Below are 230,686 nucleotides of genomic sequence, written 5' to 3' on the forward strand. Positions count from 1 at the left end.
TCTATAAATGATAAAATCTCTCTATCTTTTTCATCTATGCCCAAAAACTTTGGGGCATAATGAAACCCTTTGTTTTCTAGATGACGTAATAGCTTATGAATATTTGTACTGTCTGGTTTTAATTCCCGCCGAACAGTATTTTCAGAACGATATACGTTTGAGACGTTTCCCCCTGTTAGCTTTTCTTCGTTAGTGTAGTTTGACATCTAATAAATCCCCTCCAGTAAACACTATATGATTATATTTTAACAGTTCGGAAAAAGAAATGTAATCGTATTCAAATGTTGTGTTTGTTTATTTAATATTGAAATTTGCACATGTTAATATAATATATTTGTGAGCGTATACTCAACTTAATTTGTCAGTTATTTTCAAAAAAGATTGTACATTTTATTTTAAGTATGCTATGATGATGTCAGTTGAATAGTTAAATTAAGCAATCCATATATTATCAAGTGCCGAAAACGAACGAGAAAAAGTATGTGAGAACTAGTTTATGTTTCGTGTTTGATAATGTGTGGATTCTTTTTTTATACAGGAAGACTAAAATAATTTGTATTTTCTTAGGAGGAAATAATCATGGCAGTAACAGGACAAGTAAAATGGTTTAACAACGAAAAAGGCTTCGGTTTCATCGAAGTTCCAGGCGAAAACGATGTATTCGTACATTTCTCTGCAATCGAAACTGAAGGTTTCAAATCTTTAGAAGAAGGTCAAAAAGTTAGCTTCGAAATCGAAGAAGGCAACCGTGGACCTCAAGCTAAAAACGTAATCAAACTATAATTTTATAGTTGATGATGGAAAAAAGGATGGCTCATGCCATCCTTTTTTTGTTGTTGAGATATATGTAAATGAAGTTGTACTCGACGTTTATAGAGGTAATGAAGAAGAGTAAAAGGCTTTCCAAAAAGGAAGGCCTTTTACTCTTCAATCCCTGCTTTTTTCTTCTCGCGTTTTTTACATTCAGGACATTTCGATTTACGAAATGGTTTAGCGAAGAATAGCAGAATGAAAAATAAACCGAATATAATACTAGCTGAATTTTTCACGATCACAATGCTACTGTTTTTCATGTGAATAGTTGGTTGAATCTCTTTTTCTTCCATAAAGAACCTCCATATATTGGATTTGTCTTTTAATTATAGCAAAGTTAATTGTTGTAATGCTGTGAAAAGAAGAAGTAATTATAAGTATTTTTAGTTAGTATAAATGCTTTGTGTATAGGTTTTAATATGTGAATGTGCATACTATTATTTAATAATTTAACAAATGTTTGATAAATGATAAAAAATTGTAAAAAAGCGGAACCTGTTACCTATTTCCTTTTCGTAGGTGCTAAAATTATATATGCAGCTGCTAATATAAATAGAAAATGAAAAAAGGAGATAATAGGATATGGAAAGTAAAGTAGAACGCTATGTCGAAAATTATGTTGTAACTAAAAATACAATGGCCTTACTTCCTGTTATTCTAAGTGAAAAGAAAATTGTTACGCGAGTTGTTGAAATGGAAGATTCTTTTTTCGTATTTCAAAAGCCTCTAGATATTATAGAGAGAAGTTGTCGTAAGCATGGATCTAGTTTTTTGGGCAGAAAAGAAGGAACGAAAGAGTTAACGCACATTACACATAAAGCACCGATTGCAATCAGTCCGACAGATCAACTTTATTTTTTCCCTACTTATTCTTATTCTAGAAAAGAGTGTGCGTGGCTGTCGCATTTTTATATCGAAAGTAATCGAGAATTAAAAGATGGAAATCTTATTATTCGATTTATAAATGGCCTTGCTGTGAAATTAGAAATATCAAAAAGTAGTTTTGAAAATCAACAAAATCGTACAGCGAAACTGCGTACAGAATATGAAGATCGAAAGAAGAAACAAGGAAATCCTTGTTTTAAAGAAATTGATAAAAGAGATGAATCAACATTAAGACCAGCTTATGAGAAAGTGTATTTTGTTAGGGAAGAAGATGTGTGAGAGGAAAAGGATGAGGAGACTCATCCTTTTTTTATTTCATTATATATATACAGTTTACGCTGTAAGATTCATAAATAAAACGAGCGAGATGTACAAATATATTGTTCTTTAATGGAACAATATAATGGTAATTTCCTTATATATATTTAATGTCGTGTGAATATATATCATTTTATATTTGTGGCATACATGATACTTCTTTCTATATAGGTAGAAATACCCTTACGTGCAGTAAGGGTATTTTTTTGAAAAAGACGAATTATTACTTTCTGTAGTTTCTGCTTTTTCATCAAACGTAACCGTTAAGTTACAATTTGTGTATAGTGTCTAAATTATCTTCATATCCTGTCGAATATTGAAAGATTATCATAGCTAAATAATGAAGGAATTCTAATGAAGGACATGGAAACTTAATAATTACATCTCCATATGTCGTATCTACCATTTCCTCTTTCAGAAAAGCAATGATACAGTAGAGGTAGTAATTAGAGTAAAGGGGTAAAGTGTAGAATGGATTTTCAGTCAATCAAAGAGTATTTTTCACCAGAAAATATGGATCATATTGTTGAAAGTTATAAGGCGTTCGGACCGCTTCTTGGCATCGGTTTGCCGATGATAGAGGCACTTATTCCAGCATTACCACTTATTGTGTTTGTACTAGCGAATGCTGTTGCATTTGGATTTTGGCTGGGTTTCCTTTATTCATGGCTTGGATCAGTAATCGGTGCTATGCTTGTTTTTTTCATTATCCGCCATTTTGGACGAAGCCGTTTCTTTTCTTTTGTAAATAAGCATGAGAAAGTGCGGAAGGCAATGGGGTGGATTGAAAGGAAAGGATTCGCGCCAGTGTTTGTTATATTTTGTTTTCCGTTTACACCGTCTGCGCTTATAAACGTTGTAGCTGGTTTATCTCGCATTAGCGTAAAACAGTTCGGACTTGCGCTCGCATTCGGAAAGCTTGTGATGATTTTTATTTTAACGTACATCGGTCATGATTTAATGTCGTTTATTCATAAGCCGGTGAAATCAGTTATTGTAGCGATTGTTATTTTTATTTTATGGTATGTCGGTAAAAGAATTGAAGTAAAGTTAGAACTACATTAAGAATAGTCTTCTTTGTCCCACTATTTGAGGGCCGTGAAACTCCCTCCAAAAAATTCGGCTGAAGCAGAGAAGTTAGGTGGGGATCAAACTGCCCGATCGGTGCGGGATGAACAAAACCCCCACCGATTAAGTTTCACTTTATAAATGCAAGCTTCATTATTAAAGGGTAAGGGGAGAAGCGGATGAAGAAAACTTTGAAAAAAGAAGGCCTAGAGTGGATACGAACAATTTTAATTGGTGTACTATTAGCTGTATTTTTTCGAACGTTTTTCTTTTCAACGTACGTTGTAGAGGGGAAGTCAATGATGCCGACATTGCAAGATGGTAATATGCTCGTTGTAAATAAGGTGAGTTATCAAGTGGGGGACTTGAACAGGTTCGATGTCGTCGTTTTTCATGCGAATAAAAAAGAAGACTATGTAAAGCGAATTATCGGTTTACCTGGAGACCATATTGAATATAAGCATGATAAGTTGTATATAAACGGTCAATTTATTGATGAGCCTTATTTAGAGAAGTACAAGAAAGAGATAAATGGAAGGCAACTAACAGGTGATTTTACATTAGAAGAGTTAACGAAAGAAAAGGTGGTGCCAGCTGGTCATATTTTTGTAATAGGCGATAACCGCCTTGGGAGCTGGGATAGTAGACACTTTGGCTTTGTGAAGGCTGATACAGTTGTCGGTAAAGTCGATTTACGATATTGGCCAATTCAAGAGGTGCAAACGAATTTTTCAAAAGGTTGATATAATGAAGTAGAAGTATAGAAAAGACAAACAACTCCGTTTGTCTTTTTTCGTGTACTATAATACAATTATAGTAGCAAACTAACGTTCGTTGTGTAAGTGAAAGGTGGGGTTACATGTCACTTCGATTGGTGATTGGTAGAGCGGGAAGTGGAAAGAGTACACTTTGTTTACGAGAAGTGCAAGAAGAGTTAAAACAGCGCCCGAGAGGCAAAACAATATTATATCTTGTGCCAGAACAGATGACATTCCAGACGCAGCAGGCGTTAATTGAAAGGGAGGATGTAAGAGGTTCTATTCGGGCACAAGTTTTTAGTTTTTCACGATTAGCTTGGAAGGTGTTGCAAGAAGTTGGCGGAGCGAGTCGTCTTCATATTGATGAAGCGGGTGTGCATATGTTACTTCGTAAAATTGTAGAATCTCGTAAAGATGGATTATCGGTGTTCCAAAAAGCAGCGGAGCAAAACGGTTTCTTTGAGCATCTTGGCAGTATGATTGCGGAGTTTAAACGCTACAATGTGACGCCATCTAACGTATATGAAATGTGGCAACAATTAGATGCGCATAGTAGCAGTGCTGAGCAAAAGTTATTAGCGAATAAAGTATATGATTTACAGCTATTATATGATGATTTTGAACGTGCTTTAATCGGGAAGTATTTAGATTCAGAAGACTATTTACAATTGCTAGTGGAAAAGCTTCCGCAGTCTGAGTATGTAAATGGTGCTGAAATTTATATAGATGGGTTTCATTCATTTTCTCCGCAAGAACTTGAAATTGTAAGACAGCTCATGATTTGTGGAGCGAGAGTCACAATTACGTTAACGATAGATGAAAAAACATTAGCGCAACCAGTGAATGAACTGGATTTATTTTATGAAACAACGTTAACATATGAAAAAATAAAACAAGTAGCGCGTGAAGAGAAAATAGAAATTGAAAAAACAATTCCACTTATGGAACAACCGCGTTTTCATTCTCCGGCATTAGCTCATTTAGAAACGCATTATGAAGCGCGTCCGAATGAAAAGTATTATGATGAAGCAAGTGTAACAATTAGTACAGCGGCGAATTTACGAGCTGAAGTAGAAGGGGTTGCTCGTGAAATTCGTAGACTTGTCGCGGATGAAACGTATCGTTACCGAGATATTGCAGTACTTCTTCGTAACGGGGAAAGTTATTACGATGTGATGCGAACGTTATTTACAGATTATAATATTCCACACTTCATCGATGAAAAACGCCCGATGTCACATCATCCATTAGTAGAGTGTATTCGTTCTGCCTTAGAAATTATTAGCGGAAATTGGCGTTATGACGCGGTGTTTCGCTGCGTGAAAACAGAGCTTTTATATCCATTAGACGTAAGGAAAGAAATGATGCGTGAAGAGATGGATGAGTTCGAAAACTACTGTTTAGCGTACGGTGTACAAGGGAAGAGATGGACTTCTGAGGATCCGTGGATGTATCGCCGTTACCGTTCACTTGACGATACAAACGGAATGATAACAGATATTGAACGTGAAATGGAAGAGAAAATAAACAGACTGCGTGACGTTGTAAGAACGCCAGTTATTCGCATGCAAAAAAGGTTAAAGCGTGCGGGAACAGTGATGCAAATGTGCGAAGCGGTTTACTTATTTTTAGAAGAACTTGACGTTCCAAAGAAGTTAGAAGAATTACGTATACGTGCAGAAGAGAGCGGAGATTTCTTATTTGCAACAGACCATGAACAAGTATGGGAAGAAGTAATGAGCCTTCTTGATACGTTTGTAGAAATGCTTGGTGAGGAGAAGATGTCACTATCTATGTTCACGGACGTTATGTCGACAGGACTTGAGGCACTTCAATTCGCTAACATTCCGCCATCATTAGATCAAGTATTAGTTGCTAATATTGATCACTCCAGGTTATCAAACGTGAAAGCAACATTCATTATCGGCGTAAATGAAGGCGTCATACCAGCAGCACCGATGGATGAAGGGATGCTTTCTGATGAGGAAAGAGAAGTTCTTGGTGCGGCAGGAATTGAACTCGCGCCAACGACGAGACAAACTTTATTAGAAGAGCAGTTCGTTATGTATCAGATGATAACGAGAGCGTCTGAGAAATTATATATTTCATGCCCACTTGCAGATGAAGAAGGAAAGACATTACTTGCATCTAGCTTTATTAAGAAAATAAAAAGAATGTTCCCTAATGTGAAAGACTCGTTTATTACGAATGACGTAAACGACTTATCGCGTTCGGAACAAATTTCATACGTAGCAACGCCAGAAGTGACGTTATCTTATGTCATGCAGCAACTACAAACGTGGAAGCGATACGGATTTGAAGGGAATCTAGATTTTTGGTGGGACGTCTATAACTTCTACGTCACTTCGGATGAATGGAAACAAAAAAGTAGTCGCGTGTTATCAAGTTTATTCTATCGAAATCGTGCGCAGAAACTAAGTACGGTAGTAAGTAGAGATTTATACGGAGATAAAATAAAAGGAAGCGTTTCTCGTATGGAACTCTTCAACCGTTGTGCGTACGCTCATTTCGCGCAGCACGGTTTATCGTTAAGAGAGCGTGATATTTTTAAACTAGATGCACCAGATATCGGTGAACTATTCCATGCAGCACTGAAGAGAATTGCAGACAGGCTATTACGCGAAAACCGCACTTGGGCGGATTTATCAATAAAAGAGTGTGAGCATCTTTCTGTTTTAGTAATAGAAGAAATCGCACCGTTATTACAAAGACAAATTTTATTAAGCTCAAATCGTCATTTCTATTTAAAACAAAAACTACAACAAATCATTTTCCGTACGTCAATCATTCTTCGTGAACACGCGAAGTCGAGTGGTTTCGTACCAGTTGATTTAGAGGTGCCATTCGGTATGGGCGGTACGGGATCGCTTCCGCCGATGGAATTCTCATTACCAAATGGTGTGAAGATGGAAGTTATCGGCCGTATTGACCGTGTGGATAAGGCTGAAGATGAAAACGGAACATTCCTTCGTATTATTGATTATAAATCAAGTTCAAAAGCGTTAGACTTAACGGAAGTGTATTACGGATTGGCACTTCAAATGTTAACGTATTTAGATGTCGTTACTACAAATGCACAAACGTGGATGAAAAAAGGCCACGCAGCATCACCTGCTGGTGTACTGTACTTTCATATTCATAACCCGATTGTTGAAATGAAAGGTGACGCATCTGAAGCTGAAATTGAAAAAGAAATTTTAAAGAAATTTAAAATGAAAGGCCTCGTACTAGGAGATGCTGACGTTGTTCGTTTAATGGATAATAAACTTTCAACAGGAAGTTCAGATATTATTTCTGCTGGTCTGAAAAAAGACGGTAGTTTTAGTGCGCGTTCTAGCATTGCAAGTGAGCAAGAGTTTAACGTGCTGCAAAAATATGTACACCATACGTTTGAAAATATCGGAAAAGACATTACAGAAGGTGTTATTGATATTGCTCCTTACAAAAAGGGGAATAAAGCGGCATGTACGTTCTGTAACTTCAAATCTGTCTGTCAGTTTGATGAATCACTTGAAGATAATCAATTCCGTACGTTAAAAGATATGAAAGATAGTGAAGCGATGGAGAAAATTAGAGAGGAGGTTGACGGAGAATGATAGAAAATTGGCCTAAAAAACCAGAAGGTAGTCAATGGACAGATGACCAGTGGAAAGCCGTTGTAGCGAATGGACGTGACATTTTAGTCGCAGCAGCAGCTGGATCGGGAAAAACAGCAGTATTAGTTGAACGTATGATTAAAAAGATTATTAATGAGGAAAATCCAGTCGATGTCGATCGCCTGCTCGTTGTAACATTTACGAATGCAGCGGCGCAAGAGATGAAAAATCGAATTGGAGAAGCGTTAGAAAAAGTACTAATTGATGAGCCAGGATCTCAGCATGTAAGAAAACAGCTGAGCCTATTAAATAAAGCATCTATTTCAACGATCCATTCATTTTGTTTACAAGTAATTAGAGGGTATTACTACATGCTTGATGTTGATCCTCGTTTTCGTATTGCAAATCAAACAGAAAATGAGTTGTTAAAAGAAGAAGTGCTAGATGACATATTAGAAGAAGAGTATGGAATCGAAGATAATAGTATTTTCTTTGAATTAGTTGATCGCTATACGAGTGACCGTAGTGATGATGACTTACAAAGAATGATTTTAGCGCTTCATACAGAATCAAGAGCGCATCCAAATCCGGAAAAATGGCTCGATAAATTAGTAGAAGCATACGACGTGGAAGGAAAGACAATTGAAGATTTAGTGTATGCTTCTTACCTATTAGAAGATGTGAGATTCCAGCTTGAAACAGCGGAACAACATATTCGTAAAGCAACCGAACTCGCAATGCTTCCTGACGGCCCGGCGCCTCGCGTTGAAACCCTGCAAGCGGATGCAGCTTTACTTGGAATGTTATCATCAGCAGCTCGTGAATCGTGGACAAGCGTGTATGAAGCGATGCAAAACGTATCGTGGCAAACGTTAAAGCGTATTAAGAAAAGTGATTACAACGAGGATGTTGTAAAACAAGTAGACTCTCTTCGTAATAAAGCGAAAGATGAAGTGAAGAAATTACAAGAAGAGTTATTTAGCCGCAAACCTGAAAGTTTCTTACGAGATTTTCAAGATATGCATCCTGTATTAGAAAAACTCGTGAAGCTCGTAAAAGTATTTACAGAGCGTTTCCAAGCGATGAAGCGAGATAAAGGAATGGTTGATTTCACAGATTTAGAGCATTTCTGTTTGCAAATTTTAAGTGAACAAAGTGAAAATGATGAAGTGAAGCCATCAGCAGTAGCGCTTCAATATCGTAATAAATTTGCAGAAGTACTGGTCGATGAATATCAAGATACGAACTTCGTACAGGAATCCATTATTAAATTCGTAACGAAAGATTCTGAGAGTGAAGGGAACTTGTTCATGGTTGGTGACGTAAAACAGTCAATCTACCGTTTCCGACTAGCAGAACCAGGCTTATTCTTAGGAAAGTATAAACGCTTCACGCAAGAAGGATCGGGCGGCGGTATGAAGATTGATTTAGCGAAAAACTTCCGTAGTCGTCATGAAGTACTAGCAGGTACGAACTTTATTTTCAAACAAATTATGGGCGAAGAAGTTGGAGAGATTGACTACGACGCTGACGCTGAATTAAAACTAGGCGCTAGTTATCCAGAAGGTGAAGATGTAGCGGCTGAATTATTATGCATTCAGCAAACGGAAGAAGAAGTACTAGAGGGTGAAGAAGGTACGGAAGTCGAAAAGGCGCAACTGGAAGCTCGTCTTATGGCGCAGCGCATTAAAGCGATGGTCGATTCAGGTTATGAAGTGTATGACCGAAAAACGGATAGTATGCGACCAGTGCAATATCGTGATTTCGTTATTTTACTTCGCTCTATGCCGTGGGCACCGCAAATTATGGAAGAGTTAAAACTACAAGGAATTCCAGTATATGCAGACCTTGCGACTGGTTACTTTGAAGCGACAGAAGTAAATATTATGATGAACGTATTCCGCGTTATTGATAATCCGATGCAAGATATTCCACTTGCAGCAGTACTTCGTTCACCGATCGTTGGATTAAATGATGAAGAACTTGCGACGCTTCGTGCTCACGGAAAGAAAGGGTCATTTTATGAAGTAATGAGCTCATTCTTAAAAGGTGCACCGCTTGAAGAAGAACAAGAACTTCATGAAAAACTAGAATGGTTTTATAACTTACTGCAAGGATGGCGTGAATTCGCGCGCCAACAATCACTTTCTGATTTAATTTGGAAAGTGTACGGTGAGACAGGGTATTATGACTTTGTCGGCGGTTTACCAGCTGGAAAGCAAAGGCAGGCAAACTTGCGTGTATTATATGACCGCGCAAGGCAATATGAAGCAACATCATTTAGAGGATTATTCCGCTTCTTACGTTTTATTGAACGTATTTTAGAACGCGGTGACGATATGGGGACGGCGAGAGCTCTTGGTGAACAAGAAGATGTTGTTCGCATTATGACGATTCATAAAAGTAAGGGACTTGAGTTCCCGGTCGTATTTGTAGCTGGACTCGGTCGTCGTTTTAATACACAAGATTTAATGAAACGTTTCTTACTGCATAAAGACTTCGGTTTCGGTTCACAGTTCATTGATCCGCGTAAACGAATTAAATATACGACATTATCACAGCTTGCAATTAAACGTAAAATGAAAATGGAATTGATTGCGGAAGAAATGCGCGTATTATACGTAGCTTTAACGCGTGCAAAAGAGAAGTTAATTTTAATCGGAACAGTTAAGGATGCAAATAAGGAAATGGAAAAATGGCTCGATGCGAGGGAACATAGTGAATGGTTATTACCAGATCACATACGTGCTGGAGCGTCTTGTTATTTAGACTGGATTGCACCTTCATTATATAGACATCGTGATAGTGAAATGCTTCTTGAATTAGGACAAGGAAGTATTCCAGATGAAATGTACGGGTATGACACTAGCTGGAAAGTAGAAGTTGTGGACGGTAACACGCTACTTGCACCAGAGCCAGTTCAAGAAGAGAAACAAGAGTTGTTAGAAGCACTTCGTGAGAAAAAGGCTGTGCCATTACAAAGTGAACGAAAAGAAGAAGTGTACGATAGGTTAATGTGGAAGTACGGGTATGAGGAAGCAACCTCTCATCGTGCGAAGCAATCCGTTACAGAAATAAAGAGAAATTATCAGTCTGAAGAAGGCAGCGATAACGCCTTTATTAAAAAACTACGTGCACCAATTAAAACACGTCCGCGCTTTATGGAGAAAAAAGGGTTAACGTACGCAGAGCGTGGGACGGCAGTCCATACCGTTATGCAACATGTAGATTTGAAGAAGCCGATTACGGTTGAAGTTCTTCAAGAACAAATTGCTGGAATGGTAAATAAGGAATTATTAACATTCGAGCAGGCGGAAGAAATAGCGATTGAAAAAGTAATTTCATTCTTTGACAGTGACTTAGGTAAAAGGGTATTAGCGGCGAAAAGTGTTGAGCGTGAAGTTCCATTTACGATGATGCTATCAGCAGAAGAAGCATATCAAGATTGGCAAGGGAATAGCGGGGAATCGATTCTTGTCCAAGGGGTTATCGACTGCATGATTGAAGAAGAAGATGGTATTACGCTAATCGATTTCAAAACAGATACGATTGAAGGTAAATTCCCAGGCGGATTTGAACAAGCAAAACCAATTTTAGAAGATCGCTATAAAGTGCAGCTTTCGTTATATGCAAAAGCACTCGAAAAAAGCTTACAACATCCTGTGAAAGAGAAATGCTTATACTTCTTTGATGGGAATCATGTTGTGAAAATTGAGGAATAGACAACAGAAAGGGGCTATAAAAAATGACAACGTTAAGAACTTGTGAACAGGGACACGAGTACTATAAAAGTAGCGATTGTCCAACTTGCCCAACCTGTGAGAAAGAGAGAAAGCCAAAAGAAGGTTTTCTCTCTCTTCTTTCAGCGCCAGCAAGAAGGGCATTAGAACACCATGGAATTCAAACTGTAGAAGAACTCTCAAAATATAGTGAAAAAGAAATTTTAAAACTGCATGGTATGGGACCTGCGTCTTTGCCGAAGCTTAGGAAGGCTTTGGAGGAGAGCGGGTTATCATTTAAATAAATGGTGATGTGATGAATAATTTTCAAAGAAAAGATCCGTTACTATTTCATATAAAAAAGAGGTGTCACCTATAGGAGACACCTCTTTTTTATGCCGTTCCAATCTGGTCTTGATCTGCCACATCAGAATCAAACGTATTTGTTGCACTAACGCCGTTAAAAGTGTTGACGACAAATCCGACATTAGAAGCTCCGGACCCGTTATAAGCTTTCGTGTTTTCTTTCGGAGACACGTTATAAAAATCTCCTAAATTGAAAGAACCGTTACTGTTTTGAACGACGAGATTTCCAACAACAGAAGGCATACCATCCACCTACTTTACTAAGCTTTTTAATTACTATATGAATTATTGAGCGGAAGGTTCATCCGTAATATATTGGCGGATTTGCATAATACGAGAGTTATTAAAAACATAATCAACATTTCCAATTTGAAAGCAACCAGAATTTAAAAGTGTTCGCAATTCAACGTTATTTACTTCAATAAAAGGGCATTCATTTATAATATTTAATTTGACATCTGTCGTTCGCTTTGGGATTGTAATGTGTTCATCTGTAAAGATTTCAAATGCATCTAAGCGCCCTTCACCTTTTATATAACAAGGGATTTCCCTGTGGACGGCAAGAGCTCTACTTTTTAATTCCATTTGATTTGCATCTCCAACTTGAAATACAGCAGTAATCCCTAAAGAAATAATAGAAACATTTTGGACAATAGACACATGATGTAACATAATTTCTCAGTCTCCTTAACCTGGAGTAGGAGGGACATCTGTTACTAATGGTACAAATGGACCCTCTGTAACAGTTTCAAACGGTGTATCAAGAATAGAAGATAAAATGAGGAAATTTGCATCCCCAATTAAAAAGAGAGCGGACGAAGATACACCGTTCATTTTAATCTGTCCGACTTTTAACTCACGATTTACAACGTTAAGATTCATACATACTTACTCCTTTCGGAAATTTCCCGGTATGTGCTGAATAAAGGATAGAAAGGCTTTGTCGATATCTTGTTTCATTGCTTGAATAATGAGGTCTCGTAAATAATCTGGATCCGTTGAAATACCTTCATATGATTGAGCTTGTGATAAATAATAAGGAAGTCTATGCTCCATCTGTTTTTTTATGTCATCAACCATCATTTGTCGATACATTTCATCAAGCGGTGTTCTCTCTTCTTGTTCAAAATGGAGAATTCGATTATATGCTTCTTCATCTAAGTAGCGATGCATTTCTTGAAGGATACCTTGATAAAAGTCAGGGTTGGTGTCAGTTTCAGGATTGACCTTCAATGTTTCTGTATCAACTTGAAAATCTTCAATTTGTTGTCCTTTTGTTGAAAATGGATTTAAACCAATATTTAAAGTGCCATTTAAATTTTCTACTTTTAATTGATCGAATTTGTATTCCACTTTTCCTATAGAAGAGGAGGGGCGACTTTTTAATTCATTAAGCTCTTCTTGTAATTGGCGGACTTGATCTTCTAGGCTAAGGATAGTTGCTTGTTGTATTTGGAGAGCTTGCTGAAGTTGGTGTAAGTAAGTATATATATCTTGATTCATTTTGTGAAACCTCCTTTTCAATAGGGAGGGTAAATATATTCCTGCTATATATTTATGACAAGGATGCCTTAAGAAGAACTATTTGATGGTTTGATAGAAATAATTTGTCCTTTCGCCTGTAATGGGCGAAGAGGCTCTGTAAATCCACCCGTATTTGAAAATTTAGATAGAGCTTTAATACTTCCGGCTGTACCAATTTGGAATACAGAAGAAGTCGTAATGCTATCGATTCTAATACTGTTAATGATAATACTTTGGTTCACGTAAAAATTCAATGCAATTGCCTCCTTTAAGTTGAACCAATTATCGCTTGATCGATTACATCTGAATCATTGACAGTCGTTGCGCTTTGATAATTGTAGACAGAAACATTATCCCCAACGTTAAAAGAGCCGGCCCCAGCGAAAGCACGTGAATAACTAATAGGCCTAATCGCAAATACATCTCCAATGTGAAAAATACCACTTGACCCAATATTGACGATACGAATATGTCCGACCATAGCTGGCATATAAAACACCTTTCGTTTTTAAAATTTTCTTTTCTACTATTGTATGGGCGTTTTCAATAAAATGTGTGTTTTTTTGAAATAAAAGAAACACACACGTTATTGCGTGTGTGTATCGAGTGTTTGATTATGGTGAAAATTCGTATGTACATGCCAAATTACATTTAAGAGCCTGTCCAGTTCTTGGCTACAATCCACTGTTTTTTGAGAAGTCATTCCGTAGCGTTCAGCAAAATAGATCATTTTTTCACGTTTTTTTTCAATAGCTTGCTCAAACATTGAAATCGGCTCCATCTCTAAATGAAATTTTTAGTATATATGTAGTACATATTATACAAAAATCGCATAAAAAAGAAACAACTTCGCTAAAAAAAGTAAAAATTCTACATTTTATGTCAAATAATGAATGAGTAATGAATAAGGCGTGAGAAGAATATTGTAAAAATTAGCGTGCATGAGAAGGTTTTTTTCTTATAGATGCGAATACAATTAAATGGTATGAGTTTTAGGATGGAGAGTGGAAATATTGCGTTTTGTAACGGCGAAGAAAGAGGAAAAGGTATTTGTAGGTATTGTAGACGAAGAGGAAGAAAAAGTACTGCACTTAAGAGAAGCGCAAAGACAAAAAGGGGAAAAGGTTACGATTCCGATTACAATGTTAGAGTGTATTGAAAGAGGGACTGAATGTCTTGAGAAAATATGTGAAATTGTACATTGGGCAAAGGAAAATGAAGGGGTAGCGTATTATCCGTTAACAGAGGTGAAAATATTAGCACCAATTCCAAGGCCAAGAAAGAATATACTTTGTGTTGGGAAAAACTATCGTGAACATGCAATCGAGATGGGCGGAGTAGAGTCTATTCCGGAAAATATAATGATTTTTACGAAAGCACCAACAACAGTTATTGGAATTGATGAGAAAATCAATGGGCATTCCCACGCAACGAATGAACTAGATTATGAAGGGGAACTAGCTATTGTTATTGGTAAGCGCGGGAAGCAAATAAAAAAAGAAAAAGCGCTAGACCATGTTTTCGGATATACAGTTATAAATGATGTAACCGCTCGTGACATTCAAAGGAAACATAAACAGTTTTTCCTTGGGAAAAGCTTCGATACGTTTTGTCCGATGGGACCGTATTTAATGCATAAATCAATGGTTGAAACGCCGAACGCATTACACATCGAAACAGTAGTAAATGGAGAAGTAAGACAAACTTCAAACACAAATAAAATGATTTTTTCAATTGAAGAAATTATTTCAACGATAAGTAAAGGGATGACATTAGAACCAGGCGATATTATCGCAACAGGAACGCCGGCTGGTGTCGGAAAGGGCTTTACACCACCGAAGTTTTTACACGCTGGTGATGAAGTGGTCATTACAGTAGAGGGAATTGGTACTTTGCGAAATGTAGTGAAATGAAGAAAAAAGCTATCTTGTATAAAGATAGCTTTTTCTATGGTCTCGGGTTATAGAGGTAATCGATAACGGCAAAAGTGTAAAGACCAATTAATGCAAGTGTACAAATGCCAAATAATATAACCGCAAGTGCGCTTTTTTCTCGTCCAAATCCAATAATAGTAAGAATAACAGCAGTCCAAAATGATGCTTTCAGTAGTGTGAGTGTAGTAGGAGTTGAGTAATGAAGCCATGTTGTGGAAAGGATGAAACCAAAGAATGTAACTAAAATAAAAGCTGTAGCTAAATAGTTAATATGTTTACCATATCTTAATAGCATGTCGCACCTCCTTCTATGAATAAAAAACAGAAAATTACAATTAAACTTTAATATAAATCACTATAAAAGGAAAGAGGTTGCCCTAACGTGTAGGACAACCTCTCTATCATTACGATAAAACAGCTTTAATTTTTTGGAATGCCCACTCTAAATCTTCTTCAGAGATTACTAGAGGTGGTGCGATACGAATTACATTTTCGTGTGTTTCTTTACATAACAGACCAGCTGCTTTTAGTTGTTCACAGTAAGGACGAGCTGGCTCGTTTAATTCGATACCGATGAATAAACCTTTACCGCGAACGTCAGTGATCATTGGGTTATCAATTTCTTTTAATTGCCCAACTAATTTTTCTCCTAATTGAAGAGAACGCTCTGTTAATTTTTCTTCTTCTAACACTTCAAGAGCTGCGATAGAAACAGCACATGCAAGTGGGTTACCACCGAATGTAGAACCGTGAGAACCTGGCTCGAATACACCTAAAATGTCGCGGTTTGCTGCAACGCAAGAGATTGGGAATACGCCGCCACCAAGTGCTTTACCAAGTATGTACATGTCAGGAGTTACATCGTCCCAGTCGCAAGCAAATACTTTACCAGTACGGCCTAAGCCTGTTTGGATTTCATCTGCTACAAATAAAACGTTTTCTTTTTTACATACTTCAAGAGCTTCTTTTAAGAAACCAGCTGGTGGAATGTTAATTCCTGCTTCACCTTGAATTGGCTCTAAAATGAATGCTGCTGTATTTGGTGTAATTGCAGCTTTTAACGCTTCTAAATCACCGTAAGGAATTACAATAATGCCAGGAAGCATTGGACCGAAGCCACGCTTGTACTCTTCGTTTGATGACATAGAAACAGCACCCATCGTACGTCCGTGGAAGTTATCTTCACAAACGATGATTTCAGCGCGGTTTGCTTCTACTTTTTTCACATCATAAGCCCAGCGGCGAGCTGTTTTAATTGCAGTTTCAACAGCTTCTGCACCTGTATTCATTGGAAGTACCATTTCTTTATTAGTTAGTTTCGCAACTTTTTCGTACCAAGGGCCTAATTGATCACTATGGAAAGCACGAGAAGTTAACGTAACACGATTAGCTTGGTCAATTAAAGCGTTAATAATTTTTGGGTGACGATGACCTTGGTTAACTGCAGAATATGCACTTAATAAGTCCATATAGCGATTTCCTTCAGGATCTTCTACCCAAACGCCTTCTGCTTTAGAAATAACGATTGGAAGTGGGTGATAGTTATTTGCTCCGTATGTGTCTGTAAGTTCGATAATATCCTTAGTTTGAATCATGATTGTTCCCCCTTTTGTTATTACAAGAAGTTTGTAAATACTCTAAATATTATATCATTTAAATGTAAAAAAGCGAAACATTTCCTGAAAATAAATGAACATGTTATCATATAGAGTGAAAAAGTGTGAAAAGAGGAGGTAGGGGATACGATGGTACATATGCATATTACAGCATGGGCGTTAGGTTTAATTTTATTCTTCGTTGCGTATTCACTTTATTCAGCAGGAAGAAAAGGGAAAGGTGTACATATGGGGCTTCGTCTTATGTACATTATCATTATTGTGACAGGTTTCATGTTGTACATGGGTATTATGAAGACTGCAACAAGTAACATGCACATGTGGTACGGTTTAAAAATGATAGCTGGTATTTTAGTTATCGGTGGAATGGAAATGGTTCTTGTGAAAATGAGCAAGAATAAGGCAACAGGGGCAGTTTGGGGATTATTTATTGTCGCACTAGTAGCGGTATTTTACCTTGGACTGAAATTACCGATTGGTTGGCAAGTATTCTAATAAAAAATAAAACCACCGTATCTCTCAAATGTTTGGGGGATACGGTGGTTTTTATTTTTATGTCGCATCGATATGCAACTCTTCTCCATTTACTTTCGTAAAACGGAAAATATTTTTATTTGAAGAAGAGTGACGAACGAAATAGTGCTGCAGTGTACAGATCATCTCTTCATTATCAAATAAAAGAATATTTACTCCCTCGCATGCTTCCTCTTTCGGTAAGAAGGATAAATAATTATGGCAATACATGCAATCATATAGAGAGTAATGAAGTGATTGCAATGATTCTGTTAATAACGCAAAAACAGAATCGGGTAATTCCTCAAGCCATTCATGATAGCTAAGGAGTAATTTTTTACGAATGCGTATCATTTCCCCGTTTTGGAGGGGATGTTGTTCATTTGCGATTTGCAATATGTTTTGTTCATAAAAACGAGCTGGTAGCCAGTTGTTGTTATATAAAACCTCAAAGCCATCTTCGGCAATATCTTCTAATAAAAATGCTTCGTCATTTTCATCATCAAAGAATACCCATTCATTGTTTATATATTCTACATTACCGACTGAATGAGCACGAGGCTGGTTATATAAAATATGTTTACGTTGTATCATACATGATTTCTCCTTTATGAAAAGTAGTTATTCTTGTTATAGACAGTTCGCGCGTTCTTTATAACTAGACACATCCGGACATAGGTGGGCATACAATAAAACACGTTTTACTGAGTGAAATTACTATTCCGTATACGGATGGTAGGTTATCGTCAAGTTTGTCATTTTTTTGTATCCGCACTTTTAGAGTGGGGATTACTGCACGTTCAGGAAAAGTAATAAGATGGAAGGATGATTTATATGTGCGGGATTACAGGATGGGTGGATTATAAACGCTCATTAGAAGGAGAAAGGGCCGTCGTTATGAAGATGGCTGAGACGTTAGCGAAGCGTGGCCCAGATGATAATAAAGTTTGGATTAAGGGTAATGTCGCGTTTGGGCATAAACGGTTAATCGTTGTTGACCCTGAGGGTGGTAAACAGCCGATGACTTGTTTAAAGGATGAAGCGAATTATGCAATTTGCTATAACGGCGAACTTTATAACACGGAAGACATTCGAAAGGAACTTTTAAGAAGAGGATATACGTTCAAAGGTCATTCTGATACGGAAGTATTATTAGCATCGTATATTGAATGGAAAGAAGAATGTGTCGATCATTTAAACGGTATATATGCGTTTGCTGTATGGGACGAACGGAAAGAACAAGTATTTATTGCAAGAGATCGATTAGGTGTAAAACCGCTATTTTATAAATATGATAGTGGACGATTACTATTTGGCTCAGAGTTAAAAGCGATACTAGCGCATCCTGATGTGAAGGCTGAAGTAACGTTAGAAGGGTTATCAGAAATATTCGGCCTCGGACCATCTAGAACGCCTGGTCACGGTATTTATGCTGGTATAAAAGAATTACGACCGGGCCACGCAATGACATTTTCAAAAAATGGTTTATGTATATGGAGATATTGGAATGTAGAAAGCAAAAAACATGAAGATTCCTTTGAAGAAACAGTAGAGAAAACACGCTTTTTATTACAAGATGCTATTACAAGGCAACTCGTTTCTGATGTACCGTTATGCACTTTTTTATCAGGTGGTGTAGATTCAAGTGCTATAACAGCAATTGCCGCAAAAGAATATGAAAGATCAGGGAAAGGGCCATTACACACGTATTCTATTGACTATGAAGATAATGAAAAATATTTTAAAGCAAATGCATTCCAACCCAATTCAGATGCGCCGTTTATTAACTTAATGACTGAAACGTTTCAAACGACTCACCATCGTTGCGTCATTTCAAATGAACTGCTAGCAGAGTGTTTAACAGAAGCGGTGCTCGTTCGTGATTTGCCTGGTATGGCAGATATCGATTCCTCATTATTATGGTTTTGCCGCGAAATTAAACAAGACTTTGTCGTCGGTTTATCTGGAGAATGTGCAGATGAAATCTTCGGTGGGTATCCGTGGTTTTATAGAGAAGATGATTTACAATCAAGTGCATTCCCATGGATGCGCTCTACAGAAGCACGTGAACAACTTCTGAAGAAAGAATGGAGAAGTAAATTAAATTTACAACAATATGTACAAAGGCGCTATGAAGAATCCATTCAAGAAGTTCCTATTTTAGAGGGAGAAAGCCCACTAGAAGCGAAGAGACGACAATTATTTTATTTAAACATGGTATGGTTTATGACAACATTATTAGACAGAAAAGACCGCATGAGTATGGGAGCAAGCTTAGAAGTGCGCGTTCCATTTGCGGACCACCGACTTGTCGAATATGCGTGGAATATTCCTTGGGAAATGAAAATGTATGAAAACCGCGAAAAAGGTCTATTGCGTAAAGCTTTAGAAGGGATACTTCCACATGACATTTTATATAGAAAGAAGAGTCCTTATCCGAAAACGCATAACCCGCATTATACAAAAGCGGTAACAGTATGGCTACAGGATCTATTAACGGATAAAGGCTCAATTTTGCATGAATTGTTTGATAAAGAGCAATTGAATGGATTAATCCACTCAGGCGGAAGTGCATTCCAAACACCTTGGTTCGGTCAATTAATGACTGGGCCGCAACTTCTAGCTCATTTAGCACAAATTCACGTTTGGTTTAAAGAGTATGGGGTAAATATTAAAGAATAGCAAAAAAGCGGCTTACATGTACGTGAGCCGCTTTTTTTATTAAATAAATTGTCATATAAAATTAAAAACCACCTTATAAATAATATTTATTTAGAATTATTATTTTGACGTACTTATTATTGCTTGTTATAATTGGAAACAAACGTTCTTGAAAAAGATTCTCATTTTCAAAAATTGAGGTGTGAAATAGATGGCAAAGAAAAAAATAGGTTTACTCGTAATGGCGTATGGAACGCCGGAGTCATTGGATGATGTAGAAGCGTATTATACACATATCCGTCATGGGCGTAAGCCAACAGAAGAAGCGCTCCAAGATTTAATCGGGCGTTATAAAGCAATTGGTGGAATATCACCGCTTGCGAAAATTACGAAAGAGCAAGCGCATAAATTAACGGATTCAATGAATAATATATTTACAGAGTATGAATTTACTTGTTACTTAGGATTAAAACATATTGCACCATTTATAGAAGACGCAGTAGAAGAGATGAAGAAAGATGGGATTGAGCATGCGATTAGTATCGTATTAGCACCGCATTACTCTACATTCAGCATTAAAGCGTATAATGAACGCGCGATTCGTCTTTCGGAAAAAATTGGTGGCCCTGTTATTGAACCAATTGAACAATGGTACGACGAATCGAAGTTTATTTCCTATTGGGCAGATCAAATAAAAGAAACGTTTACAAAAGTTAAAGATAAAGAAAAAGCAGTCGTAATTTTTTCGGCGCATAGTTTACCAGAGAAGATTATTGCAGCAGGTGACCCATACGTAGAGCAATTACGGCAAACAGCAGATTTAATTGCTACAGAAGCAGGTGTAAAGCACTATACAATTGGTTGGCAAAGTGCAGGAAATACACCAGACCCATGGATTGGACCAGATGTGCAAGATTTAACGAGAGATTTATTTGAAGAGCATGGATATGAATCTTTCGTATATTGCCCAGTTGGATTTGTGGCAGAGCATTTAGAAGTTTTATATGACAACGACTATGAATGTAAGGTTGTAACGGATGAATTAAACGCCCAATATTTTAGACCGAATATGCCAAATGCACAACCTGTATTTATTGATTGTTTAGCTGAAATTGTTTCCAAAAAAATGAAGGGAATAGTTGACAAAGATTTAGTTTTGAATAATAATTAGTTTATAATAATTTTAAATAAATAATAATTACTACGAAAGAAAGAGGAGGATCCCCAGATGAATCCAAATAATCGCTTAACAACAAACCAAGGTGCTCCAGTTGGAGATAATCAAAACTCTCGTACAGCTGGTCGCCGTGGACCGGTATTGTTAGAAGACTATCATTTAGTAGAAAAACTTGCACATTTTGATCGTGAACGTATTCCAGAGCGTGTTGTGCATGCGCGTGGTGCAGGTGCTCACGGTGTATTCGTAACGAAAAACAGCATGAAGCAATATACGAAAGCCGCATTTTTACAAAATGAAGGAACTGAAACGCCTGTATTTGTTCGTTTCTCAACGGTTATTCATGGTCAAGGTTCTCCGGAAACAGCTCGTGATCCACGTGGGTTCGCTGTTAAATTTTATACAGAAGAAGGAAATTACGATATCGTAGGTAACCACTTACCAGTCTTCTTCATTCGTGATGCAATTAAATTCCCTGATATGGTGCATTCTTTAAAACCAGCACCTGATACAAACATTCAAACGCCAGATCGTTACTGGGATTTCATGACGTTAAGTCCGGAATCTACACATATGATGACGTGGGTATTTTCTGATTACGGTACACCAGCGAGTTATCGTGAAATGGAAGGTTTCGGTGTCCATTCATTTAAATGGATTAATGCAGAAGGTAAAATCGTCTACATTAAATATCACTGGAAACCACAGCAAGGTGTACGTAACTTAAATGCAAAAGAAGTGCAAGAAGTGCAAGGGAAAGACTTCAACCATGCAACTCGTGACTTGTTCGATGCAATCGAAAAAGGAAATTATCCGAAGTGGGATTTACACGTACAAGTGATGCAACTAGATGAAACGGATTCTTTAGACTTTGATCCACTAGATCCAACGAAAGTATGGCCCGAAGATCGTTTCCCATTAATGGAAGTAGGAACAATGACGTTAAATCGTAATCCGAAAAACTTCTTTGCGGAAGTAGAACAAGTGGCGTTCTCTCCGAGTGCAACTGTAAATGGTATTGAACCATCTGAAGATAAATTATTACAAGGACGTTTATTCTCTTACCCAGATACACAGCGTTATCGCCTTGGTGCAAACTACTTACAAATTCCTGTAAACTGCCCATATGCAGCTGTTCATAACCAACAACGTGATGGTGCAATGCAAGTAAATCAAAACCCATCTACGGTAAACTACGAACCGAGCCGTCATACGGAAAATCCGGTTGAAGATCCAACTTACCGCGATTCAACTATGAAAGTAGAAGGCTACGTATCTCGTGAAAAAATTGAGAAACCAAATGACTTCAAACAAGCAGGGGAGCGTTACCGTTCATTTTCTAAAGAAGAGCAAGATAACTTAATTGCAAACTTAACAAACGACTTAAAAGACGTAAATGAGCGCACGAAATTATTAGCTGTTTGTAACTTCTTCCGTGCAGATCAAGAGTACGGTATGCGTTTAGCTCAAGCGTTAAATGTTGATATTACGCAATATGTAGGGAATGCTCCGAAATAAATAGAAAAAGACGACCGGTTTTCGGTCGTCTTTTTATGTGTAAAATAAACTTTACACGGGGTATTTTTCGTTTTTATCATGTCGGAATTTGTTGGTAAATCGATATTTTGTGTCGAAACGTCGATATAATGAAAGAATCGCTGATATATTTAAAAAATCGTCGATATATCCGAATAATCGCTGATATATTCATGAATATACCAACTAGGGTATACCACCGACAGTATAATAAAAAGAGATGCAATCTACTAGTAGTAGATTGCATCTCTTTTTTAATTCACTCGCTCAGTATACTCATAAGCCTTCTCACCGTGCATCGAAATATCAAGTCCCATATGTTCTTCGTGCTCATCTACCCGAACAGGGAGGAAGTAGTTGATCGCTTTAATAATGGCGTATGTCATTATAATTGTGAATGCATATGTTGCTCCGATTGCGACAAGTTGTTTAAATAGTAAAGCTGCGTTTCCGTAAAACAGACCGTTAGCGCCATCACCGTTTACAGTAGTAGTTGCGAAAAGTCCAGTTGCAATACCGCCCCAAGTTCCTCCAATGCCGTGACATCCGAATGCATCAAGTGTATCGTCGTACCCAAATTTCGTTTTCAAGAAGAAGACAGCACCGAAACATAATACGCCCCCGATTGCTCCGATAAGAAGGGCGGAGAAAGGTGTAACAAATCCGCAAGCTGGCGTAATTGCGACTAAACCGGAAACAACCCCGCAAGCAGCTCCCATCGCAGTCGGTTTCGATTGGAAGAACCATTCAGATAGCATCCAAGTTAGAGCAGAGGCAGCGGCGGCTATATTTGTATTAATAAATGCAGTTAAAGCGACGTCGTTTAATGATAATGCACTCCCGACGTTAAAACCGAACCACCCGAACCATAGTAAACCTGCACCTAACATCGTAAATGGTAAATGGTGAGGAGAGGTACCGTTTATGTTTTTTCGTTTTCCGAGGAAGATCGCTAATACAAGACCGGCAACACCAGAAGTGATATGAACGACATTACCACCAGCGAAGTCTAACGCGCCAAGTTCTCTTAGCCATCCGCCAACGCCCCATACCCAATGAGCGACGGGATTGTAAACGAGTGTTGTCCATAGAAGAATAAAAATAAGAAAGGCAGAAAAACGCATTCTTTCAGCGAATGCACCTGAAATTAAAGCTGGAGTTAAAATAGCGAACATGAGTTGGAACATCATAAATAAATTGTGAGGAATAGTAGATGAGTAGTCTGGATTTGGTACGTAGGTAACTCCGTTTAAGCCGAACCAATCGAGATTGCCTATAAGTCCGTGCCAATCTGGTCCGAAAGATAAAGAATAACCGATTACAATCCACTGAATTGAGACGATAGCCATTGCGCTGTAGCTGTGCATCGTTGTGCTCAATACATTTTTACTACGAACCATGCCTCCGTAAAAAAGTGCTAATCCTGGTGTCATTAACATGACCATTACTGTCGTTACAAACATAAAAACTGTATCTCCCGTATTCATTCAATCCCCTCCTGTAATGTTAGAAAATATTACATTGTTTGTTATGTTTTATATCATATTCGAAATTGAGGTGAAAATAAACTGAATTTTTAGAAAATTTTATTAATCATGTAAGAAAATCTAACATTATGTATTTTTGAAGGAATGAAATCAGCGTATGCGATTTGCTTGGATAATTGGTATAATATTCTTACAATTAAAAAACTTGGGGGATGCGTGTGGAAAAAATATGGACTAGGAACCTATTCATTTGTTTTTGTTTAGCTGTCGTTTTGTTTGTACCAATACATACTTTTGCAGATGAAAAAAGAGAGTGGCGAGATGAAGTCATATATTCGATTATGATTGATCGCTTCAATAATGGAGAACCGAAAAATGACAAGCAGTTAGACGTTGGTAATTTAGAAGGTTATCAGGGCGGAGATATAAGAGGGATTATAAAAAGGCTGGATTATATAAAAGAAATGGGTTTTACGACTGTTATGCTTTCGCCGCTTTTTGAAAGTGGACAGTATGATGGATTAGACGTGCGAAATTTTCAAAAAGTAAATGAACATTTCGGAACAGAAAATGATGTGAAAGAGCTTGTAAAAGAAGCTCACGAAAAAGGAATGAAAGTTGTATTTCAATTTCCATTTGGAGAAAACGAACAACAAGTAATCGACTCGATGAAATGGTGGGTAAAAGAAGTCGATTTAGATGGAAGTTATGTAATACATAGTGAAAAAAAGCCGCGTTCTTTCTGGGGTGACGTTCAAAAGGATATGCAAGTGATAAAGAAAGATTTTCGTATTATGACAAAAGAAGATAGTGAATACAATGAAAAAATAGTAGAATCGTTTTCCGAAGCGGATGTATCGGTGAAATCGTTATATGATGTGAGTAAAAAAGAAGAGGAGTTTGTTACGTTTTTAGATAATCAAGAAACAAAAAGGTTTGCACGTATCGCAAAAGAAAATATGTATTACCCGCCATCACGTTTGAAACTAGCTCTTACCTATTTATTAACATCACCAGGGATTCCGAATTTTTATTACGGAACTGAAATCGCATTAGATGGAGGAAGCGTACCGGATAATCGCCGATTAATGGATTTTAAATCAGATGAAAAGTTTATGCAGCACATAACAAAGCTTGGCGAACTTAGACAAATGAGACCATCTTTACGACGTGGTACGTTTGAACTTTTATATGATAAAGATGGAATGAGTATATTAAAACGAAAGTACAAAGATGAAGTAACATTAGTAGCAATTAATAATACGAAAGAAACACAAAAAGTTGCCTTACCTGCAAGTGCAATTGGTGAAAAACAACAGTTAAGAGGATTGTTAGAAGACGAAATTATAAGAGAAGAAAACGGGAAGTTCTATCTCGTTTTAAAGCGCGAAGAATCGAATGTGTATACTGTTAGTAAAGAAACAGGTGTGAATTGGTTATTTATCTCCTTAATCGTCGGTGTGAACGTATTATTTATTGCGTTTTTAATTGCGGTTAAAAGGAAACACAGATGAGGTGAGATATTTGCAGAAAAAGAAGTTGCTCGCTCTATGTTCATGTCTTCTTATCGTATTTGTAAGTTTGTATTTTGGGGACATCGGTGACGATAGGGAATTTGTTCGGTGGGGTGATAGTATTCATTCTGTTGACACAGCAGCTTTTAAAAAAAATAATATTCAATACAAAATCGAAAATGATAAAGTATATATTCCGAAAAAATCATTTGATAAAGCGATATGGTGCTGCTCTTAATAAATACAAAAACTCCTCTAATTAAGAGGAGTTTTCTTTTTAGCGATAGTTAATGAATTGTACGTCAATCGGTAAGTCAGCACTGCGAACGGCCGCGATTACTGCTTGTAAGTCATCGCGGCTTTTCGCTGTAACACGTACTTGATCATCTTGTACTTGTGTTTTCACTTTTAATTTCATTTCTTTAATGATGTTGTTAATTTTTTTCGCGTTATCTTTATCGATACCTTGTTGTAACGTTGCGCGTTGGCGAACAGTGTTACCAGTCGCAGCTTCCACTTTTCCATAGTCCAAGTTTTTAATTGGAACGTTACGTTTTACAAGTTTAGAAATTAAAACGTCTTTTACTTGGTCTAATTTGAACTCGTCGTCAGAAGTTAAAACAAGTACTTCTTTTTCTAGTTTAATATCACTTTTACTTCCTTTAAAGTCATATCGGTTTTGGATTTCCTTTAATGCGATGTTAATTGCGTTTGTTACTTCAGGTAATTCTACTTTCGAAACGATGTCAAAAGAACTATCTTTTGCCATAGTTAGCACCTCCAAATAAATTTTTAATCTTTTTATGTACTGTACATACTAAAGTATAGCTGAAAACGAGCTTAGACTTAAGTGTTTTCATACTGATATTCATGTAGCTTCACTTTATTATAGTGAATTTTGGGCAGTTGGACAAATAAAGGAAAAATCGTGTTATAATTAACTTTTGTTTGGAATGATAAAAAAGATAACTTTATATATATAGAAGGGAATTAAAAAATATGTATTTGCAATTAGGATCGATTGAACAGGTAACTGTTTTACGCGAAACGGAAATCGGATATATGGTTGGAAACGAAGAGGAAGAAATCTTCCTACATAAAAACGAAGTAGCTGGAGAAATTGCAGAAGGCGATACGATTGATGTATTCTTATACCTTGATCATCAAAATCGTATTTCAGCAACAATGAAGGAACCAATTATTACAACACATGATTGGAATTGGGTAAAGGTTGTAGAAGTTATTCCTAGTTTAGGTGTGTTTGTTGATATTGGTGTATCAAAAGATATACTAATTCCACTTGATGAGTTCCCGATTTATATGCCAGTATGGCCAGAAGTAGGCGACGAATTATATTGTACGTTAAAATTAACGAATCGTGATCGTTTAATCGCTCTTCCAGCAAGAGACAGTGATATGCAAGAAATTATCGTAGATGCGACGCCATCTATGCGTAATAAAAACGTCAATGGACGTGTGTATCGTTCACTTCAAGTTGGTTCATTCATACTAACTGATGAGCATTTCCGTGCTTTCTTACACCATACAGAAAGAAAAGAACAAGTCCGCATCGGTGAGCGTGTAACAGGTCGTATTATTGACGTGAAAGATGACGGTACAATCAACATTTCACTTCTTCCTCGTAAAGAAGAAGGAATGGAAGATGATGCTGCAGTAATTTATGAATATATGGAAGAAAGAGGCGGAGCAATGCCGTTTTGGGATAAGAGCCACCCAGAAGACATTAAAGAACGTTTCAATATGAGTAAAGCTGCGTTTAAGCGTGCGCTTGGTAAAATGATGAAAGAAGAAAAGATTTACCAAGAAGAAGGTTGGACTTACTTTAAGAAATAAAGTGAATGAAAAAGAACTATTTTTTCTCTAAATTTTTAAGAGAAAAAATAGTTCTTTTTTTTATTATAAAGTAGATAAAAAGTAAATAAGGTGTAATAAAACGTTTAATCTACAAATATTTTACTGTATTTATAAGGAAAAAAGAATATAAAATGGTAAATTGTCGGAAAATATACATTTTTAGAAAAAAAGACACAATATTGTCGTTTTTATATTGGAGATCATCAGAAAATTATTTAAATTGTTAATTGTAAGAATGAAAACAGATGAGAATGGCCACGTACGTACGTATATCGCACCGAATGATGCTAGTGCAACGTATAATTATGATCAAACAGGGAAACTATCGGATTTAGCTATTGCAACACCAAAGCAAATGCTACTATTAGAGAAATATGAGTATGACAAAACAGGAAAACGTACGAAGATTAAACATGAAAGTCCTGATGGGAAAATAACGGAAACAAATTATGTATATGATCCAATTAATCAATTATTAAAAGAATCTACACCAAATGGAACAGTTAGAGACTACACGTATGATGGATTTGGCAATCGTACGAGCGTGAAAGTAACAGAAAATGGAAAAGAAACAAAATCAGTAATCGCAACATTTAACGAAGGAAATCAACTTCTAAAATTCGGAAACGAATCGTTAACGTATGACGCAAATGGTAACCGTACATCTGATGGGAAATACACATACACATGGAACGAAGCAGACCAACTTGTTGCTGTAACGAAAAAAGGGGAAGGCAAACCGTTCGCAACATATAAATACGACAACGAAAACCGTCGTATTGAAAAGAACGTAAACGGAAAAGTCCTCCGTCAATACGTTTACAATAAAGACGGCGTCCGCCTAGCAATGAAAATACAAGATCAATCGGTATACTACCACTACAACCCGCGCGGTGACGTAATAGCAATGACCGACAAAGATGGACAAATAGTCGCAAGCTATGAATATGATGCATGGGATAACGTATTAAAAAGCGAAGCAAAAGGAATCGCAGCGGACAATCCATTCGGATATAAGGAGAAAATATGGATAAATATATTGAAATACACAAACCTGCAACGGAAAAAAACGAATATTTTCTAGTATTAGATGAGCATGATAATTTTGAAAATGATAAAATTTTGAATTTGTTATCAACAATTAATAGATATATAGTTGATGTTGATACAAGCATGGAACAATTTATGGAAACAATGATGTCGAAATTTCATTTATATCTTTTAGTGAATTGTGAAGGGGTTCAAGAAGAATTAACAAAGGTGCAAAATTATATTTGGGAAAAAGAATTAAAAGAGTTAAACTGGAAAAAGTCGATCGTAAAGAGCGCAATTTTAATAAACCAGTATGATCCTGCAACTGATATTTTCGATGTGATTTCTCCTGTATGTATGGAGGGAAGCCTCATGTTCCTTTTCTCTGAAAAGGAAGTAAACGAAAATGAGTTAGAGAGTATCATAAAGTATATGAAATTTGATCGGACAAGAGTATATTTCAATAAAGAAACAATTGAACTGGCGGGGGAAATGGGTTATATAGTAGGGCATTTTGAAGATGAGTATTATATAGTATCTTTACGTTCGGAAAAGCAAGTATTTGTTTGCTATGCAGAAGAATGTATCATAGGCTAGAATACAAGCAATAAAACATGAAATAAAAAAAGCACAGTCTTATCTTTTTAAATAAGACCGTGCTTTTTTAGTTTCCCCGCTCAAATATAAGAGAAAATGTATCGTTTAATTCACTATCATTTATTTTAATATTTGCCTTTTTTAATTCGTCTTGTAATAGTTTTTGACTGAATGTAGGGTCAGCGATACGTTCTTCTTCTAAGTTTTTACGAATGGAGTCTTTCACTTCATCATAAGGCTTTAAATCCTTTTTATCAGTTAATTTAATAATGTGATAGCCGTTCGTTGATTTGACGGGATTGCTAATTTCGCCAACTTTTAGTTTGTAGGCAGCTGTTTCAAATTCAGGCGCCATTGTACCTGAATTAAAGTATCCGAGGTCTCCGCCTTTTTCTTTTGATAGTAGATCTTGTGATTCTTGTTTTGCTAATTCTTCAAATGAAGCACCAGCGTCTAGTTTTTTCTTTATTTCTTTCGCTGCATTTTCATCGCTTACTAAAATGTGACTCGCTTTAATTTCTGGTTTATAGTGGTCTTTCACGTCTTTTTCTGTAACGCTTTTCTTAACCGCTTCATGCAGAGCGAGTTTGAACTTCATTTGATTTTTGAAATCAGCCTCATCTTTTAAACGATTGTTTTCTAAAAATCCTTTGAATTGGTCTCCAAATTGATTTTTTACTTTTTGGACCTCGTTATCTACATCATCGTCAGATACTTTATATTTTTTCGTAATAACGTCGTATGCCATCATTTCGTATAGCATGTCTTTTCCGTAACGATCTTTCAATTGTTTTTCGAAGTCGCTCTTCGTAATGGTTGAGTCTGTTGCTGTAGCGACTGTAGCTGAGCCATTCTTTTGTCCGCAAGCAGAAAGCATTAATATACTTATTAGTGCAGTAATAATGAAAATATGTTTCCCTCTCATGCTAACACCTCATCCGAATATGTTATCGCTATTGTAGAATATAGAAGTGAACATGAAGTGAATTTTTAATGTTTTTTCCTGTGAAATGTAAAAAAAGTACATCAACAATTATGTTGATGTACGATGGGATCAAAGGTGATCAGTCTTCTTGGAATATGCGCGCTTGCCCTGCTGAATATTTTTTTGCTCTTGCTCATTTTTTTGCGTGCGTTTTGCATTATTATCGCGAGCTTTTTTGTCGTTATCACTCGTATGTGGCATATGTATCAACTCCATTTCTAAACGTTGTACGTTTATCATTTCCTTTTTCGTAAAGACTATGTATAGCGGTGCATTTATGAAGGGTAAAGGTGGATTAGAGATGGATTTGAAGTTGAATTATACCGAACTTATTAAGAAATTAATCGTTGTAATTATCGCAGGTTTATTAAATGCGATTGGAATGAATTTGTTTTTAACACCAGCGAAAGTGTACGCGAGTGGCTTTGCTGGATTGTCTCAATTACTATCACAAATATTAGGTGATTTTTTATCTATTCATATATCTACAGGGGTGTTGTTTAGTTTATTTAATATTCCTGTCGTTATTTTAGCGTGGAAAAAGGTTGGGAAGGCTTTTACGTTTTTTAGTTTTCTATGCGTTATATTTATGACCTTGTTTTTAGAAATTATCCCAGTTCGAGCGGTTTCGAACGATATTATACTAAATGCAATTTTTGGCGGCATTATTTCAGCGATTGGGGTAGGGGTTGCGTTAAAATGGGGTGCTTCTACAGGTGGTTTAGATATCATTGCGATGATTTTATCTAAGATAAAAGATAAACCTGTCGGTACATACTTTTTCTTTTTTAATGCAATTATTATTATCGCTGCGGGTTATGTGTATGGGTGGGAGAAAGCGTTATATACGTTAGTAACTTTATATGTATCAACGAGAATTATTGATGCCATCCATACTCGCCATGTGAAAATAACAGCGTTAATCGTTACGAAAAATGGTGCAGACGTACGAAAGGCGATTCACTCACGATTAGTGAGAGGGATTACAACTATACCTGCAACAGGTGCTTACACAAATGAAAATAAGGAAATGTTAATGATGGTTATTACTCGTTACGAGTTGTACGAATTAGAAAGGGTTATTAAACAAGTAGACCCAGGTGCGTTCACAAATATACTGCAAACGGTCGGGGTATTCGGATTGTTTCGAAAAGATTAAAGAGGACCAAAGCTGGTCCTCTTTTTTAATGCAAATTCGTAATGTTTTGCAACTGCTCCTGCATCTCGCGTAGCTGAACTTTCTCAGCAGTTGAAGAGTTTGCGTAAGCGGATTGCAAAGCGTTTTTTGCTGTATATACGAGATCTTGTTGTTCAGCGCCGCTTGAACAAGATACGGCATTTGCAACAGCATCTCTAGCTTGTTGGAATAGTAAGTTCCCCATTTAAACCCCTCCAAAAGAAGAGTTACTTCTCGCTTTTTCTGCCTCAGCTAATGTACCTCTGTACGGGAATCTTGCATCATGCTTCATAACAGCATCGGCTCCTTGTTGGATAAAACGTTTTGATTTGTTCTTTTTACCCATTCGAAAAACCCCCTTTATTTAGCTGAAAACAATTGACGCGTTAACTCGGCGTCTAATTATAGTATGAGCGTTTGGCGAGAAACTATAAGCAGGGAATTTTTAGATTACAATCCAAGAACCTCTTCTAAATATAGAGCGATGCCATCTTCTTCATTTGTTAATGTCGTATGATTGGCGAGTGATTTTAATTCAGGTATTGCATTACCCATTGCGATACCGTGACCAGCAAATTCAATCATTTCAAAATCATTATCTTCATCACCGAAAGCGATAATGCGCTCTTTTGGAATGTTGTAATGACTAGAAATTTTTTGCAATCCGACCGCTTTATTTAATCCACTTTTTACAATTTCAATAATTGGCCAAGGTGCGCCCCATTTTCTATGATCGATCACTTCAGCGTGCATATCAGTTAAATGTTGACGAATTGCAACGGAATGATCATCGTGTGCGTCAATTAATAAACAAGTCGGATGGTCGTTTAAAATATTTAATAAATCTCCTGTGAAAATCTTTGGAGAACCAAATTCGAAAATGTGTTTTTTATCTTCATCAATTTCACGAACGTACACATCATCCATCACTTCAGCGTATATATTTTTTACGCCGAAATCAAAGCAAGCTCGGACAATTTCTTGGGCTGTTGCTAGCTCAAGTGGAGAGTGATGTGTGCCCCAATTTGAATCAAGAGGGTGATGCACGTAAGCACCATTAAAGTTTACAATCGGTGTATTAAGATTAAGTTCTTTATAATAATCAAAACTAGCACGGAATGGACGTCCTGTTGAAATGACGACGATATGCCCTTGTTCCTTTGCTTTTGTAATTGTCTGTTTCGTTCGAGTGGAAATTATTTTGTTGTCTGTTAATAAAGTGCCGTCTAAGTCTAATGCGATTAAATGTTGTTTACTCATAATTTCACCTCTTATAATAATTTTTTGTATCTATCTGTATTTCCGTTTTTAATATGCAGAAATAAGAGGTTAGACTGGGTGAGACCACCATAGATGGAAAGTTCACTATATATCCATCTTACGTCGCAAAGTACGGTGGTGTCTACTATTTCTCGTTGGAAATCAAGAAAAGTCAATATTTTTTTAGAAAGTTCAAACAATGTTTCTTTCATTATGTACAAATTGTGAAAAGGGTTACATTGCCCGTATGAGGAGGCTTATAATAAACATGTAATCTTCTCGTATATGTTTGACTCTCCTTTGAAGCTAGCCTACAGGTAGGTTGGTTTCTTTTTTTTCTACAAGTAAGGAAGTAATCCCTGCTTAAGCTTGTGTAATTATATATATTGTAAATCGGTGAACTGTAGTACTTGTTTCCTAAACATGACAGAAAAGCTTTCTTTTAAAATGGATATACTAATGAGGCAAGACGTCATGGAAGGAGAATGAAGATGGGACAAAATCGCAGGTTTCGTTCTGGACAAAAAGCGCCAAATGATGGCGTTTACGTAGAAATTGGTGAAACGGGAAGTATGGTAAAAAATCCGCAAATGGTACAATTAACTGCCGGTGAAAAGTTTCCAGATAACACGAATCATAACCGTCAGTGGACATATAAAAGAAAACCGTAACAGAAGCCGCAATCTTTATTGCGGCTTTTTTTTGTTACATAATATAATTTCATTTACTGTACTTTTTTAAGTAGCATAATGAATGCTCCCTTTTTCTTTTTCCAATAATAAGTTTGAAAATACATAGGCAAATTTATTGTATAAAAAAGTAAGTTGGCGTATAATCAAATCAAAGGTCAAAGAAAGTCAAACTTTTGGAGGGCTGTAAAGATGGACTTAAATCAAATGACAACGAAAACACAAGAGGCGATTATGAGTGCCCAATCTTTAGCGGTATCTCATCATCACCAAGAGGTGGATACTGTTCATCTATTACTTGCATTATTAGAGGAGCAAGATGGATTAGCAGTACGTATATTTCAAAAAATGAATGTTGATATAGAAGCATTGAAGCAAGATGTAGAAAATGTAATTAAAAAGAAACCTTCTGTAACGGGAAGCGGAGCAGAAGTTGGGAAATTGTATATAACAAGCAATCTGCAGCAACTGCTTGTAAGAGCAGGGAAAGAAGCAGAAAAACTGCAGGATGATTACATTTCAGTAGAACATGTATTGCTTGCTTTTTCTGAAGAAAAAGGCGATATCAATCATTTATTTACAAGATTGCATATTACGAAAGATAACTTATTACAGTCTTTAATGACAGTTCGGGGGAATCAAAGAGTGACTAGTCAAAATCCAGAAGCAACTTATGAAGCGTTAGAAAAATATGGCCGTGATTTAGTGGCGGAAGTGAGAGCAGGGAAAATTGATCCTGTTATCGGACGAGATAGTGAAATTCGCCGCGTTATTCGCATTCTTTCACGTAAAACGAAAAACAACCCTGTTTTAATTGGTGAGCCAGGTGTTGGTAAAACAGCAATTGTTGAAGGATTAGCACAGCGTATCGTGAAAAAAGATGTACCAGAAGGGTTAAAAGATAGAACAATCTTTGCATTAGATATGAGTGCACTTGTAGCCGGAGCAAAATTCCGTGGTGAATTTGAAGAGCGCCTGCAAGCTGTATTAAATGAAATTAAAAAGAGTGAAGGCCGTATTTTATTATTCATTGATGAACTTCATACAATCGTCGGTGCTGGTAAAACAGAAGGTGCGATGGACGCAGGGAATATGTTAAAACCGATGCTTGCTCGTGGTGAACTGCATTGTATCGGGGCAACGACATTAGATGAATATCGTAAATATATTGAGAAAGACCCAGCGTTAGAAAGACGTTTCCAACAAGTATTAGCAGAGGAACCGACTGTTGAAGATACAATCTCCATTTTACGTGGTTTAAAAGAGCGTTTTGAAATTTATCACGGTGTAAATATTCATGACCGCGCGATTGTAGCAGCATCTGTTTTATCAGATCGATATATTTCAGATCGCTTCTTACCGGATAAAGCAATTGACCTTGTTGACGAAGCGTGCGCAACAATTCGTACAGAAATTGATTCTATGCCAACAGAATTAGATGAAGTAACGCGCCGTATTATGCAGCTGGAAATTGAAGAAGCCGCTCTTGGAAAAGAGAAGGACTTTGGTAGCCAAGAACGTCTAAAAACATTGCAACGTGAATTATCGGATTTAAAAGAAGTTGCAAGTAGCATGAGAGCGAAATGGGAGAAAGAAAAAGAAGATATTCACAAAGTTCGTGACTTACGTGAACATTTAGAGCGTCTGCGCCGTGAATTAGGAGAAGCAGAAGGTAATTACGATTTAAATAAAGCAGCTGAACTTCGTCACGGAAAAATTCCTGCAATTGAAAAAGAGTTAAAAGAAGCAGAAGAAATGGGCGCGAATAATAAACAAGAAAACCGTTTATTACGTGAGGAAGTAAGTGAAGAAGAGATTGCTGATATTGTTTCACGCTGGACTGGCATTCCTGTCGCAAAACTCGTTGAAGGTGAACGTGAGAAATTATTACGATTAGAGCAAATTTTATCAGAGCGTGTCATCGGACAAGAGGAAGCGGTAAGCTTAGTATCAGATGCAGTTCTTCGTGCGCGGGCTGGTATTAAAGACCCGAATCGTCCGATTGGTTCTTTCATTTTCCTAGGACCAACTGGTGTTGGTAAAACAGAGCTTGCAAAAACGTTAGCACAGTCTTTATTCGATAGTGAAGAGCAAATGATTCGTATCGACATGTCTGAGTACATGGAGAAACATGCTGTGTCACGCTTAATTGGTGCACCTCCTGGATATGTTGGATATGAAGAGGGCGGTCAATTAACGGAAGCAGTAAGACGTAAACCGTATTCCGTTATTTTGTTAGACGAAATCGAAAAAGCGCATCCAGAAGTATTCAACATTTTATTACAAATGTTAGATGATGGACGCATTACAGATTCGCAAGGACGTACAGTAGACTTTAAAAACACGGTTATTATTATGACTTCAAATATTGGATCTGCTCATTTATTAGATGGATTAGAAGCAGATGGTTCCATTAAAGAGGAATCAAGAGAACTTGTCATGGGACAATTAAGAGGACATTTCCGACCAGAGTTTTTAAATCGTGTCGATGAAATTATTTTATTCAAGCCTCTTACAACGAATGAAATTAAAGGTATTGTTGATAAAATTGTAAAAGAATTACAAGGTCGTTTAGCTGACCGTCATATTACGGTAGAATTAACAGACGCAGCGAAAGAATTTGTTGTAGAAGCTGGATTTGATCCGATGTACGGAGCTCGTCCGTTAAAACGATATGTGCAGCGTCAAGTTGAGACGAAATTAGCGAGAGAATTAATTGCAGGCACAATTACGGATAATAGTCACGTAGTTGTTGATGTAGAAAATAACGAATTAGTTGTTCATGTGAAATGAAAATAAAAAAGAGTTCGGATAAAATCCGGACTCTTTTTAGTGTTGTTCTACTGGCTCGTTTGGAATTGCAGCTGAAATCGCTAATACTAATACCGCAAGAACAACTGAGAAAATAGACGCTTGGTTAAAATCGTATGTACCGCCAGTCATAGAGCCGATTACGTAGCTCATCATATGTACAAGCGCGAACGACCAAATTAATGCCCAAATGAAACGCATATTTTACACCTCTATTCGTTCAATCTGTCCTTATTGTAACACAATTGAAAAAAGAATATAGAAAAATATTTGTAGATTTTTCAACGCAAATTTGCATTCCGTTCATACATTATAAAAGAGTGGTTTTATACGTTTAGAAAATAAGGCGGGGGAAAAATGAGTATTACGGAACGTTTTTTTTACTTAGAAAAAGAACCATGTGTCATTTATTTACCGGAGAAGCCAAATGGGTTTTCAGTTATGCTCCTCGGTGATTACAACTACTTTATTGAGAATGGTACAAGTTTATGGACACAGCATGCGGGAAGATCTTATTTTTTACATGGCCTTATTGAGGAAGGCTACACGGTCTTTTCTTCTAATTTATATGGAAGACACTGGGGGAATGACCAATCTGTTCGTCTAGCGAAACGTTTATATGATGTTGTTTTGAGAAAAGAGACATTAAATACGAAAATGCACATTATGGCAGATGGTATGGGTGCGCTTGTAGCGCTTGAAATGATGAACAAATACCCTGAAAGTATACGTTCTGTCATTATGTTAAATCCGTGTTTAGATTTGCCAGAATATGTGGAGTTCGAAAAAGAGCATAAGTTTTTTTACAAAAGATTAGTGAAGGAATTAAGTTTGGCGTACGATTCCAAAGAAGAAGAATTAGAATCAAAAATAAATAAGAAATCATTTACGCTTCTTCCGTCTTGTGTACCTGTTAAAATTTTCGTATCAACACAAGAAAAAAGAGGAAGAAAACAATTGTTACGTAAATACGAGAAAATGAGGCAATTCAATCAATGTGATACTTCTGTCTTATTCCATCTCCAAGATGTGAAATATAAAATGGTTAGACAAACAACGGATTTCTTTAAAAAATATGAAGAAGAATTGTGAGGCTCCCATATACATAAATGAGGAGCTATTTGTTTCAAGGGGAAAGGGTTGGTGGTATGGAACGCGTGCTGATTATAGGTGCACTTACGTTTGTAGGTTATCACCTTGTGAATAAAATGATTGCAGAAGAAGTAGAAGTGTATGGTCTTGATTTTGATGAATACGATAGTATGACAAAAATTAATGAAGAGAAGTTATTGTTAATTGGGCGAAACGCTTTATTTACGTACTATCCAATAAGAGATGAAGATGGATGGAGATCAGTAGAGGAAGAGAATTTCGATGCAGTTTACTTTTGTTTGTGTGAACCAAACCAGCAAAATGGCTTTCGGAATGAAAGAGTCATATTACAATATTTAAAGCGGATTATAAAAATGTGTGAAGAAAATAAAGTAAAGCTAAATCTAATTTCTTCTATTGAGGTAGGATGCACAGGGGAATCCGAAAATAAACGCCTATTTTCTAAAGTAGAAGAAGGGTTAAAAAAAGGGGAATTACAATATAGTGTATTTCGAGTTCCTACATTATATGGTCCGTGGCAACCATCCTTTATGATGTATCATCAGCTCATTTTATCAGAACTGGATGAGAAAGAGTGCCGTTGTACGAGTGAGGAAAAAGGAAGCGATTTACTTTACATTGAAGATGTATGCGAATACTTATGGGGAAATGGAACGAACGGAGAGCATCTCGGTATATACAATTTACTTAGTGGTAAACGGTCGTTATGGGAAAAAGGGATGAATCTTTTACGTGCAGATGATAAAGTGAATAAAAATAATAAGGAAGAAAGAGATGAAGCGGCCGAGGATATTCCGATAAAAAGAAATACCCCGTTAGAATACGGTTTAAATAAACAATTGGCACATATGAAAAAATATAAAGAGTTATACGAAGGATAGTGCACGTGTTACACTATTGTATGGATTATGAATTGAAAGTTTTAATGGAGAGGAAGAGTATAATATGAACGAAAAAAGCATGCAATTTTTACAAATCGCAATGAAGCATTTACCAGAAGCAAAGGCAATTTTAGATTCGAATGGAATTGAGCTTGATATGGAGAAGGCACAACCAGTGTTAGAGTTATTAATGAAAGTTATGAATGAAGCATATGAGCTTGGGAAAGCAGACAAAGAATAAAACCCTTCTTTTTGAGGGGAGAGGGGCTCGAACCGTGAGTAGAAGCGGTTCGGGTCTTTTTATATTTCGAGCGAAGTAAGGGGAAGAATAGGGGAAGGTATGTTTTCGTTGTTTTTACTGAAAAATAAAGAGAATAAAACGCTAGCTTTCTATTTTAGCTGAAATATATTCTAGACAAAAGTAAATTTATGTTTTAAAATTAGTACCAAGTCATAATAATTGATATAAAACGGAGGGCTGCGATGTGAACGTGGGCATTTTAGGGATCGGAAGATATGTGCCAGAAAAAGTAGTCACAAATCACGATTTAGAGAAAGTAATGGATACATCCGATGAATGGATTCGTACGAGAACGGGAATTGCAGAAAGACGCATTGCCGATGAGACAATAGATACTTCATATATGGCCGTAGAGGCTTCTAAAAAAGCACTTGAAGATGCAGGGATTAGCGGAGAGGATATCGATCTTATTTTAGTGGCAACAGTAACGCCAGATCGTGCTTTTCCAGCAGTAGCTTGTGTGATTCAAGAGGCAATTGGAGCGAAACACGCAGCGGCAATGGATTTAAGTGCAGCGTGTGCTGGTTTTATGTACGGAATGATTACAGCACAGCAATTTATTCAAACTGGAACTTATAAAAATGTATTAGTAGTTGGTAGTGATAAACTATCTAAAATTGTAGACTGGAATGATCGAAACACAGCAGTACTATTTGGAGACGGAGCTGGTGCTATCGTAATGGGAGCTGTTTCAGAAGGAAGAGGCGTTTTATCTTTCGAATTAGGAGCAGACGGAAGTGGCGGCAAGCATCTTTATCAAGACGAGTATGTTATGATGAATGGCAGAGAAGTCTTTAAATTTGCTGTTCGTCAACTTGGAGATTCTTGTCTGCGTGTGTTAGATAAAGCTGGTCTTACGAAAGAGGATGTGGATTTCTTAGTACCACATCAAGCGAATATTCGTATTATGGAATCTGCGAGAGAGAGATTAAATTTACCACAAGAAAAAATGAGTATGACAATTGAAAAGTTCGGTAATACATCAGCTTCTTCCATTCCAATTGCAATGGTAGAGGAATTGCAAAATGGACGTATTCAAGACGGTGATTTAATTATACTTGTTGGTTTCGGCGGTGGATTAACATGGGGAGCAGTAGCTCTTCGTTGGGGTAAATAAGGATTGAGAGAAAAAAGGAGTGTATTTTGTATGGAAAAAAAGAGGGTCGTAATTACAGGACTAGGAGCTGTTACACCGATCGGAACAGATGTTGAAACAGCTTGGGAAAACATAAAAAAGGGTGTATCTGGAATCGGGCGACTTACAAGAATTGATCCGGAACTATTTCCAGCAAAAGTAGCAGCAGAAATTAACGACTTTGAAGTCGAGAAATATATTGATAAAAAAGAAGCGCGCCGTATGGATCGCTTTACACAATATGCAGTAGCAGCAGCGAAAATGGCAGTTGCGGATGCAAAGCTTGAAATTACAGAAGAAAACGGACCTCGAATTGGTGTATGGATTGGTTCTGGTATTGGTGGTATGGAAACATACGAAGAACAATTTAAGATTTTTACTGAGAAGGGTCCACGCCGCGTGAGTCCATTCTTCGTACCGATGATGATTCCAGACATGGCAGCAGGTCAAGTATCTATTGCGACTGGAGCGAAAGGAATTAACACTTGTTCTGTAACGGCTTGTGCATCTGGTGCAAACTCAATTGGTGATGCATTTAAAGCAATTCAGCGCGGTGATGCGGATGCAATGATTACAGGTGGAGCAGAAGCACCGTTAACAAGTATGGCATTCGCAGGATTTAGTTCAGCGAAAGCATTAACATTTAATGAAGATCCAGCAACTGCTTGCCGCCCATTTGATAAAAATCGTAGCGGTTTCGTAATGGGTGAAGGTTCAGGGATTCTAATTCTTGAAGAATTAGAGCATGCATTAGCACGTGGTGCTCACATTTATGCGGAAATCGCTGGTTATGGCGCAACTGGAGATGCATTCCATATTACAATGCCTGCTCCTGGCGGTGAAGGCGGAGTGCGTGCAATGCGTCAAGCTTTAGCGGATGCAGGTCTAGAGCCAGAAGATATCGATTACATTAATGCACATGGTACAAGTACCGATGCAAATGAAAAATACGAAACGATGGCAATTAAAGAAACTTTCGGTGAGCATGCATATAAAGTAGCCATTAGCTCAACGAAATCTATGACAGGTCACTTACTAGGTGCAGCTGGTGCTGTTGAAGCGATCTTCTCTATTAAATCAATTACGGACGGAGTAATTCCTCCAACAATTAACTATGAAACACCAGATCCAGAATGTGACTTAGATTACGTACCGAATAAAGCGAGACAGCAAGAAGTAAAAGCTGTATTAAGTAACTCACTAGGGTTCGGCGGTCATAACGCAGTATTAGTATTTAAATCGTATAAATAATAGATGAAATAAGGTGTTTTTTCGTAATAAACTACGAAAAAACACCTTATTTATTTTTACGCCTTTTTCTTCTTTTGCATATACATAAGAAAAAGGGGGGATAAAGATGGGGGTTGTTGAAACAGCCGAGTGGTTACATCTATATTATGGACGGCCAGAAAAGCTTTGTGAGAAATTTACGAAGTATATTCCACTGCCAAAAGAAAGGTTGTATCGCTTTTTAATTTCTAAAGGTATGTATCGCCCAGTAATGCGAGGAGAACGTGAAATTAAAGAATTAGAGAAAAAAGAAATTTGGAAAGAGTTACGTATGGAGTATGATAAATTGAAAAATTGGTTAAAAGGTCCGGATGTCCCTATCTTTATTTTATTATCAGATTCGTATAATCGAACTGTACAAGAAGAGTATAACGGAAAAGCTGGATTATCTATGCGTCACGTTATTTTCTTATTCGTATGTGGACGGAATTCGGTGGAAGAATTAAAAGTGTTATTGGCACATGAATATCACCACATATGCAGGTTACATCAAATTGAGACGAAAGAAACAGAGTATACGTTACTTGATACGATGATTATGGAAGGGTTAGCTGAGCAAGCAGTAACGGAAAGATATACAGAAAAAAATAATGCACCGTGGACGAAATATCTTTCAAAAGAAGAGGCGATTTATTATTGGCAAAACGTTGTTCAAGAAAGAATAAGTATAAAACGAGGAACGAGGGAGCATGACGTATTATTAAACGGACTTCATTCTTATCCGAAAATGCTTGGTTATGCGCTTGGATTTCACATTGTAAAAGATTGTGTAGCGTTTGAAGGGGAAGATACACTGTCTTTATTACCTATAGATGCGAAAGAAATATTGAGTAAAGCAAATACATTTCGTATTCCATGAAAAACAGGAGGTCTATCTCCTGTTTTTTTAGATATTATAGAAGGAAAAATAATAATTAGAATATATTTCCTTAAGTGGAATAAAGTTAAGCGAAAATGAACATAATGATTGGTACAAACAGTAGTGAAGTGAGGGATAGAGAATGTTATATCTACATGATGTATGGGTAAATTGGTTTGAAGGTGAAGAAAATGGGTATAACGTTTGTCATTTTTACGAATGGCGGAAAGATGATACGATTGAACTATTAGATCAAGTGCCATTATTAAAAGTAGATGCCACATTATATCATTACATCGAGAACGAATTGTTAGAGCTTCCGCAAAAGTTGTTGGAAGACGTACATCATAAGGCTTATATTCGTAAAAATCATGAACGTTTGCAGCAAGAGTATTGCTTTGTTGTTACAGATGGAAAAGGAATTATTGCGATTGATACAATTGGTTACAATGTACCAATTAGAAAAAGTAGACTTATACCTCGCCAAGAGCAGATGGTATATGAGATGGTGGAAAACGTACAAGCAGAAAAGTATGAGTTCCAAGTAGAGGAAACAGAAAAGGAACATCATATTTTATCACCATCGCCTTTCATTATGAATGGCTTAACTCGTAAAGAGAGACAGCTAAAACAATTATTATTTATGGCGTTAGATCAATTACATACAACGAAAAACACAGCGGAAATTCGCTATTGGTACACAGAATGGGATCCGTCAGCATATGGAACGGTCCAAGATATGGAATTTGAAGATATTTGGGCAAGACTATATGATGAAGCGAAATCAGGCTGGTCTGAGAAGCACGAACAATTATGCGAGCGCCTTGTAAAAGGACAGCCGTTTTTTGAAAAGTTATGGGAAATGGAAAATGAGCAAAAGGTAAATTAAAAAACCGCCAATTGGCGGTTTTTTAATTTGATGAAATCCAGCTTCAGCGGCAAGAATGTTCGGTGGCTTCGCGCCTTCCTGCGAGGCAAAAAGCGCCTCTACGTCAGGAGCTCCATCCCCCTCACATTCTAAACGAGCCGCCTCCGCTTTATATATTATCTACGCTTTCTGCTTAGTCCCATTGCGTTTTCTACTTTGCGTAGTTGTTTGAATGCAACGCGGTTTGCTTTTTCGGCACCTTTGTCTAGAATTTCGTCTAGTTCTGGGGAGCTGATTAGTTCGTTATATTTGTCTTGGATTGGGCGAATTGCTTCTACGACTACTTGTGCTAAGTCACCTTTGAAGTCGCCGTATCCTTTTCCTTCGTACATTGCTTCTATTTCTTCAACTGTTTTTCCTGAGAATGAAGAGTAAATTGTTAATAGGTTAGAGATTCCAGGTTTATTTTCTTTATCGAATTTCACGATACCTTCTGAATCTGTTACAGCACTTTTAATTTTCTTTTCAATTGTTTTTGGTTCATCAAGCATACTGATCATTGATTTTGGATTCGGATCAGATTTACTCATTTTTTTCGTAGGTTCTGTTAATGACATAACGCGAGCTCCTACTTTTGGAATACGAATTTCAGGAACTATGAACACTTCACGGAAGCGTTTGTTGAAACGCTCTGCTAGATCACGTGTTAATTCCATATGTTGTTTTTGGTCATCACCAACAGGTACGATTTCTGTGTTATAAAGTAAAATATCAGCAGCCATTAATGGTGGATACGTAAGTAATCCAGCTGGAACTGAATCTCTACCTGAAGCTTTATCTTTATATTGTGTCATACGCTCTAATTCTCCAACGTAAGCAACAGATTGCATGATCCATCCTAGTTGAGCGTGTGCAGGTACTTCTGATTGTACAAATAAAGTAGCTTTTTCAGGATCGATGCCGCATGCTACATAAAGTGCAGCAAGACTACGAATGTTTTTGCGAAGTTGTATAGGATCTTGAGGTACTGTAATGGCATGTTGGTTTACAATACAGAAATAGCAATCGTGTTCGTTTTGAAGCTCTGTAAATTGCTTCATAGCCCCTAAATAGTTTCCAAGTGTAATCGTTCCGCTTGGCTGAATACCAGAAAAGATAACTGACATAATTATTTCCTCCTAAATTTGAATGCGTGATAGGGAAGAGAAGGCAAACAAAAAAGCCCATTCATCCCAAAAAACTATAGGGACGAATGGACCGCGGTACCACCCTAATTATTTCACTACTGTGAAATCTCTCTAATCCATAGTAACGTCTGGATATAACGCCAAGGCCTACTACTTTCGGTTCGGTTTGGTGCTCAAAAGCCCATTCCACATTGTACAATTACTTGTTCACACCAGCCACAAGCTCTCTGAAATTGTTTCAATATGTACTCTTCTTTATCATCGCATACATATAAATTTATTTATTGTTAACTGAGCTCTTTTAATATGAAAGAACTAAAGTTTTATAACAAAATGTTTTGCTGATAATTATATCATATGGGATAGTGTTTGCAAACTACATCAAAATAGTAAAGCTAATGAGAGTCGAGAACGCTCCGAGTATGATACCTGTAATACAAATAGGATATGTCCATTTGAATGAATATGTTTTATAAATACGTTCTTTCTTATTCACCGGTTCCTCGGATTCTTCAATTAACGAGTCTATTTTTTTGTTCGTACCAAATACTCTCTGGAAAGCGTAAAGAGTTACATTGAAAAATCCATTTTGAAATATGAATAAAAAACCACCTATCAGAATAAAAAATAGCGCGATATAAAACGAAATGTTGACAAAGTTCAACAAAAATTGAGATGAAATGAGGAATGCACCAATACTAGAAGCAATCATCGCTATAAAAATTAGTATACAAGTATGAAAAAAAACTTTATTCAAAATATTCCCCTCCGTCAAAATATTACTAGAATTATTATACTATAAAAGCTATAATAAGTACTAGAAATAATTTTTTGAAAATTATACGCAATTAAAGGTCTGATTTTAAGATGATGGTAGCAATGTTAACGTATCCCTTTACGAAAAATTAAAAATATAAACATTTTATTAAAAATTTTAACAAAAAAACAAAAAACTATATTCACAATCGTCGTATTATATGTATAATGAAAATTGTAGAAACTTGGAGATTATTCTTTCAATTCTACTTTTTAACAAGTGAGGGTACAGGAAGTGCAATTAGGGGAGGCAACACAACATGAAGAAAAAGATACCGTTATTACTTGCATCAACTTTAACTGCAAGTATGTTGCTTGGCGCGTGTAGCTACCAAAAAGATGACGCAAAAGCAAAAGGGAAAGAGAACGCTACGAGTAGTAGTAACGGAAAACAGATTCTTAATTTAACAGAGTTATCTGAAATTCCGTCAATGGATGCATCATTAGCATCTGACTCTTCATCTTCTACAGCATTAAATAATACGATGGAAGGTTTATATCGTATTGGCAAAGATCAAAAGAGAATGCCTGGCGTTGCAGAAGATGTCGAAAAGCTAGATGATGGGAAGAAATACATATTTAAATTAAGAAAAGATGCGAAATGGTCAAATGGGGAACCTGTAACAGCTAAAGACTTTGTGTATTCATGGAAAAGAGCCGTAAATCCAGATACAAAAGCAACGTATTCGTACATTATGTTCGATATTAAAAATGCAGAGAAAATTCATAAAAAAGAATTACCTGCTGACCAATTAGGTGTAAAAGCGATTGATGATTATACATTAGAAGTGGAATTAGACAATCCCGTTCCTTACTTTATCGATTTAACAGTTTATCCAGTATTTTACCCGCTAAATGAAAACTTTGTAAAAGCACAAGGTGATAAGTTTGGTTTAGAGGCAAATACAACATTATATAACGGTCCATTCGTTATGAGTGATTGGAAACATGAACAAAGTTTCCAATTCAAGAAGAATCCTTCATATTGGGATAATAAAACGGTTAAAATCGAAGAAATCAACTTTAATATTGTAAAAAATACAGCAACTGATGTAAATTTATATGAGACAAACGCGATTGATCGTGCGGCTTTAACGTCTGAATTTGTTGATAAGTTTAGACAAAGCCCAGAGTTCCAAACAAGAAAAGAAGCAGGGGTTGCTTACTTAAGATTTAATCAAAGTAATCAGTACTTAAGTAATAAAAACTTAAGAAAAGCAATTTCAATGTCCTTTGACCGTGATAACATTGCGAAAGTTATTTTAAATAACGGTGCAATTGGAGCTTACGGATTTGTTGGAAAAGATTTCGCTGAAGGTCCGAATAAAAAAGATTTCCGAGCTGAAAATGGAAAGCTAGTTGAAACAAATCCAAAAGAAGCGAAAAAGCTTTGGGAAACAGCGAAGAAAGAGCTTGGAACTGATAAAATCGAACTAGAATTCTTAAACTTTGATAATGAAGATGCTAAAAAAGTTGGTGAATTCTTAAAAGGTGAGATAGAAAAGAACTTACCAGGTTTATCAATTAAAATTAAACAGCAACCATTCGCACAAAAAAATAAATTAGAAGATTCTCAGCAATATGATATTGCGTTTGGTATTTGGGGACCAGATTTCCCAGATCCAATCTCATATTTAGATATGTTTGTTACGAATGGTTCTCAAAATAAAACAGGGTATTCTAATCAGAAGTATGATGAGTTAATCCTAAAAGCTAAAACAGATACAAAAGATTTACAAGCTCGCTGGAACAACCTTCTAGAAGTAGAGAAGATGTTAATTAAAGAGGATGCAGTTATCACTCCAATCTTCCAAAAAGGTTCAGCGTATGTAGTAAAAGGTGCCGTAAAAAATATTATCCCAATTAACTATGGTGGTAAATTAACTTACAAATGGGCATCTGTTGAACAAAAATAATCTTTTTTTCCATCGTTTACAAGGGTATATGCCTATGATGGGCATATGCTCTTATTTTAAAAAAATAAAAGTAAGAATATTTTAAACTATCTTATTGCTTTTGAGAAAAACGGGGAGGTGCTTGACTATGGGACGTTATGTATTAAAACGTTTCGTGTACATGGCTTTGACATTATTTTTAATTACTACACTGACTTTCTTTTTGATGAAATTACTTCCGGGTTCTCCGCTTAAAAACCAGGAGAAGCTATCACCGGCACAAAAAGAAATCATTCTTGAAAAATACGGATTAAATGATCCGGTACCAGTTCAATACGCACGTTACTTAGGTAACTTAGCAAAAGGTGATTTAGGGGTATCATTCCAATATGATAACCGCCCAGTAACAGACATGATTGTGGATCGTATTGGACCATCAGCCCAATTAGGTTTACAAGCGATTATATTAGGGACATTTATCGGTTTAATTTTAGGTATTGTTGCCGCACTTCGTAATAATACGTGGGTGGATTATAGTGCAACAGTTATTTCGGTACTCGGAATGTCGGTACCATCATTCGTATTCGCCGCATTACTACAATATTTCGTAGGGGTAAAACTTGGTTGGTTCCCGGTAGCATTCTGGAAAGGACCAGAGTTTACTGTAATGCCTACAATTGCATTATCGATGGGGGTTATCGCAACAATCGCACGTTTCTCTCGTGCAGAATTAATTGAAGTTATGCAGTCAGACTATATTTTAACAGCGAAAGCAAAAGGAATTAGTCAAGGCGTTATCATTGTAAAACACGCACTTCGTAACGCGTTAATTCCAGTTGTAACAATTTTAGGACCAATGGTTGCGGCATTAATTACAGGAACACTTGTTATCGAGCAAATTTATGCTGTACCAGGACTTGGGGAACAATTCGTTAAATCGATTACTTTAAATGACTATACAGTTATTATGGGAACTACGATTTTCTATAGTGCAATCTTCATTTTAGTTATTTTCATTGTCGATATTTTATACGGAATTATTGATCCTCGTATTCGTTTAGCGGGAGGGAAAAAATGATGAAAGATGTACAAAAATTATCTCCAGATTTATTTCAACAAGCCAATCAAAATAATGTTGATAATGAAGTCATTGCCCGTCCAAGCTTAACGTTTTGGCAAGATGTAAGAAGACGTTTGTTCCAACATAAAGGTGCGATGCTTGGCCTTGTATTATTAGTAATCATTGCGCTATTAGCGATTTTTGGACCGATGGTAAGTAAACACTCGTATAAAGAGCAAGATTTAGGTCGTGCGAAATTACCACCAAAAATTCCAGTTATTGAAAATGTTCATTGGTTACCATTTGACGGTACAGATCAATATGGTGTTGACCAATATGAAAAACGTGATATTAAAGAGTACTTCTGGTTTGGTACAGATGATCTTGGCCGTGACTTATGGACAAGAACATGGGAAGGTACACGCGTATCATTATATATCGCTCTTTTAGCAGCAGCAATTGACTTAGTAATTGGGGTTGCATACGGAGGTATTTCAGCATTCTACGGCGGTAGAGTAGATAATATTATGCAACGTATTATGGAGATTATTAACGGTATTCCATACTTAATCATCGTTATTTTAATGGTAATCATTATGGGATCTGGTATTTGGTCAATCACACTCGCGATGGCGATTACAGGTTGGATAGGGATGTCGCGGATTGTTCGTGGACAAATCCTAAAGTTAAAAAACCAAGAATATGTATTAGCATCTCGTACATTAGGTGCAACAAATACACAATTAATTGTGAAACATTTAATTCCAAACGTAATGGGACCTATTATCGTAATGACAATGTTCACAATTCCATCAGCGGTGTTTGGTGAAGCGTTCTTAAGTTTCATTGGTTTAGGAATTCAGCCACCATTCGCGTCACTTGGTTCTCTTGTAAATGATGGTTATAAATCTATTCAAACGTATCCACACATGATGTTCATCCCTGCGGTTGTCATCAGTATGTTAATTCTAGCATTCAACTTAATGGCAGATGGATTACGCGATGCGTTAGATCCAAAAATGCGTAAGTAAACGAGGAGGGAGAAGTAAAAATGAAAACATTGTTAGAGGTAAAAGATTTACAAGTCTCCTTTGATACACATGCAGGTGAAGTACAAGCAGTGCGCGGAGTTACTTTTGATTTGAAAAAAGGGGAAACATTAGCGATTGTAGGAGAGTCTGGTTCTGGGAAATCAGTTACTTCTAAAGCGCTAATGGGGTTAATCCCAAATCCTCCAGGCCGTATTAAAAATGGAGAGATTGTATTTGACGGTCGTGATTTAACGAAATTAACGGAAAAAGAAATGCAGCAAGTTCGTGGTAAAGATATCGCAATGATTTTCCAAGATCCAATGACATCATTAAATCCAACGATGACAATTGGGAATCAAATTATGGAAGGTCTTATTAAACACCAAGGGATGAGTAGAGGAGACGCACGTAAAGTTGCGTTAGAATTAATCGACCTTGTAGGTATTCCAAATCCAGAAGCACGTTTAAAACAATATCCTCACCAATTCTCAGGTGGTATGAGACAGCGTGTAGTTATTGCGATGGCGTTAGCTTGTAACCCGAAATTATTAATTGCCGATGAGCCGACAACAGCGCTAGACGTTACGATTCAGGCGCAAATTTTAGAGCTTATGAAAGACATTCAGCAAAAGACAGAAGCAGCAATCATTTTCATTACGCATGACTTAGGTGTAGTAGCAAACGTTGCTGACCGAGTTGCGGTTATGTATGCTGGTAAAGTTGTTGAAATTGGAACTGTAGATGAAATTTTCTACAACCCAAAACATCCGTACACATGGGGCTTAATCGCATCTATGCCAAGCTTAGATGGATCAGAGGAAGAGCTATATGCGATTCCAGGAACGCCTCCTGACTTATTAAAACCGCCAAAGGGTGATGCTTTTGCACCACGTAACCCACAGGCGCTGAAAATTGATTTTGAAATGGAACCACCTTTATTTAAAGTAAGTGATACACACTATGCGGCAACTTGGTTACTTCACGAGCAAGCACCAGAAGTAAAACCGCCGGCAGTTGTTGAAAAACGTATTCTTCAAATGAAAGCAGGTGAACAACATGACTAAACAACGTGAGAAATTAATTGAAGTAAAAAATGTAAAACAACACTTCGACGTGAGTGGTGGTGTTGTCAAAGCGGTTAATGATATTTCATTTGATATTTTCCGCGGAGAAACATTCGGGCTTGTAGGAGAATCTGGTTGTGGTAAATCAACAACTGGAAGAACGATTATTCGTTTATATGATGCAACTGCTGGTGAAGTGTTGTTCGATGGTGAAAACGTACATGGTAAGAAATCACGCGCAGAACTGAAGAAGTTCAACCGTAAAATGCAAATGATTTTCCAAGATCCATATGCATCATTAAACCCTCGTATGACAGTAGGGGATATTATTGCAGAAGGTATTGATATTCACGGATTAGCAAAAAGTAAAAAAGAACGTATGGACCGTGTTCATGAACTGTTAAACACAGTTGGTTTAAATAAAGAACACGCAAACCGTTTCCCGCACGAATTCTCGGGTGGACAACGTCAACGTATCGGTATCGCTCGTGCGCTTGCTGTAGAACCTGAATTTATCATTGCCGATGAGCCAATCTCAGCACTTGACGTATCGATCCAGGCGCAAGTTGTAAACTTACTGAAACAGTTACAAAAAGAAAAAGGTTTAACATACTTATTCATTGCCCATGATTTATCAATGGTAAAATACATTAGTGACCGCATCGGCGTAATGTATCGTGGTCAAATCGTTGAGCTAACAACAAGTGATGAGTTATATGCGAATCCAATTCATCCATATACAAAATCACTATTATCAGCGATTCCGCTTCCAGATCCAGATTATGAGCGCAATCGTAAACGTATCGTATACGATCCATCGCAGCATGATTATGGTAATGAAGCACCAACAATGCGTGAAATTCGCCCAGGACATTTCGTATTATGTTCTGAAGCAGAGTATAAGAAATATAAAGAGATTTATCAATAAAAAAAAGGTCATTCTTCCGTTACGGAAGAATGACCTTTTTTACTATATTTGTCGATAAGTCGATATATTTAAAGAATCATCGATATAAGGTGCATTTATCAATAAATGCACCTTAATCAAAGAAGTGTTACTGCGCCTGAACAGAAACATTCTCTGCTTGCTCATCATTCGGCTTAACAAGTGCGTAACTTTCCCATGCTCTACTTCTCCAGCGGAAGAACATAATAATTGCCCGCGTCCATTCATCGATAGCAATCGCTAGCCAAATACCAACGAGTCCCATATCTAAATGGAAGGCGAAAAAGTAACCGAGTGGCAAACTCATTAACACCATAGAGAACGCACCAATTAAAACTGGATATTTTGCATCACCGGCTGCACGAAGGGAATTAATGATGACGATGTTCATCGTACGTCCTGTTTCGAGTAGTACACTTAGTAAAAGAACGCTTGCCCCTAGAGCGATAATATGAGGATTATCAGTAAATACCCCCATTAATTGTGTGCGGAATGTAATAACGAGAGCGACCATAAATAAAGTCACACCAATTGCCCATTGTACACTTTTCCATACACGTGTGTATGCTTCATCTTTTTCATTTCCGCCAACTAGGCGTCCCACAATAATAGCTGTTCCCATACCGATTGCAATTGCGAATAAATAAGTAAACATGGAAATGTTAGTAGCATATTGTCTAGCAGCTAACGATTCTGTTCCTAAGTAAGTTGCGTAGTACAGGAAGACAATTTGGCAAGCTTGATACATGACTTGTTCAAAAGCAGATGGAATGCCAATTTTTAAAATTTTCCCCACGTATTCTTTTGATAAGGTGAAGTAATATTGTAATTTTACACGGTATTCCATAACGCGGTATAGTAACCAGAAGAACACAATCAGTGCCAGTAGTCGACTGACAGCAGAAGAAATCGCGGCCCCTTGTACACCAAGTTCAGGGAAACCGAACTTCCCGAAAATAAGTACGTAGTTTCCGGCGATATGAATAATATTCATTCCAAGCGAAACAAACATTGCTTGCTTTGTAAAGCCGTGAACGCGGATAATTGCGGCTAACGAGTTAATAATAGCTTGAAGGAAAATGGCTCCTCCGACGATGGATAAATAGCTTTGTGCATACGTTAGTACATCGCCTTGTAAATTCATTGCCATCATCATATGTTTTGAAAATAAAAGAAAACCAGCACTTATAACGAGTCCGACCACTAAATTTAATGTGACGGCTAATGCTGATATTTTAGATGCTTCCATAAAACGTTTGGAACCGAGGTATTGAGATACGACGATCGCAGCGCCATTCCCGATTACTTCTAGTACCAAAATAGCGATATGAAGATATTGATTCGCTGCACCAACCCCAGATACAGCATCGTCTGATAATGCACTTAACATGAAAGTATCAGCGATCCCCATCAACATAAAAAGAAAAACTTCTAGAAAAATAGGCCATGTTAATAAGAATAAACTTAATTTTTCTGTCGGCCCGTTTTTTGAGTGAATTGCTGTCATGTCCGTCCCCTCTTTACCGATATCTATTTTTAGCAAAGTGTATCGTAACATACTTTCTTATCCTTTGCACTCATTTTAACCTGCATATTTTTAATATGAAGAGACCTTCATTTTATGCTAAAAAGAGAAGGATAATTATACAAAAAATATTATAAAATATAAAATTTGTTTTTCTCTGATAATTTAGAAAAGTGTAAAATTTGTTATTTCCGACACTTCAGTCGGGTAAACTGGTAATATGAAACGTTTTCAAAGATTTATTTTTTCACAGGAAATTTTAATAAGATAGAAATATAAATATACAAAAAATATATTTGTGTGTATAATATGAATTATTAGAACATATATATATTTCTTTTTGTTTGAAAATGAAAGGGCTAACATTTTTATGGAGGGTGGAAATATGAAAAAAAAGATGCCGGTTTTTGTATTATCAACGGTAGCAATGAGCATGATTTTAGGGGCATGTAGTTATCAAAAAGATGAACAATCGCAAGCGAACGCAAAAGGGGATAGCGGGAAGAGCGGTGCGAAGCAAGTTATTAACTTAATTGAAACGCAAGAAATTCCAACGATGGATCCAGCATTATCAGCTGATGCAGTTTCTTCAAGAGTAATGACTAATACGATGGAAGGCTTATACAGTTTAGGAAAAGATGATAAGCTAGTTCCAGGTGTAGCGAAGGAATTCAAAAAGTCAGAAGACGGTAAAAAATATACATTTAAATTACGTGAAGACGCAAAATGGTCAAATGGTGAGCCTGTGACGGCGAAAGATTTCGTGTACGCATGGCAAAGAGCGATTAACCCAGACACAGCTGCGAAATCAGCGTACATTATGTATGATATAAAAAATGCAGAGAAAATTAATAAAAAAGAGATGAGTCCAGACCAATTAGGCGTAAAAGCAATTGATGACTATACATTAGAAGTGGAATTAGACAATTCAATTCCATATCTTGTAGATTTAATGGTATATCCAATCTTCTATCCTGTGAATGAAAAGTTTGTAAAAGAGCAGGGGACGAAGTTTGGTTTAGAAGCAAATACAACACTATATAATGGACCGTTTACACTAAGTGATTGGCAACATGAACGTAGCTTTAAAATGACAAAGAGCCCATCTTATTGGGAAAATAAAGAAGTGAAGATTGAGGAAGTAAACTTTAATATTGTAAAAGATACGTCTACGCCAATCAATTTATATGAAACAAACGCAGTCGATCGAGCGACGTTATTAGCAGAGTTCATCGATAAATATAAAGGAAAACCAGATTTCCAAACAGTAGAAGATACATCTGTATTCTTCCTTCGTTTAAATCAAAAAGATCCAGCGTTAGCAAATAAAAATATTCGTAAAGCAATTTCTCTTGCTTTTGAACGTAAGCCGTTTGTTGACACGCTATTAAATAACGGTTCTAAGCCAGCGACAGGATTAATTCCTGATAACTTCATTAAAGGACCGGATAAAAAGGACTTCCGTGCTGTAAATGGAGATATTGTAAAACCAAACGTGAAAGAAGCGAAGAAGTATTGGGAAGCTGGTAAAAAAGAGCTTGGTAAAAATGAAATCGAATTAGAGCTATTAAATGAAGACGTTGAATTATCGAAGAAAACTGGTGAATATTTAAAAGGTGAGTTAGAAAAGAATTTACCAGGTTTAACAGTGAAAATTAAACAACAACCATTTGCACAAAAACTAAAATTAGAAGATGCGGGCGATTACGTCATGTCATTCTCTGGATGGAGTGCAGACTTCCCAGATCCAGTTACATACCTTGATATGTTTGTAACGGACGGATCACAAAATAAAATGAAATATTCTAATCCGAAATATGATGAGATTATCATGAAAGCGAAGAAAGATGGAAGCGATGTAAATGCTCGTTGGAAAAACTTACTAGAAGCAGAGAAAATGTTACTTGATGATGCTGCGATTGTTCCAGTATATCAACGTGGTAGAGCATACTTACAAAGAGATTCAATTAAAAATATGTACAACCATAAATATGGTGGCGATTTAAGCTTTAAATGGGCGTCAGTAGAGAAATAAGAAAAAAGCAGGTGATTACCTGCTTTTTTTTAATACGTACGTTTCTTATAAATACCTTTCCCACCAACTTGGTTCCATCCGGATTGTACATCCAAACTTTTGTTAACAAACTTCATTTTTTCTTTTCCGCCAAAGAGTTTTTCACCGATGCTATTTGAAATGACACCAATCAATGCTGTGATTCCGATGATGAGGGCAGCAACAGTAACAAAATCAATAAAAAAAGCAATCATTTGCAAATTCCCCCTTTGCCTGTCTGTATTTTTATTGTATGAGATAAAAGATAAAAAAGAAAGAAATGTCAGAAAAATATTTGGTTTACTTTAGAAATCGTGTAGACAGGAGGGAGAATGTTTGTTAAAATAAGAACAAATGTTCCTTTTGATTCTCATTTATATAGTCTTACATTTCTTAATTGATTTATCAAGAAAAAGTAAGAAAACGTTCTCTTTTTTTAGGTGAAATTATAGATAAATAACTATATATTATATGAAAAATCAATGGGAAGTGAGTATTAAAAGGTTTGAAGGTCATTGTTAAAGTACAGCTAAAGTGAGCGTAATCATGTTACATAGCAGTGGAATACGCGGAAGAGTTTTCTCAACTAGTAGGAAATTTACTGTATATTTCTTGCAAAATCTATTGTATAATGATTATAGAAGTTACTTATTAAAAGTAATTGTTGTTTATTATAAGTTGTTGCTTACATGAAATGCGATTTTTGTACTTTGTTATAAGACAAGTTATCGCGAAAAATTGCTGAAGTTAGAATTTTAAACTGTAATTAGTACAGAATTTGTACTCTTTAAGGAGAGTGAGCTTTGTATGGTAACATTATATAGTTCTCCAAGCTGTACGTCTTGTAGAAAGGCGAAATTATGGCTAGAGGAAAATCATATTCCTTATACAGAACGTAATATTTTCTCAGATCCATTAACGATTGAGGAAATTAAAGAGATTTTACGTATGACAGAAAGCGGAACAGATGAGATTATTTCTACTCGTTCGAAAGTTTTCCAAGAATTAAATGTAAACTTAGAGTCTTTACCACTTCAAGATTTATATAAGATGATTCGTGACTATCCAGGGATTTTACGTCGTCCAATTATGATTGACGAGAAGCGTCTTCAAGTAGGTTACAATGAAGATGAAATCCGTCGTTTCTTACCACGTACAGTAAGAACGTTCCAATTACGTGAAGCACAACGTCTTGTAAATTAATTATAATAATATGAAAACCTTCTACCTATTATATAGTAGAAGGTTTTTTTTATTGTTTCACATTTCGTATGCGAACTTGTTGAACGATAATACCGATGCATAGAACAGTGAAAATGAACAAGAAAGGAATGCTTGTAGTGAAACTTTGGTTGTTATGAAAAAAGGTTGCAAGTCTGTCTTCGTGTGTAATCATCTTTCCAGCTGTATAGGCGAGTATCGCTGCTCCGCAATAAATGAGAAGTGGAAAGCGTTCCATAAGGATTAAAATAAGTTTGCTGCCCCAAATAATAATCGGAATAGAAATGAGTAACCCGATTATGACGAGTAATAATCTTCCGTGAGCCGCACCTGCAATAGCGATGACATTGTCAAACCCCATAACGAGATCCGCGAATACAATTGTACGCACAGCTTGGAATAAAGTTGTTTTCCCTTGAATAGAAGAAAGATCGTTGCTATTATCAGTTAATAAATTTACTGCAATGAATGTAAGTAAAATGCCGCCGATAAGCTGTAAAAATGGAATGTCGAGTAAGTAGACAGCTATTATTGTAAGAAGAATTCGTAGCACAATTGCTAAAAGAGTACCGATCAAAATGGCTTTATTTCGTTTTGCTTCAGGTAAATTCCGGCTAGCTAATGCAATGACAATTGCATTGTCACCACCTAATACAACATCAATACCGACAATCATTAGTACAGATGTTAAAAACTCTAAGTCCATTCGTCTGCCTCCATTTATGATGTTTTAATAAGCGAAATATATGTATGTGATGAAGAAAGTGGGAACTAAATAATCTCCTCTAATAGAAGTTTCACTTTATTACAGTGTACGGGGGAATATAGAAATGTATGTCCAAATTTTTCGTGTGTAAAGAATTGTCATAATGATATATTTATGTAGACAATCGAATAAAGATAGGCATATAACTATTTTTGTAAAATAAATCGATTTTATTTCCCTTCTGGAGAATCTTATCATAAAATGAGAGTACAAGAATCTATTGATTTGTCATATGAGTGGGGGATCCCTTCATAACAATTCTAAACAGGAAGGGAGAGTTGTATTTTGGAAATTGAAAGAATTAACGATCATACGATGAAGTTTTTTATTACGTACATTGATATAGAGGACAGAGGGTTTAATCGTGAAGAAATTTGGTATGACCGCGAACGTAGTGAAGAGCTCTTTTGGGAGATGATGGACGAAGCTCGTGATCATGATGACTTCTTTATTGATGGACCGTTATGGATTCAAGTGCAAGCAGTCGATAAAGGGATTGAAGTACTTGTCACGAAAGCCGAGCTCTCAAAGGATGGACAAAAGCTAGAGCTACCGATAGGTGTAGACAAAATTATAGACATTCCTTTAGATGAGGGTATCGAGTCATTATTCCAGCAAGAATTAGTGGAAGAGGTAGAAGAACAAACGGGAACAAACTTTAATGAAGATGGTACGTTTGGCTTTTTAATTAAGTTTAATGATTTTGAAGATGTTATTTCATTAAGTCATCGTCTTATCTTTGAAGATATAAAAGATGAGCTGTATTCATTTGATGACCGCTATTATGTATATGTGGAATTCGATGAAGTGCTACATGATGAAGAAGAAATTGATCGTATTTTAAGTATTATTTTAGAATATGGAGAAGAATCAACTTTAACAATTCATCGTGTGAGTGAGTATGGGAAACAAATTGTGAAAGAGCGTGCGCTTGAAACAATTCGCAATAATTTTCCTGCTAAAACGTAGGCCGATTTCTGTAGTATGAAATCGGCTTTTTATATGAAGAATAGGAAAGCTTTCTTAGTAAGGAGGTAAGAGATGAAAAATACGTTAAAGTTGATTTTCTTTGTTCTACTATTGTTCGCATTATTTGTTTCGTTACGTATGTTTATTGATGTAGCATTTTATTCGGATGTAATTGGGATAAAAGATGTTTCGATTTTAGGTATTATTAGTATTTTATTTACGGTATCTGCATTTTTAATTGGCTGCGTTATTTTTTTAGAAAACCGTCACCCGTCTAAAACACTTACATGGCTCATTGTGTTAGGTATTTTTCCGGTATTTGGATTCTTCGCTTATTTATTATTTGGACAAAACTTTCGGAGAAAGAGAATGTTCCAAAAGAAGGCGTTACTGGATGAACAGGCGTTTTTACAATATAAGGGGCATGAAGATTATGAAGAACGGATGTTACGTAATCATAAGCATCAAGAGCTGTTATTTCGTTTAGCGGACCGCTTAGGTGCTTTAAATATTTCATTTCAAACGGAAACGAGAACATTAACAAATGGGGATGAAACGTTTCAGGCCATTTTAGATGGATTAAAACGAGCGAAACACCACATTCATATGGAATATTACATTGTGCGTGATGATAAGCTTGGAACAGAAATTAAAGATATTTTAATACAAAAATCAAAAGAAGGCGTAGTCGTTCGGTTTTTATATGATGCGGTTGGAAGTTTTAGGTTATCGAATTCGTATATTGAAGAATTAAATGACGCAGGTGTCGAAATGATTCCGTTCTTTCCTGTGCGCTTTCCAATTTTAAACGATAAGATTAATTATCGAAACCACCGGAAAATCGTTGTTATTGATGGAAATGAAGGGTTTGTAGGTGGGTTAAATATTGGAGATGAATATTTAGGGAAGGATAAATATTTCGGTTTTTGGCGAGACACACATTTATATTTGCGTGGTGAGGCTGTTCAAAGTTTACAGCTTATTTTCCTTCAAGATTGGTTTTATATGACTGGTGAGGCAGTGCTGGCTCCAGAATATTTACAGGCAAAAGCAGTTGAAGGTGATCATTGGGGCGGAGTTCAGCTAATTGCAGGTGGACCAGATAATAAATGGGAAACGATTAAACATTTATATTTTGCAATGATCTCTTCTGCTCGGAAATCTATTTGGATTGCAACACCGTATTTCATTCCGGATGATGATATTTTATCTGCATTAAAGGTAGCGGCACTTGCTGGTATTGATGTTCGTTTATTAATGCCGAGTAAGCCTGATAAGCGCACTGTCTTTTATGCATCAAGATCATATTTCCCTGAGCTTTTAGATGCAGGAGTAAAGATATATGAATACGAAAAAGGTTTTCTTCATAGTAAAGTTGTCATCGTTGATTCTGATTTAGCTTCAATTGGGACAGCAAATATGGATATGAGAAGTTTTCATTTGAACTTTGAAGTGAATGCCTTTTTATATGATACAGATAGCATTCGAAAACTCGTTCAAGACTTTAAAGATGATTTAGAAGAATCAAGTGAAATTCATGTCGATCGTTTTCATAAAAGACGTCTTCATAGACGAATTGTTGAATCGACATATCGATTATTATCACCTTTATTATAAAAAGAGATGTCCGAAATTGGGACATCTCTTTTTTAAAAGGGATTTGTAATAAATTGTAGAATATAAGGAGCTGAAAGGGTGTGATTATAATGTTTATCGCTAAAAGAGAAAACGGAGAGAAAATTCATCTACTCTATAATCGAAATGAAGAGCTTTTACAACGTATGCGTAAAAGGGAGCGTTTCTTTTGTATAGCTTGTGGAAAGGAAGTGCAAATGAAATTAGGGAAACAAAAAAGTTGGCATTTTGCTCATAAGAAAGTGGAGTCATGCCTTGCTTTTTATGAAGCAGAATCTATATATCATATGCACGGTAAAGAATTGCTATATAGATGGTTGAAACGTCAAAATTTCCATGTGGATATAGAGCGTTACCTTCCAAAAATCCAGCAAAGACCAGATATTTTCGTAGAGAGAGCAGGTAGGGAAATTGCGATTGAATATCAATGCGCCAATCTCTCCATAGAACAACTTTCTAAACGAACATACTCGTATTGGCAAGCGGGCATTCAGGTCATCTGGATCATTGGTGGAAATCAATTAAAAAAGCAAGCTGCATATTGGATGAAATTTTCCTCGCTTCTGGCTTTCTCCTTACAATCTTATCCTCAGCCATTTCTTATTTTCTTTTGTCCGAAACAAAAATCATTTATGAAATGTGCCTTTATCACTCCGTTTTCTACAAACGTCTCTTTCTCACATATTATGTATTTACCAAACGATACAACTACTTTTGAGTTACTCTTTTCCCCTGTTCCTTTCCGGAAAGAAATATTAGGACAGGAATGGAAGAAGCGAAAGGACTACTTTCGGCAAAATGCCCTGTCTATTTGGAATTATAATCATAAGTCACTATTACGCCTCTTATATCAATTTAAATGTACTCCAGCGAGCTTTCCTTCTGAAATTGGTGTTCCACTCCCGTCTTCATTTGCTTTTCAAACAAATCCATTTACATGGCAAGCTTTTCTATACATGAAGTGTATAGAAAAGCTTGCGGTAGGGAATTGTATTTCCCTTCAATATGTGTGTAGTTATGTAAAAAAATATACGAAAAGGCGCTTACTTCCGTACTTTTCACAACATATATGGAAAGTAGCGGTTACTGAATATATGACTTTTTTATGTTTTGTAGGCGTGTTGCGTAAAGTAGGAACTTATACGTACCGAAAAATGAGGAATATAGTTATGTTACAGACGGAGGAGGAAGTTAGGAAATATGATGAGATTTGCCTAACTTATGCGCTATCTCTATTTGAGACAAAGTTCAACATGGGAGAAGAAAAAGGGGATATAATAAAGAATGAACGTGAAGGAATTACATAAGAAAAACAGAATTGTACTTAAGTAGAGATATTTAAAGGAGGGCTTACAGAATGTCTGAACAAAATAAAGCAAAAACATTACCAGATCGCAATGAGATTGAAGAAGCAAGTACGTGGCGATTAGAAGATATTTTCCAAACAGATGCAGAATGGGAAAAAGAATTTCAAGCGATTAAAGAGTTACTACCGCAGTTAACTGAATTTAAAGGGAAGCTTGGTGACTCTGCGAACAACTTACTTGAGGCACTGCAATATGAAGATGAAATTTCAATGCGACTAGGTAAGCTATATACATATGCTCATATGCGTTACGATCAAGATACAACAAACTCTGTGTATCAAGCTTTAAATGATCGTGCGACGAATTTATATTCACAAGTATCTAGTAGCACAGCGTATATCGTACCTGAAATTTTATCTATTTCAGAAGATACACTACAAGCATTTTTAAAAGAAAATAGAGACTTAAGTGTATATGAACATGCATTAGAAGAAATTACACGTCAACGTCCACACGTATTATCTGAGGCTGAGGAAGCTTTATTAGCGGAAGCATCTGAAGTAATGAGTTCATCAAGTAATACATTTGGTATGTTGAATAATGCGGATTTGAAATTCCCGTCTATTAAAGGCGAGGACGGAGAAGAAATAGAAATTACGCATGGTCGTTACATTCAGTTTTTAGAAAGTGATGATCGTCGTGTTCGCGAAGATGCATTCAAAGCTGTATTTGAAACGTATGGGAAATTTAAGAACACATTTGCAAGTACGTTAAGCGGAGCAGTGAAACGTAATAATTTCAATGCACGTATTCGTAAATATGACTCTGCTCGCCAAGCTGCATTGAGCAATAATAATATTCCTGAAGCAGTTTACGATCAACTCGTTGAAACGGTAAATGATCACTTACATTTATTGCACCGTTACATCGATATTCGAAAGCGTGCGCTAGGACTTGATGAACTTCATATGTACGATTTATATACACCACTTGTACAAGAAGTGAAAATGAATGTGAAATATGAAGAAGCACAAGACATGTTATTAAAATCTTTAAACGTACTTGGTGATGAGTATGTTGAAATTTTGAAAGAAGCATATGAAAATCGCTGGGTAGATGTGTATGAGAATAAAGGAAAACGAAGCGGAGCATATTCATCTGGTGCATACGGAACAAATCCTTATATTTTAATGAACTGGCATGATAATGTAAATAATTTATTTACACTTGCTCATGAGTTTGGTCATTCTGTGCATAGTTATTACACAAGAAAGACACAGCCGCACGTATACGGTGATTATTCAATCTTCGTTGCAGAGGTAGCGTCAACTTGTAATGAAGCGCTTCTAAATGATTATTTATTAAAAACGACAGAAGATAAAAAAGAGCGCCTATATTTATTAAATCATTATTTAGAAGGATTCCGTGGTACTGTATTCCGTCAAACGATGTTCGCAGAGTTTGAGCATATTATTCATAAGAAAGTACAAGAAGGACATGCTGTTACGCCAGATATGTTAACGGAGATCTACTACGACTTAAATAAGAAATATTTCGGTGACGCTTTAGTAATCGACGAAGAAATTGGGTTAGAATGGTCTCGCATTCCGCACTTCTACTACAACTATTACGTATACCAATATGCAACAGGATTTAGTGCAGCAACGGCTCTATCTAAACAGATTTTAGAAGAAGGGCAACCAGCGGTAGAACGTTACATTAATGAATTCTTAAAAGCAGGAAGCTCTGATTATCCAATTGAAGTGCTGAAAAAAGCAGGAGTTGATATGGCATCTCCTGAACCAGTGAAAGAGGCACTACAAGTATTTGAAGAGAAATTAAATGAATTAGAAGCGTTATTATTTGAAGAAAAGTAATGAGAAAAGACGAGGGATTTTATCCTCGTCTTTTTTGTTTAAAAATACAATTTGTCGATATTTGTCGAAATAAAAATCGGTTTTCCTTACTATTTCTAAATTTGAAGACAGTTTTATAGTTAATTTTTGAATTCAAAATCCTTTAAATCGTTTTCTATGGTTGAAATAAGAGAGAGCGATGACGATGACTCCGAATAAAAGAGGAAAGGCGATAATTTTAGGAAAAGCTTGTAATAGAGAGAGAATGTACAAGAAAAAAGAAACAAGGACACATGAAAAAATTAGTAAAATATAGGATTTCTTTATGAAAAACACCTCCTAAAGGGCTTTTATATAGCTTATTCAAAAATGAAAACGTTTAGAATGTGACAAAAGTGTGAAATTCGACAAAAGGGGTTGTCATCTGACGTCGAATCTTGTAATATAATAAGCGTGAACGAATTCACATACAAACATATACCCCTTTGTTTGAACGTGAAAATTTCTCCCATCCCCTTTAATATTTTTATAAGCCGTAAAGAAAAAGACCTGGTGTTTACACCAGGTCTTTTTCTATTGCTATCCATTTCCAATAACGCTCACATTTTACGTCAATCATTTGTACTTTGCGTTTCAGTTGTAATTTTTTTAGTTCGCGCTCGATCTCTTGTTGCGAGCAGTCATATATAAATGCTACTTCTTTTGAAGATATAAATTGCGTTGCTTCTAGTAACATTTCTAAAGGCGGTAATGGTTCTGGCTCGATTTCACATTTTACGAGCTCTTTTAATAATTGTACGTATACATCATAGGAATAAGTTCCAGCGATTTTAATACCTTCTTCATCTGAGTTCGCATGAAAAAAGACGAGGGAAGGTATTTCTGTAATATGCATTTCATTTGTGAATTTTAAGTCACATTGGAAAGCTTTTTTTGCGCTGGCGGAATGTAGATCTTTTTTAAATTCTTCTACATCAATATTGCTATCTTTTGCACATGCAAGCAATAATTCGCAGTCAGGGTTTGATACATTTTCAAGGAAAATGTATTCTTGGAGTTTTCGCAAAAACTTCGAACCTGCTTTTCGGCCTTGTAACTCCGCTGCCTTAATTGCCATCGAAACTAAATATGGTGTTGATGATGCCTCTTGCATATGTACTTTTCCATCACATGAAAAACCTTGTAAACTTGTTGTCTTTTCCCACACAAATCGAATATTAGCAGGTTTATTCCATTTGTGTGAGGAAGCGTTCGTTCCGTCCACTTTTCCAGTTACAATATGACGAATAGAGAAGTATTTCCCGTATTCAAGCCATAGTTTAATAATAAAGGGTTCAATTTCCCAGCAATCTTTACAAAGTGGATCAATAAATAAATATGCTTCTACAGACTTATGCTCACATGCGGAAGGAGATGGCATATTGATATGCTTTGCTTCCTGTTTATCCATTATATTTCACCTGTTTCGTTTGGAGTATTAACCATATGCTGAGCAGTTAATGCTAAACGTTCAAAAACGAACTCTCTTATATGACCGTGTACTCCTGTGTCATCCATTGCTTGATCCATACATGATAGCCAAGCCTCTGCTCGTTTTGGCGTAATCTCAAACGGAAGATGGCGTGCTCTTAACATAGGATGACCATGTTCTTCAGTGTACAAATTAGGACCACCTAAATATTGTGTTAAAAATTGTTTTTGCTTCCTAGCTGTTTCTGTTAAATCATCCGGGAAGATGGGAGATAAGTCAGGGTGTTTACTGACATAGGAATAAAATGTGTCTACTAATATTGCAATGCATTGTTCACCGCCAATTGCTTCAAATGGTGTCATCGGTTGCTTGCTCATCCTTTATAAACTCCTTTTTCCATGAAATGTATATCTATTGTAGCAATGGAATGTTCGAGAGGGCAAATAAACAGCCTTCCTAACATTTTTTGCTTCTTCTACAGGTGTAAATGAACCTTTTACTTTTTAAGAAGTGAGATGTATCCACTAGTAGAACGGATTCACTAGTGGAATTTTCACTTTAGCGTGCTTTGTTTTGTTTGGCAAGGAAAAAGCGTTTTACTTTGTTATTTGTATGGCGAACTGGTACGTTATGCTGTGTTAACAAATGAATAAATGCAGCTTTTCCTGTTTCTTCGTCTTGCACTTCATATTCAATTTCATAATCATCGTGATTGTAATAGAAACTATGATCAAAGACAAGCGTTCCGCCTTCAAATAATGTTTCAGCTCTTTCAGTTGTTAAACTGCCCATATAAGTTAAAGCGGAAACAGGAATTTGTAATTTGTGTAGTTGGTCTACTACAGCACCTTGAATGATTGTGTTTGTTTCCATCATCATTTTTGCTTCGGCCTCGGTTACAACTTGATGCGTTTCTAACAAGCCGATTTCTGCAGGTTGTTTTAACGTTAATGTATAAGTTTCCCCTTTATGACGAATACGAAGTGCAGAACCAGCTTCTTTTAATGAAAAGTCGGGCGTTTCAAAGTAGTGATTCACTTGTTTCGTGAAAGCTTCAATAGAAAAAGATTTGCATAATGATTGGAATTCTTCTTCTGTAACGATATTTTTAAATTCAATTTCAATTTCTTGTGTCATTGTATGCGCTCCTTTTGAAAAATAATTCTTTACACATTATCGCTTTTTCACAAATTTGGTTCAATGTTTTATTTGTTTGCGTCCATGTTATGATACAATAATACTGTTAAGTAAGACAGGAAGTTGAGATGGAGGAGTTCGAGCATGCAAAATAAAATTCAAGTAAAGAGCGTAGAAATGAGAGAGAATGCGCTTATTTTTTGTGCGGAAAATACTGAAATAGAGGTAAAGGAGTTAAGTGCGCGTAATCACGTACTTGTAGACTCAGACAATTTATCATTTTTATATATCTTAGAAAACGAATCATCTTTCATATATGTAAGTATTCCGCATACATGCTGGGAAGCAATGCGTGAAGCAATGAATAAAGATACAGCGATGTTTATTCAAGTGAATGATGTTGAAATGGAATTAGAAGGTTTAAAAGAAGAAGTAGAATATTTAGTTGAAAATATTGAAGGTAATGCAAATTACGGAGAAGAACTAGTAACTGCTGTAGAAAAAGTATTTCTATAAGCAAATGGATTGATTTTGGTGGTGGTTGAAATGAATCGAAATTGGGAAGAATTTTTAGCACCTTACCATCAAGCGGTGGCAGAGCTGAAAGTGAAACTAAAAGGAATGCGTACTCAATTTGCAATGTTAACAGAGCATTCTCCAATTGAGTTTGTAACAGGAAGGGTAAAGTCGGTTGCAAGTATCATTGATAAAGCGGAGAAGAGAAATGTACCGCTAGACCGGCTCAGAGAAGATATGCAGGATATCGCGGGCCTTCGAATGATGTGTCAATTTGTTGATGAGATTAAGCCTGTTGTAGAATATCTCCGAAAACGAAATGACTTTGAAATCGTGGAAGAGCGTGATTATGTTACGCAAAAGAAAGATAGCGGTTATCGCTCTTATCACGTTGTTATTAGTTATCCTGTTCAAACGATTCAAGGGGAACAAAAAGTATTGGTAGAAATCCAAATACGCACGCTAGCAATGAACTTTTGGGCAACGATTGAGCATTCTTTGAATTATAAATATAGTGGGCGTTTCCCTGAAGATATTAAAATACGCTTGCAACGTGCAGCGGAAGCGGCGTTTTTATTGGATGAAGAAATGTCTTCTATTCGTCTTGAAATTCAAGAAGCACAAAAGGCTTTTTCAAGAAAGCAAGAAACGAAAGATTCCGAATCATAAACTAAAGGGTGTTGGCGATGAAATTTACAATTATGTCAAAGGGAGATCAATCATCAGATACACTAGCAAGCACGATGAAAGAGTACTTGCTAGATTTTGGATTCATTATGGATGAAAAGGAACCCGATATTGTAATTTCTGTTGGGGGAGATGGAACGCTTTTATATGCGTTTCATCGTTATTATAATCGATTGGATGAAACAGCATTTGTTGGTGTACATACAGGGCATTTAGGTTTCTATGCAGATTGGTTACCGACAGAAGTAGAGAAATTAGTAATTGCGATTGCTAAAACGCCATTCCAAGTGGTGGAATATCCGCTTTTAGAAGTGATTATTCGCTATGTGAATGGAAGTAAAGAGTCACAGTATTTAGCGATGAATGAAGCGACTGTAAAAAGTGCAGAGGGCACATTAGTAACAGAAGTGGAAATACGGGGAGAGTACTTTGAAACATTCCGCGGGGATGGTCTATGTATCTCAACTCCTTCAGGAAGTACTGCCTATAATAAAGCACTTGGCGGTGCAATTATTCACCCTTCTATTGAAGCAATTCAAATTGCAGAAATGGCATCCATTAACAACCGTGTGTTTCGTACTGTAGGCTCGCCGCTTGTATTGCCGAAGCATCATACATGTGTGTTGAAGCCGGCTCCAGGGATGAACTTACAAATTACGGTGGACCATTTAACGATGGTTCATCAAGATGTGAAATCAATCCAGTATCGCGTTGCAAACGAGAAAGTGCGATTTGTTCGTTTCCGCCCGTTCCCATTTTGGAAACGTGTCCGTGACTCGTTTGTTGCAGATAAATAGAAGGGGTTTATATATTGAACAGATTTACATTGAAATGGGATATAGAGTCAGCTGAAGAGGGAACTTTAGTTAGAGAATTTTTGAAAACAAAAGGGATTTCTAAAGCTGCTTTAACGGATATAAAATTTCATGGCGGAGCCATTGAAGTAAATGGTCAATATGCAAGCGTTCGTCATCAACTACAAGCGGGGGAACAATTACGTGTTTTTTTTCCAGTGGAAGAAAGAAGTGAAGGGATGATTGCGGAAGATATCCCACTATGCATTGTATATGAAGATGATGCAGTTCTTGTCATCAATAAAGAAGCGAACATGTCAACGATTCCGTCTAGAGAACATCCAGAGGGAAGTGTTGCTAACGCGCTTTTGTCTTATTATGATAAGCAGCATCTTGCCAGTACGGTGCACATTGTAACAAGGTTGGATCGTGATACGTCAGGACTCATGCTTATTGCAAAAAATCGTTTCGTACATCATCTTTTATCGAAACAACATCAACAAAAAGCTGTGAAACGAACGTATGAAGCAATTGTTCATGGAGAGATGATAAAACGTGAAGGAACGATTGATGCACCGATTGGTAGAAAATCAGATAGCATCATTGAACGAACAGTTTGTGAGGATGGACAGAGGGCAGTTACTCATTTTAGAGTGATTCATAGTTCCTCGCAAAAGACGCATGTATCTCTTGAACTTGAGACAGGAAGAACGCATCAAATCCGCGTGCATATGGCTCATATAGGACATCCGTTACTTGGTGATGACTTATATGGAGGAAGAAGGGATGAAATGAAACGACAAGCACTTCACAGTACATCTTTGGCGTTTTATCATCCTATTTTAGAAAAGGAACTGTCTTTTGCTACGACGATTCCAAGCGATATGCAGCAGTTATTAATGCACGCTTAAAAAGGGACCAAAATTCTTATGTAATGAAGAATTTTGGTCCCTTTTTTCTTAGCGGAATAATATTAAAATTTGATTATCATCCGTACGCTTAATAACGAAAAATCCACTTTCCGCTTTTGTAGCAATGCCGTCATCATTTGGACGACAATATCCATGCGGTTCGCAAGTGCCATCATCACGTACTAACATTTGTCCAATTAATCCGACAGGAAGCCAACCAGAACGGTCTTTTCTTGCTATATATTTGCAAGCTGGATCCCATTCTGTATTTAAAAGTGGTTGTATTTCTTGTGTTTCTGTACGTACATATTGACGCTTTCCAAAGTTATCTGTTTTATAGCGCTTTTGCCAACTTAAAGCACCACTATTTCCTATAATAGCGGGGGTTGCACTAGATATTCCTAAAATGAAAGAATCGTTTGAAGTAGCTATCCGAATTTTTTCTTCGCTACTAAATGTAACGAAATAACCGACATCAATAGCTTTATGGTCCGCGGTTTCAAACATTTGTGCAAAATCCGTTCCGCCTGCATTGTAAGAAGCACCCTCAATGTACATTTCTCCATTATGAGCAAGCCATTTAGCACCGATATTATGATCGGTATCGTTTGTTCCATTTGCAATAAACCAAGAATAGGCTTCTTCGGCCGTGCCGAATCGACCCATAATATGGCTTCCTGCAAAATGAGCTGTTGATGTATGATTACCTTCCGCATGAGAAGAGAATCCATTAGCGATAGTTGCGGTTCCTTCTGCGTGTGCTGCTTCGCCTAAAGCAATCGTATGTTTACCTTCCGCGTGAGAATAAGAGCCGCCTGCTGTCGTTTCACTTCCTTCACTATGCGAACTATGTCCAGTTGCTTTTGTTTTCGATCCTTCTGCATGGGAGCAAGTTGCTTTTGCGTGTGTAAGAAGTCCTTCTGCATGTGAAACTGTACCCTCTGCATGAGAGTGAAGCCCCTCTGCATGTGAATATCGGCCTTCTTTTTTTACTTTCGTATTTTCAGGTGCAGGAGTCTGAATTATGATCGTTTTTTCTGTTTGTATATTATTTGATGGAGTTAATGCTTCTTTTATTTTTTTTACTTGGTTTATAATATCGGTTGGAATTTCTGGTTGTATTTTTTTATTTATTGCTACAGGAATGTTCTCTTCCGTATTTTCCTGTTTTTCTTCAGAATGCAGTATTTGTTCATCGTGATGAGAGAGATGTTTATTTTTTTGTTGCATCTTTACTTTTCTACGATTGATTATGCGACTCATTACAGCATTTTCTAAAGAGACATATTTTGTTTTAGCTTTGCTCTTTTTTGATGACTCTTGTTCTTCTAGTTCTTCTATAGCTGCAGCTCGAATGCCGCACCAGTTGTTAATTCCATACATGGGCTGATATAAAGGGTGGAATTTTCTTTTTTGTTTAGAAGATTTTTTCTTCATTCTGTCACCTCCTGCGACATTATATGTCGTGCAATTAAAAAAAGATGCACTTTATTGCATCTTTTTTTAATTGCTTTACCTAGATTTATATAGGATACATCTAGAAAATATGATAATCTCTCGTTATTCGTGAATTGTACGAAGTAGAGAGGATTATGAAATTGGGCGGAATTTCTCAGGGACAAAAGGAAGGGAAGAAGGGACAGAAACGGTCTCCATTTCAGGATAACGTAATCCAGTTAGTTTACCTCCAAATACAGCGCCAGTATCGATATTGACTGTATGATTTACAAAACGAGGTTCTTTTACTGGTGTATGTCCATATATAATCCAAGCGTCGCCCTTATATTCTTTCGCCCAGTCTCGACGGACAGGAGAGCCATCATCATGTTTTTCACCTGTAATATCGCCATATAATACAAACGTTTGTACTTTTTTATCTTGCCTTCCGATGTAATCTTTCCGAATGCCAGCGTGACATACAATTAACCTTTTCTCATCGAGCACGTGATATAAAGGGGAATTTTCATAAAGGGTGATGAACTTTTCTTTTATGATTTGCTGTTTTTGAAAAGATAGTGCTTCGTATTCAGCAGCAGTTGTTTCAAGTCCGTGAGCGATTGTCACATTACGTCCGAGGAAAAATCGGTACAGCTTATTACAGTGATTTCCAGGAGCGTAATAAGCCTCTTTTTTATGTATGACAAGTTCCCATACAAGTTCAATCATATGTAATGAATGAGGGCCACGGTCTGTAATATCACCAACGAATGCCAGCTTTCGCTCGTCGGGATGAACTGGCATGCCACTATTCCATTTATATCCTAGTTTCGTCGTTAAGTTTTGAAACTCTTGGAAGCAGCCATGAATGTCACCTATAATGTCATATTTCATATGTAAACCTCCAGCCTATTTTTCATTAGTATAACTAAAAAAGGATAGAGATAAAAATATCGTTTTTTGCACGATTTATTTAAACATAAAAACTTTCGTTCGTGAGCGAACGTTTAAAATAAATCCAATTGCAATCATGTATGTAAGCAACGAACTTCCTCCGTAGCTCATAAGGGGTAATGTGATTCCTGTAATAGGTAGTAATCCGATTGTCATCCCGATATTTTGAAATACTTGAAAAGTAAACATTCCGATTGTACCAGCGCAGATGTAACTACCGAAAGGGTCATTACTTTCTAAAGCGATATGAATCATGCGGAAAATAAGTAGGAAAAAAAGTGCAATAATGACACTTGCGCCTAAAAATCCGAATTGCTCAGCGACATTAGTGAAAATAAAATCTGTATGTGGTTCTGGAAAGTATACTTGTCCATTTTCCCAACCTTTTCCTTGCATTTCTCCTGATCCAGTAGCTAAAAAAGCTTGTCTTAATTGATAGCCTTGCGCGTCATATTCGTAAGGGGCCAGCCAACCATAGAAGCGGTTTAATTGGTATTCTTTTAAGATATACTCCTTAAAGAATTCTGTATGAGCAATATAAATATACGTTAAGGTAACACCTGCTGTGAAAATAACGGAGACTAATCCGAAAATAAAGCGCCAACGTATACCGGAAACTAGTATCATTGCTGCCAGCATCGCTGAAATTACCATTGTGTTTCCTAAATCAGGTTCTTTTGCAATAAGTAGTAGCGGTGGCAAACTCGTTGCGAATATTTTTCCGAGTAAGATAAAATCTTCACGAGGTGTTCGAAAAAAATATTTTTCGTTATGATTAGCTATAATTCGTCCAATGACGATAATTAAAAATAATTTCATAATTTCTGAAGGTTGAAAATTTCCGATGCCTGGGAGCCTGTACCAAGCGGTAGCCCCTTTAATTGTAACGGCACCTGGAACCTGAAGTTCTAGCCCGATAAGTAATATCATTGCAAAGCTATATAAATACCAAGCAATTTTTTGATACCGATCGAAATCGATAATCATAATAACACTAATAGCGACAAATCCAATGAAGTACCATTGTATTTGCTTGAGTGCAAAATTTACATTTTGTAAAAATGGTGGTAAAGAGGTTTGCGCACTTGCAATAGCAAAGCAACTAACAGTCCCAATGGCAAATAAAATGAATAGTAATACGTAGTCTATTTGATATTGAGAATTCGTATCTTTCACTGTATGTAATCCTTTCTATCGCCTAGTAAATATGTTGATGACGTCATTCTAAAAGTAATATAAGCAGACTGTCCATACATTTATTCCACTATTTATGTAAAGTCATACATAATAGGGAGGAATAGCTCCTCCCTTATGCAAAGCTATCGTGGATTTAGCTCTTTTATAATTATATTTAAACAACGAGAAAGACGTATATGTGCATCTGGAATGAGATTGGGGTATTGTTTATAAAACTCGAATGCACCCATACACCACTCATAGGCTTTGAGCAGACTAGTTCTATAATCATTGAAATCTTGTAAGAAACCATACTTTTTTGAGGTTAAAACGAGATGTGAAAAATCTTCAGATCCTTCAAGTAATTTATGGTGTACTTGCTGTCCATCATGAAAGCGAAAGGAACTTAAAGGTTCAGTGATATAAAATGCATCACCTTTTGAAAGTAAACCCATCCAAGAGGCCATATCAACACTACAACAATAGTTCCTTTCATTTAGAGTACCAAAAGGTTCTGTTAATAGTCGCCTTCGAAAGAGTACAGTCGTAGGTTCACCAATAATATTCTGTCCAGATAAAAGCATATGGTTTCCAAAATCTATCCCACTTAGCAGGGTATCTTCGCTATACAATCTATTTACAGCGGGATGGTTTTCAATTATATCTCCATTTTCATCAATCCAAGTGCGATATGATGTAATAAGTGCGAGTTTTTGATTTAAGTCTTGTTGGAAATAGAACATCATTTTCTCAATTTTATTACTATGGAATAAGTCATCGTCCATTAAGAAGTTTATGTATTCGCCACTAGACTGTTCTAAGAGCATGAGGTCATTATGGAATTGTCCTAAAGTAGTACTATTCCGGATATATGTTATATGGGAATGGTTTAGTAAGTATTTTTCATGCATTAATTTTTCAGTTTCATCATTCGTACTATCGTCTCCTACAATAACTTCAATGTTTGGATAAGTTTGTGCCAAAGCACTTTCTAAAGCGATTTTGAAATAATGTGGTCTATTATAGGTGGGAATAAGGATGGAAACAAGAGGTAGATTTTTTTCATTTGTCATACGTAACTTCCTTTCAGAAGCTTTTTTTTGTAAGAACAATATCTTGATAACTTGTATATTCATGTCGGCCGCACCATAAACCATAGTGTGGTTTATTCATTACCTCTAAGCCATATTTATTCAATAAAGCGCAAATATCTGTTTCAGGATAAGCAACTGCGAAATTAGGAATATCTTTATTTACGACATAACAATTTTCAATTTGATGATAAAATCCTAACGTACTTAGTCCTGCATTTAAATAATAGGATGACTCAGGGTTTATTAAAAAGAACGTAATAAAACATCTCCCGTCTTTTTTTAATACACGTGCAATCTCAGATACGTAATGTTCTAATTCTGTTGGGAGAAGGTGCGTAAATACAGAAGTTAAAAAGATGAAATCGAATGTCGCGTCTTCATATGGAAACTTATAGTGAGAGGCATCTTCTTTTCCTTCTGGATTGTAAAATTGATTGTATATGTCAACGTGTTCAAAATGAAAATTATTACGGGTAGTTGTAATATTATTTTTACACCAAGTGATACCTTCTTTAAATAAATCAAATCCATAATACGCTCCATCATCAGTTAAGTAATTCATTAATGGAACAGCCATTCGGCCGACGCCACAGCCTACATCTAATACTTTTTCGTTTGACTTTAAAGCCCCAATTTGAATGAAATGCTTTAGGAATTCTTTACCGACCTTTTCAAAATCGCCACCTACATATTGGACGAGTTCAGGAGGGGGGAGTAATTTTATTTCTTTTTCAAGTTCGCTCATAAATACACTCCTTCCTTGTAGTAAAAAGGCAAACCAATACAGTATCCATATTATCTCGATATTTACAGACAAATCTCACCTCAAAACGAGGAGTATGGAGAAATTAAAGTTTTATTTGATAGCGAAAGAGGATAAGATGTGACCGCTTATTACATACAAGGAGATTCCTAAAACGGTTCATGTATTCAAGTATTAGATTAATAGGAATGGAACCTCCTTATAATCAAAATTTCTCTTATTCTTTTCGCCAATATACACCAAAGATATCAATTTTAGTAATAGGAGCTTTTAAGTTTCTTTGATTTCTAAAGTCCGTCACAGCTTCTGCACAAGCTGGTAGTCCATAGTCATCAATTATAATATAGCCACCTGTTGAAACTTTATCGTATAAGTTCACGAGACCATCCATCGTAGATTCATACATATCCCCATCAAGTCGTGCAATTGCAATCTTTTCTATTGGTGCTGTTGGTAAAGTATCTTTAAACCAGCCTTTTAAAAATTTTACTTGATCATTTAATAAATCATATTTTTTAAAGTTTTCTTGTACTTGTTCTAAAGAAACACGTAAATAATCGAATGTGTGTAAATAATCACCGTAGTCTTTCGGATATTGTTCTAAATTTGGTGCTGGCAAACCTTCAAATGAATCTGCAACCCAAATATTACGATTCGTAATGTTATTGGCTTGTAAAAAGCCATTCATAAAAATGCAAGAGCCTCCGCGCCATACACCTGTTTCGATAAAATCTCCTTCTATATTTTCACGAACAACGGTTTCCATTGCCTCATGTAACTGATTCATACGTTCTCGGCCAATCATACTATGTGCTGCTCTTGGCCAATCCAGTCCATCATGACGTTCACTTTTTGAAACATCTGGCTTTACAATTTTTAAGTTGTGATTTTCGGCATATTGCTTAATGAATAAAGGGAGTGGTACGGTAACTGGCTCGAATTGAAGTTCTTTTGATATATGTAGAGATGCAGGTAAGTACTCCTCATATTCTAACCATATTTCAAATAAAATTGTCTTCTTTAGCAATTCGAGATAAAGCTGAACAGCGGATTTATTTTCCATATTTATGCCTCCTGAAAAATGTCATACAACAATATGATTATGTAGATAGCAAAGATTTCATGATTGAATTCGAAATAGAAAAAGCAGTAAAACCAATATCAGTTTTACTGCTAAGTAAAAGATTAAGCGATTTTCTCAATAATAATAGATGCACTTGTACCAAGAGCTAGAGATAATCCAATTCCAGTAACAACTGCTTCAACCATTGATGGAGTTATTGTAATTTGTGTAATTGCTTGGATAACGATAGGTGCGCCAACTGAGATTAAGCTTGTGCCTGCACCTGGTACAGTAACTCCATTAACTTGAATTGCAAGGCTACCTAATAAACTTACTGCTGCAGTATATGCGATAACAGTAATTTTATAGAATCCAGTTTCACTTATGATGAAAGTATCAGCGTCCAATTGAGAAATTGCAGTACCAAACTGAGATCCAACCGTGTTAAACGGTACAGGATCATTAATTCCAAGAGCTAAAGAAACTGTAGCAGAGTTAAATGCATACAATCCTGCTGGAAGTCCTAATCCAGATGGCCCAGTAGGTCCAGATGGCCCAGTAGGTCCAGTCGGCCCAGTAGGTCCAGTCGCACCAGTGGATCCAGTTGCGCCAGTAGATCCAGTTGGCCCAGTAGGTCCAGTTACGCCAGTACCTCCAGTCGGCCCAGTAGGTCCAGTTGCACCAGTACCTCCAGTCGGCCCAGTCGGCCCAGTAGGTCCAGTCGGCCCAGTAGGTCCAGTTGGCCCAGTCGGTCCAGTTGGCCCAGTCGGTCCAGTCGGCCCAGTAGGTACGGTCGGTCCAGTAGGTCCAGTAGGCCCAGTAGGTCCAGTTGGCCCGGTTGGAAGTGTAAACGGTGGTATTGGTGGTAAAGTTGGACCTACAAGATTAGGATCAAATGCACTAGCTGATAATGATTCATCAGGATTTAAGCCATCTGAATAATTATTATTTGACATAAATTCACCTCCATAAAGCTTTCATTATATAGTAGATGCAAAATCGCAAGAAAATGACACGGACATTTGAATTATTGAAAAGAAATCTAAAATAACTTGAACAATATAAAAATGTGGAAAGTTTCGCGTTTGTATAACATATGATTGAGTTGGAAGAAGGTGATTATATTGAACAAGCAAGGCATTACAATTAGTTTATGTATGATAGTCCGAGATGAGGAAAAGACAATAGCTCGATGTTTGGATGGGGTTGAAGAAATTGTTGATGAAATTGTAGTAGTTGATACAGGTTCTGTTGATCGAACGAAAGAAATTGTAGAGAAATATACTCCTAATATATATGATTTCCAGTGGATTGATGATTTTTCGGCGGCTAGAAATTTTGCTTTTTCAAAAGCGACGCAACAGTATATATTATGGCTAGATGCAGATGACGTATTATTAGAAGATGCTCAAGAAGCATTGAAACAATTAAAGGGCCAATTAGATTCTAATGTGGATGCTGTTTCGATGTCTTATCACCTCGTAATGGACTCTAACGGGAAGCCTTTATATTGCACAAGAAGGTATCGGCTTGTAAAGCGCGAAAAACAGTTTCAATGGTTTGGTAAAGTACATGAGTATTTAGCGGTTTCCGGTGAAATTTTTAATAGCAACATTGCTATTACACATAAAAAGGAAAAAGAAGTAACGGATCGTAATTTGAAAATTTTTCAAAATGCTGTAGCAGCTGGAGAAGAATTGAGTCCGAGAGATTTGTTTTATTATGCAAATGAATCTATGGATAATCAAAAATACAATGATGCGGTTCTTTTATATGAAACATTTCTGAATCAAGATGAAGGATGGTATGAAGAGAAAATCTATGCATGTGGTAAGTTAGGGGATTGTTATGCGAAGCTCGGACTGTGGGAGAAAGCAGTTGAGGCTTGTGCAAAATCGTTTCGGTACGATGTTCCTAGAGGAGAGAATTGTACAAGAATAGGATATATATATATGGATCAACAAAAGTATAATGAAGCGATATTTTGGTTTAAATTAGCAACGGAAGTGCCGCTGGCAAAGGATAGTCCGTTTCACAGTCCAGCTAGCTACACATGGCTTCCTTATTTACAAATGTGTATTTGCTACAGCAAGTTAGGGGAGCAAGACAAAGCTTATTATTACAATGAATTAGCAGCTTCTTATGTTCCGAATAATGCTGCAATCGAGTATAACCGTAAATATTTTCGAGGTGTTTTTGATAAACAATATAAGGTGTAATGCATGCTATTTTTAGGAAATAACTTGTCACGATTCTAATAATGAAAGATTGGCTATATATTAGAGTATCGGCAGGGATGGTATTGGTTATAAAGTGTATTTTGTTCATATGAGATGTATATTTCAAATTCAATTTACATAAGGAGCGTGTGAAATGAATCGGGAAAAAAGTTCTTTATATGAAGAAAAATCTGATTTTTATTATAATGCAGCGAATCCAAATTTATTGAAGCATATAAAAAAGGAATGGAAAGAAGTTCTTGATATTGGTTGCTCGAGCGGTGCATTAGGAGCGGCTATAAAAGAAAATGGTACACGTGTATCAGGAATTGAGGCATTTTCAGAAGCAGCGGAAAAAGCAAAAGAAAAGCTAGATCATGTTGTTTTAGGCGATATAGAGACAATGGATATGCCGTATGAGGAGGGCCAATTTGATTGCGTCATATTTGGTGACGTATTAGAGCATTTGTTTGATCCATGGGCTGTGGTAGAAAAAGTGAAACCATATATCAAACAAAATGGTGTGATTTTAGCTAGTATACCGAACGTTGCTCACATCTCGGTGTTAGCCCCCTTACTCGCTGGAAACTGGACGTATACAGAGTATGGTCTGTTAGATAAAACGCATATTCGTTTCTTTACTTTTAATGAAATGTTAAGACTGTTTTTAAAAGCTGGATATTCAATTAGTAAAGTAGATCGTGTATATGTTGATCATAAAATATATGAGCCACTTATTGAAGAGTTATATGGAATTTGTAAAAAGTATCGTCTTGGAAGTGGCTTCATGGCTGAGACGGTTGTATTTCAATATATTATTGAAGCAGAAAAATCACAATTATGAGTGCGGCAGACAAAACAATATTATTTGTTACATGTATAAATGATCGGAAATTGTATGCACAATGTGCGCGACATATATTGAAATTGGCAGTACCTCCTGGATATACTATACAATTCATGCCGATTCGAAATGCAAAAAGCATGACGAGCGGATACAATCAAGCCATTTCACATCCAGCGAAGTATAAAGTGTATTTACACCAAGATGTATTTATTATAAACGCAGCCTTTTTATACGGATTAATTCAATTATTTGAGGAACATGAACATCTTGGAATGATTGGGATGGTTGGATCGCAATATGTTCCTCCAACTGGTATATGGAACGAAGGGCGTGGGATTGTCGGGAAAGTCATTGGTTATATGAACGATTTGTTTTATATGGCAAGTTTAGAGCAACCATTTCATGAATCAAAGACGTTTATTCCTGTTGAATGTATTGACGGTTTGTTAATGGCAACACAATATGATATCCCGTGGCGAGAAGACTTATTTGACGGATTTGACTTTTATGATGTGTCTCAATCATTTGAATTTAAAAAAGCAGGATATACAGTCGGTGTACCTGTACAGCGCGATGCTTGGTGTATTCATTATCATTTCGATGTGAATATGACAAACTATGAAAAATATAGAAAAGTATTTGTAGAAAACTATATGTCAGATGTGAATAAGGAAGAATAGAGGGGCTACAAAATGAAAGATCACACAATATTAGTCGTTGTTTGTGTAAATAATGAAAAGCTTTTCGAGCAATGCGAGAGGCAAATAAGAAACATTTTTGTTCCCCCTGGCTATGCTGTGCAAATTTTCCCGATACGAGATGCAAAAAGTATGGCAAGTGCATATAACCGTGCTCTTTCATTTCCAGCAAAGTATAAAGTATATATACATCAAGACACGTACCTTATTAATCGTGATATGTTTTATAATCTTATTTCTCTTTTTAAAGAAAATGAAAAACTTGGTTTAATTGGAGTCGCTGGTGCTCAGTTTTTACCGAGTAACGGGATATGGTGGGAAGGGAAAAATTTAGTGGGGAAAGTGATTGAGTATAGAAGACGGAATTATCAATTATTAAATTTAGATCAAGGGTTTTATGGAAATCAATCTTTTATGTCAGTGCAGGCAATCGATGGTTTACTCATGGCAACACAGTATGATATTCCGTGGCGAGAAGATTTATTTCAAGGATTCCACTTTTATGACGTTTCACAGTCTTTAGAGTTTCAAAAGGCTGGCTATCTAATTGGTATCCCTAATCAAGCAAATTTATGGTGTATTCATTATAACGGAGATGAGTTTGATGCCGATACATACGAGAAGTATCGGAAAGTGTTTGTAGAACAGTATAAAGATATACTATCTCCATCATAAGGGAGAGATGTAGGATGAAAGGGATTATTTTAGCGGGCGGAACTGGATCGAGACTATATCCAATTACGAAAGTCACGAATAAACATTTGCTTCCTGTTGGACGGTATCCAATGATTTATCATGCAGTATATAAGCTAAAACAATGTGGGATTACAGATATTATGATAATTACAGGTAAAGAGCATATGGGAGATGTCGTTAGCTTTTTAGGAAGTGGCCACGAATTTGGCGTGTCTTTTACGTATCGGGTGCAAGATAAAGCGGGCGGGATTGCACAAGCTTTAGGTCTTTGTGAAGATTTCGTCGGAAATGATCGTATGGTAGTTATATTAGGAGATAATATTTTTTCAGATGATATTCATCCGTATGTTGAAGAGTTTACAAAGCAAAAAGAAGGTGCGAAAGTGCTATTGCAATCTGTAGAAGATCCTGAAAGGTTTGGTGTAGCGCATATTCAAAACCGAAAAATAATTGAAATTGAAGAAAAGCCGAAAGAGCCGAAAAGCTCTTATGCTGTTACGGGAATTTATTTGTATGATTCGAAAGTCTTTTCCTATATAAAAGAATTAAAACCTTCCGCAAGGGGAGAACTTGAAATTACAGATATAAATAATTGGTATTTAAAACGAGGAGTACTTACTTATAATGAAATGAGCGGTTGGTGGACGGATGCGGGAACTCATGCTTCTCTTCAAAGGGCGAATACGTTAGCACGGGATATGAACTTTGGGAAACAGTTTAACGGAGAATAGGTGAGAATATGAAAGTTATAGAAACAAACTTTACCGATGCAAAATTGTTAGAACCGAGGTTATTTGGAGATGAGCGTGGCTTTTTTACTGAAAGTTATAATAAAAAGGTGCTAGAAACATTAGGGGTTACGTATTCATTTGTACAGGATAATGTTTCTTATTCAGCAGAAGCGGGAACAATTCGGGGATTACACTTTCAAAAAAATCCGAAAGCACAAACGAAACTTATTCAAGTTATGCAAGGAGCAATCTATGATGTTATCGTTGATTTGCGAAGAGATTCACCAACCTTTAAACGGTGGAGAGGATATATTTTAAGCGCAGATAACCACAGGCAATTATTAGTGCCAAAAGGATTTGCACATGGTTTTTGTACACTTGTCCCGCATACTATTGTTATGTATAAAGTAGATGAATATTATAGTGCTAATCATGACTCTGGTGTGCTTTGGAACGATAAAGAATTAGCGATTCCATGGCCAGTAACAAGTCCTATTTTGTCTGATAAAGATCGAATATTACCGTTACTTCAGGAATGTGAAGATAGCTTTTGAGTAGGAGAGTTGTTTATGAATATATTAGTAACAGGTGGGGCCGGATTTATTGGAAGTAACTTTGTCCATTACATGTTACAAAGCTATGAAACATATAAAATAATAAATTTCGATGCATTAACATATAGCGGAAATTTAAGTAACGTAAAGTCTCTTCAAGATCATCCGAATTACTTTTTTGTAAAAGGGGAAATTCAAAATGGAGAGCTGCTGGAACATGTTATTAAGGAACGTGACGTGCAAGTAGTTGTAAATTTCGCAGCTGAATCACATGTAGATCGTAGCATTGAAGATCCGATCCCTTTTTATGATACAAACGTAATCGGGACAGTCACTTTATTAGAATTAGTGAAAAAGTATCCGCATATTAAGCTCGTACAAGTATCAACAGATGAAGTATATGGTTCTTTAGGGAAAACAGGAAAGTTTACTGAGGAAACCCCATTAGCTCCAAATAGTCCGTATTCTTCAAGTAAGGCGAGCGCGGACATGATAGCTTTATCTTATTATAAAACATATAAATTACCAGTTATAGTGACGCGTTGTTCCAATAACTATGGGCCGTATCAATATCCCGAAAAATTAATTCCATTAATGGTTACGAATGCGCTGGAAGGAAAAAAACTACCGTTATATGGTGATGGATTAAATGTAAGAGATTGGTTACATGTAAAGGATCATTGCAGTGCAATTGACATCGTTTTGCATAAGGGGCGTTTAGGAGAAGTATATAATATAGGCGGAAATAATGAAAAAAGAAATGTAGATGTTGTGGAACAAATTATTACTCTCTTAGGTAAAACAGAAAAAGATATTGAATTTGTTACAGATCGTTTAGGTCATGATCGTCGTTATGCAATAGATGCACACAAAATGAAGAATGAGTTTGATTGGGAACCGCAGTATACGTTTGAACAAGGGCTAAAAGAAACAGTGGAATGGTATGAAAATCATATAGAATGGTGGAAACCACTAAAAGAAAAGTAAGGGGCATGAAAATGAAAGAGCGGGTTATCATAACAGGAGCAAATGGTCAGTTAGGAAAGCAACTGCAAGAAGAGTTAAGTCCTGAAGAATATGACATATATCCTTTTGATAAAAAGTTACTAGATGTAACAAACATATCCCGAGTTCAACAAGTGGTACAAGAGATAAGACCACATATAATCATTCATTGTGCAGCTTATACGAAGGTGGACCGTGCTGAGAAAGAACAAGATCTTGCTTATTTAATAAATGCAATAGGAGCTCGAAATGTAGCGGTTGCTTCACAATTAGTAGGGGCTAAGTTAGTTTACATTAGTACCGATTATGTATTTCAGGGCGCAAGACCGGATGGGTATGGGGAATTTCATAATCCAGCGCCGATAAATATATACGGGGCCTCTAAGTATGCGGGGGAGCAGTTCGTCAAAGAGTTACATAATAAATATTTTATCGTTCGTACATCGTGGCTGTATGGTAAATATGGAAGTAATTTTGTGAAAACGATGATGCGATTAGGTAAAGAAAAAGATGAAATAACCGTTGTAGCGGATCAAATTGGCTCTCCTACGTACGTGGCAGATTTAAATATGATGGTTAATAAGCTCATTCACACTTCTTTATACGGTACATATCACGTATCCAATAGAGGATCATGTTCTTGGTTTGAATTTGCACAAAAAATATTTTCTTATGCAAATATGAATGTGAATGTATTACCTGTTTCAACGGAAGAATTTGGATCGGAGGCTGCGAGGCCGAAATATTCTATCTTTCAACATAACATGCTAAGATTAAATGGTTTTTTACAAATGCCTTCATGGGAAGAAGGATTAGAACGTTTTTTTATAGAAACAAAAAGTCATTAACAAATTTATGTTAATGACTTTTTTGTTTGCCTTTAAGCGGTTTTATGGTACTATAATTATAGTATCAGGTACTAATAACAAGTATAAGTATTTCTGGGAGGATATATCATGGAACTATTACAAGGGAAAACATTTGTTGTTATGGGCGTTGCGAACCAAAGAAGTATTGCATGGGGAATTGCTCGCTCTTTGCATAATGCAGGTGCAAAATTAATATTCACATATGCAGGAGAACGTTTAGAAAGAAATGTTCGTGAATTAGCGGACACATTAGAAGGACAAGAATCACTTGTATTACCTTGTGATGTAACGAATGATGAAGAACTTACAGCTTGCTTTGAAACGATTAAGCAAGAAGTTGGTACAATTCACGGTGTAGCACATTGTATTGCTTTTGCAAATCGTGATGATTTAAAAGGTGAATTTGTAGATACTTCTCGCGATGGATTTTTACTTGCACAAAATATTAGTGCATTCTCTTTAACAGCTGTAGCAAGAGAAGCGAAGAAAGTAATGACAGAAGGCGGAAATATTTTAACGTTAACATACCTTGGCGGTGAGCGCGTTGTGAAAAATTATAACGTTATGGGTGTTGCGAAAGCTTCATTAGAAGCGAGCGTAAAATATTTAGCGAACGATTTAGGCCAACATGGCATTCGTGTGAACGCTATTTCTGCAGGACCAATTCGTACGTTATCTGCGAAAGGTGTAGGCGATTTCAACTCAATCTTAAGAGAAATCGAGGAGCGTGCACCACTTCGTCGTACTACAACGCCAGAAGAGGTTGGAGATACAGCAGTATTCCTATTCAGTGATTTAGCACGCGGTGTAACAGGAGAAAATATTCACGTTGATTCAGGATATCATATTTTAGGATAAATATTAATTATAGTTTTTAAAGGACAGTCTCTAAACGTTGAGGCTGTCCTTTTTTATTGTTCTCAGAAAGAACGATTTTTAACGAAAGTTCTTGCCACGTTATGAATATAACTATAATAGTACACGATTTATTCAGCGACGTATGGAAGTGGGAGGGACGAGTGTGAAGAATAAAAATAAAAGTTCAACAGTTGGAAAACCGTTGTTATATATTGCGCAAGTAAATTTAGAACTTGCTGCACCGAAAATAAAACGAATTATATTAACGAATTTTGAAGATGAGGACCAAAAAGAGAAAAGTAATAGAAACGAAAATGTTGTAAGTAGTGCTGTGGAAGAGGTGATAGAACAAGAAGAGCAGCAAATAGAAGAAAAAATAGAAGAAGAGAAACAAGAAGAGCAAGAAGAACAACAGCAAGTGAGAGCCGTCCCATATAATAAATCATTTAAGGATATGGATAATGAAGAAAAAATTCATTTTTTATTAAATCGTCCTCATTACATTCCGAAAGTAAGATGTAGGATAAGAACGACTACCGTCTCATATATAGGATCGATTATATCGTATCGTAATGGCATTGTATCCATTATGCCACCAAATAGTATGAGAGATGTTCGGTTATCTATAGAAGACATCAAATCGATTGATATGGCCGGCTTTTAAATATGTAAAGGTGGTAGAAAGTTTCTACCACCCCAATAGTTTTTTAGTTTACTTAACTTATTAGATAGTAACGTCGCGTAGGCATTGAATCGCACAGAAGCAGCTTAAATCAACAGTAATACAAGTAGATGTCGAGATTAATCTTGCATTTGGTACAGCTAAAAACGTACAAATTGGATCGTCACCAGGCGGTACAGGAGAACCGTCACCTAATACTACAGTTAACACACGTAAGACAGCACAGCTATCATCATCTACGCTTTCCACACGGAAAATTGGAGATCGGCAGCTAGTAAGGCTTGAAGATGGTGCAAATGCTTCAAAAGGTTCACCAGTTTTTGTGTATAAAATAAAAGGGCGTGTATTTGCTACTGATGCAGTATTGTGTGCTCCTAAAAATGGGATTTCACAACCAGATCCACACGTAGTAGTAGAGCAATCTTGTAATTCATTGATGAATTTTACAACGTCAACTACACAATGAGAAGAGCTATGGTGTTTATTTTCGTTACAACTCATTAATGTCACTCCTTATCTTCTTGTTTGTATTTACATTAATAAGATATTGGAGTCGGAGAGATTTGGTCACAATCTCAAGACCTTTTTTTTTAAATAGGCGAAAGAAGATAAGGGAAGGTGGATTCATGCTATTTACAAGCTGGCTTTTATTTTTTATATTCGCGTTAGCTGCTTTTAGGCTCACTCGTTTAATTGTTTATGATAAAATTACAGCCTTTTTGCGAAGACCGTTTATTGATGAATTAGAGATTACGGAGCCGGATGGAAGCGTATCGACTTTTACAAAAGTAAAAGGTAAAGGATTAAGAAAATGGATTGGAGAATTATTAAGTTGTTATTGGTGTACAGGTGTATGGGTTAGTGCTTTTTTATTAGTTTTATATAATTGGATCCCGATCGTTGCGGAGCCATTACTTGCATTATTAGCTATCGCAGGTGCAGCAGCAATTATTGAAACAATTACAGGATATTTTATGGGAGAATAATATATTTTAATAACATCAAGAAAAAGCGGAGTTTAAAAGAATGAGGGAACGGAAATAAGGAGTTGTTCATATAGTGAATAGACAGAATTGACAGTAGAGGAGATGTTTGCTGTGAGCAATAATCCAAGGCAAAATTTATATGACCTGCAGCAGTGGTATAATATACAGCAACAACACCAAGCACAACAACAGGCATATCAAGAACAATTGCAACAACAAGGATTTGTGAAGAAAAAGGGATGTAATTGCGGGAAAAAGAAGAACAAAATAAAACAATATGAAGAATGAAACACTCATGTTACTGTGAGTGTTTTTTATTATAAATATAAAAAAGCGGTATTCCTGTTTTAGAAATACCGCTTTTTACTAGCTAATTTGTGCAACTGTTAATGCTGCCGCACGGACGTCTACAGTTCCAATCAATTCAACTGGTACGATTTGAATTAAGTCACCAGGGTTTAAGTTAATAAGAATAACACCACTGGATACGTCTACTTCACCAGTACCAATAACGTTAGAACGAACCGCTGTACCTGATCCAGGAATAATGTTAGCCGGCGTACCTAATGATAAGAAGAAACGACCAGCTTCTGGTGCCGTAGGAACGTTATCAAGACTAATTGTTAATGTATAACTAATTTGATAAATACCAGCTCGTAGAATTCGAATACCATCTCCGACACTTACTGTATCATTTATTACAGGAACAGTAATATTTGGGTTTGGACTTACGCTAGGTAATAGTAATGGTGTAAATAATGAAGCGAACTGAGGTGCAGAAGCGTTGAAAGCAAAACCGAAGGCAGGTAGTGTACTAGCTGGTTTCGCTTCGCAATCAATCTTAGTAAATTCGCAATCAGAAGAGAACATGTTTTTCACTCCTTTATCTGTTTCTACTTTCAGTTAATGAAAAGGACAGGTTCTATGTTCTAGACAAGTTCCCAATTTTATAAAAAATACATAATAATACCTTTTAAGCATGGATTGGGTGGCAGAATTTTCTGCCACCCAATCCATGCTTAAATCGTTATTTAGTTTTAAATCGTAACATCACGTAAGCATTGAATAGCACAGAAGCAACTTAAATCAACCGTAAGACAAGCAGGGGTTGATATTAACCTTGCATTTGGTACATTTAAAAACGTACAAATTGGATCGTCACCAGGTGGTACAGAGGAGCCATCACCTAATACTACAGCTAATGCACGTAACACAGCACAATCATCATCATCGATGCTTTCAACGCGGAAAATTGGAGTTCTACAGCTAACAAGGCTTCCTGATGGTGCAAATGCTTCAAAAGGTTCTCCAGCCTTTGTGTATAAAATAAAAGGACGTGTATTCGCTACTGATGCAGTGTTATGTGCTCCTAAAAATGGAACTTCGCAACCAGATCCACATGTAGTGGTTGCGCATTCTTGTAATTCATGTATAAAACGAACGACATTAGATACACAGTTGAAATCAAAATCATGGTGATGATTATCTTCGTTGCAATTGCAGCTCATTATGTTCACTCCTTATCGTGAGTTCTGACATACACTATTACAATATGAACGGGATATGGTTGATATTACGTTAATTCTTATGATAAAAGCAGGTAATTTGAATAGGAGGGGGGAGTACGAGAAAAGACATCCTTATTTAGTGGATGTCTTTTCAGGTAAGTCTTTTCTTGTAGTATATAAAAAACGAGATATGTCTAATTTCTTTCCTCTGAAAAATTGCGGAGAAGAAATGTAAAGTTCTTCTTTCGCACGTGTAATTGCGACATAGAGTAATCGTCGTTCTTCCTCTAATGCTTCAGAAGTTTCCGTTACACGGTCATTTGCGTCTTTTAAAGAAGAAGTATGCGGCAAAATACCATCGCTCGCTCCAAGTAAAAAGACGCATGGAAACTCAAGGCCTTTTGCGTTATGAATGGACATAAGCGAAACGGCATCTTTTTGCGGCATAGTTTTTAATGCTTCCATTTCTTTTTGACCTTGAATCGCCTCGTCAATAAATTGTAAGTAAGCTGGAATATCGGTGAAACGAGTTGCAGACTCCATTAATTCTTCTAACATTTCTTCTTGGATGTCTTTATGCATCGTAAAGGAAGAACGATCGTTACTTTGTAAGTACTCTAAATATTTTCCTTTACCATGAATAATTTCTTTTAATGCTTTTTTCGGTTCTAGTTCTTTTATAAATTTAATAAAATCAATGCGCTCATTTACCTTTTTTACTTGAAAAGGTTTCAAGCTCGGATTTAATAATAAGAAATGAAGAAGAGAAGGGAAACGACCTTCACCATATTTCCATTGCTCACGTTCAATAAAGGAAATGCACTCATCTCGGCCGATATACATAGTTGGTAATATGTTAGAAAGAGATTCTAGGCGAAACGGTTCAATCACGAGTCGTAAATGATCTAATACAGGTCTAATTAAAGAGTGCTCGTAAAAGGATTGACTCGCACCGTGTTTAATAAACGGGATTTTATGAATTGTAAGCTGATCAAGTAACGAACGGCTTACAGAATGTGTGCGATACAGTAAACAAAAATCTTTATAGTTTCGTTCGCCACTATCTACTTTTTCTTGAATGAGCTGTAAAATTTGATTTGCTTCATCAAGAGTTGTAGCTGGTCGTGCGTAAAATGGTTGTACACCTTCTTCACGAACAGAATATAGCTCTTTATCAAAACGCTCTTGATTTAGTTTGATAACTTCATTTCCAAGTCCAACGATAAATGGATTGGATCGATAATTCGTATTAAGCGCGATAATCGTTGTATTATCAAATTCCTTTGGGAAAGATAAAATAATTTGATGACTTGCTCCTCGCCAGCCATAGATCGCTTGATCATCATCACCTGCGATAAATAAATTATTTCTTGGCGTGGCTAACAATTTTACAATTTCATATTGTGCGTAAGATGTATCTTGGAACTCATCTACTTCAATATAGTGAAAACGTTGCTGTAATTGAGTAAGTAAGGGAGCGTTATTTTCTAACATATAATATGTTTCTAATAAGATGTCATCGAAATCGATATAATTATATCGTTGTTTTACCTCTTCAAAACGTTCGTATACTTCTTTAAACTCTTGTTCAACTGGTGTTTTCGCTTTTACATCTTTCGGACGATTTAAGTTGTTTTTTTCAAGGGAAATCATAGCGAGCATCGTTTCCGCATCATAACCGTCTTTTAAACGTAATTCTTTTAAAATTTTCTTTATCATAATTTGTTTATGTTTTTCATTTGCTAAAATTTGCTGATTATATCCTTGGCTACGAAGCAATTTTAAAAAGACAGAGTGGAATGTACCAGCAACAACATAGCTACTTGCGGCACGATTCATACCTGGTAAATTTGCTACACGACTTCGGATTTCTTCAGCCGCTTTTTGTGTAAATGTAAGCAATAAAATATTCCGTGGATGAACTTGTTTTACATTTACTAAATAACCAACGCGGGTTGTTAAAACAGATGTTTTTCCGCTTCCGGCACCAGCCAATGTAAGAACAGGACCTTCTGTCGTTCGCACAGCTTCTAATTGCTTTTCGTTTAGAAAAACATTTTGCTGTTCGAGAGCGCGGAAATACGCCGCATCTGCATCTTCTTCCATAATTAAATGGGTAGATGTTTTCGGAATATGATATGTGGCACGCGGAATATCAGCGTGTGTTAACGATTTTTGTGAAAATTTTTCTTGTGTCATATATTCACCTTCAAAACTATAGCATCAACATTTAACTTTAGCGGAAGAAAAAGAAAATAGCAATGTAAAAAACAGGAGGGGCTACCTCCTGTTTTCAAATTACAATTCTTTTATCATAATGATGTGAGGAATATTTGCTTCCATAAATACATCAGAACTCGTTACGTATCCAAGTTTTTTATAGAAATCTTTAGCATGTGTTTGGGCATGAAGTTTCAATTTTGGTAGCGAGTTTTTTTTTGCATATGCTTCAAGTGCATCCATTACAATTTTTCCAATGCCTTTTTTACGATGGGAAGCTAGTACGCAAATGCGTTCCATTTTTCCTATTCCATCAATGGTGCGAAAACGACCAGCACCAACTGGAACATCATTATCATATATAACAACGTGTGTTGATGTTTCTTCAAACTCATCATACTCTTCTTCAGCAGAAACGCGTTGTTCATTCACGAATACTTGCTTACGTACAGAGAATGCATCTCTTAGTTGTTCGTCTGTTTGTACGATCTGTGCGTGCAAATTAGTTGTTCCCCTTTCCAAGGTGGAATGTTTCGTGTACAGTCCATGTTCCGTTTTCTAATTGATATAGAAGATGGAAGCGATCAATTGGTTGTTCATAATAGAAATCTTTCATACGTAATCGACCTAATACATCAGCATGCTCTGCATCTGATAAACCTTGTCCGATTGTTAAATGAGGTACGAAAGCGTATTCGCGTTCTTGCGTGAATAATCCGCTATGCATTTCTTCATTTAAAAAAGTAAGTTCAGGTGTTTTTTCTACTTTAAAATAAAGAACATTATTAACAGGTGCGAATGAACCAACTTTTCCGACATGAAGGGTGAAAGGGTTCGTTTTATTTGCGATTGTATGTAGCTCGTTTACAATCGATTCTAATTGTTCATCTTGCGTCTCAAAGGGTGTTTTCAATGTAATATGTGGCGGAACTAATGCGTAGTGCGGATCATAACGCTTACGCAATCCGTTCGCTTTATCTTGAATCATTTTAGATGGAAAAATTACAATGCCTAATTTCATGTTCCAATTCCTCCCTTTGTAAGTCTAGTTAGATTTTGAGAAAAATAAATCTCTTTATCTATTATATCAAATTATTCTGAACACTGCTCTCTATTATTTCATTGATAGAATATGAGAGAAGGCTTTCGGTAAGTCAGCCTGCCAATACTTCCAAGTATGATTACCTTCAAACTCTTCGTAATGCGTGATGAAATTTCTATCTGTAAGAAGAGTATTAAGCTCACGGTTCGGTTCTACGAAATCAGATACTTGTCCATCAGTGCGCTTTACAGCTGTTTCTTCTGTACCAATGACGTGATAAAGTTCTAAAGCCTGTGGATCTTTGAATTCTTTTGCTAAGTTCATTACTGTTTCGTCAACAAATGGTGATTGCATAACAACTTTACCGAATGTATGCGGATACATAAGTGCAGTCATAAAGGAAACTGTACCGCCAAGAGAATCTCCAATTAAAACGCGACCTTTACCCATTTGATACGTTGGATAATTTTCATCGATATATGGAGCAAGCTCGTGAGCAAGGAAACGAATATAAGCAGCATTCTTTACATCGCTTGGGAAATATTTTTCCTTACGATCGTGTACGTTTTTATATGGAATACCGACAATAATTGTGCGGTCAATTTCTTCAGTTTCACGAAGGCTTTCAATTACACGGTGTGCTTTACCGAGCTGAAAATAATCTCTACCATCTTGTGCAATTACAACTGTATGTTTGTGCAGTGGCGTGTAATTTACTGGTAAGTAAACTAAAAGCGTAACATCTTCTTGAAGTGATGCGCTATAAAATGAAATTTCCTCAATTCTCCCTATTGTTTGATTCATGTAGATCCCCCTAAATAAAAGTTTACTGTAATGATTGTAAGGGCGACGCTTATAGTGAAAATGAAAGAACGATTCACTAATAGGTGCCTTAATTTCTATTTTACCATAATGGTACGAAGAATCTAAAAAATTAGTATTTAAGTTAGGAAAGAAAACGGATATAATGAAGTGGGATTTTTGACAGGTGAGAGGGGAGACAGAATTTGAAACAGGAAAGATCAATTGCACTACCGTTAGCCATTTCCATTATAGCTATTTCATTCGCAGCAGTTTTTGTAAAGATGTCCTCAGCACCATCTTCCATCTTAAGTATGTATCGTTTATGGATTATTGTACTTATTATGCTGCCTATCGTTTGGAAGAAGCGGGAAGAGTTCCAGAAGATTCAAATAAAAGATTGGGGATTTTTAATTGGATCTGGATTCTTTTTAGCGCTACATTTTCTTTTATGGTTTGAGTCTTTAAAGCATACAACAGTTGCTAGCTCGACAATTATTTTAGCACTTCAACCGATCGTGTCTTTAGTTGGAGGTTTTTTTCTATTTAAAGAAAGAACAACCTACTCAGCCATTGCAACGATGGGTATCGCTATATTAGGTGTAATGTGTATTGGTTGGGGAGATTTAGGTTTAAGTAAACAAGCAATTTATGGAGATATATTATCCTTTTTAAGTGTAATAGCGGTTGTCGGTTATTTATTTATCGGGCAAACGACAGTAAAGAAAGTCTCACACTGGATTTATAGCTTTACAGTTTTTGCATTCGCAGGTATTTTTATGGGGATTTATAATATCGTGCTGCAAGTGCCTTTTACAGGTTATACGAAGTGGGACTGGACCGTTTTTCTTTTACTTGCGATTGTACCGACAGTGTCACATGTCATTAATAATTGGTTATTAAACTACGTAAATGCAACAACAATTTCGATGAGTATTTTAGGAGAACCAGTTGGGGCGTCTATACTAGCATTTTTCTTACTGGGAGAAAAATTAAACGCAATGCAAATTATCGGCAGCACGCTCGTATTGTTTGGTGTATCTGTTTTCTTATTACAGCAACAAAAAAGAACAGCAAAAAATGTGGTGAACGAGCCAGTGTATACACAGGAATTATAATGTTAGCGGAGAAAAGAGAAGTTAAGATACTTCTCTTTTTGTTTTGTAGAAATTTAGGTGAAGAAGGGGGGAGTGTAGTGGAATTTCCATCAAAAAAAGACGCATGGTTATATCCAATCTTTTTCATTATTTTAGGCGCCTGTTTTGCTCCAATATTTGCAGGGAGAGAATATTTTCTTTTGTTTTTTACAATTCCATTGGCAATAGTATTTATTTGGAGTTGGTTTTCAACAAAATATATTGTCGGGGAAGAAACAATTACTATTAGATCAGGTCTCGTAAAAAAATGTATATTTATACGAGATATAAAACAAATTTCAAATACGAAAAACCCAATAGCAGCTCACGCATTATCATTCGATCGACTTGAAATTGTTTACGGCGTACATAAAACAGAGATTATTTCTCCTAAAGATAAAGAACAATTCATCAATCTCGTAAAAAGTAAAAATCCCCACATTGAAATAAAGTAAAAGAGTGGCCTCGTAGCCACTCTTTTACTTTGGGTTTGTCATATAAGGTTGTACATGAATGACGCATAGGTCACGAAATTTTCCTTCAGCAGTTGTAACAATTACGACTGCTCTTCCTGCACTTTTTCCAGTAATCGTTACCGTATCTCCTTTTGGATATATGGTAATGATGTCAGAATTCATATTTGTCCAAATAAGTTCTTTATTTGCTGCTTGCATTGGCAAAACGGAAGCTGATAAATCCGCACTTTTTCCAGTTTTTATTTTCAACTTATTTTTTTGCATATGAATACCGATAACGGAAATAACAGAAGGAGCAATTGAAATTTTGGGTGGATTAGGTTGAATGTTTAAACGAGAAGCAGAAGTATTTGTAATAGGTGAATATTTTCTTATATGTTGTTGCTGGAAAGCTGCTAACATGTTGGAGTCCCCTTTCTGTATAAGTGCTAATACTAATACTATAAAGGAGTAGTGTTATGTTAAATTTAACGAAACATAAAGAATTTGTTAAATTTGAGAAGAAGATTGTCGAACTGTAAAAAAATCTCTGCTGTTACGATAACAGCAGAGATTTCTTTTTTATAGACTATCACTATGTTGTTTTTCGAAATTCTCAAATTGCTCTTCAACTTCTTTTGAAGGTTGTGTTAGTAAACTAACGATTACGATTGCTAGTAAACTAATTGTGAAACCAGGAATCATTTCATATAAGAAGTTTGTTAAGAATTTAAATTGAGTCCATATTATAACAGTAGCGGCACCAGAAATCATACCAGCAAGTGCGCCCCATTTCGTCATGCGTTTCCAATATAGACTTAATAAAATAGCTGGTCCAAATGAAGAACCAAATCCAGCCCAAGCGTATCCAACAAGAGCTAAAATCGTATCATTTTGTTTAAACGCTAATGCGCATCCAACTAATGCGATACCAAGAACAGCCATACGACCGACAAATACAAGCTCTTTATCAGAAGCAGAGCGTTTAAAGAAGGTGCGATATAAGTCTTCTGTTACAGCACTTGAAGTAACGAGAAGTTGAGATGAAATTGTACTCATAATTGCAGCTAAAATCGCAGCTAATAAAAATCCAGTAATAAGTGGATGGAATAAAATTTTTCCAAGCTCAAGGAAAATTGTCTCTGGGTTAGATAATGTCAACTCTTGTTGTGAATAGTAGGCAATACCGATAAGACCAGTAAACATAGCTCCGACAACAGAGAAAATCATCCAGCTCATACCAATTCTTCGTGCGCTTTTCAGTTCTTTTACAGAAGAAATTGCCATAAAGCGTACGATAATATGAGGTTGTCCAACATAACCAAGGCCCCATGCGAATAAAGAAATCATTCCTAAAGTGGAGGCACCTTTAAAAATATCTAAACGTGTTGGATCTACAGAGCGAATTGTATCAAATGCAGGTCCAAGTCCGTTTGCATTCATAATTGTTACGATAGGAACAAGAATAAGAGCAACTACCATAATGATTCCTTGCACGAAGTCTGTCCAACTTACTGCTAAGAAACCACCAAATAATGTGTAAGCTACAACGACGCTTGCTACAATGAATAATCCAATATGATAGTTCATACCAAATGAATTTTCAAATAATACAGCGCCTGAAACTAACCCTGAAGCTACATAGAAAGTAAAGAAAATCATAATAACAAGTCCGGATACTAAGCGTAGCATGTGAGATTTGTCGTGGAAACGGTGTTCCAAAAATTCTGGGATAGTAATAGAGTTGTTTGCAATTTCAGAGTAGGTACGTAAGCGAGGAGCGACATATAGCCAGTTTGCGTATGCGCCTAGTGTTAGGCCAATTGCAATCCAACTACTACTTAATCCAACGCTAAACATTGCACCGGGTAATCCCATTAAAAGCCAGCCACTCATATCGGATGCTCCAGCACTTAATGCTGTTACTGCGGGGCCTAGTGTACGACCGCCAAGCATATAATCTGTTAAGTTGGATGTTCGTTTGTAGGCGAAATAGCCGATTACTAACATCCCGAGCATGTAAATAGAGATAGAAGTTAAAGTTAACATCTGCGTACTCATGTAGTTCCCCTTTCTTTTGTCATGTCTTTTGATGCATTTTGCATATTTATAATCTATCATGATTATTCTGAAAAATCCATATACAAATATGAATTTTCAGAAATGTAAGCGTTTTTTGACATCGTTTTACTTTTTTAATATATAAATTTTAGCCGAAAAAACCTTAATTTTAATAGAGTATTTATTATATTTACATAAAAACACGTTGTTTTGTCAATATAATATTGAAAGAAGGGAAAAATATTTTTCCGAAAAAAGTATTGACTTGTGAAAAAAGTTAAGTCTATAATGAGTGCAACTTAAAAAAATGCAAGCGTTGATGAAGAAGAGTACACATGATGAACATGTCAGAGAGCTGATGGTTGGTGCGAATCAGTATGGGATTGATGTGGAATGGGCTTCGGAGCTTCCAAACCGAAACGAAAGAAGTAGGCTTTGGCGACATGATCTCATCGATACAAGAGACACGTATTGTTTTTGATACGGTAAAGTGCGTTACATTCGTAACGAATTAAGGTGGCACCACGGGAGTACCCGTCCTTTCTATAGGATGAGTACTCCCTTTTTGTGTACAAAAAATTAAATATGTTAAATCGTTTAAGTAAGAAGAGTACGTATATTTGGAGACGTTACAGAGAGCTGGGGACAGGTGGGAGCCCGGTACGGTGCCATATACGGAATGGGCTTACGAGAGGTATGCTGAACAATTTTATTCAGTAGGCAACCCGGGTTCCGCCGTTACAAGGATAAGGTATATATTTTGTACCTGAATAAAGCGGGATGCTTTTGCGTCCAACATGAGGTGGTACCACGGTAAATTTATCGTCCTCTACATATTTCGATATGTAGGGGACTTTTTTATTTTTCAGAGTGAGGTGAAAGGCATGATGACAAAAGAGGAATTTATGAAGCAAAAAGAACAAGGAAAAACATTTTTAGTAATCGCTGAAGAAGAAGGAGATAGCATTACGCCAATTTCTTTATATAGACGTATGACAGGGAAGAAGAAGTTTTTATTAGAGAGCTCACAGCTTCATCAAGATAAAGGGCGCTATTCTTACTTAGGTTGTAATCCGTATGGAGAAGTGAAAAGCATTGGTATGGAAGTCGAACGAACGACATATGGGCAAACAGAAAGGTTGCAAGGTAACGTACTGCAAGTGTTAGAAGGGGTAATTGCATCATCGCAAGTAGAGAGCCCATTCCCATTTTGCGGAGGAGCAGTTGGTTATATAGGGTATGACGTCATTCGGCAGTATGAAAACATTGGAGCAGATTTACACGATCCATTAAATATTCCAGAAGTACACCTTTTACTATATCGTGAGTTTATCGTTTACGATCATTTACGCCAAAAGTTGTCGTTTGTATATGTATGCGGGCAAGATGATTCAGCAGATTATGAAGAAGTATACGAAAGGTTGCAAGTATACAAAGAAGAAGTGCTAAAAGGAGAAGAAGCGGAAGTAAAGGAAATACAATCAACATTATCATTCACTTCTTCTATAACGGAAAAAGAGTTTTGCATGATGGTAGAAACGGCGAAAGAGCATATACGAGCAGGGGACATATTCCAAGTCGTACTATCTCAGCGTTTGCAAAGCGAGTGTAAAGGTGATCCTTTCGCTTTATACCGCAAGCTTCGCATTGCGAATCCATCACCATATATGTTTTATATCGATTTTCAAGATTATGTTGTACTCGGTTCTTCACCAGAAAGCTTGTTATCAGTTAGAGACGATAAAGTGATGACAAATCCAATTGCGGGTACGAGACCGAGAGGGAAAACAAAGCAGGAAGATGCGGAAATTGAAAAAGAACTGTTAGAAAACGAGAAAGAACGAGCAGAGCATATGATGCTTGTGGATCTTGGACGAAACGATATTGGCAGAGTGAGTGAAATTGGATCTGTGACGATAGATAAATATATGAAAGTAGAAAAATATTCTCACGTCATGCACATTGTATCTGAAGTTTACGGAACATTGCGAAAACGAATGAGCGGATTTGACGCATTAGCATATTGTTTACCAGCGGGGACGGTTTCGGGAGCTCCGAAAATTAGAGCGATGGAAATTATCAATACGTTAGAGCATGAAAAAAGAAATGTATATGCCGGAGCTGTTGGATATATTTCATTCTCAGGAAATCTTGATATGGCGCTCGCCATTCGAACGATGGTTGTAAAAGATGAAAAAGCATATGTTCAGGCAGGAGCAGGTATCGTCTACGATTCAGATCCGATAGCTGAATATGAAGAAACGTTAAATAAAGCGAGGGCGCTTTTGGAGGTAATGAAATGATTGTACTCATCGATAATTACGATTCGTTCACATATAACTTGTACCAACTATTAGGCGAATACGAAGAAGAAATTGTAGTCGTAAGAAATGATCAAATAACGATAGAACAGTTAGAAGAGATGAATCCAAAAGGAATTGTGCTTTCACCAGGACCAGGAAAACCAGAAGATGCTGGTATTTGTATCGAAGTTATTCGTCATTTCTATAAGAACGTTCCCATATTAGGGATTTGTCTCGGCCATCAGGCAATTATATCGGCATTTGGAGGAGAAATTGTAAGAGCGGAGCACATTAAACACGGAAAAACATCGCGTGTGAAACATAACGGAACGGCAATCTTTTCGTACGTGACGCAGCCACTAACAGCGATGCGCTACCATTCACTTGTTGCAGAGCAAACGAGTTTACCACAATGTTTTGATGTGTTAGCAACTGCTATGGATGATGGAGAAATAATGGCGGTTCGTCATAATTATTATCGGCTTTTCGGGTTACAGTTTCATCCAGAATCAATCGCAACAGAAGAAGGCGGAAAGTTAATACGTGCTTTTTTAGGAGAAGTAAAAGAGGAGGAGAGAGTATGAATACCTATCTTCGTAAATTAGTGGAGGGACAACATTTAACAGAAGAAGAAATGTATGAAGCGGGACTTCTTTTATTAAGTGACAACATATTGGAAAGTGAAGTAGCAGCTTTCTTAGTATTACTGAAAGCGAAAGGTGAAACAGCAGAAGAAATATATGGCCTCGTTCGTGCTCTTCGTGAAAAAGCATTGCCGTTTTCAAACCATATAGAAGGCGCGATGGACAATTGCGGAACAGGTGGTGACGGTGCCCAAACGTTCAATGTAAGTACAACATCGGCATTCGTACTAGCAGGAGCAGGTGTAAAGGTGGCAAAGCATGGTAATCGTGCTGTTTCTAGTAAAACAGGAAGTGCGGATTTATTAGAAGAACTCGGTGTAAATATTAGCAGTACGCCAAGCGAAATTGATTATTTACTAGAGCATGTCGGTATCGCTTTCTTATTCGCACCAGCGATGCACCCAGCATTAAGGCGCATTATGAAAATAAGAAAAGAATTAAATGTGCCGACAATCTTTAACTTAATTGGCCCTTTAACGAATCCTGTTAACTTAGAAACACAATTTGTCGGTATTTATAAACGAGATATGTTATTACCAGTTGCGCAAGTATTACAGAAGTTAGGGCGGACACAAGCGCTTGTCGTAAATGGAAGTGGTTTTTTAGATGAAGCATCATTACAGGGAGAAAATCACGTAGCCCTTTTAAAAGATAATGAAATAGTAGAAATGAGTATCGATCCGGAAAAGTATGGTTTCTCAAAAGTGAAAAACGAAGAAATTAGAGGCGGGAATTCAAAAGAAAATGCAAAGATTACGCTCGGCGTATTAAATGGAGAAAAGAGTGTTTACCGCGATACCGTTTTATTAAATGCGGGGCTTGCACTTTTCGCAAACGGAAAAGCGGAAACGATTGAAGAGGGAATTAAACTAGCGACACATAGCATTGACTCTGGAAAAGCATTAGCCAAACTAAACTTATTAATTACAGCAAGCAACGAAAAATTAGAAAGGGTGAATTAAGGTGGGGACGATTTTAGACAAAATTGTAGAGCAGAAGAAAAAAGAAGTTGCGGAGCTATATGAAACATATATACCAGGCAATGCAAAAAGAAAAACATACTCACTCGTAAAAGCTTTAGAGCAATTTACTGTCATTGCAGAAGTAAAGCGAGCATCACCATCAAAAGGAGATATTAATGTACACGTTGATGTACGAAAACAAGTGAAAACATATGAAGAATGCGGTGCAGGAGCAGTTTCCGTTTTAACAGACGGTCAATTTTTTAAAGGATCGTTTCACGATTTACAAACTGCAAGAGCAGAAAGTAACATTCCGCTTTTATGCAAAGATTTTATAATCGATAAAATCCAAATTGATAGGGCGTATGAAGCTGGTGCAGATCTTATTTTATTAATCGTAGCGGCGTTAACGAAAGAAAAGTTAAAAGAGCTTTATAGCTACGTACTAGAAAAAGGATTAGAAGCGATCGTTGAAGTTCATGATGAACAGGAATTAGAAATTGCAATCCAATTAAATCCGCACGTTATCGGTATTAACAACCGTAATTTAAAAACATTCGAAGTCGATTTAAGCCAAACAGAAAAACTTGGAAAACGATTAAACGAGGAGAAATTACTTTGGATTAGTGAAAGCGGGATTCATTCAAAAGAAGATATTATTCGTGTCAAACGAGCTGGAGCGAAAGGTGTATTAGTTGGAGAAGCACTCATGACATCATCTTCTATTCGTACCTTTTTTGAAGATTGTAAGGTGAACATATGAAAGTGAAAATTTGCGGCATCACTGATGTTGAAACGGCAAAACGTGCTTGTGAATACGGAGCTGATGCACTCGGATTTGTTTTTGCAGAAAGTAAGCGGAAAATCACTCCAAGGCTAGCGAAAGAAATCATTCAGGAGATTCCAGCAAACGTATTAAAAGTCGGTGTTTTCGTAAATGAATCAGTAGAAGAGATCCAGAAAATTGCAGATGAATGCGGGTTAACGCATGTGCAACTACATGGGGATGAAGATAATCATCAAATTAGAAGATTGAATATTCCGTCTACAAAAGCGCTAGGAGTAACTTCAGAGGCTGATATGAAAAACGCTCAAACATATGAAACGGATTATATATTGTTTGATAGCCCGAAAGAAAAGTTTCACGGAGGAAATGGAAAGAAATTTTCATGGGCACTACTTGAGCATATGCCAAAAGAGTTGCGAGAGAAAACGATATTAGCTGGTGGATTAAACGCTCTTAATATAGAAGAAGCGATTCGAACTATTCAGCCGTATATGGTCGATGTAAGTAGCGGAGTGGAGACAGAAGGAAAGAAAGATTTAAAGAAAATAAAACAATTTATTAAAAAAGCGAAGGAGTGTTCCAAATGAACTACGCATATCCAGATGAAAAAGGCCACTACGGTATATACGGAGGACGATACGTTCCAGAAACGTTAATGCAATCTGTATTAGAACTAGAAGAAGCATATAAAGAAGCGATGCAAGATGAAGCGTTTCAAAAGGAATTAAATCATTATTTAACAACGTACGTCGGAAGAGAAACACCGCTTTATTTCGCTGAAAATATGACGAAGTATTGCGGCGGTGCAAAGATTTATTTAAAACGTGAAGATTTGAATCATACAGGAGCTCATAAAATTAACAATACAATTGGTCAGGCACTTCTTGCAGTACGAATGGGCAAGAAAAAAGTTGTCGCTGAAACAGGGGCTGGACAACACGGAGTGGCAACCGCTACTGTATGTGCCCTACTTGGATTAGAATGCGTCATCTTTATGGGGGAAGAAGATGTGAGACGTCAAAAATTAAATGTGTTTCGAATGGAGTTACTCGGAGCGAAAGTAGAAAGTGTAGCGGCAGGTAGCGGAACATTAAAAGATGCGGTAAACGAGGCGCTTCGTTACTGGGTTTCACATGTGCATGATACGCACTACATTATGGGATCTGTTCTCGGGCCACATCCATTCCCACAAATTGTCCGTGATTTCCAAAGTGTAATTGGGAAAGAAACGAAAAAACAATATGAGGCGTTAGAAGGAAAGTTACCAGAAGCAGTCGTTGCTTGTATTGGCGGTGGTAGTAATGCGATGGGCATGTTTTATCCGTTCGTACACGATGAAGAAGTCGCTCTTTACGGCGTAGAAGCAGCAGGGAAAGGCGTTCATACAGAACAGCACGCAGCGACTTTAACGAAAGGAAGCGTTGGTGTTTTACACGGATCGATGATGTACCTTCTGCAAAATGAAGAAGGACAAATTCAAGAAGCACACTCTATTTCAGCAGGACTTGATTACCCAGGTGTTGGGCCAGAACATAGCTTGCTAAAAGATATTGGCCGCGTTTCTTATCATTCCATTACTGATGATGAAGCGTTAGAAGCATTTCAATTATTAACGAAAAAAGAAGGGATTATTCCGGCTTTAGAAAGCTCGCATGCTGTCGCATATGCATTAAAATTAGCGCCGCAAATGAAGAAGGACGAAGGGCTTGTCATTTGTTTATCTGGCCGCGGCGATAAAGATGTAGAGAGTATAAAACGTTATATGGAAGAGGTGTAAAAAATGGGAGTAGAAAAAATTAAAGCAGTATTTGAAAATGGTAAGAAAGCATTTATTCCGTACGTAATGGGCGGAGATGGTGGCCTTGAAAAATTAAAAGAAAGAATTCGTTTTTTAGACGAAGCAGGAGCAAGCATCGTTGAAATTGGTATTCCGTTTTCAGATCCAGTCGCAGATGGCCCAACGATCCAAAGAGCAGGGAAACGAGCGCTAGATAGCGGTGTAACAGTAAAAGGCATTTTTCAAGCGTTAGCAGAAGTAAGGAAAGAAGTGCAAATTCCATTTGTACTCATGACATATGTAAATCCAGTACTCGCATTCGGAAAAGAACAATTCATTGAGAGATGCTTAGAGGCAGGTGTGGACGGTATTATCGTTCCAGACTTACCGTATGAAGAACAAAATATTATTGCCCCGTTACTTCGAGAGGCAAACATTGCGCTAATTCCACTCGTTACCGTAACGAGTCCTATTGAAAGAATTGAAAAAATTACGAGTGAATCAGAAGGATTCGTTTACGCAGTTACAGTAGCAGGTGTAACGGGAGTGCGTCAAAACTTTAAAGAGGAAATTCATAGTTACTTAGAAAAAGTAAAATCACATACGCATTTACCGGTAGTGGCAGGGTTCGGTATTTCAACAAAGGAACATGTAGAAGAAATGATTACAATATGTGACGGAGTTGTCGTTGGAAGTAAAGTTATTGAGCTGTTAGAAAATGAAAAACGAGAAGAAATATGTGAATTAATACAGGCAACAAAACAAAAAGAAGAGGCGTAAGTCTCTTCTTTTTGTTTTGCGTAATAAATGTTAAAATATACAGAAAATACATATAATTTAGAGGGTGAGAAAGCATGCTAAGACGTAAACTACTATATCTTCTTTTAACTGTACCACTGTACGCTTGGCTTATTAGCATGACGAAAATAGAGTTGATGGCTCTATTTGTAGGATATGTATTCATCTTTTCCAACTTAAATCGCATTCAAGAGCAATCTATTTTAGAAGTATGTACATTTTCAATTAGTATAGAACTATTTAGTATCGTTTCGATTGTATTATTAAATGAATTATTTCAATGGATTTATTCATTTTCATTAATGAAACTTGGGAATATTGTACTGCAAGCGATATGTGCTTACATTGTGTTTGTTGTGTTAGGAAAAATAATCGGACAGCAGACGGTTTTTGAGGATAATAGAAAATGGGAGTGAATCAAAAAGGAGCCAAACGGCTTCTTTTTGATTCTGTTGTAAAAACAATTGAAAAATATTACATCTGTTATATAATAGTTAGAAATTGTATTTTTAACGAAATGAGATGATAACATGGCCATATTGTTGGCACTTATCCCAATTATGATGATTTTCATTTGTTTATTTTTATTTAAACAAACGTCATTAAGGTCCTCATTAATTTCTTATGCGGTGTCTGTTGGAATCGTTTTACTCTCGCCAACGTTTCAATTAAGGATAAGTGAAACTGTGCATGCAACGATTAAAGGTTGGTTAATTTGTTTTATTGTCGGGTATGTTTTATTTTTCGGTATTTTTTTATTTCACCTCATGAACAAAATGGGGTACATCGATCAAGTAGCGCGTTTTTTAGAAGAAGTGACGCAAGATCGTTTATTACAAATGCTTCTTATGTGCTTTGGTATTTGCCCACTAATTGAATCGGTAAGTGGATTCGGAATTGGCTTCATGGTTGCAGCACCTATCTTTCTTTCATTAGGCTATAAACCGTTTCAAGCTGTACTACTTTCATTTATTGGTTTACTAGCTAGTTCATGGGGCGCAATGGCAACTGGTACGATTATCGGTTCGCAGCTTATAAATATGCCGCTCACAACTCTTGGTACAAATACAGCATTATTAAGCATCCCGATTTTCGCATACTTTATCATCCTTTCTTTATACGTTGTCGGTGGCTTTCAGGCAGTTATAGAAAAGTGGAAGGAAGGGATAGGATTCTTTCTATTATTTTCTCTCGGAATCTATCTTTCTAACGCATACGTAAGTGTTGAACTAGCAGGTATATTAAGTTCTATCGTTACAATTACATTTGGCTTTCTTATCATTAAACTAAAAGGGAAAAATGAGCAAACCTTTATAACAGAACATGCTGCGGCAACGGAGAGAGAAGTATCCATTATAAAAATTATTAGCCCTTATATCTTCTTAACAGTTTGTATTTTACTTTCTCGCCTCGTTCCACCATTACATGATTTGTTCAGATCATATGCAGTCCTTGATTTAAAATCATATTCTTACAAATTAGAAATGCTATATTCACCAGGTTTTTGGCTCGGCATGACTTGTTTATTTACAATTATTTTCTTCCGCATTCCATCTCATATTATGAAACAATCACTCTTGCAAACGATAAAACAATGGATTCCTTTTGCGATTACGACGACGATGTTTATCGCCATTTCAGAACTAATGGGTGCATCTGGTATGCATTCATTACTCGCAAAAACAGCTGGTGAAACATTTGGTACCTTTTTCGTTTTCGTTGCTCCGTTCATCGGTAGTATCGGTGGTTTTTTAACAGGTAGTAACGCAGGATCAAATGCGATGTTTATAAAACTACAAATGCAAACAGCACAAAACGTAGCACTCCCGTGGCAATACGTCACAACACTTCAAAACACCGCATCGTCAGTGGCGACAATCGCTTGTCCATCACGCATTACACTAGGTGCTTATTTATGTAATATCCCGTATCGTGAAACTGAACTATTAAAGAAGACGACGTTAATGATCTTTGGTGCGGTGTTACTTGTAGTGGTGGAGGTTATTTTTTGGTATATGTTGAGAAAATAAGAAAATCCTCCTGAAAAAGGAGGATTTTCTTTTTATATGGATAATGCCTTAAGTATGAAAAGCTTCTACTAAATGAATAGGAGATGAAATGTATGCCCCTAAAAAACTACGGTGTGTTAAAAGGTACAGTTATACAATCAAAGATTGGAAAAGGGAAAACACCTCATTATCAAGTTCATTTACAAGGCGAAGCAGGAGTAGATTATCGTATTGCAATTAACGTGAAATCGCAAAGTTATCCGTCGGAAGTTTTATATTTTGCGAGTAACAATATTAGGTCAGAGGCGATTCATATTTTACCGACATTACCATTCGGTTTTACAGAAATAAAAAACAATGAACCGAAAGTAGCTTTAGATTATGTAAGAGGAAATCTATTTGACTCAAATCAAATGATCCCTTTACCACCTGAAAAAGCAGGAGCTGATAATGATTTAAATGAAAAAATTGAGCGGTATATAAAGCGAGCGATAGAAGAAAGTGCGATTATTTACGCGTTCGGTGAAAGATGGGGGCCAGAAGAAAATACACCCGATTCTTACTTTCATTTTGAACCAGGAAACGGTATACATGATATTCATATGAATCAAGGAAATGTAGAAAAATGGCAAGGTGATGATGGTATATGGCAAGACGGAGGAATACTCATTCATTTTGAAAAGGAAGAAGAATGGATCGGTATCTTTCTTGCATTCCAGTCGCAGTCATGGTGTACGGATGAAGAAGGGCATGCTCGTGTTCCGGTTGAGAATTGTAATTATAAGAAAAATAATTGATGAAAAGAGCTCGTTCGACATGAACGAGCTCTTTTCGTTTCGAAAAAGAAGTAAATGGAAAAATCACACGTTACTTCTACGATGGTGACAGTATTAATCCGTTATACGAGACAGATGGTAGTGGAAACGTACTTCGTCAATATGTATACTCAATGGCCGGCGTTCGTCTAGCAATGAAAGCACAAGGACAAACGTTATTCTATCACTACAACCCAAGTGGTGACGTAGTAGCGATGACAGACCCAAATGGACAAGTTGTCGTAAACTATGAATATGATGCATGGTGGAACGTATTAAAGAGTGACGCAAAAGGTATCGCAGCAGAGAATCCATTTGGATACGTGGGATACATGTATGATAAAGAAATTGTTATGTATGGTGATCGCTATTGAAGGCATAGAAACTGTTCATGAATTATTAATAGTGGTATTTTTCATAATGATTGAAAATGATAACTTATAAAAGGTTTTTGAGAGGATCAGAATTCATGGTCACTACTTTTTACTCTTTATAAGTCCTTTCTAATCCTTTGTCACATGTATGATTTATTAAGTGATTTTTACACATTGTGTAGTATTTGTATATAGTTACTTTTAATATAAGGGATATAAAGGTAGTCTGTAAATGATTTACGAGAAATTGTAGGAATACTTTCGTAATTACAAATGAAAGTGTTTCTACATGTAAAATCTATCTTGTTTTTTTTATTCTTATCCTTTAATTTATGTAAGGGGATTGAACGGATGTTCTGTTTTTAATGGATAATAAAAAAGAATGGTAAGATAGTTTTGGAGTTTACTATATTATTCTAGACTTGTCTGTTTTCCACCCTGAAAGTCACAATTTTATGGATGCAGGAGGCTACATATATGGGTACGAGGCAGAAAATTTTGATGCAAGCGATGATGCTTGTAGTCATGGTTATGATGAGTGTGGTGTTTAGTAAAGAAGTTGGTGCAGAATCAGAAAACAAGAGTGATTGGATCGATAGTGTTCATGTAACGCCAAGTGAGGTTTCTTTTGGTAATGAAATGAAAGTGAAAGTTACCGTCAAGGTTAATAATCCAAATGGCATAGGTTCTGATATAAGCATCAAGTATATCCTTCCTTATTTAGATGAAGAGGAAGAAGAAGTTTATGAGTATGTAAATTTAAAATATAATTCGGAAACAGATTTGTATGAAGGTGTATTAAATACTTATTTTGATTTTGAGCAGGTTGGAACTTGGGAGATTGATATGATCCATTCAGGAGTTTTGGGCTTAATAGCATATAACTCTAACGTTCATGAGCCACGAGATAGCTCAGAGAGAGAAAGCATGGAAGAACTGAGCAGCGGTAACATTACGTTATTGGAGCCAGTAGTTGGTTGGAATTATTTCAAGGAATATGGAGAAACACAAGGACACTGGTATTATTTTGATGAGAAAAAATTGGAATTTGTGACAGGTTGGTTTAAGGAAAATGGAAAACAATACTACTTGAATGACAACGGAATGATGGTAACAGGTTGGGTACTAGTAGATGGCAAGTGGTATTACTTGAAAGAAAATGGATCTATGGTGACAGGCTGGACGTTAGTAAATGGTGAGTGGTATTACTTAAGTGCAGATGGAGCAATGAAAACAGGTTGGACGCTAGTAGATGGCAAGTGGTATTACCTGAAAGAAAGTGGCTCCATGATGAAAGGATGGGCGTTAGTAAACGGTCATTGGTATTACTTAAATGCAGAAGGCTCCATGGCGACAGATTGGATATTAGTAAATAATACATGGTACTATCTAAACGCTAGTGGTTCTATGGTGACCGGTTGGTTACAAAAAGATCGAAATTGGTATTACTTACACTCTAATGGTGCAATGGCAGTAGGAAAACATTTCATTGATGGTAAATGGTATGGTTTTAAAGAAAACGGTGCAATGATGTCTGACTGGAAGAATGGAAAAACAGGATGGAGAATAGAAAACGGTAAACTGTATTATTTAAACCAGGACGGTGTAAAAGTAACTGGGTGGCTACAAGATAGTGGAAAATGGTACTACTTTAATACAAAAGGTGAAGCGGTAATAGGTTCGATGTTCAATAATGGTAAGGGCTATTATTTGCAAAATGATGCTTCGATGGCAATAGGGTGGATTTCTCTTGAGGGTGAAAAGTATTATTTTGATGAAAATGGAGTAAGGGCAGCAGGTTGGAAAGAGATAGATGGTAAGTGGTATTCTTTCTTCCCACCTACTGGAAAAATGAGCAAAAATACGTGGGTTGATAGCAAATACTGGGTAGATGCAAACGGTGTATGGACAAAGACAAGATAACTGAATAGTAGATAAAAAATACAAACCTCATTAAAAAGGTTTGTATTTTTTATGAGAACTAACAGGAATGGGAAAAATATATAATAAAGTAAAGAAGGGATTTTGTATGGGGCATGATCTGGGTGAAGAGGATGCCTCTGTAACGCAGAATGGGTATACGTATGGTGATAATAATCCAGTGATGCTGACAAATCCAGATGGACAGGCACCTTGGCTTATTCCTGTAGCGATAAGTGGCTATAGTGCTTATAAAGGATACAAAGGCAAATCACGTGTTAATTGATTAAGGAAGTCTTATAAGCAAATACGTCATACATTAAATAAAAAACGTTAGAAAAGGATGAAAAGCTACATGAATAGTATTAATATACAGTCTATATTAGATAATTTATGGGGCGCTACCGTTTTAGAGACACATATAGATTTGTTAAATGATAGTATTAAATTTACATTGCAGGTAATTGATAATGGAGTGATAAAAGATTATAAATTAGTATTGATAGAAGTGTCATCGTTTTATTATGTTAAAGATGATGAAAAGCGTAGATTTGCATTTTATGATAGAGAAAAAGTAGATTATTTAGAATTAACAACGATTTATTATGAAGATCCAAATCTGAGTGAAGTTAAATTGAGTTTACAAAATGAGAAAGAATGGAGTAGCAAATATTCCACAGGAGTAAATATTATAATAGAGATTTGGGATTCTATTTTGTTAGTTGAAGCAAAACAATTTTCTCTTAATGGTAAAGTGATTAATCTTAAAATGTAGTTGTTTTTTAGTATAGTTATTTCGTTCGGAGCTGGGTATCGTTTAGGGGCAAAAAATTACAAGCTTGCCAAGACACCTTCGTCCAATAAAAAGCACTTAAAACAGGGAATGCAAAAAGCGGGAACAAAACTAGAATTAAAAACAATGTGATTTAACATTTTCTTTGAGCAATTAGAGTGTAGTATATAAATTTATAATGGAGAGTAAGCATCAAATGTATTAATATAAGAGGGTTTTGCAGCACCCTCTTATTAAAAAAGAAGAAGATGTACAATAAAAACTAACGAGCTGACTTCACAAATCAACTTTTTCCAATCCTTCTATGAACATGTTCCTTTATAAATTCCCCCTAAAAACTCAATATTAATCATTTTAATATTATACTATTAAATATCTACAATGTTATAGTTGTTTTTTTCCGCTTCCTTGTTACAATAGTAGTTAGATAACTATTAAACTAAAAAATTAATAAAAGGAGTACTAGGAAGAAATGTTTAAAAAAGCTGCAGCAATTGTCTTAACATCTAGTATAATTTCTATTCCTATAACAGGTTTAGCTGAAACTGTAACAACTTCTAATACAGCAACTGTAAATGTAAATGTAAATGCTGTAAAACAATCTGGATGGGTCCAACAAAATGGAAAATGGTATTACTTCAATCCAGATGGCACTATAAAAAAAGGATGGCTTCTTGATAATAATAAATGGTATTACTTAAATTCAAGCGGCATTATGCAAACTGGCTGGCTGTTTGATCAAGGGGTTTGGTATTATTTAAACGCTAGTGGAGCAATGAAAACTGGCTGGCTGTTTGATCAAGGAGTTTGGTATTATTTAAACGCTAGCGGAGCAATGCAAACGGGTTGGCTATTAGATCAAGGAGTTTGGTATTATTTAAACGCTAGCGGAGCAATGCAAACGGGTTGGCTATTAAATCAAGGAGTTTGGTATTATTTAAATTCTAATGGTTCTATGAAAACTGGCTGGCTTCTTGATAATAATAAGTGGTATTACTTAAATTCAAGTGGCGGAATGAAAATTGGTTGGCTACAAGATGGAAACAACCGTTATTACCTCCAAAATGATGGATCAATGAAAATCGGATGGCTGCAAGTGAATAATACGTGGTATTATTTAAACGCTAGTGGAGCAATGCAAACGGGTTGGCTTTCGAATGGCGGCGCTTGGTACTATTTGAATGCTAACGGTACGATGAAAACTGGTTGGTCATTTATAGATGGAAGTTGGTACTATTTACAAAATAATGGTGCAATGAAGACGGACTGGCTACAAGATGGCGATACATGGTATTATTTGCAATCCAACGGTATGATGCAAACTGGAACTGCTTCAATCAATGGAACGACGTACCATTTCGACAAGAGCGGTGCTTGGATTCCTGAAAATAACATCACTGCTACCACATATTTAGATCTTGATTTAACGTACGCTTCAAATGTGACTGGTGCAGAAATTGATGCTAATATTAAAAAATATCATCCAGACAGCCCATTAATTGGACATGGGAATGACTTTGTCGAAGCTCAAGCTAAACATGGTGTCAATGCTCTTTATTTAGCTGCACACGCTATTTTAGAATCGGGATATGGTAAATCTGAAATTGCATATCGTAAACATAACCTATTTGGGTTACGTGCTTACGATGCTGATCCATTTAAGTATGCGAAATATTTACCAACTTTCGGTGATAGTATTTCTTATAACGCAAACTACGTAAGAGAAAAGTACTTAGAAAAAAACGGATCATACTTTAACGGACCAACATTAAAAGGCATGAATGTCATGTATTCAACAGATCAAGAGTGGTCTGCTAAAATCGTAAAAATAATGGAACGTATTAAACCTTTCCAGAAAAAAGATTATGTATATGCGAAAAAATTACCTAAAAATCCAAACTCTTTAAATGTCGACGCCCTATCAAGTGATATTCCATATAAAACATACTCACAAGGAACGACAAAAACTGTTAAACTGGCTACTTCCTATTACGTTGTACCATATCCATTTGATGGTACAATTAAAAGTCAGTCAGTTACGAAAAATGATCAAGGTACATTAGCAACGGGTACACCTGTATTTATTTATCGTGAAGATCCAAACGGATGGATTGAATTCTCACTCACAATGAATGGAAATAAATATTGGGTATTAAAAGCTGGATTAAATATGTAAATAAAACACCCCTTTTAGAAAAAGCTAAAAGGGGTATTTTATATGTTTTAAATTATTAATAGTTTTATTGAATGAGAAAGGATGTTTTTCTTGGAGTATCATAATAAAATAACTTTTAGAAGGTGTACATTTTTAGAAGATAATGAAGTTGAATTAGATTGTGACGGAGAAGAAATTACAATTATAGATAGATTTTTAGTAGCTATGAAATCGCAAGGACAAACGTTATACTATCACTATAATCCTCGTTACGATGACAGATCAAAATGATGAAATTGTAGCAACGTATGAATATGATTCGTGGGGGAATTTCTTTTACAATTAATAAAACAAGAGCAAGAACGCAGAAAAAAATAAAAGGCTAAACCGAAGCCAAAACTAAAATTAATGGAAAGCGTCCTCCACTACATAAAAGCGATTATTGAAAAGGGTGAGTAATTATGAGGTTTTTTTTAAGTGGTGAATTAGAAGGAGATATTGCGGAAGAATTTATAAATATGATTTCAGAAATAGGCAGTGAACTTGAAGAATTAAATAGTAATAATTATGGTAGCGAGGTAGAAGAAATAGCTATAATCCCTATAGTAGTTAACATAACTCCGGAATATGAAGATGCGGGTTTTCATAAAGAAAGAAAGCTCTTTAAAAGGAAGAGTAAAGAAGCAGATTTTAGATTAAGGATTGATTATGAAACATTTTTATCTGCAGATTATTCTACGAGAAAAATATTGATAATTAGAAATATTATTCAATCTATTAGAATGTTAGAAGGAAAGGCTAAGGCTGATTTTAATGCAATAAAGTTAGAACAAGATATTTTACAAATTTTTGATATCAAAGTGAGTTTGCTTGCATTATCAAAAGGATGATATACATTAAAAATAATTCTGAATGTATTCGCAAAGTGATTTGAATTCCATTTTCACCTTGTACTAGAGGAAGTGAGACAGTTCGTTCTTTAGTCTGTTAAATAATTTACATCATATAAAAAATGCTATTTCAAAGTAGGATCAATTAGTTTTATTGTGAAATTTCTTAACAGACAAAGGGCTGATATTCCTTCATTCATTTCAAGTCAGAGTGTTTCCATTGATACTCTTTCCACAAGGCTGATGAGGTTAAAGTTGCTGTGTGCAAATATATGCACTTGTATAACTATCAAAGATTTCAAAAAAATTAAGCAGCCTGAGTCCATATAAATATAGAACTCAGGTTGCTTAGTTGCGCTTTTTTAATACGGGGGCATTTCACAATGAACGCCCTCCTCTTATTTTATAAAACCCAAAACTAACAAGTGTAGAAATACAAGAGAACAGCAGTGCCACACTAGAAAATGCAATGAGATACATATTATATTTCATTACTTTCCCGATGAGTTGGTTACTGTCGTACTGAAAAAGTTCTGCTATTATATTAAATAAAAACAATACGATAAACATGACGATGACACCGTCAATGGATCCTTTAATGTCAGGTTTACTTAAAGCGATATGTGCAGAAATACAAATAGCGATAAATAAAAATAACCAAAAGGAAGGGTTCAATAAATTGTTTATTGTAAATAAGCTTTTCAATAATACGAACGTCGACAAGAGCATGTTTTGAACCATTTCTAAAGTAATAGAAGTAGATGCAATCGTCTTTTCGAGAGTTGTATTAAATAAAAAATATGAATCTGGTACGAAATAGCGCATGAAAAGGATTAATGCAGTAATACCAGAAATAATAGGGCCAATTCCAATGAAGAAATTCCCAATTCGTTGATATACACTTTTTTGATTGTATTGATGTTGTACGTAACCTAACGCACCTTGGCTCGTATCTGTTGGGAAGAACTGCGTTGCTACAATTTTATGACGAAATAGTACGCACATAATGGCATGTCCAAGTTCATGAATAGGAACACCAATCCACGCAGTCAAAAGAAATCCTTTTCTTCCGAAAGCCCTCGACCAATACATTCGTGTGAGAGATTCTAAATAACCTAATAGAAATCCGATTACAATGATGACTCCAATTAAAGAAAATAACTGGATCACGCTTGTAAGGAGTATTTGAAAAATTGAGTTTACAAATTCCATTGCCTTTCATCCAATCTGTTTAAAGTTTCACTTTAGTTGCTCTGTTTCATAATAGCATTATTTTTCTAGATTACTAGTCTATATATTTTCTTTCAAAAGCAGGATTTCATAATCTGTTTCTTGTAGTCATGTTTTATGTCCAAAGTCATATATTGAACTTGTAACATCCTATAAGATATATGCTTAAGGAGGGATGAGAGCGTGAAATGTCCAGCATGTCATACAGAAAATGCAGTAGAAGCAAAGTTTTGCGGGAATTGTGGACATTCGTTAACCGAAGAAGTAGTAGCAAGTGGTGTCCAAGAAGAAAATCAGCAATCATCGCATGCAGAGCAAGCGAAGGAAACTCGTCCAAATGAAACGGTAGAGCAAGCAAAGCGGTTTACGAGTGGCTATTTTCGGTTTTTTAAACAGGCATTTCAAGCACCGACAGCGATTATGCAAAGTGGCAATGTCGAAGTGCGAAATGGAATTGTCAGTCTTGTTCTTATTTGTTTTTTAGGAGCATGTATTTTTTATAGAATGATGAGTGCTGGTGCAGCTGTTACGAGAACGCTAGTGCCAGAAGTATATACTCCTACATTTTTTGGAGAATCTGTAACGGTATTTTTCTTTTTATTAATTTTAACTTTGTTTGTTGGATTCATTATTTTTATAAGTGGTAAGATGATGAAATCCTCTTTTTCGTTTCTTGAAGTATTCGGCATATGGGGAACGATAGCAACGCCGGTTATTGCTATATTAGTTCTTACTTTTCTTTTTAGTTTCTTATTAATCTTTTTCTTACCGATATTATTATCGTTAGCTACAACTTATATAGGGATTAGTATAATTGTAGCCATATTAAAATTAGATAATGGCGGATTAGATCTTGTTTACACACTTCTTATCGCAAATGTTTTCATTGGAATCGTAACATTTATTGTACTTTGGTCTTACATTAGCACTGTAATTCAAGCCTTTACACAGGGATTAACTGGCTTCTAATGCAAAGGTGGTTGAATGGATGAATGTATGTACAAAGTGTGGAACGCAGTTTGTAGATGGTGTGCAATTTTGTCAAAACTGCGGTACAAAGAGAGAAATTCCAGTAGTGAAGAAGAAAATGGGGAGCGGTACAAAAATTGGCATTACACTTTTAGCACTACTTGTTATAGCGATTGTTGGATTGTATTTGTATGGATCATCGTATTATGCGCAGGTGGCACAAGTAGACCGGATGATTACGATTTTACAAGAGAGAGACGGAGAAAAATTAGCTGAGATTGTTACGACAGATGACCCATCGGTTATTGTAACGAGAGAGAGTTTCAAGCCTCTATTTTCATATATAAAAGAAAATCCGTCTTACGTGAATGAATTGAAACAATATTTAAAGCAAGGTGAAAAGCAAGGGGACGGAATTGAAAGAGCGGATTTTTCTTTAACGAAAGACGGGAAACATTACTTTATATTTGATCGGTATAAATTGAAGGCAAGGACGTATTATACGACTTTGCTTTCAAATGAAAAAGGTGCATCTTTAAAAATGAACGGAAAAGAAATCGATAAGACAGAAGACAAAAATTTTCAGAAGCAATATGGACCGTTTCTTCCAGGAGCTCAAGTGTTTCAAGTGGAATATAAAAATGACTATGTAAAACTATCACGCGAGGAAAAAGTTGTACTTATGAAACAAAGTCAAAATAATGTAACGATAGATTTAACGTTGCAAGGGCAATATATTACAGTTCAAACGAACGCGCCTGGTGCGACATTATATGTGAATCAAAAGCCAGTTACCGCATTGACCGGAGAAGAAATTACGTGGGGTCCCGTAGCAACTGATGGAAGTGCGACGATTTATTTAGAACGCAATGGAGAAAGCGGAAGGGAAACGACAAAAGTAGAAACGGTAACAGCACTTTCGGCTTATAACCTTCCATTCGAAAAGAAAAGCGTAGAAAAAACAGTCGTTTACAATGTTACTCCGCCACCTACGACTGGGTATGTATATAATGGTTTTATCTTCCCTGATAGTGATATTCGAAAATTAACGAATGCAGATTTAACGTATGTAACGAAAGAACAGTTGAAAATTGCTAGAAACGAAATATATGCAAGACATGGAAACATATTTCAAACGAAAGATATGCAAGCGTATTTTTCAAAACAGTCTTGGTACAGAGAAAATCCGTATTTTAAAGGGAATTTAACGGATATTGAAGCTTATAATGTTGAATTGATCAAATCAAGAGAATAGAGTGCATGAAAAAGGTACAGTGTATATTACTGTACCTTCTCTATGGTTGTTTAGCTGGACCAGGATCTCTTGAGAAAAAGATGTGAAAGAGGAATGTGACTTTACTTGCTCCTCCTGATGTACTAGCTTGCACATCAGATAATGCACTAGATGTTAAAACACCTTCAGAACGAGGCGGTACGACTATTTTGAGGGCATCATCTGATTCTGATGATGCAGTAACTGTTATTGTATCATCAGATAAGTTCAAAATTTTAACAGTACCGATTGGTAAGATGGACTTGCCAGCGTGTGATGCTGAAGCGAAGCGAGAGCCTTTCCAAATAGTTTGAGCGAAAGTCTCATCATTAGATAACCAAGCGCGAGCACTATAAAGTGTTGCGTTAATAGAAAATTCTTGGTCAAGCGACAAGGCGGCTTTCGGTTCTTGCGGTTCCTCTGGAAGCTGGGCGAGAAGGCCTGCGCACATGTATGTTTCACCTACTTTCAATAGTAACTGTTATAGCATATTAAACATGTTGTTTATAAGACACGACGGTTACCTATTCAGGCATAGGTTTGTGCACTAAATTTGTAGATGAAATATTATTTCTTTACAATGGGAATAGGTGTTATTTCTGTAAAATATGGAAATTGTAAAGAGTAGGGAAAAAAGAAGGAGTGGTAAAGTGAACTATGTCATTATTGGCGGAGATGCAGCTGGGATGAGTGCAGCCATGCAAATTGTAAGAAACGATGAAACTGCAAACGTTGTGACGTTAGAAAAAGGTGAAATCTATTCATACGCTCAGTGCGGATTACCGTATGTTATTAGTGGTGCTATTGCTTCGACGGAAAAATTAATTGCGCGTAACGTGAAGACGTTTCGTGATAAGTACGGAATTGATGCGAAAGTGCGACATGAAGTAACGAAAGTAGATACGGAAAAGAAAATTGTGTACGCGGAGCATATGGAGACGAAAGATGTTTTTGAATTTACGTATGACCGTTTATTAATTGCGACGGGAGTGCGTCCTGTTATGCCAGAATGGGAAGGACGAGAGTTACAAGGCATTCATCTTTTAAAAACAATTCCAGATGCTGAGCGTATATTAAGAACGTTAGAAACGAACAAAGTTGAAGACGTAACAATTATTGGCGGCGGTGCGATTGGACTGGAGATGGCAGAAACATTTGTCGAGCTTGGTAAGAAAGTAAGAATGATTGAGCGAAATGATCATATCGGTACGATTTATGATGCAGATATGGCGGAATATATACATAAAGAAGCGGATAAACATCATATTGAAATTGTAACGAATGAAAATGTAAAAGCGTTTAGAGGAAAAGAGCGAGTAGAGGAGGTTGAAACGGATAAAGGTACGTATAAAGCAGATCTTGTTTTAGTATCTGTCGGAGTAAAGCCAAATACTGATTTTCTTGAAGGAACCAATATACGTACAAATCATAAAGGGGCAATTGAAGTAAATGCATATATGCAAACGAATGTGCAAGACGTATATGCTGCTGGTGATTGCGCGACACATTATCACGTTATAAAAGAAATTCATGATCATATTCCAATTGGAACGACTGCCAATAAACAAGGACGACTTGCTGGACTCAATATGGTTGATAAACGAAGATCATTTAAAGGTACGTTAGGTACAGGCATTATTAAATTTATGGATCTGACACTCGCGAGAACAGGCTTAAATGAAAAAGAAGCGAAAGGGCTCAATATCCCGTATAAAACAGTTAAAGTAGATTCAACAAATATGGCGGGCTATTATCCAAATGCGAAACCACTTCACTTAAAATTGCTATATCGTTCCGATACGAAGCAATTGTTGGGTGGACAAATAATTGGGGAAGAAGGTGTAGATAAGCGTATTGATGTGATTGCAATGGCGCTTTTCAATAAAATGAGCATTCACGATTTAGAAGACGTCGACTTAAGTTACGCACCACCATATAACAGCGTTTGGGATCCAATTCAGCAAGCAGCAAGGCGAGCGGAGTAGCACTTTTAAAGTGCTACTTTTTTTGTAAAGGGAAGTAATCTTTTTTATTGAATAATAAAGAGGGGGAAATAGTTACATATAGAAAAGGGGATTTTTAAAAATGGTTGTAGCACTTCAAAGAATTCAAGAATCAGAAAAAGAAATATTACGTAATTTGTACGTATTATACCTTCATGACCTTTCTAAGTTCACTATGAATATAACTATCGGAGCGGATGGTTTTTTTGAATACGAAGATTTGCACATGTTTTGGAAAAATGACGGAATCACTCCGTATTTTATAAAGGTTGATCATAGTATTGTAGGATTTTTATTACTATTAGAACGTCCATTTTTGAAGAAAGAAAACGATTTTTGTATGAATGACATTTTCATATTGAATCAATATAGGGGAAAAGGAATCGGTAAACAAGTTATTGAAAATTTACTAGAAGAGAAACGAGGACAGTATTTCGTTATCGAACTTCTAAAAAATGTACCGGCAGTTTCGTTTTGGAAGAAAGTATATAGAGAGTTAAACATTGAATTTGATGAACGAAAACAAATGATTGATGATGAAGAATGCCTCGTTCAAACGTTTAAAATATAATGAAATAAGTGTTCCTAGTATATTACTTTGAAATTTAGCTTTATCCCGCTATTTGTGGGAGTCGGGTTGCTCGTAAACGCCCGATTGGTGAGGGCTGATAATCAGTGGGGGATGAACAGCCCTCCTACTGATTAAAGTTTCACTTTATTTTGAATATAAGGTTCACCCTTGAAAACAAAGTACGTATCGCTTATATTGTCATATAGTATTTGTTTTTTAACAAAGCAATGAACGAACCAGGGGGCGCAGTATGGCAATTAACATGAAAACAATCGAGGAATGGATTGCGGAATCAAACGCAAGACAGGAAGAAGATTTTGGACACGTTGTTGAAGAGATGAAAGAAGTATGTGTCGGACTTGATAATGCGACATTAATTTATACGAAAAATGTATTTTGCTTCGGTAAGAAAGTAGAAGTATTGTTTTTCTTCCAAGACCATGTCGTTATCGGACAAGAAAAAGACGAATATGTTGAGATTGAAAAATTAAAGTATGATGCCATTACAAATAGTAATTTAAAAACAAATGACAAAAATACAACGTTAGAATTAAAGTTTGCTAACGGACAAACTATCAATTTAGATAGTTTAAATGATAACTATGGTACGAAAAATTGGTTATTTGCAAGACAAATTAAGAGTATCTTTAAAGTAATCTAGTAAAAAGCACGCCGGTGGACGGCGTGCTTTTAATTATGCAAAGACCCTTTTAACCAATTCCGCGCTCGATACGCCCCAACAGGAATTTGAATAAGTGATGTTTCATTTCCACCATCAATCCCGTACAATTGATCACAAGAATTTGTATCAAAACTTAGTAACGGATGACCACCCATCCCCATAGCGGTCGCAGCGAAAACGAGTTTATGAACGAGTATACCAGCTTCCATTTGGTGAATGCGATATCCTCTATAGCCTAATGCACGTGTGTAGTAATCCTTCTTTCCAACTACATGTAAGCAAAGTGGTACTTGAAAAAGGTTTACGTTATCCATCGTCATACTAGACTGAAGGGGGTAACGAAGGTCTCCATACCGAATTGGGTGTATGGAATGTGTTTTACTGTTATAAGCATAAGCCCCGTTTTCAATAGTTTTTACGTTATAAAAACATCCATATAAGGAGACGCGTGCATTTTCATTTATATACTTGCCATCAAGGTCGTTGTAATAGGGGAAGGAGAGACTCGCTTCTTGTAGTAAAGTAGCGAGCTCAGCTGCATCCCATTTCGTTAAAGTAAAGTCATCGTTAGGGGAGTACCGTTCTTTACAAAGTTGTAAGAAATTATACGATAAACGCTCTACTTTCGGTAGCCGTACAGTGTGCGCATGATGTTGATAGTACTCTTCATGAGCTAGTGTTTGGAAGTGTTCTGTCGATTCAATCATAGATGCTTCATTTATTTTTGTTATCATTGGATATCCTTCCACATGTTTGGAACGAATGAAATGCTCATGTGCTAAAGGTGGAATTTGCTGCAATAAGTCATGAGAAGTAACGGTTTTATTTTTACGATAATCATCGTGGAACCAATCTATATTCGGTTCTGTACTTAAAGGAATAACAGCATACACACTTTCTTCTCCTTCGGTCAGTCCGAGTAAATGATTGATTGCACGGTCTAGAAATTGAAAGTATATGCCATTTTTGTAACCGAACTGTTTCGCACATTCGAGTAATTGACCGATGAGAACGCCGCTATCTAATCCTTGCAGACGATACGAAAAGTTATTGTATTTAAAAAAGTTTTTCCAAAACATAGTGGATACAAATGCAGCACCAAAGCAAGAATGTATGTTACAGCGATTGCCGAGTGTGTCTGTAAGATAAGAATCGAAATTTCCTTCGCGAAGTAAGATAAGTCGGTGATGCGCAGCGTCATAATGGTAAATGCCGTCTGGATAATGATCCAATTTTAAATATATATACAATTCATTTGGGTATAAAGCACCACCTGAAGGGATAGACCTCCGGAATAAATTTCTTTCGCTATTGAGCTGACATAATTGGGTTATACCAAATGAATACAAAAGGTAAGCACCAATCTCATCCAAAGTAGGTGTAGTAGAAGAGTTCGGCAAAGATATTGGGATTTCTGAAGAGAGAGGGATGACAGGTACATTTCGATATAACTTATAAGGAAGCGGTGCGTCTTCCCAGTTCACCTCATGATTCGGCATAATTTCATCAATAGTGAAATGGAGATGATGTAAAAAAGTATCTAGCTGCATGAAATCCCCCCTTTACTATGGAAATGGATGAGGATGTGGATTTAATTGTTCGTTTGTTAAAGGCTCAGCCCTATATCCAAGTGTCATCGGTACAGTGTACACTCTATCCAGTCCGGTAACACGAGTGAGATGGTGACCGAACGTCATCGGTAGCATGCCTGGGATCATGACTTTTACACAATGTAATCCGTTCTGCTCTATAAGGGGGACGGTTTGATCTACAACGATTACTTCGAGCCCAGATTGATGCAAACGATTTAAAAGTTGATGAAGATCAGATGTCAAATCCATATCAAACGATTGTAATGCATTCATTTCTTGGAACGATTGCACCGGAGCATCTTCACGTAAAAGGAAATGAAGACGTTCTTCCGTTTCTTTTAATCCGTACAGCATACTATGGTCTTCCATTTTATTAACGAGATAAGGATCTTGTAAGCATTTTTCGTAGTACTCTCTTTTTTGCTCGAGCTCATCATCTGCTATTAGTAACATGCCTGCTATTTCGTGAATTGCACTTTTTATAGCTCGAATAGGATCTAAATGAGAGCCCCCTGCACAAACAACGTTCATTCCATTTGCACGCGTATTTTTCGCAATTACCCATAAACTCGGGATGCCGTGTTCCATCGTCGCGTTAAAAACGTGTAATTCATACCCGGTAATCGTGCGTAACCGCTGAATCATTAATTGTAATTCCGTATCGTTTGCTGAGCTAAGATCAAGGCGGGACAGAGGTAATTCAGCATACCAAGTGAGCAAGAAGGCATCACGCTCTACAATTTCTAAAATGCCGTGAAAAATTGCTTCTTCTAAACTACCACCAATTGCACAACCATTGGATGTTTCATATACGAAAGCATCCCGATGACCGAGGCTATAATAAGCGATTGATTCTGGAACTAAAAGTGGCTTGTTTTGTGATAAAGAATAGCCCCATACCCAGTTTTGTTCATAGTTGGGATCAAACGGCTTAAACGGAAAACTATCACGATTATAATGTTCATTTGCATGTACACCGAGTGTGAGGGGATTCAGTGCATGATCCTCTAAATCATGAAAACTACTATGCACATTTGTCTTTTTTCCTCGAGGTGACATACCACAATATCGTTCTAAACCTTCTAAAATAGCAGTTGCTTCACTCAGTGCAAATGAATGGGTTCGACCTGCAACACCTTCATTCCCAAACATTAACGGCATGTTTATAATGACGTCAGCGAATGGTAATAAAGAATGCTGCATTTTTCCATTCAACATACCAACCCGGTAATCTAAATAGTCTCTCGTTAAAAATGTATTTAGTTCATGAATAGAACGACAGCGATACGTTTCAGCACTTGTTTTTAAGCTCGGTTGTAAAGAAATCTGTGCCGCATCCGCAGTATCAGCAGGTAAATTACTACATATAGGACAGAGAGGATCTGGAAGAAAAGAATGCCGCGTACATTGCAGTGTTTGTAAGTTTAGTAAAATGAGTTCATTTTCTAAAGAAGAATGTCCGTGAGCTAATATTTTCTCCGTTTCAGCATGAATGAGCTGGCACATTTGCAGAATGCCATTTTGGGTGGCGCGTACATCACGCCTCGTTACGTGCTCTGATTTCAATGCATATTTCCGCTGTAATTCCCACATTTCTTGTTGATCAAATCCGGCGATAAAGCGTCGTCCATCGGCACAATGGGTGCATCCCGTTGCAAGAGGACGAATATAAGGTCCGATAACACCTTCACCAAATGAAGTAAACGCACGTAGCCACGGAATATGATTGGAACGAAAAACAAGCTCAGCATCATGATGAATAGTAGAAGGAGAGCCGTCATGTAATACGAGAGCGAGGTTGATATTTTCAGGGAGTTCATCTGTAATTGTATGTTGGCGAATGATGGAATATTGTTTGCGTAATTGATCATGTACATAGTCTGCAAGTAGGCCATCTCCTATAAGCAATATATGTTGAGTCATAGACCGTCCTCCTTTGCAATTAATACCCCGTACACACCATCTAAATTTTCTTTCAAAAATGATTCAATCGCTAAATCAAACACGAATGGATAAAAATTATGTTCTCCTAAATGCTGCAAGGCAAGCTGTAAAGATTGCACATCTGGAATCTCTTCGTCCGCTTGTATTTCTATTCGAAAAGAATCAGTGTCATATAAAATAATAGATGATTCAGGCAAAACAGTAGCTCTGTATGGAGTTTCTTCATTTTGAATGTGAAGAAGAGATAGTTGTAGTGCGTTACGTAACGCTAACGTCATATTAATACTGGATGCGCCATACCATCTATCATTTACACCGACCCAAACGACTGGAAAACTAAGAATCTCTTCACTCATTGCTATTTTAGGTGCTTCATGAATTGTAGAGAGAGCATCGTAATAAAACTTACAATGTGTATCATGAATTTCAGCTAGGTCGATCGTTGTAATTTCTTCTAGCATATGTGATTGCCGCTCATATAGTTTATTGTTTAAATGTTGTTGTAGTGCCCGGTATACACCTTCTGTCATCGTTTCCCCAGCACCAATACCGATATCGTTATGTTCAGGAATAAGGCGATGAATGATTTCAGCTACATATGTTTCAATTCCTGTTAAACCAGCTTCACGGCGAGCTTCATTATGAGTCAAACTAGCGCAAGTCATAAGAGGCAGGAGGGAAGCGGGACCATCGGATAGTGGTGTAGCTACTTGAATATTGCATTGTGATAACGGTAGTTGATATGAATTTTGTTCATCCCACACATGGAATATACCAGCTTCTTTAGAAGTTAATGAGTCGAAAAAACGGAACAATTCAGTTGAAGTACGTTGGTTGGACAGCTGCGCAAGTTTTTCGGTAAGATTTTCTATTGTATCAATTGTAAAACTTTCATCAGTTGCGAGAGGATGTTTTATAAAAGGATGCCATGTCCCTTCGAGTGTTTCACAGTTTAATAAAAAGAATTGTGGCTCTTTTTCTCGATATGAATCATCAGCGACGTGTTTAAATAATTCAAAAACAATTATATTTGCTAACATTGCGCCAGTAATTGGTGAAAAAGGAGCTGATGCATTTTCATTTTGCAAAGTAGTTTCATGTAGCCGATGCCAAGCTGATTCCCAGCATTCTTCACGATCAGCTGTTACGACAGGACCAGCCAAACCGAATGTTGATAAACAAATGGCGGGTATGAAGTTCTTTCCTACTTCCTTGCAAATCGTGTGAACTGTTCTTAAGCCTTCAATGTCTCCATTTTGAGAAACGTATAAAATCCAGTCAAAGGGTTCGAACACTTCATGCAGGGGGCGGTCAATTGTAGTATCTATTTCTTGAACAAGTACATTGTCATCAACTTCATATGCACGTTCTACTAGTTCATGAATTCGGTCGTAATTTGTTTCCATATAATCTGTGACAAGGTAATGAAATGTAGGTAATCCGGATTCTAGTAAAGAAGAAACTAAGGAAGTAAGCATATCCCCAGAACCAAGTATAAGGACATTTGCTGCGCGGTACGTCTGGAATTTTAAAGCACCTGAATGAGAATCAGCTTCTAGAAATTCAATTTGCGAAGCATACCTATCGAGTAATGCACTGTTTAATTCATGAGGTGCATCTTGACTTACATCACGAACAAAACCATTTTCATATAAAATCTCTCCAATTTCAAATACACGATGTTGATAGGGGAGAGGGAGACCATCGGTTATTTCTGCTAAAGAATGATCACCATTAAACATAGGCATTAATTTTTCAATCCAGTTATAAATTCCATCACCGTCCATGCGGAATGAACTGGCGTTATTTCGAAAATAGACACCCCCGTTTGAGTCGGGGAGGAAGAAAGTATCCTTATTTGCTTTAAGCTTTGCATGAGCTGGAAGGTTATTCATTTTAATCCTCCTTACGTTTTAGGCATACATTATTAGCTTATGTCATGAAATTTGTCCCGTATGAACGCAATAAAAAAAGGCTGTAGAATGATTTATTCTACAGCCTCTAATAGACTATTGGTCTATCAACCTTCTAATAATAATGATTTTGGATCTTCAAGCATATCTTTAACAGCAACAAGGAAGCTAACTGCTTCTTTACCATCAACAATACGGTGATCGTAAGATAGTGCAAGGTACATCATTGGACGGTTTTCCATACGTTCTGCATCAATTGCAACTGGTCTTACTTGGATTTTGTGCATTCCTAAAATACCTACTTGTGGGCTGTTTAGGATTGGTGTTGACATTAGAGAACCGAATACACCACCGTTTGTAATTGTAAATGTACCACCTTGTAGCTCTTTTAATGAAAGTTTATTATCACGTGCTTTCATACCTAAATTACGAATTTCGCTTTCGATTTCAGCGAAGTTTAATTGGTTAGCATCGCGTACAACTGGAACAACTAATCCATCTGGAGCTGCTACTGCAATACCGATATCATAGAATTTTTTAATGATAAGCTCGTCGCCTTGAATTTCAGCATTTAATAATGGGAATTGTTTTAATGCTGCAACAACTGCTTTTGTGAAGAATGACATAAAGCCAAGACGTACATCATGTTTTTTCTCGAAAGCATCTTTACGCTCTTTACGTAATTCCATGATTGCACTCATATCAACTTCGTTAAATGTTGTTAACATTGCAGATGTTTGTTGTACTTCTACAAGACGTTTTGCAATTGTTTGACGGCGGCGGGACATTTTCACGCGCTCAACTGGTTTTTCAAATTCCGTTTTTGCAACTGGAGCAGGAGCTGGACTTTTTGGAGCAGCTGGTGCTTCTTTTGGTGCTGCAGCATGAGCTTGTACATCATGTGGTCTCACACGTCCAAGTGGATCTGTGCTACGTACGTCGTTTAAGTCGATTCCTAATTCACGAGCCATTTTTCTAGCAGCTGGTGATGCGATAGGACGGTTCGTATTTGGTAAACCTTGTAGAGCCGTAGCTTGTTCAGCAGTTGGAGTAGCAGCTTTCGGTGCTTCAGCTGTTTCTTGTTTTGGTTGCTCAGCCACTGGTGCAGGTGTACTTACTGCCACTTGTGCGCCATTTGCATCTAAAATTGCGATAGTTGCGCCAACTTCAACTGTATCCCCAGGCTCGCCTAGTAACTTTGATACAATACCTGAATCTTCTGCAATGATTTCTACATTGACTTTATCAGTTTCAAGCTCAACAACGCTGCCACCTTTCTCAACTTTGTCACCTACGTTGATAAGCCATTGTGAAATAGTTCCTTCTGTAATAGATTCTGCAAGCTCAGGTACTTTAATTTCGATCATTTTAAATGTCCTCCCCTTATTTGCCTAACGGTGTGTTTTGTCTTCTTTAATCTTCGGTAATCTCCATTTGTTAGCTCGACTTGGGCAGAATATCTGCCCAAGTCGAGCCGGGAAAAATTCATTGTTACTTTTAGTTGCTATAAACTTCAATTTCTTGTTTATCTTGACGGAAGTTATACTTCACATCTAAAGCGTGCGCCACAATTAGTTCTTGCTCAGCTTTGTGAGCGAACGGATCGCCACCAGATGGGCTAGAACGATCTGGGCGTCCAATGTAACCTGTTTTCACTGTATCTCCAGCTAGTTCGAACAGAATTGGAGCCATGTAATGCCATGCACCCATATTACGAGGTTCTTCTTGAACCCAAATAATTTCTTCTAAGTTTTTAAAGCGTTTCATAATAGATTGAACTTTTTCAGCAGGGAATGGATACAACTGTTCAATGCGAACGACATGAACTTCATCTAAGTTGTATTCATGTTTACCAGACTCGATTTCCGCTGCTAAGTCAATCGCCATTTTACCTGTACTTAAAACAAGACGTTTAACTTTATTTGGTTTCATGCCAAGGTTTTCTTGTTCTAAAGCAGGTTGGAAACGTCCTTCGCTTAACTGACTAGCAGTTGAAAGCGTAAGTGGGTGACGTAATAAACTCTTCGGCGTCATAAGTACTAAAGGTCGAACAGCTTCTGTTCCTAAAATAGATGCTTGACGACGCAAGATATGGAAGTACTGTGCTGCGCTCGTTAAGTTTGCAACTGTCCAGTTGTTTTCAGCAGCTAACTGTAAGAAACGCTCTGGACGTGCACTAGAATGCTCTGGTCCTTGACCTTCATAACCGTGTGGTAATAGAAGAACTAAACCAGATTTTTGACCCCATTTTGCTCTTCCAGCTGAAACGTATTGATCAAATAATGCTTGCGCAGTATTTGAGAAGTCACCATATTGCGCTTCCCACATAACAAGAGTTTCTGGAGCAAATACGTTATAACCATACTCGTAACCAACAACAGCAGCTTCTGATAACGGACTGTTATGAACAGAGAATGAAGCGTTAATGTTTGGTAAGCGATGTAATGGTGAATATGTTTCATTTGTATCAGTATCGTGTAATACGATGTGACGATGCGCGAATGTACCACGCTGTGAATCTTGACCAGTTAAACGAATTGGCGTACCTTCTTGTAAAATAGAAGCGAATGCTAATGACTCAGCAAGTGCCCATTCAATTTTACCGTTCTCTTCAAGAGCATCTTTACGGCGTTCAAGAATTTTCTTCACCTTCGGATATACGTTAAAGCCTTCTGGCCAAGATAATAGACCTTCATTCATTGCACGAAGTGAGTCAAGTTCAACACCAGTATCAATTGGCTGAATGCCTTTTGCAACAACATCTGGTACTTTAACGTGAATTGTTGCATCGCTCGTATCAGCTGGTGGTACTTGTGCATAATCAGATTTTAATTGTTCTTGTATAAATTGAGTAATTGTTTCAACCTCATCTGCATTTAGAACACCAGCAGCTTGTAATTGATCTGCATAAATTGCTCTTACAGTTGGGTGATTTTTAATTTTTTTGTACACTTGTGGTTGCGTAACTGCTGGGTCATCCATTTCGTTATGACCGTAGCGACGGTAACCAATTAAATCGATTAAGAAGTCTTTTTTGAACAACGTACGATATTGAATCGCCAGGTTAGCAGCAGCAAGACAAGCTTCTGGATCATCAGCGTTCACGTGAACAATCGGAATATCAAAACCTTTTGCAAGGTCGCTTGAATATTTCGTAGAACGAGAATCATAGCTATCAGTCGTAAAACCAACTGCATTGTTTGCGATAACATGAATTGTTCCGCCCGTTTGATACGCGTTCAATCTGCTTAAGTTTAGTGTCTCAGATACAATACCTTGACCAGGGAATGCAGCGTCACCATGAACTAAAACTACGAATGATTTAGAAGTATCTTGTTCTGGAAGACCAGACTTTTTACGATTTTCTTGAGCCGCACGTGCGAAACCTTCCACAACAGGATTAACGAACTCAAGGTGACTCGGGTTATTTGCTAATGTAACGCGAGTGCTAACTTCTTCATTCCCAACGACTTGTTCTCTACCTAAATGGTATTTCACGTCGCCAGTCCAGCCAGCATTTGCCACTGCGCCTTCTATTTTTGCATGTTTGAATTCAGCAAACATGTGAGTATATGGTTTTTCTAATACGTGAGCAAGTACGCTTAGACGACCGCGGTGAGCCATACCAATCATGACATCTTCAACGCCGCCCTTAGCACCTTCTAGCACAATTTCATCTAGAACTGGTACAAGCATATCAACGCCCTCGATAGAGAAACGCTTTTGCCCAACGAATGTTTTATGCAAGAATTGCTCGAAACCTTCAACAGCTGTTAAACGTTTTAAAAGAGCAGTTCGTTTTTTATTTGATAATGGTTGACGCAATGAATTTGATTCCACCATTTGATGCAACCACGCGCGTTCTTCACTATCTTGTATATGTGAGAATTCATAAGCTAAAGATTTTGTATAAACGTCTTTTAATCTATGAATTACATCAAGTGCAGTGTGAATACCCTCTGGTGCATCTTGCCATACTGTTTTAGCTGGAATCGCTTTCAAGTCAGCATCGCTCAATTCGTTCATTGCTTTCTCAAGAAGAGATTGTCCGTTTGCAGCATCTTCCATCGGGTTGATGTGAGCCAACGTATGCCCGAAAGAACGAATCTGTTCAACAAGTTGAACGACTTTAAGAATTTTTTCAATGTTACCTGTGTTTTGAGGAGAAAAATGTGTTGCTGTGTTGTCCCCTGTTACGACATCATCTTGAAACGAAGGAGCTCCAAAAATTTCAAAAAGCTCTTGTAATTCCGGATCAACAGAACCTGCTCCAGTTACGTAAAGATCATACTGTTCAATAACATAACCAAGGTTCGGACCATGGAACTTGGCCCAAGGGTTTGTCGTTGTATTCTTCCTCGTCATTTGTTTAAACCTCCCAATGCATATAATCCTTTTCCTATACAAAAGGTGCATTTTGCTCTTTTTCAATAATTGATGAACTAATAATTAATGTAAATGTTGTCTTTACTCTTATGTTATTACAATAATTTACATAATACCAAACACTATTACTTATCTGTTTTGTAAAAAAACATTCACAATAACTTATCACCCAAGTTAATCTTTCATGTTATAAAGTAATTTTACAGAAAAATGGAGTGGATATATTTGGTATACCTACACTAACAACTATAATTGTTGCATTTACATATAGGTATAATAGTTAGAATGTTTCGATAAAATAAAGTTCGAATTATGTATATTGAAATAATAAGCGCTTTCATTGATATTATACAACAATATAACGGAATATAGTATAAAAAATAAAAAATTATGAATTTAGAGTAAACTTTATTTCGGTAGTGTTAAATATTGAAAGGAAAACGAAGGATTTCTACAAAAAAAGTGGCTAAACATAAAAAATGCTTCATAAACCGTTAGTTTCTATTAATATGCCGAAAAATACCGTAAAACAAATAACGCATTTCATCCAATAAAGCGGCAAATGAAATATTTTAAAAGGATAAAACAAATATGGAGATATTAAATTTTTATAAAAATGGAGAAGGGATATAGTAACGGATATATGTTCCATGTTGCATTACAAAATAGACGTGCTGAAATTGAAAAAGTTTCTTCTATAATAAAGTGAAACTTTAATCAGTGTGGGGTTTGTCCATCCACCACTGATTATTAGTCTTCACCAATCGGGCAGTTATTTCCCACCTAAATTCCTCGCATTCACTGAATTTTGAGGTGGGAGTCTTACTGCCTGCTAATACGGGATAAATAGCGTGAAACAAACTGAAATATATGTAAAGGAAACTTGACGTAAAGTTTCCTTTACATATATACTCGATATAAGGGAGGAGGGAGAAATTTCCTTGGAAAATAAAATGGTCGAATATCGAAAAAAATTTGGACTATCTCAAGAAAAATTGGCTGAGAAACTTGGAGTTTCCAGACAAACCATCATTTCAATTGAAAAAGGGAAATATGATCCATCACTTCCATTAGCATTTGAAATAGCGAAAACATTTCAAACAACGATAGAACATGTATTTATTTATGAAGGAAAAGAAGAGGGGGAGAAAGGATGAATGATTCACAAAAGTACTTTGTTATTATGGGAATTATCTTTTTAATTATGAGTGGATTTATGATACTAGCAGGTATAATGACACATTCAGCACCACCAAGTCCTACTTATACGTTACTAGCAATGATGATTATGTGTTTCTGCTTAAGTTACTTACACCCGCAATTTAAAGAAAAAGATGAGCGAATGAAACTCATTCGTTATAAAGGGATGTTCTTCAGTTTTTTTGCATTAACAGCGTATTATCTCCTTTTCTCTATCGGCTTAAATTTAAAAGTAATGACACTATCTGCGGTTGAACTATTAAATATACTTATGGCACTTACAATGAGTACCGTCTTTATCTCATTTGTTGTTTTGGCAAAAAGATATTAAGATGGAAGAGAGAAAGGAAGATTAACATATGCAAATGATGTATGCTTTTGGTATGGGGATCGTTTTATTTTTAGCGGTGTTCCTATTCATTCGTAAAGACGTTCAAGGCGGGACGTTAACGAAACGAGGATTTTATAAAATGATTGGCTGTTTAGTTGTTATGTTTATAGCGATCATCGTAATGATTGTATTAATTACTCAATCATTATAAATTTTAAAAATGAAACCTTACTTTTTGTAAGGTTTTTCTTTTTGTATAAAAACCTAAAAATTACCACAAAAACCATTTACTACATGGAAGCTATATTGTATAATCCAATAAAATAATAGAAAAGGAGAATAGTATATGAATAAAAAAGCTATCTTCTTTTTATTAACAAGTCTACTACTTATAGCTAGTATTACTTATATAATATGTAACAAACGAGAACAAGTACCACCTATATTAGTATGGGAGGACCAAGAATACTACGTTACGGATGAACCTGCTCAAGTAGAAGAAGTCGGGCAAAGGCTCGGAGAAGTGACAAAGAAAATTGAAGCAAGTAAAGCACCTACTAAAAATAGTGAATCTAATACATTACAAGAAGAAACAGAAGTATTCACAATGATTGAAGAAAAAAAGATGATCAATCGCCTTTAATCATAAAGGAACCTTATGGTGACGAATATAGAATAGCAAGGCCGATGCTAAAGCAAGTACTATAATAGAAAAGGAGACTCATATGCAGACAATAGCTTCATATCCGTGGTCGTTAAGAAAAATATTTGTCTTTTTCCTTTGCTTTATTCTGCCTCCTATCGGTTTCATTTATATTTTGATGAATAGAGAAGCACTACAAAAGAGAGATTTCATTTTATATGTATTATTTGCTGCTATTAATATATCGCTTTGGTTATCATTGATGATTTTTGATAGGAGTATGTGGATGGTAGCGGGGCATGATGTACTTAGCGTAATTGTTATTATTGTTTCGAATATGAATAAGGGATAACCCAGCAATTTTAAAGTTGCTGGGTTTTATTTTGATATTTATAATGAAGTAACAAATCTTTAATAGAGAGTAGTGGCGTTATGAGATGGAGAGCAGGAACGTTTGAAAAAATAGAAACAAACCATGTATCTATTGAACAAATTATAAATACATATAAGAAACAAAACTTAAATGGTGGAGCGGTTATAAGCTGTTTTAAAGTACATAACGAAAACTTTTTCAAAGAAATACCACATGGAGAAGATGGACACGAGCACTTTTTCAGAAGAATCTGCAACTCTTTAGATATAATCAATAACTTAGAAGAATTAAAAATACATACATCAGATAAATATAAGTTTCGTTTTAAAGAGCATCAGGCAGTCATGCTTGATGGTAGCATTGCCACTCAAATTTTGTGGGGCGGAGCGTATGAAGCATTTCAAGAACGACCGGTTGCTGCGAAGCAATTAGCGATTAATGTATGCCAATATATGTTCCAAGATCGATACGAAGATATTAAAGTGTTTGAAAGTTACCGCCCTTGGACAGACTGGTTTTACGATGTTGCATGGGATGCTATTTGGATGGTATTAGATAGTAAGGAGCATAAAATGTGGTTAATTTGTGCTACGGATACGGATTAAAAGATAAAGAGCCTTGTAGAAATGCTACAAGGCTCTTCATCTTTTGGGAAAGAATAGAAAACAAATCGTATAAATGTTATATTAAAAAATGTTTGTAATGTAAGTTTTATACTGTTGTATAGTGATGGCTTACTAGAAAAGAAAAGGTAAGAGGAGAATGAACGTGAAAAAGGTAAAGAAATTATTGCTACTAATGATGGTAATAGGGTTAACAGTTGGTGTTCTAGCAGGATGTGCAAACCCGAAAGATACTGCTAAAGAATTTTTAACAGCAATACAAAAAGGGGATGTAGAGAAGGCTCGTACATTCGTTGAAAGTGACAAGGAATTTAATAAACTAAATGAAAAAACAGATGATGCTGAAGCAAAAGAAATGCTAAGCGCAATTACGAAAAACTTTAAATTTGAAAAACTAGAAGAAGTATCAAAAACAGATGACAAAGCAGAAGTGAAAGTGAAAATTACATCTGCTGATCTATCTGTTGCCGTAACGAAAGCAATGGGAGAAGTTATGCCAATGGCCTTCGCTAGTGCCTTTAGCGAAGATAAAGAGCAATCTGAAAAAGCAATCGAAAAAACAATGACATCAGCTATCATTAAACATTTATCAGATAAAGATGCAATAATGGCAACACGCGAAGTTACATTGAACTTAAAGAAAAACAAAGATGGGGACTATAAAATCGTTGCTGACGATAACTTGAAAGAAGTATTGTTTGCGAATGCTAAGGCTTTGGAGAAGATGTTTGGTGGGAAGTGATTGACTTACATAAAAAAGAGACATCATATCGCGTAGTAGGGTGATATGGTGTCTCTTTTTTATGAACCTGGAGAGGTTTGAACTCACGATATCCATTCTAAAAATTTTTATAAATATATAACATAAAGCTAGTTGTAACAGGGGAGATACTGTATTCTATGTTTTCTTAGGCAGATCCTGTAATGTAGAAAAGTAAAATTTTTGGACCAGATTTTAATTAGTTTTCTTTCAGTTTTAATGAGGAAGTGTACGAAGATGTTGTGACTATGCCTGCTGAATTGTGAAGTTAAATAAGACAACAATTTATTAGAGGAAGATTAGTTAGTTTAATTATAATATTTAGGTGTTTAACAGGGTTACTAATTAATTTCAGTTCTCCCATGAAAAATTAAAGAAAAAGTATTGATGAACAAATTCGTGTTTTCAGTGAATGTGAGGACTTCTCTAAATAAAGGTGTTCAACACTATGTAAATAATTAGGAGTGCTAAAATATGCAAAATTGCATATTAATTATTTTAAATCTTATGCTAACCTTATAATGCGAAATATAACATTTGTTGGTAATATCTCATTTTTGAAGCATAAAAAATGAGATATTACAGTGAATTGTGTGCCATCGTCCTATATTATAAACGATAATAACGAAAGCTATTTGAAGTCCTTTGAGGGAAATAAGTTATTAAAGAAGATACCATATAGAAGATTTGTCGGAATTTCAGATGTTACAAATGTCATCTTATTTTTAATGTCTGATAAAAGTGATGCCATTAGAGGGCAAAATATTGTGGTTGACTATGGATATACAATTGTATAAATAAATCATCTTGGGAATTAAGGTTGTGGAGAATGAGTTTACTAATTAAAGATTTAACAAAGAAATTTGACGAGTATGTTGCAGTGAATAATTTGAATATCGAGATATCGAAAGGTGAAATATTTGGATTCTTGGGCGGGAATGGAGCAGGTAAAACGACTACATTTCGAATGATACTTGGACTTTTATCGAAATCAAGCGGAACCATTTCATGGAATGGTAAACCTATAAATTATGATGTTACAGATAAGATTGGGTATTTACCAGAAGAACGTGGTCTTTATGCGAAAATGACTGTCAAAGAACAAGTTAACTTTTTTGCAAAATTAAAGAATATGAAAAGTAAAGATGCAGAAAAAGAACTGCACTATTGGCTGGAGCGTTTTAATATAACTGAGTATCTGAACAAAAAGGTAGGAGAACTTTCAAAAGGGAATCAGCAAAAAATTCAGCTGATAACAGCGATTATACATAAGCCTGAACTCTTAATTTTAGATGAACCATTTAGTGGTTTAGATCCAGTAAATGTTGAAATGTTAAAAGAAGCTGTTCTTGATATGCAAAAACAAGGGTCTTCGATTCTTTTTAGTTCACATCGTATGGAACATGTGGAAGAATTATGCCAACACATTTGTATCATGCACAAAGGAGTACCTGTTGTTCAAGGAGACATTGCCAAAATTAAAAGTGACTTTGGTAAAAAGAATGTTGTAATCGTTGGCGATCATGACTTTGACCATTTGAAAGAAATAAAAGGTGTAGAAAGTATGAAGAAACGTAAGAATGCAGTTACTCTTAAAATTTCATATGAAGAAGTTTCGCATGTTTTATTTAAAGAGATAACGAAATTAGGGTATGTTAAAAAGTTCGCAGTAGAAGAACCTACATTAAATGACATCTTTATTGAGAAAGTAGGTGCACAGCATGAATAGTTTCTGGACGATTTTTTTACAAAACTATAAATCTAAGGTAAAAGCTAAATCATATATTGCTATTACAATCATAATTTCTATGTTAATTATAGGAATGATGAATTTTGACAAGATTTATGACTATTTTGCAGGTAACGAGGAAGAGCAAGTTGTCATTGTTACAGAAAAAGAAGAATTATATACAACTATTCATCAAGTGTTTAAAAACGTAGATAGTAAATTACATGTTAAATATAGTATGGATAAACAAAAAGCAGAATCGGGCGTTAAACATGGTGATTATACATATGCAATTGTTGTAGAGGAATTGGGTAATAAACAACTAAAGGCTACGTATATAACTGAGACAGATGTAAATCAGCAAGATGTTAGCAAGGTCCAAACGATTTTATCTCAAATACAATCTTCTAATTTCGCTCAGCAATTGAATCTATCGCAAGATGAATTAAAGGTGTTAACGACGCCAGTAGAAATTCATACCAAAACTGTTTCAGATAAGGTTAAAGATGGAGAACATACAGAGGGTGTAGGAATTTTAATTAATACCTTTATCATGCTAAATTATTTAATGATATTATTGTATGCTGCACAATTAGCTACAGATGTTGCAACAGAAAAATCTTCTCGTGTAATGGAGTTAGTTGTTTCAAGTATTTCGCCTACAAAACATTTATATGCGAAGCTATTCTCAACATTATTGGCAGGTATTACACAAATGATAATTTGGGGCTTGGTCGCAACTGTTGGGTATAAAATAGCAATTAATGAATCGAAAAATGATATTTTAAATAGTATTGATTTAAATTCTGTTGCTCCTACTCTAGTGGCGTATGGGATTCTATTCTTCACATTAGGATTCTTATTATATGGCTCATTATCTTGTCTACTCGGCTCTATTATTAGTCGTATAGAGGAATCTTCTCAAGCTGTTATGCCACTGATGTTTATGTTAATTGCTGCTTTGTATATCGCACTTTATGGAATGTCAAATCCAAGCAGTACGGTTGTTACCATTACTAGTTATATACCTTTCTTTACTCCTATTGTTATGCTCGTACGAATTGGATTCCTCAATATCCCAGTATGGGAGATTGCTCTTACATTAGCGATTCTATTAGCAACAATATGTATGATGATTGGTTTAACGAGCCGTGTTTACCGAGGTGGTGTATTATTATATGGTAAAGGTGCATTTAGTAATATAAAAAAGGCAATTAAGTTAGGGAAGAAATAAGATTAGCCCATTCATTTTTGGGACTTATATTTACAAAGAACTACATGGTTAATCTATGTAGTTCTTTATTGTTGTAAAATGTATATAAATAAATATAAAAGAATGTATTGTCAATTTAGAAAGCGTTGATAATTTAGAAAACCTTATGTTGCAAACGATAGAAAAAGAAGAGGTAGGATCATAAACACATATGCACCATTAGGTAAATACGTGGAATTTATAAAATAGGTAGGGACTGTTTCGTTCCCTACCTATCCATTTCTGAATATTAATATTCAATTTTATATATAAAAAAATAAACTCCGAAAAGCTTATTTTTTCATGATTATTCTCCTCTTCCTATAACTGTCATTCCTGCTGTGTAAATTGTATCTACAGAACCATCAGCGCTTACAATTTCAATTTTGTAACGGTATGTTCCATTATCTCCAATATCTTCGCCATATCCTGTGAAAGTAGAAATTTCATCATTACTTCCAGCTGGAACCCATTGATTTTTCCAATTGAAGAAAGTATCATATTCTCCCCAGCTATCTCCATATTTCTTTTCGATGCTGACATTGTAATGAATATCCTCAGTTCGGTCATTTGTAATTCTTGCAATTACGTTTTGCCCAAATCGGTACTCCGTAGCGTGTACTTGAACTGTAACACCATTCACCGTTTCGCTAGGTCCACAGATATAACGACAGAACTCGCTTGCTCCGTCGGCATGTGCTTTAGTTGTATCAATGTTCATAACCGTGAAACCGCCCAAAGCTAAAGCTCCTGTTAATAATACTTTACCAAATGTTTTCACTTGAAATTCCTCCTAAGTATATTCTCAATTCGTTCAATAGATATCACATTAAGTAGTTTTATAACATGAATCTAATCGAACACTGTTTTCCTCGAGTGTATTCGCTAGTAATCTTGTGTCGTGTAGTAATCTAATCTCTACATAAAATTCCATAGTTTTGATTCCATATATGTATCATGATTTACATAGAATAAATCTGTTAATACGTTTTGGGTATGTACTTATCCCACCTTCCTTGTTACCTTTTATTGGTAAAATATTATTTTTATTATATACTACTATTACCTATTTACAAGAGAAAATAATCCTGTATGCAAAAGTGCATAATAAAAAACGAACCAATACTATAGTTCGTTTTTCATCATGCTAAGCCTGATAAAGTCTCATTAACATTTTCTTTAATTTTTTGATGATACGATTTTTTAACATCTTCAATTATAGATTTGTACCTTCATTCCATATCCTTTAACCATTCTTCACGTAGAAATATACTCGTGCCTTTCGTCCGTCTGATGGGTTTAATTTGTCCCTTTTTCAATAGCGCATTCATACGAGCCATTGAAATCCTCAATATTTCAGTCACTTCCGAAGTCAATAAAATTTCTGTTTTGGCAAATTCCCTTTTATCGAATGGTTGCATTATATATACGTCGATCATAGCAATTACTCCTTCTAAAAAATGGGCCTATGTTAAACATAGACCGTTGTATACCATTGTGCTGAGTAAGTGCTTGGGTTACCTCGTGAGATATGTTCAATTTGCTCAGCGGATTGAAAATCAAACAATTTTATTACATGCAGTAAATCACAGCATCTTGTTTCCTTGAGAATTTACGCTACCAAACTTGCATCTTCTAACAGCCCCATTTCTACATAGCGCTCCATTGTTCTGATTCCTATTTCTGTATCTTGATACACGTAAATATGGCCATCAAAGCATACACATTCATTTTTTAATCAATAAACCCAGTCATAAATAAAATTTGTTGTAATATCGGTCATATAGAATATTTGAGCATTTTCTGTTCCATGAAATGCTTTTATACTATTAAACATAAGAAGGAATTGATTCAATGATTTTGGGGCGTGAATTCTGTTTTACTTTACTATCAATAAATCTTTCGAATACGCGTTCAACAGAATATTCTTTTGAAATTTTGCTAGTTTTCCGTTTGTGGGGTTGTCGTTTTTTTACGATTTCTTTTTCTGTGAAGTATGTTAAAGACATAAAAAAAACTCCTTCATTCTCATTTAGAGTTAAAGGAGGAGTTTCGATCAAAACTTGAGCGGTACTCACCGTTAGTTTTGCTCAAAATATGAAATTATCAACAGTTGATACAAAAGGATATGACCCCGGAGAGGCTCGAACTCACGACCTCCACCCTGTCAAGGTGGCGCTCTCCCTGCTGAGCTACGGGATCTTCAAAAATACTTATGTAATAGCATCTTTAATAATAATGCTAAAGCAATTATATATAATTAACTGAAATTTTACAATATTTACACAGGAAGTTTTTAAAGATGGATCTTGTACAATCATGCTAGAAGTGAATAAAGGAATAATTAATAAGAAGGAAACTGAATAGAAAGTAGGTTTTAAATGTAGAGGTTATATTATTTACGATATTTATCCAAAGGGTTTTCATCGCTTAAATCAACAAGTAAAGGACATAAGAATAGCAAAGGTAAAGCAGCATTAGCATGATGAAAGGTATCGTTAGAAAGATATTGCCTTCCAAAACAATACGGACAATCTTTTTCAAATGACATGAGTAACGACCATACATCTTTTATTTTCCACTTCGTCTTACAATATGTACAACGTGCCATAGAGTTCCTCCTCATTTTTAGTGTTTTTAATATATTCCATTTAATTGTACGAAAGCAAAGTGTATTTGATGTGATAAAATGTAAGTTGTGTTGTTTTTATACGGATGCATTTAGTAATGTATGACAAATTGTATAACGTGTGATGGCTATGTAGAATAAGAGATTTTCACTTTCAATATTCAAATTGGCCAATATATCCTTTTTACAATTTACTTAAAATCATGTATAACAGAGATACAAGATTATTTTACCCCGCATTAACGGGCAGTAAGATCCCCGCTCAAAATTCAGCGAAAGCAAAGAAGTTAGGTGGGAGATCAACTGCCCGTAAAAGCCCGATTGGTGAAGGCTAATAATCCGTGGGGGATGAAGAAAACCCCCACGGATTAAAGTTTAACTTTATAAATATTCAAGAGTAGAGGGAGAATTATTGTAATGGTAAGAAAAACGTTCAAGATGCGCGTTTCTAGAAATAGAACGATTTCGATTAATGGCTCGATTCTTGATGTAGATGTTACGCATGATGAGTTTTTGCAAGAGCTTGTTGAGTGGGTCGATTCTAAAGGTTGGTCATTTATGGGGATGACGGATGAGATTACGCCTGAGGAAGCAAGTCAGAAGTTAATAGATTCGTTAATTGATGAGAAGGATAAGAAAGAGTAATTCCTTCTTATTTTTATTGTATAATTATGTCCTTTATCGTAAAAATATGATATAGTAAAAAATAGTGATTTTTCTTCCAATTTAATACAAATTACATATAGATTGGTAGATTCATTTTTTATTTGTAGGAGTAAAGTGAAAAGGGAGAGTCATATGGTAAATTTCAAGAAAATTTTGGTTTTTATTACAGTTATTAGTTTGTTTTTATTGACACCTATGACGTTGCGTGCTGAGACGAATATTGGAGTGAATCCGGAGCAAGTGGCACCACCACCTAAGGAAGGGCCAAATGTTTTTAGTCAGTTTGCAGCTACGATTGATGCGAAAACAGGTGATTTGTTGTGTGACAAAAATGCACATCATCGTGCGTATCCAGCTAGTGTGACGAAAGTGTTAACAGCGATTTTGTTAATGGAGCATACGAAGCCAGAGGATCAGTTTACATTTTCGCAATTAGCATTAGATCAAGAGAAGAGCAATTATCAAATTGAGTTTCAACCCGGTGAGACGGTGAATAGAAATACCGCGCTTATGATTTTAATGGTGTTAAGTGCGAATGATGTGTCGTATGCGATTGCAGAGCATATTGGTGGAAGTGTTGAGAATTTTGCTAATATGATGAATGAAAAGGCAAAACAGCTAGGTGCTACAGATAGTCACTTTGTAACACCAAATGGACTGCATGATCCGAACCATTATACGACGCCGTATGATATCGCTATGATTACGAGAGGTGTGCAAAAGTATCCTGAAATTTTGCAAGCGATGAATACGAAAAGAACGACAGTTACTACATCTAGGCAGACGGTGTCTATTTTTAATAAATCTATTTATTTTGAGAACCCATATAGTATCGGCGGTAAGACGGGGTTTACGAATGAGGCACGTAATACGCTCGTTTTATTAAATGAGAAAGATGGAAATCGTATTATAAATGTAGTAATGGCTTCTCAAAGACCTGAAATCTATGAGGATTTAAAGCAGATGGCGGAATATTCTTTTGGGCAATTTACGAAACAAACGGTGCTAGATAAACATAGTTGGCATCAAAAGACAACGTATTTAAATAAAGATATTGATAGCGAACTTGAAAAAAGTGCAGAGCTTGTGCTTAAGAAAGATGAAGGGAAAAATGTGAAAACTATTTTTCGGGCCGCTTCATTAGATAAAGACTCTTTGTATCATAAGGGAATCCATCGTGGTGAGGTAGTTGGTGCAGTCGATATTACGAAAAATAATCAAACAATTGCGACGATAAATGTTCTTTCAAAAGAAGATGTTACTTTTGCGATGCCTAAAAAGGATACAATTGAGCCTGAAATAAAAGAGTCAAATGTGAAAGTGATAAGTATTGGGATAGGTGCGATTGTATTAGTTGGAGTCATTATATATGCTGTGGTGCGCCATAATAGACAAGGAATAAAATCAGAAGAAAAGTAAAAAAAGCATGAGGACTGTGAAGAGATTTTGTCACAGTCTTTTTTATATACGGAAAAGAAGTTTAACTAATAATTGTAAATTTTCTTATTGCAATAACTCAAAGTTCGTTATATCATTTACTTGTGTTCTTGTTAAAGAACGAAAGAAGCATTGCATACTTCAAATAATATAAAACAACGGAGAGGGAGAGAGACGATGAAATTAATTTGGAAGATAATTAGCAACGCGATCTCATTTGTTTTATTTGCATTGATGGTTTTCTTAGCTTTTGTAGTCATTTCTTCAAAAGCGAGCGGTGGGGATCCGACAGTGATGGGATATCAGTTTAAGAGCGTTCTTTCAGGATCGATGGAACCGACGTTTTTAACAGGATCAATCATTGCAATAGAGCCAAAGAAAGATGGTTCTAAATATGAAAAAGGTGATGTTATTACCTTTAAAGAGAAAGATCAAAAAATTATCACTCACCGTATTATCGGTGTGAAAGATACAAATGGAAAAGTAATGTATGAAACAAAAGGAGATAACAACAACGGACCAGATTTAGAACCAGTACTTGCAGAAAATGTAGTTGGGAAATATGCAGATATTACAGTTCCGTACGTTGGTTATTTACTGAATTATGCGAATTCAAAAGCGGGAGCAGCATTACTTCTTATTATTCCAGGCGTCTTTTTACTTGGTTATTCCGCGATTTCTATTTTTGGCGCTATTCGTAGCATTGACGGAGAAAAGAAAGATAAAAAAGTAGAACAATCCGTCTAGTTCGTTTGGTTATACTTTCCGTTTAGGAAGTTAACAAATATATATATATTAAGGGGATATGGACATGACTTTAAAGAAAAAGTTAGGAATGGGTATCACATCAGCAGTACTAGGAGCAGCATTAGTTGGTGGAGGAACATTTGCGTTTTTCAGTGATAAAGAAGTGTCAAACAATACATTTGCGGCTGGTACACTTGATTTAGCATTAAATCCATCAACAGTTGTTAATGTATCGAATTTAAAACCTGGTGATACAATTGAAAAAGAATTTAAACTAGAAAATAAAGGCTCCTTAAATATTAAAAAGGTTCTACTGAAAACAGATTATAATGTAGAAGATGTAAAGAAAGATAATAAAGATGATTTTGGTAAACATATTAAAGTAACATTCTTAAAAAATGTAGATAAGCATGAGACAATTGTGAAACAAACTACATTAGATAAATTGAAGGGTGACACACTTACAGCCGTAGATAATGATTTAGCTGCTTGGTTCTGGGATGAAAAAGGTATTTCTGCAGGTAAATCTGATAAATTCAAAGTGAAATTTGAGTTCGTTGATAATGGGAAAGATCAAAATCAATTCCAAGGCGATAAGTTACAATTAAATTGGACGTTTGATGCACAACAAACAGCAGGTGAAGAAAGATAATAATAAAAAAGGGCTATCATATGGATAGCCCTTTTTCTATTTTTCTAGTATATAGCTATCATTTTATATAGTTCTTTATTATAATAAAGATAATGTTCTGTATAAAGAACGGAATGTTCGATGGGAGAGATTAAGATGCTGAAAAGACCACGTAATTTAAAAAAGATGCTTATATTGCCGTGTATGTGCTCTATTACGTTTTATTTAGGATCTCAAGTTATGACGCATACAGAAGCGGCATTCATTCATGAAACGAAAGTAGAAGCGAGTATTTCTACAGCAATTATATTTCCGAAAACAGTTACTACATTAAAAGAACAGGCTGAGCAACATAAAAAGTTTATTGAGCATGAGTATGGAACAATGAAGGGGAAACTGAAAGTAACTTCTATTGAAGAAATAAAACAGGCAATTTCTGTATGGCAACAAGGTCGTGAGAAAATTATTTCTGAGAAGGAAGCCTTGCAAAATGTATATACTGAAATAGAAGCTCCTTACAACCAAATACAGGAAGAATTAAAAGTAACTAAAGATGAGTCGATTCAAAAAGTAGCCTTATATGTGAATGAAGGCTTTCAGATTATAAAAGAGAAGCGAGATTATATTGAGAAAGAAGTTAGTTTGAAAGCTATTGATGAGCAAATTCAGGCTCTACAGCAACAATTAAACGTTGCACTTGAAGCGGAAGGACAAAAGAAAGTAGAAGAACAGAAGAAAGCAGAAGAACAAAAGAAAGTAGAAGAACAGAAGAAAGCAGAAGAACAAAAGAAAGTAGAAGAACAAAAGAAAGTAGAAGAACAGAAGAAAGCAGAAGAACAAAAGAAAGTAGAAGAACAGAAGAAAGTAGAAGAACAGAAGAAAGCAGAAGAACAAAAGAAGGAAGAAGAACAAAAGAAGGAAGAAGAACAAAAGAAAGTAGAAGAACAGAAAAAGCTAGAAGAGCAGAAGAAAGCAGAGGAACAGAAAAAATAGAAAAAATAGAAACAGATAAAAGCGGGGTAACTGCTTTAGTGAAACAGCTGGAAAACAAGAATGTGGTGCAAGAGATAACGAGCGAATAAGCAAAACGAATAATGTTTATATGAGTGTGAGGGGACGTTAGCCCTCACCTCTTTGTCTTTCTTTTTTCTTATAATATGAAATGTATTTGCGTGTGAAAAAAGTTATAAATTAGTATAAAGTAGCATATATTATTTTCTGAAAAATCAAAACAATATTGAGAAATAAAAATAATTGAAAATACTAAAAAATGTTGTTGTATTTACATAAGTTTGTTCGTTATAATGAACTTAAGGTTTTTGAAAAAGAACAAATATTAGCATCGCTAATATAGTTTTATTTACATCTCTTAATTTATATAAGAGATAGCAATGTAAAAATACAAAAAACAGCTAGGGGGAATTGATTGTGAGTCTGAAAAAGAAATTAGGTATGGGAGTTGCATCAGCAGCATTGGGGTTATCTTTAATTGGTGGAGGAACGTTTGCATTCTTTAGCGATAAAGAAGTATCAAATAATACATTTGCAGCTGGGACGTTAGATCTTACATTAAACCCTAAAACGCTTGTGGATATTAAAGATTTAAAACCAGGGGATTCTGTTAAGAAAGAGTTCTTACTAAAGAACGATGGTTCGTTAACAATTAAAGACGTTAAATTAGCAACAAAGTATACTGTGAAAGATGCAAAAAATGATAATGCTGGGGAAGACTTTGGCAAGCACATTAAAGTAAAATTTATTTGGAACTGGGATAAACAAAGTGAGCCTGTATATGAAACAACTTTAGCAGACTTACAAAATGCGGATCCAGATCTTTTAGCTAAAGACATCTTTGCTCCTGAGTGGGGAGAAAAAGGTGGATTAGAAGCTGGTACAGAGGATTATCTATGGGTACAATTTGTATTCGAAGATAATGGTCAAGACCAAAATAAATTCCAAGGTGATACATTGAATTTAGAGTGGACATTCAATGCTAACCAAGAAGCTGGGGAAGAAAAATAAAAAAAAGCGGGTATCCCCCGCTTTTTTTTATAAAGAAAAAGAAGTGCCAGTTTTTAAGCACTCCTTTTTATATATTATTTTTGATTTTTCTTCCACTGTGTAAATTCAAGAAATTCACGAAACTGTTCTTTAGAGACACCAGAGTTCATTGCGTCTTTAACGAGCTGTGTCCATTCGGAGTCTAGGCGAGCTTCCTTTTCTGTTTCGTCATGAAGTAAAGTATCAACTGGAATTTGTAGAACTGCTGCGATTTTTTCAAGAAACTGAATGGAAGGGTTTTTTTGTAAATTTCGTTCTATAGAACTAATGTAAGATTTAGCAACACCAGCTTTTTCGGCAAGTTCAGTTAATGAAATACCTTTTTGTAAACGAAGGCGTTTTATACGTTCTCCAATCATGTTTGCGCACCTTTCTATCAATATGTCGTCGTCTTATGATGTCATTATTATAACATAAACTTCGTTAAAAAGAACAAGGCTATTGAGCTTGACTTGATGGCTTCATACGTTGGAAAAAGTGTTCGATATCTTGTAGGGCGATACCAGCATCTAGAGCTTCAAGTATTAAATCAATCCATTCTTGATCCAGTGTGTCCGTCTTATCTTTGTACAATTGTAATTCCTCCCTAATTATCGGTCATAACTGCTGCTACAGAATAAATGATAATAAAACCGAATTTTTTATTTTATGTATCGAATTATCAAATATTGTGTAGGTAAAACAAAGATAAAATCCCCATTAAACTCCCTCGATGGAAATAATTATAAATTGTTCGATAAAAACTTTCAATATTTTCAGAAAACATTGTTGAATTGTGATATATCCGTATACTAACTATGAAATTTTTACAAATATATTAAAAAAATTACATAATATAACTAAATATTGAAAAAATATTGAATTTTTAATAAAATTCAAATTGTAATACATATTATTTATTAGGGGAGGAAATAAGGGATGAACAAGAAACCATTCAAAGTATTATCATCAATTGCTTTGACAGCTGTATTAGGTCTTTCATTTAGCGCGGGCACTCAGTCTGTGTACGCTGAAACGCCTGGGAATAAAGCAGCTACGAGCCCAGTTGATGACCATTTAATTCCAGAAGAGCGTTTAGCAGATGCACTGAAAAAGCGTGGGGTAATTGATTCGTCAGCTTCAGAGAAAGAAACAAAGAAAGCTGTCGAAAAGTATGTAGAGAACAAAAAGGGTGAAAATCCTGGGAAAGAAGCAACGAATGGGGATCAACTTACGAAAGAAGCATCAGACTTTTTAAAGAAAGTGAAAGATGCGAAAGCAGACACGAAAGAAAAACTAAATCAGCCAGCAACAGGGACACCTGCAGCGACAGGCCCAGTTAAAGGCGGATTAAATGGTAAAGTACCAACTTCTCCAGCAAAACAAAAAGCATATAACGGCGATGTTCGTAAAGATAAAGTACTTGTTTTACTTGTAGAGTACGCTGACTTTAAACATAACAACATTGATAAAGAACCTGGTTATATGTATTCGGAAGACTTTAACAAAGAACACTATGAAAAAATGTTATTCGGTGATGAGCCATTCGCATTAGAGGATGGAAGCAAAATCGAAACGTTTAAACAATATTACGAAGAGCAATCCGGTGGTAGTTACACAGTGGACGGAACAGTTACAAAATGGTTAACAGTTCCTGGTAAAGCTGCTGATTACGGTGCAGATGCTGCTACAGGTCATGATAATAAAGGACCAAAAGGACCACGTGATCTAGTAAAAGATGCATTAAAAGCAGCTGTAGATAGCGGTCTTGATTTATCACAGTTTGATCAGTTCGATCAATACGATGTAAATGGTGATGGAAATCAAAATCAACCGGATGGTTTAATCGATCACTTAATGATTATTCATGCGGGTGTTGGACAAGAAGCTGGCGGTGGTAAATTAGGTGATGATGCAATTTGGTCACATCGCTGGACAGTTGGACCAAAGCCGTTCGCAATTGAAGGTACGCAAGCGAAAGTTCCATATTGGGGCGGAAAGATGGCAGCATTCGACTACACAATTGAACCAGAAGACGGCGCGGTTGGTGTATTCGCACATGAATATGGTCATGATTTAGGTCTTCCAGATGAGTATGATACGCAATATAGCGGTGCTGGTGAGCCAATTCAAGCTTGGTCTATTATGAGTGGCGGAAGCTGGGCTGGTAAAATCGCTGGAACAACGCCAACAAGTTTATCACCACAAAATAAAGAGTTTTTCCAAAAAACAATCGGTGGTAACTGGGCAAATATCGTAGAAGTAGATTACGAGAAATTAAATAAAGGTATTGGTCTAGCAACATATTTAGACCAAAGTGTTACGAAATCTAACCGACCAGGTATGATTCGTGTTAACTTACCAGATAAAGATATAAAAACAATTGCGCCAGCATTTGGTAAACAATACTATTACAGCACAAAAGGTGACGATCTTCATACGAAGTTGGAAACGCCGCTGTTCGATTTAACGAATGCAACGAATGCGAAATTCGATTTCAAGTCACTATATGAAATCGAGGCAGAGTATGATTTCCTTGAAGTACACGCTGTAACAGAAGATGGACAACAAACGTTACTTGAAAGACTTGGCGAGAAAGCAAATAGTGGAAATGCAGACTCGACAAATGGAAAATGGATTGACAAATCATATGATTTAAGTCAATTCAAAGATAAGAAAGTAAAATTAACATTTGATTACATTACTGATGGTGGTTTAGCATTAAATGGTTTCCTACTTGATAATGCTTCATTAACAGTAGATGGTAAAGTAGTATTCTCTGATGATGCAGAAGGTACACCACAATTCAAATTAGATGGTTTTGCTGTTTCTAACGGAACAGAGAAGAAAAACCATAATTACTATGTAGAGTGGAGAAACTATGCTGGTTCAGATAACGCTTTGAAATTTGCTCGCGGTCCAGAATATAACACTGGTATGGTTGTATGGTATGCAGATTCAGCTTACACAGATAACTGGGTTGGTGTACATCCAGGACACGGTTTCCTTGGTGTAGTTGATTCTCATCCAGAAGCAATTGTAGGAACTTTAAATGGTAAGCCAACAGTTGAAAGTAGTACACGATTCCAAATCGCTGATGCGGCGTTCTCATTCGACAAAACGCCAGCTTGGCAAGTTGTATCTCCAACGCGTGGAACGTATACGTACAATGGCTTAGCTGGTGTACCGAAGTTTGATGATTCGAAAACGTATATTAATCAACAGATTCCAGATGCAGGACGTATTTTACCGAAGCTTGGTCTGAAGTTTGAAGTAGTAGGACAAGCTGATGATAATTCTGCAGGTGCTGTTCGTTTATACCGTTAATACCGTAAAACTACCGAGAGATTTTCTTTCGGTAGTTTTTTTGTGAGCAATGAATTTTATATAAAAGAAAAAATTATATATAATGTAATTTTACGAGTAAAAAAGTTCTATATAAATAATGAAAGAATTGGATAAAAATAGTGGGAGAAGGTGAATAGATGAGCATTTCTTCTATTGTAAATAAACAAAAGCAATATTTTTATAATGGATATACGAGAAGTATAGAAACAAGAAAAAATAATTTAAAAAAGCTTTATGATGGAATTCAGCGTTTTGAAGAAGAGATATTTCAAGCATTGAAATTAGATTTAAATAAGTCAGTTCATGAGTCGTTTACAACGGAAGTGGGATATGTATTAAAAGAAATTTCTTTTCAATTGAAACATATGTCATCGTGGAGTAAACCGAAGCGAGTTCGAACAGCATTAACTCATTTCGGATCGAAGGGGAAGGTAGTACCAGAACCGTATGGTGTGACGCTTATTATTGCGCCATGGAACTATCCGTTTCAGTTAGCAATTGCACCTCTAGTAGGAGCGCTGGCAGCTGGGAATACAGTTGTTTTAAAGCCGTCAGAGTTAACGCCTAACGTTTCAAAAGTGCTTACGAGAATGTTAGAGGGATTATTCCAAGAAGAGCTTGTAGCGGTAATAGAAGGCGGTATAGAAGAGAGTACGGCATTGTTAAAGGAAAGGTTTGATTATATTTTCTTTACAGGTAGTGTTGGTGTTGGAAAAGTTGTGATGGAAGCAGCAGCCAAAGAGTTAACGCCGCTTACGTTAGAACTTGGCGGAAAAAGCCCATGTATTGTACATAAAGATGCAAAAATAGATGTGACAGCAAGGCGGATTGTTTGGGGTAAGTTTTTAAATGCAGGGCAGACATGTGTAGCACCAGATTATATGTACGTTCATTCTTCCGTGAAAGAACAGTTAATCGAGGCGTTAAGACATGAAATTACGGAGCAGTATGGAAAAGAGCCACTGAACAATGATAATTACGTAAAAATTGTGAGCGAGCGTCATTTTGAACGATTATGTCGATTCTTACAAGATGGTCAAGTCGTAATTGGCGGGAACTATAAAAAAGATACATTACATATTGAGCCGACAATAGTAACAGATATCACGTGGCAAGATGCTGTTATGGAAGATGAAATTTTTGGTCCGATTTTACCGATTATAGAGTATGACAAAATAGAAGATGTTATTGGCACAATTCAGCAACATCCGAAGCCGTTAGCGCTATATGTATTTTCTGAAAATAAAGAAGTGCAAAAGAAAGTGACGAGTAATATTTCATATGGCGGAGGGTGTATTAATGATGTTGTCTATCATCTTGCAACGCCATATTTACCTTTTGGGGGCGTTGGAAGTAGTGGATTAGGTAGTTATCATGGGGAAGAAAGTTTTCGGACTTTTTCACATTATAAAAGCATTTTAGCCCAATCTACGGCATTCGATATGAAAATTCGTTACTCTTCTACAAAAAGTGCTTTAAAATTCATACGAAAGTTGTTAAAATGATGATGGTGTTTATCAGTAGGCGTAGCCGTATGATAATAGCCCCTTCGCAATGGAAGGGGTTTTTCTGTTCGACATTATGTATCATGAAAAAATGAATCAAACATACTACATAAAGAATAGAAGTGAACGCTTGCTAAATAACCATTTTGTTTGGATCGAAACAAAAAATAGTCTATAAAACATAAATATTTATTCATGAATATAAAAATTAAAATTTAAGGTAGATAGGACGGGAAAATGAAAAAAATTATTAAAGTTGAAGCAGTAGAAAAACATTTTGGAAATCAAGTGATTATCCCACCGCTTTCTTTAGATATTAAAGAAGGAGAGTTTTTAACAATTTTAGGGCCGAGTGGTTGCGGGAAAACGACGTTACTTCGTATGATCGCAGGATTTGAAACTCCAACTAAAGGGAATCTTTTATTAGATGATGAAAAGATTAACGATTTGCCGCCATATAAGCGTCATATGAACTTAGTGTTCCAACATTATGCACTATTCCCGCATATGAATGTGGAGAAAAATATTTGTTTCGGTATGAAAATGCAAAAAGTACCAGCGGCAGAACAGAAAGAACGTGCTGAAGAGGCAATGCGTTTAACGCAGTTACTAGAGTTCCGTAATCGTAAACCTATGAAGCTGTCTGGTGGGCAGCAGCAGCGTGTAGCAATTGCGAGAGCGATTGTAAATAACCCACGTGTATTACTATTGGATGAGCCACTTGGAGCGCTTGACTTTAAGCTAAGAAAAGATTTGCAACGTGAATTGAAAAACTTACAACGCAATTTAGGAATTACGTTCATATACGTAACGCATGATCAAGAAGAAGCGATGAGCATGAGTGACCGTATTGTCGTTATGAATAAAGGACATATTGAACAAATCGGAACACCGAAAGAAATTTATAATAAGCCGAAAACGTTGTTCGTTGCGACATTTATCGGTGAAAATAATATTGTGAAAAACGGGGAAGACTACGTAGCAATTCGCCCTGAAAATGTAAAGGTACGTTCGGTTGAAGAACCAATTTTAGAAGATTACCATCTTGGACATATTGAAGACATTGAGTTTGTTGGAAATATGGAAAAGCTTTATGTACGTGATGAGAAAACAGCAGAATTATTGATGGCGTATCAAACAGCTGAAGAAGCAGCACAGTGGAGCATTGGAGATAATGTATATGTAGGATGGGAGCAAGAGGACGAGGTGACCTTAAATTGAAAAAAGGGAAATTACTCGCACTACCTACAGTCGCGTGGCTGTTAATCTTCTTCCTAGTTCCACTTGTATTCGTATTGGGTTTTGCCTTCATGCAGCGCGGAGCATACGGAACAGTGGAAATGCAATTTACGTTAGATAATATAGTACGTGTGTTTGACCCATTGTATATGGGAACATTATGGGAAACAGTAAAGATTGCTGTTATTACAACAGTACTTTGTTTATTAATTGGTTATCCATTTGCGTATACAATTACAATTGTTGATCGTAAATATCGTTCTATTCTTTTATTATTGGCAACGATACCGTTTTGGATTAACTTCCTTGTTCGTTCATATGCGTGGATTGTTATTTTACGTTCACAAGGTCTTGTGAACACACTGTTATTAAAATTAGGTATTATTAGTGAACCGTTAAATTTACTATATAATACGCCTTCTGTAATACTTGGAATGGTATATTCTTTATTACCATTTATGATTTTACCAGTGTATGCAGCAATTGAGCAGCTGGATAAGCGTAAGCTAGAAGCAGCTTATGATTTAGGTGCAACACCAGTAAAAGCATTTTGGAATGTAACAGTACCAATGACGATGTCAGGAATTGCTACTGGTTCTATTTTAGTATTCGTTTCTTCTATCGGAATGTTTGTTGTATCAGACGTGATGGGTGGATCGAAAGTAGCATTAATCGGAAACGTAATTCAAAACCAATTCTTAGGTGCGCGTGACTGGCCGTTTGGATCTGCGTTATCTATGATTGTTGTTCTATTCTCTGTTCTGTTAATTTACTTATATTATCGTGCAACGAAAGTATATAAATATGATGGGAACGGAGGGGAATAGGCAAAAATGAAAAAGTTTTTAGTTTCTTATTCTTGGTTAATTTTATTGTTCTTGTATTTTCCAATGATGGTTTTAATGGTATATTCCTTCAATGATTCTCGAATTAATGCGGAATGGGAAGGCTTTACATTCCATTGGTATACAGATTTATTTCAAAAACAAGATGTTATTGATGCGTTTGTAAATAGTATGACGATTGCAGTTATAACAACAGTTGTAACAACGATACTTGGTATGTTTTTTGCGATAGCATTACATCGTTACAAATATCGTTTTGAAGGGGCCATTAATGGTCTTGTATATTTACCTATTTTAATTCCTGATATATTAATGGGATTATCTTTACTTATCCTATTTAGTCAATTAGGTATGGAACTTGGACAAACAACAATTATTATCGCACATATTACATTTAGTATTTCATTTGTTGTTGTTATTTTAGCGGCCCGTCTTTCTAGCATGGGACGTGATTTAGAAGAGGCTGCAAATGATTTAGGAGCAACGCCATGGCAAACGTTTCGCCATGTGACGTTTCCGGCAATTGCACCGGGAGTTGTTTCAGCAGCGTTATTAACATTCACATTATCAATTGATGATTTTGTAATTAGTTTCTTCGTATCAGGACCAGGATCAACAACATTGCCATTATACATTTACAGTATGGTTAAGCGCGGAGTATCACCTGAAATTAATGCCCTTTCTACAATTTTAATTGTTGTTATTGTAGGATTAATGGTGCTATCGGAAATCTTCCGTAACAAAGGTGCAGATGGTGAAGAAAACTCTGGAGGACACCTTCCTTTATAATACGAACGATATAAAAAGTACGAGGGGGTAAAACCGATGAAATTAATGAAAAGAATAGCTGGCGCAGCAATTAGCTTTAGCCTTGTTGCTGGTGTACTTGCCGGTTGTGGTGAAAAGAAAGAAGAGTTAAACATTTATAGCTGGGCTGACAATTTTGATGAGCAAGTGCTAAGAGATTTTGAAAAGAAATATAACGTAAAAATTAACTATGATAAGTATGCAAGTAACGAAGAAATGCTTGCGAAATTACAAGCCGGTGGCGCAAAGTATGACTTAATTCAGCCGTCTGATTACATGGTTAAGACAATGGCGAAAATGGATTTATTAGCGCCGTTAGATAAGAAGAATATCCCGAACATCGAAAATATGATTTCTAATTTCAAAACGCCAGCATTTGACCCAGAGAATAAATATTCTTTAGTATACACTTGGGGCGTAACAGGGATTGCATACAATAAAAAGTATGTGAAAGAAGCACCTACAAGCTGGGCTGACTTATGGAACGAGAAATATAAAGGACATGTAACATTACTAAATGATTCTCGTGAAGTATTAGGAATGGGTCTTAAGAAGCATGGATTCTCAAACAGCACGAAAGACGATGCAGAGTTAAAGACAGCAGCTACTGATTTACAGAAGCTACTTCCAAATTTATTAGCATTTGATACAGATAACATTAAACAAAAGTTCATTACAGAAGATGCTTGGATCGGAACAGTTTGGTCTGGAGATGCAGCATTTATCGCAAAAGATAATAAAGATGTAGAGTACGTTGTACCAAAAGAAGGCGGCACAATTTGGGCCGACACGTTAGCAATTCCAAAAGGTGCAAAAAACAAAGAGCTTGCAGAGAAGTTTATGAACTATTTATTAGATGAGAAAGTAAGTGTGAAAAACTACGAGTCAATTGGGTACAGTAATCCAAATGAAAAAGCTCACCCTCTTCATAGTAAAGAATATCGTGAGAACCATATGATCTTCTTAACGAAAGAAGAATTAGATCGCACAGAATGGCTTGTTGATGTAGACGATAAGTTAAAAGACTATGATCGTTACTGGACAGAATTAAAAACAAAAGGTAAATAAGTAAGGAAATGCGGTTTCTAAAGTAGAAATCGCATTTTTTCATAGTAGGAGGAAATCGTTTGAAGAAGAAGTTACATCAGTATGAGGTAATATGTGTTATTTTATTACTTACAGTATTTAGTATTATTGCTTGGCGCGTACATGCAGGTGGCGTTACAGTGATGGATACATATGTCCGCGGATTAGTAAAGGGGTTACAAACGGAGAGCTCACTTACTTTTTTCTCATACTTTACAAAGTTAGGATCAGCAATTGGAATTGTAACTATACTTATTATAAGTTTGCTTGTTTTTTTGCAGAAACGTTATTATGCTGCAATGATCGTGTATCCAATGGGGATTTTGATCACACATCTCGTTAATAAAGGAATAAAAGAAATTGTGAAAAGGGAGCGTCCGTCGTTAAATGAAGCATTAGATGCACTTGGGTATAGCTTCCCTAGTGGGCATGCAATGTTATCTATTATGACATTCGGTTTTCTTACTTATATCATTGCGGCAAATTTGAAGAGTGTAACTGGGAAATATGTTATAACCATTTCGATGGGTATATTAATTGTATCGATTGGATTAAGTAGAGTTATTTTAAATGTACATTATCCAACTGATATTTTAGCAGGTTATTGCGTAGGTGGTATTTTGTTAATTATCGCGATTTATTATCATCGTTTACTTACTAAGAGGCTTCAGCTCAATAAAGAGAGATAAAAAACGTCTGGAAAAACTATCATTATAGTGTTTCCAGACGTTTTTTGTTTGTATGAAGATGTGATACAGTATAAGTGATAATTGAATTATTTAAAGTAGGTGAAAATGTGTGAAGACAAATGTACATAAAGTGGATAAGTGGGGGAAGTTAGGAACTTTCTTGTATCAGTTTCGTTATACAGTAATTGTAGCGCTACTATTGCTTGCGATAGCACTCGGTATTTTTGCTCCAAAGCTACCGGGAGTATTAGGTGGTGATGGTTTTCAAACGGAAGGGGACTATCAAAAGACGAAAGAAATTTTAGATAAAGATTTTAAGAGGTCTCAAGATACGCTCCTACTTGTTTTTGAAAGGAATAAGGATGCTTCACATGAGGATTTTAAAAAGCAAATAGAGAGCATTGTAAAGAAGGTTGAAGAGAACGAGAAATATGAATCTTTCCATCATCCAGTGCAAAATAAAGAAATGTTACAAGATAATATCGGTTATGCGACAATATTATTTTCCGGGAAAACAACTAAAGAACGTATGGAAAAGACATTACAGTTCGCTGATACTATTGAGAAGGAAAGTAATACAGCATTAAAAGTAACACCTACAGGATTTCCAAAAATTAATCAAGAGATTAATGAAAGAACACAAAATGATTTAAAAGTAGCAGAGATGATTGGTTTACCAATTGCATTTCTCGTATTACTATTTTCATTTGGTAGCCTTTTGGCATCTATTTTACCGATTGTAAATGGCGCGCTTAGTGTCATTAGTACGATGGGGATTTTATATTTTATAGGTAGCGACAAAGAGTTATCTATTTTCGTATTAAATGTTGCACCGATGATTGGACTTGCACTATCCATTGATTTTGCACTGTTATTTGTGAATCGTTTTCGAGAGGAAGTTGCGAAGAGAACGGTGAAAGAAGCGATAGCGATTACGTATCAAACGGCAGGACGTGCGATCGTATTTTCAGGATTATGCGTATTCGTTGGTTTATCAGGCTTATTTTTCTTTAAAATTGATTATATTCAGTCTGTTGCCATAAGCGGGATGATTGTTGTGATTATGAGTATTTTATTCTCACTTACACTTCTTCCAGCACTGTTATCTTTAATTGGAAAACGAATATTAAAAAAGAATCAAGTAGCACATACACCGGCAAAGGCATGGCGTAAATTTGCACAATTTGTAATGAAACATCCAATCATAATGATTATTGCTGTTACAACATTTATTGTTATTTGTTTATTACCGCTACGTACAGCTAATTTGCAGTTTCCTGGTGTTGAAGCGTTACCTGAAAAGAGTGACACTAGAGTTGCTTATGAGAAATATGAAGAAACATTTAATAAAACGGTTCAAACACATGCTGATGTTACATTAGTAGTAGAGACGAAAAAAAATATAAAAGAAAAAGAGAGTTTACAAAAGATAGAAGAAGTTGTTCAAAAGTTAAAAGATGATGAGAAAGTATATGAGGTAAGAAGTTTATACGATGGGTTAACCGGAATGAAAGCAGATCAAGTTGCTGGTATATTGCAGTCGCCAGAAGCGGCAAAAATAGCTCCTGTATTTGAAGCGTACTCAAAAGGAAATAAGACAATAATAGAAGTCTTTTTGGATACGAAGCCTCGTACAGAAACTGCGAAACAGTGGGTTCGTGATTTCAAAAGTAATTATAAAGAAAATGATGTTACGTACTACCTAGGCGGAATGACGACGTTCCAAAAAGAGTTAGAAGATGAAATTAAAGATAAAGTTGCAATTGGTATGTCAGTTATATTCGGATCAACCTTTGTCATTTTATTATTTGCATTCCGTTCTATACTCATTCCAATTAAGGCAATTATTATGAACGTACTTAGTTTAAGTGCAACAATTGGAATTGTCGTTTGGTTATTTGAGGGTGGTCATTTTGGTTTAGAAGCGAGTCCTGTTTTATTTGTATTACCAATCTTCATTTTCGGCCTTGTATTTGGGCTTAGCATGGATTATGAAGTATTTCTTATTTCACGTATTCATGAGCTTTATGAAGAAACAGGAGATAATGATCAAGCAACGTTAGAAGGGCTCGTTTCAACGAGTAGAATTATAACGTCAGCTGCTTTAATTATGATCGTTGTAACGGGTGCGTTCGCATTTACTGATATTTTACCAGTAAAGCAAATGGGTCTTGGCGTGGCATTAGCGATATTCCTTGATGCAACCGTTATTCGTCTTATGCTTGTACCAAGCTTAATGAAGTTGTTTGGAGACTGGAATTGGTGGCTGCCATTTCGGAAAAAACGAGAAAAATCATCATAAAAAAATACTCATCTTATAGATGAGTATTTTTTTATGAATAGCAAGGCCTACATTTTGCAAATAGTATGTGATAAGAACATTACATATAAGTAGGTGAAGGCAATGTTTCGTTATTTCAAATTTAAGCTAAATGATACAGTAGAATTTTCAGAAAACGATGGGCATATGTATCGCATTGTCGGTTATCGATTAGAAAAAGGATTTTATCCAAAAGATGAATGGACTCATATCATTTATGAACTGCTTAGAGAGTTTGATGGATATACGATGGACGCAGAAGAGGAGGAACTTGTAAAGGTTATTCAAGTAGAGGATGAGTATTACAAAATACAAGAGCTATCGGGCTATCGGTATCCAGTAAAAATGAAGCAAAAGCAGCAAGTTATGAAAGGAGAGAAAATAGACGACTTATTAGATACATACAACGACTATAAACGATTGGCGGATTTCTTCAAAGATTTATCGTATGAGCAAAAAGCTGAAGAAGTATTGCAGGAAATGAAAAGGCTTAGAGCGTGAGGGGCAGTCGATTATAAGGCTGTCCTCTATTTTTGACGATGCATCAAAGCGTGTTTTCCGTTACAATGAGAGAATCAATAGAAATAAGGTGATATAGTATGGAAACAAAGAAGAAGGGCGAATGGTGCGAAATTACTGTACCGGCTAAATGGACTGGTATAAGTATCGAATCGTTATTAAAAGTAGAATGGGAACTACCGAAAAAGTTATTACATCAGCTTCGTATGGAAAAAGGTGTTACTGTTAACGGTGAACAGAGAAGATGGAATGAGCTTTTAAAAGAGGGCGATAAATTCCAAGTTCACATGTTTATGGAGGAAGAGTACGGTGTAGAGCCAGAATATGGTGAGCTACATGTAGTATATGAAGATGATCACGTACTTATCGTAAATAAACCAGAGAAAATGGACACGCACCCTGCCGAAAAAGGTGGAACGGGAACACTTGCAAACCTTGTTGCTTTTCATTTTCAAATGCAAGGTTTAGAGACGAAGGTTCGCCATATTCATCGTTTAGATAAAGATACGACAGGTGGTGTCGTGTTTGCTAAACATAGAATTGCTGGCGCGATTATGGATCGTTTATTAATGGAACGAAAAATAAAAAGAACGTATGCTGCGCTTGTTGAAGGGAAAGTGAAAAAGAAGAAGGGTACAATTGACGCTGCTATTGGAAGGGATAGACATCATGCTACGAGACGTCGTGTTTCCCCAAAGGGTGATGAAGCTATTACATACTATAAAGTAGAAAAGTATTTTAAAAAGCACAATACAACCTTTGTAACCTTACAATTAGAAACAGGTAGAACGCATCAAATTCGTGTGCATATGAGCCATAATGGTAATCCGCTAGTTGGGGATGTGTTATATGGTGGACAAACAACATATATGTCAGGACAAGCGTTACATGCAATGAAAATTAATTTCTTGCATCCAATTACGAAAGAAGAGATCGAAATTGATGTACCGTTTCCTACAAAATTAAACAATATAATGAAAGAATTTCAAAGGGAAAATGTGTAAAGTGTAAGTTTTAATTTGAGAAAAGTAAATTTTTGCAGGAATTTCTCTAAAAGAAGCGAAGCCGTAAAGAGAAAAGAGAGGTGAGAATTACTTGGTCAAATATAAATATATACTAGGAATATTTTTCGCTTGTCTTTTATTTACCCTATGCATCTATCCATATTTACCAGAACGTTTGGCAGTACATTGGAACGAAAATGGTGGGCCGAACGAATTTATGAGTAAACAAGTTGTTGTTGCATTTATTCCGGTTCTTATTATTTTTTTACATGGATTTGTGTATATTATTTCACATAATATATATAAGTTTAATGGAGGAGAGCATTTCATTATAGACGGATTTATAAAGACGATTACTTTATTTATGTTGTTTATTCATATGCTTATTCTCGTTATTAATTTTGGAAGTTTTATATCCTTTCAGACAGGATTAACGATCGGGATTAGTATGTTTCTTTTTATGCTTAGCAAAGATTTTAAAAAGATAAAGGGTAAAGAAAAAGATCCAATTAAATTACAAAAAATTCGTTTAGTGAGTAGACGAATTTTTCAAGTGATGGCATGTGGTATACTGTTTTCCTTGTTTTTGAACTTGAAGTGGGGATTTTATGTATTGCTTAGCGTAATAAGTTGCGGATCTATTTTGTTTATGTCCTACATTTTATATTCATACATAATAGAAAGTTACGAAACTTAAAAAGAGTCTTCTCATTATGAGAAGACTCTTTTTATCTATTTACTTCGTAATAAATTGTTGTGTCCAGTAGTTACCGCTTTCTACATAACCAACACCGATGTGAGTGAAGCCGTTATTTAAGATGTTTGCACGGTGTCCAGCACTGTTCATCCAAGCTTGTACTACCTCTTCAGGTGTACGTTGGCCTTGAGCGATGTTTTCACCTGCAGATGTATAAGAAATACCAAATTTCTTCATCATGTCAAACGGAGACCCGTATGTAGGGCTGTTATGATCAAAGTAGTTATTTTTTTGCATATCTTCAGATTTAACACGCGCTACTTTGCTTAATTCAGTATCGATTTTTAGTGCTGGTAAGCCTTGTTTTGTACGCTCAGCGTTTGTTAATTCAACAACACGTTGTTCGAACTCGCTTAAAGATTTTGCTTCTTCAGCAGGCTTTTGCTCAGCAGGTTTTTGTTCTGTAGGTTTTTGCGTATTATTGTTTTCAGCAGGCTTTTGAGCTTCTGGCTTTTGTTCAGCAGGCTTTTGCTCAGCAGGTTTTTGTTCAACAGGCTTTTGAGTTTCTGGCTTAGCTGTTGGTTGCTCAGTTACAACATTTTCAGTAGGTTGTTGACCAGGAACGAAGCAATTTGGTTGGAAGTTTCCTTGTTGCCATTGTGCTAATGATTCAACTCCCATAGATTGTAAGAATGCTTGTAACTCTTGTTGGTTCATTTGCTTCATCATCACTTTTGAATGCTGAATATTTTGAACCTTTATGTTAGATGGTTGTACTGTTGCAGCTTGTGCATCTAAAGAAGATACTCCTAAAGTAAGAGCTGTTGCAGCAGCTACAGATAATAAAACACGCTTTTTCATGATGTGTGTCCCCCTATATAAAGTTTTAATTTGTTTTCACACGATTTGTTTTTGACAGCCTGTCTGACTGACAAATCCATCGTAGCATACAATTTACGAGAAAAAAGATGGAAAAAAATTCATAGACTTAAAATTTACCTAATTTATCCTAAGGAGAGAAAAGGAGAGAAATAAGAGAAACGTAGAGTGTAAAAGGAATTTTCAGCATTTTTATACTTCGTTTTAATAGGAGGTTTTTGGATAAATGTACCTATATTGAAAATGAAGAATCCTATTGTATCAATGGTTTGAACGTTTTTTTAAGGAATATACTGGATTGTTTTTTACAAAACTGTAATGTTTCTGTTGTTCTTTTTTATAATAAAGTAACATATTTTTAATGTTGTAGCAGACAAAAAAGCGGCTATCTCTTTACATAGACGAAGGAGATAGCCGTTTTCCTATTATTACGTATGTTACGAGTTATTACGAGTTAGTTTCAATTGCTTCTAATAATAAATCTACAATGTGAATTCCTCTCATTTTATGAGATAGACCTTCACGTTCAATACCTAGTTTCATTTGTAATAGGCACCCTGGATTTGCAGTGACAATTGTTGCTGCATCTGTTTCATGTACACGGTCCATTTTATAATCTAGAAATTCCATTGATAATTCTGAGTGTACAATGTTGTATATACCAGCCGAACCACAGCAGCGATCCGCATCTTTCATTTCACGGTATGTTGCGCCTTGAATGGCTTCTAGTAGCATACGAGGTTCAGAAGATGTTCGCATAACGTTACGTAAATGGCAAGAATCTTGATACGTAATAATTTGCGGCGTGAGTCGTAAGTCAGTTCGTTTATGGAAATCTAGTTCTACTAGAATAGCGGTAATATCTTTAATTTTAGAAACAAACTGCTTTGCACGTTCAGCCCATTCTGGATCATCTTTTAGAAGATAATCATAGTCTACGAGGTAAGCCCCGCAACCACCTGCATTCGTAATAATATAGTCGATGTTTAAGTCTTCGAATGCTTTTATATTTCGTTTCGCTAATTCTTTTGCTCCACTCTTTTCACCAGCATGTCCATGTAATGCACCGCAGCAACTTTGTGTTTGCGGGATAACGATATCACAACCGGCTAATTGAAGAAGTTTCATCGTTGCGTTATTTGTTTCTAAAAACATCGTATCCATTAAACAGCCTGTGAAGAATGCAACTTGTTTTTTCTTTGTACTTTCAGCAGATAAAAATGTAGGACGATCTTTCATTGCTTTCATTTTAGGGACTTTTGGTAAAACGAGATCCATCGTTGCAAGTGTTTCAGGGAATAACTTCATAATACCTGTTTTATGAGTTAACGTTTGTAAGCCGGAACGTTGGTAAAATCCGATAAGTCCAGTTAAAGTTCTCATTCGATTTTGATGTGGGAATAATCCTTCAAAAACGATTTTACGAACGGCTTTCACTGGCATAGAGAATTTTTTATTTTGATTAATAATATCACGGGCTTCTTCTAATAAATGTCCATAATTCACACCAGATGGACAAACAGGTTCACAAGCACGACAGCCAAGGCAAACGTTTAAAGTATTTTCAACATCTTCATCTGGCTCGATTAAACCATCAACGACAGCTTTCATTAATGCGATACGTCCGCGCGGTGAATGTGATTCTTTATACCCAGATTGAATGTAAGTAGGGCAAGTAGGTAAGCAGAACCCGCAGCGCATACAGTTTAGTAGCTCATCTTCACTTAATCGTTCTTTAAATTCCTTTTGAATGTTTTCTTTATTTAATGTTGTCATCGCTCAACCACCACTCTTTTACGAGTGTCTTTCGCGAACATCTTTCCAGGATTCATAATGTTATTTGGATCGAAGGCTTGTTTAATCCCTTGCATAGCGGCAATACCTTCTTTACCTAATTTCATTTCTAAATAGGGAGCTTTCATCGCCCCAACACCATGTTCACCAGTAATCGTACCACCAAGCTCAATTGCTTTCGCAAATATTTCAGCAAAAGCTTGTTCAGCACGGTGCATTTCTTCTTCATTACGGGCATCTGTCATACAAGTTGGATGTAGGTTTCCATCACCAGCGTGTCCAAACGTACAAATAGGAATATTAAATTTTTTTGCGATGGCATTAATAGCTTCAACCATCGGAGCAATTTGTGAACGAGGTACTGTTGCATCTTCTAATATTGTCGTCGGTTTTAATCTTGCAAGTGCTGATAGTGCGCTACGGCGTGCTGTACGAAGTGCATCTGCTTCCGCTTCATCTTTTGCAACGCGAACATCAACTGCATTCATAGAGTGGCAAACGTTAGCCATTTTTTCAATATCTCGATCGACCACTTCGGGTGGACCATCTTGTTCAATTAATAAAATTGCTTTTACGTCAGTTGGTAAACCGATTTGTGCAAACTCTTCTACAACTTCAATTGTCGGTTGGTCTAAAAACTCAAGTGTCGCTGGAATAATTTTATTTGCAATAATAGAAGAAACAGCACGTGCAGCTTCATTAATATCTTCGTAGAGTGCCAGCATTGTTTTCTTCGTTTCAGGCATAGGAACAAGTTTTAATATCGCTTCTGTTACTACTCCAAGTGTTCCTTCAGAACCGATAAATAGACGAGTTAAATCGTAACCAGCAACATCTTTTGCTAATTTACCACCAGTACGAATGATATCACCATTTGGTAAGACAAGTTCAAGACCCATTACATAATCACGTGTTACACCATATTTTAACCCACGTAATCCGCCTGAGTTTTCATTAATATTACCGCCGATTGTAGAAATTTTCATCGAGCTTGGATCTGGCGGATAAAATAATCCCTTTTCTTCTACTGCTTTAATAATATCAAGTGTAATGACACCAGCTTGTACGGTAATTGTTAAATTTTCTTCATCAATCTCTAAAATATTGTTCATATGGCGGAAAATAAGGACGATACCGCCTTCTAGTGGACAAGTTCCTGCACAAAGGTTTGTTCCAGAACCACGAACATACACAGGGATTTTGTGAGAGTTACATACTTTTAACACTTCAGCTACTTCATTTGTATTACGAGGAGCAATGACTGCATCAGGCATTGCTTGGAAGTTTGGAGTGGCATCATAACTATAAGTTAAGCGCCCCATATTGGATGTATCTACATTATCTTCGCCAACAATGGATACGAATGAATGAATAATTTGCTTTTCTAACATTGGAAATCCCCCTCAAACTGTTAACGTGTTTAGTCATAATAAAAACGTTGTAACAGTGCTTTCATTATAATGATAAAAAAGTTGGAGGATTCTTTCTATGTATAATCATCTGAAGATTAATCTGTTTTATCGTTCTTTTTTGTATGATTATCTAATAAAAGGAGTGCGAAGTATAAAACATTTAAATCTTTGAATTGTTTCGGATCAAGTCCGGTATGTTCTTCAATTTTTTTTAGTCGGTAATGCAATGTATTAATGTGTATATGTAATTGCTCAGCTGTCTGTTTATAAGATTGGTTATAATCGATAAATAAACGTAAAGTGTGCATGAGCTCAGGAGATTGTACTAAGTTTTCAATGGTACGCTCTAGAAACTGTTCTCGCGTTTCGATAGAAATATCTTGTAAGCACATTTCTAAACGTAAATCTTCATTAAATACAATTTTTTTCGTTTCAAGTGACACAGAAAGCGCTCGTAGTGCTTGTTCATATGATATGTGCATCTTGCTTGGCGTAACGGTTTGCCCAATCCCCATATATAAAGGGATAGAAAATAAAGTTTCACAGTCATGTTTTAACCGTTTTAAAAATAGGTAAGTTTGTTCTTTAGAGCTCATCGCTGAAAATAAAATAAATCGATCATTTCCCCAGCGAACAAATAGATGGTCTTTTGCTAATAGATTGCGAATATGTTGCCAAACTTTACGCTGGAGCATCGTATCATTTTGATCAATCGAAAACAAAATAAGTTGTTTCTTCTTATATAAATCAACGCCAAGTGTTTTTGCACGATCGAGAAAACTTGAAGACCAGTCTGTATTTTGAAGCCAATCAAAGACAAATGCTTCATAAGAACGGTGTTCAAGTTCTAATTGCTCTAAAAAATAGTTTTCATGAATTAATAATTCGGTCATCTTCCGTAATATTTCTCCGTATTGTGAAATATTGTCGGGTTCTCCTGTAATTCCAATAACACCAATTACTTCGTCATGAAATAGTAAAGGAAGATTCATCCCGGCTTTTACACCTTGCAACCGTCGTTCATCTTCTTTTGTAATGATGACGGTTTTCTTTTGTTTCGCGCAGCGGAGTGCTCCCTCATGAAATTGACCGATTCTTTTTGCATCTGTACTGGCGATAATAACACCTTGTATATTAATGATAATAATATTTTCTGTAATTAGTCTGCGTACTTCCCGTACAATTTTATTCGCTAAATCAGGAAAAAGCATAATTTGCACACCTCAAATTCTATTTGTTGTACATTATATATGTAAGTTGAATAAGAAAGGAAGATTTCACACTTTCCACACATTTATTTGTTATTTTACAATTATAACGAAATCATTCGAAAATGGAGGGAATCTTTTGAGAAAGTATGTTTTTCTTCTCTGTTTTTTATTTCTATTAGTAGGGTGTCAAGGAAGTTCATATACACCAATTACTGAAGATAAGAGTATTATTATAACAACGAATATAAAAGAAGGCAGTATTAGTTTTATTGATAAAAAAACTAATAAATTAATTACGACATGGGAATTAAATGAACCGATGGCAGGAATTGCACTACTTCCAAACGGCGAGGACATACTTGTATATGGTAAGCAGTTAGAATACATGTATGTATATTCACTAGCAGAAGGAAGGCAAGTGGAAAAATATAAAACTGGAAAAGGCATTGTAAATGTGGTTGTATCAGAAGATAAAAAACAATTGTTTGCCGCCGATCAAAATGCACAAAAGGTTAGGTTCTTTACGATAGAAGGGAAAGAGACAGGAAGTGTTTCAACAGGAAAAGGACCGATAACCCTGGTAGAGTATCATAACCAGTTATCTGTACTAAACTTTTATGATACGAAGCTAACGACAATTGATACAAAGAAAAAAGAGGTTATACAATCCTTTATGATTCCACCAGCATCAACAGGAGCAACGATTAGTCCGGATGGAAAAGAGATATGGATTGGCGGACATGGTGATGGAAATCAAGTGAATGAGAAAGTATTAGTGTATTCTTTACAGAGCGGCGAAATGGTACGTTCTTTACACGCTCCGTTTATGCCTGTGAACATAACGAAAGATAATAAGTACGTATATGCATTAAGCCATGGTTCGAATACGCTTAGAAAATTTGATATTAGTACGTATAAAGAGGTAGCTTCCGTTGAAGTAGGCTCGAATCCATTTGCATTTTTGAAAAGCGGGGCAGAAGGATATGTAGCAAGTTATGATAGTGATGAAGTGTGCGTCATGGATATGAAGAGTATGAAAATAAAACAAACAATTAAAGTCGGAAAAGGACCATTTCAACTCATAGAGAGGGAAGGGAAGGACAATGGGTAAATATAGAGTGCTAGTTGTAGATGATGAAAGTGACATGAGGCAACTTGTCGGAATGTACTTAGATAACTTCGGATACGAGTGGGGAGAAGCTGAAAATGGAAAAGAGGCTCTTAAAAAATTAGAGTCAGATCATTATGATTTCGTTGTATTAGATATTATGATGCCAGAGATGGATGGACTTTCAGTTTGCAAAGAGATTCGAAAAACGTCAGATGTGCCAATTATATTTTTAACGGCAAAAGGTGAAGAGTGGAATAGGGTGAACGGTTTACGCATGGGAGCAGATGATTATATTGTAAAGCCGTTTAGTCCAGGTGAATTAATTGCTCGTATGGAAGCTGTACTAAGACGTTATACAAAGCAAGAACAGCAAGAGGAGATTCAATTTGGTCCCATTCTTATTAATGAAAAAAGTAGGAGGATTGAGGCAGATGGCGATCCGATTTCTCTTACAGTAAAGGAGTTTGATTTACTATATTTCCTTTGCCAACATACAGGACAAGTATTTAGCCGGGAACAATTGCTTGAAAAGGTGTGGGGGTATGATTATGCGGGAAGTACAAGAACAGTAGACACACATGTGAAAACGATGCGTTTGAAACTTGGAGAAAGTGGAAACTACATTCAAACTGTTTGGGGTGTAGGCTATAAATTTGAGGTGTAACGTATGTTTACGATGGTACAAAAGCTTTGGCTTACAGTAGTATGTGCAGTATGTGTAACAGTTTCCTTTCTTTATTTTGTATCTTTATACTCGTATGAAAAGTTATACGTTGATAATTTAAAAGACTCATTAGTAATGGAAGGAAAGCGTCTTGCAACGCAATATGATAAGAATGAAGGAATGTCAACTTTTGAAGAGAAAGTAAGAGCATTTGATCAAATATCTAGTTCAGACGTTCTTTTCGTTTCCAATCCACGTGATCTAAGCGCATGTTTGCCTTTTGATGTGCATCATCATTCTCTTATAAGTGAAGGGGATAGACAAACACTACTAGATGGTAAAACGGTGACAAAGGTAGGATATGAAGAACATTTTGATCGGAATATTATGGGTGTTGTTATCCCTGTTTTAGATAATAAAAAGTTAGTTGGAATTGTATATTCTTATATTCCTTTAAAAAGTATAAAAGACTTAATATATGATATGGGTCTTATTTTAGCCCCGCTAGCAATTGCTATGATTTTAATTACGATATGGATTGGGAGAAAAATTATTATAGCGATTACGAAGCCGCTTTCGCAAATGGAGCGGGTTGCCAATCATTTCGCTACTGGAGATTTCTCGGAGCGGATTACCATTTCTTCAGAAGATGAAATTGGACGATTAGGAAAAGCATTTAATAAAATGGCGCATTCTTTAGAAACAGAAGATGTAAAGCGTAAGGAATTTTTGGCTAACGTTTCGCATGAACTTAGAACACCGCTTAGTTATATAAAAGGATATAGTGAGGCTATCTTAGATGGTGTAGCAAAGGGACCGCAGCAAGAAAAAGTGACGCAGCTTATTCATAAAGAAGCGGATCGTATGCAGCGTCTCGTTCATGATTTATTAGATTTAGCGCAACTAGAAGGTGAACATTTTCCTCTAAAGAAGCAACCTATTGTGTTCTCGCAGCTTATTGAAGATGTGTTAGATACGTATGAACTAAAGTTTATAGAAAAAAAACTTCGTATTTCAACGAATTTAAATCCTGAAATTATCGTAATGATTGATGAAGATCGTATGCAACAAGTTCTTCATAACGTGTTAGATAATGCGATACGGTATACAAATCAAAACGGGAATATCATAATAACGCTAGAGCAAATAGACGATTACTGTAAGTTGAAAATAAAGGATACAGGAATAGGTATTGATGCAGAGCATTTAGAGAATCTTGGTGAGCGTTTTTACCGAGTTGATAAAGCGAGAAGTCGCCAACATGGTGGAACAGGTTTAGGTCTTGCGATTGTAAGGCAAATTGTTCATATACATGATGGTGAGTGGAAAATAGAAAGTGAAAAAGGTAAGGGAACAACAGTATTTATTAAATTAAACATACAAGATGAAGAAAGCATGTTCTAATGTGAAGGACATGCTTTTTCAATTGAATGTAAATGAATATAGGAATAGATATAAATTAATAGCAAATAAATATTAAAAATTTGACTATTTTATGAACAAAACATTTGTACTTCTTACCAATTCGTTCTAAAATAGGTATGGATGCTAAGTTCTTATAAATCGTTTCAATTGTTGTTTGGAAGATACTGAGGTGATTTAACTGGAGTACAAATCTATTAAACCGAAAAAAATTTACGAAGAAGTATCTGAAGCTATTTTAACAATGATTAAAAATGGTACGTTAAAACCTGGTGACAAGCTACTTCCTGTGCATCAATTAGCTGAGCAGTTTCAAGTTGGCAGATCTGCTGTTCGTGAAGCGTTAAGTGCGCTAAGAGCGATGGGCTTAATTGAAATGAAGCAAGGAGAAGGCACATATGTGAAGAACTTTGATTCTTCTTCATTAACAAAATCATTAAACAATAGATTATTAATGAAGAAAGAAGATATTTTGAATTTATTAGAAGTGCGAAAGGTGCTTGAAGTGGGGGCAGTTCGAGCAGCAGCGGCAAAACGTACGGAAGATAATTTGCAAAATATGAAACATTGGTTAGATGAAATGGCAAAGAGCATTGGAGATGAAAAGGCTGGCGAAAAAGCAGATTTTCAGTTCCATATGGGAATTGCAGAGTCTTCGCATAATAGCATTTTGCTTGAACTCATGAATCATGTTTCAGAGATGATTGCTGAAACGATTGGTGAATCAAGACGCATTATTTTATATGGTGAACAAACGACATCAGAACGACTTATAGAAGAGCATCAAGTTATATATGATGCGGTTTTAAAACAAGATGTAGAATTAGCGCAGCAAGCAATGCTAGATCATTTAACAAATGTAGAACATATTGTCACAGGTAGAAACGATATAAATTCGTAATTTAATCTTTAAAAAATCTAATTTTCTGATAAAATAGAGAAAGATTAAGTAAGCGTTTTCTTTAGAAAAGGGAGAGGATAGGTCATGGTTGAGCCTATTTCTTTTCTCTTAAGTCATCTGATGACCATATGTTTGTTGGCGAAGTTGTAAAGAGGGGGAGTAATAATTATGAAAGTTACTTTATTTGTTACTTGTTTAGTCGATATGTTTGAAACAAATGTCGGTAAAGCAACAGTTGAAGTGTTGGAGCGTTTAGGTTGTGAAATTGAATTTCCGGAAGCACAAGTTTGTTGTGGTCAGCCTGCTTATAATAGCGGCCATGTAGAAGCAGCAAAAGAAGCGATGAAACATATGATTGAGACTTTCGAAGATGCAGAATATATCGTTACGCCATCTGGCTCTTGTGCGACAATGTTTCATGAGTATCCGCATGTTTTTAAAGATGACCCGAAATGGGCTAAACGTGCACAAAAGGTTGCTGATAAAACATATGAATTTACACAATTTATTGTAGATGTTTTAAAAGTGACAGATGTGGGTGCAAGTTTACCAGGAATAGCTACTATTCATAAGTCTTGTCATATGACACGCCTGCTTGGAGTAAAAGAGGCACCAGGAATTTTATTGTCTAATGTAAAGGGATTAACTGTGAGAGAACTGCCAAACGTGCAAAATTGTTGTGGGTTTGGGGGAACGTTTTCAGTTAAGATGACTCCGATTTCTGAGCAAATGGTAGATGAAAAAGTAGATAGTGTAATGGAAACAGGTGCTGATTATTTAATCGGTGCAGATTGTGGGTGTTTGTTAAACATTGGCGGACGAATTGAGCGTTTAGGAAAAGAAGTAAAAGTAATGCATATTGCTGAGGTACTGAATAGTCGCTCATGAAGGGGGAACATAAGCTATGTCTATGAAAATCAGTGAGAAAAAATTTAATGATCGCGTAGGCGATGGAATTCAAGATTCGTTTATGCGCGGAGCAGTATCTTCTGCACAAACGCGTTTATATACGAATCGATTAAAAGCAGCGGACGAATTGGGAAACTGGGAAGAGTGGCGTGAACTAGGTGAACAAATTCGTCAACATACGTTAGAAAATCTTGATTATTACTTAATGCAGTTAAGTGAAAATGTATCAAAAAGAGGCGGCCATGTGTACTTTGCGAAAACGAAAGAAGAAGCAGCAAAGTATATTCAAGACGTCGCGAAAAAGAAACAAGCGAAAAAAGTAGTGAAATCAAAGTCGATGGTAACAGAAGAAATTAGTATGAACCATGCGCTTGAAGAAATTGGTTGTGAAGTGTTAGAAAGTGACTTAGGAGAGTATATCTTGCAAGTAGATAACGATCCACCTTCACATATTATTGCGCCTGCACTTCATAAAAATAGAACGCAAATTCGCGATGTATTTAAAGAAAAACTTGGCTATGAAAATTCTGATGATCCATATGAGATGACAAAGTTTGTTCGTAAACAACTTCGTGAGAAATTTATGGATGCAGAAATTGGTGTGACGGGTTGTAACTTCGCTGTTGCAAATACGGGATCTCTTTGTTTAGTAACGAACGAAGGTAATGCGGATCTTGTTATGTCGATTCCGAAAACACAAATAGCAGTAATGGGTATGGAACGTATGGTTCCGACGATGGAAGAGTTAGATGTTTTAGTTGGTTTACTATGCCGTAGTGCGGTAGGTCAAAAGTTAACAAGTTATGTAACAGTAGCAGGACCAATTCAAGAAGAGGAAGTTGATGGACCTGAAGAGTTCCATTTAGTTGTTGTTGATAATGGTCGTTCTCAAATTCTTGGATCTGAATTCCGTTCAGTATTGCAATGTATTCGTTGCGCAGCTTGTGTAAATGTATGTCCTGTATATCGTCACGTTGGTGGACATTCATATGGATCGATTTACTCAGGACCAATCGGTGCGGTATTAACACCACTTTTAGGTGGATATGATGATTACAAAGAGCTTCCTTATGCATCTAGTTTATGCGGAGCATGTACAGAGGCTTGTCCAGTAAAAATTCCATTACATGATTTATTATTAAAGCATCGCCAAGTAATCGTTGAACAAGAAGGACGTGCGCCACTTGCAGAAAAATTAGCGATGAAAATGTTTAGTATGGGTGCTTCTTCAGCTGCATTATACAAAATGGGATCAAAAATGGCACCAGCAGCAATGAGTCCATTCACATCTGGTAACCGTGTATCAAAAGGTGTTGGACCACTTAAAAACTGGACGGATATTCGTGAATTCCCAGCGCCAAGTAAAGAAAGATTCCGTGATTGGTATAAAGATCATAAGAAAGGCGGGAATAAATAATGGCAGGATTAATTCAAAACCGTGATTCCTTTCTAGATAACATTGCAAAAGAACTTGGGCGTGCGCGTAAAAGAGAAGGTGTCGAGCGTCCAGTATGGAAAAGTAATGTGAATATAGAAACGTTAAAAGATTATTCACAAGAAGAATTACTAGAAGTATTTAAAAAGCAATGTACAAACATTCATACAACTGTAGTAGAAACGACAAATGACCGTTTGTATGAAGACCTTCAAAAAGTAATCATGGAAAACGGCGGGGGACCTATTTTATTATCAGCAGATGAACGCTTTGATGCATATGGTTTAACATCTTTATTTAAAGAAGAACTTCCAAAGCGAGATATTGAAGTAAACGTATGGGATCCAGAGAGAAAAGACGAAAATATGCGTATAGCTGAAAAAGCGAATATCGGTATTGCATTTAGTGATTATACATTAGCTGAATCTGGTACAATTGTTGTACAAAGTCATAAAGGGCAAGGACGTTCTTTACACTTTTTACCGACTGTATACTTTGCTATTATTCCACGTGAAACACTTGTGCCTCGTATTACGCAAGCAGTTCAGGATATGAACTCACGTGTAGAAAATGGCGAGACAGCGGCATCTTGTATCAACTTTATTACAGGACCTAGTAACTCTGCTGACATTGAAATGAATCTTGTTGTCGGAGTACACGGACCATTAAAAGCGGTATATTTCATCGTATAAAAGAGGGGAAAGCAGGCCAGAAAATGGCCTGCTTTTTTAGTAGAATAAAGGATAATATGAAGTAGAAGTTCTCTCCTTTTTTTGTTATGTTCTTTTGGAAAGGAGAGGAAGGGATGTTCACTTATATATATGCATTGTTAGTGGGTATGGTGTTTGGTTCTTTTTTTATGCTAATCGCAATAAGGGTTCCTTTAGGCGAGTCTATTATTACACCGCGTTCGCATTGTCATTATTGTAAGTATGTACTAAAGCCAAAAGAACTAATTCCAATCATTTCATTTTGTATACAAAGAGGGCGCTGTACGAATTGTAAGAGGGGAATTCCGATTCTGTACGTAGTATTTGAATTTGTAACCGGTACAATATTTTTTCTTACTGTATATATGATTGGAGTAGAACGAGAGCTTCTCATTATTTTATCACTTTTTTCGTTACTTCTTATTATTTCCGTTACAGATTATATATATATGTTAATTCCTGATCGTATTTTAATTTCGTTTGCTTTTCTGCTTATTTTAGAATGTATTTTTGTACCGTTAGTTACGTGGATAGATAGTATAGTTGGTAGTGGGGTTATACTCTTTTTGTTATATTGTATGCAAAAGATATATCCAGAAGGGCTTGGTGGAGGGGATATAAAATTACTCTCGCTACTTGGATTTATAGTGGGATTGAAAGGGGTTTTTATTATTTTATTTTTAGCGTCTTATTTTAGTCTTTGTTTTTTCGGGATGGGTATTTTATTAAAGCGTATAGAAGCAAGTAAACCAATTCCATTTGGCCCTTTTATTAGTCTTGGAGCAATATGTTATGTATTAATTGTGTATTCAAAATAGAGGGGGATAGAGAATGAATATATATATGGATGATCAAAGAAGTTGTCCGTTCGGATATGTGCCCGCAACTACAGTAGAAACTGCCTTGCAATTTGTTAGGGAGAATGAGGTAAATATTATTTCTCTCGACTTTAATATGGGATGGCGGCAGAGTAATGGATTTGATTTCGTAAATATTTTTTGTAAAGAGGGATTATATGTTAAGGAAATCCACTTTCACACAAATGATGTCATTGGTATGGATAAGATGAAACAAAGAATAGAGGGTGGAAAAGAACAAGGAGAGATTGAAGCAAGTATTATTGTGAAATATGTGGGGAGCTAAAAACTCCAAAGTTTAACTTTGGAGTTTTTAATGTTTCATATGTGCTTGTAAAGGAATAATCTCTTCTTGTTGAGCTGCTGCGATTACAGTCTCTTCCTGTTTAACATCAGGTGTTTTCTTTGTTAAGTAGTGATATACCATACCGACAAATACGGACCCGCCAATAATGTTACCGATTGTAACTGGAATTAAGTTATGAATAGCGCCTGCAAAAGAAATTGTATCAGGATGTGGTGATACTAAAGATAAAGCAAACAGTGATAAGTTTGCAATGCTATGCTCATAACCAGATAAAAAGAAAGTGAAAACGAGCATCATCATCATTAATATTTTGGCTGTGTCACCTTTCACTTGAGAAGGTAAGAAGCAGGCAAGACAGACAAGCCAGTTACATAAAATTGCTTTAAAGAATAATTGCATTGTAGGTGTATTCATCTTTCCTTCAACTACTTTATTCATTAAATGACCGTGATCAATCGCTTCGAAAATGCCAGTTGCGTAAAATAGTAAGGCAAAGAATAAAGCGCCCGCTAAGTTACCTGCATAACATGCAATCCAGTTGCGAAGTGTATCAGAAATCGTTGTTTCTTTTCTTAAAGTTGCTACTGTGAAGTACATTGTATTTCCAGTAAATAATTCAGCACCACCATATATAATAAGTACGAGGGCAATCCCGAAAAACATGGAAGCAGCTAAATAAGTTGCTGGTGAATCTGCAATGTGAAAAAAGTTACCTAATTTAAAACATAGTACAATAATAAAACCGATATAAATGCCCGCAAGTGCAGCACGAATGAAATATTGCATCGGATTTATATCTAGCATTTTCTTTTTGCTCTTAGCCAGTTTGACAACATAATCTAATCCTTGTTCTAGCATGAGTCATACGCTCCTTTAGTAAATCTTCTATAAATACTCCTTATATGAATAAAGTACATGGATTCGTTCACAGTTTCAATAAGTTTGTGCAATGTTTCACAAAAAGGACATACATAAAATAAGAAAGCGATTACAAAAGGTAGTATAATGGAATTTTTTCTAAAAATAGAGAGGGAATTGAAATAAAAAAGAAAAAGCGCTGTAATTACAGCGCTTTTTCGTCTAAATTCTTTTCTACTTTTACTTCTACTTCTTTCGAGAAGAACCAACCGCCAACTGCGATTCCAACTAATACAATCCAGAATGTAAGTTTCCACGGAGTAGATTCTGGGAATGAATGCGGAATTACATTTAATGCAGGGTGTGCTAATGTATAGATTGCTAACTTCACACCAACCCAACCTACAATTAAGAATGCTGCAGTTTCAAGTCCTGGTTTACGTTTTAATATTTGTACGAAAGCAGTTGCTGCAAATCGCATAATGATTAATCCAATAAGTCCACCTACAAAGATAACAACGAATTGCCCAGTATCAAGACTACCAATTGTACCTAGTCCTGTTTTCGGTAAAGTCATTGCTAATGCAACAGCAGCTAAAATTGAATCAACTGCAAAGGCGATATCAGCAACCTCGACTTTAAATACAGTCCACCAAAAATTCTCTTGTTTTTTCTTTGCTTCTTTTTCTTCTGTGTCTTCATCCGTATTCTTTTTAACATACGTTTTAAATAAGTGATTACCAGCGATAAACATAAGGTAAATAGCACCGATTGCTTGCACTTGCCATACATCGACTAAGAACGAAATCATAAATAACGATCCGAATCGGAAAACAAATGCCCCCGCTAATCCGTAAAATAGTGCTTTTTTACGTTTTTCTTCTGGTAAATGTTTTACCATAATTGCAAGAACAAGCGCGTTATCAGCCGCTAAAATCCCCTCAAGTGCAATCAGGATGAGTAATACCCAACCATACTCCAATAATAATGATACATCCATGTACATTCTCCTCTCATTTCTATAAGTACTAAATAAGTGAAGAATTTCCCCACTATTTAGTTTCCCCATACTCCTGCCTATTAACTTTGGAAGAATTTGGTAATGAATACAAAAAAGACCTCTGCCGTTAATAGGCAAAGGTCTTGCTAGACATATGTAATAAAAATGCCAACAAAGCCGGAAGAACTAAGTTCTACGTAATGACGACTTTGTTTCCAAGAAATATTCTTGGACGCTACTCCCCTTTGGAGATATGCTATTGTACTCTCATTATATGGATAATTTATACGGTTGTCAACCTGTTAAAATATCTTCGTTCGGATATTTTATTTTCCGGTTCTTTTTACGTGCAAATGAAAAAGCCAATGTTAACGGTCCCATTTTTCCAAAAAACATCATAAAGATAATAATAGCTTTTCCAATTATCGTTAAGTGTGGTGTTAAATTCATACTGAGACCGACTGTTCCAAATGCTGAAAATACTTCGAAAGCACTCATCAATAGAGGAACTCGCTCAGTAATACTTAAAATTAAAATAGCAGCAAAGATAAATGAAATGGAAATAATAGTAATGGTCAATGATTTGACAATGAGCGTATCTTTAATGGATTTTTTAAACACAACAATATCATCTTGTTCTTGTAAAAATTTAAATACGCCAAAAAACATAATTAAAAATGTTGTTAACTTAATTCCACCACCAGTTGAAGCACTACCAGCACCAATAAACATAAGAAGCATCATTAATAAAAGGGAAGGTTTTGTTAATGCAGAAATATCAACGGTATTAAATCCGGCAGTGCGCGTTGAAATTGCTTGGAAATAAGCAGCCATTCCTTCTTCAAATGGGGTAAAACCTCTCATAGAAAAAGAATTATGAAACTCGAATATGAAAATAAAAACGGTAGCAATAATATTGACGATTAGAGTAGAAGAGAGCATGAGTTTTGAATGTAATGTAAGGTTTTTAAAGTTCTTTTTTCGTTTTATATCTATGATCACTGTAAAACCGATTCCACCTAAAATAATGAGAGAAGAAATAACGAGATTGACGAGAATACTATGAGAATGGGACATTAAATTATCGCTCCACACAGAAAAACCGGCGTTGTTAAAGGCAGAGATCGAATGAAAAAAACTATAATAGAACCCTTTAGCAATTCCGTATTTTGGTACCCATTCAAAAGAGAGGAGCAAAGTAGCAATACATTCTACTGTAAAAGAGAATAGAAATAATGCTTTGGCAAGACGAATGACACCGCCAATATTCGTTTGATTTAGTGCTTGTTGTAACAAAATTCGGTTCTGAAGACCGATTTTTCTGCCAAGCATAATTGCAATTAAAACAGCAAAGCTCATAATGCCAAGACCGCCAACTTGTATAAGTGTTAAAATTACACATTGGCCAAATAAGGTAAATACTTTTCCAGTGTCCACAACACCAAGCCCTGTAACTGTACAAGCAGAAACCGTTGTAAATAAGGCATCGAGCCATGAAATAGATGTTGTTGTAGCAATTGGTAGTTTTAATAAGCATGTGCCGACAAGTGATAATACAATAAAAGATAGAGTAAGAACACGAGGAGGGCTCATGCTAATATTAATCCGTTTCATCTCACATATCGTTCCTTTCAGTTTGTTCTTACTAGTATGTGAAAAAGCGCTATTATGTATGTTGCAAATAGAAAGAGGCAGAGAATATCTGCCTCTAAGCCATATGTTATAGTATTATCCGCGTAATTGTTGTTGAGCTAAAGCAACAAGACGTTTTGTTACTTCGCCGCCAACTGAACCGTTAGAACGAGATGCTGTATCTGAGCCTAAGCTAACACCGAATTCTTGTGCAATTTCATATTTAAATTGTTCAAGTGCTTGTTCTGCACCTGGAACTAGTAATTTGTTTGTTTTTACCATGTTGACACACATCCTTTTGAGTAGTCCAGTTCAGCTAAGTTAAGTACTATCTAAACTGGTAATGTTATTTTATGTGGAAACGATGTACTCATACCCGGAAGTAATCGGTGTGATTAGAAGTTCTTGGATAGAAAAAAGAGTAGCAAAATTGCTACTCTTTTTTCAGTATTGTCGCTGTACCTTCCACGACAATATCATCGGATTGATTGTAGATGTTTGTTTGTAATGTAATGATTTTTTTATCATCCCGTTTTTTAATAACTTCTGCCACTACACGAAGTGTATCGCCGATTTTGACAGGAGCACGGAATGAAACGTTTTGGGATAAATAAATCGTATTTTTGCCTGGGAGTTTCGTTCCAAGAACGGTAGAAATAAAACTTGAAACGAGCATACCGTGAGCAATACGTTCTTTAAACATTGTCGTTTTTGCAAAAGAGTCTAAAATATGAATAGGATTTACATCTCCAGTCAATTTTGCAAAATTGATAACGTCCTCATCCGTAATTGTTTTTGTTAGAGATGCTTGATCACCGACTTGAATCTCATCATAACGAAGCTCCGGAACAGTTTGTGCTTCTTGGAATGGATTCATTTTGTCCTCCTTCTTTTCCATATCGAAAAATGTAAGCCATCTTGATGTAGTAGGAGGAAGAAAGAGTTTTGTTTGTGCTGCAGTTAGTTGCCACATTTTTCTTACTTGATGGAAGTAAATAGATTTTTTGAGTTTTCCTCGAACTGCTTTGCGAGTTCTAGTTGTTTGGACTTGAACTCTCCCAAAAAAACTTCTAACTGTTTTTGAACCTCTTCGCGTTGCGATTGTTGTTGTTCTATAAAGTGTTTTGTTGTTTCTTCAAATTGACCGCTAGTTTGAGTAAGAATAGACAAAGATGTTTTTGTAGGAGAAACAGTAAGTTGATGCATTTGAGTAGAAAGCTCATTCCATTTCCCTTGCCACTCGTTAATTTGATCATTTAAGGAGTTTCCAGTTAATTGCTTCACGTAATCTGTATATTGGTTATTGAACTGAGCTGTGAATTGTTGTAGTTCTTTTTCTAGTTCATTTACTCCTGATGTTAATTTATGCAAAGCGTCTTGTTGTTGTTTTAACGTTTCTAAAGTAAGTTGCTCTAATTGTTTCCCAGCTGAAGAGAAGAGGGAAAGAGATTGAGACCAGTTTTTCCAAAATGCATCGACTAATTCGTATGGTTTAGTTTCCATTGTTTGACCTCCAAATGTTTTTTTGCATATTGTGAACGCAGATTACTCTGCTGTACCACCAGGTGAAGATGAAGAATCCTTTTCATCCTTTTCTGGAGAAGTAGAAAATGGAAAGAATGCATTGGTGTATAACGTGAAAAACGTCCGCAACATATTTTGATAATGTTCAAAAGAAGTCGCACATGTTGATAAATATTGCTCTCCATATTCAGTTAAAGAATAAATTCTTTTTGCTGGCCCTCCATCGCTTGTATCCCAAGTAGAAGAAATAAGGTTTTCTTTTTCTAACTTGCGTAGTGTTCTATAAACATTACCTTGGTCAACAGAAGAAAAGCCGATGTCCATTAGCATTTGAATGAGTTTGTAACCATGAAGACTCCAGTCTTTTAGACAGAGAAGTAAGAAAGGAACTAAGAAGTTTTTTGGCATGGAGTTTGGTTGTTTCGCTTGGTTTTTTTCCAAACTTTCTGGGTGTTCTGGTTCATTATGTAGCATGATTGTGCATCACCTCATGAATCAGTTAGATGGAATTTTTTGCTTATAAGTGCAATTTACACCTATCTGTTTTTAATGTCAATACATTTGTTGGAAAATAAAGAAAAATAAAATATAGACTTGAAGTTTTATTCAGAATATTAGAAAATAGTGAATAGGTTGAATTGTTTCAAAAACAAAAAAGGGAGTGTAGGCGAAGTGATTGATCAAAAATTCGATCCATTGCAAGCATGGAAAAATGCTTATGAACAAACCGAAACATTTTGGGGAAAAGCGCTCAATGAAACAATTAAAACAGAAGAATATTCTGCTTGGATGGGCAGCGTTCTAGACTTGAATTTGTTTTATCAAAAAGCATTAAATGATACGACAAAAAGTTATTTAGAACAAGTGAACGTGCCAACGAAAGAGGATATCGCTAGAGTAGCTACGCTTGTTATTAACTTAGAAAATAAAGTTGATAATATTGAGGAAGTTCTAGAAGAGAAAGTGGATTCGTTAGGACAAGCTCCTACATTAAAGCGTGATGTTACGAAAGTAAAACAAGATATTCGCACGTTAGAAGCGAAAGTTGATCAAATTTTAGAATTGCTAGAAAAGCAAAATGCAGTACTAGCTAAACTACAAGTACCTGTAAAAGAAGAAGTAAAGCCGGCGAATAAGCCAGAAAATAAAAAATGATAATAGCGTTTGTTTACAACGTGTAAAAGAGAGAGGGAGAATCTCTTTTTCACGTATAAACAACGAAACATAATTAATATATGGACTCTATTAGTATGAGTACCAAAATGATTCATAATAATCGTTCACAAATTCATTTAAGGGGGAAAAGAAATGGTTCAATTAAATGGCAAAGTAGCAATCGTAACAGGTGGGGCAAAAGGAATTGGAAAAGCAATTACAGTAGCATTAGCACAAGAGGGAGCAAAAGTAGTTATTAACTATAACAGCAGTAAAGAAGCAGCTGAAAACTTAGTAAATGAACTAGGAAAAGAAGGGCATGACGTTTATGCAGTTCAAGCGGATGTTTCTAAAGTAGAAGATGCAAACCGACTTGTAGAAGAAGCTGTGAATCATTTTGGTAAAGTTGATATTCTTGTTAATAATGCTGGTATTACAAGAGATCGTACATTCAAAAAATTAAATCGTGAAGATTGGGAGCGCGTAATTGACGTGAACTTAAGTAGTGTATTTAATACGACAAGTGCGGTACTTCCATACATATCGGAAGCAGAAGAAGGAAGAATCATTAGTATTTCTTCTATTATTGGTCAAGCTGGTGGATTTGGACAAACAAACTACTCAGCAGCAAAAGCAGGTATGCTAGGATTTACAAAATCATTAGCGTTAGAACTTGCAAAAACAAATGTAACTGTAAACGCAATTTGCCCAGGATTTATCGATACTGAAATGGTAGCAGAGGTACCAGAAGAAGTGCGTCAAAAAATCGTTGCGAAAATCCCGAAAAAACGTTTTGGACAAGCTGATGAAATTGCAAAAGGTGTAGTATACCTATGCCGTGACGGTGCGTATATCACTGGTCAGCAATTAAACATTAACGGTGGATTATACATGTAATGAAGTAAGAAAAAAGTGCATATCCATATCAGGAATGCACTTCTTTTTTTAGAAAGAAATCGACCGAAAAGGAGATAGAAAAATGACTACATTCGTAACAGAATGGGAAAAGCAATTGGAGTTGTACCCAGAAGAATATCGCAAAGCATATCGCCGTGTGAAAAGAGCGAGCGAAATTTTATTACGCGAACCAGAACCACAAGTTGGTTTAACACCGAAAGAGGTTATTTGGACGAAGAATAAAACGAAGCTTTATCGTTACATTCCAAAACAAGAAAAAACACAGAGAGTCCCAATCTTATTAATATATGCTCTTATTAATAAGCCATATATTATGGATTTAACTCCTGGAAATAGTTTAGTGGAATATTTAGTAGATCGTGGTTTTGATGTGTATATGCTTGATTGGGGCACATTTGGTTTAGAAGATAGTCATTTGAAATTTGATGATTTCGTGTTCGATTATATTGCAAAAGCAGTGAAAAAAGTAATGCGAACTGCAAAATCGGACGAGATTTCTTTACTTGGTTATTGCATGGGTGGAACGCTAACGTCTATTTATGCGGCACTTCATCCGCATATGCCAATTCGTAACTTAATTTTTATGACAAGTCCTTTCGATTTCTCTGAAACAGGATTATATGGTCCTTTATTAGATGAGAAATATTTCAATTTAGATAAGGCGGTTGATACATTCGGAAATATTCCGCCAGAAATGATTGATTTCGGAAATAAGATGTTAAAACCAATTACGAATTTTGTTGGTCCATACGTTGCTTTAGTTGATCGTTCAGAAAATGAGCGCTTCGTCGAAAGCTGGAAATTAGTTCAAAAGTGGGTTGGCGATGGCATTCCGTTCCCGGGTGAATCATACAGACAGTGGATTCGTGATTTTTATCAAAATAATAAATTGGTTAAAGGTGAACTCGTTATTCGTGGACAAAAGGTAGACCTTGCAAATATTAAGGCGAATGTCTTAAATATTTCCGGGAAACGTGATCATATCGCTCTGCCATGTCAAGTGGAAGCTTTACTAGATCATATTTCTAGCACAGATAAACAATATGTATGTTTACCAACAGGGCATATGTCTATCGTTTACGGTGGAACAGCTGTAAAACAAACATATCCGACGATTGGAAATTGGCTTGAAGAGCGTTCCAATTAAAAATAAAAAATCCAACTAGCGTTGTGTTAGTTGGATTTTTTTATGGAAAATAACAAAACATAGAAAGGAGAAATTTACATTTTAGGAGTATAATTATGAAGCTTATGACTGGTAAGTTGTTTTGGAATAGAGGAGTTTCTGTACCTTGTTATCCAACGTTAGAAAATGATATGATATGTGATGTGCTCGTAGTCGGAAGTGGCGAAGCGGGTGCTCATATAGCGTATTCATTAGCGAAGATAGGAATGCGTGTTACGCTCATTGAAAAAAGAGCAATTGCATGTGGTAGCACAGCTGCCAATACAGGTTTATTACAATTTCTTCATGATAAATCGTTAACCTCTCTTATTCATACATTTGGGAAAGTAAAAGGGGTACGAGCATATAGGCTTTGTTATGAAGCCCTTAGAACAATGGAGAAGGTTGTACCGACTCTCGATATTAATCCCCATTTTATTCCGCGAAATAGTTTGTATTATGCGAGTAGAGATGAGGATATTTCATTTTTACAAGAAGAATATAATACGTTACGCTATTATGAATTTCCGGTTGAATATTTTACAGAGTCTGATATTAAGAAACGTTATTCATTTGCAAAACAAGCAGCATTATATACAAGCGGTGACGCAGAAGTGAATCCATATTTGTTAGCACATAGTCTTTTGCATAAAGCAAAGCAAATGGGTGCTACTATATATGAACATACAGAGGCAATACATATTAAACGAATGCAAAATGATCTAATTTGTTACACGAAGACAGGAAATAAAATAGCAGCAAAGAATATTATTATGGCGACAGGTTATGAAGCGCTTTTTGGAAAGAAAGAAAAAAATACAATAGTAGAAACGTCTTATGCAGTTGTTACAAATAAGATAGATCAGTTCGAAGGTTGGCATGAGCAATCATTAATTTGGGAAACGGCACGGCCTTACCTATATTTTCGAACGTATCAAAACCGCATTATTGTAGGCGGGTTAGATGAGGTGCTGAAAATTCAAAATATCGGCGATTCGAAATTATTGCATAAGCGTGATATCCTTATTAATATTGTAAAAGAAATGTTCCCGCAATTTAATAATATACAGGCAGAGTACTATTGGGCAGCAGCATTTGGTGGTAGTCATGATGGTCTTCCTATTTTAAAAGAAGATAAAAAGATACATAATTTATATTACGCACTGCCATATGGGGGAAATGGAACTGTATACGGAATGGTATTTGCAAAACTATTTCAGCAGTTATTTACAAATAAAGAAAGTGATGATTTTTCTTTATTTAATCGATAGAAAAAAGGTAGCGAAGTGATGGAATGAGAGATATAAAAAAGTTTTTACAAAAATTACGTCCCGTACAACTTATTGTTTTGTTTTATTTATTAGCAGTAGTCGTATCGGTAATATTACTTAGTTTACCGTTTGTTACGAAGGCTGATGTGAAATGGACATTTATCGATGCCCTATTTACATCTGTTAGTGCGGTAAGTGTTACAGGACTTTCAGTTGTTACGATTTCAGATACGTTTACAACAGCAGGAATTATTGTATTAGCTCTAATTTTACAATTAGGCGGATTAGGCATCATGGCACTTGGCACATTCGTTTGGATTATAACGGGTAAAAAGATTGGTTTGCAGCGAAGAAGATTAATTATGGCAGACCATAATCAAGGAAATTTATCGGGTCTTGTAGAATTAATGCGTTCTATTTTAATTGTAATTATTTCGATAGAAATCATTGGAGCGATCCTGTTAGGTACAAGATTTTTACTGTACTTTCCGACTTGGCAAGAAGCTTATTTTCACGGTTTCTTTGCCGCTGTTAGTGCAACGACGAACGGTGGATTCGATTTAACAGGACAATCGCTAATCCCGTACAAAAAAGATTATATCGTTCAAATGATTCATATGTTACTCATTATTTTAGGAGCGATTGGCTTCCCTGTGTTAATGGAAGTGAAGCAATTTCTTAGTAAGAAGAGAGAACAACTTTTTCGTTTTTCGTTATTTACAAAATTGACGACAACAACATTTTTTGTACTTGTTGTTGTTGGAACCATCATGATTTTTTTACTAGAACGAAATCATTTTTTAGTAGGAAAGTCATGGCATGAAACGGTTTTCTATACGTTATTCCAATCTGTGACAACGCGAAGCGGTGGACTCGCTACAATGGATATACGTGAATTGTCACAACCAACGCTTTTGTTTATGAGTATATTAATGTTTATTGGAGCATCTCCAAGTTCGGTTGGGGGCGGGATACGTACGACAACATTTGCGGTTAGTATATTATCGTTATATACATTTGCAAGGGGCGGTAGAACGGTTCGAGTCTTTAAAAGACAGCTACATGAAGAGGATGTATTAAAAGCATCTGTCGTTATGACAATGGGAATATTATTATGTGCCACGGCACTATTTATTTTATCCATTACGGAAAATGTACCGCTTATGAGTTTGATTGTTGAAGTTTGTTCTGCTTTCGGGACGACAGGTTTATCGACAGGTATTACGCCAGATTTAACAACTGTTGGTAAACTTGTACTTATTGTACTCATGTTTATCGGACGCGTCGGTATTTTAACATTTATATTAGCTAGTGGTGGGAGAGAACAACCACCTCGCTATAAATATCCGAAAGAAAGAATTATTATTGGATAGCATGAAGCCATTCTACCTGCGTTAGGTAGAATGGTTTTTTTAATCGTTAATTCCGAATTGGGGATGCATAAAAGCTTCATTTTTATTATCAACTTCTTTTTTAAGTAATTCTTGATTTTCTTCTGCAATCCACCCGATATCATTTGTAGGATGGATCCATTCATCCCCAGCCATAATGGCAGGGTCTACCTCATCACTCCAATTGTTTAAGGGGCTGTTCTCGGAATTGTATTTACTGTCTCCAATTACAACATCATATTGATTTACAAAAGGTTGTTGCATCTTTTTTCCTGTTCCTTTAAAAGAAGGGAAGTTCATTTGATGAGGGAGCGTCTCGTCTAAAATTGGCGATTGGATTGTTTCTTTCTCTTTCAAAGTAATCGCTCCTTTTTGTAATGGTTTGTTCGTATGTAGTATTTCCATCTATAAGCTCTTATGTACTTGTTAACACTTGCCAGTAATAGTTATTTCAGATTGCTCCAAACTAGAGTAGAAAGTAATTTCTTGAAAGCAGGTGAACGTATTGGTAAAAAGAAAAGTGAAACAAAATGCGGCAATTAACAATAATAAAACTCCGAAAGAAAGCTTACCAGATGCAGAATTTGCATTAGAGTATGAAGGAGAAAACAGTGCAAAGTATGCAAATCGAAATTCAAAAAAAGGTAAACAAAAATGAGGCGTTTTTTACAAACGCCTCATTTTTTTGTGGGATTATAAAGGTTTTTTTAATTATTTGTAAATTTCATATTTTCTATTAGCAGAAAAATGTGAAAAAACATAGAAGTAGCAACGTATTACACAAAAACAAACAACAAACAAAAGATTAATGTTGGTTTAATACTGCTTTTACACTAATTGTTTATATTTGAGTTGTACATAAGATTTGTAAAAGGAGAGAGAGACAGTGAAAAAAACAATCTTTAAAGCTGTAGCAACTGGAATGGTATTTTCGTTATTAATGGGGTGTGGTGCAAAGAAAGAAGAAAGTGCTGGAGCAAAAGTGAAAGATGATAAATTATCTGGATCGTTAACTGTTTACACAGCGATTGAAGAAGAGCTTGTACCGATTTATCTTGATTCTTTCAAAAAGAAATACCCGGATGTGAAGTTGAACATTGTTCGTGATTCAACAGGAGTTATTACAGCGAAATTGCTAGCTGAAGGAAAAAATACACAAGCAGATGTTGTGTGGGGAACTGCGGCGTCTAGTCTATTAGCTTTAGAGAAAAAAGATATGTTAAAAGAATACTCTCCAAAAGGAGCGGATCGTGTCCTTCCGCAATTTAAAGATGATAAGAAACCTGAAAAATGGGTAGGTAATACTGCGTTTATGACGGGGATTGCTGTAAATAAAGAAGAATTAAAGAAGAAAAATTTACCGATGCCAGAATCATATGAAGATTTAACGAAACCAGAATATAAAGGAACACTTGTTATGCCACATCCAGCGTCTTCTGGAACAGGATTTTTAACAGTTTCTGCATGGTTGCAAATTATGGGTGAAGATAAGGGCTGGGATTACATGAAAAAACTTCATGATAATATGGCATCTTATACGCATTCCGGTTCAAAACCAGCGAAATTAGCAGGTGCAGGTGAATATCCAGTTGGTGTGTCAATGGTTTATAGCGCTTTAAAAGAGAAACAAAAAGGTGCACCAGTTGAAGTTGTACTGCCGAAAGAAGGACTAGGCTGGGAAGTAGAAGCGAACGCACTTATTAAGAAAGATAATGCGAAAAATGATAAATTAGCACAAGCGTTTTTAGACTGGGCAATTACAGATGATGTAATGAAGTTATACTTCGAGAAAAATGGATTTGCGACAATTAAAAATGACTATAAACTTCCAGATGGATTCCCGAAAGATGTGACAGAAAAGTTATACAAAAAGAATGACTTTAAATGGGCAGCAGAAAATCGCGACAAAATTTTAGAGCGTTGGGAAAAAGAGTTTGGTCAAAAAGCAGAACCGAAAAAGTAAGTGAGTGGGAGAGAGAAAAATGAGCGAATATTTATCAATTCAACACATTCAAAAACAGTTTGATGCATTTACAGCGTTAAAAGATATTTCTTTTACAGTGAAAAAAAATGAGTTTGTTTGTTTATTAGGCCCGAGTGGCTGCGGGAAAACGACGTTGCTTCGCATTTTAGCAGGGTTAGAAGAAGCGACAACAGGTAGTATAGCTGTGAATGGGAAAGATATTACAGCATTGCCGCCTGGTAAGCGGAATTTCGGAATGGTTTTTCAATCGTATGCATTATTTCCGAATTTAACGGCGCTTGAAAACATTGAATACGGCTTAAAGACAAAAAAATATGGAAAAGCAGAAGTAAAAGAGAAAGCGCTATTGGCGTTAGAACTTGTTGACTTACTGAATGTAAAAGATAAATATCCTGCTCAAATATCTGGTGGACAACAGCAGCGAGTAGCACTTGCACGTGCGCTCGCTCTGTCTCCCGATATTTTGTTACTAGATGAGCCGTTATCTGCTTTAGATGCAAAAGTGCGTGAAAAGTTGCGTAGAGAAATGCGTGATTTGCAAGAAAAAGTCGGAGTAACAACTATTATGGTAACGCATGATCAAGAAGAGGCATTAACGATGGCTGATAAAATTGTTGTAATGAATCATGCGGAAATTATGCAGATTGGAACACCAGAGGAGATTTACCAAAGACCAGCCAATCCGTTTGTGGCAGATTTTATTGGTTCTATTAATTTCTTTTCGAAAAATAATGAAGAACATGCAATTCGTCCTGAACATGTAACAGTTGTGCACAATAATGGTATGAAAACGGTTGTAGAAAGCATGGAATTCCGGGGGGCTGTATACCGGACGGAAGTGCGGGTCATAGAAGAGAAAACACACCTTCATAACGAGAAAATCGTAGTGGATATATTGGCATCAGAAGTAGAAGCAACTTCTATTAGGAAAGGAAAGCAAATTCAAATCTCTTTCTCAGAAAATCATATGTTGTCATATGGAAAGAAGGTCATTGTATAGATGGAGATGTTAGAAAATTATCAGGTAGAAAATACGAAAAAAAAGATTAAGAGACGTATCGGTAAAGAAGAGTGGATACAGAGACTAGTAATTATCGGTATGCTTCTTTCATTTCTTATCATACTTGTATTGCCTTTATTACAATTGTTTACACAAGCCTTTTACGATAAAGATGGAGCTTTCGTTGGTGTTGCGAATTTCAGTAAATATTTCACAACACCAACTTTAGTTCAGTCTTTACAAAATACAGTATGGATTTCGGGCGCAACAACAATTATTTCAGTTGCAATCGCATTCGTTTATGCATATGCAATTGCCCGTACGAATGTTTTTGGAAAGCGCGTATTTCAGTATGTAGCGTTATTACCATTGTTCGCACCAACGATGATGCACGGTATAGCACTTACATATTTATTTGGTAATCAAGGGCTAGTAACGAAAGGAATGTTTGGTTTATTTGAAGGTATACAAATCCCTTTATATGGACCAGTAGGAATTATAATAGCTGAAGTTATGTATACATTTCCGCAAGCATTCCTTATTTTATTAATTGCTTTTCAAGGATCTGACTATCGTTTATATGAAGCTTCTAATATGTTAGGAGCGAGTAAAACAAAGCAGTTTCTTACTGTTACTTTACCTAGTGTAAAGTACGGATTAATTAGTGCAATGTTCGTTGTATTTACACTTAGTTTCACTGATTTTGGGGCGCCAAAAATTGTAGGAGGACAATATAATGTGCTTGCTACTGACGTATATAAACAAGTAATTGGACAGCAAAATATGCCAATGGGGGCAACTGTCGGAATGATTTTATTAATCCCAGCTATCTTTGCTTTTGCAGTTGATCGTATTACGCAAAGAAAACAGGCGAATTTTTTATCTTCAAAAGCAGTACCTTACAGAATAATAAATAATAAGAAAAGAGATGTTATTTCGTTCGTATATTGTAGCGTAATAACGCTTATGATTATTCTTTTATTCGTTGCAGTTGGTATTGCTGCAAGTGTAAAAGTATGGCCGTATAATATGAGTTTTACATTTGAGCATTTTAATTTTTCAAGTTTAACGGGAGATGGACTTGAAGCGTTTAAAAATAGTGTAATTGTTTCAGCGGTTACAGCGGTTATTGGGGCAATTTTAACATTTGTGTTCGCGTATGCAATTGAGAAAATAGATCAGCTACAATTTTTCCGAAAAACAGGTTACTTTTTCTCTATCGTACCTTTAGCAATACCAGGTTTAGTACTTGGGTTAGGCTACGTTTTCTTCTTTAGTCAACCAACAATACAAATATTTGGACTTTCCGTAACGAACCCGTTTCATTCTCTATACGGAACAATTGCTGTGTTAGTACTAGTTAATATCATTCATTTTTATTCTGTAACATTTGTTACGGCAACGACAGCTTTAAAGAAATTAGATCGAGAGTTTGAACTAGTTTCACAGTCGATGGGGATCCCGTTTTATAAAACATTCTTTCGAGTTACGGTACCGATGTGTCTACCAGCCATTTTAGAAATGGTAATGTACTATTTCGTAAATTCCATGGTGACTGTCTCGGCAGTTGTATTCCTATACGCAGCTGATTTTAAACTAGCAGCTGTGTCAATTGTAAATATGGATGATGCAGGAAATGTGGCACCAGCAGCTGCGATGAGTGTACTTGTTGTTGTTACTAATATTGTAGTAAGAGTTGTATATGAATGGGGAACGAAAGCACTTCGTAACCGAACGTCAAAATGGCAACAAAGATAAAGTGAAACTTTAATCAGTGGGGGGCATCCCCCGCTGATTAATAGTTGAACCAATCGGACTTTTAAGGCAGTATGATTCCCGCATAACTTCTTTGCGAGGGGGAGTCTTACTGCCTGGCGAACAGCCAGATAAATAAGAAGGGTGATGGATAGAATGAAAATAGAAGCAGTTATTTTTGATTGGGCAGGTACGACAGTTGATTACGGATGTTTTGCACCACTGGAAGTATTCATGAAAATTTTTCATAAACGTGGTGTTGAAGTTACAGCAGAAGAAGCACGTAAGCCAATGGGATTATTAAAAATAGATCATGTAAGAGCACTAACAGAAATGCCTCGTATTGCGAATGAGTGGAAGCGTGTTTTCGGACAATTACCAACAGAAGCAGACATTCAAGAGATGTATAAAGAATTTGAAGAAATTCTCTTTGCTATTCTGCCAAACTATGCCACGCCAATTGATGGGATAAGAGAAGTGATGGCTTCATTACGTAAAAGAGGCATTAAAATTGGCTCAACAACTGGCTATACGAGAGAAATGATGGATATTGTTGCAAAAGAAGCAAAATTACAAGGGTATAAACCTGATTTTCTTGTGACGCCAGATGATGTTCCAGCAGGTCGTCCGTACCCGTGGATGTGCTATAAAAATGCGATGGAACTTGGTGTGTATCCGATGAATCATATGATAAAAGTGGGAGACACGGTGTCAGATATGAACGAGGGCAGAAATGCTGGGATGTGGACTGTTGGCGTAATTCTCGGTAGTAGCGAGCTCGGCTTAAGCGAGTGGGAAGTTGAAACTATGGATCCGGTAGAACTTCATGAAAAGATGGAAATAGTTCGTAATCGTTTCGTTGAAAACGGAGCTCATTTTACGATTGAAACGATGCAAGAACTCGAGAACGTAATTGAACATATCGAGAAACAAGAACTTATTATTTCATAAAAGGGGCAAAGGATCATGAATGGAAATCACTACTTATTATTAACGCCAGGACCATTGACGACAACAAAAACGGTAAAAGAAGTTATGCTATACGATTGGTGTACATGGGATGTTGAATATAACACAATGGTGCAAGATGTAAGAGCTAAACTTGTATCGTTAGCAACGAAAGAAGAAGAGAAATATACAACAGTTTTAATGCAAGGAAGCGGTACGTTTTCAGTTGAAGCAGTGATTGGTTCTGTCGTTCCTAAAAACGGAAAGCTTCTTGTTTGTACAAATGGTGCATACGGTAAGAGGATTGTGCAAATGGCAGAGATGTTACATATAAATGTGGTCGTGAGTCAAACAGAAGAGTGGGAACCTACTAATATTGCAGAAGTAGAAAAGTTATTGCAAGAAGATAAAGAGATTACTCATATTGCAGTAGTTCATTGTGAAACAACTACAGGTATTATTAATCCAATTGTAGATGTATGTAAATTAGGAAAGCGATACGAGAAGGTTACAATTGTTGATGCAATGAGTAGTTTCGGCGGGATTGAAATAGACATTGCTGATTTGCAAATTGATTTTTTAATTAGTAGTGCGAATAAATGTATTCAAGGTGTTCCTGGATTTGGTTTTGTTATCGCAAATCGTGATGAATTATTAAAGTGTAAAGGGCAAGCACGCTCTTTATCTCTTGATTTATATGATCAATGGGAAACGATGGAAGAGCAAAATGGGAAATGGCGTTTTACTTCACCTACGCATGTTGTACACGCTTTTTATCAAGCCTTGCTTGAACTAGAAAAAGAGGGCGGAGTAAGAGCACGTTGCAATCGATATTATAACAATCAAAAATTATTGGTCAACAGAATGAAAGAAATTGGATTTAAGTCATTAGTAGATGAAAAATATCAATCTCCTATTATTACATCGTTTATTTACTCAGAGGGATTTGAATTTCAGGAGTTATATAACGAGTTAAAGAAGTATGGATTTGTAATTTATCCAGGGAAAATTTCGAAAGTAGATACGTTCCGTATTGGAAATATCGGTGATGTACATGAGGAAGATATAAATCGTTTAGTTGATAGTATCGCCAAAGGAGTTGTTATAGGTTGAAAGTATTTTGCTTAGGTGGAGCAGGTAAAATTTGTCGTGAAGCGATTTTGGATTTAGTTCAATTTTCATCTTTTGAGACGATTACAGTAGCCGATTTTAACGAAGAAGAAGGCCGTAAAGTAGTAGAATGGCTCAACGATCCTCGTGTTGATTTTGTGAAAGTCGATGTGACAAATCATGAGGATACAGTTGCAAAAATGAAAGGCTATGACATTGTAATGGATGGTACGACGATAAAGTTAAATGGATTGTCTACTCGTTGTATTGCGGAAGCTGGGTGTCACGGTGTGAATTTGAATGGATTTGGTGAAGAAAATGAATCACATGCTATATTTGTTCAAAATGAAAAAACATGTTTACCCGGATTTGGTATGACACCAGGTGTAACGCAAATGATGGCCATGCATGCAGCAAAGCAGCTAGATACTGTAGAGTCTGTTCGTGTAAGTCACGGTTCGTATCGTCCAATTGCTTTTTCTGCATCAATTACAGAAACAACGACATATGAATATGATCCAAATTTACCATCGCGTACAGTATATGAAGATGGTAAGTTTAAGCAAGTACCTCCTTTTGCGCGACCAAGAGAAATTGAATTGCCAGCGCCTTATGGTAAAACAATGCAGTATATCATTCCGCATTCTGAAACGATTACGTTAGCAAAGGCACTAGAAAATAAAGGTGTCAAACTGATAGAGACGAGAGGAACTTGGCCAAAGAAAAATATGCAGCTCGTACGTGCTTTATATGATTACGGCATATTGCGTAATGATCAAATTGAAATAAACGGGAAAGAAATTGGCATTATGGATTGTATTTCGCAGTATTTATTACAATCGAAAGAAGGTCAAGAGACGGAAGTATACGGTTATGCACTTCATGTAGAAGTAGTAGGTATGAAAAACAATGAGAAACAGAGACATGTATTATATCATACACATCCGTTATCTGATGGATCTATTGTAGGATGGGAAAATTTAAGAGCTTATACGAGAAACGTCGGTATTCCATTTGGAATTGCTACCGAGTTAATTGCAAATGGGAATGTAAATAAAATGGGTGTTGTTACGCCTGAAGAAGCTTTTGAAAATCCACAACTTGTTTTTGATAAACTAGAAAAGCGCGGCATTTATATTCATGAAGAGGTTTTCACTTACAAAGAAAATTATAATTTTGTATAAGCAAGGAACTTTATGAGGTAGATACAAATGGGGTGAAGCTATGTCTGTAGTAGGAGAAGAAAGAAAGCGGACTATTCTTGAAAAAGTAGAGTTTAAAGGAAAAGTAAAGGTTTCAGAATTAGCGAGAGAATTCGCTGTATCAACAGAAACAATTCGTCGATATTTAGAAGAGTTAGATCGTGAAAAAAAGTTGAAGAAAGTGTATGGTGGAGCTGTTCAACTTCCAGGTGCCGGGATAGAGGCGCCGATGTTAGAAAGAGAAATGCTACATATAGAAGAGAAGAAAAGAATTGGTTATAAAGCAGCAACATTTGTAGAAGATGGTGATGTCATTGCAATTGATGACGGAAGTACACCACTTCAGATGGTTCCATATCTTGTTCATCGAAAAAATTTAACGATTGTTACGAGTTCTTTTCCAGTAGCGACACAATTAATCTCTTCTATTAATAAAAAGATGTTTCACGGTGAAGTTTTATTTATTGGTGGAAAAGTATCCCCAAAGCATTCGCGTGTATCAGGATCTATTTCTCAGCAAGTGATTCATCAATTTCATTTTCATAAAGCGTTTGTTTCGATTGATGGGTTATTACCTAGTTTTGGCGTTTCCAGTTTTGAATTAGAAAAAGCAAAACTGTCGGAAGCGATGATGAAATTAGCTGAGAAAACATATATTTTATGCGACCATACAAAAGTAGGCGTAAAAGGGAATTATAGAATAGCAGGATTTTCTCGTATTCAACATGTTATTTGTGATAAGAAAATGCCATATAGTTTTGAAGAAGAAGTTAAGAAGCATAATATTCAATGGACAGTGTGTTAAATAAAGTGAAAGCAGTAATGAAATAAAAGGTTTGCATTCATGCAAAAAGTGGACACATTTTCTCATTTCCTTCATATAATTTACCAATATAAAAAAAGTTGGCTGAAGGAAAGAAGGGAGAATATGTCAGAACGCATATATAATAAACTTGTATTGTATGCAAATATTTTACAAAAAATTGGTTTTATTAATGAGAAAGAAAAAAGTGAAATTCTTCATACGATAGGTAAAAAATCCCTTTGAATAAAGGGATTTTTATTGTGTATCGCTAGACACATATTTTACATGTAATATTGCAGTTATCAATATAAGGGAATTTTATTTTGAAAAAATTATATTAAGGCGCTAGTAATAGTAACATTAGGCGACAAAGAAACAGAGAAAGCAGATGATAACTCTAATTCATGCCATACGGAAACAAAGAATCAAGTGGATAGCCAAAATATGATAACAGATAAATAATTAAGAGAATTTGTTAATAAAAAAGTATGTAATAGAAAAGATTTAACTACACCAATTACGAAAGAAGAGTTATTGCAAGTAAAGGACTTATTTTTAAATACGAATGAGATTATTGATTATCGTACATTGAAATATATGCCGCATTTTAAATTTTTAACAGTTGCGAATGCGAAGATAAAAGATCTGTCATTCTTTACGAACTTAAAGCAAATGAGAAAAATACGTTATTCTTTCATTAGAAGAATAACGTATTTTTTATTGTAAAATGAAGTAGGACATGGACGGCGGGATTGGTATGTGAGTAGCCTATTTTTACGATGAGCGTTGAAATCATATTGACAAAAAAGCATTCTCATGTGATAATTCAATTAAATTTTTAGAATAATCAAAAAAATACTCCTTTTACATAGAAAGGATTCGAACATTATATAAATATTACGACGGGGGTGACGAAATGTTATTTTTTCTGAAGAAATGGAATGAATTAAAAGATGTGAAATCTGAATTGGCACTTCGTGATTGGTTTTATGGTACAAAAATTAGTTTATCGTTATGTACGTCAAAAGAGCCATTAACATTTTTAGTGAATGTTGAGGGAAGAGATAAAGGATTGTTTTCAGAAGAGGATTTTATTGTTGTCAATTGCATGTGTGAGCCAGTGTTTGAAAACGAGGAAAAACCAGCGGTAGAGTCATTTATGCATGCGGATATTTATAAAAAAAGCAGTGCGGAATGTATTTTACAAGTACAGACTGTAGATAGCCATTTAATATCAGAGTTATACGGAGAAGAAAGAGAAGTAACATTCGATAAACGTAGCGTGGAACGTGTTTTTGGAAAAGAAGGTATAACAGAAATGACAATTCCAATTGTAGAAGATGAAAAGAAATTTGCTGATTTGTTAGAAAGTAATGTTCCGAATTTTATTGAAGGTGGAGGAGTAGTTCTCGTTCATAATTACGGCATGATTGTGTGGGGGAAAACGCCAGAAGAAGCGAAAAAATGGCTAGAGGGTATAGAATATTTAATGAACTATCATGTAAAGTTGTTAATGATAAAAGGTGCGAAGAGCTCTGTTATATAAAAATGTTTGCGATGTTGTTACAATTCCATAAATAAATGAAAGCGTTTTAAAAATAATTTTACTCATAAAATATAGGTCTCCTTATTATATATAGATTACATGTTGACATGTAAGGAGGAACATATTTTGCGAGTTAAATATCATTTTCTGCCAAAACAGCAGGTGACTTATTGCAAGATAAATGATACTGGTGAAAAAGCATTACAAATTATGAATGAAACGGGATTTCGAGCAATCCCTGTATTAGCAGAAGATGAGAAGCTATTCATGGGGATTATTTATAAAGTAGATTTATTAGAAAAGAAGTGTAATAGCGGATTAGAGCATGTAAGTGCAGGAGATATGTTAGAAAATTCCTCTGCATTTATTTTTGAAAAGGATTCTTTCTTCAGAGCTTTTTATGTGATTCGTCGTCTCCCATTTTTAGCGGTGCTAAATGATTATAATGAATTTGTTGGTATCTTAACACATTCCAATGTATTTGATGTTATTGAAGACTCATTCGGTATGCGGACGGGTGGTTATATATTAACAATTGCAACACAAGATTGTAAGGGAACGATTAAAGAGCTTGGGACATTGTTAAAAGCATATAATATCGGTGGGTTGTTTACGCTAGATAACGGTGATCAATATATTCGCCGTATTATCGTAAATATATCAGATGAGTTAGATGAAAAAAGATTAAAGAAATTAATCGAAAAAATAGAAAAAAAAGGATTCAGAGTGAGTCATGTAGATTATATTTAAGTGAAAAGGAAAGGTACCAATCTGCTATATGTAGAGTGGTACCTTTTTTTCGTGTAAGTGATGAATTGTCTCCCACTATTTTTGGGAGCACCGCCGCCCGTAAACGCCCGATTGGTGAGGGCTAATAATTAGTGGTGAATGCCCCACTAATTAAAGTTTCACTTTATTTTGAAACAGCAGGTGGAGATAATGCTAAATCAGACAAAAAAATAAAGTCTGCATGCTCGCGAATTTTGGGAATAGAGGTCTCTATAACACGTGATGTAATTTCACCTGGAGGCCCAACGTGTCCGATAGCTACCATAATTGGTTTTTCTTGAATTTTTTTGATAAGTAATTGAGCTTGTTTTGAAATATGTCCTGCTGTATAAACATCATCAAAAAATAGTTGGTTTTCAATAATAGGCACCCCTAATTCTTTTCCGATTTGTGGGACGACACTATTAGGGTTTGTTTTGCTATCTAAATAAAATAAACCGTGTTTTTTACAAGCTGTAAGTATAAGACGTACAATTCTTTCGTCAGCTGTTACTTTTGATCCCATATGATTGTTCATTCCAATTGCATGCGGTACTTCTTTAATCGCCTGTTCGAGTCGGTTGTTTATTTCTTCATCGCTTAAATTAGTTGTAAGTGCTTTTGGTCCAAGCCATTCTTTTTTACCTTTAATAGGTTCCATTGGCATATGTATAATAACTTCATGGCCTTTTTTATGGGCTGCTATTGCATCTTCTTTTGTAGAAGGAAGGAAAGGCATAACAGCAACAGTCAGTGGAATGGGAAGTGATAACATTTTATCAGTTCCCTTCATATTATTTCCGAAGTCGTCAATGACAATAGCTACTTTATTTGTATGGGCATTGGCTTGAATCGGAAACAAGAAGGATGGTAAGAACATAGTAAAAATAAGTAATGCAATCGTATATTTGCGCATATAAATATTTCCTTTCTATTTTATCCCGCTATTTGCGGGCAGTAAGGTTCCCACCTCAAAATTCGGCTGGAGCAAAGAAGTTAGGGGGAGATCCACTGCTCGTAAACGCACGATTGGTGAGTGCTAATAATCAGTGGGGGATGAACACCCCTCACTGATTAAAGTTTCACTTTATCAATCATCATTATGTTTTGCGTTTTTATATAAATTAAACAAAAAATGTCGAAGAAAAGTATATGTTAAATAGAGAAACCGCTATTTAATTGGTATTTGTAAAAAAAGAAGATGAAAAAAATGTCTATTATTGCGAATGTATTTACAAAGATAGAATAATTTGTAATAATTCTCAAAGTGAGGGTAAAGATTTGTAAATTACAGGGAGAAAATGTTTAATTTTCTGATTCTTCAAATTTGAATATGATTAAGCAGGTAAAAGGTCAATAGTGAAGTTGAGAGCATGGAAGAATAATAAGGGGGATATGGATGTTTACTGTAAAAAGGAAGTACACATTAGAAAAGCTTTCACGTGATATTCATATGAAGCGTGAAGAAATGATTCAACTAGGATTAACAAGCGGGTTAACTAGTAGGGAAACAATTCAAGTTAGTCAAGAATTGGACAAGCTTATTTTACAATACCAGCGCTATAAAGAAAAACAAACACCAAAATGGTTTTCCATTATAAAGGTACCTATTTTCCAAATCGGATATGAAGGAAAATCGAATAATTTTTGGCGAATGCTTGTGGCGGGTTTTATGAAATAAGTATAATTACCCTTTTGTGATAAGGATAATTATACTTTATGTAACGGTATTTCGATATGAACTGTCGTTCCTTCGTTTTCTTTACTGTCAATAAAAATATGCCCATCGTACATCTCTACAATTCGTTTACATATGACAAGTCCAAGACCTGTTCCAGTATCTTTATTAGTAAAGAACGGATGAAAGAGGTGTTTTTGAATATGTTTTGGAATACCTTTTCCAGTATCAATAATTTGCAATTGTGCGTGTGTTTCATTGTCTGTTACGACAATGGTTAGTGTGTCACTAGAAGTCATGGCTTCAATTGCATTTTTTGTAATGTTTAAAACCACTTGTTTCATATGGTCTTTTGAGCAACGGATATGAACAGGATGGTCTGGCAAATGTAGATGGAATACAATGTTATGTAGATTCGCCTCAGATTGAATAATCAATGCTACCTCATTTAGAATAGTTCTCACATCATATGTTTGTTCAATGATAGCAGTTGGCTTTCCAAGAATAAGGAATTCACTTACAATTTCATTAATTCTCTCTATTTCTTGTTCGATGATGGAAAAGTAAAACTGATCCTGTTCATCTTTATATTTTTCTTTTAATAGCGCAACGAGTCCTTTAATTCCCGTAAGAGGATTGCGGATTTCGTGGGCTGTACTCGCTGCAAAAGTTCCAACCAATTCAATTTTTTGCAGTTCATTTTGTTGTCTTTCCAGTTTTGTTTGCCGTTTTAATAACATATATTGAGCGAGTAAAAATAAGATAGATATTAAAAATAAAGTAGCTATACATTCTATTGCAACCCATTGGTATAAAGTTTGCTTGTGGATAGGTAATGGAGAAACAGAGACCTTCCAATTTAACCTTTGGAGTGGGGTAGTGAGCATATTAGAATGCGCATCGCTTGTTTCATTATTGTCATCAGTTAGAAAAACTACATCATGTTTATCAGTTACTTCGAAATGGTATTGTGGTTTAATAGCATTTAAAGAAGATGAAATGTAGTCAAAGCGTAAACTTGCTAACAATAAGCCTGAGAGTTCCTTCTGTTTGTTAAATATTGGGGAAGCGATTATAATAGCTTGATGTCCAAGGACGCGATCTGTAATGACGGATGATACAGTTGTTTTCTTAGTTTGTAATGCGTCTTGAATATACTTGCGGTCTGAGACGTCTACAGGTCTTGATTCGCTTTCTGATGCGATGGTAATGATTCCTTCTGGTGTAACGTAATATAGACCAGAAAAGCGCGCATCGTTTCCATCTGTATCATGCACAATTTGTTTAATACCATTTATGTTACCAGTCTCAGTACCTACGACTTTTGCAAGCATTTCTAAGGCAGAAATTGCTTCACCAAGGTGATGATCTAAATAGTCTCTATATAAAAAGAGAACCGTATGAGCAGATGTTTTGTTTTCCTGCTTCATTTTATACGTATGATAGGAATAAAATGTAGCACCAATCACTATCGTTGGTAGGATAACAAGCAATATATATAAAACTATGCTTTGGAATTTGACTTTCAAATGTGGTACTCCTTCTTTTTTTATTATCATTATATATAAACTATGTTAAAATTGTCATGTTTTTATTCAAGAATCATTCGTAATATATTAGGGGAGAGGAAATGGATGAGTGAATGCTCATTCGGAACTCACATGAAGTATTAAGCTGTATTTTCTTTTTATTGCTGAGAATTTAAGTGAAGGGTTGAAAGTTGTATGACATCAAATAATGAACGAGAAGATATTTCTCAATCTTTAAAAGTATTTATTGCATTATCTCGTGTACACCGTTCTGTTATGGATACTACAAATAAATCTATACAAAGTAACGGGTTAAATCCAACTGAATTTGCTGTATTAGAGCTGCTATATCATAAAGGTGGTCAACCACTTCAGCAAATTGGTGAGCGCATTTTAATAGCTAGTGGCAGCATTACATATGTTGTAGATAAGCTGGAAAAAAAGGGATTAGTAAAGAGAATCCCATGTCCGAATGACAGACGTGTTATTTATGCGCAATTAACGGAGTCTGGGGAGAGTTTTATTGCTTCTATTTTTCCGGGGCATGAGCAAGTTATACATCAGTCTTTTGAAATGTTAACGAAGGATGAAAAGGATGAATTACTTGATTTGTTGAAAAAAATTGGAAAGTATGAAAAGTGATACTATGTTCCAAAGGAGCTTTGGATAAAAAATCCAAGGCTTTTTTGCATATAAGTAAGTAAGATGGCAGCTGCCGAATTTTGTTGAAAACTAAGAGGGGATTTGGGAAGAAGTATTGAATTATAGTAAAGGTATACATAATGGAGAGGAGGCTCGTTCATGTCATTTAAAGACTATGAATATAAACGGCCAAATATTGAAGAATTAAAAGAGAAATTTACTGTTGCTTTAGAGAAATTTGATAATACAAAAACTGTAGAAGAACAAAAACAAGTTATCAATTCAATTAATGAAATTCGCAATGATTTTGGTACAATGGGGAATCTTTGTTACATTCGTCATTCTGTTGATACGACAGATGCTTTTTATAAGGAGGAGCAAGATTTCTTTGATGAATACTCTCCAGTTGTACAAGGATATGGAACAAAATATTATAAGGCGTTAATTAGTTCTCCATTTCGTGAAGAATTAGAAGCCTATTACGGAAAGCAATTATTCGCTCTAGCAGAATGTGATTTAAAAACATATTCAGATGAAATCGTAAAAGATTTACAATTAGAGAATAAATTGTCTTCACAATATACACAGTTGTTAGCATCTGCAAAAATTGACTTTGCAGGAGAAGAAAGAACATTATCGCAACTGATTCCATTTATGCAAGGAAAAGAAAGAAGTGAACGTAAATCAGCAAGTGAAGCATACTACGGATTTTTAGCTGGAAATGAGGAAGAACTAGATCGTATTTATGATGAGCTTGTTAAAGTAAGAACGAAAATTGCGAAATCTTTAGGTTTCAAAAACTTTGTTGAACTAGGATATGCAAGAATGTATCGTACAGATTACAATGCGGAGATGGTTGCGAATTATCGTCAGCAAGTACTTGATTATATCGTTCCAGTTACAACGGAATTAAGAAAGAGACAAAAAGCACGTATCGGTGTAGAAAAGCTAGCATATTACGATGAAAACTTTGAATTTGCTACAGGTAATCCAACTCCAAAAGGAGATGCAGATTGGATTATTAATCATGGGAAAACGATGTATAAAGAGTTATCAGCTGAAACAGATGAATTTTTCAATTTCATGTTAGATAATGATTTATTAGACTTAGTTGCGAAAAAAGGAAAAGCTGGTGGCGGATATTGTACATATATCGAAAATTATAAAGCGCCATTTATTTTCTCAAACTTCAATGGAACATCTGGTGACATTGATGTATTAACACATGAAGCTGGTCATGCTTTCCAAGTATATGAAAGTCGTAAATTTGAAATTCCAGAATATAATTGGCCAACATATGAAGCGTGTGAGATTCATTCTATGAGTATGGAATTCTTTACATGGCCATGGATGAAACTATTCTTTGAAGAAGATGCAGATAAATATTATTTCTCACACTTAAGTTCAGCACTTCTGTTTTTACCATATGGTGTATCTGTCGACGAATACCAACATTATGTATATGAAAATCCAGAAGCATCACCAGCAGAGCGTAAGACAGCATGGCGTAACATAGAGAAGAAATATTTACCGCATCGTGATTATGAAGATAATGATTATTTAGAGCGCGGTGGCTTCTGGCAACGTCAGGGACATATTTATAGCTCGCCGTTCTACTATATTGACTACACGTTAGCTCAAATTTGTGCACTGCAATTTTGGAAGCGTGCAAGAGATAATAGACAAGAGGCATGGGAAGATTATGTGAACCTTTGCCAACAAGGTGGAAGTAAATCATTCTTGGAATTAGTAGAAGTGGCAAATTTAACATCACCATTTGCTGAAGGTTGTGTGAAAAGTGTCATTACAGAAATTGAAGCATGGCTACATGCGATTGACGACACAAAATTGTAAAAAACATGCGCTTTTTTTCACATGTTTAACATCGACATAATGGGGAAATGATGAGATAATAAAAGAAAATTCAGAATACTAAAGAGGTGTTTCTAAGAAGGAGCACCTCTTTTCACCAACAAAAAGGGGGGAAAGAAGTATGCTTCAATCTAATATGGATGTGAGTTTAGAAAGTTTGGTGAACTCATTGCAGTCTACCCGAAGCACGCTATTATCAGAAATTGAAATGTTAAATGATACAGAAGTGAATGTAAAGCCACGCCGTGATAAATGGAGTATTATTCAAATTTTACATCACTTACATTTAGTTGAACAATCTGTCACATCTGCCCTTGTATATGCTCTACACAAAAATGAAAGAAATGCGACTCCATTTAAAGACCTCCAACTTACGCTTGATCGCACACATAAAAGAGAAGCTCCTCAGCAAATGCAACCAACAGAAACTTTAATGAAAAAACAGCAAGGAATTCAATTGCTAGAACATTCACGACAAGAACTATTACATGCGCTTCATAGTATCATAGATGAAAAAGAATTAGTTGAAAATGGATTAAAGCATCCTGTTTTTAATGATTTGAATTTGTATCAGTGGGTTCAATTTCTTGATTTACATGAACAAAGACATCTTACACAGTTAAAAGAGGCGAAATACGCAATTTTGCAGCGATAAAGTGGAAGAAGTGGGAAACCACTTCTTTTTTGATACATGCATAGTTTTCTTTCTTACTTTGGAATACTACATGGAGAAAGAAAAGAAGGAGTTGAAAAGTATGTCCAAGAAAAAGAGAGAAGAAGAGCGTGCTTGGAAAGCACGTAAAGAGAATCAAAAACCACATGGAAAAGTGAAAGCTTTTGCTGAATTAGTTGAAGGAACAGAAAAAACGTGATGATTATTTCATCACGTTTTTTGTATGAGTGGAAAGGTTAATAAGAAGGTTGTACCGATTCCTTTTTCACTTATAATATCAATTTTTCCATTCATAGCTTGAACAACACTGAATACAACCATCATTCCAAGACCAGTCCCTTTTTCTTTCGTTGAATAGAAAGGAGAACCGAGGCGCTTCACCTGCTCTTGATCCATGCCAACTCCTGTATCTTTTATATATAGCTGGATATGCTTATGATCAGGAACTAATGTGAAATAAAGATCGCCACCTTTTGGCATAGCTTCAATGCAGTTTTTTAAAATATTTAATAAGCATTGGTTTAGTTTTTGCTTCTCTCCAGCGATAAAGAAAGAAGTACTTTGCTTTATGTAATGAGTACGGACATTTGTTAAATTGGCAAGTGGTGTAATTAAAGATAGTGCATGCAGTAATTCTTCCTCGAGTTGTAGTGTTTGTTCTTTTTCAATACTCGGTTTTGCAAAGGTTAAATAGTCTGTGAGAACATGATTTGCTTGCTCGATACCATTAATGGCTATATCGATATATAATTTCCGTTCTTGCTCGGTACATGTATCAGACTGCAATAGTTGTAAAAATCCTTTCGTTGAAGTTAAAGGATTGCGAATTTCGTGCGAGATGGAAGCTGCCATTTCACCAATTAAATGAAATTTCTCAGCGTTCATAAGCTCATTTTGGAGACGAACCTGAGTTTGTAATATGTGTAGTAAATATAAAATAAGGATCGTACCAAGCATCGTACATAACTCATACACAATAATATGGGGTATATAATCTACCTTATTTGTAACTTCTGAAAGGAAGAAGGGTATCCAGCTAAATCCATATGTGAGACTGTAAATAATAGCAAGTGCTATTTTTATACGATTAGAAGTTCGATTGAAAAATTTGTACGTTAATAGTAGAACAATAAATAGAACAATAGAAGCGATAAGGGATGGGAAAACACCTATTCCTCCTAATAAGAAGCGATATATGTTTAATACAGCTAAAATAGAACCACCAGCAATAGGTCCTCCTGTCAATGTACCGACAATTAATACGATATGACGCATATCAAATTGAAAACCATTATTTGTTTTTGCTGCAAAAGTGATACATAGTATTGTAGCGAGGCAACACAGCACAATAAATATAGCTGAATTTAATTTAGGAGACCGTTTCCCTTTTTGATTCCAAAATAAGTGATAAATAAGCATTGTAACGAGAATAGATAAAATATTTAAAAAGAGGTAAATAATAAAGTGTTTCAGTGGGATGCCTCCTCTCTCCGAATAGTAAACTAATCATACTATAAAATGAAAGAAATGGAATATAAAATAGCGGAAAAATCAGAAATTTTTTCTGGTAGTATACAATATGTTACAATATGTTTTGTCAATGAAAGAAGAAATTCCATGCATCGCATGGGAGAGGTTCGCGAACTCCCTCTATAAAAAACTATGGAAACAACAATATCCTTAGGTATTGTTTTGTTTTTTTATTGTGACAGTTCAAGAACGTTCTTTCTTCTTATTCGTAGTAGAGAAGGAGAATGAGTGAAATGAAAAAAGAAAAAGCAGTTGTTGTTTTTAGTGGTGGACAAGATAGTACAACATGTTTATTTTGGGCAATAGAGCAGTTTGCAGAAGTAGAAGCTGTAACGTTTAATTACAATCAACGTCATAAATTAGAAATTGATTGTGCAGTGGAAATTGCGAAAGAGCTAGGAATTAAACATACGGTACTAGATATGAGTCTATTAAATCAACTTGCTCCAAATGCGTTAACGAGAACGGATATGGAGATTACACATGAAGAAGGTGAATTGCCATCGACATTTGTAGATGGACGAAATTTACTATTCTTATCATTTGCTGCTGTATTAGCAAAACAAGTTGAGGCACGTCATATTGTAACGGGTGTATGTGAAACTGATTTTAGTGGTTACCCAGATTGCCGTGACGTGTTTGTGAAATCGTTAAACGTTACATTAAATTTATCTATGGATTATCCATTTGTCATTCATACACCACTTATGTGGATTGATAAAGCAGACACGTGGAAATTATCTGATGAACTTGGCGCATTCGAGTTTGTTAGAGAAAAAACATTAACATGTTATAACGGAATCATTGGTGATGGTTGCGGTGAATGTCCAGCATGTCAACTTCGTAAAGCAGGATTAGATACGTACTTACAAGAACGCGAAGGAGCGAACAACTAATGGATAATTTCTTTGGATTTCGCATCGTAGAAAATTTGCAAAAAATGGACAAGGATATTCAACGTAAACAACTCAAATATCATAATAAAAGAGTAATGGTCAGCAAGGAATTTACATTTGATGCAGCACACCATTTACACTGTTATGAAGGGAAATGTAAAAACTTACATGGTCACACATATAAAGTTGTATTTGGGATTAGTGGATATGTAAATGAAATAGGACTTGCAATTGACTTTGGAGATATAAAAGAAATTTGGAAAAACGAAATTGAAATATATTTAGATCATCGTTATTTAAACGAAACATTACCAGCGATGAATACGACTGCTGAGAATATGGTCGTTTGGATTTATGAAAAGATGGCAGAAGCATTAACGAAAGATAATCGTGTGAATGAATATAAAGGAGCTCGTGTTGAATTTGTTCGCCTATTTGAGACGCCAACTAGTTATGCGGAAGTAAGACGGGAGTGGATGCTCGATGAGTAAAATCCCTGTCTTAGAAATATTCGGTCCGACTATTCAAGGAGAAGGCATGGTTGTCGGGCAAAAGACTATGTTTATTCGAACTGCTGGCTGTGACTATAGCTGTTCTTGGTGTGATTCTGCTTTTACATGGGATGGATCGGCAAAAGATCAAATTAGACAAATGCCAGCGGAAGACATTTGGAATGAGCTTGTTGAAATTGGAGGAGAAAATTTCTCTCATGTTACGATTTCGGGTGGGAATCCTGTTTTATTGAAAAATATTGAGTCGCTTCTTTCTATATTAAAAGAGAATGGGATGCGAACGGCGATAGAAACACAAGGGAGTAAATGGCAAGATTGGTTACTTCAAATTGATGAGATAACCATTTCGCCAAAACCACCAAGTTCGGGAATGAAAACAGATTATCAAAAGTTAGATGCTGTAATTCAGAAACTAGCAGGAAAAGATATTAGTTTAAAAGTAGTAGTATTCGATGATCGCGACTTTGAATATGCAGTTAAGATGCACGAACGTTATCCATCTGTACCATTTTTCTTACAAGTAGGGAACGATGATACGAAAACAGTGGATGATGCAATGCTTATTAAAAAATTATTAGATAAGTATGAGTGGCTTATTGAAAAAGCTGTTAATTGTAAAAAAATGAATGATGCGAAAGTATTGCCGCAGCTTCATGCGTTAGTATGGGGAAATAAACGAGGCGTATAAAGAGAAGGGATGTTTAAAATGGCAGGAAGATTAGATGAAGATTTAAAAGATGTAACATTATTAGGAAATCAAAATACAAAATATTTATTTGAATATAGCCCAGAAATTTTAGAGGTATTTGATAATAACCATTCAAACCGTGATTACTTTGTAAAATTCAATTGTCCTGAATTTACAAGCTTATGTCCGAAAACAGGACAACCAGACTTTGCAACAATTTATATTAGCTACATTCCTGAACAAAGAATGGTAGAGAGTAAATCTTTAAAGTTATATTTATTTAGCTTCCGCAATCACGGTGACTTCCACGAAGATTGTATGAATGTAATTATGAATGATTTAATTAAATTAATGGATCCGCGTTACATTGAAGTATGGGGCAAATTCACACCACGTGGTGGTATTTCAATTGATCCATATTGCAACTACGGTCGACCAGGAACGAAGTATGAACAAATGGCAGATTACCGTATGATGAACCACGATCTATATCCGGAAACGATTGATAATCGTTAATAGAAAGAAAAGTCCTGTATAGTATACAGGACTTTTCTTTCTATTATATTATGCATTTTGATTAATGACAGTATAGTTTTTATGACTTACAACTGTAAGAGGTTCCATATCTAGTTCTCTAAAATTCTCCATAATTGTTATATCAACAATAACAGAGTTTTGATTTACCTTTTGAACACGGCCTTGCATTCCACCTTTAAATTCGATGATATCTCCAGTTTCTGCGATCTGCATAAGCAACTCTCCTTGTTACAGTTTTTCCAAAAAAGAATAATTTGGGATTTTTTATTTTCCTTTATTTTGAACTATGTTTCCTGTTTTGTAAATGTTTTCAAAGGAAAAAGTCGAAAAATATTCATATTTTGTAAGATAATATCCATATTTCATATGATGCTGGAGAAAAAGTGTTTATATCTTTATAATGAAAATGGATGTCGGTCTGTTTAATATGGGGAAATAGGAGCGGTAAAATAATGTTTGAAATTATGGGGATCTTTATAGCTTTGTTCTTATATTTATTTTCTTATACACAGTTGAAGAAAATTCGTCAACATGAAACGAATACATATTTTGATGGAATAGATGCTTCAGTTACTCATAGTAGTGGCGGAGATATGTAACAATATGTAACTTTTATTTTCAGCATGTTATGATGAATGTAAGAAATAGTACATAATATAGTTCGTAAGTGATGAATGGAGAGTGAAAAGAATGTGGATATCTTTTATTCGTCATGGTCGCTTGAATAGTACTATAGAACCGATGACAATTACTTCATTTCATGAATGGCTGAAGAGATATGATGTAGATAGTATGAGTAGGGAATGTAACATACCGATTGAAACAATTGAGGCAGTAGAATCGGCAAATTTAATTGTATCGAGTGATCAAAGACGTGCTGTACAGTCAGCAGCGGAATTAATGAATTCTTTGTCCTTTGTGCAAAATTCTCTTTTTAGGGAAGTAGAAGTACCGTCGAGTTTTTTTGCACCAGAATGGTTTAAATGTAAGCCGGGGACTTGGTTTTTTATTGGACGTGTTTTATGGATGGTTGGGTATCATAAAGATGTTGAGTCGTATAAGGAAGCAAGGGGAAGGGCAAAAGAAGCTGCTAACATGTTACATCATTATGCAATGGTGCACGGGAAAATCGCGATAGTAGGACATAGCTATTTTAATGCCATGATTGGTGCGGAACTGAGGGCGATGGGATGGTCTGGACCTCCTATTTTTCATCGGAAGCCGTGGGGATATACAAAGTATACGTTCCATGAGGCGATGAGTGGAAGTGTATTAAATACAAAATTAACTTAAAAGCACACGATTTTATATAAAATCGTGTGCTTTTTTTTTAAGATATAGAAACCAATGTACGTAATGGTTTTATTAGATGAGCATAAGGTTCGCCAACGAGCATTACGGTTTTATCTTTGTTGTAACCTAGTTTTTCATACAGTGAAAAAGCACGCTTGTTTTCTAAATTAACAAGTAAGGCAATTTTTTCATAACCTGTTTCAGCTGCATGAAGTTCAGCTGCATCGATTAACTTAGAGCCAATGCCACGTCCGCCGTACATATTTGAAACTGACAACGTGTCAATATAATACTCATCAAGTTCAGCTTCTTTTTCTAACGTAATGGATTCATCTTCATGTAGTTCTCTTAAGTGGCGTATGATTGGTGCATCAAGTTGTTCAACGTCACTACCGTGATAAGCGACAATAACCCCAACTACCTTTCCATCTTGTTCCGCCACTAAACAGTTTTCATAGCTCAATCGATTATTTTCTTTTACGAACCATTTTTCAAGTCCTAGTAATACATTTGCTTCAACTGTGCTACCAGTGATTTTTTCAGCAATTTCATGCAGAGCATTATACAATAAAGGAGATATTGCCTTTGCATCTGTCTTTGTTGCTTTCCGAATCATAGTATCCCTCCTAGTTCTATTTATATATTGTAACATAGTGGTATGGAACTTTGTATGATTGAATGCCAAAATGTTTGATATAGAGAAGTAGCTATGTTAGTATATGATATTTAGTGGACATATAATAAAGCAATACTGCTTGTAAAATAATGAAAATGAAATGAAGGCATAGCAACAGGAAAAATTTACAGTTGTTGACCGATAAAAGATACGATAAAATAAAATATTGCATAGAGGTGAAATACATGGATGAACAATTAGCAAATACAATTTTGGATCAGCTGAAAAATGGTGAGATAAAGGAGTATGTTGTAACGAAAGATGTATTTTATACGTTTAGGAAAGTTGTAGTAAGTCGAGAAGATTTTAAACATATTATTGGGAACGCACAACGCGGCGGACAGGTAATTTATACATATTCAAAAACGCCACGTTCATAAATAGAAGATAAAGGGGAGGAGAATTATGGGCGATTTTAAACAAGGCATTTTACCGCATTGGGATTATATGTGGAAAGATAGAGCCGGAAATAGATGTATGGGAATGGTTATGTATCCAGAGAAACGAAAATGTTCAACAAAAATGCTTCAGAAAATAAAAAGGGCGCATGAGCAAGCGGCAGAAATTAAAGTAACTGTACAAGTTCAACAGACATATGAGTACGTAGAAGGAATGATCGTATACTTTGATGAAGAAGCTCCTGTATGTACAATGCTTGATAAAGATGAGAATCCGCATCACATATTTGTAAAAGATATTTTGCGTATTGAGCACTCTGAATAAACTTTTCATACATAAATTGAAACGCCATAATAATAATCTTTTTCTATAATAGTTATCTTTTATTATGTAACGAGCAACGAAAGTATATGTATAATATTTAATAAAGTAAAATTGATAAATGTAATCGTTTGTTAGAACAGATTATCGTTTCATGTCTGTTCTTTTTTGCGTGATGCTGGAGAAATATATTCCTCCAGCATTTGCCGTTTTATGACAAAATATATTGTTAACTTTTTTTAAAATGAGGTTAAATTCGTTGACAACTTTTTTGAAAAGCACTTTATTGACATGAGTTTTAGAATGTTGTTTCATAGTCATTGTATTGAAAAAAATCGGCGGTCTTGTCGAAAAGTAAAAGTTAAAAAAAGAAAGAATTTATACATATATCTTGTGTCTTGTTTTGAAACGTAATACAATATATAGAGAAATCAAGAAACGACATACAAAGAGTATAGATTGGAGAGGGAGGGTCGGAAATGTTAGTTGCATATGATTCTATGACAGGAAACGTGAAGCGTTTCATTCACAAATTAAATATGCCGGCCGTTCAAATTGGTGAAGATCTAGTAATAGATGAAGACTTTATTCTTATTACGTATACAACAGGTTTTGGCAATGTACCAGAACGTGTTTTAGAATTTTTAGAGCGCAATAATGACAAATTAAAAGGCGTATCTGCAAGCGGCAATCGTAACTGGGGAGACATGTTCGGTGCAAGTGCTGACAAAATTTCTGCTAAATATGAAGTGCCTATTGTATCAAAATTTGAGTTATCAGGAACAAATAACGATGTAGAATATTTTAAGGAAAGGGTGCGGGAGATTGCGACACATTGAACTGAATAATGAAATCACGCAAATGCAGGACGGTTTTTATCAGCTTCATAAAGATAAAGAGGCATTAGAAGTCTTTATGGAAGAAGCTAGAGAGAATACCGTTCCTTTTAATAGCGTGGCAGAGCGAATGGAGTATATGAAAGAACATGATTACTATTACAACGTTCTGGACGAGTATAGCTTGGAGGAAGCAGAAGAAGTATATAACATCGCTTATGGTGAAAACTTCGAATTCCAATCTTATATGGCAGCATCTAAGTTCTACAAAGATTATGCGTTAAAAACGAATGATCAAAAACAATACTTAGAAAGCTATGAAGATCGTGTAGCAATTGTGTCATTATACTTAGGACGCGGTGATGTTGCGAAGGCAAAACAATTCGCAAGCATGATTGTAAAACAAAACTACCAACCAGCGACACCAACCTTTTTAAATGCGGGAAGAAGCAGAAGAGGAGAAATGGTGTCTTGTTTCTTGTTAGAGATGGACGATAGCTTAAATTCAATCGGCTTTAACATTAATACTGCAATGCAATTATCAAAAATTGGCGGGGGAGTAGCTTTAAACTTATCTAAGCTACGTGCACGTGGTGAGCAAATTAAAGGTATTGATAACGCTGCAAGTGGTGTAGTACCTGTTATGAAATTGCTTGAAGATTCGTTTTCATATGCGAATCAACTTGGCCAACGAAAAGGTGCTGGTGCAGTATACTTAAACATCTTCCATTGGGATATTATCGAATTCCTTGATACAAAGAAAATAAATGCCGACGAGAAGAGCCGTATTCAGTCTCTATCAATCGGAATTATCGTTCCAAGTAAGTTCTTTGAGCTTGCTGAGAAAAACGAACCTTTCCATGTTTTCGCGCCTTATACGGTGTTTAAAGAATATGGCAAGCATTTAGATGATATTGACATTGATGAAATGTACGATGAATTAATGAGCAATCCGAAAGTGAAGAAGAAGCCGCTAGATATTAGTGCACGTGATATGCTTATTAAAATCGCAATGATTCAGCTTGAGTCTGGTTATCCATACTTAATGTTTAAATCAAATGCAAATAATCAGCATCCACTGAAGGATATTGGAACTGTGAAGATGTCGAACTTGTGTTAAATATGTAGCACCTTCTAGTAGAAATGCTAGTCGAAAACTCCGTTAAACGGGGAAAGCCTCAAGTTTGAGGTAACCTACCGTGCTAAATCTTATCTTAGAATGAAAATAGAAAAGTTCAGAATGTATCTTATTATTTTGTATAGCAGAGTGATTGGACAACATAAAGTAATAAGAGACTTTCTGAAAGATTAAGATAAGTAAAAGCCTAACGACTATCCCTTATGGGAGTAGAGCGCAAGTGATTGGCGTTCGAAAAGCGGAGCACCTAATCAGGTAATGCTGTAGGTGATGATATAGTCTGTCCTGTATGGTGACATACAGCAGTTGCATGAGCAACGGACTGAGGAGTAGCGAACTCGGTTGAACATTCGAGACAGAAATCTTCCAGCTACAAGAAACTTCTGAAATAAATGATTACGGTACAGATGACATTATCCGCCGCGATATTAACTGTAACTTAGGATCACTAAATATCGTAAATGTAATGGAAAATAAAGAAATTCGTGAAGCAGTTCATGCAGGAATGGAAGCTTTAACAGCTGTTTCTGATATGACAATCATTCCGAATGCACCAACTGTGAAAAAAGCAAATGATGAGCTTCATTCAGTTGGACTTGGAGCAATGAACTTACATGGATATTTAGCAAAAAATAAAATCGGTTATGAAAGTGCAGAAGCGAAAGAGTTCGCTCGTACATTCTTTATGATGTTAAATTACTACTCTATTGAGAAAAGTATGGAAATCGCTAAAGAAAAAGGCGAAACATTTAAAGACTTCGATAAGTCTGATTATGCGAACGGCACATACTTTGAGAAGTATGAAACGACAGATTACAGCCCAGTAACTGAAAAAGTTCAGCAACTATTTGAAGGAATTCATATTCCAACAAAAGAAGATTGGACAAGTTTAAAAGAGCAAGTGCAGAAGAATGGATTATATAATTCATACCGTCTTGCTATCGCTCCAACACAATCTATCAGTTACGTTCAAAATGCAACTTCAAGCGTAATGCCGATCGTAAGTCAAATCGAATCAAGAACGTATGCGAATGCGACAACATATTATCCAATGCCGTATTTATCAAAAGATACGTTCTGGTACTATAAATCTTCTTACGATATGAATCAGTTTAAATTAATTGATTTAATTGCAGAAATTCAAGAGCATATTGACCAAGGAATTAGTACAATTCTTTACGTTAATAGTGATATTTCAACACGTGAGTTAGCACGTTACTACATCTATGCACATAAAAAAGGCTTAAAGAGTCTGTATTATACGAGAACACGTAAATTAAGCGTGGAAGAGTGCGTAGCTTGTACCGTTTAATATAAAAAAGTGAGACATTATGAGCAGGGTTTTCTGAACCCTGCTCATGCTTAGTTATCAATTTTTCATGTTTATTTAGAGAAGGGGCGATTGAATGCGTGCGGTAAACTGGAACAAAAAGGAAGACGATTTTAGTTTAATGTTTTGGAAGCAAAACATCGCTCAGTTTTGGACAGAAGAAGAAATCGCGGTGTCTTCTGACAAAAATACTTGGGCACAATTATCAAAAGAAGAGCAAATTGCTTATAAGCGTGTATTAGGTGGTTTAACACTTTTAGATACGAAACAAGGTGGCGAAGGGATGCCACTTGTACTTGTTCATCTTGAAAATTTACAAGCAAAAAGTGTATTAGCTTTCATGGGAGCTATGGAAGAAGTACATGCGAAGAGTTACAGTCATATTTTTACAACGTTAGCTACGGAAGAAGAAATTGATGATATTTTTGAATGGGTAGACAATCATCCATTACTTGAGAAAAAGGCTGGTATTATTACTCGTTACTATCGTCGTTTATTAAAGCCTCAAGTAACGAAAAAAGAGTTATACATGGCAATGGTAGCAAGTGTGTTCTTAGAAAGTTACTTATTCTATAGTGGATTCTTCTATCCACTTTACTTAGCAGGTCAAGGTAAATTGACGGCAAGTGGTGAAATTATTAACCTAATCATTCGTGATGAGTCCATTCACGGCGTATTCGTCGGTATTTTAGCACAACAACTTTTCGCAGAGCTTTCTGCAGAAGATCAACAAGAAGTGCAAAAAGAAACGCAAGAGTTATTAATGGAACTATATGAAATTGAAATGGCATACACAGAAGAAATTTACACTTCTATCGGTCTTGTAGATGATGTAAATCGTTTCGTTCGCTACAATGCGAATAAAGGACTTATGAATTTAGGACTTGAGCCGAAGTTTGAAGAAGAAGAAATTAACCCAATCGTTTTAAATGGTCTACGTACAGATACGAAAAACCATGATTTCTTCTCTGTAAAAGGAAATGGTTACGTAAAAGCAACGAACGTTGAAAAGTTATCTGACGATGACTTCGCATTCAATTTTTAATATCGTGTCATAGAAAAAGCTGTCTTTATAGAAAAGACAGCTTTTTTCTATGGATAGTTTACATAATGTTATTATTTCATGGAAATATTCCTATCTCATAAAAGCCAAATTTGTAAGGGAGTGAAAATAAAAAACACGAATTAAAGTTTTATTTTTTATATTTAGCAGTATGAGAGATTGAATAACTTATGTCAAAATGAATAAAAAATGAGAAGAAGTGAGGCCTCATTCCACCTATATGTTTTCTTTCGAATTGAATTTTTTAATTACATACATTTTGGCTCGAAAATTGCATGATATTTAAAAACAAAAGGGAACTGTAATAGTTGGTGTGATGTATACAGTTATTTGAAAGCGTTTCCTTTTTGCTGTCAATTTTCAAATGAAAATGAGATAGAGAAAGTAGGGGGAATGATAGGTGGGAAAAGTAGTTGGTTTAAAACGTTCATTAGGACTTTGGTCAATTGTTATGCTAGGGGTCGGGTATATGACGCCGATGGTTGGATTTGATACGTTTGGAATCGTTTCGGAAAAAACGGGTGGACATGTTCCAGGAGCTTATTTGATTGCGTTAGCAGGGATGTTGTTTACCGCTGCAAGCTACGGCAAAATGGTAAAGGTTTTTCCTACCGCAGGATCAGCTTATACGTATACACAGAAAACAATTAGTGCAAGACTTGGGTTTCTTGTTGGATGGTCCGCATTATTGGATTATTTGTTTTTGCCGATGGTGAACGCACTATTAACGAGAATTTATTTGTCAGCATTTTTTCCAAGTGTTCCTAATTGGATATGGGTCATTGGTTTTATTCTACTGATTACACTTATAAATGTTATTAGCGTAAATGTTACTGCTAACTTCAATACGTTTTTAGTAATATTTCAAGTGCTAGTAATGGCCGTGTTTGTTTTTCTAGTTATAAAAGGTTTATTAGCGGGAGAGGGAACAGGAGAAGTTTTTTCCATTCAGCCGTTTTTTCAATCAGATATACAAATATCACCGTTAGTTGCAGGTGCAACAATTCTTTGTTTTTCATTTTTAGGTTTTGATGCAGTAACTACATTTTCGGAAGAGACACCAAACGCGAGGAAGACAATACCTCGGGCTATTTTTCTTACTGCTTTAATCGGTGGAGTTTTATTCATTACAACTACGTATTTTACACAATCTTTCTTTCCAGATACATCTGTATTTAAAGATAAAGAATCAGCGTCTCCAGAAATTGCGCTATATGTTGGTGGAAAACTATTTCAAGCTTTCTTTTTAGTAGGAACGCTTATGGGGACACTCGCGTCTGGTTTAGCTTCTCATACAAGTGTGTCTAGATTATTGTACGTAATGGGTCGAGATAATGTCATTCCGAAAAAAATATTCGGATACATTCATCCTCGTTGGCGAACGCCAGTATATAACATTATTATTGTAGGAGTTATTTCACTCTCTGCGATATTCATTGATTTAGAAACGGCAGCATCACTTATTAATTTTGGAGCGCTTATTGCATTTACATTTGTTAATTTATCTGTAATTTCCTACTATGTAATTAAGAAAAAAAGATATAAAACGATAAAAGACTGTTTAAATTTTTTAGTGATGCCTATTTTAGGTGCTGGTACTGTAGCAGTACTATGGTTTAATCTCAATGTTCATTCACTTATTCTCGGTATTTGCTGGGCTGCTATTGGAATGGGATACCTTTTATATATTACAAATATGTTCCGCTTAGCTCCTCCGCAAATGCATTTTGAAGAAGTGCAGGAAATGTAAAAAGCAAAAGACATCGGATAAATCCCGATGTCTTTTGCTTTTTATATTTAATAATCATGCAGTATTGCATAAGTCATTCAAAGCGTCATAAGTAGGAGGGTGACACAATATGATTACCGTAGCATTTTCACTTGGCACGATTATTGCTTTGTATAATTAGTAAAAATAAAAAGCGGGGTGTTATCGTGCCGATTCAGTCAGAAAAACATACAGGTGAGGTTGAAGATCCTTTAGAGGAATTTCAAGCTATATTAAAAGAGGCGCTTCATTTTTTACATTATCCAGACGAAGTATTTGAATTTCTGAAAAAACCAATGCGTTTTTTAGAAGTAAGTATTCCTGTTCGTATGGATGATGGAACAACAAAGGTATTTCAAGGGTATCGTGCTCAGCATAATGACGCAGCTGGGCCAACGAAAGGTGGTATTAGATTCCATCCAGATGTTACGGCAGAAGAAGTAAAAGCACTTGCTGGCTGGATGAGCTTGAAATGTGGAGTGACAGGACTGCCATATGGAGGCGCAAAGGGCGGGATTATTTGTAATCCACAGGAGATGAGTTTTAGAGAATTAGAGTTATTGAGTCGTGGGTATGTAAGGGCAGTAAGTCAAATTGTGGGACCGACGAAAGATATTCCGGCTCCTGATATGTACACAAATGCGCAAATTATGGCTTGGATGCTAGATGAATATGACCATATTAGGGAGTTTGACTCTCCAGGCTTTATAACCGGGAAGCCATTAATGCTAGGAGGATCACAAGGACGGGAAACAGCAACTTCTAAAGGTGTATTGTATACGCTTCAGTTAGTAAGTGAGTTAAAACAAATTCCACTACAAAATATGAGAGTTATTATTCAAGGATTTGGGAATGTTGGAGGGTATTTGGCGAAATATTTATATGATATTGGTGTGAAAGTAGTTGGGGTATCAGATGCTATAGGAGGAATTTATAATCCAGACGGCTTAGATGTTCCTTATTTATTAGAAAACAGAGATTCTTTCGGTGTAGTATCGAATCTTTTTAGTAAAACAATTTCTAATCAGGAGTTGTTAGAAAAAGAATGTGATGTACTCATTCCAGCGGCAATTGGGGGAGTCATTACGAAACATAATGCAGGAAAGCTTGGATGTAAGATTATCATTGAGGCTGCAAATGGTCCAACAACAAAAGAGGCGATAACGATGTTAGAAGAAAAGGGAGTTTTGGTTGTTCCAGATATTTTAGCAAACTCGGGTGGGGTTATTGTTTCTTATTTTGAATGGTGTCAAAATAATCAAGGATATTATTGGACAGAGCAATATGTTGATCAATGTTTAAAAGAGAAAATTACATCTAGTTTTTCTAACGTACTTGACACTTCAAAACACTTTGGAGTAAATATGAAAATTGCTGCTTATATTGAAGGAGTTCGTAAGATTGTAGAAGCATCGCGCCTAAGAGGTTGGTTGCATTTTTAACCTAAAGGAGGGCTCAAATGAAACTGGATATTTTATTAGAAGAAGTGGAGAGACAACCAATCGGTTATTATTGTGTTTTGTCGAAAAGTCATCGTTACGATATAGCTGTTACGTATTCACAACAGTTTCTTGGAAAAGCAATGGTTACCTCTATTCAAAATGGGAGAATGATTTTGTTAAGTCAAGAAGATATTGTAGAGGAACAATATTGGGCACCGAGGTTAGGAATTGAGATTGAAGACATAGAAGAGTTTCAAAGCTTTTTTTATATGATTCTTCAGTCACAAAGGTTAGAAGAGCAATATTAATAGAATAAAAGAAGGGGATGATTGATTATGTACTATGATATTATTACGAGTCCATGCTATGGAACAATTGAAAAAGTTTCTATTGTTAAGGATTCTCGAGTTTATGAATGGGAGCCATTATTTTCGATTAAAGATATGAATGGTAAACTGGAAGTAATTAAGATGGGATGTAGCGGAGAAGTTCACTCTTTAGAAGTAGAGGCAGGAGATAAAGTAATTCCAGGTATGGTATTAGCTTATATTCAAGAAGACCTTTTCGTTAGTGGTAGTGATTAATGATAGAACAATGAGGAAGATGGAGGTGCTCATCTTCCTTTTTTTATTAAGTAAAGGAAAGAATGTTTTATTTTCAGATTAATTAAAAAAATCTGCATTTAATGATACAATACAAATTAAGTAGCCCAAAGGAGGAATAGCAGAATGTTTTCCATTGCTCGTAATAAAATTAGACCTATTGTTTCTCTACCTATCGATCAATCCGAAAAGGAATGGAATATAGACGTTGAAAATATAAAAGAACCTTTTCTATTTTTAAAAAGGGGAGAGAAATTATTTGCATACGTTCATGTCAAGGATCTGCTATCAAACAGTAAGGACTTACATTCCAAGGCATTGCTTGCAAATGCAGTTTCGCTAGATACAATATGTTATCTTAGTAAAAATATTTCTTTAACAGCTCTGTTTCAAATTATTGGAGCGCCGATTGCGATAGTGAAAAATGAAATGGATGAGTTAATAGGATATATAAGAAGAGAAGATGTTTTTGCAGAACTATTTAAACAAGAAAATCAGAGTGTTGATATATTAAAAATTATTTTAACGTCTATTCCAATGGGGATTTTTGTAGTGGATCGTGAAAAGAAAATTGTAAATTGCAATGAATCTGGTTTGAAGATGATTAAATCTACACCTGAAAGAGTAATGAATGTACCAGCAGAACAAATTTTTAACGAAGGACATATTAATAACGTATTTGCAACGGGAAAGACAATTTTGAATCAATTACAAATCACAAATGAGATGGGTGTATTAGTTGACTACAGTCCCATTCCAAACTTTGATGGAAATATTGAAGGAATGGTTATTATCGTACAAGATTTGCCGATGGTTGAGGACATGGCAATGGAAATTGAATATATAAAGGATTTAAACAAAGATTTGCATGCAATTTTGTCTAGTATTTATGATGAAATATTAGTTGTTAATCATAAAGGGGAATTAATTCGTTACAGTGAAACCGTTATTAATGATTTTTGGGGGAGTAATTTGAAGGATCTTTTAGGTAAAAACCTTTTAGACTTAGAACAGAAAGGGTTATTTAGTCCATCTGTTACGCGATTAGTATTGGAGCAACAAAAAAAGGTATCAGTTGTACAAGAAACAAAAAGTGGAAGAAAAATATTGGCGGTTGGAAATCCTGTATTTGATGAAAGCGGAGAGCTTCATCGTATTATTATTGCTTCAAGGGATATTACAGAAGCTACGAGATTAAAGACGGAATTACATGAAATAAAGAGAATATCAGAGCAATATAAGAAGGAATTAGATGATTTTAAAAATAAAGATCGTTTTCTTAAGAAACTTATTTACTGTAGTCCGAAAATGGAGCAAATTATAAACCAAGCTAAAAAAATAGCAGATTTCTCTTCCAATGTTCTTATTTCCGGAGAATCGGGCGTCGGGAAGGAAGTAATTGCTCAAGCAATTCATCAACTTGGAAAGCGATCTGCAAAGCCATTTTTAAAATTAAATTGTGGTGCAATTCCAGAAACTTTGTTAGAAAGTGAACTATTTGGTTATACGAAAGGTGCTTTTACAGGAGCAGATAAAAATGGAAAAGAAGGATATTTCAAGCGAGCTGATCAAGGTATTTTATTTTTAGATGAAATTGGAGAAATGCCTCTACATTTGCAGGTGAAATTGCTTAGGGTCCTGCAGGAACAAGAAGTAATTCCTATTGGAAGTACAATACCTACGAAAATAAATGTACAAATTATTGCCGCTACAAATAAAAGTCTGGAAAAGATGGTAGAGGCAGGAACGTTCCGTGAAGATTTATTTTATCGTTTAAATGTAATTCCATTGCAAGTGCCTCCTCTACGAGAGCGAATGGAAGATGTCCCAGTACTCGCTTTTCATTTTTTACAACAGTTAAATGAAAAATATAATAAAAACTATCATTTAACTCCGGATGCACTTAACTTACTAGAGTTTTATTCATGGCCAGGAAATGTACGTGAATTACAAAATATGATTGAACGTTTAGTAGTATCAGCAGACGATCCAGTAATTGAAGCTGAGTTTGTTAGTAAGTTTTTAACCCCCGGTTATGACTTTAAAAAATCAAAACCAGTTATTACGAGAGTATTACCGTTACAAGAAGCACTACATTCTGTAGAAGAACAATTGATTTTACTTGCAATGAAGCAGTATAAAACAACGACTAAGGCAGCAAAAGCTCTTGGCATTAGCCAATCTTCAGTGAGTCGAAAATATCAAAGGATTGTCAGTGAAAAAGGAATGCCAACTGATATAATCTCGTATTCCTAAAAAAGGAGAAGGTCACATAGACTTCTCCTTTTTTGTTAGTTTAGCGAGTTTTCCGCTATTCGTGGTTGGCAAGTACTATCATCTCACATTTCAGCAAAATGAAAGATGGTAATGGTACTGATCTATGTTTTGTTTTATGCAAAGTGGAATAGTGTATGCAACAACGCATACTTCTTTTTTATTACACGTAAGAATATAGTTAGTTTTTATAGGATTCCTTTGTGCTTTAAATGTTGGCATGAAACTTGCTTATAAATATATAAACGATCAATAAAGGAGGATTCAATATAGTGCTAGATTTAAAAATGTATGTAAACGGTGAATGGAGAGAGTCTAGTAATCAAGAAAAAAGAACAATAATTAACCCTGCGAATGGCAAGGGTATAGCATATGCACCTGAGGGAACAATTGAGGATACAAAATACGCGATCGAAGTGGCAAGAGCGACTTTCGATAGTGGAATTTGGTCAGAAACATCCACTGCTGAAAGGGCATCATATTTATTTAAAATAGCAGATGAAATTGATAAAAATATGGAAGAGTTAGTGTATCTTGAAACAATGGATAATGGAAAAACATACCGTGAGGCAGAAGGAGATATTGGAGATGCAGCGGCTTGTTTTCGCTATTATGCTGGATTGATTACAAAGCCAGATGGGCAAACATATCATGTAGCCGATCCAATGCAAGCAATGGTTGTAAGAGAGCCAGTTGGTGTTTGTGGATTAATTGTTCCATGGAATTATCCGCTATTGATGAGTGTATGGAAAATTGCACCTGCTTTAGCAGCTGGAAATACAATTGTGTTTAAACCTTCTGAAGTGACACCAATTACTGCGACAAAGCTATTCGAAATCCTTGAAAAAATAGGGCTACCAAAAGGTGTTGCTAATATGGTAATGGGGGCCGGTCCAATAGTAGGGAATGAAATTGCAGCGAGTAGTAAGGTGGATATGATTTCCTTTACAGGTGGAACAAAAACAGGCAAGCACATTATGAGAACGGCAGCAGATAATATGAAAAAGATTTCGCTAGAACTTGGAGGCAAATCACCGAATATTATTTTTGCAGATGCAGATTTTGAAACAGCTATTGATTATGCACTATTTGGTATTTATGCAGGTAGCGGACAAGTATGTTCAGCAGGATCGAGAATCCTTGTTGAAGAAAGCGTTTACGATAAATTTATTAATAGTTTTGTGGAGCGAGCGCAGCAAATTAACGTTGGGCCTGGTGATAATCCTGAATCAGAAATGGGACCACTTGTAAGTCAAGAACATATGGAAAAAGTATTACGCTACATTGAAATTGGGAAAGACGAAGGCGCAGACATTGCTTGTGGAGGTAAGCGAATACTGACAGATGGAAAAGGTGAGGGTTTCTTTATTGAACCAACGGTCTTTGTCAATGTAAAACCCGATATGCGCATTGTACAGGAAGAAATTTTCGGTCCTGTTGTAGTAATTCAAAAGTTTAAAAATGAACAAGAAGCAATTGAGTTAGCAAATGGTACAGATTATGGCTTAGCTGGAGGGGTATTTACAGTTGATGGTGCGAAAGCAATGCGTGTAATTCGCAAGCTTCGCGCAGGAATTACGTGGATTAACAGCTATCATCCAACATACAATGAAGCACCTTGGGGTGGATATAAGCAAAGTGGTATAGGTCGTAGTCTAGGAACGTTTGGTTTAGAGGAATTTCAAGAAATTAAGCAGATTAATATAAATCTAGAAGTAGAACCTATTGGTTGGTTTGCAAATAAAAAGAATATAGGAGTGAAATAAATGGGAACGAACGTGGAAAATAAATTGAATGAACAAGATGTAAAAGGTTCAAATGTAAATGAGTATATTACGAAAGTACTACAGTTAATTGAAAAAGAAAAAGTTTCTGAAGAAGAAGCAAACTGGATTCAAAAAGAAACAGTAGATGGATTTAGAGAGCATGTGAATCCTGGTTTTCTAGCATATAGAAAAACAGTAACAAAGGATGGACAATTTGCGGCAGTAGAATGGTCTGATGAAGGATCTTGTTTCATGGATATTAATGGTAAAAAATACATTGACTGTTTAGGTGGATTCGGAATTTACAATGTTGGTCACCGTAATCCGAAAGTAGTAAAAGCTGTGACAGATCAACTAAAGCGTCAAGCATTACACAGTCAAGATTTACTAGATCCACTTCGAGCGATTCTTGCAAAGATTTTAGCGGATATTACACCTGGTGATTTGAAATATGCCTTCTTCACAAATAGTGGAACAGAAAGTGTAGAGGCAGCATTAAAACTAGCAAAAATGTATAGTGAACGAACAACTTTCATTTCTACAACTCGTGCTTTCCATGGTAAGAGCCTTGGTGCTTTATCTGGGACGGCAAAAGGAATGTTCCGCAAGCCATTTTTACCATTAATTCCGGGTTTCCGTCATGTCCCATTTGGCGATATTGATATGATGAGAAAAACATTTGAGACATGCGCATTAGTAGGAGAAGATGTTGCAGCAGTTATTTTAGAACCAATTCAAGGAGAGGGCGGTATTATTTTACCTCCAGAAAATTATTTGAAACAAGTACGAGAGCTTTGTGATGAGTTTGGATCACTCCTTATTTTCGATGAAGTACAAACTGGAATGGGACGTACAGGGAAAATGTTTGCAGCGGAATTATATGATGTTGTGCCGGATATTATTTGTCTGGCGAAGGCATTTGGTGGAGGCGTTATGCCAGCAGGAGCTATCGTTGCGAAAGAGAAAGTATTCCAAAGTTGGTTTGAAAATCCATTTATGCATACAACAACATTTGGAGGGAATCCGCTGGCATGTGCGGCTGCAATTGCAACAATCCATGTATTATTGGAAGAGAAATTACCAGAACGTGCTGCTGAAGTTGGGGCGTATTTCTTAAATGGATTGAAACAAGCAGCAGAAGGGCACGAGGATAAAATCTTTGAAATTCGTGGTCAAGGTTTAATGATTGGTATTGAATTCCATAAAGACGAGATTGGTTACGAAGTGTCAAAGGCAATGTTTGATCAAGGTATTCTCGTTGCTGGAACTTTAATTAACTCAAAAACAATTCGTATCGAACCATCTCTTACAATTAGTTATGAAGAGGTAGATACAGTTATTAATACGTTTAAATCTGTACTAGCGCAAGTAAAAGGAAAGTAATTTTTGTATAAAATTATATACGGATTCAAACTAGTAAAACTATCATATTGTTTACTGTACTAGTTTTGATTGCAAGGAGGCAGTGTAACGAAAGTTGCACTGCCTTTTTATTACATTTTATTTGTAAGTATTTACATATATTCTGTCTTAGTGTACTATTTAACTAGTACACTAAGACAGAAGGAGGGAAGAAATGAAAATAGAATTTTCTCCAAATACACCCATTTACATTCAGGTAATGGAATACATAAAAAAAGAAATTGTAGTTGGGCATTTATCGCCTGGTGATAAAATTCCCTCTGTACGTGAATTAGCGAGTGAATTACAAGTAAATCCAAATACAATTCAACGAACATTTCAAGAATTGGAACGTGATGGTGTTGTTGTAACGCGTAGAGGAATGGGACGATATGTAACGAATGAAGGGGAGAAAATTATGGAGCTGCGCAAAGATATGGCGAAAGAATTACTTCATTCTTTTATAGATGGAATGGATAACTTAGGGTTTTCAGAAGACGAAATCCTTTCAATTCTTCGTTCTTCCTTACATGAGAAGAGGGAGGAGAGCAAATGACAGAACTATTAAAAATAGAAAACTTATGGAAGAGATACGGGTTAAAAGCAGTGATTCGTGAATTGAACATAGAGATTACGGAAGGGAAAATTATAGGGCTTGTTGGAGATAATGGGAGCGGGAAAACGACGTTATTGAAAATGATTGCAGGTTTGCAGCACCCTTCTGAAGGTAGCATTACAATTAACGGTAAAAAAGTTGGGTTAGAGACGAAAGAAATTGTTTCATTTATGTCCGATAAGCCAGTCTTTGATGATTGGATGACTGTAAAAGATGCTTTATTTTTCTATCGAGATTTTTATAAAGACTTCGATATTCAAAAAGCGGTAGATACGATTGCGGAATTTAAAATACCGTTAGAAGAAAAAATTAAAGCATTGTCAAAAGGGATGATTGAGAAGCTACAAATCATTTTAACATTTTCTCGAAAAGCGAAGTTATACGTACTGGATGAACCGCTGGGCGGGATTGATCTTGTTTCTAGGGAACATGTACTTGAGCTAATCCTTAAATTTTATCGTGAAGATTGTACGTTGCTTATATCGACTCATTTAATAAGAGAAATCGAAAATATATTTGATGAAGTAATCTTTTTGAAAGATGGAGAAATAATATTGCATGAAAATGTGGAAGAACTACGATTTCAAAAAGGGAAAGCAGTACATGAGCTGTTTAAGGAGGCCTATGAGAAATGAATCAGCTTTTTCGTTATTTGTATAATTGTAATAAGAGAAAGATAGCCATTATTTACTTCGGATTTATTACAGTTTCATTAATTCTTTTATTTAATATGAAAGGAGTTTCAGGAGCTAGAATTTCAGGTAGGCAAGATATAATCATTATTATATTTTTTATCGTACTAGGTATAAATGGATTTGCAATTTTTCTAACAGGTATATCGTCTTTTCGAAAAATGCTAAAAAACTCTATGCTACGTTGTACTTCTATTTCAGCACAAAAGTATATATGTGCAAATGTTTTATTTTCTGTACTACTCTTTATGATTTTACTAGGAATAGGAATTATTTTTCTATACTATTTTTCTTTAAATATTTACAATGGAAAAACAAATTTAGGTGTTCAGCAAGCGATCCACAGTTTATATGATTATGGAATATTCCATCATATGTTATCTATTTTCTTATGGGGACTAGATTTTGTTAATATGCTAGTTTCAGTTTATTTAATTATAGTAATTGTGAAGCTATTCAATGTGAAATCATCGATGAGTAAGATTGTTTGCGTAGTCTTATTCTTCATTTTTATCGCATTTAATGGGGGAATAACGTATATCTTTCATCAAATAGAAAAGTATGTGTTTGCCATAAATAATATTGGATTTATAGATCAAAATGGCTTTTTAAATACATCATTCTATTCTGGCACAGATATTACAGTTTTAAATCTATGTTTTAATTGTTTATTAACAATTATATTACTAGTCATTACAGGCCGCATAATCGACAAAAAACTAGAAGTCTAAAGGAGGAATCAGCATTGGGAAATGTAGTAGTAAAATTAGAAAATGTTCGAAAAAAGATTGGTAGAACAGAAATTATTCGAGGTTTATCATTTGAGGTACGAGAAGGGGAAGTGTACGGATTCCTTGGACCGAACGGTAGTGGTAAGACGACGACAATTCGTATGATGACAGGTCTTATTTCTATGACAGAAGGCGATATTACAATTTGTGGTCATAGCATTCGCACGGAACGTGAAAAGGCGTTAGAGCAAATTGGAGCGATTGTAGAAAATCCGGAACTATATGATTATATGACTGGTATGCAAAACTTAAAGCATTTTGCGAACATGGCAATTACAGCTATTAATAAAGAGCGCATCGCTGAAATTGTAAAGCTTGTTGAATTAGAGCATGCAATTCATAAAAAGGTAAAAACATACTCACTTGGTATGAAACAACGTTTAGGAATTGCACAGGCGTTACTTCATCAGCCGAAAATATTAATTTTAGATGAACCGACAAATGGATTAGATCCAGCTGGTATTCGCCAAATTCGTGATTATTTACAACGACTAGCGAAAGAAGAGAATATCGCGGTAATCGTATCGAGTCACTTATTAAGTGAAATTGAATTAATGTGTGATCGCGTCGTAATTATTAAACAAGGTGAGTTTGTACAAGAGTACAACTTACATGAACAAGCGAAACATGATGAGACAGTAGTAGTAGCGTTTGAAGTAGATGAAGTTCAGAAAGCGAATGAAATTATTAAAGGTAAAGCACAGGAGAATGTAATTGTGGCATCTGTAACAAAAGAGAGCATTCCACAGCTTGTAAAAAAACTTGTGCATGCTGATGTGCTTGTATATGGTGTTACCGTTCAAAATAAAACGTTAGAGGATGAATTCTTAGCGATTACTGGGGGAGTGAAAGCGTAATGTTTAAATTAATTCAAAATGAATTTTTAAAGTTACATGCGAAAAAAGGTATGTATATTTTAATCGGTGTCATTGCGGCACTCGAAATTTTAGGAAATTTAGCAATGATGAAGTGGGGAAAAGGTGATGAGTTTAAGGGGTCGTATTTAGATTATGCAAACTCAGAGATTGGTTTAATCGTTTTATTCGCAACAATTTTTGGGATCACACTTGCAGCCCGTACTCTTACTGATGAGTTCCAAAAAGGTACAATTAAACAATTGTTAATTCGTCCAAGAAAACGACTTACAGTTTTATTTTCTAAATATATTACTGTGTTATTAGCGATGCTATTTATCATATTTGCTGGTATGTTCATTGCAACGATTATTGGTGGTATTGTAATGGATGGTAGTAAAACAGATTTAACGTTAGGAATTGTTTTAAAAACGATGTTATATCAGCTTGTATCACCATTTTTCTTTGCAACACTTGCCTTTTTCTTAGCAAATGTATTTAGAAAATCCGTATTGCCATTAATTATTACGTTGTTCTTATATTTCTTGCAAGGAGCAATTACTATTGCACTAATGATGTTTGCAAAAGGTGTAGCGAAGTTTGTAGTATTCTTCCATTTAGATTTAAGAGCTTACGACAGTAATAAATTGGTAAGCGGTGGAATGGAGCCACCATTTGCAGAATTTACGTTTACAACTTCATTATTACTTTTAGCTGCATATTTTGCTGTATTACTTGTAGCATCAAGTGCATTATTCCAAAAACGTGACGTATTATAATAAAAGAAATCCCCGTTTGTAAAAACGGGGATTTTTATTACATAGTTTTTTACATTTCTAGTATTCTGTATTGTTAATTTGAGATGCTGTTAGCGATAGAATACCGGATCTTCTCCAGCTATTTAAGTACAGCAAATGTAAGTTGTAACGAAGTTGAAGAACTGTGATATGGTATATCCAATAAATTCGTTATTATATATGTTAAGAGATACGTTGCTCGAAAGTATTTGAGAAAAATAGGAAGATTTTCAACTATATTCATATTATAATATAGTTATCCTGCTATTTGTAGGAGAAGGGTTCCCTATAACTGATTAAAGTTTTACTTTAACGATCTTTGGAGGTGTGCAATATTGCAATATGCATTTTCACGTATAAGACTACGTAGCTTTTTTGGATGGATGATGATAGGGTTGTTTCTTACGATGATTCCATTAGGTTTATCAAATGTTTCTGATAGCACGTTAGAGGTTATTTCACAAATAACTGTATTTTTTGTATTTCCGTTATTTTGGTTGTACGTAAAAGTGAATAAAAATAATGTTGTTTTTAAAAGTTTCTTTGATAAGCCAGGACGTTTACCGTGGGGACTCATTTTATTAGCAACGATAATGGGAATGATTTTTTCAGTCGGTATATCTCATATTCAATTTTACATATTAGCACATACGTTACCGAATTTCTTAGTTACCATGTTAGAAGATGGAACTGTTATTAATACGAGTAACATATATATGACGATATTTACTTTCATTTCAGCATGTGTATTAGCACCTATTATGGAAGAGATTATTTTTAGGGGATTCTTTTTACAGCGAATGGCTTATAAATGGGGAATTAAAAAAGCTGTAATTATATCTTCACTTATTTTTGGTTTAGGACACTTTGATGTTATTGGTGCTTTCATGTTTGGTGTTGTTATGTGCCTTTTATACATAAAAACGAAAAATATATGGACGAATATTGCTGTGCATGCTCTTAATAATTTAATTGCGACAAGTATGCAATTTGTCGGTGGAGAAGAAGGTACTGCAATCTCAATTCCTGAATTACAAGCACAAAGTAATTTATGGATTGGTATCGGTCTTACAGTTGTTGGGTTACTTTGGTTAATTCCTTATGTTTGGAAACAATGGCGTACAGTAAAAGAAGTGGGTGTGCCACCAGTGCGCTTCATAAATGAAGAAAAGGTAGTGAATGCATCACAAGAAAATGAATTGTATAGTCAAGTGATCGTAACAGATAGATTGATGGCTGTAGAACTACCAGATGAAGCGGTAAATAAACTTCGGTTAGAAGAAAATGATTATGTAACAGTTTCTGTAGAAGAAGATAAAATCGTTATAAAAAAAGCACATGATAGATAATTAAAAAACATCTCTCCTGTATAAAAGGAGAGATGTTTTTTAATTCGTAATAATTTCTACACGAAAATTATTACCGTTCTTTACATATTTAATATCTGTAACAGTGCGGACAGTTTTTAAAAGCTCCACTTTTTCACCAATTCGAGGGATCGTCGGAACATTGTCCCAAATACCAAGCAAGTCATCTAATTGTGCTGTTTTTTCATAAAACCAGATTTTCAATGTAAAGCCCCTTTCTCGAACTTTATGTATTTTAATACATAATATATTATTTTTATTCTTTTTGTAAGGGGTTTTTAGATTTTTTGTGAATAAAGTGAAACTTTAATGAGTTGGAGTTTTATTCATCCTCACCGATTATTAACTTTCACCAATTGGGCGTTTACGGGTAGCCAGACTCCCTATTAACTTTTTGGCTGCAACTGAATTTTGAGGTGGGAGTTTTACTGCCAACAAATAGCGTGATAAAAATAAATTAATTTTCTGGGAAGATATGCTCAATGTCTGGAGTAAGAGATACTTCTGATAATACGATATGAGAAACTGTCGTTGCATATGAAGAAACATCATTGATAAATTCTTCAAGTTCAACGAGTGAAGGAACAGAAATTTTTACAATGTAGCATAAGCTTCCTGTTACTCGGTAACAAAAACTTGCAGATGGATAAGACTGGATAAACTGTTGCATACGTGTTGTATCACCATTTTTTAAAGTGATTTCTAAAATACAATCTAAAACAAGTCCTGCTTTTTTATAATCAATATCGATTGTGTATTTTTGAATAATTCCTTCACTTTCAAGTTTACGAACACGTTCTGTAGTAGACGGAGCGGATAAGTTTACTCGCTTTGCTAATTCGCGCATGGAAAGGCGACTATCATTATATAATTCATTTAAAATCTTTCGATCAACACGGTCTAGTTGCATTTGTAAATATACCTCCAGCAAAATGATAATTTTTGTAAAGAAAAAATATGAATTAAGATTCATATGAAATGTAAAGTGAACTTCATTTATTTTACAATAAAATAGAAGGAAATAGGAGGGGAAATGATGGAGAGAATTTCATTATCAAATGTAGGAGATACAAAGTTTCAAAAGTTATTAGGCCATAATCCAGATATATTACATTCGTGGAGTACGTTAGAGGATACACTGTACAATAAAGGAACACTTTCAGCAGAGTTGAAGGAGCAAGTGAGAAGAACATTAGCATATGGGAATGAATGTCCGTATTGCATGGCAAAGGGAAGACCTGATGATGTGCAAAAGGCAGAGGAGATTAGTGTAGCCGTTACTTTTGCGCATACATTTGTTCATGATCGAAAGGCGATAGATGATAATATGTTTCATGTATTAAAACAATATTGGACGGAAAAAGAAATTGTAGAACTTTGTGCTTATATTTGTTTTATTACTGCGTCGCAGCAACTTGGTTTTGTATTTCAACTACAACCAAATTAAGGAGAAAATGATGATTAATCAAATAGCACTTATCATAATTGATGTACAAAAGGCGTTTCAATTACCATACTGGGGGGAGAGAAATAATCTTTTTGCTGAAAAAAATATGAAAAGTTTATTAGAAGAATGGAGAAGAAGGAAGCGACCAGTTTTTCATATTCAACATGTAAATAAAGAAAATGTTCAGTCGATGTTTTATCAACAAGCAGAAACAGTAAACTTTAAAGAAGAGGTGAAACCACTGCGAGATGAAATAATTATCCAGAAATCCGTTAATAGCGCGTTCATTGGGACAAATTTAGAAGAACAATTAAGAGAGAAAAAATGTAATACGGTAGTGATTGTAGGACTAACAACAAATCATTGTGTGGAGACTACAACACGGATGGCAGGTAATTTAGGATTTACAACGTATTTAGTGAGCGATGCGACGGCTACATTCAATCGGAAAGGTCTGGACGGGGCAGAGTATAGTGCAGAGGACATTCACAATATGACACTTGTAAACTTACATGATGAATTTGCTAAAATCGTTACGACTGAAGATATCTTAAAATTATTTTAAGAAAATAATTACGGAATTATGTAGAAAAAAATAAGAATATTTCGTATAATCTAAGTATAATCATTTTGAAAATAGGGGTGGCATCATATGGAGCAAATTTCAGTAAAGAAAATAGAAAAAGTACTCGTTTTAGCAGGTGAGGATAAACAAAAGCAAAAGGAATTTTATGAATTGCTCTTATCAACGGAGTTTTATGTTGCTGGTTCACTTGAAGCAGAAGACGGGGCAACGGAAGGAACACTTCGTTTGCGTCATTTCCAAGGAGAGGGTAGATGGATCGTTCCGTTCTTTACACAATTGAAATTTGTAAAAGATGTGTTGCCAGAAGGTACACCCCTTATTACGATACGTGGAAAAGAATTATTTGGTGGCATTGAGAAGGATGCAACAGCTGTATTAAATGTTGGTACTGATATAAGTAAAACATTTATTCCGGAAGAAATTGCAGATATCGCATCTGGACGAATTTTTAATTATTATAAGTAAAAGGAAAAGCTTAATCGCTTTTCCTTTTTAATTTAAACATGGAGTGCTACGCCTGAAGAAATAGAGAGTGTTTTATTATTTGTATTTATTGTTGCTGTAGCTCCAAGGGGAATACCGATATTTGGATTTATATGTCCAATCGGTAAACCGAATAGGACAGGTATATCATATGGCATGAAATATTCATATAATATTGTTTGCAATGATTGAGATGGTTTAGAAGGGGTGCAATCATGACAACTTGAAAAAATAACGCCATTACATTCATTAAACTTTCCAGATAAAAGTAGTTGATTTAACATACGATCGATGCGGTACGGTTCTTCCCCGATATCTTCAAGCAATAAAAGTGTATTGGCTGTACTTATTTCATAGGGTGAACCAATTACACTCGTTAAAACAGCTAAATTCCCTCCAACTAATGTACCGGTAGCTGTACAGGCTGAGCTAGGTACGATACATTCTGATGCAGATAAGATAGAAGAATACGGGTGGAAGAGCTGATTGAAAGAAGATAAAGAGAGAGAATCTATACCTTTGCCTACTTCTTCAATCATCGGACCATGAAACGTAACAAGCTTTGCATAACGTGAAAAAGCAGTATGTAAAGCTGTAATATCGCTGTATCCCCAAAAAATTTTGGGGTTTTGTTGAATGATTTCATATTGAATGTGAGGGAGAAGACGAGCGCTTCCGTAACCACCTCGTGCACAGAAAATTGCTTTTACTTCATTATTTGTAAAGGCTTCATGTATATCATCAAGACGAACTTGGTCACTTCCAGCTAAATACCCATACTTTTCATAAATACTCTTCCCAATTATTACGGATAATCCCATCTCTTGTAATACATTTACACCTTTTAATACACTTTCAATTGTAGGTGGACCAGACGGTGCAATAATCATTACTGTATCACCATGTTTTAACGCATTTGGATAAATCATTGTTTTCAGCCTCCTTCTCTTTCAATATATTCGCTTCATATGAAGTTCAACCCTTGTAAAAGAAGGGGAAAGCTTGTCAAATAAAGAAGATATAAGGGGGATAGGAGGGGAAATGATGTTTACAAGTCGAGTAATAGACATATTGCAAATTAAGTATCCCATCATTCAAGCAGGTATGGCGGGTGCCATTACAACGCCAGAACTTGTTGCAGCTGTAAGTAATAGCGGAGGATTAGGAACGCTTGGAGCAGGCTATATGAGCCCAGAACAAATTCGTAAAGCGATTTATAAAATAAGGGAACTAACATATAAGCCTTTCGGTGTTAATTTACTGTTAACGAAAGAGGTGCAGATAGAAAAAGAGAAGATAAATGAGGCGAAAGTCTTACTTAATGGAGTGAATAGAGAGTTAGGTATTGAGGAAGAGGATGTAGTAAATCTTCCAAAAAGTTATAAAGAACAATTACAAGTGTTAGTAGAAGAAAAGGTACCGGTCGTTAGCTTTGCATTCCAAACGTTAGAACAAGAAGAAATAGATGAATTAAAAAGAAGAGGAATAAAAGTCATCGGAACAGCGACTCATGTAGCAGAAGCGAGAGCACTTGCCGAGCTAGGGGTAGATATTATCGCCGGGCAAGGTAGCGAAGCAGGAGGTCATAGAGGAACGTTTATTGGGAAAGAACAAGATGCAATGATTGGTACGTTTGCGTTAATTCCGCAGTTAGTAGCGGCAGTTCCGCATATCCCAATTGTTGCAGCAGGTGGTGTAATGAACGGACAAGGGCTTGTTGCAGCATTTGCGTTAGGGGCAGAAGCTGTTCAAATGGGATCAGCTTTTTTAACGAGTGAAGAAAGTATTACACATGACGTATATAAAGAGGCTGTATTAAAAAGTACAGATACCAGTACAATTGTAACTCGTGCGTTTTCCGGGAAATATGCACGGGGTATTCGTAATGAATTTATAGAGAGACACGAAGGAAAAGAAGAAGGGCTTCCGATGTATCCAGTGCAAAACGTATTAACTTCTAAAATACGCCAAGAAGCAGCGACGCAAAACAAGGGAGAATATATGTCACTTTGGGCGGGACAAGCATCGGCATTAGCAAGAATTGAGCCAGCTCAGCACGTAGTGGAGCGGGTCGTGAAAGAAGCAGAGGATGTAATGGAACAATTACAAAATGTATATAGAAAAAGACCACTTGAATAGTTCAAGCGGTCTTTTCATTAGTTTGCTTTATAAAATTGTTGGATGGCCTCGTCGATGTAAACCCAGCCTTTCCAACCTAAGTGCATATGATCTTTTAAGAAGTATTTATCATATTCATGGTTTGAGAAGTCGGCAATTGGATAACCAGCTTTCTCAATTTGCTCATGAACTTTCTTATAGTACGCTTCACGGCGTTCTTTCGGGAATCCAGCGTAATCGTACCAAGGACCTTTTACAGGAACAGAAATGAAGAGTGGTTTTGCACCAGATTGTTTTAATAAATCAAGTACAAGTTGTAAGTCTTCATACTCTGGTGATTGGTCATAAGCATCATTTTTTAAGTAGCCTTCACGTTGCTTTAATTTCTTCTTAATTTTGCTATTGAAGTAATCGTCTTCAATACCGTATTCATTAGACCCTGATTCTGCTGCACCTGTTTGATCCGCATGTTTACGAGCTTCATCCCAGTTCATTTGTTTTAATGAAGGGTCAAGTTTTTCTTTATGCGGTTTAATATCAAACATTGCTGTAAATAAATCTTTACGATCTAAAATGTTACGATACACATAAGCGAAAGGTTTAGCAGCAAGTGCTTTTACTTTATGCTTTGTATCATCATAAGCGATACCTTCAAGCGAAACTTTAAGTAAAGTTTCTTTCTTAACGATCTCAAAGTTTAATAAACGCTTTGCAATTTGTTTTTTCATTTCAGGCTTTAAGTCATCATTGAAAAGGAAATGATAGCCTTGTTGTTTTGAAAAGTTAGGTGCAAAGTGTGTTTCATCAATACCTTGTGGCACAAACCATTGCGGAGAAAGAACGAATACCATTTTCTTGTCTTTCAATTGATCCATTGTAGATGCAAAGTTTAATACGTGTACAAGGTCTTGTGTTCCGCCGCGTCCAAGAAGGAATGGTGTGAACCCTTCAGGCTTTACTTTGAAATAATTTGATGGATGGAAAGCATCCATACGTGCGAATTCCGATGAACCGTACATCGGAAGATATTTCGGATCTGCTAACATCTTTTGCTGTAAAATCATACTTTGAATCTTTTCTTCTTTCAAAGAAGTTGCAGCTTGTTCTACTTTTTCATCACTTAAAAGTGGAAGTAGGAAGCGCGTCGGAATAAGTAAGAATACAGCAAAAAGGGCCAATGCTAAAAGCATCGGACCAAATTTTGCTTTGTTCATCGGATTTCTTCCAACTTCTTAATAACCATGTTTGGTGTAGCCCACTCGTCACGGTCAAAATCAGAAATAGAAACTTCAATATCTAAACGCTCTTGGAATTCAACTAATAAAGATACTACAGCGAAAGAATCAAGAATACCTTCTTCAAATAATTGAACATCTAAGTTTTCTTTCACAATATCGTTCTCACATACTTCTTCTAAAATATCTAATACTTGCTCTTTGAATTCTGCCATTTTTAAAATCTCCTTTATATCCAAATATATTATATGTGCAACTTCTTAATAGAATAAGAAGGGTGCATTAAAAGTATCTGTTAAGGTGTCCAGAGAAAATAAGGAAACCGAAACATACAACGTGGAACGTAATTACAATCGCAAGGACGTGTGTAAATTTATTGTTTGGCCAAAACTTATGCTTCTTGTTTTTTCGTTCGAAAATATCGAATAGAATAAACAGTGCGGCATGATATAGACCATAAATAACATACTGCGCAACAGCGCTTCCTTGGATGTGCCAAATTCCCATAATGAAGAAGTTTAAAAATGCACCGATATACGAAATAGTGTAACGGTTCTTAATTAACTTTTTCTTCGTTGCAAAAAAGACGAAACGCATGTAAATAAAGTCACGGAACCAGAATGATAAACTCATGTGCCAGCGGTTCCAGAAGTCTTTAATGTTACGACTAATAAACGGCTTATTAAAGTTTTCTGGCGTTTTAATTCCCATCATATAACTTACACCAATTACAAATGAGCTATAACCAGCAAAGTCGAAGAATAAATATAAGCTATAGCTATACATGTAAATCATATTTGAAAGGATTGTATCTTGTTGAGCAAATGCTGGATCCATAAAGTATTGCTTTACTAAGTAAGCAATAATAAATTTATACAAGAAACCTTGGAAAATACGGTTTAACCCTGTATATAGTAAATTTTGATATTCTTCTGCACTAGGTGGTTTTTGAATATCTTTTTGGAATCTTCGGTAACGATCGATAGGTCCTGTTGAAATCGCAGGGAAGAATAGAACGAATTCCCAGAAGTTAAAGAAAGAAAGTTCTTTAATTAAACCATCACGAACTTCAAATACCATTTGAACTGCTCTAAATGTTACGTAAGATATACCTAGAAAAACAACAAGTTTTAACTCAGGTAAAAACGATGCAAACGGTGCGATTTTTGCCAAAATAAGAGGCAAAATCGATAAAATAACAGCTATACAAAACGTGAATGTACTATTATTTTGTTTTCTTAAAATTAAATAGCCTTTAATAAGGACATATTGCCAAATAATAAATGCAGCTAACATCATTGCTTGCTTCGGTTTATCCGAGAAGATAATAGCAATCATGACTAATGTTAAAACGGCATTATATTTACGCAACATTTTACCTTTTAATCCAGCTATGATAGTAGGTATTAATAAAATGCCCACTATAGCGAAAAAATAAAATGATCCATATGCGGTCATGCTGTAACCTCACTCAATAATTTTTTGCGATCTACCTTTCCATTTGGTGTCATTGGAATAGAAGATTGATACATGAATTTACGTGGAATCATGTAGTTTGGTAATCGCTCATTGAGTTCTTTTTTAATTGCAGATGTTAATTTGAATTCTTTTTCAAACGAATGTTCTCTAGGAACAACAACCGCTAATAAATAATCGTATTTCTCACCTTTTTTAATCGGAACAATAACTGCTCCTTCTACATAAGAACACGCACGAAGATGATGCTCAATTTCTTCTAATTCCATTCGATAACCATGAAGCTTAATTTGGAAATCAAGACGACCATTATAGAATAGAAGACCATTTTCTACATAGCCAGCATCGCCTGTTTTATAGGCGCGCTCACCGTCAATCATAGTAAATGCTTTTTCTGTTAATTCAGGGCTTCCTAAATATCCAACGCTTACACTTGGACCGACAATTACGATTTCACCTTTTTCACCATCAGGTGCAATTGTACCATCTTCTTTCATAATAAGAAGGCGACAGTCTGATTTACAGTAGCCAACTGGAAGTGATTTGTATTGATCAAGCACTTCTTCTGTAACGTGAATACCTGTTACAGCAACAGTAGCTTCTGTTGGACCGTACGTATTCATAATTGTTGCTTTCGGGAAACGCTCAATTAGTTTTCTAGCCACTTCATTTGGTAACACTTCACCGCAGAATAAGAATGTTTTCATGTTTGGTAGCATACTC

The 230,686-nt window shown here is 35.8% G+C and carries 239 protein-coding genes, 1 tRNA gene, 6 pseudogenes, 2 riboswitches and 3 other annotated features (2 of these 251 only partly in view); of the genes and pseudogenes, 164 read left to right on the forward strand and 82 right to left on the reverse strand.

Translation table 11 applies throughout. The features are described from left to right. A protein-coding gene (locus tag JDS98_RS13075) for a phosphotransferase (RefSeq protein ID WP_098138331.1) crosses the window boundary here: on the reverse strand, positions 1-206 show its start. Its footprint begins 586 nt before the window's first position; only the first 206 of its 792 coding nucleotides appear in the window; it begins with the start codon at positions 204-206; the stop codon falls past the left edge of the window. A gap of 373 nt (positions 207-579) precedes the next feature. On the opposite strand from JDS98_RS13075, the gene cspA reads away from it, so the two are divergent. Beyond that, a complete protein-coding gene (gene cspA, locus JDS98_RS13080) occupies positions 580-783 on the forward strand; it encodes an RNA chaperone/antiterminator CspA (protein ID WP_000301522.1) in 204 nt (67 codons plus the stop codon). A gap of 137 nt (positions 784-920) precedes the next feature. On the opposite strand, the gene JDS98_RS13085 is transcribed toward cspA, so the two are convergent. Further along, the gene (locus tag JDS98_RS13085; RefSeq protein ID WP_097958861.1) at positions 921-1,106 is read right to left on the reverse strand and encodes a hypothetical protein; all 186 of its coding nucleotides are present in this window, start codon (positions 1,104-1,106) and stop codon (positions 921-923) included. A gap of 289 nt (positions 1,107-1,395) precedes the next feature. Between JDS98_RS13085 and JDS98_RS13090 the strand changes: the two genes are divergently transcribed. From JDS98_RS13090 to JDS98_RS13115, 6 genes are all read left to right on the forward strand, one after another. Then, complete coding sequence (locus tag JDS98_RS13090) at positions 1,396-1,977, forward strand: competence protein ComK (protein ID WP_000444437.1); 582 nt, start codon at positions 1,396-1,398, stop codon at positions 1,975-1,977. A gap of 510 nt (positions 1,978-2,487) precedes the next feature. Beyond that, the gene (locus JDS98_RS13095) at positions 2,488-3,081 is read left to right on the forward strand and encodes a TVP38/TMEM64 family protein (protein WP_000347508.1); all 594 of its coding nucleotides are present in this window, start codon (positions 2,488-2,490) and stop codon (positions 3,079-3,081) included. Positions 3,082-3,263: 182 nt separating this feature from the next. Further along, on the forward strand, positions 3,264-3,827 hold the full coding sequence (lepB, locus tag JDS98_RS13100; protein WP_000751914.1) for a signal peptidase I: 564 nt from the start codon (positions 3,264-3,266) through the stop codon (positions 3,825-3,827). 116 nt (positions 3,828-3,943) lie between these two features. Beyond that, positions 3,944-7,459: a helicase-exonuclease AddAB subunit AddB gene (addB, locus tag JDS98_RS13105; RefSeq protein WP_098711136.1), complete on the forward strand. Its 3,516-nt coding sequence runs from the start codon at positions 3,944-3,946 to the stop codon at positions 7,457-7,459. After that, positions 7,456-11,181, forward strand: coding sequence for a helicase-exonuclease AddAB subunit AddA (gene addA, locus JDS98_RS13110; RefSeq protein ID WP_097958864.1), 3,726 nt, complete (start codon positions 7,456-7,458; stop codon positions 11,179-11,181). The genes addB and addA overlap by 4 nt, the downstream gene beginning before the upstream one ends. Positions 11,182-11,204: 23 nt before the next feature. Then, entirely contained in the window at positions 11,205-11,483 is a 279-nt protein-coding gene (locus tag JDS98_RS13115; protein WP_097958866.1) for an RNA polymerase alpha subunit C-terminal domain-containing protein, read from the forward strand. Positions 11,484-11,571: 88 nt separating this feature from the next. Here the strand turns inward: JDS98_RS13115 and gerPF are convergent, their stop codons facing one another. The 7 genes from gerPF to JDS98_RS13150 form a co-directional block, all read right to left on the reverse strand. After that, the gene (gene gerPF / locus JDS98_RS13120) at positions 11,572-11,787 is read right to left on the reverse strand and encodes a spore germination protein GerPF (RefSeq protein WP_001141566.1); all 216 of its coding nucleotides are present in this window, start codon (positions 11,785-11,787) and stop codon (positions 11,572-11,574) included. Positions 11,788-11,829: 42 nt separating this feature from the next. After that, positions 11,830-12,216 carry a spore germination protein GerPE gene (locus tag JDS98_RS13125; RefSeq protein WP_000902326.1) on the reverse strand — a complete coding sequence of 129 codons (387 nt, stop codon included), beginning with the start codon at positions 12,214-12,216 and terminating at the stop codon, positions 11,830-11,832. 15 nt (positions 12,217-12,231) lie between these two features. After that, positions 12,232-12,426 (reverse strand): spore germination protein GerPD, encoded by a 195-nt coding sequence (gene gerPD / locus JDS98_RS13130; RefSeq protein WP_001052804.1) that lies wholly within the window; start codon positions 12,424-12,426, stop codon positions 12,232-12,234. A gap of 6 nt (positions 12,427-12,432) precedes the next feature. Further along, positions 12,433-13,047 carry a spore germination protein GerPC gene (gerPC, locus tag JDS98_RS13135; protein ID WP_001070753.1) on the reverse strand — a complete coding sequence of 205 codons (615 nt, stop codon included), beginning with the start codon at positions 13,045-13,047 and terminating at the stop codon, positions 12,433-12,435. A 68-nt stretch (positions 13,048-13,115) separates the two neighbouring features. Continuing rightward, positions 13,116-13,322: a spore germination protein GerPB gene (gerPB, locus tag JDS98_RS13140; RefSeq protein ID WP_001012514.1), complete on the reverse strand. Its 207-nt coding sequence runs from the start codon at positions 13,320-13,322 to the stop codon at positions 13,116-13,118. 14 nt (positions 13,323-13,336) lie between these two features. Further along, positions 13,337-13,558, reverse strand: coding sequence for a spore germination protein GerPA (gerPA, locus tag JDS98_RS13145; RefSeq protein WP_001111187.1), 222 nt, complete (start codon positions 13,556-13,558; stop codon positions 13,337-13,339). A gap of 96 nt (positions 13,559-13,654) precedes the next feature. Continuing rightward, the gene (locus JDS98_RS13150; RefSeq protein WP_000462852.1) at positions 13,655-13,834 is read right to left on the reverse strand and encodes an aspartyl-phosphate phosphatase Spo0E family protein; all 180 of its coding nucleotides are present in this window, start codon (positions 13,832-13,834) and stop codon (positions 13,655-13,657) included. A gap of 247 nt (positions 13,835-14,081) precedes the next feature. Here JDS98_RS13150 and JDS98_RS13155 point away from each other — a divergent pair, with 247 nt between their 5' ends. Beyond that, positions 14,082-14,981 (forward strand): fumarylacetoacetate hydrolase family protein, encoded by a 900-nt coding sequence (locus JDS98_RS13155; RefSeq protein WP_176519418.1) that lies wholly within the window; start codon positions 14,082-14,084, stop codon positions 14,979-14,981. A 34-nt stretch (positions 14,982-15,015) separates the two neighbouring features. On the opposite strand, the gene JDS98_RS13160 is transcribed toward JDS98_RS13155, so the two are convergent. Together JDS98_RS13160 and rocD are read right to left on the reverse strand one after the other, a co-directional pair. Beyond that, on the reverse strand, positions 15,016-15,297 hold the full coding sequence (locus JDS98_RS13160; RefSeq protein WP_000926856.1) for a hypothetical protein: 282 nt from the start codon (positions 15,295-15,297) through the stop codon (positions 15,016-15,018). Positions 15,298-15,406: 109 nt separating this feature from the next. After that, positions 15,407-16,597, reverse strand: a complete 1,191-nt coding sequence (rocD, locus tag JDS98_RS13165) for an ornithine aminotransferase (protein ID WP_000616647.1) — start codon at positions 16,595-16,597, stop codon at positions 15,407-15,409. A 150-nt stretch (positions 16,598-16,747) separates the two neighbouring features. Here rocD and JDS98_RS13170 point away from each other — a divergent pair, with 150 nt between their 5' ends. Continuing rightward, entirely contained in the window at positions 16,748-17,113 is a 366-nt protein-coding gene (locus tag JDS98_RS13170; RefSeq protein ID WP_000233490.1) for a YisL family protein, read from the forward strand. A gap of 57 nt (positions 17,114-17,170) precedes the next feature. Here JDS98_RS13170 and JDS98_RS13175 read toward each other — a convergent pair whose 3' ends face one another. Then, positions 17,171-17,725 (reverse strand): DUF2777 domain-containing protein, encoded by a 555-nt coding sequence (locus tag JDS98_RS13175; RefSeq protein ID WP_199633966.1) that lies wholly within the window; start codon positions 17,723-17,725, stop codon positions 17,171-17,173. Between the two features lie 240 nt (positions 17,726-17,965). On the opposite strand from JDS98_RS13175, the gene asnB reads away from it, so the two are divergent. The 3 genes from asnB to katB all read left to right on the forward strand — a co-directional run bounded on the left by asnB (position 17,966) and on the right by katB (position 22,487). Further along, positions 17,966-19,813 (forward strand): asparagine synthase (glutamine-hydrolyzing), encoded by a 1,848-nt coding sequence (asnB, locus tag JDS98_RS13180; protein ID WP_000333956.1) that lies wholly within the window; start codon positions 17,966-17,968, stop codon positions 19,811-19,813. A gap of 190 nt (positions 19,814-20,003) precedes the next feature. Beyond that, positions 20,004-20,963 (forward strand): ferrochelatase, encoded by a 960-nt coding sequence (gene hemH, locus JDS98_RS13185; protein WP_001075094.1) that lies wholly within the window; start codon positions 20,004-20,006, stop codon positions 20,961-20,963. A 57-nt stretch (positions 20,964-21,020) separates the two neighbouring features. Beyond that, positions 21,021-22,487, forward strand: coding sequence for a catalase KatB (gene katB, locus JDS98_RS13190; RefSeq protein WP_001069169.1), 1,467 nt, complete (start codon positions 21,021-21,023; stop codon positions 22,485-22,487). Between the two features lie 272 nt (positions 22,488-22,759). Here katB and JDS98_RS13195 read toward each other — a convergent pair whose 3' ends face one another. Further along, complete coding sequence (locus JDS98_RS13195) at positions 22,760-23,992, reverse strand: ammonium transporter (RefSeq protein ID WP_199631885.1); 1,233 nt, start codon at positions 23,990-23,992, stop codon at positions 22,760-22,762. A 218-nt stretch (positions 23,993-24,210) separates the two neighbouring features. Here JDS98_RS13195 and JDS98_RS13200 point away from each other — a divergent pair, with 218 nt between their 5' ends. Then, positions 24,211-25,506 carry an alpha-amylase family glycosyl hydrolase gene (locus JDS98_RS13200; protein ID WP_000412000.1) on the forward strand — a complete coding sequence of 432 codons (1,296 nt, stop codon included), beginning with the start codon at positions 24,211-24,213 and terminating at the stop codon, positions 25,504-25,506. Between the two features lie 10 nt (positions 25,507-25,516). Continuing rightward, positions 25,517-25,744: a hypothetical protein gene (locus tag JDS98_RS13205; protein WP_199631886.1), complete on the forward strand. Its 228-nt coding sequence runs from the start codon at positions 25,517-25,519 to the stop codon at positions 25,742-25,744. 39 nt (positions 25,745-25,783) lie between these two features. Here JDS98_RS13205 and JDS98_RS13210 read toward each other — a convergent pair whose 3' ends face one another. Next, positions 25,784-26,275 carry a YajQ family cyclic di-GMP-binding protein gene (locus JDS98_RS13210; protein WP_001040146.1) on the reverse strand — a complete coding sequence of 164 codons (492 nt, stop codon included), beginning with the start codon at positions 26,273-26,275 and terminating at the stop codon, positions 25,784-25,786. Positions 26,276-26,505: 230 nt separating this feature from the next. Here JDS98_RS13210 and JDS98_RS13215 point away from each other — a divergent pair, with 230 nt between their 5' ends. The 3 genes and pseudogenes from JDS98_RS13215 to JDS98_RS13225 all read left to right on the forward strand — a co-directional run bounded on the left by JDS98_RS13215 (position 26,506) and on the right by JDS98_RS13225 (position 29,010). Further along, positions 26,506-27,360: a CvfB family protein gene (locus tag JDS98_RS13215; RefSeq protein ID WP_000281280.1), complete on the forward strand. Its 855-nt coding sequence runs from the start codon at positions 26,506-26,508 to the stop codon at positions 27,358-27,360. A 253-nt stretch (positions 27,361-27,613) separates the two neighbouring features. After that, positions 27,614-28,396 (forward strand): annotated as a pseudogene (locus JDS98_RS13220) (RHS repeat domain-containing protein); the annotation flags it as partial. Positions 28,397-28,407: 11 nt separating this feature from the next. After that, positions 28,408-29,010: a hypothetical protein gene (locus tag JDS98_RS13225; protein ID WP_016108001.1), complete on the forward strand. Its 603-nt coding sequence runs from the start codon at positions 28,408-28,410 to the stop codon at positions 29,008-29,010. A gap of 67 nt (positions 29,011-29,077) precedes the next feature. On the opposite strand, the gene prsA is transcribed toward JDS98_RS13225, so the two are convergent. Both prsA and JDS98_RS13235 read right to left on the reverse strand, forming a co-directional pair. Continuing rightward, positions 29,078-29,935, reverse strand: a complete 858-nt coding sequence (gene prsA / locus JDS98_RS13230) for a peptidylprolyl isomerase PrsA (protein ID WP_001214219.1) — start codon at positions 29,933-29,935, stop codon at positions 29,078-29,080. A gap of 129 nt (positions 29,936-30,064) precedes the next feature. Next, positions 30,065-30,196: a DUF3941 domain-containing protein gene (locus tag JDS98_RS13235; protein ID WP_001120851.1), complete on the reverse strand. Its 132-nt coding sequence runs from the start codon at positions 30,194-30,196 to the stop codon at positions 30,065-30,067. Between the two features lie 100 nt (positions 30,197-30,296). On the opposite strand from JDS98_RS13235, the gene JDS98_RS13240 reads away from it, so the two are divergent. Further along, positions 30,297-31,154: a YitT family protein gene (locus JDS98_RS13240; RefSeq protein WP_000364440.1), complete on the forward strand. Its 858-nt coding sequence runs from the start codon at positions 30,297-30,299 to the stop codon at positions 31,152-31,154. A gap of 25 nt (positions 31,155-31,179) precedes the next feature. Here JDS98_RS13240 and JDS98_RS13245 read toward each other — a convergent pair whose 3' ends face one another. From JDS98_RS13245 to JDS98_RS13255, 3 genes are all read right to left on the reverse strand, one after another. Continuing rightward, positions 31,180-31,377: a DUF3813 domain-containing protein gene (locus JDS98_RS13245; RefSeq protein ID WP_000527396.1), complete on the reverse strand. Its 198-nt coding sequence runs from the start codon at positions 31,375-31,377 to the stop codon at positions 31,180-31,182. Continuing rightward, positions 31,378-31,518 (reverse strand): hypothetical protein, encoded by a 141-nt coding sequence (locus JDS98_RS13250; RefSeq protein ID WP_000516816.1) that lies wholly within the window; start codon positions 31,516-31,518, stop codon positions 31,378-31,380. 104 nt (positions 31,519-31,622) lie between these two features. After that, complete coding sequence (locus JDS98_RS13255; RefSeq protein ID WP_000043171.1) at positions 31,623-32,432, reverse strand: Cof-type HAD-IIB family hydrolase; 810 nt, start codon at positions 32,430-32,432, stop codon at positions 31,623-31,625. 491 nt (positions 32,433-32,923) lie between these two features. Between JDS98_RS13255 and JDS98_RS13260 the strand changes: the two genes are divergently transcribed. Together JDS98_RS13260 and clpB are read left to right on the forward strand one after the other, a co-directional pair. Further along, on the forward strand, positions 32,924-33,103 hold the full coding sequence (locus tag JDS98_RS13260) for a YjzC family protein (protein ID WP_016082481.1): 180 nt from the start codon (positions 32,924-32,926) through the stop codon (positions 33,101-33,103). A 210-nt stretch (positions 33,104-33,313) separates the two neighbouring features. Next, positions 33,314-35,914 (forward strand): ATP-dependent chaperone ClpB, encoded by a 2,601-nt coding sequence (gene clpB, locus JDS98_RS13265; RefSeq protein WP_098911383.1) that lies wholly within the window; start codon positions 33,314-33,316, stop codon positions 35,912-35,914. A gap of 36 nt (positions 35,915-35,950) precedes the next feature. Here clpB and JDS98_RS13270 read toward each other — a convergent pair whose 3' ends face one another. Then, the gene (locus JDS98_RS13270; protein WP_001211112.1) at positions 35,951-36,133 is read right to left on the reverse strand and encodes a YjzD family protein; all 183 of its coding nucleotides are present in this window, start codon (positions 36,131-36,133) and stop codon (positions 35,951-35,953) included. 156 nt (positions 36,134-36,289) lie between these two features. Here JDS98_RS13270 and JDS98_RS13275 point away from each other — a divergent pair, with 156 nt between their 5' ends. The 7 genes from JDS98_RS13275 to JDS98_RS13305 all read left to right on the forward strand — a co-directional run bounded on the left by JDS98_RS13275 (position 36,290) and on the right by JDS98_RS13305 (position 42,400). Beyond that, positions 36,290-37,024 (forward strand): lipase family protein, encoded by a 735-nt coding sequence (locus tag JDS98_RS13275; protein ID WP_000028709.1) that lies wholly within the window; start codon positions 36,290-36,292, stop codon positions 37,022-37,024. A 29-nt stretch (positions 37,025-37,053) separates the two neighbouring features. Then, a complete protein-coding gene (locus JDS98_RS13280) occupies positions 37,054-37,926 on the forward strand; it encodes an NAD-dependent epimerase/dehydratase family protein (RefSeq protein ID WP_140158592.1) in 873 nt (290 codons plus the stop codon). 64 nt (positions 37,927-37,990) lie between these two features. Continuing rightward, entirely contained in the window at positions 37,991-38,167 is a 177-nt protein-coding gene (locus JDS98_RS13285; protein WP_001003338.1) for a ComZ family protein, read from the forward strand. Positions 38,168-38,411: 244 nt separating this feature from the next. Next, on the forward strand, positions 38,412-39,344 hold the full coding sequence (fabH, locus tag JDS98_RS13290) for a beta-ketoacyl-ACP synthase III (RefSeq protein ID WP_001100553.1): 933 nt from the start codon (positions 38,412-38,414) through the stop codon (positions 39,342-39,344). A gap of 30 nt (positions 39,345-39,374) precedes the next feature. Next, positions 39,375-40,613: a beta-ketoacyl-ACP synthase II gene (fabF, locus tag JDS98_RS13295; protein ID WP_000412641.1), complete on the forward strand. Its 1,239-nt coding sequence runs from the start codon at positions 39,375-39,377 to the stop codon at positions 40,611-40,613. A 106-nt stretch (positions 40,614-40,719) separates the two neighbouring features. After that, positions 40,720-41,511, forward strand: coding sequence for a DUF2268 domain-containing putative Zn-dependent protease (locus JDS98_RS13300; protein ID WP_000539318.1), 792 nt, complete (start codon positions 40,720-40,722; stop codon positions 41,509-41,511). Between the two features lie 142 nt (positions 41,512-41,653). Continuing rightward, positions 41,654-42,400, forward strand: coding sequence for a YjbA family protein (locus JDS98_RS13305; protein WP_098911382.1), 747 nt, complete (start codon positions 41,654-41,656; stop codon positions 42,398-42,400). Between the two features lie 155 nt (positions 42,401-42,555). Here the strand turns inward: JDS98_RS13305 and trpS are convergent, their stop codons facing one another. Continuing rightward, entirely contained in the window at positions 42,556-43,545 is a 990-nt protein-coding gene (trpS, locus tag JDS98_RS13310; protein WP_000110979.1) for a tryptophan--tRNA ligase, read from the reverse strand. Positions 43,546-43,620: 75 nt separating this feature from the next. Beyond that, positions 43,621-43,837, reverse strand: a binding site (T-box leader). Positions 43,838-43,942: 105 nt separating this feature from the next. Then, positions 43,943-44,323 (reverse strand): DUF3899 domain-containing protein, encoded by a 381-nt coding sequence (locus tag JDS98_RS13315; RefSeq protein WP_001045000.1) that lies wholly within the window; start codon positions 44,321-44,323, stop codon positions 43,943-43,945. A gap of 319 nt (positions 44,324-44,642) precedes the next feature. On the opposite strand from JDS98_RS13315, the gene JDS98_RS13320 reads away from it, so the two are divergent. The 5 genes from JDS98_RS13320 to JDS98_RS13340 all read left to right on the forward strand — a co-directional run bounded on the left by JDS98_RS13320 (position 44,643) and on the right by JDS98_RS13340 (position 50,360). Further along, the gene (locus JDS98_RS13320) at positions 44,643-46,298 is read left to right on the forward strand and encodes a peptide ABC transporter substrate-binding protein (protein ID WP_098911381.1); all 1,656 of its coding nucleotides are present in this window, start codon (positions 44,643-44,645) and stop codon (positions 46,296-46,298) included. Positions 46,299-46,425: 127 nt separating this feature from the next. Next, a complete protein-coding gene (gene opp3b, locus JDS98_RS13325) occupies positions 46,426-47,355 on the forward strand; it encodes an oligopeptide ABC transporter permease (RefSeq protein ID WP_000534168.1) in 930 nt (309 codons plus the stop codon). Continuing rightward, a complete protein-coding gene (gene opp3C / locus JDS98_RS13330; protein WP_000974107.1) occupies positions 47,352-48,368 on the forward strand; it encodes an oligopeptide ABC transporter permease in 1,017 nt (338 codons plus the stop codon). The genes opp3b and opp3C overlap by 4 nt, the downstream gene beginning before the upstream one ends. 20 nt (positions 48,369-48,388) lie before the next feature. Continuing rightward, positions 48,389-49,432, forward strand: coding sequence for an ABC transporter ATP-binding protein (locus tag JDS98_RS13335; protein ID WP_000854341.1), 1,044 nt, complete (start codon positions 48,389-48,391; stop codon positions 49,430-49,432). After that, positions 49,425-50,360, forward strand: coding sequence for an ABC transporter ATP-binding protein (locus tag JDS98_RS13340; RefSeq protein ID WP_000166337.1), 936 nt, complete (start codon positions 49,425-49,427; stop codon positions 50,358-50,360). Before JDS98_RS13335 ends, JDS98_RS13340 begins: the two co-directional genes overlap by 8 nt. A gap of 127 nt (positions 50,361-50,487) precedes the next feature. Here the strand turns inward: JDS98_RS13340 and JDS98_RS13345 are convergent, their stop codons facing one another. Then, positions 50,488-51,936 carry an MATE family efflux transporter gene (locus JDS98_RS13345; protein WP_199633967.1) on the reverse strand — a complete coding sequence of 483 codons (1,449 nt, stop codon included), beginning with the start codon at positions 51,934-51,936 and terminating at the stop codon, positions 50,488-50,490. Positions 51,937-52,288: 352 nt separating this feature from the next. Between JDS98_RS13345 and JDS98_RS13350 the strand changes: the two genes are divergently transcribed. Beyond that, positions 52,289-53,938 carry a peptide ABC transporter substrate-binding protein gene (locus tag JDS98_RS13350; protein ID WP_000728607.1) on the forward strand — a complete coding sequence of 550 codons (1,650 nt, stop codon included), beginning with the start codon at positions 52,289-52,291 and terminating at the stop codon, positions 53,936-53,938. A 29-nt stretch (positions 53,939-53,967) separates the two neighbouring features. Here JDS98_RS13350 and JDS98_RS13355 read toward each other — a convergent pair whose 3' ends face one another. After that, positions 53,968-54,171, reverse strand: a complete 204-nt coding sequence (locus JDS98_RS13355) for a hypothetical protein (RefSeq protein WP_000559975.1) — start codon at positions 54,169-54,171, stop codon at positions 53,968-53,970. A gap of 592 nt (positions 54,172-54,763) precedes the next feature. On the opposite strand from JDS98_RS13355, the gene spx reads away from it, so the two are divergent. Further along, the gene (gene spx / locus JDS98_RS13360; RefSeq protein ID WP_000258267.1) at positions 54,764-55,159 is read left to right on the forward strand and encodes a transcriptional regulator Spx; all 396 of its coding nucleotides are present in this window, start codon (positions 54,764-54,766) and stop codon (positions 55,157-55,159) included. A gap of 49 nt (positions 55,160-55,208) precedes the next feature. Here the strand turns inward: spx and JDS98_RS13365 are convergent, their stop codons facing one another. Then, positions 55,209-55,883, reverse strand: a complete 675-nt coding sequence (locus tag JDS98_RS13365; protein WP_199633968.1) for a TerC family protein — start codon at positions 55,881-55,883, stop codon at positions 55,209-55,211. Between the two features lie 345 nt (positions 55,884-56,228). Here JDS98_RS13365 and mecA point away from each other — a divergent pair, with 345 nt between their 5' ends. The 4 genes from mecA to pepF all read left to right on the forward strand — a co-directional run bounded on the left by mecA (position 56,229) and on the right by pepF (position 61,731). Then, on the forward strand, positions 56,229-56,912 hold the full coding sequence (gene mecA / locus JDS98_RS13370; RefSeq protein ID WP_000402125.1) for an adaptor protein MecA: 684 nt from the start codon (positions 56,229-56,231) through the stop codon (positions 56,910-56,912). A gap of 72 nt (positions 56,913-56,984) precedes the next feature. Then, positions 56,985-58,529 carry a cardiolipin synthase gene (locus JDS98_RS13375; protein WP_000799211.1) on the forward strand — a complete coding sequence of 515 codons (1,545 nt, stop codon included), beginning with the start codon at positions 56,985-56,987 and terminating at the stop codon, positions 58,527-58,529. Between the two features lie 80 nt (positions 58,530-58,609). Then, the gene (locus JDS98_RS13380) at positions 58,610-59,854 is read left to right on the forward strand and encodes a competence protein CoiA (protein WP_002093814.1); all 1,245 of its coding nucleotides are present in this window, start codon (positions 58,610-58,612) and stop codon (positions 59,852-59,854) included. A 50-nt stretch (positions 59,855-59,904) separates the two neighbouring features. After that, complete coding sequence (pepF, locus tag JDS98_RS13385) at positions 59,905-61,731, forward strand: oligoendopeptidase F (protein WP_000003362.1); 1,827 nt, start codon at positions 59,905-59,907, stop codon at positions 61,729-61,731. Between the two features lie 535 nt (positions 61,732-62,266). Here pepF and JDS98_RS13390 read toward each other — a convergent pair. The 3 genes from JDS98_RS13390 to JDS98_RS13400 all read right to left on the reverse strand — a co-directional run bounded on the left by JDS98_RS13390 (position 62,267) and on the right by JDS98_RS13400 (position 64,318). Then, positions 62,267-63,160: a ClpXP adapter SpxH family protein gene (locus JDS98_RS13390; RefSeq protein ID WP_000360648.1), complete on the reverse strand. Its 894-nt coding sequence runs from the start codon at positions 63,158-63,160 to the stop codon at positions 62,267-62,269. Continuing rightward, positions 63,160-63,558 carry a globin domain-containing protein gene (locus JDS98_RS13395; protein WP_098911379.1) on the reverse strand — a complete coding sequence of 133 codons (399 nt, stop codon included), beginning with the start codon at positions 63,556-63,558 and terminating at the stop codon, positions 63,160-63,162. The genes JDS98_RS13390 and JDS98_RS13395 overlap by 1 nt, the downstream gene beginning before the upstream one ends. A 181-nt stretch (positions 63,559-63,739) precedes the next feature. After that, on the reverse strand, positions 63,740-64,318 hold the full coding sequence (locus JDS98_RS13400) for a CYTH domain-containing protein (protein ID WP_000191111.1): 579 nt from the start codon (positions 64,316-64,318) through the stop codon (positions 63,740-63,742). 144 nt (positions 64,319-64,462) lie between these two features. Here JDS98_RS13400 and JDS98_RS13405 point away from each other — a divergent pair, with 144 nt between their 5' ends. From JDS98_RS13405 to JDS98_RS13420, 4 genes are read left to right on the forward strand one after another with little or no spacing between them, the layout of a single operon-like run. Further along, positions 64,463-64,834, forward strand: a complete 372-nt coding sequence (locus tag JDS98_RS13405; protein ID WP_001180013.1) for a UPF0738 family protein — start codon at positions 64,463-64,465, stop codon at positions 64,832-64,834. Positions 64,835-64,864: 30 nt separating this feature from the next. Further along, complete coding sequence (gene yjbM / locus JDS98_RS13410; RefSeq protein ID WP_001081482.1) at positions 64,865-65,503, forward strand: GTP diphosphokinase; 639 nt, start codon at positions 64,865-64,867, stop codon at positions 65,501-65,503. Between the two features lie 17 nt (positions 65,504-65,520). Then, positions 65,521-66,318, forward strand: coding sequence for an NAD kinase (locus JDS98_RS13415; protein ID WP_000673191.1), 798 nt, complete (start codon positions 65,521-65,523; stop codon positions 66,316-66,318). 14 nt (positions 66,319-66,332) lie between these two features. Beyond that, positions 66,333-67,226, forward strand: coding sequence for an RluA family pseudouridine synthase (locus tag JDS98_RS13420; RefSeq protein WP_199633969.1), 894 nt, complete (start codon positions 66,333-66,335; stop codon positions 67,224-67,226). 48 nt (positions 67,227-67,274) lie between these two features. Here the strand turns inward: JDS98_RS13420 and JDS98_RS13425 are convergent, their stop codons facing one another. From JDS98_RS13425 to JDS98_RS13455, 7 genes are all read right to left on the reverse strand, one after another. Next, a complete protein-coding gene (locus JDS98_RS13425) occupies positions 67,275-68,663 on the reverse strand; it encodes a peptidase G2 autoproteolytic cleavage domain-containing protein (RefSeq protein ID WP_000730504.1) in 1,389 nt (462 codons plus the stop codon). Positions 68,664-68,816: 153 nt separating this feature from the next. Then, positions 68,817-69,557, reverse strand: a complete 741-nt coding sequence (gene prpE, locus JDS98_RS13430; protein WP_000872707.1) for a bis(5'-nucleosyl)-tetraphosphatase PrpE — start codon at positions 69,555-69,557, stop codon at positions 68,817-68,819. 75 nt (positions 69,558-69,632) lie between these two features. Continuing rightward, positions 69,633-70,793 carry an FtsW/RodA/SpoVE family cell cycle protein gene (locus JDS98_RS13435; protein WP_000655682.1) on the reverse strand — a complete coding sequence of 387 codons (1,161 nt, stop codon included), beginning with the start codon at positions 70,791-70,793 and terminating at the stop codon, positions 69,633-69,635. A 143-nt stretch (positions 70,794-70,936) separates the two neighbouring features. Further along, complete coding sequence (locus JDS98_RS13440; RefSeq protein ID WP_016108013.1) at positions 70,937-71,866, reverse strand: glycosyltransferase family 2 protein; 930 nt, start codon at positions 71,864-71,866, stop codon at positions 70,937-70,939. 13 nt (positions 71,867-71,879) lie between these two features. Beyond that, on the reverse strand, positions 71,880-72,632 hold the full coding sequence (locus tag JDS98_RS13445) for a class I SAM-dependent methyltransferase (RefSeq protein ID WP_001292084.1): 753 nt from the start codon (positions 72,630-72,632) through the stop codon (positions 71,880-71,882). 235 nt (positions 72,633-72,867) lie between these two features. Further along, positions 72,868-73,713 carry a TylF/MycF family methyltransferase gene (locus JDS98_RS13450; protein ID WP_016108015.1) on the reverse strand — a complete coding sequence of 282 codons (846 nt, stop codon included), beginning with the start codon at positions 73,711-73,713 and terminating at the stop codon, positions 72,868-72,870. Positions 73,714-73,835: 122 nt separating this feature from the next. Beyond that, complete coding sequence (locus tag JDS98_RS13455; RefSeq protein ID WP_199633970.1) at positions 73,836-74,669, reverse strand: BclA C-terminal domain-containing protein; 834 nt, start codon at positions 74,667-74,669, stop codon at positions 73,836-73,838. Positions 74,670-74,834: 165 nt separating this feature from the next. Here JDS98_RS13455 and JDS98_RS13460 point away from each other — a divergent pair, with 165 nt between their 5' ends. The 10 genes from JDS98_RS13460 (at position 74,835) to JDS98_RS13505 (ending at position 82,854) form a co-directional block, all read left to right on the forward strand. Then, positions 74,835-75,932 carry a glycosyltransferase gene (locus JDS98_RS13460; protein ID WP_199633997.1) on the forward strand — a complete coding sequence of 366 codons (1,098 nt, stop codon included), beginning with the start codon at positions 74,835-74,837 and terminating at the stop codon, positions 75,930-75,932. Between the two features lie 154 nt (positions 75,933-76,086). After that, positions 76,087-76,776, forward strand: coding sequence for a class I SAM-dependent methyltransferase (locus JDS98_RS13465; protein WP_001078421.1), 690 nt, complete (start codon positions 76,087-76,089; stop codon positions 76,774-76,776). Continuing rightward, the gene (locus tag JDS98_RS13470; RefSeq protein ID WP_001271193.1) at positions 76,773-77,459 is read left to right on the forward strand and encodes a glycosyltransferase family protein; all 687 of its coding nucleotides are present in this window, start codon (positions 76,773-76,775) and stop codon (positions 77,457-77,459) included. Before JDS98_RS13465 ends, JDS98_RS13470 begins: the two co-directional genes overlap by 4 nt. Before the next feature lie 12 nt (positions 77,460-77,471). Next, entirely contained in the window at positions 77,472-78,152 is a 681-nt protein-coding gene (locus tag JDS98_RS13475; protein WP_000651532.1) for a glycosyltransferase family protein, read from the forward strand. Positions 78,153-78,166: 14 nt separating this feature from the next. Continuing rightward, positions 78,167-78,904 carry a sugar phosphate nucleotidyltransferase gene (locus JDS98_RS13480; protein WP_000676183.1) on the forward strand — a complete coding sequence of 246 codons (738 nt, stop codon included), beginning with the start codon at positions 78,167-78,169 and terminating at the stop codon, positions 78,902-78,904. An 8-nt stretch (positions 78,905-78,912) separates the two neighbouring features. Beyond that, entirely contained in the window at positions 78,913-79,458 is a 546-nt protein-coding gene (rfbC, locus tag JDS98_RS13485) for a dTDP-4-dehydrorhamnose 3,5-epimerase (protein WP_097957184.1), read from the forward strand. Between the two features lie 15 nt (positions 79,459-79,473). Beyond that, positions 79,474-80,445, forward strand: coding sequence for a dTDP-glucose 4,6-dehydratase (gene rfbB / locus JDS98_RS13490; protein ID WP_199633971.1), 972 nt, complete (start codon positions 79,474-79,476; stop codon positions 80,443-80,445). Positions 80,446-80,456: 11 nt separating this feature from the next. Further along, on the forward strand, positions 80,457-81,311 hold the full coding sequence (gene rfbD / locus JDS98_RS13495) for a dTDP-4-dehydrorhamnose reductase (RefSeq protein ID WP_000664678.1): 855 nt from the start codon (positions 80,457-80,459) through the stop codon (positions 81,309-81,311). A 108-nt stretch (positions 81,312-81,419) separates the two neighbouring features. Beyond that, positions 81,420-82,190: an enoyl-ACP reductase FabI gene (gene fabI, locus JDS98_RS13500; protein ID WP_000421885.1), complete on the forward strand. Its 771-nt coding sequence runs from the start codon at positions 81,420-81,422 to the stop codon at positions 82,188-82,190. Between the two features lie 142 nt (positions 82,191-82,332). Beyond that, complete coding sequence (locus tag JDS98_RS13505; protein ID WP_199633998.1) at positions 82,333-82,854, forward strand: CotO family spore coat protein; 522 nt, start codon at positions 82,333-82,335, stop codon at positions 82,852-82,854. A gap of 60 nt (positions 82,855-82,914) precedes the next feature. On the opposite strand, the gene exsY is transcribed toward JDS98_RS13505, so the two are convergent. Further along, positions 82,915-83,373 (reverse strand): exosporium assembly protein ExsY, encoded by a 459-nt coding sequence (gene exsY, locus JDS98_RS13510; RefSeq protein WP_001277750.1) that lies wholly within the window; start codon positions 83,371-83,373, stop codon positions 82,915-82,917. A gap of 125 nt (positions 83,374-83,498) precedes the next feature. Here exsY and JDS98_RS13515 point away from each other — a divergent pair, with 125 nt between their 5' ends. Together JDS98_RS13515 and JDS98_RS13520 are read left to right on the forward strand one after the other, a co-directional pair. Further along, on the forward strand, positions 83,499-83,858 hold the full coding sequence (locus JDS98_RS13515) for a DUF1360 domain-containing protein (RefSeq protein WP_000899662.1): 360 nt from the start codon (positions 83,499-83,501) through the stop codon (positions 83,856-83,858). Between the two features lie 102 nt (positions 83,859-83,960). Beyond that, positions 83,961-84,146: a hypothetical protein gene (locus tag JDS98_RS13520; protein WP_033660380.1), complete on the forward strand. Its 186-nt coding sequence runs from the start codon at positions 83,961-83,963 to the stop codon at positions 84,144-84,146. Between the two features lie 78 nt (positions 84,147-84,224). Here JDS98_RS13520 and exsF read toward each other — a convergent pair whose 3' ends face one another. The 6 genes from exsF to JDS98_RS13550 form a co-directional block, all read right to left on the reverse strand. Further along, a complete protein-coding gene (exsF, locus tag JDS98_RS13525) occupies positions 84,225-84,728 on the reverse strand; it encodes an exosporium protein ExsF (RefSeq protein ID WP_000492940.1) in 504 nt (167 codons plus the stop codon). Positions 84,729-84,895: 167 nt separating this feature from the next. After that, positions 84,896-85,366, reverse strand: coding sequence for a spore coat protein CotY (gene cotY, locus JDS98_RS13530; RefSeq protein ID WP_016108021.1), 471 nt, complete (start codon positions 85,364-85,366; stop codon positions 84,896-84,898). Between the two features lie 132 nt (positions 85,367-85,498). Next, entirely contained in the window at positions 85,499-87,565 is a 2,067-nt protein-coding gene (locus JDS98_RS13535; RefSeq protein WP_097957186.1) for an ATP-dependent helicase, read from the reverse strand. 99 nt (positions 87,566-87,664) lie between these two features. Then, positions 87,665-88,087, reverse strand: a complete 423-nt coding sequence (locus JDS98_RS13540) for a GNAT family N-acetyltransferase (RefSeq protein WP_199633972.1) — start codon at positions 88,085-88,087, stop codon at positions 87,665-87,667. Between the two features lies 1 nt (position 88,088). Continuing rightward, entirely contained in the window at positions 88,089-88,607 is a 519-nt protein-coding gene (locus JDS98_RS13545) for a YjcG family protein (RefSeq protein WP_000765873.1), read from the reverse strand. Positions 88,608-88,700: 93 nt separating this feature from the next. Continuing rightward, positions 88,701-89,432: an alpha/beta hydrolase gene (locus JDS98_RS13550; RefSeq protein WP_001076855.1), complete on the reverse strand. Its 732-nt coding sequence runs from the start codon at positions 89,430-89,432 to the stop codon at positions 88,701-88,703. Positions 89,433-89,635: 203 nt separating this feature from the next. On the opposite strand from JDS98_RS13550, the gene JDS98_RS13555 reads away from it, so the two are divergent. Further along, positions 89,636-90,547 carry a DMT family transporter gene (locus tag JDS98_RS13555; RefSeq protein ID WP_000808240.1) on the forward strand — a complete coding sequence of 304 codons (912 nt, stop codon included), beginning with the start codon at positions 89,636-89,638 and terminating at the stop codon, positions 90,545-90,547. A 77-nt stretch (positions 90,548-90,624) separates the two neighbouring features. Continuing rightward, complete coding sequence (locus JDS98_RS13560) at positions 90,625-91,020, forward strand: PH domain-containing protein (protein ID WP_199633973.1); 396 nt, start codon at positions 90,625-90,627, stop codon at positions 91,018-91,020. Between the two features lie 24 nt (positions 91,021-91,044). Here JDS98_RS13560 and JDS98_RS13565 read toward each other — a convergent pair whose 3' ends face one another. Further along, positions 91,045-91,443: an Ig-like domain-containing protein gene (locus tag JDS98_RS13565; RefSeq protein ID WP_199633974.1), complete on the reverse strand. Its 399-nt coding sequence runs from the start codon at positions 91,441-91,443 to the stop codon at positions 91,045-91,047. Between the two features lie 159 nt (positions 91,444-91,602). Beyond that, entirely contained in the window at positions 91,603-93,081 is a 1,479-nt protein-coding gene (gene putP, locus JDS98_RS13570; protein ID WP_000107200.1) for a sodium/proline symporter PutP, read from the reverse strand. Between the two features lie 307 nt (positions 93,082-93,388). Further along, positions 93,389-93,626: a binding site (T-box leader), on the forward strand. A 42-nt stretch (positions 93,627-93,668) separates the two neighbouring features. Beyond that, positions 93,669-93,914 (forward strand) — a binding site (T-box leader). Between the two features lie 51 nt (positions 93,915-93,965). Between putP and trpE the strand changes: the two genes are divergently transcribed. From trpE to JDS98_RS13650, 17 genes and pseudogenes are all read left to right on the forward strand, one after another. Further along, positions 93,966-95,384 (forward strand): anthranilate synthase component I, encoded by a 1,419-nt coding sequence (gene trpE, locus JDS98_RS13575; protein ID WP_141523547.1) that lies wholly within the window; start codon positions 93,966-93,968, stop codon positions 95,382-95,384. Continuing rightward, on the forward strand, positions 95,381-95,968 hold the full coding sequence (locus tag JDS98_RS13580) for an aminodeoxychorismate/anthranilate synthase component II (protein WP_097957192.1): 588 nt from the start codon (positions 95,381-95,383) through the stop codon (positions 95,966-95,968). The genes trpE and JDS98_RS13580 overlap by 4 nt, the downstream gene beginning before the upstream one ends. After that, complete coding sequence (gene trpD / locus JDS98_RS13585) at positions 95,965-96,990, forward strand: anthranilate phosphoribosyltransferase (RefSeq protein WP_052943575.1); 1,026 nt, start codon at positions 95,965-95,967, stop codon at positions 96,988-96,990. Before JDS98_RS13580 ends, trpD begins: the two co-directional genes overlap by 4 nt. Before the next feature lies 1 nt (position 96,991). Further along, entirely contained in the window at positions 96,992-97,753 is a 762-nt protein-coding gene (trpC, locus tag JDS98_RS13590; RefSeq protein ID WP_087970710.1) for an indole-3-glycerol phosphate synthase TrpC, read from the forward strand. Continuing rightward, positions 97,750-98,364: a phosphoribosylanthranilate isomerase gene (locus JDS98_RS13595; RefSeq protein WP_097957193.1), complete on the forward strand. Its 615-nt coding sequence runs from the start codon at positions 97,750-97,752 to the stop codon at positions 98,362-98,364. Before trpC ends, JDS98_RS13595 begins: the two co-directional genes overlap by 4 nt. Then, complete coding sequence (trpB, locus tag JDS98_RS13600) at positions 98,361-99,554, forward strand: tryptophan synthase subunit beta (protein WP_001105043.1); 1,194 nt, start codon at positions 98,361-98,363, stop codon at positions 99,552-99,554. The genes JDS98_RS13595 and trpB overlap by 4 nt, the downstream gene beginning before the upstream one ends. Before the next feature lie 3 nt (positions 99,555-99,557). Further along, positions 99,558-100,334, forward strand: coding sequence for a tryptophan synthase subunit alpha (gene trpA / locus JDS98_RS13605; RefSeq protein ID WP_000537847.1), 777 nt, complete (start codon positions 99,558-99,560; stop codon positions 100,332-100,334). Between the two features lie 74 nt (positions 100,335-100,408). Continuing rightward, positions 100,409-100,768 (forward strand): DUF4029 domain-containing protein, encoded by a 360-nt coding sequence (locus JDS98_RS13610; protein ID WP_097953234.1) that lies wholly within the window; start codon positions 100,409-100,411, stop codon positions 100,766-100,768. 114 nt (positions 100,769-100,882) lie between these two features. Continuing rightward, entirely contained in the window at positions 100,883-102,382 is a 1,500-nt protein-coding gene (locus tag JDS98_RS13615) for an L-lactate permease (protein WP_199633975.1), read from the forward strand. Between the two features lie 92 nt (positions 102,383-102,474). Continuing rightward, positions 102,475-103,158, forward strand: a complete 684-nt coding sequence (locus tag JDS98_RS13620) for a DUF2278 family protein (protein ID WP_001128598.1) — start codon at positions 102,475-102,477, stop codon at positions 103,156-103,158. A 35-nt stretch (positions 103,159-103,193) separates the two neighbouring features. Further along, positions 103,194-103,535, forward strand: a pseudogene (locus tag JDS98_RS13625) (RHS repeat-associated core domain-containing protein); the annotation flags it as partial. 492 nt (positions 103,536-104,027) lie between these two features. Then, a complete protein-coding gene (locus JDS98_RS13630; protein ID WP_199633976.1) occupies positions 104,028-105,473 on the forward strand; it encodes a hypothetical protein in 1,446 nt (481 codons plus the stop codon). Positions 105,474-105,579: 106 nt separating this feature from the next. After that, positions 105,580-105,756, forward strand: a complete 177-nt coding sequence (locus JDS98_RS13635) for a hypothetical protein (RefSeq protein WP_000509719.1) — start codon at positions 105,580-105,582, stop codon at positions 105,754-105,756. Between the two features lie 69 nt (positions 105,757-105,825). Next, the gene (locus JDS98_RS13640) at positions 105,826-106,245 is read left to right on the forward strand and encodes a YxiG family protein (protein ID WP_199633977.1); all 420 of its coding nucleotides are present in this window, start codon (positions 105,826-105,828) and stop codon (positions 106,243-106,245) included. Between the two features lie 490 nt (positions 106,246-106,735). After that, positions 106,736-108,439, forward strand: coding sequence for a glucosaminidase domain-containing protein (locus JDS98_RS13645; protein WP_199633978.1), 1,704 nt, complete (start codon positions 106,736-106,738; stop codon positions 108,437-108,439). Positions 108,440-108,637: 198 nt separating this feature from the next. Next, a pseudogene (locus JDS98_RS30590) lies at positions 108,638-108,749 on the forward strand (RHS repeat-associated core domain-containing protein); the annotation flags it as partial. A 130-nt stretch (positions 108,750-108,879) separates the two neighbouring features. Continuing rightward, a complete protein-coding gene (locus JDS98_RS13650) occupies positions 108,880-109,308 on the forward strand; it encodes an Imm44 family immunity protein (RefSeq protein ID WP_052943564.1) in 429 nt (142 codons plus the stop codon). A gap of 378 nt (positions 109,309-109,686) precedes the next feature. On the opposite strand, the gene JDS98_RS13655 is transcribed toward JDS98_RS13650, so the two are convergent. Continuing rightward, the gene (locus tag JDS98_RS13655) at positions 109,687-110,520 is read right to left on the reverse strand and encodes a hypothetical protein (RefSeq protein ID WP_000397497.1); all 834 of its coding nucleotides are present in this window, start codon (positions 110,518-110,520) and stop codon (positions 109,687-109,689) included. Between the two features lie 201 nt (positions 110,521-110,721). Between JDS98_RS13655 and JDS98_RS13660 the strand changes: the two genes are divergently transcribed. Next, the gene (locus JDS98_RS13660; RefSeq protein ID WP_000650065.1) at positions 110,722-111,507 is read left to right on the forward strand and encodes a zinc ribbon domain-containing protein; all 786 of its coding nucleotides are present in this window, start codon (positions 110,722-110,724) and stop codon (positions 111,505-111,507) included. 19 nt (positions 111,508-111,526) lie between these two features. Beyond that, positions 111,527-112,762 carry a TcaA 3rd/4th domain-containing protein gene (locus JDS98_RS13665; RefSeq protein ID WP_199633979.1) on the forward strand — a complete coding sequence of 412 codons (1,236 nt, stop codon included), beginning with the start codon at positions 111,527-111,529 and terminating at the stop codon, positions 112,760-112,762. Positions 112,763-112,802: 40 nt separating this feature from the next. On the opposite strand, the gene JDS98_RS13670 is transcribed toward JDS98_RS13665, so the two are convergent. Beyond that, complete coding sequence (locus tag JDS98_RS13670) at positions 112,803-113,231, reverse strand: hypothetical protein (RefSeq protein ID WP_002158834.1); 429 nt, start codon at positions 113,229-113,231, stop codon at positions 112,803-112,805. Between the two features lie 199 nt (positions 113,232-113,430). Between JDS98_RS13670 and JDS98_RS13675 the strand changes: the two genes are divergently transcribed. The 3 genes from JDS98_RS13675 to JDS98_RS13685 all read left to right on the forward strand — a co-directional run bounded on the left by JDS98_RS13675 (position 113,431) and on the right by JDS98_RS13685 (position 116,015). Further along, positions 113,431-114,765, forward strand: coding sequence for an FAD-dependent oxidoreductase (locus JDS98_RS13675; RefSeq protein WP_097957207.1), 1,335 nt, complete (start codon positions 113,431-113,433; stop codon positions 114,763-114,765). Positions 114,766-114,865: 100 nt separating this feature from the next. Beyond that, positions 114,866-115,354 (forward strand): GNAT family N-acetyltransferase, encoded by a 489-nt coding sequence (locus JDS98_RS13680; RefSeq protein WP_052943561.1) that lies wholly within the window; start codon positions 114,866-114,868, stop codon positions 115,352-115,354. 250 nt (positions 115,355-115,604) lie between these two features. After that, complete coding sequence (locus tag JDS98_RS13685; RefSeq protein ID WP_000996796.1) at positions 115,605-116,015, forward strand: DUF3908 family protein; 411 nt, start codon at positions 115,605-115,607, stop codon at positions 116,013-116,015. Between the two features lie 29 nt (positions 116,016-116,044). On the opposite strand, the gene JDS98_RS13690 is transcribed toward JDS98_RS13685, so the two are convergent. The 5 genes from JDS98_RS13690 to odhA form a co-directional block, all read right to left on the reverse strand. Next, entirely contained in the window at positions 116,045-117,586 is a 1,542-nt protein-coding gene (locus JDS98_RS13690; RefSeq protein WP_199633980.1) for a SagB family peptide dehydrogenase, read from the reverse strand. Positions 117,587-117,601: 15 nt separating this feature from the next. Then, positions 117,602-119,551, reverse strand: coding sequence for a TOMM precursor leader peptide-binding protein (locus tag JDS98_RS13695; RefSeq protein WP_098711122.1), 1,950 nt, complete (start codon positions 119,549-119,551; stop codon positions 117,602-117,604). Next, a complete protein-coding gene (locus tag JDS98_RS13700; RefSeq protein WP_199633981.1) occupies positions 119,548-121,467 on the reverse strand; it encodes a putative thiazole-containing bacteriocin maturation protein in 1,920 nt (639 codons plus the stop codon). Before JDS98_RS13700 ends, JDS98_RS13695 begins: the two co-directional genes overlap by 4 nt. Positions 121,468-121,592: 125 nt before the next feature. Then, complete coding sequence (odhB, locus tag JDS98_RS13705) at positions 121,593-122,852, reverse strand: 2-oxoglutarate dehydrogenase complex dihydrolipoyllysine-residue succinyltransferase (RefSeq protein WP_052943557.1); 1,260 nt, start codon at positions 122,850-122,852, stop codon at positions 121,593-121,595. Between the two features lie 130 nt (positions 122,853-122,982). Continuing rightward, complete coding sequence (gene odhA / locus JDS98_RS13710) at positions 122,983-125,850, reverse strand: 2-oxoglutarate dehydrogenase E1 component (protein WP_000197133.1); 2,868 nt, start codon at positions 125,848-125,850, stop codon at positions 122,983-122,985. Positions 125,851-126,812: 962 nt separating this feature from the next. On the opposite strand from odhA, the gene JDS98_RS13715 reads away from it, so the two are divergent. The 10 genes and pseudogenes from JDS98_RS13715 (at position 126,813) to JDS98_RS13760 (ending at position 132,764) form a co-directional block, all read left to right on the forward strand. Then, positions 126,813-127,028 carry a helix-turn-helix transcriptional regulator gene (locus JDS98_RS13715; RefSeq protein WP_000428507.1) on the forward strand — a complete coding sequence of 72 codons (216 nt, stop codon included), beginning with the start codon at positions 126,813-126,815 and terminating at the stop codon, positions 127,026-127,028. Next, positions 127,025-127,402 (forward strand): hypothetical protein, encoded by a 378-nt coding sequence (locus tag JDS98_RS13720; protein ID WP_001000065.1) that lies wholly within the window; start codon positions 127,025-127,027, stop codon positions 127,400-127,402. Before JDS98_RS13715 ends, JDS98_RS13720 begins: the two co-directional genes overlap by 4 nt. Before the next feature lie 28 nt (positions 127,403-127,430). Then, the gene (locus tag JDS98_RS13725; RefSeq protein ID WP_001178305.1) at positions 127,431-127,613 is read left to right on the forward strand and encodes a DUF3976 domain-containing protein; all 183 of its coding nucleotides are present in this window, start codon (positions 127,431-127,433) and stop codon (positions 127,611-127,613) included. 135 nt (positions 127,614-127,748) lie between these two features. Beyond that, positions 127,749-128,110: pseudogene (locus JDS98_RS13730) on the forward strand (hypothetical protein). A gap of 17 nt (positions 128,111-128,127) precedes the next feature. Continuing rightward, positions 128,128-128,397: a hypothetical protein gene (locus JDS98_RS13735; RefSeq protein WP_001193096.1), complete on the forward strand. Its 270-nt coding sequence runs from the start codon at positions 128,128-128,130 to the stop codon at positions 128,395-128,397. Positions 128,398-128,477: 80 nt separating this feature from the next. Next, positions 128,478-129,023, forward strand: a complete 546-nt coding sequence (locus tag JDS98_RS13740) for a hypothetical protein (protein WP_098711119.1) — start codon at positions 128,478-128,480, stop codon at positions 129,021-129,023. 163 nt (positions 129,024-129,186) lie between these two features. After that, positions 129,187-129,783: a DUF4878 domain-containing protein gene (locus JDS98_RS13745; RefSeq protein WP_141523546.1), complete on the forward strand. Its 597-nt coding sequence runs from the start codon at positions 129,187-129,189 to the stop codon at positions 129,781-129,783. Positions 129,784-130,385: 602 nt separating this feature from the next. Further along, positions 130,386-130,598, forward strand: coding sequence for an SDR family oxidoreductase (locus tag JDS98_RS13750; RefSeq protein ID WP_255258382.1), 213 nt, complete (start codon positions 130,386-130,388; stop codon positions 130,596-130,598). Between the two features lie 32 nt (positions 130,599-130,630). Further along, positions 130,631-131,530 carry an ABC transporter ATP-binding protein gene (locus JDS98_RS13755; protein ID WP_098138276.1) on the forward strand — a complete coding sequence of 300 codons (900 nt, stop codon included), beginning with the start codon at positions 130,631-130,633 and terminating at the stop codon, positions 131,528-131,530. Next, a complete protein-coding gene (locus JDS98_RS13760) occupies positions 131,523-132,764 on the forward strand; it encodes an ABC transporter permease (RefSeq protein ID WP_199633982.1) in 1,242 nt (413 codons plus the stop codon). The genes JDS98_RS13755 and JDS98_RS13760 overlap by 8 nt, the downstream gene beginning before the upstream one ends. A gap of 325 nt (positions 132,765-133,089) precedes the next feature. Here JDS98_RS13760 and JDS98_RS13765 read toward each other — a convergent pair whose 3' ends face one another. From JDS98_RS13765 to JDS98_RS13785, 5 genes are all read right to left on the reverse strand, one after another. Next, positions 133,090-133,563 (reverse strand): hypothetical protein, encoded by a 474-nt coding sequence (locus JDS98_RS13765; RefSeq protein ID WP_098138274.1) that lies wholly within the window; start codon positions 133,561-133,563, stop codon positions 133,090-133,092. Positions 133,564-134,014: 451 nt separating this feature from the next. After that, complete coding sequence (locus JDS98_RS13770; RefSeq protein ID WP_000568080.1) at positions 134,015-134,221, reverse strand: hypothetical protein; 207 nt, start codon at positions 134,219-134,221, stop codon at positions 134,015-134,017. Between the two features lie 390 nt (positions 134,222-134,611). Next, positions 134,612-134,791, reverse strand: a complete 180-nt coding sequence (locus JDS98_RS13775) for a hypothetical protein (RefSeq protein ID WP_016108044.1) — start codon at positions 134,789-134,791, stop codon at positions 134,612-134,614. A 120-nt stretch (positions 134,792-134,911) separates the two neighbouring features. Beyond that, positions 134,912-134,984: transfer RNA gene (locus tag JDS98_RS13780), tRNA-Val, on the reverse strand. 193 nt (positions 134,985-135,177) lie between these two features. Continuing rightward, on the reverse strand, positions 135,178-135,393 hold the full coding sequence (locus JDS98_RS13785) for a hypothetical protein (protein ID WP_097957220.1): 216 nt from the start codon (positions 135,391-135,393) through the stop codon (positions 135,178-135,180). Positions 135,394-135,828: 435 nt separating this feature from the next. On the opposite strand from JDS98_RS13785, the gene JDS98_RS13790 reads away from it, so the two are divergent. From JDS98_RS13790 to calY, 6 genes are all read left to right on the forward strand, one after another. Beyond that, positions 135,829-136,056 (forward strand): hypothetical protein, encoded by a 228-nt coding sequence (locus JDS98_RS13790; protein WP_000251867.1) that lies wholly within the window; start codon positions 135,829-135,831, stop codon positions 136,054-136,056. 153 nt (positions 136,057-136,209) lie between these two features. Next, positions 136,210-137,496 carry a D-alanyl-D-alanine carboxypeptidase family protein gene (locus JDS98_RS13795; protein WP_199633983.1) on the forward strand — a complete coding sequence of 429 codons (1,287 nt, stop codon included), beginning with the start codon at positions 136,210-136,212 and terminating at the stop codon, positions 137,494-137,496. A gap of 195 nt (positions 137,497-137,691) precedes the next feature. Continuing rightward, positions 137,692-138,261 (forward strand): signal peptidase I SipW, encoded by a 570-nt coding sequence (gene sipW / locus JDS98_RS13800; protein WP_000767788.1) that lies wholly within the window; start codon positions 137,692-137,694, stop codon positions 138,259-138,261. 64 nt (positions 138,262-138,325) lie between these two features. Beyond that, positions 138,326-138,913: a CalY family protein gene (locus tag JDS98_RS13805; protein ID WP_000172853.1), complete on the forward strand. Its 588-nt coding sequence runs from the start codon at positions 138,326-138,328 to the stop codon at positions 138,911-138,913. Between the two features lie 135 nt (positions 138,914-139,048). Next, entirely contained in the window at positions 139,049-139,885 is an 837-nt protein-coding gene (locus JDS98_RS13810) for a DUF4047 domain-containing protein (RefSeq protein WP_199633984.1), read from the forward strand. A gap of 435 nt (positions 139,886-140,320) precedes the next feature. Further along, positions 140,321-140,914: a biofilm matrix protein CalY gene (calY, locus tag JDS98_RS13815; protein WP_000053720.1), complete on the forward strand. Its 594-nt coding sequence runs from the start codon at positions 140,321-140,323 to the stop codon at positions 140,912-140,914. Between the two features lie 74 nt (positions 140,915-140,988). Here calY and JDS98_RS13820 read toward each other — a convergent pair whose 3' ends face one another. Further along, positions 140,989-141,312 (reverse strand): helix-turn-helix domain-containing protein, encoded by a 324-nt coding sequence (locus JDS98_RS13820; protein ID WP_000578873.1) that lies wholly within the window; start codon positions 141,310-141,312, stop codon positions 140,989-140,991. A 79-nt stretch (positions 141,313-141,391) separates the two neighbouring features. Beyond that, entirely contained in the window at positions 141,392-141,526 is a 135-nt protein-coding gene (locus tag JDS98_RS13825) for an anti-repressor SinI family protein (protein WP_000276222.1), read from the reverse strand. Positions 141,527-141,871: 345 nt separating this feature from the next. Between JDS98_RS13825 and inhA1 the strand changes: the two genes are divergently transcribed. The 11 genes from inhA1 (at position 141,872) to JDS98_RS13880 (ending at position 154,991) form a co-directional block, all read left to right on the forward strand. Continuing rightward, positions 141,872-144,259 carry a M6 family metalloprotease immune inhibitor InhA1 gene (gene inhA1, locus JDS98_RS13830; RefSeq protein ID WP_199633985.1) on the forward strand — a complete coding sequence of 796 codons (2,388 nt, stop codon included), beginning with the start codon at positions 141,872-141,874 and terminating at the stop codon, positions 144,257-144,259. A 158-nt stretch (positions 144,260-144,417) separates the two neighbouring features. Further along, on the forward strand, positions 144,418-145,785 hold the full coding sequence (locus tag JDS98_RS13835) for an aldehyde dehydrogenase (protein ID WP_199633986.1): 1,368 nt from the start codon (positions 144,418-144,420) through the stop codon (positions 145,783-145,785). Between the two features lie 237 nt (positions 145,786-146,022). Then, positions 146,023-147,006 (forward strand): spermidine/putrescine ABC transporter ATP-binding protein PotA, encoded by a 984-nt coding sequence (gene potA / locus JDS98_RS13840; RefSeq protein ID WP_000720326.1) that lies wholly within the window; start codon positions 146,023-146,025, stop codon positions 147,004-147,006. Beyond that, positions 147,003-147,851, forward strand: coding sequence for a spermidine/putrescine ABC transporter permease PotB (gene potB / locus JDS98_RS13845; RefSeq protein ID WP_000715502.1), 849 nt, complete (start codon positions 147,003-147,005; stop codon positions 147,849-147,851). The genes potA and potB overlap by 4 nt, the downstream gene beginning before the upstream one ends. Before the next feature lie 6 nt (positions 147,852-147,857). Next, complete coding sequence (potC, locus tag JDS98_RS13850; RefSeq protein WP_000714202.1) at positions 147,858-148,658, forward strand: spermidine/putrescine ABC transporter permease PotC; 801 nt, start codon at positions 147,858-147,860, stop codon at positions 148,656-148,658. Between the two features lie 36 nt (positions 148,659-148,694). Next, on the forward strand, positions 148,695-149,744 hold the full coding sequence (potD, locus tag JDS98_RS13855) for a spermidine/putrescine ABC transporter substrate-binding protein PotD (protein ID WP_000772488.1): 1,050 nt from the start codon (positions 148,695-148,697) through the stop codon (positions 149,742-149,744). Between the two features lie 59 nt (positions 149,745-149,803). Continuing rightward, complete coding sequence (locus tag JDS98_RS13860) at positions 149,804-150,451, forward strand: phosphatase PAP2 family protein (RefSeq protein ID WP_141559829.1); 648 nt, start codon at positions 149,804-149,806, stop codon at positions 150,449-150,451. 109 nt (positions 150,452-150,560) lie between these two features. Further along, positions 150,561-152,753, forward strand: a complete 2,193-nt coding sequence (locus JDS98_RS13865; RefSeq protein ID WP_199633987.1) for an MMPL family transporter — start codon at positions 150,561-150,563, stop codon at positions 152,751-152,753. A gap of 102 nt (positions 152,754-152,855) precedes the next feature. Beyond that, positions 152,856-153,272 carry a histidinol dehydrogenase gene (locus JDS98_RS13870; RefSeq protein ID WP_199633988.1) on the forward strand — a complete coding sequence of 139 codons (417 nt, stop codon included), beginning with the start codon at positions 152,856-152,858 and terminating at the stop codon, positions 153,270-153,272. 98 nt (positions 153,273-153,370) lie between these two features. Next, positions 153,371-154,294 (forward strand): RluA family pseudouridine synthase, encoded by a 924-nt coding sequence (locus JDS98_RS13875; RefSeq protein ID WP_098138272.1) that lies wholly within the window; start codon positions 153,371-153,373, stop codon positions 154,292-154,294. 91 nt (positions 154,295-154,385) lie between these two features. Further along, positions 154,386-154,991: a DUF1648 domain-containing protein gene (locus tag JDS98_RS13880; protein ID WP_199633989.1), complete on the forward strand. Its 606-nt coding sequence runs from the start codon at positions 154,386-154,388 to the stop codon at positions 154,989-154,991. A 39-nt stretch (positions 154,992-155,030) separates the two neighbouring features. Here the strand turns inward: JDS98_RS13880 and JDS98_RS13885 are convergent, their stop codons facing one another. The 4 genes from JDS98_RS13885 to JDS98_RS13900 all read right to left on the reverse strand — a co-directional run bounded on the left by JDS98_RS13885 (position 155,031) and on the right by JDS98_RS13900 (position 160,287). Then, the gene (locus tag JDS98_RS13885) at positions 155,031-155,852 is read right to left on the reverse strand and encodes a CAP domain-containing protein (protein ID WP_000747570.1); all 822 of its coding nucleotides are present in this window, start codon (positions 155,850-155,852) and stop codon (positions 155,031-155,033) included. A 465-nt stretch (positions 155,853-156,317) separates the two neighbouring features. Continuing rightward, positions 156,318-157,646 carry a (Fe-S)-binding protein gene (locus tag JDS98_RS13890; protein WP_000209622.1) on the reverse strand — a complete coding sequence of 443 codons (1,329 nt, stop codon included), beginning with the start codon at positions 157,644-157,646 and terminating at the stop codon, positions 156,318-156,320. Continuing rightward, complete coding sequence (gene glcD / locus JDS98_RS13895) at positions 157,643-159,055, reverse strand: glycolate oxidase subunit GlcD (RefSeq protein WP_000890749.1); 1,413 nt, start codon at positions 159,053-159,055, stop codon at positions 157,643-157,645. Before glcD ends, JDS98_RS13890 begins: the two co-directional genes overlap by 4 nt. Positions 159,056-159,171: 116 nt before the next feature. After that, a complete protein-coding gene (locus tag JDS98_RS13900; RefSeq protein ID WP_199631462.1) occupies positions 159,172-160,287 on the reverse strand; it encodes a CdaR family transcriptional regulator in 1,116 nt (371 codons plus the stop codon). Between the two features lie 136 nt (positions 160,288-160,423). On the opposite strand from JDS98_RS13900, the gene JDS98_RS13905 reads away from it, so the two are divergent. The 9 genes from JDS98_RS13905 to JDS98_RS13945 all read left to right on the forward strand — a co-directional run bounded on the left by JDS98_RS13905 (position 160,424) and on the right by JDS98_RS13945 (position 168,582). Then, positions 160,424-161,398, forward strand: a complete 975-nt coding sequence (locus JDS98_RS13905) for a YncE family protein (protein ID WP_001234168.1) — start codon at positions 160,424-160,426, stop codon at positions 161,396-161,398. Next, positions 161,391-162,062, forward strand: coding sequence for a response regulator transcription factor (locus JDS98_RS13910; RefSeq protein ID WP_000521658.1), 672 nt, complete (start codon positions 161,391-161,393; stop codon positions 162,060-162,062). Before JDS98_RS13905 ends, JDS98_RS13910 begins: the two co-directional genes overlap by 8 nt. Positions 162,063-162,065: 3 nt before the next feature. Then, positions 162,066-163,466, forward strand: a complete 1,401-nt coding sequence (locus JDS98_RS13915; RefSeq protein ID WP_000494807.1) for a sensor histidine kinase — start codon at positions 162,066-162,068, stop codon at positions 163,464-163,466. Between the two features lie 229 nt (positions 163,467-163,695). Beyond that, a complete protein-coding gene (locus JDS98_RS13920) occupies positions 163,696-164,385 on the forward strand; it encodes a FadR/GntR family transcriptional regulator (RefSeq protein WP_254903113.1) in 690 nt (229 codons plus the stop codon). A gap of 168 nt (positions 164,386-164,553) precedes the next feature. Beyond that, complete coding sequence (locus JDS98_RS13925) at positions 164,554-165,273, forward strand: (Fe-S)-binding protein (protein WP_000869145.1); 720 nt, start codon at positions 164,554-164,556, stop codon at positions 165,271-165,273. A gap of 16 nt (positions 165,274-165,289) precedes the next feature. Further along, on the forward strand, positions 165,290-166,711 hold the full coding sequence (locus JDS98_RS13930; protein WP_000061931.1) for a LutB/LldF family L-lactate oxidation iron-sulfur protein: 1,422 nt from the start codon (positions 165,290-165,292) through the stop codon (positions 166,709-166,711). After that, positions 166,711-167,421 carry a LutC/YkgG family protein gene (locus JDS98_RS13935; RefSeq protein WP_000907756.1) on the forward strand — a complete coding sequence of 237 codons (711 nt, stop codon included), beginning with the start codon at positions 166,711-166,713 and terminating at the stop codon, positions 167,419-167,421. The genes JDS98_RS13930 and JDS98_RS13935 overlap by 1 nt, the downstream gene beginning before the upstream one ends. An 86-nt stretch (positions 167,422-167,507) precedes the next feature. Then, the gene (locus JDS98_RS13940; RefSeq protein WP_015000258.1) at positions 167,508-168,257 is read left to right on the forward strand and encodes a prepilin peptidase; all 750 of its coding nucleotides are present in this window, start codon (positions 167,508-167,510) and stop codon (positions 168,255-168,257) included. A gap of 13 nt (positions 168,258-168,270) precedes the next feature. Next, complete coding sequence (locus JDS98_RS13945) at positions 168,271-168,582, forward strand: cyclic-phosphate processing receiver domain-containing protein (RefSeq protein WP_001028944.1); 312 nt, start codon at positions 168,271-168,273, stop codon at positions 168,580-168,582. A gap of 27 nt (positions 168,583-168,609) precedes the next feature. Here JDS98_RS13945 and JDS98_RS13950 read toward each other — a convergent pair whose 3' ends face one another. The 7 genes from JDS98_RS13950 to phaQ form a co-directional block, all read right to left on the reverse strand. Beyond that, on the reverse strand, positions 168,610-169,461 hold the full coding sequence (locus JDS98_RS13950; protein WP_000893030.1) for a formate/nitrite transporter family protein: 852 nt from the start codon (positions 169,459-169,461) through the stop codon (positions 168,610-168,612). 205 nt (positions 169,462-169,666) lie between these two features. Further along, positions 169,667-170,461 (reverse strand): TerC family protein, encoded by a 795-nt coding sequence (locus JDS98_RS13955; protein ID WP_000383309.1) that lies wholly within the window; start codon positions 170,459-170,461, stop codon positions 169,667-169,669. Between the two features lie 90 nt (positions 170,462-170,551). Further along, a riboswitch (yybP-ykoY riboswitch) is annotated at positions 170,552-170,717 on the reverse strand. Between the two features lie 38 nt (positions 170,718-170,755). Beyond that, positions 170,756-172,075 (reverse strand): TrkH family potassium uptake protein, encoded by a 1,320-nt coding sequence (locus JDS98_RS13960; RefSeq protein ID WP_000822354.1) that lies wholly within the window; start codon positions 172,073-172,075, stop codon positions 170,756-170,758. Between the two features lie 114 nt (positions 172,076-172,189). Further along, the gene (locus JDS98_RS13965; protein ID WP_000241211.1) at positions 172,190-172,375 is read right to left on the reverse strand and encodes an alpha/beta-type small acid-soluble spore protein; all 186 of its coding nucleotides are present in this window, start codon (positions 172,373-172,375) and stop codon (positions 172,190-172,192) included. A 151-nt stretch (positions 172,376-172,526) separates the two neighbouring features. Further along, on the reverse strand, positions 172,527-172,970 hold the full coding sequence (locus tag JDS98_RS13970; RefSeq protein ID WP_001067920.1) for a MaoC family dehydratase: 444 nt from the start codon (positions 172,968-172,970) through the stop codon (positions 172,527-172,529). Positions 172,971-173,071: 101 nt separating this feature from the next. Beyond that, positions 173,072-173,596, reverse strand: coding sequence for a polyhydroxyalkanoic acid inclusion protein PhaP (gene phaP / locus JDS98_RS13975; RefSeq protein WP_000448600.1), 525 nt, complete (start codon positions 173,594-173,596; stop codon positions 173,072-173,074). A gap of 42 nt (positions 173,597-173,638) precedes the next feature. Further along, the gene (gene phaQ, locus JDS98_RS13980; RefSeq protein WP_000903016.1) at positions 173,639-174,091 is read right to left on the reverse strand and encodes a poly-beta-hydroxybutyrate-responsive repressor; all 453 of its coding nucleotides are present in this window, start codon (positions 174,089-174,091) and stop codon (positions 173,639-173,641) included. Between the two features lie 198 nt (positions 174,092-174,289). Between phaQ and phaR the strand changes: the two genes are divergently transcribed. From phaR to JDS98_RS14005, 5 genes are all read left to right on the forward strand, one after another. After that, positions 174,290-174,772, forward strand: a complete 483-nt coding sequence (phaR, locus tag JDS98_RS13985; RefSeq protein ID WP_000566959.1) for a polyhydroxyalkanoic acid synthase subunit PhaR — start codon at positions 174,290-174,292, stop codon at positions 174,770-174,772. A gap of 153 nt (positions 174,773-174,925) precedes the next feature. After that, entirely contained in the window at positions 174,926-175,669 is a 744-nt protein-coding gene (locus tag JDS98_RS13990) for an acetoacetyl-CoA reductase (RefSeq protein WP_000250411.1), read from the forward strand. A gap of 82 nt (positions 175,670-175,751) precedes the next feature. Next, positions 175,752-176,837 carry a class III poly(R)-hydroxyalkanoic acid synthase subunit PhaC gene (gene phaC / locus JDS98_RS13995; protein WP_000206839.1) on the forward strand — a complete coding sequence of 362 codons (1,086 nt, stop codon included), beginning with the start codon at positions 175,752-175,754 and terminating at the stop codon, positions 176,835-176,837. Positions 176,838-176,932: 95 nt separating this feature from the next. Further along, on the forward strand, positions 176,933-178,126 hold the full coding sequence (locus tag JDS98_RS14000; RefSeq protein ID WP_098055180.1) for an NAD(P)/FAD-dependent oxidoreductase: 1,194 nt from the start codon (positions 176,933-176,935) through the stop codon (positions 178,124-178,126). Positions 178,127-178,149: 23 nt separating this feature from the next. After that, a complete protein-coding gene (locus JDS98_RS14005) occupies positions 178,150-179,499 on the forward strand; it encodes a TrkH family potassium uptake protein (RefSeq protein ID WP_001204698.1) in 1,350 nt (449 codons plus the stop codon). Between the two features lie 39 nt (positions 179,500-179,538). Here JDS98_RS14005 and JDS98_RS14010 read toward each other — a convergent pair whose 3' ends face one another. Beyond that, positions 179,539-179,922 carry a DUF3905 domain-containing protein gene (locus JDS98_RS14010; protein WP_000404294.1) on the reverse strand — a complete coding sequence of 128 codons (384 nt, stop codon included), beginning with the start codon at positions 179,920-179,922 and terminating at the stop codon, positions 179,539-179,541. A gap of 100 nt (positions 179,923-180,022) precedes the next feature. Between JDS98_RS14010 and JDS98_RS14015 the strand changes: the two genes are divergently transcribed. The 11 genes and pseudogenes from JDS98_RS14015 to cbpA all read left to right on the forward strand — a co-directional run bounded on the left by JDS98_RS14015 (position 180,023) and on the right by cbpA (position 190,617). Beyond that, positions 180,023-180,175 (forward strand): hypothetical protein, encoded by a 153-nt coding sequence (locus JDS98_RS14015; protein WP_000240799.1) that lies wholly within the window; start codon positions 180,023-180,025, stop codon positions 180,173-180,175. Positions 180,176-180,403: 228 nt separating this feature from the next. Continuing rightward, positions 180,404-181,480: a putative 2-aminoethylphosphonate ABC transporter substrate-binding protein gene (locus tag JDS98_RS14020; protein WP_000750902.1), complete on the forward strand. Its 1,077-nt coding sequence runs from the start codon at positions 180,404-180,406 to the stop codon at positions 181,478-181,480. Between the two features lie 19 nt (positions 181,481-181,499). After that, positions 181,500-182,501 carry a putative 2-aminoethylphosphonate ABC transporter ATP-binding protein gene (locus JDS98_RS14025; RefSeq protein ID WP_000006181.1) on the forward strand — a complete coding sequence of 334 codons (1,002 nt, stop codon included), beginning with the start codon at positions 181,500-181,502 and terminating at the stop codon, positions 182,499-182,501. Next, positions 182,502-184,259 (forward strand): putative 2-aminoethylphosphonate ABC transporter permease subunit, encoded by a 1,758-nt coding sequence (locus JDS98_RS14030; RefSeq protein WP_000425537.1) that lies wholly within the window; start codon positions 182,502-182,504, stop codon positions 184,257-184,259. A gap of 153 nt (positions 184,260-184,412) precedes the next feature. Continuing rightward, positions 184,413-185,207: a phosphonoacetaldehyde hydrolase gene (gene phnX, locus JDS98_RS14035; protein ID WP_097957233.1), complete on the forward strand. Its 795-nt coding sequence runs from the start codon at positions 184,413-184,415 to the stop codon at positions 185,205-185,207. Between the two features lie 15 nt (positions 185,208-185,222). After that, positions 185,223-186,317, forward strand: coding sequence for a 2-aminoethylphosphonate--pyruvate transaminase (phnW, locus tag JDS98_RS14040; protein ID WP_199631460.1), 1,095 nt, complete (start codon positions 185,223-185,225; stop codon positions 186,315-186,317). Beyond that, on the forward strand, positions 186,314-187,498 hold the full coding sequence (locus JDS98_RS14045) for a saccharopine dehydrogenase family protein (protein ID WP_199631459.1): 1,185 nt from the start codon (positions 186,314-186,316) through the stop codon (positions 187,496-187,498). Before phnW ends, JDS98_RS14045 begins: the two co-directional genes overlap by 4 nt. A 40-nt stretch (positions 187,499-187,538) precedes the next feature. Beyond that, entirely contained in the window at positions 187,539-188,321 is a 783-nt protein-coding gene (locus JDS98_RS14050) for a DeoR/GlpR family DNA-binding transcription regulator (RefSeq protein WP_000117656.1), read from the forward strand. A 357-nt stretch (positions 188,322-188,678) separates the two neighbouring features. Further along, positions 188,679-189,005: pseudogene (locus JDS98_RS30260) on the forward strand (NEAT domain-containing leucine-rich repeat protein); the annotation flags it as partial. 232 nt (positions 189,006-189,237) lie between these two features. After that, the gene (locus JDS98_RS14060) at positions 189,238-189,867 is read left to right on the forward strand and encodes a class II aldolase/adducin family protein (protein ID WP_000896003.1); all 630 of its coding nucleotides are present in this window, start codon (positions 189,238-189,240) and stop codon (positions 189,865-189,867) included. A 126-nt stretch (positions 189,868-189,993) separates the two neighbouring features. Continuing rightward, positions 189,994-190,617 carry a cyclic di-AMP binding protein CbpA gene (gene cbpA, locus JDS98_RS14065; protein ID WP_001264225.1) on the forward strand — a complete coding sequence of 208 codons (624 nt, stop codon included), beginning with the start codon at positions 189,994-189,996 and terminating at the stop codon, positions 190,615-190,617. 163 nt (positions 190,618-190,780) lie between these two features. Here the strand turns inward: cbpA and JDS98_RS14070 are convergent, their stop codons facing one another. Beyond that, positions 190,781-191,551 carry a divergent polysaccharide deacetylase family protein gene (locus JDS98_RS14070; protein ID WP_001234114.1) on the reverse strand — a complete coding sequence of 257 codons (771 nt, stop codon included), beginning with the start codon at positions 191,549-191,551 and terminating at the stop codon, positions 190,781-190,783. A gap of 483 nt (positions 191,552-192,034) precedes the next feature. Here JDS98_RS14070 and JDS98_RS14075 point away from each other — a divergent pair, with 483 nt between their 5' ends. Further along, entirely contained in the window at positions 192,035-192,316 is a 282-nt protein-coding gene (locus JDS98_RS14075) for an aspartyl-phosphate phosphatase Spo0E family protein (protein WP_000495542.1), read from the forward strand. A 29-nt stretch (positions 192,317-192,345) separates the two neighbouring features. On the opposite strand, the gene JDS98_RS14080 is transcribed toward JDS98_RS14075, so the two are convergent. Next, entirely contained in the window at positions 192,346-193,842 is a 1,497-nt protein-coding gene (locus JDS98_RS14080) for a DUF3149 domain-containing protein (protein WP_098911361.1), read from the reverse strand. Positions 193,843-194,037: 195 nt separating this feature from the next. Between JDS98_RS14080 and JDS98_RS14085 the strand changes: the two genes are divergently transcribed. The 4 genes from JDS98_RS14085 to JDS98_RS30265 all read left to right on the forward strand — a co-directional run bounded on the left by JDS98_RS14085 (position 194,038) and on the right by JDS98_RS30265 (position 197,228). Next, a complete protein-coding gene (locus JDS98_RS14085; RefSeq protein WP_000203343.1) occupies positions 194,038-194,484 on the forward strand; it encodes a MarR family winged helix-turn-helix transcriptional regulator in 447 nt (148 codons plus the stop codon). 159 nt (positions 194,485-194,643) lie between these two features. Then, positions 194,644-196,338 carry a M3 family oligoendopeptidase gene (locus JDS98_RS14090; RefSeq protein WP_000008590.1) on the forward strand — a complete coding sequence of 565 codons (1,695 nt, stop codon included), beginning with the start codon at positions 194,644-194,646 and terminating at the stop codon, positions 196,336-196,338. 139 nt (positions 196,339-196,477) lie between these two features. Continuing rightward, positions 196,478-197,011 carry a DinB family protein gene (locus JDS98_RS14095; protein ID WP_000941967.1) on the forward strand — a complete coding sequence of 178 codons (534 nt, stop codon included), beginning with the start codon at positions 196,478-196,480 and terminating at the stop codon, positions 197,009-197,011. Positions 197,012-197,111: 100 nt separating this feature from the next. Next, positions 197,112-197,228, forward strand: coding sequence for a DUF6254 family protein (locus tag JDS98_RS30265; protein ID WP_000038354.1), 117 nt, complete (start codon positions 197,112-197,114; stop codon positions 197,226-197,228). A gap of 11 nt (positions 197,229-197,239) precedes the next feature. On the opposite strand, the gene kinB is transcribed toward JDS98_RS30265, so the two are convergent. Continuing rightward, positions 197,240-198,448: a sporulation sensor histidine kinase KinB gene (gene kinB, locus JDS98_RS14100; protein WP_002038243.1), complete on the reverse strand. Its 1,209-nt coding sequence runs from the start codon at positions 198,446-198,448 to the stop codon at positions 197,240-197,242. Positions 198,449-198,655: 207 nt separating this feature from the next. After that, positions 198,656-198,699, forward strand: a riboswitch (PreQ1 riboswitch). 93 nt (positions 198,700-198,792) lie between these two features. Here kinB and queC point away from each other — a divergent pair. The 4 genes from queC to queF are packed head-to-tail and all read left to right on the forward strand — an operon-like array spanning position 198,793 to position 201,171. Beyond that, complete coding sequence (gene queC, locus JDS98_RS14105) at positions 198,793-199,455, forward strand: 7-cyano-7-deazaguanine synthase QueC (protein WP_000711602.1); 663 nt, start codon at positions 198,793-198,795, stop codon at positions 199,453-199,455. Beyond that, a complete protein-coding gene (queD, locus tag JDS98_RS14110) occupies positions 199,455-199,946 on the forward strand; it encodes a 6-carboxytetrahydropterin synthase QueD (RefSeq protein WP_000368413.1) in 492 nt (163 codons plus the stop codon). Before queC ends, queD begins: the two co-directional genes overlap by 1 nt. Next, positions 199,939-200,655, forward strand: coding sequence for a 7-carboxy-7-deazaguanine synthase QueE (queE, locus tag JDS98_RS14115; protein ID WP_000036310.1), 717 nt, complete (start codon positions 199,939-199,941; stop codon positions 200,653-200,655). Before queD ends, queE begins: the two co-directional genes overlap by 8 nt. Before the next feature lie 18 nt (positions 200,656-200,673). Beyond that, positions 200,674-201,171: a preQ(1) synthase gene (queF, locus tag JDS98_RS14120; protein WP_199631458.1), complete on the forward strand. Its 498-nt coding sequence runs from the start codon at positions 200,674-200,676 to the stop codon at positions 201,169-201,171. Between the two features lie 48 nt (positions 201,172-201,219). Here queF and JDS98_RS14125 read toward each other — a convergent pair whose 3' ends face one another. Then, entirely contained in the window at positions 201,220-201,405 is a 186-nt protein-coding gene (locus JDS98_RS14125) for a YkvS family protein (RefSeq protein ID WP_001165081.1), read from the reverse strand. A 239-nt stretch (positions 201,406-201,644) separates the two neighbouring features. On the opposite strand from JDS98_RS14125, the gene JDS98_RS14130 reads away from it, so the two are divergent. Then, complete coding sequence (locus tag JDS98_RS14130) at positions 201,645-201,791, forward strand: hypothetical protein (RefSeq protein WP_000461687.1); 147 nt, start codon at positions 201,645-201,647, stop codon at positions 201,789-201,791. A 91-nt stretch (positions 201,792-201,882) separates the two neighbouring features. Further along, a complete protein-coding gene (locus tag JDS98_RS14135) occupies positions 201,883-202,485 on the forward strand; it encodes a histidine phosphatase family protein (RefSeq protein WP_199633990.1) in 603 nt (200 codons plus the stop codon). Positions 202,486-202,522: 37 nt separating this feature from the next. Here JDS98_RS14135 and JDS98_RS14140 read toward each other — a convergent pair whose 3' ends face one another. Next, positions 202,523-203,101: a GNAT family N-acetyltransferase gene (locus JDS98_RS14140; RefSeq protein WP_000619578.1), complete on the reverse strand. Its 579-nt coding sequence runs from the start codon at positions 203,099-203,101 to the stop codon at positions 202,523-202,525. A gap of 245 nt (positions 203,102-203,346) precedes the next feature. On the opposite strand from JDS98_RS14140, the gene JDS98_RS14145 reads away from it, so the two are divergent. The 19 genes and pseudogenes from JDS98_RS14145 to JDS98_RS14235 all read left to right on the forward strand — a co-directional run bounded on the left by JDS98_RS14145 (position 203,347) and on the right by JDS98_RS14235 (position 222,600). Next, on the forward strand, positions 203,347-203,541 hold the full coding sequence (locus JDS98_RS14145; protein WP_000344286.1) for a hypothetical protein: 195 nt from the start codon (positions 203,347-203,349) through the stop codon (positions 203,539-203,541). Between the two features lie 25 nt (positions 203,542-203,566). Continuing rightward, entirely contained in the window at positions 203,567-203,884 is a 318-nt protein-coding gene (locus tag JDS98_RS14150; RefSeq protein ID WP_000502191.1) for a hypothetical protein, read from the forward strand. 476 nt (positions 203,885-204,360) lie between these two features. Beyond that, a complete protein-coding gene (gene nrdI, locus JDS98_RS14155) occupies positions 204,361-204,720 on the forward strand; it encodes a class Ib ribonucleoside-diphosphate reductase assembly flavoprotein NrdI (RefSeq protein WP_000959449.1) in 360 nt (119 codons plus the stop codon). Further along, a pseudogene (locus JDS98_RS14160) lies at positions 204,707-205,834 on the forward strand (ribonucleotide reductase N-terminal alpha domain-containing protein); the annotation flags it as partial. The gene nrdI and the pseudogene JDS98_RS14160, both read left to right, overlap by 14 nt. 382 nt (positions 205,835-206,216) lie before the next feature. After that, complete coding sequence (locus JDS98_RS14165) at positions 206,217-207,167, forward strand: ribonucleotide reductase large subunit (protein ID WP_073990709.1); 951 nt, start codon at positions 206,217-206,219, stop codon at positions 207,165-207,167. A 94-nt stretch (positions 207,168-207,261) separates the two neighbouring features. Continuing rightward, positions 207,262-208,230 (forward strand): class 1b ribonucleoside-diphosphate reductase subunit beta, encoded by a 969-nt coding sequence (gene nrdF / locus JDS98_RS14170; protein ID WP_001203010.1) that lies wholly within the window; start codon positions 207,262-207,264, stop codon positions 208,228-208,230. A gap of 418 nt (positions 208,231-208,648) precedes the next feature. Continuing rightward, positions 208,649-209,998, forward strand: a complete 1,350-nt coding sequence (locus JDS98_RS14175) for an APC family permease (RefSeq protein WP_000521244.1) — start codon at positions 208,649-208,651, stop codon at positions 209,996-209,998. Positions 209,999-210,183: 185 nt separating this feature from the next. Next, a complete protein-coding gene (locus JDS98_RS14180; RefSeq protein WP_199631456.1) occupies positions 210,184-211,458 on the forward strand; it encodes a Glu/Leu/Phe/Val family dehydrogenase in 1,275 nt (424 codons plus the stop codon). Positions 211,459-211,475: 17 nt separating this feature from the next. Next, complete coding sequence (locus JDS98_RS14185) at positions 211,476-211,766, forward strand: SAV0927 family protein (protein ID WP_000762558.1); 291 nt, start codon at positions 211,476-211,478, stop codon at positions 211,764-211,766. 27 nt (positions 211,767-211,793) lie between these two features. Further along, positions 211,794-212,042, forward strand: a complete 249-nt coding sequence (locus tag JDS98_RS14190; protein WP_000291046.1) for a biotin/lipoyl attachment domain-containing protein — start codon at positions 211,794-211,796, stop codon at positions 212,040-212,042. Positions 212,043-212,186: 144 nt separating this feature from the next. Then, positions 212,187-214,316: a sigma 54-interacting transcriptional regulator gene (locus JDS98_RS14195; protein WP_098138260.1), complete on the forward strand. Its 2,130-nt coding sequence runs from the start codon at positions 212,187-212,189 to the stop codon at positions 214,314-214,316. Positions 214,317-214,606: 290 nt separating this feature from the next. Next, the gene (locus JDS98_RS14200) at positions 214,607-216,100 is read left to right on the forward strand and encodes an aldehyde dehydrogenase family protein (RefSeq protein ID WP_098138258.1); all 1,494 of its coding nucleotides are present in this window, start codon (positions 214,607-214,609) and stop codon (positions 216,098-216,100) included. Beyond that, positions 216,101-217,483: a putrescine aminotransferase gene (locus JDS98_RS14205; protein WP_000537092.1), complete on the forward strand. Its 1,383-nt coding sequence runs from the start codon at positions 216,101-216,103 to the stop codon at positions 217,481-217,483. A 193-nt stretch (positions 217,484-217,676) separates the two neighbouring features. Then, on the forward strand, positions 217,677-218,057 hold the full coding sequence (locus JDS98_RS14210; protein WP_000687521.1) for a GntR family transcriptional regulator: 381 nt from the start codon (positions 217,677-217,679) through the stop codon (positions 218,055-218,057). Continuing rightward, complete coding sequence (locus JDS98_RS14215; RefSeq protein ID WP_098839286.1) at positions 218,054-218,752, forward strand: ABC transporter ATP-binding protein; 699 nt, start codon at positions 218,054-218,056, stop codon at positions 218,750-218,752. The genes JDS98_RS14210 and JDS98_RS14215 overlap by 4 nt, the downstream gene beginning before the upstream one ends. After that, positions 218,749-219,540 (forward strand): hypothetical protein, encoded by a 792-nt coding sequence (locus JDS98_RS14220; protein WP_001072488.1) that lies wholly within the window; start codon positions 218,749-218,751, stop codon positions 219,538-219,540. Before JDS98_RS14215 ends, JDS98_RS14220 begins: the two co-directional genes overlap by 4 nt. A gap of 14 nt (positions 219,541-219,554) precedes the next feature. Next, entirely contained in the window at positions 219,555-220,457 is a 903-nt protein-coding gene (locus tag JDS98_RS14225) for an ABC transporter ATP-binding protein (protein ID WP_098710944.1), read from the forward strand. Beyond that, positions 220,457-221,233, forward strand: coding sequence for an ABC transporter permease (locus tag JDS98_RS14230; protein WP_000475420.1), 777 nt, complete (start codon positions 220,457-220,459; stop codon positions 221,231-221,233). The genes JDS98_RS14225 and JDS98_RS14230 overlap by 1 nt, the downstream gene beginning before the upstream one ends. 353 nt (positions 221,234-221,586) lie before the next feature. Beyond that, positions 221,587-222,600, forward strand: coding sequence for a CPBP family intramembrane glutamic endopeptidase (locus tag JDS98_RS14235; protein WP_199633991.1), 1,014 nt, complete (start codon positions 221,587-221,589; stop codon positions 222,598-222,600). A 39-nt stretch (positions 222,601-222,639) separates the two neighbouring features. Here the strand turns inward: JDS98_RS14235 and JDS98_RS14240 are convergent, their stop codons facing one another. Both JDS98_RS14240 and JDS98_RS14245 read right to left on the reverse strand, forming a co-directional pair. After that, complete coding sequence (locus JDS98_RS14240) at positions 222,640-222,822, reverse strand: DUF3913 family protein (RefSeq protein ID WP_000707110.1); 183 nt, start codon at positions 222,820-222,822, stop codon at positions 222,640-222,642. A 253-nt stretch (positions 222,823-223,075) separates the two neighbouring features. Further along, a complete protein-coding gene (locus JDS98_RS14245) occupies positions 223,076-223,528 on the reverse strand; it encodes an Lrp/AsnC family transcriptional regulator (RefSeq protein WP_001175506.1) in 453 nt (150 codons plus the stop codon). A gap of 126 nt (positions 223,529-223,654) precedes the next feature. Between JDS98_RS14245 and JDS98_RS14250 the strand changes: the two genes are divergently transcribed. From JDS98_RS14250 to JDS98_RS14260, 3 genes are all read left to right on the forward strand, one after another. Then, entirely contained in the window at positions 223,655-224,065 is a 411-nt protein-coding gene (locus JDS98_RS14250) for a carboxymuconolactone decarboxylase family protein (RefSeq protein WP_000439732.1), read from the forward strand. Positions 224,066-224,075: 10 nt separating this feature from the next. Further along, positions 224,076-224,630 carry a cysteine hydrolase family protein gene (locus tag JDS98_RS14255; protein WP_098710943.1) on the forward strand — a complete coding sequence of 185 codons (555 nt, stop codon included), beginning with the start codon at positions 224,076-224,078 and terminating at the stop codon, positions 224,628-224,630. Between the two features lie 87 nt (positions 224,631-224,717). Further along, entirely contained in the window at positions 224,718-225,116 is a 399-nt protein-coding gene (locus JDS98_RS14260; protein ID WP_000435260.1) for an SseB family protein, read from the forward strand. Positions 225,117-225,148: 32 nt separating this feature from the next. On the opposite strand, the gene JDS98_RS14265 is transcribed toward JDS98_RS14260, so the two are convergent. Further along, positions 225,149-226,063, reverse strand: a complete 915-nt coding sequence (locus JDS98_RS14265) for a S66 peptidase family protein (RefSeq protein ID WP_002038221.1) — start codon at positions 226,061-226,063, stop codon at positions 225,149-225,151. 115 nt (positions 226,064-226,178) lie between these two features. On the opposite strand from JDS98_RS14265, the gene JDS98_RS14270 reads away from it, so the two are divergent. Beyond that, entirely contained in the window at positions 226,179-227,273 is a 1,095-nt protein-coding gene (locus tag JDS98_RS14270) for an NAD(P)H-dependent flavin oxidoreductase (protein WP_098710942.1), read from the forward strand. Between the two features lie 17 nt (positions 227,274-227,290). On the opposite strand, the gene dltD is transcribed toward JDS98_RS14270, so the two are convergent. The 4 genes from dltD to dltA form a co-directional block, all read right to left on the reverse strand. After that, on the reverse strand, positions 227,291-228,466 hold the full coding sequence (gene dltD, locus JDS98_RS14275) for a D-alanyl-lipoteichoic acid biosynthesis protein DltD (protein ID WP_001030274.1): 1,176 nt from the start codon (positions 228,464-228,466) through the stop codon (positions 227,291-227,293). Then, complete coding sequence (gene dltC / locus JDS98_RS14280) at positions 228,463-228,702, reverse strand: D-alanine--poly(phosphoribitol) ligase subunit DltC (protein ID WP_000807310.1); 240 nt, start codon at positions 228,700-228,702, stop codon at positions 228,463-228,465. Before dltC ends, dltD begins: the two co-directional genes overlap by 4 nt. Before the next feature lie 67 nt (positions 228,703-228,769). Next, positions 228,770-229,945 carry a D-alanyl-lipoteichoic acid biosynthesis protein DltB gene (gene dltB, locus JDS98_RS14285; protein ID WP_000127935.1) on the reverse strand — a complete coding sequence of 392 codons (1,176 nt, stop codon included), beginning with the start codon at positions 229,943-229,945 and terminating at the stop codon, positions 228,770-228,772. Beyond that, positions 229,942-230,686, reverse strand: partial view of a D-alanine--poly(phosphoribitol) ligase subunit DltA gene (gene dltA / locus JDS98_RS14290; protein WP_098710941.1) — the end only. 770 nt of this gene lie beyond the right edge of the window; only the last 745 of its 1,515 coding nucleotides appear in the window; the start codon falls outside the window, past its right edge; the stop codon is at positions 229,942-229,944. Before dltA ends, dltB begins: the two co-directional genes overlap by 4 nt.

It is taken from the genome of Bacillus cereus group sp. N11 (assembly GCF_016483605.1).
Taxonomy (GTDB): domain Bacteria; phylum Bacillota; class Bacilli; order Bacillales; family Bacillaceae_G; genus Bacillus_A; species Bacillus_A toyonensis.

Bases quoted from the DNA above. Each gene is read 5' to 3' on its own strand.
- cspA (WP_000301522.1), top strand. From the start codon at position 580: ATGGCAGTAACAGGACAAGTAAAATGGTTTAACAACGAAAAAGGCTTC.
- JDS98_RS13085 (WP_097958861.1), bottom strand. From the start codon at position 1,106: ATGGAAGAAAAAGAGATTCAACCAACTATTCACATGAAAAACAGTAGC.
- JDS98_RS13090 (WP_000444437.1), top strand. From the start codon at position 1,396: ATGGAAAGTAAAGTAGAACGCTATGTCGAAAATTATGTTGTAACTAAA.
- JDS98_RS13095 (WP_000347508.1), top strand. From the start codon at position 2,488: ATGGATTTTCAGTCAATCAAAGAGTATTTTTCACCAGAAAATATGGAT.
- lepB (WP_000751914.1), top strand. From the start codon at position 3,264: ATGAAGAAAACTTTGAAAAAAGAAGGCCTAGAGTGGATACGAACAATT.
- addB (WP_098711136.1), top strand. From the start codon at position 3,944: ATGTCACTTCGATTGGTGATTGGTAGAGCGGGAAGTGGAAAGAGTACA.
- addA (WP_097958864.1), top strand. From the start codon at position 7,456: ATGATAGAAAATTGGCCTAAAAAACCAGAAGGTAGTCAATGGACAGAT.
- JDS98_RS13115 (WP_097958866.1), top strand. From the start codon at position 11,205: ATGACAACGTTAAGAACTTGTGAACAGGGACACGAGTACTATAAAAGT.
- gerPF (WP_001141566.1), bottom strand. From the start codon at position 11,787: ATGCCTTCTGTTGTTGGAAATCTCGTCGTTCAAAACAGTAACGGTTCT.
- JDS98_RS13125 (WP_000902326.1), bottom strand. From the start codon at position 12,216: ATGTTACATCATGTGTCTATTGTCCAAAATGTTTCTATTATTTCTTTA.
- gerPD (WP_001052804.1), bottom strand. From the start codon at position 12,426: ATGAATCTTAACGTTGTAAATCGTGAGTTAAAAGTCGGACAGATTAAA.
- gerPC (WP_001070753.1), bottom strand. From the start codon at position 13,047: ATGAATCAAGATATATATACTTACTTACACCAACTTCAGCAAGCTCTC.
- gerPA (WP_001111187.1), bottom strand. From the start codon at position 13,558: ATGCCAGCTATGGTCGGACATATTCGTATCGTCAATATTGGGTCAAGT.
- JDS98_RS13150 (WP_000462852.1), bottom strand. From the start codon at position 13,834: ATGTTTGAGCAAGCTATTGAAAAAAAACGTGAAAAAATGATCTATTTT.
- JDS98_RS13160 (WP_000926856.1), bottom strand. From the start codon at position 15,297: ATGCTATTAAGATATGGTAAACATATTAACTATTTAGCTACAGCTTTT.
- rocD (WP_000616647.1), bottom strand. From the start codon at position 16,597: ATGATTCAAACTAAGGATATTATCGAACTTACAGACACATACGGAGCA.
- JDS98_RS13170 (WP_000233490.1), top strand. From the start codon at position 16,748: ATGGTACATATGCATATTACAGCATGGGCGTTAGGTTTAATTTTATTC.
- JDS98_RS13175 (WP_199633966.1), bottom strand. From the start codon at position 17,725: ATGATACAACGTAAACATATTTTATATAACCAGCCTCGTGCTCATTCA.
- asnB (WP_000333956.1), top strand. From the start codon at position 17,966: ATGTGCGGGATTACAGGATGGGTGGATTATAAACGCTCATTAGAAGGA.
- hemH (WP_001075094.1), top strand. From the start codon at position 20,004: ATGGCAAAGAAAAAAATAGGTTTACTCGTAATGGCGTATGGAACGCCG.
- katB (WP_001069169.1), top strand. From the start codon at position 21,021: ATGAATCCAAATAATCGCTTAACAACAAACCAAGGTGCTCCAGTTGGA.
- JDS98_RS13195 (WP_199631885.1), bottom strand. From the start codon at position 23,992: ATGAATACGGGAGATACAGTTTTTATGTTTGTAACGACAGTAATGGTC.
- JDS98_RS13210 (WP_001040146.1), bottom strand. From the start codon at position 26,275: ATGGCAAAAGATAGTTCTTTTGACATCGTTTCGAAAGTAGAATTACCT.
- JDS98_RS13215 (WP_000281280.1), top strand. From the start codon at position 26,506: ATGTATTTGCAATTAGGATCGATTGAACAGGTAACTGTTTTACGCGAA.
- JDS98_RS13225 (WP_016108001.1), top strand. From the start codon at position 28,408: ATGGATAAATATATTGAAATACACAAACCTGCAACGGAAAAAAACGAA.
- prsA (WP_001214219.1), bottom strand. From the start codon at position 29,935: ATGAGAGGGAAACATATTTTCATTATTACTGCACTAATAAGTATATTA.
- JDS98_RS13235 (WP_001120851.1), bottom strand. From the start codon at position 30,196: ATGCCACATACGAGTGATAACGACAAAAAAGCTCGCGATAATAATGCA.
- JDS98_RS13240 (WP_000364440.1), top strand. From the start codon at position 30,297: ATGGATTTGAAGTTGAATTATACCGAACTTATTAAGAAATTAATCGTT.
- JDS98_RS13245 (WP_000527396.1), bottom strand. From the start codon at position 31,377: ATGGGGAACTTACTATTCCAACAAGCTAGAGATGCTGTTGCAAATGCC.
- JDS98_RS13250 (WP_000516816.1), bottom strand. From the start codon at position 31,518: ATGGGTAAAAAGAACAAATCAAAACGTTTTATCCAACAAGGAGCCGAT.
- JDS98_RS13255 (WP_000043171.1), bottom strand. From the start codon at position 32,432: ATGAGTAAACAACATTTAATCGCATTAGACTTAGACGGCACTTTATTA.
- JDS98_RS13260 (WP_016082481.1), top strand. From the start codon at position 32,924: ATGGGACAAAATCGCAGGTTTCGTTCTGGACAAAAAGCGCCAAATGAT.
- clpB (WP_098911383.1), top strand. From the start codon at position 33,314: ATGGACTTAAATCAAATGACAACGAAAACACAAGAGGCGATTATGAGT.
- JDS98_RS13270 (WP_001211112.1), bottom strand. From the start codon at position 36,133: ATGCGTTTCATTTGGGCATTAATTTGGTCGTTCGCGCTTGTACATATG.
- JDS98_RS13275 (WP_000028709.1), top strand. From the start codon at position 36,290: ATGAGTATTACGGAACGTTTTTTTTACTTAGAAAAAGAACCATGTGTC.
- JDS98_RS13285 (WP_001003338.1), top strand. From the start codon at position 37,991: ATGAACGAAAAAAGCATGCAATTTTTACAAATCGCAATGAAGCATTTA.
- fabF (WP_000412641.1), top strand. From the start codon at position 39,375: ATGGAAAAAAAGAGGGTCGTAATTACAGGACTAGGAGCTGTTACACCG.
- JDS98_RS13300 (WP_000539318.1), top strand. From the start codon at position 40,720: ATGGGGGTTGTTGAAACAGCCGAGTGGTTACATCTATATTATGGACGG.
- JDS98_RS13305 (WP_098911382.1), top strand. From the start codon at position 41,654: ATGTTATATCTACATGATGTATGGGTAAATTGGTTTGAAGGTGAAGAA.
- trpS (WP_000110979.1), bottom strand. From the start codon at position 43,545: ATGTCAGTTATCTTTTCTGGTATTCAGCCAAGCGGAACGATTACACTT.
- JDS98_RS13320 (WP_098911381.1), top strand. From the start codon at position 44,643: ATGAAGAAAAAGATACCGTTATTACTTGCATCAACTTTAACTGCAAGT.
- opp3b (WP_000534168.1), top strand. From the start codon at position 46,426: ATGGGACGTTATGTATTAAAACGTTTCGTGTACATGGCTTTGACATTA.
- opp3C (WP_000974107.1), top strand. From the start codon at position 47,352: ATGATGAAAGATGTACAAAAATTATCTCCAGATTTATTTCAACAAGCC.
- JDS98_RS13335 (WP_000854341.1), top strand. From the start codon at position 48,389: ATGAAAACATTGTTAGAGGTAAAAGATTTACAAGTCTCCTTTGATACA.
- JDS98_RS13340 (WP_000166337.1), top strand. From the start codon at position 49,425: ATGACTAAACAACGTGAGAAATTAATTGAAGTAAAAAATGTAAAACAA.
- JDS98_RS13345 (WP_199633967.1), bottom strand. From the start codon at position 51,936: ATGTTACGATACACTTTGCTAAAAATAGATATCGGTAAAGAGGGGACG.
- JDS98_RS13350 (WP_000728607.1), top strand. From the start codon at position 52,289: ATGAAAAAAAAGATGCCGGTTTTTGTATTATCAACGGTAGCAATGAGC.
- JDS98_RS13355 (WP_000559975.1), bottom strand. From the start codon at position 54,171: ATGATTGCTTTTTTTATTGATTTTGTTACTGTTGCTGCCCTCATCATC.
- spx (WP_000258267.1), top strand. From the start codon at position 54,764: ATGGTAACATTATATAGTTCTCCAAGCTGTACGTCTTGTAGAAAGGCG.
- JDS98_RS13365 (WP_199633968.1), bottom strand. From the start codon at position 55,883: ATGGACTTAGAGTTTTTAACATCTGTACTAATGATTGTCGGTATTGAT.
- JDS98_RS13375 (WP_000799211.1), top strand. From the start codon at position 56,985: ATGAAAAATACGTTAAAGTTGATTTTCTTTGTTCTACTATTGTTCGCA.
- pepF (WP_000003362.1), top strand. From the start codon at position 59,905: ATGTCTGAACAAAATAAAGCAAAAACATTACCAGATCGCAATGAGATT.
- JDS98_RS13390 (WP_000360648.1), bottom strand. From the start codon at position 63,160: ATGGATAAACAGGAAGCAAAGCATATCAATATGCCATCTCCTTCCGCA.
- JDS98_RS13395 (WP_098911379.1), bottom strand. From the start codon at position 63,558: ATGAGCAAGCAACCGATGACACCATTTGAAGCAATTGGCGGTGAACAA.
- JDS98_RS13400 (WP_000191111.1), bottom strand. From the start codon at position 64,318: ATGACACAAGAAATTGAAATTGAATTTAAAAATATCGTTACAGAAGAA.
- JDS98_RS13405 (WP_001180013.1), top strand. From the start codon at position 64,463: ATGCAAAATAAAATTCAAGTAAAGAGCGTAGAAATGAGAGAGAATGCG.
- yjbM (WP_001081482.1), top strand. From the start codon at position 64,865: ATGAATCGAAATTGGGAAGAATTTTTAGCACCTTACCATCAAGCGGTG.
- JDS98_RS13415 (WP_000673191.1), top strand. From the start codon at position 65,521: ATGAAATTTACAATTATGTCAAAGGGAGATCAATCATCAGATACACTA.
- JDS98_RS13425 (WP_000730504.1), bottom strand. From the start codon at position 68,663: ATGAAGAAAAAATCTTCTAAACAAAAAAGAAAATTCCACCCTTTATAT.
- prpE (WP_000872707.1), bottom strand. From the start codon at position 69,557: ATGAAATATGACATTATAGGTGACATTCATGGCTGCTTCCAAGAGTTT.
- JDS98_RS13440 (WP_016108013.1), bottom strand. From the start codon at position 71,866: ATGACAAATGAAAAAAATCTACCTCTTGTTTCCATCCTTATTCCCACC.
- JDS98_RS13445 (WP_001292084.1), bottom strand. From the start codon at position 72,632: ATGAGCGAACTTGAAAAAGAAATAAAATTACTCCCCCCTCCTGAACTC.
- JDS98_RS13450 (WP_016108015.1), bottom strand. From the start codon at position 73,713: ATGGAAAATAAATCCGCTGTTCAGCTTTATCTCGAATTGCTAAAGAAG.
- JDS98_RS13455 (WP_199633970.1), bottom strand. From the start codon at position 74,669: ATGTCAAATAATAATTATTCAGATGGCTTAAATCCTGATGAATCATTA.
- JDS98_RS13465 (WP_001078421.1), top strand. From the start codon at position 76,087: ATGAATCGGGAAAAAAGTTCTTTATATGAAGAAAAATCTGATTTTTAT.
- JDS98_RS13470 (WP_001271193.1), top strand. From the start codon at position 76,773: ATGAGTGCGGCAGACAAAACAATATTATTTGTTACATGTATAAATGAT.
- JDS98_RS13475 (WP_000651532.1), top strand. From the start codon at position 77,472: ATGAAAGATCACACAATATTAGTCGTTGTTTGTGTAAATAATGAAAAG.
- JDS98_RS13480 (WP_000676183.1), top strand. From the start codon at position 78,167: ATGAAAGGGATTATTTTAGCGGGCGGAACTGGATCGAGACTATATCCA.
- rfbC (WP_097957184.1), top strand. From the start codon at position 78,913: ATGAAAGTTATAGAAACAAACTTTACCGATGCAAAATTGTTAGAACCG.
- rfbB (WP_199633971.1), top strand. From the start codon at position 79,474: ATGAATATATTAGTAACAGGTGGGGCCGGATTTATTGGAAGTAACTTT.
- rfbD (WP_000664678.1), top strand. From the start codon at position 80,457: ATGAAAGAGCGGGTTATCATAACAGGAGCAAATGGTCAGTTAGGAAAG.
- fabI (WP_000421885.1), top strand. From the start codon at position 81,420: ATGGAACTATTACAAGGGAAAACATTTGTTGTTATGGGCGTTGCGAAC.
- JDS98_RS13505 (WP_199633998.1), top strand. From the start codon at position 82,333: ATGGAAGTGGGAGGGACGAGTGTGAAGAATAAAAATAAAAGTTCAACA.
- exsY (WP_001277750.1), bottom strand. From the start codon at position 83,373: ATGAGTTGTAACGAAAATAAACACCATAGCTCTTCTCATTGTGTAGTT.
- JDS98_RS13515 (WP_000899662.1), top strand. From the start codon at position 83,499: ATGCTATTTACAAGCTGGCTTTTATTTTTTATATTCGCGTTAGCTGCT.
- JDS98_RS13520 (WP_033660380.1), top strand. From the start codon at position 83,961: ATGTTTGCTGTGAGCAATAATCCAAGGCAAAATTTATATGACCTGCAG.
- exsF (WP_000492940.1), bottom strand. From the start codon at position 84,728: ATGTTCTCTTCTGATTGCGAATTTACTAAGATTGATTGCGAAGCGAAA.
- cotY (WP_016108021.1), bottom strand. From the start codon at position 85,366: ATGAGCTGCAATTGCAACGAAGATAATCATCACCATGATTTTGATTTC.
- JDS98_RS13535 (WP_097957186.1), bottom strand. From the start codon at position 87,565: ATGACACAAGAAAAATTTTCACAAAAATCGTTAACACACGCTGATATT.
- JDS98_RS13545 (WP_000765873.1), bottom strand. From the start codon at position 88,607: ATGAAATTAGGCATTGTAATTTTTCCATCTAAAATGATTCAAGATAAA.
- JDS98_RS13550 (WP_001076855.1), bottom strand. From the start codon at position 89,432: ATGAATCAAACAATAGGGAGAATTGAGGAAATTTCATTTTATAGCGCA.
- JDS98_RS13565 (WP_199633974.1), bottom strand. From the start codon at position 91,443: ATGTTAGCAGCTTTCCAGCAACAACATATAAGAAAATATTCACCTATT.
- putP (WP_000107200.1), bottom strand. From the start codon at position 93,081: ATGAGTACGCAGATGTTAACTTTAACTTCTATCTCTATTTACATGCTC.
- trpE (WP_141523547.1), top strand. From the start codon at position 93,966: ATGATGACAAAAGAGGAATTTATGAAGCAAAAAGAACAAGGAAAAACA.
- JDS98_RS13580 (WP_097957192.1), top strand. From the start codon at position 95,381: ATGATTGTACTCATCGATAATTACGATTCGTTCACATATAACTTGTAC.
- trpD (WP_052943575.1), top strand. From the start codon at position 95,965: ATGAATACCTATCTTCGTAAATTAGTGGAGGGACAACATTTAACAGAA.
- JDS98_RS13595 (WP_097957193.1), top strand. From the start codon at position 97,750: ATGAAAGTGAAAATTTGCGGCATCACTGATGTTGAAACGGCAAAACGT.
- trpB (WP_001105043.1), top strand. From the start codon at position 98,361: ATGAACTACGCATATCCAGATGAAAAAGGCCACTACGGTATATACGGA.
- trpA (WP_000537847.1), top strand. From the start codon at position 99,558: ATGGGAGTAGAAAAAATTAAAGCAGTATTTGAAAATGGTAAGAAAGCA.
- JDS98_RS13610 (WP_097953234.1), top strand. From the start codon at position 100,409: ATGCTAAGACGTAAACTACTATATCTTCTTTTAACTGTACCACTGTAC.
- JDS98_RS13615 (WP_199633975.1), top strand. From the start codon at position 100,883: ATGGCCATATTGTTGGCACTTATCCCAATTATGATGATTTTCATTTGT.
- JDS98_RS13620 (WP_001128598.1), top strand. From the start codon at position 102,475: ATGCCCCTAAAAAACTACGGTGTGTTAAAAGGTACAGTTATACAATCA.
- JDS98_RS13630 (WP_199633976.1), top strand. From the start codon at position 104,028: ATGGGTACGAGGCAGAAAATTTTGATGCAAGCGATGATGCTTGTAGTC.
- JDS98_RS13635 (WP_000509719.1), top strand. From the start codon at position 105,580: ATGGGGCATGATCTGGGTGAAGAGGATGCCTCTGTAACGCAGAATGGG.
- JDS98_RS13640 (WP_199633977.1), top strand. From the start codon at position 105,826: ATGAATAGTATTAATATACAGTCTATATTAGATAATTTATGGGGCGCT.
- JDS98_RS13645 (WP_199633978.1), top strand. From the start codon at position 106,736: ATGTTTAAAAAAGCTGCAGCAATTGTCTTAACATCTAGTATAATTTCT.
- JDS98_RS13650 (WP_052943564.1), top strand. From the start codon at position 108,880: ATGAGGTTTTTTTTAAGTGGTGAATTAGAAGGAGATATTGCGGAAGAA.
- JDS98_RS13655 (WP_000397497.1), bottom strand. From the start codon at position 110,520: ATGGAATTTGTAAACTCAATTTTTCAAATACTCCTTACAAGCGTGATC.
- JDS98_RS13665 (WP_199633979.1), top strand. From the start codon at position 111,527: ATGAATGTATGTACAAAGTGTGGAACGCAGTTTGTAGATGGTGTGCAA.
- JDS98_RS13670 (WP_002158834.1), bottom strand. From the start codon at position 113,231: ATGTGCGCAGGCCTTCTCGCCCAGCTTCCAGAGGAACCGCAAGAACCG.
- JDS98_RS13680 (WP_052943561.1), top strand. From the start codon at position 114,866: ATGGTTGTAGCACTTCAAAGAATTCAAGAATCAGAAAAAGAAATATTA.
- JDS98_RS13685 (WP_000996796.1), top strand. From the start codon at position 115,605: ATGGCAATTAACATGAAAACAATCGAGGAATGGATTGCGGAATCAAAC.
- JDS98_RS13690 (WP_199633980.1), bottom strand. From the start codon at position 117,586: ATGCAGCTAGATACTTTTTTACATCATCTCCATTTCACTATTGATGAA.
- JDS98_RS13695 (WP_098711122.1), bottom strand. From the start codon at position 119,551: ATGACTCAACATATATTGCTTATAGGAGATGGCCTACTTGCAGACTAT.
- JDS98_RS13700 (WP_199633981.1), bottom strand. From the start codon at position 121,467: ATGAATAACCTTCCAGCTCATGCAAAGCTTAAAGCAAATAAGGATACT.
- odhB (WP_052943557.1), bottom strand. From the start codon at position 122,852: ATGATCGAAATTAAAGTACCTGAGCTTGCAGAATCTATTACAGAAGGA.
- odhA (WP_000197133.1), bottom strand. From the start codon at position 125,850: ATGACGAGGAAGAATACAACGACAAACCCTTGGGCCAAGTTCCATGGT.
- JDS98_RS13720 (WP_001000065.1), top strand. From the start codon at position 127,025: ATGAATGATTCACAAAAGTACTTTGTTATTATGGGAATTATCTTTTTA.
- JDS98_RS13725 (WP_001178305.1), top strand. From the start codon at position 127,431: ATGCAAATGATGTATGCTTTTGGTATGGGGATCGTTTTATTTTTAGCG.
- JDS98_RS13735 (WP_001193096.1), top strand. From the start codon at position 128,128: ATGCAGACAATAGCTTCATATCCGTGGTCGTTAAGAAAAATATTTGTC.
- JDS98_RS13740 (WP_098711119.1), top strand. From the start codon at position 128,478: ATGAGATGGAGAGCAGGAACGTTTGAAAAAATAGAAACAAACCATGTA.
- JDS98_RS13755 (WP_098138276.1), top strand. From the start codon at position 130,631: ATGAGTTTACTAATTAAAGATTTAACAAAGAAATTTGACGAGTATGTT.
- JDS98_RS13760 (WP_199633982.1), top strand. From the start codon at position 131,523: ATGAATAGTTTCTGGACGATTTTTTTACAAAACTATAAATCTAAGGTA.
- JDS98_RS13770 (WP_000568080.1), bottom strand. From the start codon at position 134,221: ATGATCGACGTATATATAATGCAACCATTCGATAAAAGGGAATTTGCC.
- JDS98_RS13775 (WP_016108044.1), bottom strand. From the start codon at position 134,791: ATGTCTTTAACATACTTCACAGAAAAAGAAATCGTAAAAAAACGACAA.
- JDS98_RS13785 (WP_097957220.1), bottom strand. From the start codon at position 135,393: ATGGCACGTTGTACATATTGTAAGACGAAGTGGAAAATAAAAGATGTA.
- JDS98_RS13790 (WP_000251867.1), top strand. From the start codon at position 135,829: ATGGTAAGAAAAACGTTCAAGATGCGCGTTTCTAGAAATAGAACGATT.
- JDS98_RS13795 (WP_199633983.1), top strand. From the start codon at position 136,210: ATGGTAAATTTCAAGAAAATTTTGGTTTTTATTACAGTTATTAGTTTG.
- sipW (WP_000767788.1), top strand. From the start codon at position 137,692: ATGAAATTAATTTGGAAGATAATTAGCAACGCGATCTCATTTGTTTTA.
- JDS98_RS13805 (WP_000172853.1), top strand. From the start codon at position 138,326: ATGACTTTAAAGAAAAAGTTAGGAATGGGTATCACATCAGCAGTACTA.
- JDS98_RS13810 (WP_199633984.1), top strand. From the start codon at position 139,049: ATGCTGAAAAGACCACGTAATTTAAAAAAGATGCTTATATTGCCGTGT.
- JDS98_RS13820 (WP_000578873.1), bottom strand. From the start codon at position 141,312: ATGATTGGAGAACGTATAAAACGCCTTCGTTTACAAAAAGGTATTTCA.
- inhA1 (WP_199633985.1), top strand. From the start codon at position 141,872: ATGAACAAGAAACCATTCAAAGTATTATCATCAATTGCTTTGACAGCT.
- JDS98_RS13835 (WP_199633986.1), top strand. From the start codon at position 144,418: ATGAGCATTTCTTCTATTGTAAATAAACAAAAGCAATATTTTTATAAT.
- potA (WP_000720326.1), top strand. From the start codon at position 146,023: ATGAAAAAAATTATTAAAGTTGAAGCAGTAGAAAAACATTTTGGAAAT.
- potC (WP_000714202.1), top strand. From the start codon at position 147,858: ATGAAAAAGTTTTTAGTTTCTTATTCTTGGTTAATTTTATTGTTCTTG.
- potD (WP_000772488.1), top strand. From the start codon at position 148,695: ATGAAATTAATGAAAAGAATAGCTGGCGCAGCAATTAGCTTTAGCCTT.
- JDS98_RS13870 (WP_199633988.1), top strand. From the start codon at position 152,856: ATGTTTCGTTATTTCAAATTTAAGCTAAATGATACAGTAGAATTTTCA.
- JDS98_RS13875 (WP_098138272.1), top strand. From the start codon at position 153,371: ATGGAAACAAAGAAGAAGGGCGAATGGTGCGAAATTACTGTACCGGCT.
- JDS98_RS13885 (WP_000747570.1), bottom strand. From the start codon at position 155,852: ATGAAAAAGCGTGTTTTATTATCTGTAGCTGCTGCAACAGCTCTTACT.
- JDS98_RS13890 (WP_000209622.1), bottom strand. From the start codon at position 157,646: ATGACAACATTAAATAAAGAAAACATTCAAAAGGAATTTAAAGAACGA.
- glcD (WP_000890749.1), bottom strand. From the start codon at position 159,055: ATGTTAGAAAAGCAAATTATTCATTCATTCGTATCCATTGTTGGCGAA.
- JDS98_RS13900 (WP_199631462.1), bottom strand. From the start codon at position 160,287: ATGCTTTTTCCTGATTTAGCGAATAAAATTGTACGGGAAGTACGCAGA.
- JDS98_RS13910 (WP_000521658.1), top strand. From the start codon at position 161,391: ATGGGTAAATATAGAGTGCTAGTTGTAGATGATGAAAGTGACATGAGG.
- JDS98_RS13915 (WP_000494807.1), top strand. From the start codon at position 162,066: ATGTTTACGATGGTACAAAAGCTTTGGCTTACAGTAGTATGTGCAGTA.
- JDS98_RS13925 (WP_000869145.1), top strand. From the start codon at position 164,554: ATGAAAGTTACTTTATTTGTTACTTGTTTAGTCGATATGTTTGAAACA.
- JDS98_RS13930 (WP_000061931.1), top strand. From the start codon at position 165,290: ATGTCTATGAAAATCAGTGAGAAAAAATTTAATGATCGCGTAGGCGAT.
- JDS98_RS13935 (WP_000907756.1), top strand. From the start codon at position 166,711: ATGGCAGGATTAATTCAAAACCGTGATTCCTTTCTAGATAACATTGCA.
- JDS98_RS13940 (WP_015000258.1), top strand. From the start codon at position 167,508: ATGTTCTTTTGGAAAGGAGAGGAAGGGATGTTCACTTATATATATGCA.
- JDS98_RS13945 (WP_001028944.1), top strand. From the start codon at position 168,271: ATGAATATATATATGGATGATCAAAGAAGTTGTCCGTTCGGATATGTG.
- JDS98_RS13950 (WP_000893030.1), bottom strand. From the start codon at position 169,461: ATGCTAGAACAAGGATTAGATTATGTTGTCAAACTGGCTAAGAGCAAA.
- JDS98_RS13955 (WP_000383309.1), bottom strand. From the start codon at position 170,461: ATGGATGTATCATTATTATTGGAGTATGGTTGGGTATTACTCATCCTG.
- JDS98_RS13960 (WP_000822354.1), bottom strand. From the start codon at position 172,075: ATGAAACGGATTAATATTAGCATGAGCCCTCCTCGTGTTCTTACTCTA.
- JDS98_RS13965 (WP_000241211.1), bottom strand. From the start codon at position 172,375: ATGGTAAAAACAAACAAATTACTAGTTCCAGGTGCAGAACAAGCACTT.
- JDS98_RS13970 (WP_001067920.1), bottom strand. From the start codon at position 172,970: ATGAATCCATTCCAAGAAGCACAAACTGTTCCGGAGCTTCGTTATGAT.
- phaP (WP_000448600.1), bottom strand. From the start codon at position 173,596: ATGGAAACTAAACCATACGAATTAGTCGATGCATTTTGGAAAAACTGG.
- phaQ (WP_000903016.1), bottom strand. From the start codon at position 174,091: ATGCTACATAATGAACCAGAACACCCAGAAAGTTTGGAAAAAAACCAA.
- JDS98_RS13990 (WP_000250411.1), top strand. From the start codon at position 174,926: ATGGTTCAATTAAATGGCAAAGTAGCAATCGTAACAGGTGGGGCAAAA.
- phaC (WP_000206839.1), top strand. From the start codon at position 175,752: ATGACTACATTCGTAACAGAATGGGAAAAGCAATTGGAGTTGTACCCA.
- JDS98_RS14000 (WP_098055180.1), top strand. From the start codon at position 176,933: ATGAAGCTTATGACTGGTAAGTTGTTTTGGAATAGAGGAGTTTCTGTA.
- JDS98_RS14005 (WP_001204698.1), top strand. From the start codon at position 178,150: ATGAGAGATATAAAAAAGTTTTTACAAAAATTACGTCCCGTACAACTT.
- JDS98_RS14010 (WP_000404294.1), bottom strand. From the start codon at position 179,922: ATGGAAATACTACATACGAACAAACCATTACAAAAAGGAGCGATTACT.
- JDS98_RS14025 (WP_000006181.1), top strand. From the start codon at position 181,500: ATGAGCGAATATTTATCAATTCAACACATTCAAAAACAGTTTGATGCA.
- JDS98_RS14030 (WP_000425537.1), top strand. From the start codon at position 182,502: ATGGAGATGTTAGAAAATTATCAGGTAGAAAATACGAAAAAAAAGATT.
- phnX (WP_097957233.1), top strand. From the start codon at position 184,413: ATGAAAATAGAAGCAGTTATTTTTGATTGGGCAGGTACGACAGTTGAT.
- phnW (WP_199631460.1), top strand. From the start codon at position 185,223: ATGAATGGAAATCACTACTTATTATTAACGCCAGGACCATTGACGACA.
- JDS98_RS14050 (WP_000117656.1), top strand. From the start codon at position 187,539: ATGTCTGTAGTAGGAGAAGAAAGAAAGCGGACTATTCTTGAAAAAGTA.
- JDS98_RS14060 (WP_000896003.1), top strand. From the start codon at position 189,238: ATGTTATTTTTTCTGAAGAAATGGAATGAATTAAAAGATGTGAAATCT.
- JDS98_RS14070 (WP_001234114.1), bottom strand. From the start codon at position 191,551: ATGCGCAAATATACGATTGCATTACTTATTTTTACTATGTTCTTACCA.
- JDS98_RS14075 (WP_000495542.1), top strand. From the start codon at position 192,035: ATGTTTACTGTAAAAAGGAAGTACACATTAGAAAAGCTTTCACGTGAT.
- JDS98_RS14085 (WP_000203343.1), top strand. From the start codon at position 194,038: ATGACATCAAATAATGAACGAGAAGATATTTCTCAATCTTTAAAAGTA.
- JDS98_RS14090 (WP_000008590.1), top strand. From the start codon at position 194,644: ATGTCATTTAAAGACTATGAATATAAACGGCCAAATATTGAAGAATTA.
- JDS98_RS14095 (WP_000941967.1), top strand. From the start codon at position 196,478: ATGCTTCAATCTAATATGGATGTGAGTTTAGAAAGTTTGGTGAACTCA.
- JDS98_RS30265 (WP_000038354.1), top strand. From the start codon at position 197,112: ATGTCCAAGAAAAAGAGAGAAGAAGAGCGTGCTTGGAAAGCACGTAAA.
- kinB (WP_002038243.1), bottom strand. From the start codon at position 198,448: ATGCTTATTTATCACTTATTTTGGAATCAAAAAGGGAAACGGTCTCCT.
- queC (WP_000711602.1), top strand. From the start codon at position 198,793: ATGAAAAAAGAAAAAGCAGTTGTTGTTTTTAGTGGTGGACAAGATAGT.
- queD (WP_000368413.1), top strand. From the start codon at position 199,455: ATGGATAATTTCTTTGGATTTCGCATCGTAGAAAATTTGCAAAAAATG.
- queE (WP_000036310.1), top strand. From the start codon at position 199,939: ATGAGTAAAATCCCTGTCTTAGAAATATTCGGTCCGACTATTCAAGGA.
- queF (WP_199631458.1), top strand. From the start codon at position 200,674: ATGGCAGGAAGATTAGATGAAGATTTAAAAGATGTAACATTATTAGGA.
- JDS98_RS14125 (WP_001165081.1), bottom strand. From the start codon at position 201,405: ATGCAGATCGCAGAAACTGGAGATATCATCGAATTTAAAGGTGGAATG.
- JDS98_RS14130 (WP_000461687.1), top strand. From the start codon at position 201,645: ATGTTTGAAATTATGGGGATCTTTATAGCTTTGTTCTTATATTTATTT.
- JDS98_RS14135 (WP_199633990.1), top strand. From the start codon at position 201,883: ATGTGGATATCTTTTATTCGTCATGGTCGCTTGAATAGTACTATAGAA.
- JDS98_RS14140 (WP_000619578.1), bottom strand. From the start codon at position 203,101: ATGATTCGGAAAGCAACAAAGACAGATGCAAAGGCAATATCTCCTTTA.
- JDS98_RS14145 (WP_000344286.1), top strand. From the start codon at position 203,347: ATGGATGAACAATTAGCAAATACAATTTTGGATCAGCTGAAAAATGGT.
- JDS98_RS14150 (WP_000502191.1), top strand. From the start codon at position 203,567: ATGGGCGATTTTAAACAAGGCATTTTACCGCATTGGGATTATATGTGG.
- nrdI (WP_000959449.1), top strand. From the start codon at position 204,361: ATGTTAGTTGCATATGATTCTATGACAGGAAACGTGAAGCGTTTCATT.
- nrdF (WP_001203010.1), top strand. From the start codon at position 207,262: ATGCGTGCGGTAAACTGGAACAAAAAGGAAGACGATTTTAGTTTAATG.
- JDS98_RS14185 (WP_000762558.1), top strand. From the start codon at position 211,476: ATGAAACTGGATATTTTATTAGAAGAAGTGGAGAGACAACCAATCGGT.
- JDS98_RS14190 (WP_000291046.1), top strand. From the start codon at position 211,794: ATGTACTATGATATTATTACGAGTCCATGCTATGGAACAATTGAAAAA.
- JDS98_RS14195 (WP_098138260.1), top strand. From the start codon at position 212,187: ATGTTTTCCATTGCTCGTAATAAAATTAGACCTATTGTTTCTCTACCT.
- JDS98_RS14205 (WP_000537092.1), top strand. From the start codon at position 216,101: ATGGGAACGAACGTGGAAAATAAATTGAATGAACAAGATGTAAAAGGT.
- JDS98_RS14210 (WP_000687521.1), top strand. From the start codon at position 217,677: ATGAAAATAGAATTTTCTCCAAATACACCCATTTACATTCAGGTAATG.
- JDS98_RS14215 (WP_098839286.1), top strand. From the start codon at position 218,054: ATGACAGAACTATTAAAAATAGAAAACTTATGGAAGAGATACGGGTTA.
- JDS98_RS14220 (WP_001072488.1), top strand. From the start codon at position 218,749: ATGAATCAGCTTTTTCGTTATTTGTATAATTGTAATAAGAGAAAGATA.
- JDS98_RS14230 (WP_000475420.1), top strand. From the start codon at position 220,457: ATGTTTAAATTAATTCAAAATGAATTTTTAAAGTTACATGCGAAAAAA.
- JDS98_RS14245 (WP_001175506.1), bottom strand. From the start codon at position 223,528: ATGCAACTAGACCGTGTTGATCGAAAGATTTTAAATGAATTATATAAT.
- JDS98_RS14250 (WP_000439732.1), top strand. From the start codon at position 223,655: ATGGAGAGAATTTCATTATCAAATGTAGGAGATACAAAGTTTCAAAAG.
- JDS98_RS14255 (WP_098710943.1), top strand. From the start codon at position 224,076: ATGATTAATCAAATAGCACTTATCATAATTGATGTACAAAAGGCGTTT.
- JDS98_RS14260 (WP_000435260.1), top strand. From the start codon at position 224,718: ATGGAGCAAATTTCAGTAAAGAAAATAGAAAAAGTACTCGTTTTAGCA.
- JDS98_RS14265 (WP_002038221.1), bottom strand. From the start codon at position 226,063: ATGATTTATCCAAATGCGTTAAAACATGGTGATACAGTAATGATTATT.
- JDS98_RS14270 (WP_098710942.1), top strand. From the start codon at position 226,179: ATGTTTACAAGTCGAGTAATAGACATATTGCAAATTAAGTATCCCATC.
- dltD (WP_001030274.1), bottom strand. From the start codon at position 228,466: ATGAACAAAGCAAAATTTGGTCCGATGCTTTTAGCATTGGCCCTTTTT.
- dltC (WP_000807310.1), bottom strand. From the start codon at position 228,702: ATGGCAGAATTCAAAGAGCAAGTATTAGATATTTTAGAAGAAGTATGT.
- dltB (WP_000127935.1), bottom strand. From the start codon at position 229,945: ATGACCGCATATGGATCATTTTATTTTTTCGCTATAGTGGGCATTTTA.